At 65.4% G+C, this 223473-nt stretch carries 223 protein-coding genes, 2 tRNA genes, 2 other RNA genes and 2 pseudogenes (1 of these 229 only partly in view); 118 read left to right on the top strand and 111 right to left on the bottom strand.

Annotated elements, in window-relative coordinates; genetic code table 11:
- Positions 1–215 carry the 3' portion of a hypothetical protein gene (locus ACFB49_RS01145; protein ID WP_380874928.1) on the top strand. Its footprint begins 271 nt before the window's first position, so 215 of the gene's 486 nt are visible here — the last part of the coding sequence; its start codon lies beyond the left edge, outside the window; it ends in the stop codon at positions 213–215.
- Positions 216–380: 165 nt separating this feature from the next.
- On the opposite strand, the gene moaB is transcribed toward ACFB49_RS01145, so the two are convergent.
- The 3 genes from moaB to ACFB49_RS01130 are packed head-to-tail and all read right to left on the bottom strand — an operon-like array spanning position 381 to position 3350.
- Complete coding sequence (gene moaB / locus ACFB49_RS01140) at positions 381–908, bottom strand: molybdenum cofactor biosynthesis protein B (protein ID WP_380874926.1); 528 nt, start codon at positions 906–908, stop codon at positions 381–383.
- Positions 898–2664 carry a transglycosylase SLT domain-containing protein gene (locus ACFB49_RS01135; protein WP_380874924.1) on the bottom strand — a complete coding sequence of 589 codons (1767 nt, stop codon included), beginning with the start codon at positions 2662–2664 and terminating at the stop codon, positions 898–900. Before ACFB49_RS01135 ends, moaB begins: the two co-directional genes overlap by 11 nt.
- The gene (locus ACFB49_RS01130) at positions 2661–3350 is read right to left on the bottom strand and encodes a uracil-DNA glycosylase (RefSeq protein ID WP_380874922.1); all 690 of its coding nucleotides are present in this window, start codon (positions 3348–3350) and stop codon (positions 2661–2663) included. Before ACFB49_RS01130 ends, ACFB49_RS01135 begins: the two co-directional genes overlap by 4 nt.
- 174 nt (positions 3351–3524) lie before the next feature.
- Here ACFB49_RS01130 and ACFB49_RS01125 point away from each other — a divergent pair, with 174 nt between their 5' ends.
- Positions 3525–5174: an electron transfer flavoprotein-ubiquinone oxidoreductase gene (locus tag ACFB49_RS01125; RefSeq protein WP_380874921.1), complete on the top strand. Its 1650-nt coding sequence runs from the start codon at positions 3525–3527 to the stop codon at positions 5172–5174.
- Positions 5175–5278: 104 nt separating this feature from the next.
- Here ACFB49_RS01125 and ACFB49_RS01120 read toward each other — a convergent pair whose 3' ends face one another.
- The 6 genes from ACFB49_RS01120 to ACFB49_RS01095 form a co-directional block, all read right to left on the bottom strand.
- Positions 5279–5689 carry a hypothetical protein gene (locus ACFB49_RS01120; protein WP_380874919.1) on the bottom strand — a complete coding sequence of 137 codons (411 nt, stop codon included), beginning with the start codon at positions 5687–5689 and terminating at the stop codon, positions 5279–5281.
- Positions 5690–5734: 45 nt separating this feature from the next.
- On the bottom strand, positions 5735–9223 hold the full coding sequence (dnaE, locus tag ACFB49_RS01115) for a DNA polymerase III subunit alpha (RefSeq protein WP_380874917.1): 3489 nt from the start codon (positions 9221–9223) through the stop codon (positions 5735–5737).
- A gap of 52 nt (positions 9224–9275) precedes the next feature.
- Positions 9276–10910: a CTP synthase gene (locus ACFB49_RS01110; protein WP_380874915.1), complete on the bottom strand. Its 1635-nt coding sequence runs from the start codon at positions 10908–10910 to the stop codon at positions 9276–9278.
- A gap of 137 nt (positions 10911–11047) precedes the next feature.
- Positions 11048–11404, bottom strand: coding sequence for a preprotein translocase subunit SecG (gene secG / locus ACFB49_RS01105; protein ID WP_380879795.1), 357 nt, complete (start codon positions 11402–11404; stop codon positions 11048–11050).
- Positions 11405–12313: 909 nt separating this feature from the next.
- On the bottom strand, positions 12314–15739 hold the full coding sequence (locus ACFB49_RS01100) for a chromosome segregation SMC family protein (protein WP_380874914.1): 3426 nt from the start codon (positions 15737–15739) through the stop codon (positions 12314–12316).
- A 35-nt stretch (positions 15740–15774) separates the two neighbouring features.
- Positions 15775–16518 carry a thioredoxin domain-containing protein gene (locus ACFB49_RS01095; protein WP_380874913.1) on the bottom strand — a complete coding sequence of 248 codons (744 nt, stop codon included), beginning with the start codon at positions 16516–16518 and terminating at the stop codon, positions 15775–15777.
- A 236-nt stretch (positions 16519–16754) separates the two neighbouring features.
- Between ACFB49_RS01095 and ACFB49_RS01090 the strand changes: the two are divergent.
- Positions 16755–17096: pseudogene (locus ACFB49_RS01090) on the top strand (YciI family protein); the annotation flags it as partial.
- Between the two features lie 172 nt (positions 17097–17268).
- Here the strand turns inward: ACFB49_RS01090 and ACFB49_RS01085 are convergent.
- A complete protein-coding gene (locus ACFB49_RS01085; protein ID WP_380874911.1) occupies positions 17269–17916 on the bottom strand; it encodes a c-type cytochrome in 648 nt (215 codons plus the stop codon).
- 190 nt (positions 17917–18106) lie between these two features.
- On the opposite strand from ACFB49_RS01085, the gene ACFB49_RS01080 reads away from it, so the two are divergent.
- Positions 18107–19000 carry a prephenate dehydratase gene (locus tag ACFB49_RS01080; protein ID WP_380874910.1) on the top strand — a complete coding sequence of 298 codons (894 nt, stop codon included), beginning with the start codon at positions 18107–18109 and terminating at the stop codon, positions 18998–19000.
- 75 nt (positions 19001–19075) lie between these two features.
- Here ACFB49_RS01080 and nudC read toward each other — a convergent pair whose 3' ends face one another.
- Positions 19076–19960 carry an NAD(+) diphosphatase gene (gene nudC / locus ACFB49_RS01075; protein WP_380874908.1) on the bottom strand — a complete coding sequence of 295 codons (885 nt, stop codon included), beginning with the start codon at positions 19958–19960 and terminating at the stop codon, positions 19076–19078.
- An 11-nt stretch (positions 19961–19971) separates the two neighbouring features.
- Positions 19972–21018 carry an A/G-specific adenine glycosylase gene (locus ACFB49_RS01070; protein WP_380874907.1) on the bottom strand — a complete coding sequence of 349 codons (1047 nt, stop codon included), beginning with the start codon at positions 21016–21018 and terminating at the stop codon, positions 19972–19974.
- A gap of 26 nt (positions 21019–21044) precedes the next feature.
- Between ACFB49_RS01070 and ACFB49_RS01065 the strand changes: the two genes are divergently transcribed.
- Both ACFB49_RS01065 and ACFB49_RS01060 read left to right on the top strand, forming a co-directional pair.
- Entirely contained in the window at positions 21045–21605 is a 561-nt protein-coding gene (locus ACFB49_RS01065; RefSeq protein ID WP_380874905.1) for a DUF721 domain-containing protein, read from the top strand.
- Positions 21595–22287 carry a DsbA family protein gene (locus ACFB49_RS01060; RefSeq protein WP_380874903.1) on the top strand — a complete coding sequence of 231 codons (693 nt, stop codon included), beginning with the start codon at positions 21595–21597 and terminating at the stop codon, positions 22285–22287. The genes ACFB49_RS01065 and ACFB49_RS01060 overlap by 11 nt, the downstream gene beginning before the upstream one ends.
- A 3-nt stretch (positions 22288–22290) precedes the next feature.
- Here the strand turns inward: ACFB49_RS01060 and ACFB49_RS01055 are convergent, their stop codons facing one another.
- Both ACFB49_RS01055 and ACFB49_RS01050 read right to left on the bottom strand, forming a co-directional pair.
- Positions 22291–23517, bottom strand: a complete 1227-nt coding sequence (locus tag ACFB49_RS01055) for a pyridoxal-dependent decarboxylase, exosortase A system-associated (protein WP_380874901.1) — start codon at positions 23515–23517, stop codon at positions 22291–22293.
- Positions 23514–25037 carry an acyl-CoA ligase (AMP-forming), exosortase A system-associated gene (locus ACFB49_RS01050; RefSeq protein WP_380874900.1) on the bottom strand — a complete coding sequence of 508 codons (1524 nt, stop codon included), beginning with the start codon at positions 25035–25037 and terminating at the stop codon, positions 23514–23516. The genes ACFB49_RS01055 and ACFB49_RS01050 overlap by 4 nt, the downstream gene beginning before the upstream one ends.
- 135 nt (positions 25038–25172) lie before the next feature.
- Between ACFB49_RS01050 and ACFB49_RS01045 the strand changes: the two genes are divergently transcribed.
- The gene (locus tag ACFB49_RS01045) at positions 25173–25442 is read left to right on the top strand and encodes an acyl carrier protein (protein ID WP_380874898.1); all 270 of its coding nucleotides are present in this window, start codon (positions 25173–25175) and stop codon (positions 25440–25442) included.
- 133 nt (positions 25443–25575) lie between these two features.
- Here ACFB49_RS01045 and trxB read toward each other — a convergent pair whose 3' ends face one another.
- From trxB to lon, 4 genes are all read right to left on the bottom strand, one after another.
- The gene (gene trxB, locus ACFB49_RS01040; protein WP_380874896.1) at positions 25576–26550 is read right to left on the bottom strand and encodes a thioredoxin-disulfide reductase; all 975 of its coding nucleotides are present in this window, start codon (positions 26548–26550) and stop codon (positions 25576–25578) included.
- A 220-nt stretch (positions 26551–26770) separates the two neighbouring features.
- Positions 26771–26845, bottom strand: a tRNA-Val gene (locus ACFB49_RS01035).
- Positions 26846–27043: 198 nt separating this feature from the next.
- Positions 27044–27316, bottom strand: coding sequence for an HU family DNA-binding protein (locus ACFB49_RS01030; protein WP_380874894.1), 273 nt, complete (start codon positions 27314–27316; stop codon positions 27044–27046).
- Positions 27317–27576: 260 nt separating this feature from the next.
- Positions 27577–29976, bottom strand: coding sequence for an endopeptidase La (lon, locus tag ACFB49_RS01025; RefSeq protein WP_380874892.1), 2400 nt, complete (start codon positions 29974–29976; stop codon positions 27577–27579).
- Positions 29977–30157: 181 nt separating this feature from the next.
- Here lon and ACFB49_RS01020 point away from each other — a divergent pair, with 181 nt between their 5' ends.
- On the top strand, positions 30158–30682 hold the full coding sequence (locus tag ACFB49_RS01020; RefSeq protein ID WP_380874891.1) for a hypothetical protein: 525 nt from the start codon (positions 30158–30160) through the stop codon (positions 30680–30682).
- Positions 30683–30773: 91 nt separating this feature from the next.
- Positions 30774–32384, top strand: a complete 1611-nt coding sequence (locus tag ACFB49_RS01015; protein ID WP_380874889.1) for a GMC family oxidoreductase — start codon at positions 30774–30776, stop codon at positions 32382–32384.
- 57 nt (positions 32385–32441) lie between these two features.
- On the opposite strand, the gene ACFB49_RS01010 is transcribed toward ACFB49_RS01015, so the two are convergent.
- From ACFB49_RS01010 to ACFB49_RS00985, 6 genes are all read right to left on the bottom strand, one after another.
- Positions 32442–32732 carry a GIY-YIG nuclease family protein gene (locus ACFB49_RS01010; RefSeq protein WP_380874887.1) on the bottom strand — a complete coding sequence of 97 codons (291 nt, stop codon included), beginning with the start codon at positions 32730–32732 and terminating at the stop codon, positions 32442–32444.
- A gap of 130 nt (positions 32733–32862) precedes the next feature.
- Positions 32863–34131 carry an ATP-dependent Clp protease ATP-binding subunit ClpX gene (gene clpX / locus ACFB49_RS01005; protein WP_380874885.1) on the bottom strand — a complete coding sequence of 423 codons (1269 nt, stop codon included), beginning with the start codon at positions 34129–34131 and terminating at the stop codon, positions 32863–32865.
- A gap of 109 nt (positions 34132–34240) precedes the next feature.
- Positions 34241–34915: an ATP-dependent Clp endopeptidase proteolytic subunit ClpP gene (gene clpP / locus ACFB49_RS01000; protein WP_380874883.1), complete on the bottom strand. Its 675-nt coding sequence runs from the start codon at positions 34913–34915 to the stop codon at positions 34241–34243.
- 72 nt (positions 34916–34987) lie between these two features.
- Positions 34988–35926: a glycosyltransferase family 2 protein gene (locus ACFB49_RS00995; protein WP_380874881.1), complete on the bottom strand. Its 939-nt coding sequence runs from the start codon at positions 35924–35926 to the stop codon at positions 34988–34990.
- A gap of 108 nt (positions 35927–36034) precedes the next feature.
- Positions 36035–37660 (bottom strand): trigger factor, encoded by a 1626-nt coding sequence (tig, locus tag ACFB49_RS00990; RefSeq protein WP_380874880.1) that lies wholly within the window; start codon positions 37658–37660, stop codon positions 36035–36037.
- A 67-nt stretch (positions 37661–37727) separates the two neighbouring features.
- Positions 37728–37812, bottom strand: a tRNA-Leu gene (locus tag ACFB49_RS00985).
- A gap of 100 nt (positions 37813–37912) precedes the next feature.
- Between ACFB49_RS00985 and ACFB49_RS00980 the strand changes: the two genes are divergently transcribed.
- On the top strand, positions 37913–38053 hold the full coding sequence (locus ACFB49_RS00980) for a hypothetical protein (RefSeq protein WP_380874878.1): 141 nt from the start codon (positions 37913–37915) through the stop codon (positions 38051–38053).
- A gap of 1 nt (position 38054) precedes the next feature.
- Here the strand turns inward: ACFB49_RS00980 and ACFB49_RS00975 are convergent, their stop codons facing one another.
- Positions 38055–38645 carry a DUF924 family protein gene (locus tag ACFB49_RS00975; RefSeq protein WP_380874877.1) on the bottom strand — a complete coding sequence of 197 codons (591 nt, stop codon included), beginning with the start codon at positions 38643–38645 and terminating at the stop codon, positions 38055–38057.
- On the opposite strand from ACFB49_RS00975, the gene dapF reads away from it, so the two are divergent.
- From dapF to ispZ, 4 genes are read left to right on the top strand one after another with little or no spacing between them, the layout of a single operon-like run.
- Positions 38644–39438, top strand: coding sequence for a diaminopimelate epimerase (gene dapF / locus ACFB49_RS00970; RefSeq protein ID WP_380874876.1), 795 nt, complete (start codon positions 38644–38646; stop codon positions 39436–39438). The genes ACFB49_RS00975 and dapF overlap by 2 nt on opposite strands.
- Positions 39435–40862, top strand: coding sequence for a tRNA (N(6)-L-threonylcarbamoyladenosine(37)-C(2))-methylthiotransferase MtaB (gene mtaB / locus ACFB49_RS00965; RefSeq protein WP_380874875.1), 1428 nt, complete (start codon positions 39435–39437; stop codon positions 40860–40862). The genes dapF and mtaB overlap by 4 nt, the downstream gene beginning before the upstream one ends.
- On the top strand, positions 40859–41782 hold the full coding sequence (gene ftsY / locus ACFB49_RS00960) for a signal recognition particle-docking protein FtsY (protein ID WP_380874874.1): 924 nt from the start codon (positions 40859–40861) through the stop codon (positions 41780–41782). Before mtaB ends, ftsY begins: the two co-directional genes overlap by 4 nt.
- Positions 41782–42399, top strand: coding sequence for a septation protein IspZ (gene ispZ / locus ACFB49_RS00955; RefSeq protein WP_380874873.1), 618 nt, complete (start codon positions 41782–41784; stop codon positions 42397–42399). Before ftsY ends, ispZ begins: the two co-directional genes overlap by 1 nt.
- A gap of 141 nt (positions 42400–42540) precedes the next feature.
- Here ispZ and ACFB49_RS00950 read toward each other — a convergent pair whose 3' ends face one another.
- The 3 genes from ACFB49_RS00950 to pspF form a co-directional block, all read right to left on the bottom strand.
- Positions 42541–42873 carry a hypothetical protein gene (locus ACFB49_RS00950; protein ID WP_380874871.1) on the bottom strand — a complete coding sequence of 111 codons (333 nt, stop codon included), beginning with the start codon at positions 42871–42873 and terminating at the stop codon, positions 42541–42543.
- Positions 42874–42963: 90 nt separating this feature from the next.
- Positions 42964–43590 (bottom strand): superoxide dismutase, encoded by a 627-nt coding sequence (locus ACFB49_RS00945; protein WP_380874870.1) that lies wholly within the window; start codon positions 43588–43590, stop codon positions 42964–42966.
- Positions 43591–43846: 256 nt separating this feature from the next.
- Positions 43847–44896 (bottom strand): phage shock protein operon transcriptional activator, encoded by a 1050-nt coding sequence (gene pspF / locus ACFB49_RS00940; protein ID WP_380874868.1) that lies wholly within the window; start codon positions 44894–44896, stop codon positions 43847–43849.
- 195 nt (positions 44897–45091) lie between these two features.
- Between pspF and ACFB49_RS00935 the strand changes: the two genes are divergently transcribed.
- The 10 genes from ACFB49_RS00935 to ACFB49_RS00890 all read left to right on the top strand — a co-directional run bounded on the left by ACFB49_RS00935 (position 45092) and on the right by ACFB49_RS00890 (position 49243).
- Positions 45092–45601 carry an energy transducer TonB gene (locus tag ACFB49_RS00935; protein ID WP_380874867.1) on the top strand — a complete coding sequence of 170 codons (510 nt, stop codon included), beginning with the start codon at positions 45092–45094 and terminating at the stop codon, positions 45599–45601.
- An 83-nt stretch (positions 45602–45684) separates the two neighbouring features.
- Positions 45685–46359, top strand: coding sequence for a phage shock protein PspA (gene pspA / locus ACFB49_RS00930; RefSeq protein ID WP_380874865.1), 675 nt, complete (start codon positions 45685–45687; stop codon positions 46357–46359).
- 7 nt (positions 46360–46366) lie between these two features.
- Entirely contained in the window at positions 46367–46684 is a 318-nt protein-coding gene (pspB, locus tag ACFB49_RS00925) for an envelope stress response membrane protein PspB (RefSeq protein WP_380879793.1), read from the top strand.
- Between the two features lie 30 nt (positions 46685–46714).
- Positions 46715–47095, top strand: a complete 381-nt coding sequence (gene pspC, locus ACFB49_RS00920; RefSeq protein WP_380874864.1) for an envelope stress response membrane protein PspC — start codon at positions 46715–46717, stop codon at positions 47093–47095.
- Between the two features lie 37 nt (positions 47096–47132).
- Positions 47133–47426: a hypothetical protein gene (locus tag ACFB49_RS00915; protein ID WP_380874862.1), complete on the top strand. Its 294-nt coding sequence runs from the start codon at positions 47133–47135 to the stop codon at positions 47424–47426.
- A gap of 66 nt (positions 47427–47492) precedes the next feature.
- The gene (locus tag ACFB49_RS00910; protein ID WP_380874861.1) at positions 47493–47822 is read left to right on the top strand and encodes a hypothetical protein; all 330 of its coding nucleotides are present in this window, start codon (positions 47493–47495) and stop codon (positions 47820–47822) included.
- 30 nt (positions 47823–47852) lie between these two features.
- Positions 47853–48104: a hypothetical protein gene (locus ACFB49_RS00905; RefSeq protein WP_380874859.1), complete on the top strand. Its 252-nt coding sequence runs from the start codon at positions 47853–47855 to the stop codon at positions 48102–48104.
- Positions 48105–48120: 16 nt separating this feature from the next.
- The gene (locus tag ACFB49_RS00900) at positions 48121–48363 is read left to right on the top strand and encodes a hypothetical protein (RefSeq protein ID WP_380874857.1); all 243 of its coding nucleotides are present in this window, start codon (positions 48121–48123) and stop codon (positions 48361–48363) included.
- A gap of 83 nt (positions 48364–48446) precedes the next feature.
- Complete coding sequence (locus ACFB49_RS00895) at positions 48447–48869, top strand: SufE family protein (protein WP_380874855.1); 423 nt, start codon at positions 48447–48449, stop codon at positions 48867–48869.
- A complete protein-coding gene (locus ACFB49_RS00890; protein ID WP_380874853.1) occupies positions 48866–49243 on the top strand; it encodes a hypothetical protein in 378 nt (125 codons plus the stop codon). Before ACFB49_RS00895 ends, ACFB49_RS00890 begins: the two co-directional genes overlap by 4 nt.
- Positions 49244–49339: 96 nt before the next feature.
- Here ACFB49_RS00890 and ACFB49_RS00885 read toward each other — a convergent pair whose 3' ends face one another.
- The 3 genes from ACFB49_RS00885 to rnpB form a co-directional block, all read right to left on the bottom strand.
- Positions 49340–49645 carry a hypothetical protein gene (locus tag ACFB49_RS00885; protein WP_380874851.1) on the bottom strand — a complete coding sequence of 102 codons (306 nt, stop codon included), beginning with the start codon at positions 49643–49645 and terminating at the stop codon, positions 49340–49342.
- Positions 49642–50169, bottom strand: coding sequence for a J domain-containing protein (locus ACFB49_RS00880; protein ID WP_380874850.1), 528 nt, complete (start codon positions 50167–50169; stop codon positions 49642–49644). The genes ACFB49_RS00885 and ACFB49_RS00880 overlap by 4 nt, the downstream gene beginning before the upstream one ends.
- A 52-nt stretch (positions 50170–50221) precedes the next feature.
- An RNA gene (rnpB, locus tag ACFB49_RS00875) (RNase P RNA component class A) lies at positions 50222–50606 on the bottom strand.
- A gap of 99 nt (positions 50607–50705) precedes the next feature.
- Here rnpB and ACFB49_RS00870 point away from each other — a divergent pair.
- Positions 50706–50837, top strand: a complete 132-nt coding sequence (locus ACFB49_RS00870) for an entericidin A/B family lipoprotein (RefSeq protein ID WP_380874848.1) — start codon at positions 50706–50708, stop codon at positions 50835–50837.
- Between the two features lies 1 nt (position 50838).
- Here ACFB49_RS00870 and ACFB49_RS00865 read toward each other — a convergent pair whose 3' ends face one another.
- The 9 genes from ACFB49_RS00865 to ACFB49_RS00825 form a co-directional block, all read right to left on the bottom strand.
- On the bottom strand, positions 50839–51531 hold the full coding sequence (locus ACFB49_RS00865) for an N-acetylmuramoyl-L-alanine amidase (RefSeq protein WP_380874846.1): 693 nt from the start codon (positions 51529–51531) through the stop codon (positions 50839–50841).
- Entirely contained in the window at positions 51528–52421 is an 894-nt protein-coding gene (locus ACFB49_RS00860; RefSeq protein WP_380874845.1) for a DMT family transporter, read from the bottom strand. Before ACFB49_RS00860 ends, ACFB49_RS00865 begins: the two co-directional genes overlap by 4 nt.
- A 59-nt stretch (positions 52422–52480) precedes the next feature.
- Positions 52481–53299 carry a CheR family methyltransferase gene (locus tag ACFB49_RS00855; RefSeq protein ID WP_380874843.1) on the bottom strand — a complete coding sequence of 273 codons (819 nt, stop codon included), beginning with the start codon at positions 53297–53299 and terminating at the stop codon, positions 52481–52483.
- Positions 53290–54357, bottom strand: a complete 1068-nt coding sequence (cheB, locus tag ACFB49_RS00850; protein ID WP_380874842.1) for a chemotaxis-specific protein-glutamate methyltransferase CheB — start codon at positions 54355–54357, stop codon at positions 53290–53292. The genes ACFB49_RS00855 and cheB overlap by 10 nt, the downstream gene beginning before the upstream one ends.
- A gap of 51 nt (positions 54358–54408) precedes the next feature.
- A complete protein-coding gene (locus tag ACFB49_RS00845; protein ID WP_380874840.1) occupies positions 54409–54774 on the bottom strand; it encodes a response regulator in 366 nt (121 codons plus the stop codon).
- A gap of 79 nt (positions 54775–54853) precedes the next feature.
- Complete coding sequence (locus tag ACFB49_RS00840) at positions 54854–55288, bottom strand: chemotaxis protein CheW (protein WP_380874839.1); 435 nt, start codon at positions 55286–55288, stop codon at positions 54854–54856.
- A gap of 3 nt (positions 55289–55291) precedes the next feature.
- A complete protein-coding gene (locus tag ACFB49_RS00835) occupies positions 55292–57628 on the bottom strand; it encodes a chemotaxis protein CheA (protein ID WP_380874837.1) in 2337 nt (778 codons plus the stop codon).
- A gap of 76 nt (positions 57629–57704) precedes the next feature.
- Positions 57705–58334 carry a histidine phosphotransferase family protein gene (locus ACFB49_RS00830; protein WP_380874835.1) on the bottom strand — a complete coding sequence of 210 codons (630 nt, stop codon included), beginning with the start codon at positions 58332–58334 and terminating at the stop codon, positions 57705–57707.
- A 96-nt stretch (positions 58335–58430) separates the two neighbouring features.
- The gene (locus ACFB49_RS00825; protein ID WP_380874834.1) at positions 58431–58841 is read right to left on the bottom strand and encodes a M67 family metallopeptidase; all 411 of its coding nucleotides are present in this window, start codon (positions 58839–58841) and stop codon (positions 58431–58433) included.
- 17 nt (positions 58842–58858) lie between these two features.
- Here ACFB49_RS00825 and ACFB49_RS00820 point away from each other — a divergent pair, with 17 nt between their 5' ends.
- Positions 58859–59815: an RluA family pseudouridine synthase gene (locus tag ACFB49_RS00820; RefSeq protein ID WP_380874832.1), complete on the top strand. Its 957-nt coding sequence runs from the start codon at positions 58859–58861 to the stop codon at positions 59813–59815.
- A gap of 76 nt (positions 59816–59891) precedes the next feature.
- Positions 59892–60797, top strand: a complete 906-nt coding sequence (gene rpoH, locus ACFB49_RS00815; RefSeq protein ID WP_380879791.1) for an RNA polymerase sigma factor RpoH — start codon at positions 59892–59894, stop codon at positions 60795–60797.
- A 108-nt stretch (positions 60798–60905) separates the two neighbouring features.
- Here rpoH and ACFB49_RS00810 read toward each other — a convergent pair whose 3' ends face one another.
- From ACFB49_RS00810 to ACFB49_RS00800, 3 genes are all read right to left on the bottom strand, one after another.
- Positions 60906–61574 carry a GH25 family lysozyme gene (locus tag ACFB49_RS00810; RefSeq protein WP_380874831.1) on the bottom strand — a complete coding sequence of 223 codons (669 nt, stop codon included), beginning with the start codon at positions 61572–61574 and terminating at the stop codon, positions 60906–60908.
- A gap of 213 nt (positions 61575–61787) precedes the next feature.
- On the bottom strand, positions 61788–62786 hold the full coding sequence (locus ACFB49_RS00805) for a Rieske 2Fe-2S domain-containing protein (protein ID WP_380874829.1): 999 nt from the start codon (positions 62784–62786) through the stop codon (positions 61788–61790).
- 41 nt (positions 62787–62827) lie between these two features.
- Positions 62828–63829: a Rieske 2Fe-2S domain-containing protein gene (locus tag ACFB49_RS00800; RefSeq protein WP_380874828.1), complete on the bottom strand. Its 1002-nt coding sequence runs from the start codon at positions 63827–63829 to the stop codon at positions 62828–62830.
- A gap of 343 nt (positions 63830–64172) precedes the next feature.
- Between ACFB49_RS00800 and ACFB49_RS00795 the strand changes: the two genes are divergently transcribed.
- From ACFB49_RS00795 to ACFB49_RS00775, 5 genes are all read left to right on the top strand, one after another.
- Entirely contained in the window at positions 64173–66638 is a 2466-nt protein-coding gene (locus ACFB49_RS00795; RefSeq protein ID WP_380874826.1) for a TonB-dependent receptor, read from the top strand.
- Positions 66639–66708: 70 nt separating this feature from the next.
- On the top strand, positions 66709–67587 hold the full coding sequence (locus tag ACFB49_RS00790) for an alpha/beta hydrolase (RefSeq protein WP_380874824.1): 879 nt from the start codon (positions 66709–66711) through the stop codon (positions 67585–67587).
- A complete protein-coding gene (locus ACFB49_RS00785) occupies positions 67571–68326 on the top strand; it encodes a glucose 1-dehydrogenase (RefSeq protein ID WP_380874822.1) in 756 nt (251 codons plus the stop codon). The genes ACFB49_RS00790 and ACFB49_RS00785 overlap by 17 nt, the downstream gene beginning before the upstream one ends.
- Before the next feature lie 112 nt (positions 68327–68438).
- Positions 68439–68948, top strand: a complete 510-nt coding sequence (locus tag ACFB49_RS00780; protein WP_380874820.1) for an Lrp/AsnC family transcriptional regulator — start codon at positions 68439–68441, stop codon at positions 68946–68948.
- Positions 68945–69415: an Lrp/AsnC family transcriptional regulator gene (locus ACFB49_RS00775; RefSeq protein ID WP_380874818.1), complete on the top strand. Its 471-nt coding sequence runs from the start codon at positions 68945–68947 to the stop codon at positions 69413–69415. Before ACFB49_RS00780 ends, ACFB49_RS00775 begins: the two co-directional genes overlap by 4 nt.
- 88 nt (positions 69416–69503) lie before the next feature.
- Here the strand turns inward: ACFB49_RS00775 and ACFB49_RS00770 are convergent, their stop codons facing one another.
- Positions 69504–71141, bottom strand: coding sequence for an ATP-binding protein (locus ACFB49_RS00770; protein ID WP_380874816.1), 1638 nt, complete (start codon positions 71139–71141; stop codon positions 69504–69506).
- A gap of 196 nt (positions 71142–71337) precedes the next feature.
- On the opposite strand from ACFB49_RS00770, the gene ACFB49_RS00765 reads away from it, so the two are divergent.
- The 3 genes from ACFB49_RS00765 to cysK all read left to right on the top strand — a co-directional run bounded on the left by ACFB49_RS00765 (position 71338) and on the right by cysK (position 74072).
- The gene (locus ACFB49_RS00765; protein ID WP_380874815.1) at positions 71338–71652 is read left to right on the top strand and encodes a hypothetical protein; all 315 of its coding nucleotides are present in this window, start codon (positions 71338–71340) and stop codon (positions 71650–71652) included.
- Positions 71653–71877: 225 nt separating this feature from the next.
- Entirely contained in the window at positions 71878–73155 is a 1278-nt protein-coding gene (locus tag ACFB49_RS00760) for an MFS transporter (protein ID WP_380874813.1), read from the top strand.
- The gene (cysK, locus tag ACFB49_RS00755) at positions 73152–74072 is read left to right on the top strand and encodes a cysteine synthase A (protein ID WP_380874811.1); all 921 of its coding nucleotides are present in this window, start codon (positions 73152–73154) and stop codon (positions 74070–74072) included. Before ACFB49_RS00760 ends, cysK begins: the two co-directional genes overlap by 4 nt.
- A gap of 42 nt (positions 74073–74114) precedes the next feature.
- On the opposite strand, the gene ACFB49_RS00750 is transcribed toward cysK, so the two are convergent.
- Positions 74115–76436 carry a TonB-dependent receptor gene (locus ACFB49_RS00750; protein WP_380874809.1) on the bottom strand — a complete coding sequence of 774 codons (2322 nt, stop codon included), beginning with the start codon at positions 76434–76436 and terminating at the stop codon, positions 74115–74117.
- Between the two features lie 4 nt (positions 76437–76440).
- Positions 76441–77211, bottom strand: a complete 771-nt coding sequence (locus ACFB49_RS00745) for an alpha/beta fold hydrolase (RefSeq protein WP_380874807.1) — start codon at positions 77209–77211, stop codon at positions 76441–76443.
- A gap of 216 nt (positions 77212–77427) precedes the next feature.
- Here ACFB49_RS00745 and ACFB49_RS00740 point away from each other — a divergent pair, with 216 nt between their 5' ends.
- Genes ACFB49_RS00740 through ACFB49_RS00725 form a run of 4 tightly spaced genes read left to right on the top strand, consistent with a single transcriptional unit; the run spans position 77428 to position 80361 of the window.
- Positions 77428–78048, top strand: a complete 621-nt coding sequence (locus ACFB49_RS00740) for a TetR/AcrR family transcriptional regulator (RefSeq protein ID WP_380874805.1) — start codon at positions 77428–77430, stop codon at positions 78046–78048.
- Positions 78038–79525: a class I adenylate-forming enzyme family protein gene (locus ACFB49_RS00735; RefSeq protein ID WP_380874803.1), complete on the top strand. Its 1488-nt coding sequence runs from the start codon at positions 78038–78040 to the stop codon at positions 79523–79525. The genes ACFB49_RS00740 and ACFB49_RS00735 overlap by 11 nt, the downstream gene beginning before the upstream one ends.
- Positions 79526–79534: 9 nt before the next feature.
- Positions 79535–79978 (top strand): PaaI family thioesterase, encoded by a 444-nt coding sequence (locus tag ACFB49_RS00730; RefSeq protein ID WP_380874802.1) that lies wholly within the window; start codon positions 79535–79537, stop codon positions 79976–79978.
- 2 nt (positions 79979–79980) lie between these two features.
- On the top strand, positions 79981–80361 hold the full coding sequence (locus ACFB49_RS00725) for a PaaI family thioesterase (RefSeq protein WP_380874800.1): 381 nt from the start codon (positions 79981–79983) through the stop codon (positions 80359–80361).
- A gap of 9 nt (positions 80362–80370) precedes the next feature.
- On the opposite strand, the gene ACFB49_RS00720 is transcribed toward ACFB49_RS00725, so the two are convergent.
- Positions 80371–81438 carry an LLM class flavin-dependent oxidoreductase gene (locus ACFB49_RS00720; RefSeq protein WP_380874799.1) on the bottom strand — a complete coding sequence of 356 codons (1068 nt, stop codon included), beginning with the start codon at positions 81436–81438 and terminating at the stop codon, positions 80371–80373.
- Positions 81435–82343, bottom strand: coding sequence for an aldo/keto reductase family oxidoreductase (locus ACFB49_RS00715; protein ID WP_380879789.1), 909 nt, complete (start codon positions 82341–82343; stop codon positions 81435–81437). Before ACFB49_RS00715 ends, ACFB49_RS00720 begins: the two co-directional genes overlap by 4 nt.
- Before the next feature lie 109 nt (positions 82344–82452).
- Here ACFB49_RS00715 and ACFB49_RS00710 point away from each other — a divergent pair, with 109 nt between their 5' ends.
- The 3 genes from ACFB49_RS00710 (at position 82453) to ACFB49_RS00700 (ending at position 85755) form a co-directional block, all read left to right on the top strand.
- Positions 82453–83505: a YeiH family protein gene (locus tag ACFB49_RS00710; protein ID WP_380874798.1), complete on the top strand. Its 1053-nt coding sequence runs from the start codon at positions 82453–82455 to the stop codon at positions 83503–83505.
- Positions 83506–83614: 109 nt separating this feature from the next.
- On the top strand, positions 83615–84994 hold the full coding sequence (locus tag ACFB49_RS00705; RefSeq protein WP_380874796.1) for a DUF1254 domain-containing protein: 1380 nt from the start codon (positions 83615–83617) through the stop codon (positions 84992–84994).
- A 71-nt stretch (positions 84995–85065) separates the two neighbouring features.
- Positions 85066–85755 (top strand): GNAT family N-acetyltransferase, encoded by a 690-nt coding sequence (locus ACFB49_RS00700; protein WP_380874795.1) that lies wholly within the window; start codon positions 85066–85068, stop codon positions 85753–85755.
- A 19-nt stretch (positions 85756–85774) separates the two neighbouring features.
- Here ACFB49_RS00700 and ACFB49_RS00695 read toward each other — a convergent pair whose 3' ends face one another.
- Together ACFB49_RS00695 and ACFB49_RS00690 are read right to left on the bottom strand one after the other, a co-directional pair.
- On the bottom strand, positions 85775–86779 hold the full coding sequence (locus ACFB49_RS00695; protein ID WP_380874794.1) for a LacI family DNA-binding transcriptional regulator: 1005 nt from the start codon (positions 86777–86779) through the stop codon (positions 85775–85777).
- Positions 86780–86801: 22 nt separating this feature from the next.
- Entirely contained in the window at positions 86802–88796 is a 1995-nt protein-coding gene (locus tag ACFB49_RS00690) for an alpha-glucosidase (RefSeq protein WP_380874792.1), read from the bottom strand.
- Positions 88797–88991: 195 nt separating this feature from the next.
- Between ACFB49_RS00690 and ACFB49_RS00685 the strand changes: the two genes are divergently transcribed.
- Positions 88992–91313 carry a TonB-dependent receptor gene (locus ACFB49_RS00685; protein WP_380874791.1) on the top strand — a complete coding sequence of 774 codons (2322 nt, stop codon included), beginning with the start codon at positions 88992–88994 and terminating at the stop codon, positions 91311–91313.
- 57 nt (positions 91314–91370) lie between these two features.
- Here ACFB49_RS00685 and ACFB49_RS00680 read toward each other — a convergent pair whose 3' ends face one another.
- The 3 genes from ACFB49_RS00680 to ACFB49_RS00670 all read right to left on the bottom strand — a co-directional run bounded on the left by ACFB49_RS00680 (position 91371) and on the right by ACFB49_RS00670 (position 93388).
- The gene (locus tag ACFB49_RS00680; RefSeq protein WP_380874789.1) at positions 91371–92270 is read right to left on the bottom strand and encodes a crotonase/enoyl-CoA hydratase family protein; all 900 of its coding nucleotides are present in this window, start codon (positions 92268–92270) and stop codon (positions 91371–91373) included.
- A gap of 130 nt (positions 92271–92400) precedes the next feature.
- Positions 92401–92760, bottom strand: coding sequence for an EthD domain-containing protein (locus tag ACFB49_RS00675; RefSeq protein WP_380874787.1), 360 nt, complete (start codon positions 92758–92760; stop codon positions 92401–92403).
- 28 nt (positions 92761–92788) lie between these two features.
- Positions 92789–93388, bottom strand: a complete 600-nt coding sequence (locus tag ACFB49_RS00670) for a TetR/AcrR family transcriptional regulator (RefSeq protein ID WP_380874785.1) — start codon at positions 93386–93388, stop codon at positions 92789–92791.
- A 242-nt stretch (positions 93389–93630) separates the two neighbouring features.
- Between ACFB49_RS00670 and ACFB49_RS00665 the strand changes: the two genes are divergently transcribed.
- Positions 93631–95259: an alpha-D-glucose phosphate-specific phosphoglucomutase gene (locus tag ACFB49_RS00665; protein WP_380874784.1), complete on the top strand. Its 1629-nt coding sequence runs from the start codon at positions 93631–93633 to the stop codon at positions 95257–95259.
- 9 nt (positions 95260–95268) lie between these two features.
- On the opposite strand, the gene ACFB49_RS00660 is transcribed toward ACFB49_RS00665, so the two are convergent.
- Together ACFB49_RS00660 and ACFB49_RS00655 are read right to left on the bottom strand one after the other, a co-directional pair.
- On the bottom strand, positions 95269–95601 hold the full coding sequence (locus tag ACFB49_RS00660) for a YbaB/EbfC family nucleoid-associated protein (RefSeq protein WP_380874782.1): 333 nt from the start codon (positions 95599–95601) through the stop codon (positions 95269–95271).
- Between the two features lies 1 nt (position 95602).
- Positions 95603–97210, bottom strand: a complete 1608-nt coding sequence (locus ACFB49_RS00655) for a DNA polymerase III subunit gamma/tau (RefSeq protein WP_380874780.1) — start codon at positions 97208–97210, stop codon at positions 95603–95605.
- A gap of 71 nt (positions 97211–97281) precedes the next feature.
- Here ACFB49_RS00655 and ACFB49_RS00650 point away from each other — a divergent pair, with 71 nt between their 5' ends.
- The gene (locus ACFB49_RS00650) at positions 97282–98598 is read left to right on the top strand and encodes a dicarboxylate/amino acid:cation symporter (protein ID WP_380874778.1); all 1317 of its coding nucleotides are present in this window, start codon (positions 97282–97284) and stop codon (positions 98596–98598) included.
- A gap of 8 nt (positions 98599–98606) precedes the next feature.
- Here the strand turns inward: ACFB49_RS00650 and ffs are convergent.
- The 6 genes from ffs to ACFB49_RS00620 form a co-directional block, all read right to left on the bottom strand.
- An RNA gene (ffs, locus tag ACFB49_RS00645) (signal recognition particle sRNA small type) lies at positions 98607–98704 on the bottom strand.
- A gap of 42 nt (positions 98705–98746) precedes the next feature.
- A complete protein-coding gene (locus ACFB49_RS00640; RefSeq protein WP_380874776.1) occupies positions 98747–99214 on the bottom strand; it encodes a DUF1203 domain-containing protein in 468 nt (155 codons plus the stop codon).
- Between the two features lie 81 nt (positions 99215–99295).
- A complete protein-coding gene (locus ACFB49_RS00635) occupies positions 99296–100249 on the bottom strand; it encodes an endonuclease/exonuclease/phosphatase family protein (RefSeq protein ID WP_380874774.1) in 954 nt (317 codons plus the stop codon).
- Positions 100250–100364: 115 nt separating this feature from the next.
- Entirely contained in the window at positions 100365–100700 is a 336-nt protein-coding gene (locus ACFB49_RS00630) for a 2Fe-2S iron-sulfur cluster-binding protein (protein WP_380874772.1), read from the bottom strand.
- Positions 100697–101803, bottom strand: a complete 1107-nt coding sequence (locus tag ACFB49_RS00625) for a cysteine desulfurase family protein (protein ID WP_380874770.1) — start codon at positions 101801–101803, stop codon at positions 100697–100699. Before ACFB49_RS00625 ends, ACFB49_RS00630 begins: the two co-directional genes overlap by 4 nt.
- Positions 101800–102849, bottom strand: coding sequence for a cysteine desulfurase family protein (locus ACFB49_RS00620; RefSeq protein ID WP_380874768.1), 1050 nt, complete (start codon positions 102847–102849; stop codon positions 101800–101802). The genes ACFB49_RS00625 and ACFB49_RS00620 overlap by 4 nt, the downstream gene beginning before the upstream one ends.
- 111 nt (positions 102850–102960) lie before the next feature.
- Here ACFB49_RS00620 and ACFB49_RS00615 point away from each other — a divergent pair, with 111 nt between their 5' ends.
- Positions 102961–103608, top strand: a complete 648-nt coding sequence (locus ACFB49_RS00615) for an alpha/beta hydrolase (RefSeq protein WP_380874766.1) — start codon at positions 102961–102963, stop codon at positions 103606–103608.
- 211 nt (positions 103609–103819) lie between these two features.
- On the opposite strand, the gene ACFB49_RS00610 is transcribed toward ACFB49_RS00615, so the two are convergent.
- Positions 103820–104008, bottom strand: a complete 189-nt coding sequence (locus ACFB49_RS00610) for a hypothetical protein (RefSeq protein WP_380874765.1) — start codon at positions 104006–104008, stop codon at positions 103820–103822.
- Between the two features lie 299 nt (positions 104009–104307).
- Here ACFB49_RS00610 and ACFB49_RS00605 point away from each other — a divergent pair, with 299 nt between their 5' ends.
- Together ACFB49_RS00605 and ACFB49_RS00600 are read left to right on the top strand one after the other, a co-directional pair.
- Positions 104308–105531: a type III PLP-dependent enzyme gene (locus ACFB49_RS00605; RefSeq protein WP_380874763.1), complete on the top strand. Its 1224-nt coding sequence runs from the start codon at positions 104308–104310 to the stop codon at positions 105529–105531.
- 145 nt (positions 105532–105676) lie between these two features.
- A complete protein-coding gene (locus ACFB49_RS00600; protein ID WP_380874761.1) occupies positions 105677–106729 on the top strand; it encodes a deoxyhypusine synthase in 1053 nt (350 codons plus the stop codon).
- Between the two features lie 109 nt (positions 106730–106838).
- Here the strand turns inward: ACFB49_RS00600 and ACFB49_RS00595 are convergent, their stop codons facing one another.
- Complete coding sequence (locus ACFB49_RS00595; RefSeq protein WP_380874760.1) at positions 106839–107843, bottom strand: hypothetical protein; 1005 nt, start codon at positions 107841–107843, stop codon at positions 106839–106841.
- 236 nt (positions 107844–108079) lie between these two features.
- Here ACFB49_RS00595 and ACFB49_RS00590 point away from each other — a divergent pair, with 236 nt between their 5' ends.
- Positions 108080–109114 (top strand): rhodanese-like domain-containing protein, encoded by a 1035-nt coding sequence (locus tag ACFB49_RS00590; RefSeq protein ID WP_380874758.1) that lies wholly within the window; start codon positions 108080–108082, stop codon positions 109112–109114.
- Here the strand turns inward: ACFB49_RS00590 and ACFB49_RS00585 are convergent.
- Together ACFB49_RS00585 and ACFB49_RS00580 are read right to left on the bottom strand one after the other, a co-directional pair.
- Positions 109111–109842 (bottom strand): TorF family putative porin, encoded by a 732-nt coding sequence (locus tag ACFB49_RS00585; RefSeq protein ID WP_380874757.1) that lies wholly within the window; start codon positions 109840–109842, stop codon positions 109111–109113. The genes ACFB49_RS00590 and ACFB49_RS00585 overlap by 4 nt on opposite strands.
- Positions 109843–109846: 4 nt before the next feature.
- On the bottom strand, positions 109847–110275 hold the full coding sequence (locus ACFB49_RS00580; RefSeq protein ID WP_380874755.1) for a hypothetical protein: 429 nt from the start codon (positions 110273–110275) through the stop codon (positions 109847–109849).
- Between the two features lie 217 nt (positions 110276–110492).
- Here ACFB49_RS00580 and ACFB49_RS00575 point away from each other — a divergent pair, with 217 nt between their 5' ends.
- Both ACFB49_RS00575 and ACFB49_RS00570 read left to right on the top strand, forming a co-directional pair.
- Positions 110493–110912, top strand: coding sequence for an MAPEG family protein (locus ACFB49_RS00575; RefSeq protein WP_380874754.1), 420 nt, complete (start codon positions 110493–110495; stop codon positions 110910–110912).
- A 69-nt stretch (positions 110913–110981) separates the two neighbouring features.
- Positions 110982–112388, top strand: coding sequence for an L-serine ammonia-lyase (locus ACFB49_RS00570; protein WP_380874753.1), 1407 nt, complete (start codon positions 110982–110984; stop codon positions 112386–112388).
- A 144-nt stretch (positions 112389–112532) separates the two neighbouring features.
- Here the strand turns inward: ACFB49_RS00570 and ACFB49_RS00565 are convergent, their stop codons facing one another.
- The 4 genes from ACFB49_RS00565 to ACFB49_RS00550 all read right to left on the bottom strand — a co-directional run bounded on the left by ACFB49_RS00565 (position 112533) and on the right by ACFB49_RS00550 (position 118566).
- On the bottom strand, positions 112533–113558 hold the full coding sequence (locus ACFB49_RS00565) for an alcohol dehydrogenase catalytic domain-containing protein (RefSeq protein ID WP_380874752.1): 1026 nt from the start codon (positions 113556–113558) through the stop codon (positions 112533–112535).
- A 72-nt stretch (positions 113559–113630) separates the two neighbouring features.
- A complete protein-coding gene (locus ACFB49_RS00560; RefSeq protein WP_380874751.1) occupies positions 113631–115757 on the bottom strand; it encodes an FAD-dependent oxidoreductase in 2127 nt (708 codons plus the stop codon).
- 116 nt (positions 115758–115873) lie between these two features.
- Complete coding sequence (locus ACFB49_RS00555) at positions 115874–117310, bottom strand: M6 family metalloprotease domain-containing protein (protein ID WP_380874749.1); 1437 nt, start codon at positions 117308–117310, stop codon at positions 115874–115876.
- A gap of 104 nt (positions 117311–117414) precedes the next feature.
- A complete protein-coding gene (locus ACFB49_RS00550; protein ID WP_380874747.1) occupies positions 117415–118566 on the bottom strand; it encodes an aminotransferase class I/II-fold pyridoxal phosphate-dependent enzyme in 1152 nt (383 codons plus the stop codon).
- 307 nt (positions 118567–118873) lie between these two features.
- On the opposite strand from ACFB49_RS00550, the gene ACFB49_RS00545 reads away from it, so the two are divergent.
- Complete coding sequence (locus ACFB49_RS00545) at positions 118874–119302, top strand: hypothetical protein (RefSeq protein WP_380874745.1); 429 nt, start codon at positions 118874–118876, stop codon at positions 119300–119302.
- On the opposite strand, the gene ACFB49_RS00540 is transcribed toward ACFB49_RS00545, so the two are convergent.
- From ACFB49_RS00540 to ACFB49_RS00530, 3 genes are read right to left on the bottom strand one after another with little or no spacing between them, the layout of a single operon-like run.
- Positions 119299–119733 (bottom strand): acyl-CoA thioesterase, encoded by a 435-nt coding sequence (locus tag ACFB49_RS00540; RefSeq protein WP_380874744.1) that lies wholly within the window; start codon positions 119731–119733, stop codon positions 119299–119301. The two genes, ACFB49_RS00545 and ACFB49_RS00540, sit on opposite strands and share 4 nt — an antisense overlap.
- A complete protein-coding gene (locus ACFB49_RS00535; protein ID WP_380874742.1) occupies positions 119730–120875 on the bottom strand; it encodes an iron-containing alcohol dehydrogenase in 1146 nt (381 codons plus the stop codon). The genes ACFB49_RS00540 and ACFB49_RS00535 overlap by 4 nt, the downstream gene beginning before the upstream one ends.
- Positions 120876–120918: 43 nt before the next feature.
- Positions 120919–121383, bottom strand: a complete 465-nt coding sequence (locus ACFB49_RS00530; protein WP_380874740.1) for a DUF1465 family protein — start codon at positions 121381–121383, stop codon at positions 120919–120921.
- A gap of 201 nt (positions 121384–121584) precedes the next feature.
- Here ACFB49_RS00530 and ACFB49_RS00525 point away from each other — a divergent pair, with 201 nt between their 5' ends.
- Positions 121585–122055, top strand: a complete 471-nt coding sequence (locus ACFB49_RS00525) for an Hsp20 family protein (protein ID WP_380874739.1) — start codon at positions 121585–121587, stop codon at positions 122053–122055.
- A 58-nt stretch (positions 122056–122113) separates the two neighbouring features.
- Here ACFB49_RS00525 and ACFB49_RS00520 read toward each other — a convergent pair whose 3' ends face one another.
- Positions 122114–122311, bottom strand: a complete 198-nt coding sequence (locus ACFB49_RS00520) for a YdcH family protein (protein WP_380874738.1) — start codon at positions 122309–122311, stop codon at positions 122114–122116.
- Positions 122312–122504: 193 nt separating this feature from the next.
- Here ACFB49_RS00520 and ACFB49_RS00515 point away from each other — a divergent pair, with 193 nt between their 5' ends.
- Positions 122505–122660, top strand: coding sequence for a YdcH family protein (locus ACFB49_RS00515; RefSeq protein WP_380880134.1), 156 nt, complete (start codon positions 122505–122507; stop codon positions 122658–122660).
- Positions 122661–122723: 63 nt separating this feature from the next.
- Here ACFB49_RS00515 and ACFB49_RS00510 read toward each other — a convergent pair whose 3' ends face one another.
- From ACFB49_RS00510 to ACFB49_RS00495, 4 genes are all read right to left on the bottom strand, one after another.
- Positions 122724–123131 (bottom strand): PilZ domain-containing protein, encoded by a 408-nt coding sequence (locus ACFB49_RS00510; RefSeq protein ID WP_380874737.1) that lies wholly within the window; start codon positions 123129–123131, stop codon positions 122724–122726.
- Between the two features lie 108 nt (positions 123132–123239).
- Positions 123240–123704: an RNA polymerase-binding protein DksA gene (gene dksA, locus ACFB49_RS00505; RefSeq protein ID WP_380874736.1), complete on the bottom strand. Its 465-nt coding sequence runs from the start codon at positions 123702–123704 to the stop codon at positions 123240–123242.
- A gap of 302 nt (positions 123705–124006) precedes the next feature.
- Entirely contained in the window at positions 124007–124585 is a 579-nt protein-coding gene (locus ACFB49_RS00500) for a hypothetical protein (protein ID WP_380874735.1), read from the bottom strand.
- A 94-nt stretch (positions 124586–124679) separates the two neighbouring features.
- Positions 124680–125123 (bottom strand): host attachment family protein, encoded by a 444-nt coding sequence (locus ACFB49_RS00495; RefSeq protein WP_380874734.1) that lies wholly within the window; start codon positions 125121–125123, stop codon positions 124680–124682.
- 94 nt (positions 125124–125217) lie between these two features.
- Here ACFB49_RS00495 and serS point away from each other — a divergent pair, with 94 nt between their 5' ends.
- The 4 genes from serS to ACFB49_RS00475 are packed head-to-tail and all read left to right on the top strand — an operon-like array spanning position 125218 to position 129415.
- On the top strand, positions 125218–126498 hold the full coding sequence (gene serS, locus ACFB49_RS00490) for a serine--tRNA ligase (RefSeq protein WP_380880132.1): 1281 nt from the start codon (positions 125218–125220) through the stop codon (positions 126496–126498).
- Positions 126498–127268 carry a 5'/3'-nucleotidase SurE gene (gene surE / locus ACFB49_RS00485; RefSeq protein ID WP_380874733.1) on the top strand — a complete coding sequence of 257 codons (771 nt, stop codon included), beginning with the start codon at positions 126498–126500 and terminating at the stop codon, positions 127266–127268. Before serS ends, surE begins: the two co-directional genes overlap by 1 nt.
- A gap of 48 nt (positions 127269–127316) precedes the next feature.
- Entirely contained in the window at positions 127317–128378 is a 1062-nt protein-coding gene (locus tag ACFB49_RS00480; RefSeq protein WP_380874731.1) for a peptidoglycan DD-metalloendopeptidase family protein, read from the top strand.
- Entirely contained in the window at positions 128375–129415 is a 1041-nt protein-coding gene (locus ACFB49_RS00475; protein ID WP_380874730.1) for a potassium channel family protein, read from the top strand. Before ACFB49_RS00480 ends, ACFB49_RS00475 begins: the two co-directional genes overlap by 4 nt.
- Before the next feature lie 3 nt (positions 129416–129418).
- Here ACFB49_RS00475 and ACFB49_RS00470 read toward each other — a convergent pair whose 3' ends face one another.
- The gene (locus ACFB49_RS00470) at positions 129419–129577 is read right to left on the bottom strand and encodes a hypothetical protein (protein WP_380874728.1); all 159 of its coding nucleotides are present in this window, start codon (positions 129575–129577) and stop codon (positions 129419–129421) included.
- Positions 129578–129776: 199 nt separating this feature from the next.
- Here ACFB49_RS00470 and rimO point away from each other — a divergent pair, with 199 nt between their 5' ends.
- Positions 129777–131114, top strand: coding sequence for a 30S ribosomal protein S12 methylthiotransferase RimO (gene rimO / locus ACFB49_RS00465; protein ID WP_380874726.1), 1338 nt, complete (start codon positions 129777–129779; stop codon positions 131112–131114).
- Here rimO and ACFB49_RS00460 read toward each other — a convergent pair.
- A complete protein-coding gene (locus ACFB49_RS00460) occupies positions 131099–131671 on the bottom strand; it encodes a hypothetical protein (RefSeq protein WP_380874725.1) in 573 nt (190 codons plus the stop codon). The two genes, rimO and ACFB49_RS00460, sit on opposite strands and share 16 nt — an antisense overlap.
- 72 nt (positions 131672–131743) lie before the next feature.
- On the opposite strand from ACFB49_RS00460, the gene ACFB49_RS00455 reads away from it, so the two are divergent.
- From ACFB49_RS00455 to argC, 4 genes are all read left to right on the top strand, one after another.
- A complete protein-coding gene (locus ACFB49_RS00455) occupies positions 131744–133129 on the top strand; it encodes a leucyl aminopeptidase family protein (RefSeq protein WP_380874723.1) in 1386 nt (461 codons plus the stop codon).
- Between the two features lie 140 nt (positions 133130–133269).
- Complete coding sequence (locus ACFB49_RS00450) at positions 133270–133605, top strand: MarR family transcriptional regulator (protein WP_380880130.1); 336 nt, start codon at positions 133270–133272, stop codon at positions 133603–133605.
- A gap of 52 nt (positions 133606–133657) precedes the next feature.
- Positions 133658–134464 carry an NlpC/P60 family protein gene (locus ACFB49_RS00445; protein ID WP_380874722.1) on the top strand — a complete coding sequence of 269 codons (807 nt, stop codon included), beginning with the start codon at positions 133658–133660 and terminating at the stop codon, positions 134462–134464.
- Positions 134461–135396, top strand: a complete 936-nt coding sequence (gene argC / locus ACFB49_RS00440; RefSeq protein ID WP_380874721.1) for an N-acetyl-gamma-glutamyl-phosphate reductase — start codon at positions 134461–134463, stop codon at positions 135394–135396. Before ACFB49_RS00445 ends, argC begins: the two co-directional genes overlap by 4 nt.
- A gap of 137 nt (positions 135397–135533) precedes the next feature.
- Here the strand turns inward: argC and ACFB49_RS00435 are convergent, their stop codons facing one another.
- Positions 135534–137045: a replicative DNA helicase gene (locus ACFB49_RS00435; protein WP_380874719.1), complete on the bottom strand. Its 1512-nt coding sequence runs from the start codon at positions 137043–137045 to the stop codon at positions 135534–135536.
- Positions 137046–137177: 132 nt separating this feature from the next.
- Here ACFB49_RS00435 and ACFB49_RS00430 point away from each other — a divergent pair, with 132 nt between their 5' ends.
- Genes ACFB49_RS00430 through dcd form a run of 5 tightly spaced genes read left to right on the top strand, consistent with a single transcriptional unit; the run spans position 137178 to position 140206 of the window.
- Positions 137178–137615 carry a MarR family winged helix-turn-helix transcriptional regulator gene (locus ACFB49_RS00430; protein WP_380874717.1) on the top strand — a complete coding sequence of 146 codons (438 nt, stop codon included), beginning with the start codon at positions 137178–137180 and terminating at the stop codon, positions 137613–137615.
- Positions 137612–138652 carry a biotin/lipoyl-binding protein gene (locus ACFB49_RS00425; protein WP_380874715.1) on the top strand — a complete coding sequence of 347 codons (1041 nt, stop codon included), beginning with the start codon at positions 137612–137614 and terminating at the stop codon, positions 138650–138652. Before ACFB49_RS00430 ends, ACFB49_RS00425 begins: the two co-directional genes overlap by 4 nt.
- A gap of 59 nt (positions 138653–138711) precedes the next feature.
- A complete protein-coding gene (locus ACFB49_RS00420; protein ID WP_380874713.1) occupies positions 138712–139194 on the top strand; it encodes a UPF0262 family protein in 483 nt (160 codons plus the stop codon).
- Positions 139187–139651 carry a cytidine deaminase gene (locus ACFB49_RS00415; protein ID WP_380874711.1) on the top strand — a complete coding sequence of 155 codons (465 nt, stop codon included), beginning with the start codon at positions 139187–139189 and terminating at the stop codon, positions 139649–139651. Before ACFB49_RS00420 ends, ACFB49_RS00415 begins: the two co-directional genes overlap by 8 nt.
- Positions 139652–140206, top strand: a complete 555-nt coding sequence (dcd, locus tag ACFB49_RS00410; RefSeq protein ID WP_380874710.1) for a dCTP deaminase — start codon at positions 139652–139654, stop codon at positions 140204–140206.
- Here the strand turns inward: dcd and ACFB49_RS00405 are convergent.
- Positions 140187–141149 carry a retroviral-like aspartic protease family protein gene (locus tag ACFB49_RS00405; RefSeq protein WP_380874709.1) on the bottom strand — a complete coding sequence of 321 codons (963 nt, stop codon included), beginning with the start codon at positions 141147–141149 and terminating at the stop codon, positions 140187–140189. The genes dcd and ACFB49_RS00405 overlap by 20 nt on opposite strands.
- A 150-nt stretch (positions 141150–141299) precedes the next feature.
- Here ACFB49_RS00405 and ACFB49_RS00400 point away from each other — a divergent pair, with 150 nt between their 5' ends.
- The 3 genes from ACFB49_RS00400 to ACFB49_RS00390 all read left to right on the top strand — a co-directional run bounded on the left by ACFB49_RS00400 (position 141300) and on the right by ACFB49_RS00390 (position 143437).
- Complete coding sequence (locus ACFB49_RS00400) at positions 141300–141725, top strand: YbaY family lipoprotein (protein WP_380874707.1); 426 nt, start codon at positions 141300–141302, stop codon at positions 141723–141725.
- A gap of 72 nt (positions 141726–141797) precedes the next feature.
- Positions 141798–142658 (top strand): alpha/beta fold hydrolase, encoded by an 861-nt coding sequence (locus ACFB49_RS00395; protein WP_380874705.1) that lies wholly within the window; start codon positions 141798–141800, stop codon positions 142656–142658.
- Between the two features lie 140 nt (positions 142659–142798).
- Positions 142799–143437, top strand: a complete 639-nt coding sequence (locus ACFB49_RS00390) for a PEPxxWA-CTERM sorting domain-containing protein (RefSeq protein WP_380874704.1) — start codon at positions 142799–142801, stop codon at positions 143435–143437.
- 58 nt (positions 143438–143495) lie between these two features.
- On the opposite strand, the gene ACFB49_RS00385 is transcribed toward ACFB49_RS00390, so the two are convergent.
- Together ACFB49_RS00385 and ACFB49_RS00380 are read right to left on the bottom strand one after the other, a co-directional pair.
- A complete protein-coding gene (locus ACFB49_RS00385) occupies positions 143496–145823 on the bottom strand; it encodes a ribonuclease R family protein (RefSeq protein ID WP_380874702.1) in 2328 nt (775 codons plus the stop codon).
- 113 nt (positions 145824–145936) lie between these two features.
- Positions 145937–146863: a GNAT family N-acetyltransferase gene (locus tag ACFB49_RS00380; RefSeq protein ID WP_380874701.1), complete on the bottom strand. Its 927-nt coding sequence runs from the start codon at positions 146861–146863 to the stop codon at positions 145937–145939.
- A 226-nt stretch (positions 146864–147089) separates the two neighbouring features.
- Between ACFB49_RS00380 and ACFB49_RS00375 the strand changes: the two genes are divergently transcribed.
- The gene (locus ACFB49_RS00375) at positions 147090–148067 is read left to right on the top strand and encodes an ornithine cyclodeaminase family protein (RefSeq protein ID WP_380874699.1); all 978 of its coding nucleotides are present in this window, start codon (positions 147090–147092) and stop codon (positions 148065–148067) included.
- On the opposite strand, the gene ACFB49_RS00370 is transcribed toward ACFB49_RS00375, so the two are convergent.
- The 6 genes from ACFB49_RS00370 to ACFB49_RS00345 all read right to left on the bottom strand — a co-directional run bounded on the left by ACFB49_RS00370 (position 148064) and on the right by ACFB49_RS00345 (position 155449).
- A complete protein-coding gene (locus ACFB49_RS00370) occupies positions 148064–149119 on the bottom strand; it encodes a sulfate/molybdate ABC transporter ATP-binding protein (RefSeq protein ID WP_380874697.1) in 1056 nt (351 codons plus the stop codon). The two genes, ACFB49_RS00375 and ACFB49_RS00370, sit on opposite strands and share 4 nt — an antisense overlap.
- Entirely contained in the window at positions 149116–149907 is a 792-nt protein-coding gene (gene cysW, locus ACFB49_RS00365; RefSeq protein WP_380880128.1) for a sulfate ABC transporter permease subunit CysW, read from the bottom strand. The genes ACFB49_RS00370 and cysW overlap by 4 nt, the downstream gene beginning before the upstream one ends.
- Positions 149908–149954: 47 nt before the next feature.
- Positions 149955–150836: a sulfate ABC transporter permease subunit CysT gene (gene cysT, locus ACFB49_RS00360; RefSeq protein WP_380874695.1), complete on the bottom strand. Its 882-nt coding sequence runs from the start codon at positions 150834–150836 to the stop codon at positions 149955–149957.
- Between the two features lie 7 nt (positions 150837–150843).
- On the bottom strand, positions 150844–151872 hold the full coding sequence (locus tag ACFB49_RS00355) for a sulfate ABC transporter substrate-binding protein (RefSeq protein ID WP_380874694.1): 1029 nt from the start codon (positions 151870–151872) through the stop codon (positions 150844–150846).
- A gap of 202 nt (positions 151873–152074) precedes the next feature.
- Positions 152075–154540, bottom strand: coding sequence for a DNA ligase D (ligD, locus tag ACFB49_RS00350; RefSeq protein WP_380874693.1), 2466 nt, complete (start codon positions 154538–154540; stop codon positions 152075–152077).
- A 3-nt stretch (positions 154541–154543) separates the two neighbouring features.
- Positions 154544–155449: a Ku protein gene (locus ACFB49_RS00345; protein WP_380874691.1), complete on the bottom strand. Its 906-nt coding sequence runs from the start codon at positions 155447–155449 to the stop codon at positions 154544–154546.
- A 166-nt stretch (positions 155450–155615) separates the two neighbouring features.
- Between ACFB49_RS00345 and ACFB49_RS00340 the strand changes: the two genes are divergently transcribed.
- Positions 155616–156098: an aminoacyl-tRNA deacylase gene (locus ACFB49_RS00340; RefSeq protein ID WP_380874689.1), complete on the top strand. Its 483-nt coding sequence runs from the start codon at positions 155616–155618 to the stop codon at positions 156096–156098.
- Positions 156099–156140: 42 nt separating this feature from the next.
- On the opposite strand, the gene ACFB49_RS00335 is transcribed toward ACFB49_RS00340, so the two are convergent.
- Positions 156141–156899, bottom strand: a complete 759-nt coding sequence (locus ACFB49_RS00335) for a class I SAM-dependent methyltransferase (protein WP_380874688.1) — start codon at positions 156897–156899, stop codon at positions 156141–156143.
- A gap of 169 nt (positions 156900–157068) precedes the next feature.
- Here ACFB49_RS00335 and ACFB49_RS00330 point away from each other — a divergent pair, with 169 nt between their 5' ends.
- From ACFB49_RS00330 to ACFB49_RS00220, 23 genes are all read left to right on the top strand, one after another.
- Positions 157069–157773, top strand: coding sequence for a glutathione S-transferase N-terminal domain-containing protein (locus ACFB49_RS00330; protein WP_380874686.1), 705 nt, complete (start codon positions 157069–157071; stop codon positions 157771–157773).
- Positions 157774–158010: 237 nt separating this feature from the next.
- Entirely contained in the window at positions 158011–158736 is a 726-nt protein-coding gene (locus tag ACFB49_RS00325) for a hypothetical protein (RefSeq protein WP_380874685.1), read from the top strand.
- A gap of 4 nt (positions 158737–158740) precedes the next feature.
- Entirely contained in the window at positions 158741–159532 is a 792-nt protein-coding gene (locus tag ACFB49_RS00320) for a metallophosphoesterase family protein (protein ID WP_380874684.1), read from the top strand.
- Between the two features lie 307 nt (positions 159533–159839).
- Positions 159840–162173, top strand: coding sequence for a phage tail sheath C-terminal domain-containing protein (locus ACFB49_RS00315; protein WP_380874683.1), 2334 nt, complete (start codon positions 159840–159842; stop codon positions 162171–162173).
- Between the two features lie 11 nt (positions 162174–162184).
- The gene (locus ACFB49_RS00310) at positions 162185–162709 is read left to right on the top strand and encodes a phage tail protein (protein ID WP_380874681.1); all 525 of its coding nucleotides are present in this window, start codon (positions 162185–162187) and stop codon (positions 162707–162709) included.
- 2 nt (positions 162710–162711) lie between these two features.
- Positions 162712–163443 (top strand): hypothetical protein, encoded by a 732-nt coding sequence (locus tag ACFB49_RS00305; RefSeq protein ID WP_380874680.1) that lies wholly within the window; start codon positions 162712–162714, stop codon positions 163441–163443.
- Positions 163440–164150: a hypothetical protein gene (locus tag ACFB49_RS00300; RefSeq protein ID WP_380874679.1), complete on the top strand. Its 711-nt coding sequence runs from the start codon at positions 163440–163442 to the stop codon at positions 164148–164150. The genes ACFB49_RS00305 and ACFB49_RS00300 overlap by 4 nt, the downstream gene beginning before the upstream one ends.
- Positions 164147–165487 (top strand): DUF4255 domain-containing protein, encoded by a 1341-nt coding sequence (locus ACFB49_RS00295; protein ID WP_380874677.1) that lies wholly within the window; start codon positions 164147–164149, stop codon positions 165485–165487. Before ACFB49_RS00300 ends, ACFB49_RS00295 begins: the two co-directional genes overlap by 4 nt.
- Positions 165484–167373 carry an ATP-binding protein gene (locus ACFB49_RS00290; protein WP_380874676.1) on the top strand — a complete coding sequence of 630 codons (1890 nt, stop codon included), beginning with the start codon at positions 165484–165486 and terminating at the stop codon, positions 167371–167373. The genes ACFB49_RS00295 and ACFB49_RS00290 overlap by 4 nt, the downstream gene beginning before the upstream one ends.
- Positions 167370–167618 (top strand): hypothetical protein, encoded by a 249-nt coding sequence (locus ACFB49_RS00285; protein WP_380874674.1) that lies wholly within the window; start codon positions 167370–167372, stop codon positions 167616–167618. Before ACFB49_RS00290 ends, ACFB49_RS00285 begins: the two co-directional genes overlap by 4 nt.
- Entirely contained in the window at positions 167615–169465 is a 1851-nt protein-coding gene (locus tag ACFB49_RS00280; protein WP_380874672.1) for a DUF4157 domain-containing protein, read from the top strand. The genes ACFB49_RS00285 and ACFB49_RS00280 overlap by 4 nt, the downstream gene beginning before the upstream one ends.
- A complete protein-coding gene (locus tag ACFB49_RS00275; RefSeq protein WP_380874671.1) occupies positions 169462–170118 on the top strand; it encodes a hypothetical protein in 657 nt (218 codons plus the stop codon). Before ACFB49_RS00280 ends, ACFB49_RS00275 begins: the two co-directional genes overlap by 4 nt.
- The gene (locus ACFB49_RS00270) at positions 170115–170477 is read left to right on the top strand and encodes a LysM domain-containing protein (RefSeq protein ID WP_380874670.1); all 363 of its coding nucleotides are present in this window, start codon (positions 170115–170117) and stop codon (positions 170475–170477) included. Before ACFB49_RS00275 ends, ACFB49_RS00270 begins: the two co-directional genes overlap by 4 nt.
- Positions 170474–171601, top strand: coding sequence for a hypothetical protein (locus ACFB49_RS00265; RefSeq protein ID WP_380874668.1), 1128 nt, complete (start codon positions 170474–170476; stop codon positions 171599–171601). Before ACFB49_RS00270 ends, ACFB49_RS00265 begins: the two co-directional genes overlap by 4 nt.
- The gene (locus tag ACFB49_RS00260) at positions 171598–172113 is read left to right on the top strand and encodes a phage baseplate assembly protein V (RefSeq protein WP_380874667.1); all 516 of its coding nucleotides are present in this window, start codon (positions 171598–171600) and stop codon (positions 172111–172113) included. The genes ACFB49_RS00265 and ACFB49_RS00260 overlap by 4 nt, the downstream gene beginning before the upstream one ends.
- A gap of 16 nt (positions 172114–172129) precedes the next feature.
- On the top strand, positions 172130–172450 hold the full coding sequence (locus tag ACFB49_RS00255; RefSeq protein ID WP_380874665.1) for a hypothetical protein: 321 nt from the start codon (positions 172130–172132) through the stop codon (positions 172448–172450).
- Positions 172451–172454: 4 nt separating this feature from the next.
- A complete protein-coding gene (locus tag ACFB49_RS00250) occupies positions 172455–172817 on the top strand; it encodes a GPW/gp25 family protein (protein WP_380874663.1) in 363 nt (120 codons plus the stop codon).
- Positions 172814–175348, top strand: a complete 2535-nt coding sequence (locus ACFB49_RS00245; RefSeq protein ID WP_380874661.1) for a putative baseplate assembly protein — start codon at positions 172814–172816, stop codon at positions 175346–175348. Before ACFB49_RS00250 ends, ACFB49_RS00245 begins: the two co-directional genes overlap by 4 nt.
- Positions 175345–178092 carry a putative baseplate assembly protein gene (locus ACFB49_RS00240; RefSeq protein ID WP_380874660.1) on the top strand — a complete coding sequence of 916 codons (2748 nt, stop codon included), beginning with the start codon at positions 175345–175347 and terminating at the stop codon, positions 178090–178092. Before ACFB49_RS00245 ends, ACFB49_RS00240 begins: the two co-directional genes overlap by 4 nt.
- Positions 178089–180269 carry a hypothetical protein gene (locus ACFB49_RS00235; RefSeq protein WP_380874658.1) on the top strand — a complete coding sequence of 727 codons (2181 nt, stop codon included), beginning with the start codon at positions 178089–178091 and terminating at the stop codon, positions 180267–180269. The genes ACFB49_RS00240 and ACFB49_RS00235 overlap by 4 nt, the downstream gene beginning before the upstream one ends.
- A 14-nt stretch (positions 180270–180283) precedes the next feature.
- On the top strand, positions 180284–183628 hold the full coding sequence (locus ACFB49_RS00230) for a DUF6519 domain-containing protein (protein ID WP_380874656.1): 3345 nt from the start codon (positions 180284–180286) through the stop codon (positions 183626–183628).
- Positions 183629–183642: 14 nt separating this feature from the next.
- Positions 183643–184176, top strand: coding sequence for a hypothetical protein (locus ACFB49_RS00225; protein ID WP_380874655.1), 534 nt, complete (start codon positions 183643–183645; stop codon positions 184174–184176).
- 37 nt (positions 184177–184213) lie between these two features.
- The gene (locus ACFB49_RS00220; protein ID WP_380874654.1) at positions 184214–184417 is read left to right on the top strand and encodes a hypothetical protein; all 204 of its coding nucleotides are present in this window, start codon (positions 184214–184216) and stop codon (positions 184415–184417) included.
- On the opposite strand, the gene ACFB49_RS00215 is transcribed toward ACFB49_RS00220, so the two are convergent.
- Positions 184414–185058, bottom strand: coding sequence for a winged helix-turn-helix transcriptional regulator (locus ACFB49_RS00215; protein WP_380874653.1), 645 nt, complete (start codon positions 185056–185058; stop codon positions 184414–184416). The two genes, ACFB49_RS00220 and ACFB49_RS00215, sit on opposite strands and share 4 nt — an antisense overlap.
- A gap of 156 nt (positions 185059–185214) precedes the next feature.
- On the opposite strand from ACFB49_RS00215, the gene ACFB49_RS00210 reads away from it, so the two are divergent.
- The 5 genes and pseudogenes from ACFB49_RS00210 (at position 185215) to ACFB49_RS00190 (ending at position 189801) form a co-directional block, all read left to right on the top strand.
- Positions 185215–185652: a VOC family protein gene (locus ACFB49_RS00210; RefSeq protein ID WP_380874652.1), complete on the top strand. Its 438-nt coding sequence runs from the start codon at positions 185215–185217 to the stop codon at positions 185650–185652.
- A gap of 36 nt (positions 185653–185688) precedes the next feature.
- Positions 185689–186057: pseudogene (locus tag ACFB49_RS00205) on the top strand (DUF1428 domain-containing protein); the annotation flags it as partial.
- Positions 186043–186843, top strand: a complete 801-nt coding sequence (locus ACFB49_RS00200; protein WP_380880126.1) for a VOC family protein — start codon at positions 186043–186045, stop codon at positions 186841–186843. The pseudogene ACFB49_RS00205 and the gene ACFB49_RS00200, both read left to right, overlap by 15 nt.
- A gap of 118 nt (positions 186844–186961) precedes the next feature.
- Positions 186962–188131, top strand: a complete 1170-nt coding sequence (gene purT, locus ACFB49_RS00195) for a formate-dependent phosphoribosylglycinamide formyltransferase (protein WP_380874651.1) — start codon at positions 186962–186964, stop codon at positions 188129–188131.
- 8 nt (positions 188132–188139) lie between these two features.
- Positions 188140–189801: an oleate hydratase gene (locus ACFB49_RS00190; protein ID WP_380880124.1), complete on the top strand. Its 1662-nt coding sequence runs from the start codon at positions 188140–188142 to the stop codon at positions 189799–189801.
- A gap of 6 nt (positions 189802–189807) precedes the next feature.
- Here the strand turns inward: ACFB49_RS00190 and ACFB49_RS00185 are convergent, their stop codons facing one another.
- Positions 189808–191076: a sulfotransferase family protein gene (locus tag ACFB49_RS00185; RefSeq protein WP_380874650.1), complete on the bottom strand. Its 1269-nt coding sequence runs from the start codon at positions 191074–191076 to the stop codon at positions 189808–189810.
- Between the two features lie 97 nt (positions 191077–191173).
- On the opposite strand from ACFB49_RS00185, the gene ACFB49_RS00180 reads away from it, so the two are divergent.
- The 3 genes from ACFB49_RS00180 (at position 191174) to ACFB49_RS00170 (ending at position 195834) form a co-directional block, all read left to right on the top strand.
- Entirely contained in the window at positions 191174–192328 is a 1155-nt protein-coding gene (locus ACFB49_RS00180; protein ID WP_380874649.1) for a DUF1214 domain-containing protein, read from the top strand.
- 207 nt (positions 192329–192535) lie between these two features.
- On the top strand, positions 192536–194836 hold the full coding sequence (locus ACFB49_RS00175; protein ID WP_380874648.1) for a TonB-dependent receptor: 2301 nt from the start codon (positions 192536–192538) through the stop codon (positions 194834–194836).
- Positions 194837–194838: 2 nt separating this feature from the next.
- Positions 194839–195834, top strand: coding sequence for an NAD-dependent epimerase/dehydratase family protein (locus tag ACFB49_RS00170; RefSeq protein WP_380874647.1), 996 nt, complete (start codon positions 194839–194841; stop codon positions 195832–195834).
- Here ACFB49_RS00170 and ACFB49_RS00165 read toward each other — a convergent pair.
- The 9 genes from ACFB49_RS00165 to ACFB49_RS00125 form a co-directional block, all read right to left on the bottom strand.
- Positions 195831–196214, bottom strand: a complete 384-nt coding sequence (locus ACFB49_RS00165; RefSeq protein WP_380874646.1) for a VOC family protein — start codon at positions 196212–196214, stop codon at positions 195831–195833. The two genes, ACFB49_RS00170 and ACFB49_RS00165, sit on opposite strands and share 4 nt — an antisense overlap.
- A 21-nt stretch (positions 196215–196235) precedes the next feature.
- Positions 196236–196463: a hypothetical protein gene (locus ACFB49_RS00160; RefSeq protein ID WP_380874645.1), complete on the bottom strand. Its 228-nt coding sequence runs from the start codon at positions 196461–196463 to the stop codon at positions 196236–196238.
- A gap of 36 nt (positions 196464–196499) precedes the next feature.
- Entirely contained in the window at positions 196500–196832 is a 333-nt protein-coding gene (gene grxD / locus ACFB49_RS00155) for a Grx4 family monothiol glutaredoxin (RefSeq protein ID WP_380874643.1), read from the bottom strand.
- A 10-nt stretch (positions 196833–196842) separates the two neighbouring features.
- Entirely contained in the window at positions 196843–197076 is a 234-nt protein-coding gene (locus tag ACFB49_RS00150; protein ID WP_380874641.1) for a BolA family protein, read from the bottom strand.
- A gap of 5 nt (positions 197077–197081) precedes the next feature.
- A complete protein-coding gene (locus ACFB49_RS00145; RefSeq protein WP_380874640.1) occupies positions 197082–197405 on the bottom strand; it encodes a DUF1476 domain-containing protein in 324 nt (107 codons plus the stop codon).
- 87 nt (positions 197406–197492) lie between these two features.
- Entirely contained in the window at positions 197493–198974 is a 1482-nt protein-coding gene (gene gatB, locus ACFB49_RS00140) for an Asp-tRNA(Asn)/Glu-tRNA(Gln) amidotransferase subunit GatB (protein ID WP_380874638.1), read from the bottom strand.
- 160 nt (positions 198975–199134) lie between these two features.
- On the bottom strand, positions 199135–200616 hold the full coding sequence (gene gatA / locus ACFB49_RS00135; protein WP_380874636.1) for an Asp-tRNA(Asn)/Glu-tRNA(Gln) amidotransferase subunit GatA: 1482 nt from the start codon (positions 200614–200616) through the stop codon (positions 199135–199137).
- A complete protein-coding gene (gene gatC / locus ACFB49_RS00130) occupies positions 200616–200903 on the bottom strand; it encodes an Asp-tRNA(Asn)/Glu-tRNA(Gln) amidotransferase subunit GatC (RefSeq protein ID WP_380880122.1) in 288 nt (95 codons plus the stop codon). The genes gatA and gatC overlap by 1 nt, the downstream gene beginning before the upstream one ends.
- A gap of 192 nt (positions 200904–201095) precedes the next feature.
- On the bottom strand, positions 201096–202829 hold the full coding sequence (locus ACFB49_RS00125) for a DUF4153 domain-containing protein (protein WP_380874634.1): 1734 nt from the start codon (positions 202827–202829) through the stop codon (positions 201096–201098).
- Positions 202830–202967: 138 nt separating this feature from the next.
- Here ACFB49_RS00125 and ACFB49_RS00120 point away from each other — a divergent pair, with 138 nt between their 5' ends.
- Positions 202968–204104, top strand: a complete 1137-nt coding sequence (locus ACFB49_RS00120) for a DUF3089 domain-containing protein (protein ID WP_380874632.1) — start codon at positions 202968–202970, stop codon at positions 204102–204104.
- On the top strand, positions 204101–204559 hold the full coding sequence (gene ruvX / locus ACFB49_RS00115) for a Holliday junction resolvase RuvX (protein WP_380874630.1): 459 nt from the start codon (positions 204101–204103) through the stop codon (positions 204557–204559). Before ACFB49_RS00120 ends, ruvX begins: the two co-directional genes overlap by 4 nt.
- Positions 204560–204689: 130 nt before the next feature.
- On the opposite strand, the gene ACFB49_RS00110 is transcribed toward ruvX, so the two are convergent.
- Both ACFB49_RS00110 and ACFB49_RS00105 read right to left on the bottom strand, forming a co-directional pair.
- A complete protein-coding gene (locus ACFB49_RS00110) occupies positions 204690–205133 on the bottom strand; it encodes a DUF805 domain-containing protein (RefSeq protein WP_380874628.1) in 444 nt (147 codons plus the stop codon).
- A 162-nt stretch (positions 205134–205295) separates the two neighbouring features.
- Positions 205296–206804, bottom strand: coding sequence for a YifB family Mg chelatase-like AAA ATPase (locus tag ACFB49_RS00105; RefSeq protein WP_380874626.1), 1509 nt, complete (start codon positions 206802–206804; stop codon positions 205296–205298).
- A gap of 179 nt (positions 206805–206983) precedes the next feature.
- Between ACFB49_RS00105 and ACFB49_RS00100 the strand changes: the two genes are divergently transcribed.
- The 7 genes from ACFB49_RS00100 (at position 206984) to ACFB49_RS00070 (ending at position 211288) form a co-directional block, all read left to right on the top strand.
- Positions 206984–207304: a hypothetical protein gene (locus tag ACFB49_RS00100; protein ID WP_380874624.1), complete on the top strand. Its 321-nt coding sequence runs from the start codon at positions 206984–206986 to the stop codon at positions 207302–207304.
- Between the two features lie 87 nt (positions 207305–207391).
- Positions 207392–207526, top strand: a complete 135-nt coding sequence (gene rpmH, locus ACFB49_RS00095) for a 50S ribosomal protein L34 (protein ID WP_127744382.1) — start codon at positions 207392–207394, stop codon at positions 207524–207526.
- Positions 207523–207876, top strand: a complete 354-nt coding sequence (rnpA, locus tag ACFB49_RS00090) for a ribonuclease P protein component (protein ID WP_380880119.1) — start codon at positions 207523–207525, stop codon at positions 207874–207876. The genes rpmH and rnpA overlap by 4 nt, the downstream gene beginning before the upstream one ends.
- Positions 207873–208085 carry a membrane protein insertion efficiency factor YidD gene (yidD, locus tag ACFB49_RS00085; protein WP_380874623.1) on the top strand — a complete coding sequence of 71 codons (213 nt, stop codon included), beginning with the start codon at positions 207873–207875 and terminating at the stop codon, positions 208083–208085. Before rnpA ends, yidD begins: the two co-directional genes overlap by 4 nt.
- Positions 208086–208102: 17 nt before the next feature.
- Positions 208103–209809 (top strand): membrane protein insertase YidC, encoded by a 1707-nt coding sequence (gene yidC / locus ACFB49_RS00080; protein ID WP_380874621.1) that lies wholly within the window; start codon positions 208103–208105, stop codon positions 209807–209809.
- Positions 209806–210462 carry a ribosome biogenesis GTP-binding protein YihA/YsxC gene (gene yihA, locus ACFB49_RS00075; protein ID WP_380874619.1) on the top strand — a complete coding sequence of 219 codons (657 nt, stop codon included), beginning with the start codon at positions 209806–209808 and terminating at the stop codon, positions 210460–210462. Before yidC ends, yihA begins: the two co-directional genes overlap by 4 nt.
- Before the next feature lie 157 nt (positions 210463–210619).
- A complete protein-coding gene (locus ACFB49_RS00070; RefSeq protein ID WP_380874617.1) occupies positions 210620–211288 on the top strand; it encodes a glutathione S-transferase family protein in 669 nt (222 codons plus the stop codon).
- A 7-nt stretch (positions 211289–211295) separates the two neighbouring features.
- On the opposite strand, the gene ACFB49_RS00065 is transcribed toward ACFB49_RS00070, so the two are convergent.
- A complete protein-coding gene (locus tag ACFB49_RS00065) occupies positions 211296–211745 on the bottom strand; it encodes a cupin domain-containing protein (RefSeq protein WP_380880117.1) in 450 nt (149 codons plus the stop codon).
- Between the two features lie 49 nt (positions 211746–211794).
- Here ACFB49_RS00065 and dapE point away from each other — a divergent pair, with 49 nt between their 5' ends.
- Entirely contained in the window at positions 211795–212916 is a 1122-nt protein-coding gene (dapE, locus tag ACFB49_RS00060) for a succinyl-diaminopimelate desuccinylase (protein ID WP_380874615.1), read from the top strand.
- On the opposite strand, the gene ACFB49_RS00055 is transcribed toward dapE, so the two are convergent.
- The 5 genes from ACFB49_RS00055 to ACFB49_RS00035 form a co-directional block, all read right to left on the bottom strand.
- Positions 212913–214598 (bottom strand): putative bifunctional diguanylate cyclase/phosphodiesterase, encoded by a 1686-nt coding sequence (locus ACFB49_RS00055; RefSeq protein WP_380874613.1) that lies wholly within the window; start codon positions 214596–214598, stop codon positions 212913–212915. The genes dapE and ACFB49_RS00055 overlap by 4 nt on opposite strands.
- 146 nt (positions 214599–214744) lie before the next feature.
- Complete coding sequence (locus ACFB49_RS00050; protein ID WP_380874611.1) at positions 214745–214924, bottom strand: Rmf/CrpP family protein; 180 nt, start codon at positions 214922–214924, stop codon at positions 214745–214747.
- Between the two features lie 54 nt (positions 214925–214978).
- Complete coding sequence (locus tag ACFB49_RS00045; RefSeq protein ID WP_380874610.1) at positions 214979–215539, bottom strand: Smr/MutS family protein; 561 nt, start codon at positions 215537–215539, stop codon at positions 214979–214981.
- Entirely contained in the window at positions 215514–216839 is a 1326-nt protein-coding gene (locus tag ACFB49_RS00040; protein ID WP_380874608.1) for a murein transglycosylase A, read from the bottom strand. Before ACFB49_RS00040 ends, ACFB49_RS00045 begins: the two co-directional genes overlap by 26 nt.
- Complete coding sequence (locus tag ACFB49_RS00035) at positions 216836–217483, bottom strand: Tim44/TimA family putative adaptor protein (RefSeq protein ID WP_380874607.1); 648 nt, start codon at positions 217481–217483, stop codon at positions 216836–216838. The genes ACFB49_RS00040 and ACFB49_RS00035 overlap by 4 nt, the downstream gene beginning before the upstream one ends.
- Before the next feature lie 171 nt (positions 217484–217654).
- Between ACFB49_RS00035 and secB the strand changes: the two genes are divergently transcribed.
- From secB to ACFB49_RS00015, 4 genes are all read left to right on the top strand, one after another.
- Positions 217655–218164 (top strand): protein-export chaperone SecB, encoded by a 510-nt coding sequence (secB, locus tag ACFB49_RS00030; RefSeq protein WP_380874605.1) that lies wholly within the window; start codon positions 217655–217657, stop codon positions 218162–218164.
- Between the two features lie 25 nt (positions 218165–218189).
- A complete protein-coding gene (gene murJ, locus ACFB49_RS00025; RefSeq protein WP_380874603.1) occupies positions 218190–219752 on the top strand; it encodes a murein biosynthesis integral membrane protein MurJ in 1563 nt (520 codons plus the stop codon).
- The gene (gene trpS, locus ACFB49_RS00020; RefSeq protein ID WP_380880115.1) at positions 219752–220756 is read left to right on the top strand and encodes a tryptophan--tRNA ligase; all 1005 of its coding nucleotides are present in this window, start codon (positions 219752–219754) and stop codon (positions 220754–220756) included. The genes murJ and trpS overlap by 1 nt, the downstream gene beginning before the upstream one ends.
- A 241-nt stretch (positions 220757–220997) precedes the next feature.
- Positions 220998–221642, top strand: coding sequence for a DUF4136 domain-containing protein (locus ACFB49_RS00015; protein WP_380874601.1), 645 nt, complete (start codon positions 220998–221000; stop codon positions 221640–221642).
- Between the two features lie 79 nt (positions 221643–221721).
- Here the strand turns inward: ACFB49_RS00015 and ACFB49_RS00010 are convergent, their stop codons facing one another.
- Together ACFB49_RS00010 and dnaA are read right to left on the bottom strand one after the other, a co-directional pair.
- Positions 221722–221922 carry a hypothetical protein gene (locus tag ACFB49_RS00010; protein WP_380874600.1) on the bottom strand — a complete coding sequence of 67 codons (201 nt, stop codon included), beginning with the start codon at positions 221920–221922 and terminating at the stop codon, positions 221722–221724.
- Positions 221923–221970: 48 nt separating this feature from the next.
- Positions 221971–223389 carry a chromosomal replication initiator protein DnaA gene (gene dnaA / locus ACFB49_RS00005; protein WP_380874598.1) on the bottom strand — a complete coding sequence of 473 codons (1419 nt, stop codon included), beginning with the start codon at positions 223387–223389 and terminating at the stop codon, positions 221971–221973.
- Positions 223390–223473 lie beyond the last annotated feature (84 nt).

The raw sequence follows: 223473 nt of genomic DNA, 5'->3' as shown, positions 1-223473 counted from the left end.
AAGTCGATGCGGTCGAAATCAAGGTGCCGTTCGTGGAGGCTTTCTCCTCGCCCGACGGCAGCAAGATCTTCACCTATCATCTCGAAGAGTCGATGCACGACGGCAAACCGAGCCACGGCATGGTGATGGGCTATGTCGAAGTGCGTGACGGCAAGATCGCGCTCGTCAACTTCATGAGCGTCGACGGCCAGCCGGGGCCGATCGCGGGCAAGTGATCGGTGTCCTACAGCCGCCTTCCAATGATAGAGGAGCCGCAGATGGGATTATCCGCCTGCGGCTCTTTCTTATAAGAATAGCAATGCCTTGATCTGAAAATCAGGCGAAGTGGAGGAGGCTCATGGCAATCCTCAACTTCCTCAACTTCGTGTTGGAAAAGCGGCCTAGCGCTCGGTCAGCCGCGGCATCAGCTCGACGAAATTGCAGGGCCGGTGGCGGCTGTCGAGCTGGGTGGCAAGGATGCCGTCCCACGCATCCTTCACCGCGCCCGTCGATCCCGGCAGCGCGAACAGATAGGTGCCGCGCGCGACGCCCGCGGTGGCGCGCGACTGGATCGTCGAGGTGCCGATCGTCTGGAAGCTCAGCCAGCGGAACAGCTCGCCGAAACCGGGAATTTCCTTGTCCCACACGCGGGCAAAGGCTTCGGGCGTGATGTCCCGCCCGGTGACGCCGGTGCCGCCATTGGTGATGACGCATTCGACCTGAGCGTCGTCGATCCAATCGTTGAGCTTGGCGACGATGGTCTCGATATCGTCCTTCACGATCGCCCGGTCGGCGAGCACATGCCCCGCCGCCTCCAGCCGCGCGACCAGCGTGTCGCCCGACGTATCCTCATCGGGACCGCGCGTATCGGAAATCGTCAGGACGGCGATGCGAACCGGCTTGAACATCCGGCTCTCGTCAATCGGCACTCGCAACCCCGCTGATCGGGTCGAGGCGGACCGCGGTGCGGCCCGGCATGCCGGGGAATCGCGGCCACATGCCCTGCGCCAGCGCTTTCAGGCTGGCCGATTGATCGCCGGACTGCCGCTGATACATCCAGTAATTCCGCAGCACGATCGCGACATAGGCCCGTGTTTCGCGGAAGGGGATCGATTCGATGAACAGCAACGGATCGCCATTGTCGCGCCGCCGCTCATTCCATTTCTGCACCGAACCGGGCCCGGCATTATAGGCTGCGATCACCTTGGGCAGCAGCCCGCCGGTGCCGGAAAAGTCGCGCAGCTCCTCAAGGTAGAACTGGCCATATTCCATGTTGGTGCGCGGATCATTAAGGCTGCCCAGCGGCTCGCCCTTACGCCGTGCGATCTGCGCGGCAGTGCCGGGCATCACCTGCATCAGTCCGCGCGCACCCGCCGGGCTCACCGCATCGGCACGAAACTGCGATTCCTGCAGCGCATGGGCGAAAACGAGCGACTTATCGACCCGCCAGCCGCCCTGCGGCACCCAGCCCGGCGCCGGATAGCGCCCCGAAGCCGACATGCGCGCGCCGATCGGCCCGTTCTGCGCCAGCCAGATCTGCGTCGACGGCAGGTTCAGCTTGGCCGCGAGGTGCATCAGCGCCTCATGGTCGTTGCAGTCACCGATCCGCGCCTGATGGCGCAGCACGGTGTCTGCCATGCTGCTCTCACCAATCTCGGCGAGCGCGGCTGCGACACGCGCATTACTGCGCTTGGAAATCGTCGTCCAATCGGCCTGGATGAAGCCCGGCCCGGCATCGGGTGCCGGCAAGGCCCGGCCGAGCGCCGCATCGGCGAGCAGGCCGTAGAAGGTCTCGGTCAGCCGCGCAGCGCTCCGCAACCGCGTCTGCACCTTTTCCGGCTTGCCGCACGCCATGTCGGCCCGCGCCGCCCAGAACAGGCCAGCCGCCGTCATCTCCGGATCACGCGATCGCGCCGCGACATTGCTGAAGGCATCGGCAGCCGCCGCGCAATCCTTCTGCCGCCACGCCGCGAGGCCCGACACCCAATTCGCGTCGGCGACCCATTCGCCCATGCCGCCCTGAGCCGATGTCGCAATGCGCCGCGCCGCGGCATCGTCACCGACCAGAAAATAGGCCCAGGCGATCCGCTGCTGCCATTCGGTCAAAGCCTCCGGAGACAGATCACCGGTCCGTTCTGACAGCAACATCTCCGCCTCGGCTGGCCGGTCATCGCGCAACAGGGGCTGGACCTGCTGGGCGAGCGAAGCGGCTGCGGCATCGCTCTTCATCGAGCGCGTCGCCGCGCGCCGTGACGGCGCCGGTAGCCGGCGCATATCCTGCACATAAGGCAGCGAAGGCAGCGCGGTGACGCCCCTCCCCTGCGCGATCCGTGCAATCGCGGCCGCCTGCGGCAATTCGGGATTGGCCTCGATCAGCGCGACAAGCGGTTCGCTCTCCACCTTGGGCGATCCCTTGGCGAGATAGAGCTCGGCGCGCGCATAAGGCGTCAGCAGTCCGTCGGGCAACGCATCGAGCCGCGCGGCCGCGCCGGACCAGTCACCGGCACGGATAGCGGCGAAGATCGCCCGATAGTTCATCCGCTGCTGGGCATCGAGTTGCGCGGGCACGGCGCCAGCGGGCGGCGGCTTGAGCGCCATCGCTGGCGGCGGCAAGGTTTCGGCCGCCAGCGCGGGCGCCGAAACGCCCATCGTCAGCGCGCAGGCCAGAAGGCGAACAAATTTCACTGGCTCACCTCCCCCAATAGCAAGCGCAGATCCCGCCACGCATCCGCCTTGCGGGCGGGCTGTTGCAGCAGGAAGCGCGGGTGAAACGTCGCTACGGCCGCGATTCTACGCCCTTCGCGGTTAAGATGGTGCACAGTTCCGCGTGCATCGGCGAGACTCACCCCGAGAAACGCACGGCTCGCCGCGTCGCCGAACAGCAGCAGCGCCTTCGGCGCGGCGAGATCGACATGGCGATGGGCCAGATCGGACCATGCGGCGAGCGATTTCGGGCTTGGTCGGCCGCCCGGAACGCGCGCCGGCGTCATCGTCGCGAGATAGATGGATGCGCGGTCGCGGCCGATCGCCGCCAGCATCCGATCGAGCAGCATGCCGGCCGCACCGGCGATGATCTGCCCGGCCTCGGCATCGCCCGGCTCCGGCTGATCGCACAATAGCATCAGCCCTGACGCTACGTCTCCTGCCGGTGCAAGCCGCCCGTTGACCGGGCCAAAGATCGGATCGGACGCATAAAGCGTCTGGATCGCGGTCAGGGAATCTGCAACTGGCGACGCGGTGACAGGCTCCGCGGCAGTAACCGTCGCAGCTGGCCGAACCACAGTAAGCCAGTCGCGCGGCGCCTCGTCGACAAGCACGTCGACGCCCGCCTCGCACCACCAGTCGATCGCGCTCAGGACATCGATGGTCATCGCCGGGCCGATCCCAGCTTGACTGTTCCAAATAATATCTGTCGGTGCACCCGCATACGTCCCATAGACTCCCTAGTTGACGGCCGGGTCAATACAAGGCCATCGGCTTTCTGGCTGGGCCGTTCGGGCGATGCGACAACCGGACGGTACGGGGGCGAAAGGAAGGACGAAGAAATGACAACCCGCGAATCCATGACCTACGACGTCGTGATCGTTGGCGCCGGCCCGGCGGGCTTGGCCGCGGCGATCCGGCTGAAGCAGCTTGCGGAGAAAGCGGGACGCGAGCTTGCGGTCTGCGTGCTCGAAAAGGGTTCCGAAGTCGGCGCGCACATTCTGTCTGGCGCGGTGGTCGATCCGATCGCCCTCGATGAGCTGATCCCCGATTGGCGGGACATGGATAGTCCGCTGACCGTCCCGGTCGTCCAGAATCATCACTGGATTCTGACCGAGAAGAAGCAGTTTTCGATGCCGCATCTGCTGATGCCGCCGTTCATGAACAACAAGGGCACCTATACGCTGAGCCTCGGCAATCTCTGCCGCTGGCTCGCCGGCCAGGCCGAAGCGCTGGGCGTCGAAATCTTCCCCGGCTTCGCCGCGGCCGAGGTGCTGTTCCATGAGGATGGATCGGTGAAGGGCGTGGCTACCGGCGACATGGGCATCTCGCGCGAGGGCGAGCACAAGCCGGATTACCAGCCGGGCATGGAGCTGCACGCGCAATACACCTTCTTTGCCGAGGGCGTGCGCGGCCATCTTTCCAAGGAACTGAAGCGCATCTTCGATCTGGAGGCCGACAGCCAGCCCCAGACCTATGCGATCGGCATCAAGGAATTGTGGGACATTCCGGCGGACAAGCATGTCCCCGGCCGCGTCATCCACACCCAGGGCTGGCCGCTGACCGAGGAAGTGGGCGGCGGCTTCCTCTATCACCAGGCGAACAACCAGGTCGCCTTGGGCTTCGTCGTCGGCCTGGGCTACCGCAATCCGCACCTCTCGCCATTCGAGGAGTTCCAGCGCTGGAAGCAGCATCCTGCGATCCGCGCCGAGATCGAGGGCGGCCGCCGCGTCTCCTATGGCGCGCGCGCGATCAACGAAGGCGGCTGGCAGGCCGTGCCGAAGCTCGCCTTCCCCGGCGGCGCGCTGATCGGATGCTCGGCGGGCTTCGTCAACGTGCCGCGCATCAAGGGCAGCCACACGGCTATGAAGACGGGTATGCTGGCGGCCGAAGCGGCGTTCGACGAGATCCTGTCGGGCCGTGGTGCTAAGGAACTGACCGCCTATCCCGAAGCGGTCAACAACAGCTGGGTCGCGAAGGAACTCAAGAAGGTCCGCAACGCCGAGCCCTCGATCGCCAAGTTCGGGCCGATCCTCGGCACGCTCTATGCCGGCATCGATATGTGGTGCCACCAGCTCGGCATCACCCTGCCCTGGACCTTCAAGACGCACCGCGACAATGAAGGGCTGCTCCACGCCGATCACGCGCCGAAGATCAACTATCCCAAGCCCGATGGCGTGATCAGCTTCGACCGCCTCTCCTCGGTGTTCCTTTCCAACACGAACCATGAGGAAGACCAGCCGGTCCACCTGACGCTGAAGGACGCGTCCGTACCAGTCAGTGTAAACCTGGCTCTCTACGACGCGCCCGAACAGCGTTATTGCCCGGCGGGCGTCTATGAGATCGTCGGCCAGGATGCGGGCGACCCGCGGCTCCAGATCAACGCGCAGAACTGCGTCCACTGCAAGACGTGCGACATCAAGGATCCGACCCAGAACATCAACTGGGTGGTGCCCGAAGGCGGCGGCGGCCCCAATTATCCCAATATGTAAGACCGGGTTTCAGGGGTTCGGCCGGACGGTCGTGCCCCGCCACGCGACGTGAAGGGAGCAAGCATCCCGGCATCAAATTCGATCGGCAACCCCAGACAAAATGATCAGGGCGCGCCGACTTTCCGGCCGGACCAGGATGCGTCATCGATCGTGAGGTCCATGCGGGCCGCGTCTGCCGCGGTGTTGACCACCACGACATAAGGCCCATCCGCGGCGATGATGCTGTCCATCGCCTTCGTCAGCCTGATGCTCACGGTCGGGATACGGGCATAGTCGGACGCGACCTGGATCATGTTCTTGCCCGTCCTTGTCACGGTGATGGTCACGCCGCTGCGGGACGAGCCGCGCGCATCGGATATCACGTCGCCTTCATAAGTGCCGGTCAATTGATCGGCCAGATCCGGCGCCCGCTTTACTTCCGCTTCCGCGGCAGCCGCGGTCTGAATCATCACGGCGCTAGGGCCACCGAGGAGCAGAGCAAGAACTATCAGGGCCGTCGTCGAAATCGGTCGCATATGTCGCTCCCCTTCGCTTGAGCCCAGGCGCTCCTGAACTCCCGCCTAGCTTACCAGCGCAAGTTTCGGCGCCTCCACGGCATCAAGCTCGACGCGGTCTATCCCCGGCACCCGTTCGATCCGCGCGACCAGTTCTGCGTCCAGCAGGAAGTCGCGACCCAGTAGGACATGGGCGACCCCCCCGTCGGGCGCCACCGCGCGCAATCGCAATTCGCCGCGGCCACCGCGCTCGCCCGAGACCATCGCCGCAAGCGCCGGTAAGACCAGGGGGTCGGACGTCTCGATGTCCAGCCGCAACCGTGTCTTGCCCGCCAGCCCCTCGAAAAGCGTGAGCGACCGGATCGTGACGCGGGGCGTATCTTCACCCGGCCGACGATCCAGCTCGACCGTGAGCAATGCGCATTCGCCCGCGCGAGCCGCCTTTTCGATCCCCTCCGACGCGAATTCGTCAAAGCAGGTGGCGATGAACTGGCCGGAGGAATCCGAGCAGGTGGCCATCATGTAACGATTGCCGCGCGCCGAGGTGCGCCAGCGTCCATCCTCGATCAGCGCGGCCACCGTCACCGTCGGTGAAGCCATGCGGCGTCCATCGGGCGAACGCTGCGGCTCGCCGATCGGCATGGTCAGCAGCTCGGCATAGGTCTTGGCGCGATTGGCAGTTGCAAGGTGCCGGAAGCGATCGACCGGATGCGACGAGAAATAGAAACCGAACGCTTCCTTTTCCGCCGCCATTCGCTCGGCGATCGTCCACGGCTCTGCCTTTGGTAGCCGGATCGGCTCGGCCACCGCATTGCCCGAACCGAAGAAATCGTGCTGGTCGCCGTTCCGGATTTCGTGCGCCACCGCAGCGTGGGCGAGGATCAATTCCGCAGCAGCAGAGACCATGGCACGATCATCTGCCAGGCTGTCGAACGCGCCGCCAGCAGCGAGGCTTTCAAGCTGGCGGCGGTTAAGCAGCTTGGGATCGACCCGATCGGCGAAATCGTCCAGCGACTTGAACTTACCGCCCTGCTCGCGTTCGACGACGAGCAATTCCATCGCCTTCTCGCCCACGCCCTTGAGCGCGCCCAGCGCGTAACGGACACCAACCTGCTCGACGGAAAACTCGGCTTCGCTGGCGTTGATGTCGGGTGGCAGGCAGGGCACGCCGAGGCGTCTCATGTCATCGACGAAGATCGACAATTTGTCGGTCAGCGCCATGTCGTAACACATCGACGCCGCATAGAATTCCGGCTTGTGGTGCGCCTTCATCCAGGCTGTGTGATAGGCGACCAACGCGTAAGCCGCGGCGTGACTCTTGTTGAAGCCGTAGCCGGCGAACTTGTCGATCAAGTCGAACAGTTCGTTGGCTTTTCCGGCAGAAATGCCCTTCGCCGCACAACCATCGACGAAGCGCTGGCGCTGCGCGTCCATCTCGGCCTGGATCTTCTTGCCCATCGCGCGGCGCAGCAGATCGGCGTCGCCCAGCGAGTAACCGGCCAGGATCTGCGCGGCCTGCATCACCTGTTCCTGATAGACGAAGATGCCGTAGGTTTCCTTGAGGATGCCTTCGAGCAGCGGGTGCGGATATTCGATCTCCGCCCGGCCGTTCTTGCGATCGCCGAACAGTGGGATATTGTCCATTGGGCCGGGCCGATAGAGCGAGACCAGTGCGATGATGTCCTCAAAGCAGGTCGGACGGACGGCCGAAAGCGTGCGGCGCATGCCTTCGGATTCGAGCTGGAAAACGCCGACCGTATTGCCGCTCTGGAGGAGCTTGTAGACCTCGGGATCATCCCAGGGCAGCGCTGCGAGATCGACGATCTCGCCCTTCTTGGCCAGGAACTGTACGGCCTTCTGCAGCACCGACAGCGTCTTGAGACCAAGGAAGTCGAACTTGACGAGCCCCGCGCCCTCGACGAACTTCATGTCGAACTGCGTCACCGGCATGTCCGAACGCGGATCGCGATAAAGCGGCACCAGTTGATCGAGCGGGCGATCGCCGATCACCACGCCGGCCGCGTGGGTTGAGCTGTGGCGTGGCAGACCTTCCAGCTTCATCGCGAGGTCGAACAGGCGGGTGACCTGCTCGTCCGCCTTATATTCCGCGGCAAGTTCCGAAACGCCGTTGAGTGCGCGATCGAGCGTCCAGGGGTCGGTGGGGTGATTGGGCACCAGCTTGGCCAGCCGATCGACATGACCATAGCTCATCTGGAGAACGCGGCCAGTGTCCTTCAGCACGGCGCGCGCCTTCAGGCGTCCGAAGGTGATGATCTGGGCGACATGATCGCGGCCATATTTCTGCTGAACGTAGCTGATCACCTCGCCGCGCCGGGTTTCGCAGAAATCGATGTCGAAGTCGGGCATCGACACGCGTTCCGGGTTGAGGAAGCGTTCGAACAGCAGGCCCAACCGCAGCGGATCGAGATCGGTGATCGTCAGCGCCCAGGCGACGACGGACCCGGCGCCGGAACCACGGCCCGGCCCCACCGGAATGTCATGATCCTTCGCCCATTTGATGAAATCGGCGACGATCAGGAAATAGCCCGGAAAGCCCATGCGGATGATGATGTCGACCTCGAAGTCGAGCCGATCGAAATAGGCCTGCCGGTCGACCGGCCCCTCGATCTTCGCCAGCCGCGCCTCAAGGCCCGCACGCGCATCCTGCCGCAGCATCTCGGCCTCACCCTCGCGATCACCGGCAAGGCTGGGGAGGATCGGCTTGCGATAGGGCGCCATCACCGCGCAGCGCTGCGCGACGACCATCGTATTGGCGATCGCCTCGGGAAGATCCTCGAACAGGCGGATCATCTCGTCGGCGGGCTTCATCCACGCGTCAGGGCAGGAACGGGTCCGTTCCTCGCTCTCCACATAGGAAGAGCTTGCAATGCAGAGCATCACGTCATGTGCGGCATGGAAACCGGGTTCGGCAAAGCAGGCGGGATTGGTCGCCACCAGCGGCAGATTGCGGGCATAAGCCAGCTCGACCAGCAGGTCTTCCGCCGCTTCCTCCACCGCATTGTTGCGGCGCGCGATCTCGATATAGAGGCGATCGGGAAACAGCGCCTCCAGCCGGTCGGCATAGCTGCGCGCGGCATCGACTTGCTCTTCGGCAAGGAGCCGCGCCAGCGCTCCCTCTCCCCCGGCCGTCAGCGCGATCAGGCCGTCGGTCTTGCCTTCCAACCGTTCGAGCGGAACATGCGCTTCCTCATGCCCCGGACGCTCCAGATGCGCCGCGGAGACGAGCTCGCAGAGATTATCGTAGCCCTTCTCGTCCTGCGCATAGAGCGCCAGCCAGTCGATGATGATCGGCTTGCCATCCGGCGTGCCCGGACGGAGCACGGCCAGCATCGCGCCGACCACCGGCTGCACGCCATCCTTCTTGGCGGCGTCGGAAAAGGCCATGGCGCCATAGAGGCCGTTGCGATCGGTGATCGCGGCGGCCGGGAAACCCAGCTTGCGCGCCTGCTTGGCGATCGCCTTCGGATCGATGGCCCCGTCCAGCATGGTGTAGGACGAGAAGATGCGAAGGGGAACGAAACCTGAATGCGCCATGCAGGCAAGGTAGGGTCAGGCCGGCGATTCGGATACCCCCGCCGGCCCGATCTTATACCAGTCGGCTCTGCTCCAGCGCTGCCGCGACGAAGCTTGCGAACAGCGGATGCGGATCGAACGGCTTGGACTTCAGTTCCGGGTGGAACTGGACGCCGACGAACCAGGGATGGTCCGGCCGTTCGACGATCTCGGGCAGCGCACCATCGGGCGACATGCCGGAGAAGATCAGCCCCTTGGCCTCCAGCGGCTCGCGATAATTGATGTTCACTTCGTAACGGTGGCGATGCCGCTCGGAGATGTCGGTCTCGCCATAGATGGAAGCGACGCGGCTATTGCCCGACAGCTTGGCCGGATAGGCGCCCAGCCGCATCGTGCCGCCGAGATCGCCGTCGGCCGTGCGTACTTCCATGCCGCGCGACGACTTCCATTCGGTAATGAGGCCGACAACCGGATTTTCGGTCGGGCCGAACTCGGTGGTGGACGCATCGGCCAGCCCAACGAGGTTCCGCGCACCTTCGATGCAGGCCATCTGCATGCCGAGGCAGATGCCGAAAAAGGGCACATTGCGTTCCCGCGCGAAGCGGACTGCGGAGATCTTGCCTTCCGATCCGCGCTCGCCGAAGCCACCGGGCACCAGGATCGCGTTGCAAGGCTCCAGGCTGGCCGCGATGTCCGAATCCGGGCCTTCGAACAGTTCCGCATCGATCCAGCGGATGTTCACCTTGGCGCGGTTGGCGATGCCACCATGGACCAGCGCCTCGTGCAGCGACTTATAGGCATCGAGCAGGCCGGTATATTTGCCGACGACGCCGATGGTCACCTCGCCTTCCGGGTTCAGGATGCGATCGACGATGTCGTCCCACCGCCCAAGATCGGGCGAACCGGCCGCTTCAATACCGAACGCCGCCAGCACCGCGCGATCCAGACCCTCGGCATGATATTGCAGCGGCACGCCATAGATCGTGCTCGCGTCGAGCGCGGGGATCACCGCCTCCGGCGCGACGTTGCAGAACAAGGCGATCTTCGCCCGCTCACCGGCCGGCAGCGGCCGATCCGAACGGCACACCAGCACGTCGGGCTGGATGCCCAATGAGGTGAGATCGCGCACGCTGTGCTGCGTCGGCTTGGTCTTCAGTTCGCCCGCGGCCGCGATGTAGGGCACCAGGGTCAGGTGAACGAACACGGCATTGCCGCGGCCGAGATCATTCTTGAGCTGGCGGATCGCCTCCATGAAGGGCAGCGATTCGATGTCGCCCACCGTTCCGCCGATCTCGCACAGCACGAAATCCACATCGTCGGCCGCGGCCCGCGCGAATTCCTTGATCGCGTCGGTGACGTGCGGGATCACCTGCACGGTCGCGCCGAGATAATCGCCGCGGCGCTCCTTCGCGATGATGTTCTGATAGATCCGGCCGGTGGTGATATTGTCCGACTGGCGCGACGGAACGCCGGTGAAGCGCTCATAATGGCCAAGATCCAGATCCGTCTCCGCGCCGTCGTCGGTCACATAGACCTCGCCGTGCTGATACGGGCTCATCGTGCCCGGATCGACGTTCAGATAGGGATCGAACTTACGGATGCGGACCCGATAGCCACGCGCTTGCAGGAGGGCAGCAAGACTTGCTGCCATGAGACCCTTGCCGAGCGAGGAGACCACGCCGCCGGTGATGAATATGTACCGCGCCATGGGAGAAATGGCTTAGCCGCGAGTGGAGGTAAGGAGCAAGGGAACGACTCCGAAAAAATGCAATCGGGCGCGCCGGCGGGGCCGGCGTCGCGCGAAAAATATGGCGAATAGGAAAAGCCCGCTCGCGCGGGCGCGTTTTACTGGGCGAGCGGAACCGCGCCGTTCGCGGGTTCGGCTACATTGTCGGCCACCGGCGCCGCGGGTGCAGCAATCGGCGCCTGCTGCGCGGCAGGCTGACGCGCCAGCGACTGATCGATTTCCCGCGGAGCGCGCTGGACGGTCGCAAGCGCCGCCAGACCGATCGACATCAGAATGAACAGCGACGCCAGAACGGTGGTCGCCCGCGTCAGGAAATCGGCCGCACCGCGCGCGCTCATCAGGCCCGAAGGGCTGCCACCCATGCCAAGGCCGCCGCCTTCCGACTTCTGCATCAGGATCACCGTCACCAGCAAAGCGGCGATGATCGCATGGACGACAAGGAGGAATGTGAACAGCATCGGCGGTCGATCTTTCGGAAAGTCTTGGCGGGCTCGCGGCCGGATATGGACGCGGCCTCTATAGAATCAAGCCGTCGGGTTCAACCGCTGCGCGTGGGAGAAAGCTGGCGGCGGCCGGGCCGGCCAAGCGAAGTTGAGGAAGTTGAGGATTGCCAGCGCATTTTCGAGGGGGCCGCCGCGGGCGCATCTAGTGTCGCGAGCGCGGACACGAGCGGCCCGCGGAAGACACGGCAAGCAGACGCTGGTCGAAAATTATTCCTATTTATCATGATGATGATCCACATTTATTGTGAACATATACAGAACATATCATAGGCCCGATCTGTAGGACAGCGGGCGGTGACCGAGCGGGGTGACTCTACCGCCCGGGCACCGTGGCGACAGGGACGCGCCAGTGATGCTTCCACGACGCGACGGCCTCGCGACAGCCAAGAACAGTGAAGCGACACAGCGGCGACGGAAAGCGACATGGAAGCGACTACCGCGCTACAGCCACGCGCCTCTGGAACCAGCGCATAGGTAGACGGGCGTGTTCGAGTGCCGGTCGCGGGGCTAATCCGTTAATTGACGAAGGTCTGGTTTCGGGCGGCAGTCCTAAGACGCTGAAGCTCTAAAAAGTAGGGGGAAATTGCCCCCTCGTCACCCCGGACTTGTTCCGGGGTCCACCGTTACACACGCACTGGCATTGATGATCGAGTGCCGGCGCTGCATCTAGAATCAGGCGACGCTGCCCAGACCTGAACCGTTAGGAATTCGCCCAGCCTGGCGGTGGACCCCGGAACAAGTCCGGGGTGACGATGAAGCATAAACATCGTCGATCGTCCGCAATGTCGGCGCGTCCTGACAGTCCGCTTTTGGTCGGAAATCCTCGTTAGCGGTCGTTGATGTGCGGCCGGTCCAGCCAGTTCACTCCGCCGCCAGCAGCCGTTCCGCGCCGCCGAGATCGACCGAAACCAGCCGGCTCACGCCGCGCTCCACCATCGTCACGCCGAACAGGCGGTGCATTCGCGCCATCGTCACCGCATTGTGGGTGACGATCAGGTAGCGCGTCTCGGTTTCCTGCGTCATGCGATCGAGCAGATCGCAGAAACGCTCGATATTGGCGTCGTCGAGCGGCGCATCGACCTCGTCGAGAACGCAGATCGGCGCGGGGTTCGTTAGGAACAAAGCGAAGATCAACGCAACCGCCGTCAGTGCCTGTTCGCCGCCCGAAAGCAGGGTCAGCGCCGCGAGCTTCTTGCCCGGCGGCTGGGCCATGATCTCCAGCCCGGCCTCCAGCGGATCATCCGATTCGGTGAGTGCGAGATGCGCTTCGCCGCCTGCGAACAAGGTCGTGAACAGGCGGCGGAAATGCTGGTCGACCGCCTCGAATGCAGCGAGCAGCCGCGCCCTGCCCTCACGGTTCAGGCTGCCGATCGAACCGCGCAGACGGTTTATCGCCTCACCCAGCTCGTCCCGCTCCGCCTGTCCCTTGACGCGAGCCTCCTCCAACTCGGCCAGTTCGGTCTCTGCCACCAGATTGACGGGGCCTAGCCGCTCGCGATCCGCAGTCAGGCGATCGAGCGTCGCCGATTGCGTGCCGGCATCGCCGACTTCCGCACTGGTGAAGCCCGCTTTCTCGGGCAGCACAGGCGCTGGGCAGCCGAAGCGTTCGCCGGAAATGCGGCCCATCTCGACACGGCGCATTTCCTGATTCTCGTGCCGGGCGACGGCGCCGGCGCGGGCTTCGCGCGCGGTGCTCATCGCTTCGCCGGCATCGGCCGCTGATTTTTCGGCGACGCGCAATTGCTCCTCGGCCGCGCGCTCCGCCTCGCGCGCGGCGGCAGCGGCGGCTTCGGCGGTTTTGGTCTCGGCTTCCAATTCGGCGATCCGCCCGTCCAGTTGCGCAGGGGCTTCGGCGAGCGATTCGGCTTCGCGTGCGACCGCATCGGCGCGCTTCGCCATTTCGTCGATGCGGCGGGAGGCATCGCCGGCGCGCGACCGCCAGCTCTTCGATTCGGCGCGGACGGCCTCCAGGCGAGCGGCATCGGCTTCCGCTCGCTGGCGCAGCGCCGAAAGCCCGGCCCGGATCTCCACAAGAGAAGCGCGGGCGGCGTCGCTGGCAAGTCGGAGATGATCGACCCTGTGGCGGGTCGCCTCGCCATCGGGCAGCGCGGCGACGGCGGCTTCGGCCTGGGCCGTGGCGGCAGCGGCTTCGTCGCGTTCGGCGGCGGCGCGTTCGCTGCGCTGGTCGAGCGTGGCGCGCTGGCCGGCGAGGCGTTCGATCGCGGTGCCCGCGGCATCGGCATCGCGGGCAGCCGTGCGGGCCTGCGCTTCGGCCTCAGCGAGGCGGCGACGGCCATCGTCGATCGCGGCCTTGGTAGTAGCAAGATCGGCCTGCGCCTCGGCCATTGCGGCGGCGGCGGCATCCACCGCTTCGCGAGCGGACGGAAGCTGCGCTTGGAGGGAAGCGAGCCGATTAACCCGGATCAGGCGTTCAGCGGCGGCTGCGCCGATATCCTCCGCCACGAAACCGTCCCAACGGCGCATGCGACCGTCACGGGTGACGAGGCGCTGCCCCACGGCCAGCGGAAGGCTCCCATCGTCCACATCGACGACCCCTACCTGCAACAGCCGTCGACTGAGTTCTGCCGGCGCCGTGACCGCAGGCGCAAGTGGCTCCACCCCGGAGGCCAGTGGCGGGTCACTGGCCTGTGGATCGACGCCCGACCAGCGGCGCTTCCCCTGGGCGCCGATTGCCGCGGAAAGATCATCTCCGAGGGCAGCAGCGAGCGCACGTTCATAGCCCGGTACGGCGCGAACCTGGCTGAGCGCCTCGTCACCCTGCGGATCAACCGTCGTGGCACGGGTTAAAGCAGCCACCTCGCTTTCCAGTGCAGCAAGCGTCGCCCGCGCAGAAGCATTGGAGGATTCGGCGGCTTCCCGCTTCGCGGCCGCTGCGTCGCGACCGCGCTCTGCCTCTGCGATGGCTGTCAGCACCTGCGCAGACGCCACCTGCGCGGCATCGCGGGCGGCAATAGCCTGATGCTGTTTTTCAAGTAGCGGTTCGGCATCGGGCAGCGCCGCAACCTCGGCGGCGGCGCGGGCATGATCGACCTCGGCGCGCTGGAGTCGCTGACGCGCGGCGGCGAATGCGGCCTGCGCCACGCGGACCTCCGCCTGCTCGGCGGCCTGCTCGGCGACGGCGTGGGCGAGTGCTACCTCGGCATCGCGGGCAGCGGTTTCGGCAGCGGCAAGGCGCGTCGTGAAGCTCGCTTGTTCGGCCTCGGCGGCGGTGCGGCCCGCGACCAAGGCCTTGTCCTCCTCCGCCAGCCGGGCGAGCGCGGCGGAGGCGTCGACCGCGAGCGTATCTTCGCGCGCCCGATCGCGTGCCAGGGTTTCGCCCTGCGCCTTGAGTTCGGCAATGCGGCGTTCGAGCGCGGCCCGTTCGGAACGCAGGGTGGCGAGTTGATGCCCCGCCTCCGCCGCAGCTTCGCGGCTCGTCTGCGCCGCCGCGCGGGCATCGCCGACCAGCCGCACCGCTTCCGCCTGACGGGCCGCGGTGGCGCGCTGCGCCTCGGTCGCGGCCTGGACCAGCGCATCAGCGGCTTCGGCCTCCTTCTTCGCGACATCGGCCGCCTGCGCCGCCTCACGCCAGCGGGCGAAGATCAGCTTGGCTTCGGCCGTGCGGATCTGATCGGACAGCAGGCGATAGCGTTCGGCCGCCCGCGCCTGCCGCTTCAACGCATTGCCGCGCACCTCCATGTCGGCCAGCAGTTCGTCGAGGCGGTTGAGATTGGTCTCGGTCGCGCGGAGCTTCTGTTCGGCATCCTTGCGGCGGACATGGAGCCCGGCGATCCCCGCCGCTTCCTCCAGCATCATCCGGCGTTCGGCGGGTTTGGCAGCGATGACGGCAGCGATGCGGCCCTGGCTGACCAAAGCCGGCGAATGGGCGCCCGTCGCCGCATCGGCGAACAGCAAGGCGACATCCTTGGCCCGAACATCGCGGCCGTTGAGACGGTAAGCGGAGCCGGCGCCGCGCTCGATCCGGCGGACGATCTCGACCTCGCCATCCTGGCCGTCACCGCTCGCCGCGCGATCAACGAGGATCGAGACTTCGGCGAAATCGCGCGCGGGCCGGGTGGTGGTGCCGGCGAAGATGACGTCTTCCATCCCGCCGCCGCGCATCGACTTGGCGGAGCTTTCGCCCATCGCCCAGCGGATCGCTTCGAGCAGGTTGGATTTGCCGCAGCCATTGGGGCCGACGATCCCCGTCAGCCCCGGCTCGATCCGCAGTTCGGAGGGTTCGACGAAGCTCTTGAAGCCCGCGAGCTTGAGCCGCCTGATCCGCATGGCGCGTTACGCCCCTCCCCCCGACGCGGCCGCGATCAGCCGCCGAGCGCCTTGTCGAGCGCCGCCGACAAGGTGTTGATGTCAAACACGCCTTCGGCAAGCTGGCCGTTGATGATGAAGCTTGGCGTGCCGGTGATCTTGTCCTGGTTCGCGCCGCGATCGCGGATGGCGAGCAGCTTGTCGAGGCCGGCCTTGTCGCCGAGGCACTGATCGGCCTTTTCCTTGGACAGGCCGCGCGCGCGATAGAATTGGTCCATGCCCGACGCAGCGGCCAGCGCACCGAACTGCTGGTTTTCCGGCAGGCCCTGGATGCGGGTGATTTCCGCATTCGAGATCTTGGAGATGTTGGCGCCCCAATTCTTCTGCTCGGCATAGGTTTCTTCAACCAGCTTGAAGAACGGTCCTTCGCCCTGGCAGCGCGCCATCAGCGAGACGGCGACATCGACCGGGTTGAGCACGAAGGTGCGGAATTCCCAGCTCACCTTGCCGGTGCGGACATAGTTCGCCTTCAGCTTGGGCGAACCGTTGATCGAGAAATCGGCGCAGTGCGGGCAGGTGAGCGAAGCATATTCGACCAGCTTCACCGGCGCATCCGGGTTGCCCATGCGGAAGCCGCCTTCGGGCGTGGTCGCCACGGTTTCCGTCCAGTCCTGCCCCGCCGCAGTTGCCGCGGGCGCCGCGGCATTACCAGCGGCAGAGGAGTCGGCAGCATCCTGCTTGCCGCAGCCGGCAGCGGTGAGAGCGAGCGCGGCGACGGCCCAGCGGAAATCGATCTTCATGACGTGGGGAAACTCCTGGATGGCCCTTTGCGGACATTGTGCCCTGTCGGTGCAATCATGGCGCGGCACGCGGCCGGCTTCAACGGATATCGTGGTGGATAGCAAAGCACAGCGCCGGCGCCAGAAGCAAAAGAAGGCATGCACCGGGCGATCGACAAAAAAATTCCTTTCGCTCTGTCGGCTTCAGGCGTTCTCCTCCGTCCTTGGGGCCTTGAATGGATCAGAGGAGAAGGGTGATGCGCGTGATGGTGCTGGTGAAGGCGACGACCGACAGCGAAACGGGTGCGGTGCCGACGACCGAGCTGCTGGAAGCGATGGGCAAATATAATGAGGCGCTGGTCGATGCGGGCATCATGCTCGGTGGTGAAGGGCTTCACCCGTCATCGCGCGGAAAAAGAATCCGTTTCGACGGTGCCAGCCGTGAAGTCATCGACGGGCCGTTCAGCCAGACCAATGAACTGGTTGCCGGCTTTTGGCTCTGGCAGGTCAAGGACATGGCCGAAGCGGTGGAATGGGTGAAGCGCTGCCCCAATCCGATGTACGGCCCCAGCGAGATCGAGATTCGCCCGATCTTCGAGGCGGAGGATTTCGGCGATGCGATGACCCCGGAGATCGCGGCGCAGGAAGACCGCCTGCGCGAGAAGCTCGCGGATCGCTGAGCGGCAGTATTCGCGGAACCAGAATCGAAAAGGGCCGATGCCACCTCCCGCGAAGGAGGAAGCACCGGCCCCTTTTCGTCAGCGCAATGGATCAGTGCGCAGCGGCAGGCGCGGGCGCAGCCTCGTTGCCGGCAACCGGAGCGGCTTCCGCGGTCGCATTGCCGTCCGCGGGCGCCGCGCCTTCGGCCGGCGCCGCAGCGGTTTCCGCCGGAGCCGCCGGCATCGGCAGCGGGCTGTCGCTCTGCTGGTTGAGATAGGCGATGACGTTGGCGCGATCTTCCGGCTTGGAAAGGCCAGCGAAGGTCATCTTGGTGCCGGGCGCATATTTCTTCGGGTTATGCAGCCAGTCGCTCATGCTCTTCCAGTCCCAGGTGCCCGGGACACCCTTCAGCGCGGGAGAATAAGCGAAGCCGGGGACATGGCCGTGCGGCTTGCCCAACGCACCCCACAGGTTCGGGCCGAGCGCATTGGCGCCGCCCTTATCGGCATTGTGGCAGGCCGCGCACTTCTTGAACACATCGGCGCCCTTGGCCGGATCGGCGCTGGCGAGGTAGAATTCGATCGGCTTTTCGGCCTCGGCGGCGCCGCCGGCACCTTCTTCCTCAACGCCTTCAACGACGTAGCCCATCTTCTCGGGCCGGTGGCCCTTGAAATATTCACCCGTGAGGATCGAGAGCCCGAGCGCCGCGATACCGCCGGCAAGCGCCCAACCGGCAATGGTGTTGAAACGGTTTTCCATGCCTCTTCCGAAACCTCCTGGGGGTCGCGCCTCCCATGCGCGACAAAAAGCGCGCTCCCTTTAGATTCGCATGTGCTGCACCGCAAGCGTGGCATGATATTTGCGAATCGTTCTTAAAAACTGCCCTCAAAAGACGTGCTCGAAACAGGCGATTGCCCAAGCTCTCGCACTCGCTTAATCGCGCGCCGACATGGAAAGCTATCCCGCACCCGCCCGCGCGCTCGTCGCGCAGATGGCCGCCGCCGCCGAGGCCGAACCGCATCGCGCCGTCGCCTTTCAGGGCGCACCCGGTGCCAATTCGCACATCGCGGTGGATCAGGCCTTTCCCGACGGGCTGGCACTGCCATGTTTCAGCTTCGAGGATGCAATCGATGCGGTGCGCGAAGGGCGCGCTGAGCGTGCGATGATTCCGATCGAAAATTCGCTGCACGGCCGCGTCGCCGACATCCATTTCCTACTGCCTGAATCCGGGCTGGTGATCACCGGCGAGCATTTCCTGCCGATCCGCTACGCGCTGATGGGCATCGATACGCAAGCGAAGATTGCCGAGGTGATGAGCCATCCGCAGGCCCTGGGCCAGTGCCGTCACTGGCTGCGTTCGCGCGGGATTCGTCCGGTTACTTATGCCGATACCGCCGGCGCCGCGGCGCTGGTGGCCGAACTCGGCCAGCCCGAGACCGCCGCCATCGCGCCGCCGGCCGCCGCCGACCTCTATGGCCTGAAGATCCTCGCCGACGGGCTGGAGGATGCCGAGCACAACATGACACGCTTCGTGATCCTGGCGCTGGAAAACCATGCCGAACGGCCGGTCGGCCCGGTGATGACCACCTTCATCTTCGAGGTGAAGAACATCCCCGCCGCGCTCTACAAGGCGATGGGCGGTTTCGCGACCAACGGCGTCAACATGACGAAGCTGGAAAGCTACCAGCGCGGCGGCACCTTCGCCGCGACCGAATTCTATGCCGATATCGAGGGACACCCGGAAGATCCGGCCGTCGCCCGCGCGCTGGAGGAACTGGCCTTCCACTCGAAATGGGTGCGTATCCTCGGCACCTATCCGCAGGCGCGCGCGCGGGGCGCGTAGTTTCCGTCACGTCATCCCAGCCCCATCCCGTCATCCCAGCGAAAGCCGGGATGACGTGAACGGTGGGATGAGAGGCTAAGCCCCCGCCACCCAGCGCGAGAACAGGGTGTGGGCGATGGCATAAGGCGGGGGCGCGATGAAGGGCGCCGCAGGATCGCCCGCCAGCGCCGCCATCACCTGATCGCGGTCGACCCACATCGCATGTTCCAGTTCGTTGTCGTCGAGCGTAACGGCATCCGATTCGACCGGCGCGATGCAGGCCATCATCAGCGATGACGGGAAGGGCCAGGGCTGGCTGGCGAGATAGCGGACGCCGGTCGCGCGGACGCCGGCTTCCTCGAACAATTCCCGCGCCACCGCCTCCTCGATCGATTCGCCGACCTCGATGAAGCCTGCGAGCGCCGAATAGCGCCCAGCGGGGAAGCGCGGCTGGCGGCCGATCAGCACGCGGCCCTGATATTCGGCGAGCATGATGACGACGGGGTCGGTGCGGGGGAAATGTTCGGCGCCGCATCCGCCGCAGCGCCGTGCCCAGCCCGCGCGGAAGGTGACGGTGGCGCTGCCGCAGTTGGCGCAGAAGCGATGCCGTGAATGCCAGTCGATCAGGCTGCGCGCCGCGGCATAGGTGCCGGCCTCGCCTTCGGGCAGGCCATCGAGCAGGCGCCAGATCAGATTATGGTTGCTGCCGGCCGCCTGCTGCTCCAGCGCCACGAAGCGCGGCGCGTCGTCGATCAGCCCCAGCAGCGCCAATTCCACGCCGCCCGGCGCCTCGGACAGCGGTGCCCAGTCGAGCCGCCCTTCTGCTGTCGCAACCGGATCGAGCCCGGTCATCTTCAGCAGCCGGGCATTGGGGTCGGCCTGACGCGCTTCAAACATGCCAGGATGATCGCGCTCATTATCGATCCGTTCGAGCGGCGATCCCGTAAAGCCTGGCCTGATGAAATCCTGCGCGCTGGCCATGCCTGTCATCCTCATCTTTTCCCGCGCGCTTTCTGGGCGACGGCGGCGGCCTTTGCAAACAGGGTGGGGAGGCCCGCGTCGTTTATTCTGTCGATAGGCCACCATTCGCCTTCGGCGGAGCGATCGTGCGCGGTGCTGCTGCGCACCGAGAGATCGAGCGCGAAATGGGTGAAGATATGGGCGACATTGCCCACCTCCTGCCAGTTGCTCGTGGCCGGGGCGCCGACCAGTCCCGGCTCCTCGTCGGTCCACGGCCCGCTCGGCAGCGCGCGCATGCCCCCCAGCATCCCCTTGTCGGGCCGACGGACCAGCAGCACATGGCCATCCGATTCGAGCCAGAAAGCGGTGCCCTTGCGCGTTGGCCGCGCAGCCTTGGCAGCCTTCACCGGCAGGCGTTCGGGATCGCCCAGCGCGAAGCCTGCGCAATGTTCGCGGATCGGGCAGATCGCGCAGGCCGGCCGCTTCGGCGTGCAGATCGTCGCCCCCAGATCCATCATCGCCTGCGCGAAATCGCCGGCGCGGGCATCGGGGGTGATGCTGTCGGCGCCCTCGCGAATCCTGCTCTTTCCGCCCGGCAGCGGTGTGTCGATCGCGAACAGCCGCGCCACGACGCGCTCGACATTGGCGTCGACCACCACCGCCCGCCTGCCGAAGGCGATCGCCGCGACCGCCGCCGCCGTATAGTCGCCCACGCCCGGCAGCGCTCTCAAACCCGCCTCGGTGTCGGGAAAGCGCCCGCCTGCCGCTGCCACGGCCCGCGCGCAGGCGATCAGGTTGCGCGCCCGCGCATAATAGCCGAGGCCGGCCCAGGCGCTCATGACGTCCTCGTCCGCGGCTGCCGCCAGCGCCCCCACCGTCGGCCAGCGCCGGGTGAATTCTGCGAAGTAGCGGCCGACCGCCGCCACCGTCGTCTGCTGCAGCATCACTTCGGAAAGCCAGACGCGATAGGGATCAGTCGGCGGCGTCCCCGGCGGCGCGCGCCAAGGCAGGCGCCGCGCCGATCGGTCGTACCAGGCGAGAAGCATTTCGGGAATCGCGACGGCGCTGTCGACGGGCATGGCTGCGCTATGGCATGGGACGATGGATGACGGAACGGAAGACCAGAGCGCCGAGCACGAGGCGACCACGCGAGAAGGCGGAAGAGCCCCCGCGCCAGAACCGCGCGCGCGCCGTGGCGGACATGGTGCCCGATGTCGGCCGCGCCTCGTTCCGCCGTTTCGGCTTCGTCCAGTCGGCGGTGGTGAGCCGCTGGGCCGAAATTGTCGGCCCGCGCTATGCCGGCGTGTCCGCGCCCGAATCGATCCGTTTCCCGCAGGGCCAGCGTGCCGAAGGCGTGCTGACCTTATCGGTCGACGGCGCCCACGCGCCGATGATGCAGCATGTCGCGCCCGAGATCATTGAACGGGTCAACCGCTTCTTCGGCTATCCCGCCGTCGCCCGGATCGCGATTCGACAGGCAGTGGCGGCGAAACCCGTGCCGCGTCGCGCCCCGCCGTCGATCAAGCCCGTGCCGGTGGAACTGGGCGATAGCCTGCGCACGATCGGCGATCCCGAATTGCGCGCCGTGCTCGAATCACTCGCCGGCGCGCTCGTCGCCAGCAAGGGGCCGCCCACTTTCGATGATGGAAACAAAGATGATGCCTAGCCGCCGGGCTCTGCTTGCCTCTGCCTTGTTGATGTTCAGCGGGACGGCTCTCCCGGCCGCGGCGCCCGACTGGAACCGCCGCGTTGCCGCGACGCCCGATGGCGGCTGGCTGGTCGGCAATCCGGCCGCACCGGTGAAGCTGGTCGAATACGCCTCCTACACCTGCCCGCACTGCAAGCATTTCGCCGATGAAGGCTGGCCCGCGCTGCGCAAGAATTACATCGCGACGGGCAAGGTGAGCCTCGAATTCCGCCAGTTCGCGCTGAACCCGATCGACCTGACCGAAGGCATGCTGGTGCGCTGCACAGCGACGCCCGCGGCGGCGATGGCGATAAGCGAGAAGATGTTCGCCCAGCAGGAAGCGATCCTGGCAAAGCGGCCGACCCCTGCCGATGCCGAAACGCTCCAGTCCACGCCCGAACCGCAGCTTCACACCGCGATCGCGCGGGTGATGAACCTGGATGGCTGGGCCACCGCCAACGGCCTCGCCGCGCCGCGCGTGAAGACCTGCCTTGCCGACCTCAAGATCCGCGACCGCATCGTCGCGATCCGCAGCAAGGCGACCGAAACCTACGATATCAGCGGCACGCCCAGCTTCATCATCAACGGCAGGAAGCTGGACAACACCTTCTCCTGGGACGTGCTCGAACCGCAGTTGAAGGCAGCGCTGGCGGGGAAATAGGCGCTAGACCAGCATCTCCAGCGCCGGTGGGTGGCCGAGAAAGGCCTGCGGGCTGGCGCTGGCGCCATAAGCGCCGGCCATGAAGACGGCGATCACATCGCCCACATCGGCGCGCGGTAACGCTACCTTGTCGGCCAGGCGATCGAGCGGGGTGCAGAGGCAACCGACAACGCTTGTCGTCTCCTCCGCCTCCGCACCGAAGCGGGTGGCGACGGCGACGGGGTAGTTGCGCCGGACGACGGTGCCGAAATTGCCCGAGGCGGCGAGTTGGTGGTGCAGGCCTCCATCGGTGACGAGGAAGACCTCGCCATGGCTGACCTTGCGGTCGACGATGCGCGTCAGATAGACGCCCGCCTCCCCCACCAGCCAGCGGCCAAGCTCGATCGCGAAGGCGCTGGTGGACAGCACATCAGCCCGCTGGCCGAGCACGTCCGCCAGCGCGGCGCCGATCGCCTCCACATCCAGCACCTGCTCGCCGGGGAAATAAGGGATACCCAAACCGCCGCCGAGATTAACCAGCGGCGGCGCGGCACCGACCTGATCGGCGAGCTTCGCGGCCAGCGCCACGGTCGCAGCCTGCGCCTCGATGATCGCAGCGGCGTCGAGCGCCTGGGAGCCGGCGAAGATATGGAAGCCCCGCCAGTCCGCACCCGCGGCGATCATGTCGCGGCAGAGTGCTGCGGCATCGGCCTCATCGACGCCAAAGGGCTTGGCGCCGCCGCCCATCCGCATTCCCGACCCGCGAATCTCGAAATCGGGGTTCACGCGCACGGCGAGCTTCGGCCGGATGCCGAGCGTCGCGGCGACGGCGATCGCGCGCCAGCCTTCGGCGAAGGATTCGAGGTTGATGGTGACGCCGGCGGTGATCGCCGCTTCCAGCTCGCGATCACGCTTGCCGGGACCGGCGAAGGAGATGTGATCAGCCGCCATGCCCGATGCGAGCGCAATCTGCATCTCCCCCGCCGAGGCGACGTCGATCCCGCCGACCATGCCCGCGAACGCGGCCACGACCTGCGGGTGGGGGTTCGCCTTCATCGCATAATGGATCGCGACTTCGGCCGGCAGCGCGGCCCGGAGCCGAGCGACACGCGCGGCCATGATCGCGCGATCATAGACGAAGAGCGGCGTGTCGCCCGCCTTGGCCACCAGATCGGAGACCGTGCGGCCGCCGATCAGCAACTCGCCGTCGCGCGAGGCATAATCGGCGGGAATATTGCCCATCGGCTTCATGACGTCAGTTCCGCCTTCAGCCCCGCGCGATCGACCTTGCCATTGGCGTTGCGCGGCAGTTCCGCCCGCCAGACGATCTCGCGCGGTTGCATGAAATTGGGAAGTTCGCGCTTGAGAGCGTCACGCAACGCGCCCTCACCCGCCTGATCGCCACGGATGACGAGCAGGATCGCCTCGCCCAGCCGGTCGTCCGGCACACCGATCGCAACCGCCTCGGCGACGGCGCCGGTGGCGATCGCCGCCTCCTCCACCTCGGTCGGGCTGACGCGGTTGCCCGACGTCTTGATCATCTCGTCATCACGACCGACGAAGCGCAGCAATCCGCCTTCATCCCGCGTCACCGTGTCGCCCGACCAGACGGCCATGCCGCCATATTCGGAAAAAGCGGGCGCGGGGCGGAAGCGCTGCGCGGTGCGTTCATAATCCTGCCAATAGCCCTGCGCGACCAGCGGGCCGGCATGGACCAGTTCGCCCGCCTCGCCGACGCCGGCAAGGCCCCCGTCGAGCCGCACCACCATCACCTCGGCAAAGGGGATGGCGCGGCCGATCGATTCGGGATGCGCATCGACCAGAGCGGGATCCAGGAAGGTCGAGCGGAAGGCTTCCGTGAGGCCATACATCGAATAGAGATCGGCGGCTGGAAACAGCGTCCGCAATCTACGCACCAGCGAAACCGGCAGACGCCCGCCCGAATTGGTGAGCCGCCGCAACCGCGCCGCCGTCTCCTCCGGCCATTCGGCCTCGGCAAGCTGTATCCACAAGGGCGGCACACCGGCGAGCGTGGTGATGCCATGTTTGTCCACGGCGCGGATCACGTCGCGCGCCGTCAGATAATCGAGCGGATAGGCCGATGCCCCCGCTGCCCAAGTGGAGAGCAACTGGTTCTGGCCATAATCGAAACTGAAGGGCAGCACGCAGAGCGTCCTGTCCTCAGCAGTGAGGCGCAGATAATGCGCGACGCTGACCGCGCCGAGCCAGAGATTGGCGTTGCTGAGCATCACCCCCTTGGGCCGCCCGGTGGAGCCGGAGGTGTAGAGGATGGCGGCGAGATCGGCCGGGTCGGCTGCGGAGGGCGGCAGGCCATCCTGCGCGGCGAGACTGGCGGCCCCGGCTTCATCCTCGATCAGGAGCGCGCAGCCGGCGGGGCGGTCGCTTGCCTCCAAGGTCTGGGCGCGGCCGGCGCCGGCGATCAGCAGCTCCGCCCCACTATCGGCGAGGATATGGGCCGTCTGGGCGCGCTTCAGCAGCGGGTTGATCGGAACATGGACGAGCCCAGCCCGCGCGCAGGCGAGCGGCAGGAGGCTTGCGAGGCGGGTCTTGGCGAGCCAGGAAGCGACACGCGCGCCCTTTGCCAGCCCCCTGCCCTGCAGCGCGCGGGCGAGCGCGCCCACCGCACGTTCGAGACCGGTATAATCGAGCGCACCCGCCCGATCGACGAGCGCCATAGCATCGGTTGCGCCCATGGCCGTCAGATGATCGAGCGGACGGGGCGCGGGATCGGGCTGGTCTGTCGCTGTCACCTCGGCTCCCCTCGTTGCAACTGCCGGGCGGCGATAGCGCGGTCGCGCCGCAGGGGAAAGCGGCCACCGCTTGTCGCGCGCCCGCGAAGCGTCTAGGCGACCGCCGTTCGGGTCTGCCGGAATATGGGGAAGAAGATGGCTGGCGATACCACCGAGGTCGAGGCGATGGTCCGCGCGGTGCTGGGCGACGTGCTGGGCCTGGGTGCGGAGCGCACCGCTGCGCTGACGGCCGAGACGGCGCTGTTCGGTTCTCTGCCCGAGCTGGATTCCATGGCGGTCGCCGGCCTGCTGACTGAGTTGGAGGACCGGCTGGGCATCATCATCGAGGATGATGAGGTGGACGGCGAATTGCTCGAAAGCTTCGGAAACCTGGTGGCGTTTGCTGAGGCGAAGGTGGGGCGGTAGGGCGCCTTCTTCCTATAACCCCGTTCGTGTCGAGCGTAGTCGAGACACGGCCCCAAACACGCCCAACGCTGCAAACGTGTCTCGACTTCGCTCGACACAAACGGAGGGTTGGGTGTGAGGTGGCAGGCGAACCTTACGCTGCCACCGTCTCCTTGGTCGCCTCGAAATCCGCCTCGGCCAGGAACTTCTCGGCATCCAGAGCGGCCATGCAGCCGGTGCCGGCGGCGGTGACCGCCTGGCGGTAGATCTTGTCCATCACGTCGCCGCACGCGAACACACCGGGCACGCTGGTCCGCGTGCTGCCGGTCTCGACCGCGATATAGCCATCCTCGTCGAGATCGAGATGGCCCTGGAACAGCGCCGTCGCAGGGGAATGGCCGATCGCGACGAAGCCGCCCTCGGTCTCGTGCCTCACCTTCTCACCGGTGACGGTGTCGGTGAGGTCGATCGCGACCAGCCCGGCGGTGCCGCCGCCGTCGACGAAGCCGTCGACCTTCTTGTTCCACAGCACCTTGATGTTGGGATGCGCGAACAGGCGTTCCTGCAGGATCTTTTCCGCGCGCAGCGAATCGCGGCGGTGGATCAGGGTCACGTCATGACTGTGGTTGGTGAGGTAGAGCGCCTCCTCGACCGCAGTGTTGCCGCCGCCGATCACCGTCACCGCTTTGCCGCGATAGAAGAAGCCGTCGCACGTGGCGCAAGCCGAAACGCCCTTGCCGCCCAGTTCCTGTTCGCCGGGCACGCCCAGCCACTTCGCCTGCGCGCCGGTGGCGATCACCAGCACGTCGCCGGTGTAGACGGTGCCGCCATCGCCGACGAGGCGGAAGGGACGCTGCGAGAGATCGACCTCGACGATCGTGTCCCACATCATCTGCGCGCCGACATGCTCGGCCTGCTTGGTCATCTGCTCCATCAGCCAGGGGCCCTGGATGACCTCCGCGAAGCCCGGATAATTTTCGACATCGGTGGTGATGGTGAGTTGGCCGCCCGGCTGCAGCCCCTGCACCACGATCGGCGCCATGCCCGCGCGCGCCGCATAGATCGCGGCGGACAGGCCGGCCGGGCCGGAACCGAGGATGAGCATGCGGGTGGAATGCGTGGCGGTCATGTCGGGCCTTTGTGTTTCTGTGTCACCGCGGAGATAGGGCTTGAGGCCCCCTCCTCGCAAGGAATGGAAATTCTGTGCGGTGGGAAAGATGGGGATATTTGAGCTTTCCCCTTCATCGTCATCCCAGCGAAAGCTGGGATCGCGTGCGGCAAACGCACCACGCCAGCCTCCTGAGATCCCAGCTTGCGCTGGGATGACGGATTGGCGGGGAAGGGAAGCGTGGTGGGCGCGACAGGGATTGAACCTGTGACCCCACCCGTGTGAAGGGTGTGCTCTACCGCTGAGCTACGCGCCCACGCTTCGCTTGGTGCCATCGTTGCGGACGGCGGCGGAGGTCGATCTTAGGGCCAGCAGCGCTGGCGATCGGCTTCGCGGGGAGGCGATTAGGCGAGCGCCGCCGGCTTGTCCAGCCCGAAGCAGCATAAGCGCGAGAGAAGATGCCCGCGCGCGTTTCCGGCCGGCCGGTCCCCCCCGGGGCCGGCCGGCGCGGCGATCAGTTGACGGCGTCCTTGAGACCCTTGCCTGCCTTGAACTTCGGCTGGCTGGAAGCCTTGATCTTCATCGGCTCGCCGGTGCGCGGGTTGCGGCCGGTCGACGCCTTGCGCTTCGAAACCGAGAAGGTGCCGAAGCCGACAAGACGCACTTCATCGCCCTTCTTGAGGGCGCCGCTGATCGCATCGAACACGCCTTCCACGGCCTTCGAAGCATCATTCTTGCTGAGACCCGTCGCTTCGGCGACTGACGCAATCAGTTCTTGCTTGTTCATGCCTTCAGAACCCCCTTGATAGGTACGAATTATCGTGAGTCGCGGCCTTGGCCGGGGGCGCATCTAAGAACAGCGGCCATACCGGTGTCAAAAGGAAAAACGCGCCTAAATCGCGGGATTCACGGGGTTGGTCCCGTTTTGGGCACGGGCTGATTCCCGCGCCTTTCCGAATCATGCTGCACGTTGCGCTGCACAAAAGAGAAGCGCGGCCCCGAACCATGTTCGGAGCCGCGCGTGTTTCGCTCGCGATGCGGGGCGAATCAGTGGTGGATGGCAGGCGCCTCGCCGCCCGCCAGCGGCGGCACGGGCTGGCTGGCAAGATCATCCGCTTCGGTCCAGTCGATCGCCGTGACGGGCTGGGCGAGCGCCAGCGCCAGCACCTGATCGACATGGCTGACGGGCGTGATCTTCAGGCCTTCGCGGATGTTGGCCGGGATCTCGGCGAGATCCTTCTCATTCTCCTGCGGGATCAGCACATGGGTGATGCCGCCGCGCAGTGCCGCCAGCAGCTTCTCCTTGAGGCCGCCGATCGGCAGCACGCGGCCGCGCAAGGTCACCTCACCCGTCATCGCAATCTCGCGCCGGACGGGAATGCCGGTCAGCGACGAGACAATCGCGGTCACGATACCGATGCCTGCCGACGGACCATCCTTGGGCACCGCGCCTTCCGGCAGGTGGATATGGACGTCCTTGCGGCTTATCAGGCTCGGCTTGATGCCGTAGCTCGGGGCACGCGCCTTGACGAAGGTGAAGCCGGCCTGGACCGATTCCTTCATCACGTCACCCAGCTTGCCGGTGGTGGCGACGGCGCCCTTGCCGGGGATCGTCACCGCCTCGATGGTCAGCAACTCACCGCCGACCTCGGTCCAGGCGAGGCCGGTCACGGCGCCGATCTGGTCCTCCTCCTCACCAACGCCGAAGCGGAATTTCCGCACACCGGCGAAGTCGGCCAGGTTGTCGGGCGTGATCTCGATCGTCTCGGCCTTGCCCTCAAGGATGCGGCGCAGCGCCTTGCGGGCGAGCTTGGCGATCTCGCGCTCCAAGGTACGGACACCAGCCTCGCGGGTGTAATAGCGGATCAGGTCGCGCAGACCGGCTTCGGTCAGCGTGAATTCGCCGGCCTTCAGCCCGTGTGCCTCGATCTGCTTGTCGACCAAGTGCGCCTTGGCGATCTCAACCTTCTCATCCTCGGTATAGCCTTCGAGCCGGATGATCTCCATGCGATCGAGCAGCGGCTGCGGCAGGTTCAGCGAGTTGGCGGTCGTGACGAACATCACGTCCGACAGGTCGATATCGACCTCCAGATAATGATCCTGGAACTTGCTGTTCTGTTCCGGGTCCAGCACCTCGAGCAGCGCCGAGGCCGGATCGCCGCGGAAATCCTGACCGAGCTTGTCGATCTCGTCGAGCAGGAAGAGCGGATTCGATGTGCCGGCCTTCTTGAGGTTGGTGACAACCTTGCCCGGCAGCGAGCCGATATAGGTGCGGCGGTGGCCACGGATCTCGGCCTCGTCGCGCACGCCGCCCAATGACTGACGCACGAATTCACGCCCCGTCGCCTTGGCGATCGAGCGGCCGAGCGAGGTCTTGCCGACGCCGGGCGGGCCGACGAGGCACAGGATCGGCCCCTTCAGCTTGTTGGTGCGCGCCTGGACCGCGAGATATTCGACGATCCGTTCCTTGACCTTTTCGAGCCCATAATGGTCGTCGTCGAGCACGGCCTGCGCAACGGCGATATCCTTCTTGAGCTTCGACTTCTTGTTCCAGGGCAGGCCCAGCAGCACGTCCAGATAATTGCGGACGACGGTCGCCTCGGCCGACATCGGCGCCATGGTGCGCAGCTTCTTGAGCTCCGCCGTCGCCTTGGCTCGGGCTTCCTTGCTGAGCTTGAGCTTGGCGATCTTCTGGGTCAGCTCGGCCAGCTCGTCGCCGCCCTCGCCTTCCTCGGCATTGCCCAGCTCGCGCTGGATCGCCTTCAACTGCTCGTTCAGATAATATTCGCGCTGGGTCTTCTCCATCTGCCGCTTCACGCGGCTGCGGATCTTCTTTTCGACCTGCAGCACACCCAGCTCGCCCTCCATGAAGGCGAAGGCCATTTCGAGGCGCTTGGCAGCATCGAGCTCGACCAGCAGGGTCTGCTTGTCGGCGACCTTGATGTTGATGTTCGCGGACACCGCGTCGGCCAGCCGCGACGGATCTTCGATCTGCCCGAGTTGGACAGCGGTTTCCGCCGGCATCTTCTTGTTGAGCTTGGCGTAGTTTTCGAACTGCTCGATCACCGACCGCATCAGCGCCGCGACCTCGTCGCCCTCGGCCTCGCGATCCTCGATCAGGTCGACGGTGGCCGAGAGATGATCGCCCGATTCGTCGAGCGCCGCGAGCGCGGCGCGCTGCCGCCCTTCGACCAGCACGCGGACCGTGCCATCCGGCAGCTTCAGAAGCTGCAGCACCGTGGCGACGACACCGAGATCGTAGAGCGCATCGCGATCGGGATCGTCCTCGGCCGGATCGAGTTGAGCCACCAGGAAGATCGACTTGTCCGACGCCATCGCGCTCTCGAGCGCGGCGACGGACTTGTCCCGGCCGACGAACAGGGGAACAATCATCTGCGGGAACACGACGATGTCGCGCAAGGGCAGGACGGGAAGGGTCTCGGTCATGCAAACTCCGGTGCGGATGCCGAACAGGCCACCGCTTCGATTCTCAATATATATGGGCGCGCCTTTCATCCGCATCAACGGGTGGCGTGCACGGATCGCTGTTGTGAGCCGTAAGCTGGCAGATCATTTTGATTTTATGGCGCAAACGCACAACTTACACGGGTTTCAGCAAGGTCGCCGATTGCTGATCCTGCTCGCGATATTTTTTTCCGTCCCCGTCCACGCCGCCGTCACGGTGACATTCTACTCGCGCGAGATGGGCACGCGGCTGCCGCATGCCTTCATCACATTGCATGGAACGCTGGACGCGGATGGGACGCCCGTCGACACAAGCTATGGGTTCACCGCGATCGCGCTGAGCCCCGCCATCCTGTTCGGATCGGTGCCGGGCGAGGTCCGCAGCCTCAAGCCCGATTATATCGCCGAGAGCGACCCGCATGGGTCGGTCGTCATCAGTGACGAGGAATATGCACGGCTGATGGCGGTTGTGGAGAAGTGGCGGACCAAGCCTGGCAAATCCTACAACCTCAACCGCGAGAATTGCGTCCATTTCGTTGCCGAGATCGGCCGGTCGATCGGCATGGACGCGCCCGATGTCCCCAAGCTGATGAAGCGGCCGCGATCCTTCATCGTCGGGATGATCGATCGCAACCAGGCGTGGATCGCCGCCCGCACCGCCAGTCCGGGGATGATTGCCGCCCACTGACTACGCGAAGCGCGGCCATATTTCACAAATACTGTCGTTTTGCGTTCCAGAACGCCCGTGCTAATCGCCGGATGAGGGATGGGAGCAGGCGATGAAGCACGGCAGTTACGACTATATCGTCGTCGGGGGCGGGTCCGCCGGCTGCGTGATGGCCGCGCGACTTTCGGAAGATGGCGACGCCAAGGTGCTGCTGCTGGAGGCGGGCGGGCGCGACGGCAGCCTGTTCATCCGCGCGCCGGGCGGGCTGCTGCCGATCCTGCATCTCGGCTGGTTTTCCTGGATGTACGAAACTGTGCCGCAGGCCCATTGCGACGGCCGGGTGATGGTTTCGCCGCGCGGCAAGGTGCTCGGCGGCTCCTCCTCGATCAACGGCATGATCTATGATCGCGGCGCCGCCGAGGATTATGAGCGCTGGCGGCAGATGGGCAATGAAGGCTGGTCCTTCGCCGACGTCCTCCCCTATTTCCGCAAGCTCGAAAGCTATGAGCGCGGCGCCGATGCCTGGCATGGCAGCGACGGGCCGGTGCGGGTCAGCCGGCCGGGGATCAACCATCCGCTGTCCAGGGCGTTCGTCGAATCGGCGATCGCGGCGGGGCATGAATGGAATGAGGACAGCAATGGCGCCACCCGCATGGGCGTCGCCCCGGCCGACGTGACGATCGGCCGCGGCAAGCGATCCTCCAGCGCCGCCAGCTATCTGAAGCCCGCACGCAAGCGCGGCAACCTGACCGTGGTTACCGATGCCCGCGCGACCCGCATCCTCTTCACCGGCAGCCGCGCCACCGGCGTCGAATATCTCCGTGGCGGCCAGGTGCAGCGCGCTTATGCCGGCAGCGAGATCATCCTGTCATCGGGCGCGATCGTATCGCCGCAACTGCTGATGCTGTCGGGCGTCGGCCCGGCCGAGCATCTCCGCAGCCATGGCATCGCCGTCGTCGCGGACCTGCCCGGCGTCGGCGAGAATTATCGCGATCATCTGGCGGTATCGGTGAAGCATGCCTGCACCGTGCCGGTGTCGCTCTATAATTTCATCAATCCGGTCGCCGGCGGCATGGCAGTGGCGCGCTATGCGCTGGGGCTTGGCGGCCCCCTCGCGCAATCGAGCATCGAGGCGATCACCTTTGCGAAAGCCATTCCCGACGTCGCCGATTCGGACATCAAGATCCATTTCGCCATGGCGCTCTACGAGAATTTCGGGCGAGAGATCATCAAGCGCCACGGCTTCTTCGCGCATATCGACATCCTGCAGCCGGACAGCACGGGCACGCTGCGCCTGCGCTCGGCTGATCCGATGGCCGCGCCTTTGGTCGACCCCAATATCCTGTCCACGACACGCGACCGGCAACTGGCGCGCGAAGCGATCCGCCGTGCCCGCGAAATCTTCCGCCAGAGCCCGCTCGATCCCTATCGCGGCGAGGAACTGAACCCCGGCGCCGATGCCGTGTCGGACGCCGATCTGGACACCTATGTCCGCGCCACCGCATCGGCCGATATCCACACCGTCGGCACCTGCCGGATGGGGCGTGACGCGATGGCCGTGGTCGATCCCCAGCTCCGCGTCCACGGCATTGAAGGGCTGCGCGTCGTCGACGCCTCGGTGATGCCGCGCCTCGTCAGCGGCAACACCAATGTGCCGACGATGATGATCGCGGAGAAGGCGGCGGACATGGTGCGGGGAAGGACGCTGAGCGCGGCGGCTTAGAGGTCCGGTGCAATGCCCCCTTTCGTCATGCCAGCGAAAGCTGGCATCTCAGGCGGCTTATACGAGATGCTCTGCCAAATCGTGCCACCCCGGATTGGACTTCTCGATCAACTCGATCGTCCACTCGCGGCGCCACGCCTTCAGCGCCTTTTCGCGCGCGATCGCTTCCTCAATCGTAGAATGCTCCTCGACCAAGACGAGCCGGTCGAGATTGTAGCGGCGACAGAAGGCCGCGCCGATACCAGTCCTGTGCTGTGAAATCCGCGCGGCAAGATCGGCTGTCACGCCGACATAGAATGTGCCGCGCGGCTTATTGGTCATGATGTAGGTCCAGCCCCCGCGGATCATGGGGCTGAGCGTAGCGCCTCACGCACGAGATGCCAGCTTCCGCTGGCATGACGTGGGGGATGCCGCCTGAGACCCCAGCTTTCGCGGGTGACGTTAGGGGCGGTACGTGGCGCGCAGAGCGCCCGGCAGCTCAAGCCGCCGGGCTGGCTTCCTTGCCCTTCTTGGCGAAGACGCGGACGGGTTCCTTGCGGCCTTCGACCACGTCCTTGTCGACCATGATTTCGTCCACACCGTCCATCGACGGCAGATCGAACATGGTGTCGAGCAATATGCCTTCGAGGATCGAGCGGAGGCCACGGGCGCCGGTCTTGCGGTCGATCGCCTTGCGGGCGATGGACGACAGGGCGTCGTCGTTGAAGCCGAGCTTCACGTCCTCCATCTCGAACAGCTTCTGATACTGCTTCACCAGCGCGTTCTTCGGCTCGGCGAGGATCTTCACCAGCGCCGGCTCGTCGAGATCCTCGAGCGTCGCGATCACCGGCAAACGGCCGACGAATTCGGGGATCAGGCCGAACTTCAGCAGATCTTCCGGCTCGCACTGGCGCAGCACCTCGCCGGTGCGGCGTTCTTCGGGGGCCGCGACATAAGCGCCGAAGCCGATCGACTTGCCCTGCAGGCGATCGCCGATGATCTTTTCCAAGCCCGAGAAGGCGCCGCCGCAGATGAACAGGATGTTGGTCGTGTCCACCTGCAGGAATTCCTGCTGCGGATGCTTGCGGCCGCCCTGCGGCGGCACGGAAGCAGTGGTGCCTTCCATCAGCTTCAGGAGCGCCTGCTGCACGCCCTCGCCCGAAACGTCGCGGGTGATGGAGGGGTTGTCCGCCTTGCGGCTGATCTTGTCGATCTCGTCGATGTAGACGATGCCGCGCTGCGCACGCTCGACATTATAGTCGGACGCCTGAAGCAGCTTCAGGATGATGTTCTCGACATCCTCGCCGACATAGCCCGCTTCGGTGAGCGTGGTGGCATCGGCCATCGTGAATGGCACGTCGAACGTCTTCGCCAGCGTCTGTGCGAGCAAGGTCTTGCCGCAGCCGGTGGGGCCGACGAGCAGGATGTTCGACTTGGCAAGCTCGACATCGGCGCCCTTCGCGCCGTGGGCAAGCCGCTTGTAATGGTTATGGACCGCGACCGAGAGCACGCGCTTGGCCTGGCTCTGCCCGATCACATAATCGTCCAGCACCTTGCAGATTTCCTGCGGGCTCGGAACGCCGCCGTCCTTCTTGCTGACGAGCGCCGACTTCGTTTCCTCGCGGATGATGTCGTTGCAGAGTTCCACGCACTCGTCGCAGATGAACACGGTCGGGCCGGCGATGAGCTTGCGCACCTCGTGCTGCGACTTGCCGCAGAACGAGCAGTAGAGAGTGCTCTTGGAATCGCCGCCACTCAGTTTCGTCATACTTCTTTCCTTCGGCCCGAAACGCCGGCCGTTCGCTTGTCAGCCATCCTAAACCCGGTTTTTCCCGGCGGGCAATGCCGAATCTGTCACAGCCCGCCGTAGAATGGGTTTACGCGGCCGCGGCTTCTTCCGCAGGCGCCGGGCGCTTATCGAACACTTCGTCGATCAGACCGAAGGCCTTGGCCTCGTCCGCTTCGAGGAACTTGTCGCGATCCATCGCCTGCTCGATCTCTTCGATCGGCTTGCCGGTATATTTCGCATAAAGCGAGTTAAGGCGATGGCGCATCCGGAGAATTTCCTTCGCCTGGATCTCGATATCGCTCGCCATGCCCTGCGCGCCGCCCGACGGCTGGTGGATCATGATCCGCGAATTGGTGAGCGCGACGCGCATCCCCGGTTCACCCGCGGCGAGCAGGAAGCTGCCCATCGAGGCGGCCTGGCCGATGCAAACGGTGCCAACGCGGGGGCGGATATATTGCATGGTATCGTGGATCGCGAGACCCGCCGTCACCACGCCGCCCGGCGAGTTGATATACATGAAGATGTCCTTCTTCGGATTCTCGGCTTCGAGAAACAGAAGCTGGGCGGTGATGACCGAGGCCATATGATCCTCGACGCCGCCGGTCACGAAGATGATCCGCTCGCGCAGCAGCCGCGAATAGATGTCGAAGCTGCGCTCGCCACGGTTGGACTGCTCGATGACGATCGGCACGAGCGCGCCGGTGATCGGGTCGGCGCGGAACCCCGGAGGAGTGAACTGGCCGGTCTCGAACGGATTGTGCATGGGAAGATCCAGGTCCTTATGCTTTTCTGTCGTTCCCGAACATCGGCGTTCAGGAAGACGAGTTCAAGGGGGTTAAGCCCCCGGTGCGGGGAAGGAAAGATAGGCAAGCCGCCGCACCTCGCGCCGGCCACGGACCACCGTATCGAGGATGAGCCCGCAGAAGCCGTTGAGGAAGGCGAGGATCATCAGCCCGGTCGAAAGGATCGCTGTCGGCATGCGTGGCACGAGGCCGGTCTGCGCGTAGGTGATGGCCAGCGGAATCGCGAGAAGCACCGCGAGTGCAGCCAACGCGATACCGATCGCGCCGAAGAACAGCACCGGCCGCTCGATGCGGAACAGGGTCGCGATCGTCTTCAGGATGCGCCAGCCGTCGCGATAGGTGGACAGCTTCGACACCGACCCTTCCGGCCGCGCGCCATAAGCGGTCACCAGTTCGGCCACCGGCATCCGGAGTTCGAGCGCGTGGACGCTGATCTCGGTCTCGATCTCGAAGCCTTCGGAGAGGACCGGGAAGCTTTTCACAAAACGGCGCGAAAACACGCGATAGCCCGAAAAGATGTCGCTGAAACTGCGGCCGAACAGGCGCGCGAGCATGCCGGTAAACAGCCGGTTGCCGAGCCGATGGCCGCGGCGATAAGCCTCCTCCACCTCCGACTGGCGGGCGCCGACGACCATGTCGAGCCGGTCGTCGACCAGCATCTGCACCATGCGCGGCGCGGCCGACGCATCATAGGTCGCGTCGCCATCGGCCATCACATAGATGTCAGCATCGACATCGGCGAACATGCGGCGGACGACATGGCCCTTGCCCTGCATCCGCTCCGTCCGGACGATCGCACCGGCGGCGGCAGCCACCTCGGCCGTGCCGTCGCTGCTGTTATTGTCGAAGACATAGACCATCGCCTGCGGCAGCGCAGCGCGGAAGGAGGCGACCGTGCCGGCAATGGCGGCCGCCTCATTATAACAGGGCAGGATCACCGCGATGCGCAGCGGGGCGAGGTCGGCATGCATGGCGGGCGTGTCTAGCGGCGAAAAGTGAATATGTCCCCACGATCCTTCACCCGCGAAAAAGAAAAGGCCGGCGGAAACCGCCGGCCTCTCTTTTCATCGCCGTGAAGATTATTCCGCGGCCTTCTTCTTGGCCGGGGCCTTCTTCGGCTTGGCCGGCGCTTCCGCGGCAGCTTCCTCGGCCGGAGCTTCGGCCTTCTTGGCCGGGGCCTTCTTCGCCGGAGCCTTCTTGGCGGCGGGCGCTTCCTCGGTCACTTCAGCCGGGCCGGCCTCGGCTTCCTTGGCAGCGACCTTCTTCGGCGCGGCCTTCTTGGCCTTGGGCTTTTCGGCATGATCATGGTCGTGGTCATGATCATGGTGGTCATGGCCGCAGCCCGGGCCGTGGACATGGCCGCTGCCGATGCTGTCGTCATCGGCCTCGATCGCCGCTTCCAGCTCGGTGCGGGTCACGCCGCGATCGCTGATCTCGGCCTTGTCGAACAGGAAGTCGACGACCTTGTCCTCATAGAGCGGAGCGCGGAGCTGCGCGGCAGCCATCGGGTCCTGCTGGACATATTGGATGAACCGCTCACGATCCTTCGGGTTATACTGCTGCGCGGCCTGCATGATCAGGCGCTGCATCTCCTGCGAGGAGACCTCGACGCCATTCTTCTGGCCGATTTCCGAAAGCAGCAGGCCCAGGCGGACGCGGCGCTCGGCGATCTTCTGATAGTCGTCGCGGTCCTTTTCCATTTCCGCGCGGGCGGCTTCGGGATCGGCCTCATGCGTGGCTTCATGCTCGAGCTGCTGCCAGATCTGGCCGAATTCGGCCTCGACCATCGTCGGCGGCACCGGGAAGTCGTGGCTCGCGGCGAGCTGATCGAGCAGCTTGCGCTTCATGTGGGTGCGGGTGAGGTTGTTGAGTTCCTGCGCGACCTGATCCTTGAGCAGGTTGCGGAGCTGATCGATGCCTTCCAGGCCCAGGCCCTTGGCGAACTCGTCGTCGGCGACGGTTTCCTTGGTCTTCTTGATCTCCGTGACCTTCACCTCGAACACGGCCGGCTTGCCCTTGAGATTATCGACCGGATAGTCGTCGGGGAACGCGACCTTGACCGAACGGGTGTCGCCCGCCTTGGCGCCGATGAGCTGGTCCTCGAAGCCCGGGATCAGGCGGCCCGAGCCGATCTCGATCGACATCGCCTCGCCGGTGCCGCCTTCGAAGGCGACGCCGTCGACCGAGCCGGCGAAGTCCATGACCACCAGGTCGCCCGCGGCGGCCTTGTGGGTCTTGCCGGTCTCTTCATAGCTCTTCTGCTGCGAAGCGATGCGGTTGACGGCCTCGTCGATCTCCTCGGCGGTCGGCTCGACGGTCAGGCGCTCGAGCTTCAGGCCGTCGATGGCCGGGGTCGGCACGTCGGGCAGAACTTCCAGGCTGACCTTGATCTCGGCATCCTTGCCGGCCTCATAGCCATCGGTCAGTTCGACCGCCGGCTGCATCGCCGGTCGCAGCTTCTGCTCGGCGAGGAGCGACTGGACGCCTTCCTGCACCGCCTTGTTCAGCGCTTCCTGCTCCAGCGCGGGGCCGTGCATCTTCTTGACAAGGTTGGCGGGCACCTTGCCGGGACGGAAGCCCGGCATGCGGATCTGCGGGGCGACCTGCTTCACCTCGGCGTCGACGCGCGCGAGAATGTCCTTGGCCGAAATCGTCAGCGTGTAGGCGCGCTTCAGCCCCTCGTTCAAAGTCTCGACAGTCTGCATCGGATTATTCCAGAGCCTTCCGGGTTGAATTTCGTTGGCGTCCGCCCGCGCGCTTGTGGCGCGGAGCTGGTGCGGGCGAAGGGACTCGAACCCCCACATCTTACGATACCAGAACCTAAATCTGGCGCGTCTACCAGTTCCGCCACGCCCGCAGGGACCGCCGGTCGGCGGGGTCTATAGCAGGAGACACGCGCGGGGCAAGCTGGAACGGCGGCGGATGACGCGGCGTTGGTGCCGAAGGAGGACATTTCCATGGCCAGCGCACCGCCCGACCCGCATCCCGACAGCCCGCCAAGCGGCCCGAGCGAGCATCCCGACCAGCTCACGCCGGCGGGGGAGCCCGCGCGGGAAGCGCCCATGATCCCCGCGGACGAGCCGGCGCAGCCGGAATGAACTAGAAGCCCGCCCCCGGCGCTTTCAACAAATCCGTTTCCGCGACGGTGCTCTTCCGCCCCAGCGCGTCGTTGCGGCCGGGGAAGCGGCCGAAGCGGGCGATCTGCTCGCAATGGAGCCGGGCGTACGTGGCTGATTCTTCGGTGACATCGTCGAACAGGTCGAGCGAGCGCAACTGCTCGTCCAGCCGCTCGCAATGCATCAGAGGCATGTAGAGGAACTGCAACTCCTCGGCGCTGAAGCCTTCGTCCCAACCCTTGCAGATCGCCTCGTTCGTCAACGCGCGGGCGAGCGGGTCATTGGCGAAGGCATCGGCCCTGCCCCGTCGCGTGTTGCGGGAAAACTGGTCGAGGACGAGGATCGCCGCCAGCAGCGTGCGGGGCTGCGCGCGCCAGATTGCAGCGTGGCAGCCGGCGATCTCGTCGATCAAGCTGCCGAAACGCGCCGCTATTTCCGCGTCGAGCGCGTCATCCTTGGCGAAGCGTTTCGCCGCAGGGGTCTCGACGAACCAGAAGTGCAGCACCTCCTCGGCCTGCTTCTCGATCGCCTCTTTGTGGACTTCCGCCGTCCGGGTGCCTAGATCGCGCGCCATGGCGCTTCGCTTTCACAAGATGCACGGGTTAGGCAATGATTTTGTCGTCGTCGACGCGCGTGAGCGGCCCGTCGAGATCGATGCAGATCGGGCACGAGCGATTGCCGACCGCCATCTCGGCATCGGGTGCGACCAGATCATCCTGATCGGCCCCGGCGACGATACCGACGTTTCGATGCGGATCTGGAACGCCGACGGCTCCGAAGTTTCCGCCTGCGGCAATGCGACGCGCTGCGTGCCGGTGCTGGTAGGCCGCGACGTTTCGATCCGCACGCCGGCGGGCGTGCTGCTGGCGGCGCTCGAAGGCGATGGCGCGACCGTCGACATGGGGCTGCCGAACTTCGACTGGAACAAGATCCCGCTGGCCTATGCCATGGATACGCGCGCCTTGCCGCTGGCGTGGGGCGAGCTTGCGCATCCGGCCGCGGTGAATGTCGGCAATCCGCACCTCGTTTTCTTCGTGCCCGACACCAATGCCGTGCCGCTCGAAACGCTGGGGCCGGAGATTGAATATGATCTCGCCTTCCCGGAGCGGATCAACGTCAATGTCGCGCATATCCTGGCACCCGATCATCTGGTGATGCGCACCTGGGAGCGCGGCGCCGGCCTGACGCGCGCCTGCGGCACCGGCGCCTGCGCGACTTTCGCGGCCGGACGGCGGCTCGGCAAGCTGGCGCCGTCGGTGCGGCTCGACCTGCCCGGCGGCAGCCTGCGCCTGGCCGAAGGGGCCGAAGGCCAGTTGCTGATGAGCGGCCCCGCCACACACGTCTTCACCGGCGAGGCCGCGCTTTGAGCGGAGCCGAGCTCATCACCTTGGGCTGCCGGCTCAACATCGCGGAAAGCGAGGCGATGCGCGTGGCTGCGGGGGACGCGGAAAACCTCGTCATCGTCAATAGCTGCGCAGTGACCGCGGAAGCGGTGCGCCAGGCGAAGAAGGCGATCCGCCGGGCCCATCGCGCCCGCCCCGACGCGCGGATCGTGGTCACTGGCTGCGCGGCGCAGACCGAGCCCGGAACCTTCGCGGCCATGCCCGAGGTGAGCCGGGTGGTGGGGAATGCGGAGAAGTTGAACCCCGCATCGTTCCATTTTCCATCCCCCCCTCCAACTCCGTCATCCCAGCGAAAGCTGGGATCTCAGGAGGCAAAAGTGGGCGATCAGCCGCACGAGATCCCAGCTTTCGCTGGGATGACGCATGCTGCGGAGCGGGCCGAAATCCGCGTCTCCGATATCTTCGCGGTTCGCCAGACGACACCGCATATGGCGGCCGCCTTTGCCGAGCATGCCCGCGCCTTTGTCGAGGTGCAGAATGGCTGCGACCATCGCTGCACCTTCTGCGTGATCCCTTATGGCCGCGGGAACAGCCGATCACTGCCCGCAGGTCTCGTCATCGACCGGATCAAGGCGCTGGTCGATGCCGGCCATCACGAGGTGGTGCTGACCGGCGTGGACCTGACCAGCTATGGCCCCGATCTGCCGGGTTCGCCGACCTTGGGGATGCTGGTCGAGCGTATCCTCACGCATGTGCCGCAGCTCGAACGACTCCGGCTTTCGTCGCTCGACTCGGTCGAGATCGACGATCGGCTGTTCGAGATCATCACCGGCGAGCCGCGGCTGATGCCGCATCTTCACCTGTCGCTGCAGGCGGGCGACGATATGATTCTCAAGCGGATGAAGCGCCGCCACAGCCGCGCGCAATCGGTGGCGATCGTCGAACGGCTCAAGGCGAAGCGGCCGGAGATCGCGATCGGTGCCGACCTGATCGCCGGCTTCCCCACCGAGGATGAGGCGATGGCGGCGAACACGCGCGCGCTGATCCACGATTGCGACGTGGTGTTCGGCCATATCTTCCCTTACTCCCCGCGGCCCGGCACGCCGGCGGCGCGGATGCCGCAGCTTGATCGCGAGACGATCCGCGATCGGGCGAAGACGCTGCGCGAGGTGGCGGAGGCGCGGCGCGCGGCGTGGCTTGATTTGCAGATGGGCACCGTCCAGCGCGTGCTGATCGAACGCGACGGCGAGACCGGCCATGCCGAGAATTTCGCGCGCATCCAATTGCGTCATCCCAGCGAAGGCTGGGATCTCTATCCTTCGGGCGAACGCCCAGCGGCACGAGACCCCAGCCTTCGCTGGGATGACGGCAAGAGTTTCGCCTGCCAAATCCTTCCCGTCCGCATCACCGGCCGGGTCCAAGACACCCTCATCGCGGAAGCCGCATGAACGATACCCCCTGGCACCAGAAGATCCTCGGCGGTTTCCGCCGCACGTCGGACAAGCTTGGCGAGAATCTCACCGGCCTGTTCACCAAGGCGCAGCTCGACAAGGCGACGCTCGACGAGATCGAGGAAGCGCTGATCGCGTCCGACCTCGGCCCCGTCACCGCCGCAAAGGTGCGCGAGCGGCTTTCGGAGGAGCGTTACGAAAAGGGCCTGACCGAGAATGAGGTGCGCGAGATCGTCGCGCAGGAAGTCGCCAAGATTCTTGCGCCTGTCGCTAAGCCGCTGGAGATCGAGGCGTTCCCGCGCCCGCAGGTGATCCTGGTGATCGGCGTCAACGGATCGGGCAAGACCACGACCATCGCCAAGCTGGCCCATTATCTGAAGGAGCAGGACTATTCGGTCATGCTCGTCGCCGGCGACACCTTCCGCGCCGCCGCGATCGGCCAGCTCAAGATCTGGGCGGATCGGGTCGGCGTGCCGATCATCTCCGGCCAGGAAGGCGGCGACGCCGCGAGCCTCGTCTATGAAGGGGTGAAGCAGGGCACCGCGACCGGCATCGACGTGCTGATCGTCGATACCGCCGGTCGTTTGCAGAACAAGGCTGGACTGATGGACGAGCTGACGAAGATCAGACGAGTCCTGGGCCGGCTGAACCCGGAGGCGCCCCACGACGTTGTGCTCGTGCTGGATGCGACGACGGGACAGAACGCGCTCAACCAGATCGAGGTGTTCCGCGATTCCGCGGGCGTTACCGGTCTGGCGATGACGAAGCTCGACGGCACCGCGCGCGGCGGCGTGCTCGTCGCCGCGGCGGAGAAATACGGCCTGCCGGTCCATGCGATCGGCGTGGGCGAAGGGATGGATGATCTGAGGCCGTTCGACGCGGTGGAAGTCGCGCGGGCGATAGCGGGTGTGAAATAATGACCGACACGACGGCCACTCCGGCCAAGAAAAAGAATGGCGGCGGGCTGGGCCTGCTGCTCGATTTCGGGCCGCTGCTCGTCTTCTTCCTCGCCTATAAGTTTTACGGCGTGTTCGTGGGCACCGCGGTGTTCATGATCGCGATCTGCGCGGCCGTGCTCGTGTCCAAGATCCGCCTGGGCCATGTCTCGCCGATGCTGTGGCTGACGGCGGTGCTGGTGATCGGCTTCGGCGGGCTCACCATCTATCTGCACGACGAACGCTTCATCCAGATCAAGCCGACGATCATCTATGTCGGCCTGGCCGGGTTGCTGTTCATCGGCCTCGCACGTGGCAAGCCGATGCTGAAATATGTGCTGGAAGCCGCCTATGACGGACTTTCCGACGCCGGCTGGCTGAAATTGTCGCGCAACTGGGCGTGGTTCTTCCTCGCCATGGCGGTCGCCAATGAGGTGCTGCGTTACAGCGTCTCGTTCGGCGACTGGCTGACGATCAAGACCTGGGGGCTGACCTTGGTTTCGATCGTCTTCGGCATCGCGCAACTGCCGATGCTGATGAAGAACGGGCTGACGGTGCCGGAGGCCGAACAGGCACCTCCGGTCCCGCCGCAGGGCTGAGGGCGCTAGCTCGGTTAGAGCCCGTTTGTCCCGAGCGAAGTCGAGGGACCGCCCGAGCGCAGCCGAGGGCTTCTCGACTGCGCTCGAAGACGCGTCTCGACTTCGCTCGACACAAACGGAATGGGGACCGCCCGTTCCCGTTCACCAGCCGCGATAATAGTTGCCGTCGCGGCGATAGCGGTCGTCGCGCCAGCCATCGTTGCGGCGGTCACCGCGCCAGCCGCGGGTGTCCCGATAATGTTCGCGCCGCGCCTCGCGCAGATTGCGCTGATAATCGCGGCGGGCTTCCCAGACGTCGCGACGGCTGTCGGCGCGACGCAGATCGCGGCGATAATCGCGCTCAGCTTCGCGCACATCGCGCTGATAATCCTGCCGGGCATCGCGGCGGTCATCCCAGCCGCGCGCCTGCGCAGCAACCGGGGTGATGGCGACAAGGCCCGCAATGAAGCCCAGAGCCAGGCTGATCTTACGCATATCCACTCTCCTTCTGCCTGCCGGTGAAGCTGGCGGAAGAAGAGTGAACTGCTGCTTTATCGCCTGTTTATAACAGGTTCAGGCGTAGGCTTATTGCTTCTCGTCGGCGCGGGAAACGCCCTGTCCGTCGAGATTCTGCGAAACGAAGTCCCAGTTCACGATGTTCTTGAGCACCGTTTCGGCGAACTTCGGCCGGGCGTTGCGATAGTCGATATAATAAGCATGTTCCCACACATCGAGCGTCAGCAGCGGCGCGCCGGCATCATGCACAATCGGCGTATCGGCATCGTGGAAAGAGGTGACGACCAGCTTGTCGTCCTTCAGCAGCAGCCACGCCCAGCCGCTGGCGAAATGGCCCACGGCCTCGGCCGCGAGCTTTTCTATCAGGACATCGGTCGAACCGAAGCCCGCGTCGATCAGCCCCTGCAGCTTGGCGGACGGCTTGGTCGAGCCGGCGGGCGCGAGGCTGTTCCAGAAGAAGGTGTGGTTCCAGATCTGCGCGGCATTGTTGAACAGGCCTTTGTCGCCCGTGTCCTTGGCCTTCTTGGTCACGTCGACCAGCGACAGGCCGGCGAGCCCCTTCTCGTCGATCCAGCCATTGACCTTGTCGACATAGGCCTTGTGATGCTTGCCATGATGATAGTCGAACGTCTCGGCCGACATGTGCGGCTCCAGAGCGGACTTATCGAACGGCAGCGGGGGAAGAGAGAAAGCCATTATTACCTCCGGGGGTGTGACGCACGGACCCTCTAACGAACCGCTCGGAGATTTGTCGCCGTAATTTTCTTGATCTGCTGACAAGAAATTTCGATCGCGAAATCAGTTCGATCGGAAGCCGCGTTAACCGCGCTTCCTACCGTCACCCTGAACTTGTTTCAGGGTCCATGCGAACCGACTGCTGCGGGCGCGGCGATCAATTTTCGAACGGCCTCATATGGATGCTGAAACAAGTTCAGCATGACAGCCCCGTGCATCAATCCGCCCGGCGATCGAGCAATTCGTGCCGTCGAAGGGCATGGCGAAGCTGATCATAGGTGAGCTTGAGCGCCACCGCCGTCGCCCGCTGATTGAAGCGGCAACGCCGCAGCGCAGCTTCGAGCAACGCCTTTTCATGCGCATCGCAGGCGACGCGGAAATCATCGCAATCATAGTTTGTCGCGGGCGTTGCCGCGGCGGGCGGAGCAGCAACGACGATCGGCGTCGCATCCGCCGCCTCGGCCTGGCGCTTCGCGGCCACACCCCGCGGCCGCCAAGGTGACTCGAACGGATCGAACTGGATGGAATCGACCGGCCTCTCGGGATCATCCCAACGATAGACCGCGCGCTCGACGACGTTGCGCAACTCGCGGACATTGCCCGGCCAGTCATGCTCAAGAAGCTGCTCAGCGGCCGCGATGCCGAAGCCGGGCCAATAGGGCCAGTCGAGTTCGGAGGCCATGCGCCGGCCGAAATGATCGGCCAGCACCGGCACGTCGCCCTCGCGCACGCGCAATGGGGGCAACGTCACCACCTCGAAGCTCAGCCGGTCGAGCAGATCGGCGCGGAACCGCCCCTGTTCCACCAGCGACGGAAGATTTTCGTTGGTGGCCGCGACGATGCGGACGTCCACCTGCACCGGCCGGCTGGAACCGATCCGCGTCACCTCGCCATATTCCACCGCGCGCAGCAGGCGCTCCTGCGCGCCCGAAGACATGGTGGCGAGTTCGTCGAGAAACAGCGTGCCGCCGTCCGCTTCCTCGAACCGCCCTGCCCGCGCCTTGGTCGCGCCGGTGAAGGCGCCTGCCTCATGCCCAAACAGTTCGGCCTCGATCAGCGCTTCGGGAAGCGCCGCGCAGTTGAGCGTGATGAGCGGCCCGCTCCACCGCGGGCTCAGGCGGTGGAGGCGCTCGGCGACCAGTTCCTTGCCGGTGCCGCGCTCGCCGATCACCAGCACGGGACGGTTGAGCGCGGCCGCCCGGCTCGCCCGCTCGACGGAGTCGAGAAAGGCCATCGACTGGCCGATGAACTGGTTGTCGCGATCCATCCGCAGGCCTCGAAAAATTCCCTCGCTTATATTTGGCGTATTTTCCCAAACATTGGCAACCGTAAATCGTGCCAAGCCCCAATCGCTACGCCAAAAATGGTGGATTTCCGCCACTCACGTCAATTGGCACGCCTCCTGCAATCCATGTTGGCAACCCCGGCAAGTACGCCAGGAACAAGGTTCAGGGAGGTTATCATGCTCAGCTTCGACGCCATCGACTTGCAGCGTATCGCGGTTTCCTCGGCCGGCGCGCTGTTGCTCTCCGCCGCCTGCGTCATCGGCGCGGTCGGCCCGGCCCGTGCGGCCGAACCCAACGCCCCGCTCACCGTCGGTGACTGGCAGCGTGACGTGAACCAGCAGATCGACGCCAACCTGCGTGCACCCGCCAGCTATCGCGGTGAAGCCAAGGCTGCCACGGTCAAGCTTTCCTTCGACGCGAACGGCAACTTCGACGGCGCCAAGGTCGCCAAGTCCAGCGGCAGCAGCGCAATCGACCGTGAAGCAGTCCGCGTCGCCAACGCGATCGCCTACCCGGCCCTGCCGGAAGGGCTGCGCGGCGAAGCGCAGATCATGAAGATGCAGGTCAGCTTCGGCAGCGCCGCCAACCCGCATTATGCAGCCCGCGAACGCCAGGTGGCCGAACGCCTCGCCTCGGTGCAGAAGAAGGCCAAGCAGATCGAGACCGCCGCGCTGCCGATCGGCTGAACGGCGTAACCGGCCGGGGCGGGTTTCCCTTAGACCCGCCCCGGCCGCCCCAACGACACAGAGTTGCCTGAAGGAGTATTGAAATGGGAATCTTCTCCCGCACCAGAGACATCATCGCCGCGAACGTCACCGACTTGCTCGACAAGGCGGAAGACCCGGCGAAGATGATCCGCATGATCATCCTCGAAATGGAGGAGACGCTGGTCGAGGTTCGGGCATCCGCCGCGCGCAGCATCGCCGACCAGAAGGAGATGCGCCGCCAGATCACCAAGCTCGAAGGCGTCCAGGCCGGTTGGGTCGAAAAGGCCGAGCTTGCTTTGTCCAAGGGCCGCGAGGATCTCGCCAAGGCCGCTTTGGTCGAAAAGCAGAAGGCGGCAGATCTCGCCGAACAGCTCAATGACGAAATCGGCGTGCTCGACGAAAGCTTGAAGGCTTCGGAAGCCGATATCGCCAAGCTGCAGGGCAAGCTGCGCGAGGCACGCGCCCGCCAGAATTCGATTGTCACCCGCATCGAAAGCGCGAACAACCGCTATCGCCTGCGCGAACTGCATTCCGGCCCCAAGGTCGATGAGGCGTTCAGCCGCTTCGATATGCTGGAACGTCGCGTCGACTGGGCGGAAGGTCGCGCCGAAGCCGCCGGCATGGGCGCCGCGCCCAAGAGCCTGGAAGAAGAGATCGCCGAGTTGCGCTCTTCCGAGAAGGTCGAGGCCGAACTGGCCGCGCTGAAGGCGAAGGCCGCCGGCAAGCAGGAGGGCTGATCCGATGATGGAAGACGTCCTCCTCCCCATCACCATCGTGGGCATGCTCTTCATCGGGCTGCCCTGGGTGATCTTCCACTATGTCACCCAATGGAAGCGCTCGAGCAGCCTCAGCATCGAGGACGAAAACCTCCTCGACGAGCTCCACGACACCGCCCGTCGGCTGGACGACCGGCTCCGCTCGATCGAGCGGATCATCGCCGCCGACAATCCCGACTTCCGTCCCGGCCTGCCCGACGACCGCGAAGGGGATCGCGAACGGGAATATCGCCGGGCCGACGAGCCCGAGCGCATCGAAAACTGGCGCCGCGGCGGTCATCGCTGACCAGCTGCCGCCAAACAGGAGGGAAAAACCATGTCCGCACGCCGCACCAAATTCTATCTCGACAAGCGCCACGGCAAGATGATGGGCGTCTGCTCCGGCATCGCCGATTATACCGGGGTCGATGTCACGCTGGTCCGGGTGGGCACCGTGCTGCTCACCGTTCTCGGCGGCTTCCCCTGGACCGTGATCGCTTATTTCATCACCGGCTGGGTGGCGAACAACAAGCCCCGCGAATTCTATGACGATCCCGAAGAAGCGAAGTTCTGGCAGGGCGTCCGCGCCAAGCCCTCGGCCTCGGTTCGCGACGTTCGCAGCCGCTTCCGCGACATCGACCGCCGCCTCGCCGACGTCGAGATCTACGTGACCAGCCACAACCGCCGCCTGGCGGACGAAATCGACAGCCTGCGCTGATCACCGTCCGCAAGAGACGAAACAAGGGAGTAGGGACATGAGCTGGGGATCGCCGATATCCGTCATCGCCATCATGGCGGTCTGCTATGGCGGCTGGCTGATCAGCACCTGGATCCGCGCCAGACATGGTTATCCGGTGGAAGGGGAGTTCGGTGGCATCGCCCATAAAGGCGCGGGTCCCGACACCGATCGCAAGATCGAACTCCTCTCGGCCGAAAATGGCCAGCTCAAGGACCAGATCCTCCGGCTGGAGGAGCGGATCGCGGTGCTCGAACGAATCGTCACCGACAGAGCGAGCCGCCTGAGCGACGAGATCGAGAATCTGCGTTGATCGAACCCGGCCTGCGGTTCGTCGAAAAGGCGAAGATCGCGGCCGGGCAATAGAGAGGAACAAGGGATGGAACCCTCTAAACTTGCCTTCATTGCCGAATTCGCGCCCGTCGTCGGTATCATCGGTATCCTCGGCGTGGCCGGCTGGGTCATTACCACCTGGCTGCGCGTGAAGAACGGCTATCCGCTTGAAAATGCATGGGGCCAGGCCGTCTATCCCAAGGGCATGGATGAGGAAGTGGCGGAACGTATCCGTCTTCTCTCCACGGAGAATGCCCAGCTCCGCGCCGAACTCGGGTCGATCAAGGATCGGCTCGCCACGGTGGAGCGGATCGTGACGGACGCCAGCTACCGCCTCGATCGCGAGATCGACGCGCTGCGCGGCCCCACCAACTGACACCAAATTGAAGCCCTCAGGGAGGCTGTAATGAACCCGTTTGAAATGGTCGTGCTGATCGTTGCCATCGTCGCCTTCGCCGGCGTGATGCGCGCCCGCTACGGCGTCCGCAAGGATAAGGACGGCAACGAGCTGCCGATGCGCGATCCCGATGCGGACCGCCTGCGCGAAGAAATCAAGGCGCTCAAGGAACGCGTCGCCGTCCTCGAACGCATTGCCACCGACACCAACCGGGGCGTCGCCCTCGATCGCGAGATCGAAGCGCTGCGCCACCGCGACTGAAATGGGAGATCCGGTCATGGCCGAACCCACATTCTGGCTCACCATCGCCGCCGCCGGGCTTGCCGGCCTCGTCATCCTGACCCAGGCCATGCTCAAGGGCTGGCGCGGCTGGCTGGACCTGCAGCGGATGCAGATCGACAGCCGGCGCGAGGATCAGGCGCACGCCGCGGCCCCCTCACCCGCCTCGCGGATCGAGCTTGCCGATCTCAAGGAACGCGTCCGCAAGCTTGAAGCGATTGCCGCCGGCGTCGACCTTTGACGCCGGCAGCCCCCAAGCGCGGCTAATTTGGTCCCAAGCTGCATTCGCTTCGCACGGCCGCCGGCTTATGATAGCGGCCAGCCATGACCGCACCGACCACGATTTCCGATGCCCTGGAGGAATATGAATTCCTCGACGCCGACGACCGCTACCGCCTGCTGATCGACCTTGGGCGCGCGCTGGAGCCGATGCCCGATCCGCTGAAGACGGACGCGACCTTGGTCAGGGGATGTTCGGCGGCGGTGTGGGTCTACCCCACCCGGCTGGAGGACGGACGGCTCCATTTCCTGGCCGATTCCAACGCCGCGATCACCAAGGGCATCATCGCTTTGGTGCTGCTGACCGTGCAGGATCGCACGCCGGCCGAGATCAAGGCCGCCGATATCGAAGGGGCTCTCGCCCCGTTCGACCTCAGGAACCAACTCAGTTCCAACCGCACCCAAGGCATTCCGAACATGATCGCGCTGATCCGCGCCACCGCCGAACGCTATGGAGCCGAGGCGTGAAGCCCATTGTTCTCACGATCGGCGCGCTGCTGCTGACGGCCGCCAGCGGCGGCGGCTTCGCGATCGGCGACAAGCCGTTCCAGCAGGCCGACATCCTCGACGCCCGCGCCGAGCCCGAACTGGACGGCACGGCGGGCATCATGCTTACTTTCGAGCCAGCCGCCGCCAAGCGTCTCGAAGCGCTGACGCGCGCCAACCTGTCGAAGCCGATCACGGTGACGCTGGACGGCAAGATGATCGCGTCGCCCACCATCGCCGAACCGATCACCACCGGCGTGCTCACCATCTCCGGCGGCTTCACCGTCCCTCAGGCCGAGGAACTGGCGAAGCGCATCTCGGGCAAGGAACCGCTTCCGGAAGAGTTCGAGGAGTAACCCCAAGCCTCACACGTCATCCCAGCGAAAGCTGGGATCTCGTGACGAAGCGCGGCGTCCAGAACAACGCGATCCCAGCTTTCGCTGGGATGACGATTAGGGTTCGTTGCGCTTCAGTTCTGCTGCGACATCCTCAACCGCCGTGCCCGCCTTGACGATCAGCCACTCATCCGGCCGGCGCGTGTCGACCACCGTCACGGCATGTTTCGGGCAGACGCCGAGACAGCCGACCTCGACCACACCGATCTTCGCCTTGCGACCCTTGCCGCCGCCGATTTCCTTGCGCAGAGCCTTGGTGAGACTGGTCTTGCCCTTGGGGCCGAAGCCGCCGCCGGCCTTCTTGCCGCATTTGCGGCAGACCAGGATCGCACCCCGCCAGTCGGACCGGACGTGAGCCTTCACGCCGCGCGCCGTTCCTCTGCCTTGCGCAGCACCTCGAACGCGGCCTGGATCGCCTGGAAGCGCGTGGCGGCTTCGGCATCATCGGGCTTCACATCGGGATGGTTGGCCTTGGCCAGCCTGCGCCACGCCGCCTTGATCGCGTCGAAATCGGCATCCGACTCAAGATCGAGCACGGCCAGCGCCCGCATCTCATCGCGCGATCGGGTGCCGTCGCCCGGCCCGCCCCAGGCATAATGCTTGGAATCGGCATAACCCGAAGCCTCGCGCCGCTCCTTCGCTTCGCGGGCGGCCGCTTCCTCGGCGTTCAGCCCTTCAAAATAGTTCCAGTTACGGTTGTATTCCGCGGCATGTTCCTCGCAGAAATACCAGCGTCCCGGGCTGTTGGGGGATTTGGGTGCGGGGCGATCGCCCGGCTGGTCGCAGCCATGGCGATCACACATCCGCACCTTCGCGGCGCCCCTTTCGGAGCCATAGCCACGCCAGCGAGGAAACCCCCAGTCATTTGATCGAGACGAACGCGCCATGGGGCCCATGTAGTGCGGAGCGCCTGAACGATCCATGGCGGATCGAAGAGAAAATGCCAGGGGGCCTGTAAGCCGGGTTCTGTCCACCAGCCGAAACTGGATGGGCGACCATTCCTCTAGGACCGCGGTTGCCCGCGGCCTCAAGCAACCAACCCGGACGACGGGGCGAAGCGAGCCCATATGCCGTCCCTATTCGGTCTTGCTCCCGGTGGGGTTTGCCATGCCGTTCCGGTTGCCCGGCCCGCGGTGCGCTCTTACCGCACCCTTTCGCCCTTACCCGGAGCCGAAGCCCGCCGGGCGGTCTGCTTTCTGTGGCACTTTCCCTAACCCCAGCCTTCGCTGGGGCCGCCGGGCGTTACCCGGCACCGTTGCTTCTTGGAGCCCGGACTTTCCTCCCGCCTCCGCGAACGGAGACCGGCGGCCGCCCGGCCCCCTGGCGCGGTTCAGATAGCAGCAAAGTGGGCGAGAGCAAGATTGTCTCCGCCGCCGTCACCGTTGTAGGACCGGCGGCGAAACCAGATCGTGGAGATACGAAGTTGACGTCGAAGACCCTGAAGTGCGCGCTGATCCTGATCGCCTGCCTTGGCGCCGCCGCCTGCAATACCGTGGAAGGCATGGGCCGCGACGTAGAGTCGGTCGGCAGGACCGTCTCCGACGCCGCCAAGTAATTCAGTCCCGGCCGCGTTCGCGGTCAAGGAGCAATGAGAGCAGGATGGCCCTGCTCTCGCCATCGGCGATCCCGTCGATCAGTTCGGGCCGGAAGCGGCGCTGAAAAGCGCGAACCGCGGCCGGCCCGTCGCTGACATCATAGCCGAAGCGATCGAGCGCGAGCAGGAAGCCCGCATCCGTCCAGTGCGGATCGGCAAGATTCGTCCGCGGCCGCGCGAGCGCCAGCTTGTGCCGGGCGAGCCGATCCCAATCGAACAGTTCGCCCGGATCGACCTTGCGGGTCGGTGCGATATCCGAATGGCCGACGACGTTCGCCCGTTCGATCCGATGGCGCTTCACGATATCCGCCACGAGCGGCAGCAGCGCCGCCATTTGCTCCTCAGGGAACGGGCGATAGCCATATTCGTGGCCGGGATTGACGATCTCGATGCCGACGCTCGCCGAGTTGATGTCGGTGATGCCGCGCCAGTGCGAACGGCCGGCATGCCAGGCGCGCTGCGTCTCATCGACCAGCTTCAGCACCTGGCCGTCCTCCGTCACCACATAATGCGACGAAACCTTGGATTCCTCGCGCGTCAGCCAGTCGATCGCGGAAGCCGCATCGCCCATCCCGGTATAATGCAGCACCAGCATCGTGACAGGCAGTGCCCGATCGTCATGGTTGGGTGACGGGCAATCGATCATCTCGCTCATTCCTGCCCCCTCCGCACCCAGGCGCTACGCAGCGTGATGATGACGACGCCGGTCAGCGTCAGCAATCCCCCCGCGATCATCACCGGCGTCAGCACCGTTCCGAAGAAATAGGACGAGGCCGTCACCGCGATCACCGGTGCGGCCAGGGTCAGCGGCAGCACGGTCGAGATCGGATGGCGCTGGAGCAGCCAGGCCATGCCCCCCTGCCCCACTACCGACGATCCGAGGCCGGAAAAGAGAATCCAGCCGATATCCCGCAATTGCAGATTGGGCAGATTGTTGAACGCGCCCGGCTCCAGCGCCATGCTGAGCGGCATCAGCCCGATCACGCCGCCCAGGCCGATCCAGGCGTAGATGGTAAGCGCGGGCACATCCGCGAGCTTCCGTTGCAGCAGCGCACCGACCGCCCAGGTGAAGGTGCCCAGCGCCATCAGGATCAGCCCCGGCAATTCGTTGAACACGCCCGGATCGAACACCAGCAGTACGACCCCGCCAAAGGCCAAGGCGATGCCCAGCATCCGCGCCGCCGCGATCCGCTCGCCAAGGAAGATCACGCCCAGGATCAGTGAGAACGGCACGCCCAACTGGCCGGCGATGGCGAGCGCGCTGACATTGTCCGCCACCTGCAGCGAGAGGTTGGTGAAGATCAGGAAGATCGCACCGTTGAGGCAGGCGAGCAGCAACAATGTCCGCATCCGCCCCGGCACCCAGCGCAGGAATGGCAGGCAGGCAATCAGCACCACCGCCTGGCGCAGCCCGCCGGCGGCAAAGGGCGCGGTTGCCATCACCGCCATCTTCACGGCGATGATGTTGAGGCCCCAGGTGAGGTTGATGAACAAGGCGACGACCAGATCGCGCGGCGAAAGCCCGGCTGTTTTCTCGATCGTCATGGTGGGGCCATAACGCCGCTTCGTTACCGGGCAAAGCCTTCAGATCGGGCAATCATTGATCAGATCACCGGGCGATAGAAGCCGCGATGCGCCGGATGCGGCTCGAACCGGGTGGTGTTGCCCAGCACGGTTTCGCCCGCGCCCAGCATCAGCAGGCCGTCAGGCGCGATCGCGCCGGCCAGGCCATCGAACACCCGTGCCCGTTCCTCCGCAGCGAAATAGAGCAGGACGTTGCGGCACAGGATCACGTCGACCGTGCCGGTGAAGGGTGCGGATTGCAGCAGATTGTGCCGCTCGAACCGGACCATGCGGCGCAGTTCGGGCCGGGCCTGCCAATCCTCCCCCTCGGGCACGAACCAGCGCATCATCTGACGCACCGGCAGGCCGCGCTGGATCTCGAACTGGGTATAGCTGCCACCGGCCGCGCGGGAGACAACGCCCGCCGACACGTCCGTTCCGATGATTTCGATCGTCCAGTCGCGCCAGCGATCGCCTGCCTCGGCAAAGGCCATCGCTAGCGAATAGGCTTCCTGCCCGGTCGAGCAGCCGGCGCACCAGATGCGCAGCTTGCGGCTGCCGGCGCGGCTCGCGGCCAGTTCCTCGATCCCGCCGTCCATCAACTGGGTAAAGGCCGCCTGCTCGCGATAGAAGAAGGTTTCGTGGTTCAGCAGCGCTTCGACCACGGCATCGGCAAGCTGCACGTCGCGCGGATCAGCAAGGCCCGCCGCGAGCGACTCATAGGATGGCAGGTCGCGATCCTTGAGCAGCGGCTTCAGCGCGGTTTCGATGCGCCAGTGGCGGCTTGCCGCCAGTTCCTGGCCGGTGCGCTGCTTCAGCAGCCCGGCGAAGGCGCGCATGGCGACGGGGCTCAGTTCCATGAAACGAGCCCGCTGCGTGCGCCGATGCGCTGGGCGATCCGTGCGGGCGGAAGCACCGCCGCGGCAAGCCCGGCATTGGCCACCGCCCCCGGCATTCCCCAAACCACCGATGTCCGCGAATCCTGCGCCAATATCTCGCCTCCCGCAGCGGCAACGTCCCGCGCGCCGATCAGTCCGTCCCGCCCCATGCCGCTCAACACCACGGCCACGGCACCCGCCCCGAAATGCGCGGCGACCGAGGCGAACATCGGATCGACCGAAGGCAGGCAGCCGCTCGGCGCCGGATTGCGATCGATCAGCACGCGTATGCTCGCTCCGCGTTCGACCAGGCAAAGGTGGCCGTCACCGGGTGCGATGAAGAGTTCGCCGGGACGCAGCCGCATCCCGTCTTCGGCGACCTGCGCACGGCGGCCGGCAATCTCCATGAGCTGCGACGCGAAGTAGGGCATGAACACCGGCGGCAGATGCTGCGTCACCAGGATCGGCGCCGCGAAATCGGCAGGCAGGCTGCGGAAGAAATCGGAAAGCGCGTGCAAGCCCCCCGTCGACGCACCGATCGCAAGACAGCTCACGGCGGCCGGGATCGGCGCATCAAGTTGCTGCCCCGGCACTTCGGCGATCTTGGTGGGGCAGATGGTGCCGTCGGCAGCGGCGTGGCCGATCCTCAGCAGCCGTTCCACCAGCACCGCGGCGAAGCGACCGGCAAAGCTGCCCGCGCCGGGCTTGAGCAAGGTATCCGCTGCCCCGAGTGTGAGCGCGCGAACCGTCGCCGCAGCTCCATCGGCCGCGGCGGAGGAAACGATCAATACGCGGGCGCCATGGCTGCGCGCGATCAGATCGGGCAGCGCGGTCAGCCCATCCATCCCGGGCATTTCCACGTCGAGCAGGATGATATCGACCCGAACCCGATCGAGCAGCGCCAGCGCCTCGCCGGCATGGCCGGCGGTGGCCACCACCTCGAAGGCGCTATGGCCTTCGAGAATGCGGGAGATGACGGTGCGCGCGACGATCGAATCGTCGACGATCATCAGCCGGATAGGCCGGTCCCCATGCGTCATGGGCGCACCGGCGCTCCAGGATGGCAGGAGGGCAGCCACCGCGGCGACCGCTCAGGCCAGGCCGACGATCTGGAGCTTACTTTCCAGCGTCTCGCGATCGAACGGCTTCATCACATATTCGTCGGCACCGGCCTCGATCGCGGCACGGATATGGCCGACGCCATTCTCGGTCGTGCAGAAAACCACCTTGGGCCGCGGCGCGACGCCCGCCGCACCCAGTGCGCGGAGAAACTCCATGCCGCTCATCACCGGCATGTTCCAGTCGAGCAGGACGACATCGGGCGGCGTATCCTGACAATATGCCAGCGCCTCCCGACCGTCGCCGGCTTCGGCGACGTTGAAATCGAGCGTTTCGAGGATATGGCGGGCAACCTTGCGGATGACCTTGGAGTCATCGACCACCAGACATGTCTTCATCACGTTTCTGTCCTCGTGCCGGAAAGTCGGCAATTCTTGCCTAACGCCAAGGCCGTAAGCGGTCGGTTAACGCGTGGCTTCATGCCGCCAGCGCGCTCGGGCCGGCGACCAGGGCCGCGGGGTCGATCAGGAGCAGCGCATCGCCATCGATTTCGACCATGCCCGATGCGACGCGCGACCAGCCCGCGCCCAGCACGGCGCAGACCGGCGCGGGTGCCTCGTTGAGCGAGATCACGTCCTCGACCTCTTCGACCAGCAGGCCGTAGAGGTGGCCGTCGATCGTGACGATCACCGCCTGCATCACATCGGCACTTTCCATCCGGCCGAGATCGAGCGCGGCGAGCGTATCGACGATCGTCAGCACGCGGCTACGCAGCGCGGCGAGGCCGGCGATATGCGGTGCGACCAGCGGCACCGGCGTCACCGCATCGATTTCGACAACCGATTCGACATGGCGGGCGGCGAGCGCGACGCGCTGGCCGGCAATCCCGACGATCAGGTGGAGCGCTTCCATGGCTTACCTCCGTGCCGTCGCGACGCCGCCGAGCGCTGCGAGCAGCCCGACCCGATCGTAACGATAGATGCTGTCGTCCGCGGCGTTGATCGGCGCCGGTGCGGTGCGCAGCCGCACCACCGGCACGCCCGCTTCCGCGACGTCGGACTTCCCACCGTCGCTGTCGATGATGACGTCGGGGCGCAGTTCGGCAGGCGCGCGGCCCATCACCACGCGATAGCCGGCGGCTTCCACCAGCGGCCGCAATATCTCGCTCGACCAGCGATCCTCGGCACTGACCAGCAGACAGGTCGGCCGCGCAGCCATGGACGGCAGCCCGCCCGCGGCATCGGCGAGCAGCCAGTGCGGATCGAGCAGTTCGACCTGACGGCCTTCCACCATTACCACGCCCGCGACGGGGCCTGGCGTCATGGCGGCATCGGCGAGCGGCGGCAGCGCGACGATGTCGATCACCTCGTCGATCATGTAGGCAAGCTGGGTCATGCCATCGCTGATGCGCAGCACGCGCAGCCGTTCGCGATCGGCCGGGTTGGCGTGGCCGAGCAGCGGCAGGAGTTGGTCGTTGTGGGCGATGCGCATCCGGCCCGCAGTGAAGCGCGCGGCGGAGGACGGGACTTCCTCGATACGTTCGACCACGGACAAACGGATCGCGCGTTCGATCCTGTCCGAATCGCGGAACAGCAAGGTTTGCACCAGCGGCGCCGCTTCCTCGACCACCGCATCGGTTTCGGTATTGGAAACCTGCTGCGCGGCGACGCCGGTGACATTGGCGATACCGGCGGGGTCCAGCAGCAGCATCGGCCGGCCATTGTCCGGCAGTGTGGTGCCGGCATAGATGCCCGTCGCCATCACCGCGGGCGCGGCGGGCTTCACCACCAGTTCCTCATGGTCGTGGACGGCATCCACCGACAGCGCGAACAGCGATCCGCCGGCGGGCCGCAGCACCACCAAAGTCGGCGGGCGCACGGCGCGGCCCTTGGATTTGGTGAGCTGCCCCAGCGGCACCACCGGCATCCGGCGGCCGCGGATCGCAGCGATATTGACACCGCCCACCGGCTCCAGCTTCACGCCGTCGCCCGAGGCGCGCACGATCTCCTCGATCGCCGAGCGCGGGATGGCAAAGGTCTGGCCACCGGCGCTCACGGTCAGCGCGGGGATGATCGTCAGGGTCAAAGGCACGCGGAGGGTCAGGCGCAGGCCCTGCTGCGGGCGGCTTTCGATATCGACGAGGCCGCCGATCCGCTCGATGTTCGATCGCACCACATCCATGCCGACGCCGCGGCCGGAGATCGAGCTGATCGCATTGGCGGTCGACAGGCCGGGTTCGAACACCAGCGCCAGTTTCTGCGGCCAGGTCAGCAGTTCGGCCTTTTCGGCGGCAAGGATGCCGGCGGCGATCGCCTTGGCCACCAGCCGGTCGCCATCGATACCGCGGCCATCGTCGATCACTTCGATCAGGATCTGGTTACCGGACTGGCGGGCGGAGACGGAAAGCCTGCCCGCCGCCGACTTGCCCGCCGCGCGGCGATCCTCCGGCGGTTCGATGCCATGATCGATCGCGTTGCGGATGATGTGGGTCAGCGGATCGCGGATCATCTCGATCATCTCGCGATCCAGCTCGACATCGCCGCCATCGACTTCGAGCGCGACGGTCTTGCCAAGCTCGGCCGAAAGATCGCGCACCAACCGCGGCAGCGCCGAGAAGATATGGTCGATCCGCTGCATGCGGGTGCGCGTGATCGCATCACGCATCTCGGCAACGCAGAGCGAGAGGCGTTCGAACGCGGCCTCGATGCCGCCATCGACCATCGAGTCGCGCAGCTTGCGGGAAAGCTCGTTGCGCGCGAGCACCATATCCGAAACGCCACCCATCATCCGGTCGAGCAGGTCGATCGGCAGGCGGATGCTGCGCGAAACCGCGCGCACCGGCGATCCGGTGACGGCCTGCGGCACGGCGGCGGACGCCACGACCGCGCCGGGCGCGAGCGCCGCGACGAGCCGCTGGTCATCCTCGTCGGGCAGGCTTTCGCCCGCTTCGATCGCTTCGGTCAGTTCGCTGATCCGGTCGATGATGGCGAGGACAGCATTGACGAGCGCGACATCGGGCTGGCGTTCGCCGCTGCGGACTTCGGCCAGCGCTTCCTCGGCGGCATGGCTCAGCCGTTCGAGGCGCGGCAGATCGAGAAAGCCGCAGCTTCCCTTGACGGTGTGGACGAAGCGAAAGATCGAATCGAGCCGCGCCTTGTCGCCCGGTTCAGCCTCCCAGGCGATGATTTCGCCCGAAATCGCGGCGAGCATCTCGCGCGTTTCGGCCAGGAATTCCTGCAGCAGATCGTCCATCGGGCCCTTCCGTCCGAAAACCGGAAGCGCCGATCTGCCATGGCACTGGTGAAAAAGGGGTTTACCGTCGGCGCGATTAACGCACCGGAATTGTCGCCCCGAGCATGAGGACGCCGTCCTGCGGTTCGGACGCCTGCACCGATCCGCCGGCTTCCTTGGCGAGCTGATGGACCAGCCATGCCGCGGCCGCACGCGGGGTCAGCGCCTCCTCGCTCGTCCAGCCCAGCAGCGCATCGCGCAGTTCGGAATCGAGCACCAGCCGCGGGCCTTCCGCGCGGATCACGATTTCCGATCCTTCGGCGCCGACATCCAGCCGCCCGCCGCGCACCAGCGCATCGCCGGCGATCAGCGCCAGGTTCAAGAGCACCTTGATCGCGGTCTTGCTGAGCGCGGGTTCACTGACCATCCAGCCGAGCAGCACCTTGCCGTCGCCGCCGAACAGCCCCTCGATCGCAGCGCGCGCCTCGCGCGTGTCGACCTGATCGGCGAAGCCGCCCGCGGCGCCAAAGGCCAGACGGAAGAATTTGAGCTTGTTGGCCGACGCCCGCGCGCTTTCGGCCAGCAATTCCAGGCAGCGGGCGCGCATCTCGGGGTCGGTCTCGTCCGCCATCAACTCGATGCCGTTATTCAGGGCGCCGACCGGACTCAGCAAGTCATGGCAAAGGCGCGAACAGAGCAGGCTAGCGAAATCAACAGCATTCGTCATGTAACGGACCGTCCCCGAAAGAGGGCGCCGTTGTGGCGGCTGGACGTCGTTAACGCAAGCGCTACGCGCCGCATCCGGCCGTTCGAACGGCTCCTTTCAGTCCATGACGGCCAAGGCGACTCGATCAAAACGCTCAAGGATTTCGCCGCCCTGCCAGGCGCGGAAAGCGGCAATCTCGCCGCGCGCCACGATCAGCCACAGCCGGCCGGAAGACGGGCCGACGGAAGCGGCATCATCGATCGAAGGCTCGACGCGGCCATTGGGATGCGAATGATAATGGCCGATCAGCCGCGGCCCACCAGCCCGCTCGCGACGCAGCGCAGCGAACAACGCCGCTGGATCGACCTCGAAGAAGCGCGCGGGATCGGGATGGACGTTGGCGGTCCGTTCAGCCGTCGATATTCGCCCATCGTCGCCGAACAACAGCCCACAAACCTCGCGTGCGGGGTCAGCCGCCGCATGGCGAAGAATTTGCGCATATGCCCCGCTTGCAATCCGTAATTCCATCGCCACATGGCTAGGCGATGGACGCGGGGGTGTCGACAGTCAGGGCAATCGTACCGGCAGAGGCCGCGGGATGGCGCTTGGACAAGGCGCTCGCCGTCGCCCTCCCCGAATTTTCGCGTGAGCGGCTGAAGGGCCTGATCAACGACGGCCAGGTCCACCGTTCCGACGGCACGCCCGCCAATGATCCTTCAGCCAAGGTCGCCCCCGGCAGCGAATATGACGTGGTGGTGCCGCCGCCCGCCCCGCTGGAAAATGAGGCGCAGGATATCCCGCTCGTCATCGCTTATGAGGACGAACATCTGATCGTCGTCGAGAAGCCGGCCGGGCTGGTCGTCCACCCGGCGGCCGGCAATCTCGACGGCACTTTGGTCAACGCGCTGCTCCACCATTGCGGCGGTAGCCTGTCCGGCATCGGCGGCGTAGCGCGGCCGGGGATCGTCCACCGCATCGATAAGGACACGTCGGGGCTGATGGTCGCGGCGAAGACCGATCTCGCGCATGAGGGGCTGGCAAAGCAGTTTGCCGCGCACAGCATCGACCGGCGCTATCGGGCGATCGTCGCGGGCCTGCCCAACCCCACGTCGGGCAAGGTGGATGCACCGCTCGCGCGGTCATCGACCAACCGCAAGAAGATGGCGATCGTGGCTGACGGACGCGGCAAACGGGCGGTGACACATTATCGCCTCATCACCGCGCTAAAAGGGGCGGCGCTGGTCGAATGCCGGCTGGAAACGGGCCGTACCCACCAGGTTCGCGTCCACATGGCCTCTATCGGCCACGCCCTGCTGGGCGACCCGGTATACGGACGTATCAGGCCGGAACACCGTAGCCTGCTCAGCCGTTTGGAATTCGGGCGGCAGGCGCTTCATGCGGCCCATCTGGGGTTCATACACCCGTATAGTGGCGCAGAGCTGGCCTTCGACAGTAATATGCCTTCCGACATGCAGGCGCTGTTAAGCCAACTGGCGCTATAAAGGTTTCAATCGGGTACGGAAAGATTCGGCCCTTCAAAGCGGTCCCATCAGCGGACCAGGGAGTGAAGTGAAGATCATGGCAAGCGGCAAGAACGTCCCAGCGACGATTCCCGCACTCGGCGGCGAGGCAGGCCTCAACCGCTATCTCGCCGAGATCCGGAAGTTTCCCCTCCTCGCCCCCGAGGAGGAATATATGCTCGCGAAGCGCTATCAGGAGCATGGCGATCCCGAAGCCGCGACGCGGCTCGTGACCTCGCACCTGCGCCTCGTGGCGAAGATCGCGATGGGCTATCGCGGCTACGGCCTGCCGACCGCCGAGCTGATCTCCGAAGGCAATATCGGCCTGATGCAGGGCGTGAAGAAGTTTGAGGCCGACCGCGGCTTCCGCCTCGCAACTTACGCGATGTGGTGGATTCGCGCGTCGATCCAGGAATATATCCTGCGGTCGTGGAGCCTTGTGAAGATGGGCACCACCGCGGCGCAAAAGAAGCTGTTCTTCAACCTTCGCCGGATGAAGTCCAAGCTCGATGCGTTCGAAGATGGTGACCTCAAGCCCGAGGATCTCGCCAAGATCGCCACCGATCTCGGTGTGACCGAGGAAGAGGTGACGAGCATGAACCGCCGCATGGCGATGGGGGGCGATACCTCGCTCAACGTCTCGATGCGCGAGGATGGCGACGGCCAGTGGCAGGATTGGCTGGTCGACACCGATCCGCTGCAGGACGAGCGCATCGCCGATGCAGAGGAAAAGGACGTCCGCCACAACATGCTGGTCGAGGCGATGGCCGCGCTCAACGATCGCGAGAAGCATATCCTCGCCGAGCGCCGCCTGTCGGACGATCCCAAGACGCTCGAGGAACTGAGTCAGGTCTATGGCGTCAGCCGCGAACGCGTCCGCCAGATCGAGGTCCGCGCGTTCGACAAGCTGCAGAAGGCGATGATGCGGATCGCGGGTGAAAAGCGGCTGCTGCCCGCGACCTGATCGGCGTCACCAAGGTAAAGAAGGGCGCGTCCGGGAAACCGGGCGCGCCTTTTTTGTGCTTTGCGATGATCATCCAACTCCCCTCCCTGGAAGGGAGGGGAGTTGATCTTAGCGCATCACATTCCAGTCCACCGGCGTCGCTATGCCCTCCAGCCGCTTGGAATGCGATTGCTGCCAGATACTCCACGGCCGCGCGCCGAAGCGGGGTTCGGTGCCGAGGCTGCGCAGCCAGAGCGGGCGCTTCACCCGCGCGCTGACATCGTAAGCGCGCTCGAATTCGTCGGTGAGGTAGAGGATCACCGGCTTGCCGTATCGCGCCTCGACTGCGCGGAGATAGGCCGCCAGTTCGGCATGGAACGCGTCGCGCGGCGGCCTGCGATTGCAGTTACCGAGAAATTCCAGGTCCACCGCCGGCGCCAGTGCCCCCGCATCCACCGGCACCGTCGCGATGAAGTTCGCCGCCTGATCCGCCCCTGCCCGGCACAGCGTGAAATAATGATAGGCGCCGCGCTGGATGCCCGCGGCCTTCGCGTCCGCCCAATTGGCCGCGAACAGCCGGTCGCGGTGGCTGCCGCCCTCGCTCGCCTTGACGTAGGCGAAGGAGACGCCCTGTTTCGGCAGCTTCTGCCAGTCGATGCGGCCCTGGTGGTGGGATACGTCGATGCCCTGGCGTTGGGCTGGTGCGGCAGTGGCGCCGATTGAGACTAGCAGCAGCGCGAGCAAGGCCGCGAGACCGCGCCATCTCCCCCACCCGTCATGCTGAACTTGTTTCAGCATCCACCTCTCCAATCGCACGGACATTGCTTGTCGCACGGTGGACCCTGAAACAAGTTCAGGGTGACGAGGGGAAGGCTTCACGCCAGCCGACACTCCCCTCCCCGTTTGTGTCGAGCGAAGTCGAGACACGGCCCAAAGTGCGTCGCCCGGAGCCGTATCTCGACTACGTTCTCGGCTGCGCTCGAACTCCGCTCGACACGAACGGATAGGAGTTCAGGCCAGGGGCTCCGCATAAAACTGCTTGAACCATTCGCGCCACATCAGGATCGGGCCGTCGCCGTCGCACAACAGCGGCTGGGGCCGATATTTCTTGTTGTCCCAGACGATCAGATCGACCGATTCGAACCCCGCCGAATCCTCGCCCTCGGCCGCGCCGATCGAGTGCTGGTAGAGATGCTCGCCGATCACCCGTTCTTTCGTCCCTTCGGCATAATCGCGGAAGGTGAAGGCCATGCGGGTGCGCGTCATTTCCTTGTCCACCGGCAGCGGGGTGGAGAACATCGTCATCGTCACGCCGTCCTTGTTGAACCGCATGATCTGGATGCCCGGCCCATGATGTTCGCCGACGATGAAGCCCGCGCCGATATCGGTGTGGAACTTGTAGCCGTCGGCCTTGCCGGTGCCCGGCGGAATCTCGGGCGATCCATGCAGGAATTTCAGGTGGGCATAATCGACGCCATTCTCGCCGATTTCCTGGATCATCGTGCCGATGTCCCACATGCCGCGGCGGATCGGCACATAGGCCTCATCCTCCAGCTCGGGCACGTCGGGGATCGCGAAGGTCGGGTCCACGCCATCGGGATGATACCAGGCGAAGATCGCGCCATAGCGTTCGACGATCGGCAAGGTCTTGAGGACGGGCTTCTTCCGCGCGATGCCGGGCATCACCTTGGCGTAGGGGATCTTCTTGCACCACCCCTCCGCATCGAACTCCCAATGGTGGAACGGACAGCGGATATTGTTGCCGACGACCGTCCCACCATGGCCGAGATGCGCGCCGAGATGCGGGCAGAAGGGATCGGAGATGCCGGGCTTGCCGTCTTCGCCGCGAAACATCACCCATTCGCGATCGAATGCCTTGATGATGCGGATTTCGCCCACCGCCAGCTTCGCCGATTCCTCGACCATGAACCAGCCGAAGGGGATCGGGAACGGGCAGCGTTCAAGCTCGTCGCCCGTCTGGATCCGTTCGATGGTCGTCATCTCGTTCATTCGATCTTCCTCTCACTTTGGCGCGATGCCCCTGCCCGTTTTCAGGCTTCGATGGGCTCCGCGTAGAACTGGCTGAACCATTTGCGCCACATCAGGATCGGCCCATCGCCGTCGCACAGCAGCGGCTGGGGCCGGTATTTCTTGTTGTCCCAGACGATCAGATCGACCGACTCGAACCCGGCCGAATCCTCGCCCTCGGCCGCACCGATCGAATGCTGGTAGAGATGCTCGGCGATGCCGCGCTCCTTCGATCCTTCCGGATGATCGAGGAAGGTGAAGGCCATGCGCGTCAGCGTCATTTCGGTGTCGATCGGTGTCGACATCGCGAACATCAACATCGTCACGCCCTGATTATTGAAGCGCTGGATGGCGATCCCCGGCCCATGGCTTTCGCCGACGATATAGCCCTGGCCGATATTGGTGTGGAATTTGTGCCCATCCGGCCGCGCCTCGACCGGCGGAATGATCGGCGTGTTGTGCAGGTATTTGAGGTGGGCGTTGTCCACGCCATTCTCACCGATTTCCTGGATCATCGTGCCGATGTTCCACTGGCCGCGGCGGATCGGCACATAGCCTTCGCTTTCCAGTTCGGGCACGTCGGGAAGCGGGAAGCTCGGTTCGTCGACATTGGGATGATACCAGGCGAAGATCGCGCCATAGCGTTCCTGCGTCGGCAGCGTCTTCAGCACCGGCTTCTTGCGGGCGATGCCGGGCATCACCTTGGCGTAGGGGATCTTCTTGCACCACCCGTCCGCATCGAACTCCCAATGGTGGAACGGGCAGCGGACATTGTTGCCGACGACCGTGCCACCATGGCCGAGATGCGCGCCCAGGTGCGGGCAATAGGGATCGGTCAGCCCGACCTTGCCGTCCTCCCCGCGGAACAGCACCCATTCGCGCCCGAACACATGGAGGTTGCGGATCTCGCCGGGCTTCAGATTGTCCGAAAGCTCGATGGCGAACCAGCCGATCGGGATCGGGAAGGGGCAGCGCTCAAGCTCGTCGCCGGTCTGAATGCGTTCGATCGTGGTCATCTCGTTCATGGCGCGCCTCTCCTAACGCGGTCCCCGAAATCTGATGTTCGACCAATAATGAATTGAATTCAGTTTGTCACGTGAAAGCGGCGCAGACTAACATGGAAGCGCCACGTCCGCCCCCGCCCATTTTGTTACGAAACCTCACAGCGCGCGCGGCAATTCTGCGATTCGCGGGAAGCTGCGCGGCATATGACCCTCCAATTGCGTCGCCAAAAAATGCCCTTGCCACGCAAACAGCTATCATCCATGCTGAAGCACATTCATTTTGGGAGTCAGGCGGAAAACCGCCGGCGAAAAGTGAGGCAGCGGGCCGGCAGGATCGGCCCGCGCTAGTTAGGGAGGAAGCCTTATGAGGAGCCTGACGCACGTACTTTGCCTGTCCGCGAGCCTGCTGGCGATGAGCGTGGGCGCGCCCGCCATGGCGCAGGAAAGCAGCGAACCCGCCGCCAGCAGCAGTGAAGGCTTCGGCGACATCGTCGTCATCGCCCGCCGCCGCGAGGAAGCCGCGCAGGACGTGCCGCTCGCCATCACCGCGCTTTCGGGCGACGCGCTCGACCAGAAGGGCGTGCAGTCGGTCGATCAGCTCCGCGATGTCGCCCCCGGCGTGAACATCGGCGCCCAGAAGCGCGACGAAGCCCAGTTCTACATCCGCGGCCAGGGCCCTGGCGTGATCAACGCCGGCCAGCGCAACTTCTCGTCGGTCGCCACCTACTTCGCCGAAGTCCCGATCCCGGTCGCCGGGCCCGGCGTGTTCTACGACCTGCAGAGCGTGCAGGTGCTGAAGGGTCCGCAGGGCACTTTGTTCGGCCGCAACACTACCGGCGGTGCAGTGCTGTTCGAGCCGAACCGTCCGAGCGACGATTTCGAAGGTATGATGCGCGCCTCGGTCGGCAATTACGACATGCGCGGCTTCGAAGGCATGGTGAACGTGCCCTTCGGCAACGATCTCGGCGGTATCCGCGTCTCCGGGCAGATGGAGCGCCGCGACGGCTTCACCAAGAATGTCATCAGCGGCCAGAAGCTCGACGGCCGCGCGTTCGAATCGGTACGCGTTTCGATCCTGCTGCGCCCGGCCGAAGGGTTGGAAAACCTGCTGATCGGCGATTATTCGAACCGCGACGCCAGTGGCTCGTCCGCTATTCTGCGCGGCATCAATCCGAATGCGGCGATCAGCCCCAACGCCATCCAGGGCACCGGGCTCGACCCGTTCTTCCCGGATGTGCCGCTCTATCTCGGCCAGGGCGCGGCGCGCGTGCCGATCGCCTGCCTGTCCTTCGCCGCAGCGCCCGGCTGCCCGGCGACCGATCCGAACAGCCCGTTCCCGCCCGCTTTCCAGCTGACCGGCATCGCCGCCGCCAGCGGTGGCTTCGGCTTCACCTCGGATGCGGTGCTGAACGGGCTGCTGGCCCAGCAGCAGCAGCTTGGCATCCGCAAAATCGCCTATGCCGGGCGCAACTATAATCGCGCGCTCAATTACGGCATCACCAACAAGACGACCTGGGAAGTCAGCGACACCATCACGCTGAAGAACATCATCGCCTTCCGCGGCCAGCGCACGGACGAAGGCAATGATTATGACGGCACGGTGCTGCCGCTGATCGCACAGTTCAATGTCCATACCCAGGATTGGCAGTTCGGGCAGGACCAGTTCACCGAGGAATTCCAGATCCAAGGTTCGCTGGGCGACACCTTCCGCTACATCCTCGGCTATTATCACGAAAAGTCGAAGCCGGCGTTCGATCCGGCGATCCCGTCGGGGACGTTCGGCAGCTTCAACACCCGTATCGTCACCAACACCGACACCAGCGACGCTTTGTTCGCGCACGGCGAGTTCGATATCACCTCGACCCTGCAATTGAGCGGCGGCTTCCGCTACACCTGGGACAAGCGCAAGGCTTCGCTGGCGCAGGTCAACACCGCCTCGGGCGCCTGTGTGCTGGTTGATCCTCAGACCATCACGCCCACCAATCCAGGCGGCACAGTCCGCTGCCCGATCGAATATGACGCGAAGTTCAGCGAACCCACTTACGATGCGACGCTGCAGTGGAAGCCGAACGAGGATATCCTGATCTACGGCGCCTATCGTCGCGGCTTTAAATCGGGCGGCTTCAACCTGCCCGCACCGCGTCCCGACCTGCAAAGCTTCGATCCCGAATTCGTCGACGATTTCGAAGTCGGCCTGAAGGCGGACTGGGATATCGGCGTGCCGCTGCGCACCAACCTCGCGGTCTTCTACGACAAGTATAAGGACCAACAGATCACGGTGCCCATCGCGATCGCCACGACCGGCATCGCCTCGGTCGCGCAGAATGTCGGCAAGGCGACCAACAAGGGCTTCGAGTTCGAAACCACGATCATCCCCGTCGAAGGGCTGACACTGTCGGGCTGGGTCTCCTATCTCGACGCGTCGAGCGACATCACGCTGCCGGGCACGCCCGCGATCAAGGGCCGCCAGGCGGTCTATCAGCCGAAGTGGAAATATAGCCTGTCGGGCCGTTACGCCTATCCGATGGCGGACGGCGGCGAGATCGCGCTCCAGATGGACTTCAGCCATCAGGACAAGACCAACTCGCCTGATTTCGCGGCACCGGCGCCGCTCAACACCTTCCCGGGCTTCGAACTGCTCAACGCGCGGGTCGAATGGAACAAGGTGGGCGGCAGCAACTTCGATGTTGCGGCCTTCGCCACCAACCTGACGAACGAGAAATATATCACCGGCGGCTATCCGCTCTACTCGCAGATCGGCTTCGACTCGGTCATCTACGGGGAGCCGCGGATGTACGGCATGTCGCTCACCTATCACTGGGGCAATTGATCGCCCCGTGAGCGTGGTTGAAACGCTGCAACTGGAAACCCCTGCGCCCGAAGGCGCGGGGGTTTTCCCTATGGTGGCCACGCTTTTCCTGCCCGAAGGCCCACCGCGGACATTGCTGTGGTGCGTGCCCGGCGGCGGCGCCAATCGCGGCTATTTCGATCTGGCCGGCGGCAGCACCGGCCACAGCTTCGCCCGGCGGATGCTGGCCGCCGGCCATGCCGTCATCGCCGTCGACAATCCGGGTATCGGCGAAAGCGGCGTGCCTCCGCAAGCCGACACCTTCTCGCCGCGCAATGCCGGCGACAGCCATCATCACGCGCTAGAGGCGCTCCGTCGCGTCCGGCCGGACCTCGCCGCGCTCCCCGTCATCGGCGTCGGCCATTCGATGGGCGGCATGCTCGTCACGCTGCAACAGGCGCGCAACCGCAGCTTCGCCGCCGTCGCCTTGCTTGGCTCCAACGCCAGCGGTTTGGAATGGGTGCTGACCGACGAGGAAAAGGCGCTCATCGGCAACCCGCAAGCCCTTGAAGCCGCCCTCCCCCACCTCGCGATCGCGCGGTTCGGTGGCAATTTCCTGCGCTTCAGCGCCCCCGACAAGCAGCTCGCGGCCGAGATATTCGGCGGCGCCGATCCCGAAGTCGCCGCGGCCCTCCGCGCAACCGGCGACCGCATGTTCGGCGCCGGCGGCGTCATGTCGATGGTGCCGGGCAGCTTCGCCGCCGAGGCCGCAGCGATCGACGTACCGATCTTCTTCGCCTTCGGCGATCGCGACATCGGCGTGCCCCCCGGCGAGGTGCCTGCCGCCTATCCGGCCGCAATGGATGTCACAATTTCAAAGCTACTGGCCACAGGACACAATCATTTCGGCTTTGCCAGCATCGGCCGGCTCTGTACCCGTCTCAATCAATGGATTGGGGCGATTGGAGTGACGCATGGCCGGGCTGCTTGAGGATCGCATCGCCTTCGTGACGGGCGCCGGCAGCGGCATCGGCCGCGCCACCGCGATCGCCATGGCGCAAGAGGGCGCGAAGGTCGCCGTCACCGATCTCGTCGCCGAATGGGCCGAAGAAACCGCCCGGATGATCATCGATGCCGGTGGCGAAGCCTATGCCGTCCAGCTCGACGTCCGTGATCGTGCCGCCGTCGATGCCGCGGTCGATGCCGTCGTCGCCCGCTGGGGTCGGCTCGATTGCGCCTTCAACAATGCCGGCGTCTCGATTGAGACGATGATGACGCCCTGGGGCGACAATGACGCGTTCGAAGGCACCTTCGCCGCCAATTGCGACGGCGTGATGTATTGCATCGCGGCCGAGGCGCGGCACATGGCGAAGGCCAAGCGCGGCGCGATCGTCAACACCGCCTCGGTCGCCGGCATGTCGGGCCTCAGCGGGCCGGGCTATTGCGGCAGCAAGCACGCGGTCGTCGGCTTCACCCGTTCCGCGGCCATGCGCTGGGCAGCGGACAATGTCCGCGTCAATGCGGTCTGCCCCGGCGCTATCGTCACGCCGATGACCGACGTCACCACCTCCGATCCGCAGGCGGCGGCCTTCATGGCGCAGATGCACCCGATGAACCGCATGGGTGAAGCGCGCGAAGTTGCCGACGCCGTCGTGTTCCTCTGTTCGGACAAGGCGAGCTTCATCACTGGCCACCCGCTCGCGGTCGATGGCGGCTTCCTCGCGCGCTGAGCGGGCGCACGGTGGTTCCCGGCATTGACAGCGGTTGCCCGATCCTGTCTGAATCCCCGCTTCACCGGCGTAGCCATATCGGCACGCCGGCAGCGACTGTGGGGATTTACGCTTGGCAAGGGATGCGACGGCACGCAGCGGCGGCCGCGGACGCGGCGGAGAAGCCGCGGGCTACGAACTCGATGAGGTCGACGAAAAGATCATCGCCGCGCTCAGACAGAGCGGGCGGATCGCCAACCGCGACCTTGCGCGGATCGTCGATGTCAACGAAGCGACGGTGCGCACTCGCCTGCGCCGGCTGGAAGACAACAACTCGGTTCGCGTCGTCGCGATGCGCGATCTTTCGGCCATGGGCTTCGACTGCCTTTCCGCCGTGGGTGTGCAGGTCAAGGGCCGCGCCGCCGCCGATGTCGGTCACGATCTCGCCCAGCTTGAGGAAGTCGTGACCGTGAACGTCGCGATCGGCACGCATGATCTGGAAGTCCAGGTCGTCGCGCGCGACCTCGCCGATCTGGATCGTCTGCTTACCCATGTGATGGCGCATGTTCCGGGGGTCGAGAAGATCGTCCCCGGCCTCGCGCTCAAGGTTCTGAAATATACACCGGATTGGGCACCTTTATGAGCACGGGCGTCTCGCTGGACGAAATCGATCACAAGATCATTGAGCGGCTGGGCATCGACGCCCGCGTCTCCAATCGCGAGATCGGCCGCGAACTCGGCCTGACCGAAGGCACGATCCGCTCGCGCCTGAAGAGGCTGTTCGACAGCCGCGTGATCCGCGTCGCCGCGATCACCAACACCAGCCGGCTGCGCAACCCGATCCTGGCCTATCTGTGGATCGAGGCGAACACGGCCGGCGATATCGAGGATATGGCGGCAGCCCTCGCAAAGGTGCCCGAAATCGGCTTCGTCGCCACCATGCTCGGCCGCGCCGACGTGCTCGCGATGACTTTGGTCGAGAATGGCAACGAGTTGACCGATTTCCTCCACCAGACGATCGACAAGATCCCCGGTGTGCGCCGCGTCCGCTACAGTCTCGGCCAGAATTTCATCAAGCATGATTTCCGCTGGTGCGCGCTGGTCGACTGAACGCTCGCGTCACCCCGGCGCAGGCCGGGGTCCAGATCAACCGCGGAACTGGATACCGGCCTACGCCGGTATGACGTTCTATTCCGGGCTAAACCGCGTTCGGGCACACGCCCGCCACTTCGCCCTCCGCCATCGGCAAAGTGAAGGCGAAGGTCGCGCCGGGGCCGTCGGTGTTGCTGCAGCCGCTGATCGTGCCGCCATGCGCCTCGACGATCGACCGGCTGATTGACAGCCCCATGCCCATGCCGGTTTCCTTGGTGCTGCTGAACGCGGTGAACAGCCGGTCGGCGACTGCCGCATCAATGCCCGGCCCGCTGTCCTGCACCTCGATCCGCACCATGTCGTCGGCCGTGAGTTGCGTGCGGATGGCGATCGCGCGGCGCTCCTCGGGCACCTGCGCCATCGCCTGCACCGCGTTGACGATAAGGTTTACCGCGACCTGCTGGATCTGGATGCGATCGGCGCGCACGCGCGGCACCGCTTCCACCTCGGCGATGCTCAATGCGACGCCGCGGTTCTGCATATCGTGGCGAACGATCTGGACGGCTTCCTTCACCGCCTCGCACGGATGGAAGAGGGTCGGCTTCGGCACCGACTTTGTCGCCATACCGCGGATGCGGCCGATGATGTCCGACGCGCGGCGGCTGTCGGCGATCATCCGCTCGATCGCGGCATTCGCTTCGCCCATGTCGGGCTCCGGCCGGCCCATCCAGCGCTTCGCCGCTTCGCCGAAATTGACGATGGCGGCGAGCGGCTGGTTCACCTCATGCGCGATCGACGCGGCAAGCTCGCCCAGCGTCGCGACGCGCGCGGCATGCGCCAGTTCGCCCTGCACGCGCTGCAATTCCTCCTGCGCGCGCATGCGGGCGCTGATGTCGATGATGCCGACCAGCACATTGTCATGGCCCATCCATGGCGGCGGAAAGCTCCAGGTAAACATCACGTCGATCTCTCGCCCGTCGAGCGTGAGCATCCTGGTCTGCGCCTCAAAGGTCGGCCGGCCGGCCATGGCGGCGATGCCGCTGGCAGCAAACACCGCCTCGCTTTCGACCGGCCAGAAGCGTTCGACCGTATCGCCCAGCTCCTCGCGGGATTTCGCGCAGAACATCCGCAACGTCTTGTCGTTGACGTCGATGATCCGGGTCCTGGCCATTGCACGGCGCACCGCATCCGGGCTGGATGCGAAGAAGGCGGCCAGGTCCGGCTCGCCCGGCTGGCTCCATTCCGCCACCATCTGCTTCACGGCGGAAAAATCCAGTTCCCAGAACGACACCGCCATCGCCTGGAACATGTTGCGATAGCGATATTCGCTGCGCCGCAGATCCTCCTTGGAAACCACGTCCCAGGTAACATCCCGGCCGGTCTCGATGATGTCGCGGATCGATCCATCGGCATTGCGCCGCGCAGTCCAGCGCACCGAAACCACCACGTCGCGGCCATCGCGGGTCGTGCGGGTCAGATGGCCCTGCCAGCGGCCGGTTTCCAGCAGCTCCGCCATCGCCGCTTCTTCGGGCTGGTCGAAACGGGTGTGCAGCAGGTCATATCCGCCCGGCCTCGCCAATTCGTCGCCGCCCCAGCCGTAGAGCGCGGCGCAGCCGCTGTTCCAATGCGTCACCGCTCCGTCCGCGCGGCGGACCGAGATGGTGTCGTTGCTGAGGTCGATCAGTTCCGCCAGATCGGCCGGCGGCATGTGGAGGGGGCTTGGCTGTGTCGCGACGGTAGCCACGGCATGGTTCTCCGGGAAAGCGATGCTTCAGTGTCTCAGACCGCGCGAACCGCGTCCAGCGCGGATCTGCTGCATCGCACTACACTTAGGTATGATCCGCCTAACTGAAAGGAGGCGGCGGCCAAACCCCACGTCTGATTCAATAAACCCCAGATGAACGGCAAAAGGGCATGGCAATTCCAACAGGGAAACGGCCATGGCCTTTCTGGACTTCAACAGCAGCGAAGGTGCCCCGGTCCACTCGATCGGCACCGTTGTCGCGACCCCGCAGCGCAAGTGGCTGCGCCCCCGGCACCAGCCGGCCGCGTCACGCTGGCAGAAGCTTTCGGCACCGGCCCTCGTCGCCTTGGTCGTTGCAGCGGCCCCTGCCGCCCTCACCGGCGACTATCTGGACGACTCGCTGCTCGGCACGCTGTCGGCCGTCGTGCTCTATGCGGCCAGCGCGCCCTTGGTCGCTTCGCTGTTCGGCCAGCGGCAACCGATCAACCGTGCCTATCATACGAAGATATGAGCCCGGTCACCCCTAGGCAGGGTGGTAATGCCGGACCCATGGACCCATATTCAGTTTCAGACGGACCCTCCCCCACCGTCTGATTAACCGCCTCATCCCCCCCGAGGCGGTTTACCGAGCGGGCCGGCCCCCCTTGCCGGCCCGCTCTTCGTTTTACTATTTCTATCCACAGAATAGATAAAAGGCCGATTGCCCCCGTAACATTGTTCGGCTTAGACCGACGCGATGGACCGCCCGCCGCACCCTTTCCGCATCCGCGATTTCCGCGCCTACTGGCTTGCGCGCCTAACCACGACCATCGCGCAGAACAGCATGGTCGTGGTGATCGGCTGGCAGGTCTATGATATCGCCCGGCGGACGATGACGCCCAAGGAAGCCGCCTTCCAACTCGGGCTGATCGGCGTGTTCCAGTTCGTGCCGCTGCTCGCACTCACCTTGATCGTCGGCTGGACCGCGGACCGCGTGGACCGCCGCTGGATCGCCCGCGGGGCGGTGCTGCTGGAGGCGGGATGCGCGGCCGCGCTTGGCTGGCTCGCCTGGCACGACCAGACCAGCTTGCCGCACCTCTTCGCCATTGCAGCCCTGCTCGGTGTGGCCCGCGCCTTCGCCAGCCCGGCGCTCAGCGCACTCGCCCCCAATCTGGTGCCAGCGGCCGTCCTCCCCAACGCGATCGCGCTGAGTTCGATCGCGTGGCAGACGGGCGCGATCCTCGGCCCCGCAACTGGCGGCTATCTCTACGCGCACAGCCACTGGCTGCCTTATGCCGGATCGGGCGGGCTGTTCGCTTTCGCCTTCCTCGCGCTCATGCTGATCCGTCCGGTGCCGCGCACCTCGCTCGACGGCAAGGCCAACCCCTGGGCGCAGATGGTCGATGGGCTGCGCTATGTTCGCCAGAACCGGCTGGTGCTGGGCGCGATCTCACTCGATCTGTTCGCGGTGCTACTGGGCGGCGCGACGGCGATGCTGCCGATCTTCGCGCGCGATGTGCTCATGGTCGGCCCCGAGGGGCTGGGTCATCTCCGCGCTGCGCCGGCGGTGGGCGCCGCGCTGGTCGCCTTGTGGTTCGCCTTCAAGCCGCTCCGCAACAATGTCGGCGTGAAGATGCTCGCGGCGGTCGCCGTGTTCGGCGTGGCGACGGTGGTCTTCGGCTTTTCGCGCTGGCTGCCGCTCTCGCTCGGCTGTCTCGCGCTGCTCGGCGCGGCGGACATGTTCTCGGTCTATGTCCGCCAGTCGCTGATCCAGCTCTATACGCCCGATGCGATGCGCGGTCGCGTCGGCGCCGTCTCCACCCTCTTCATCTCCGGATCGAACGAGCTAGGCGAGGCCGAGTCCGGCTTCCTGGCCGCCTTGATCGGCCCCGTGGCGGCTGTGGTCGCCGGGGGTGTCGGGGCGGTCGCGGTCACATTATTGTGGGCGCGCTGGTTCCCGGAGATCGCCCGCGCCCGTACCTTTGCACCACCCAAAACCCTTGAAGACATCCCCTTGCAGGAGAAAGCGACATGACCAAGGCGGCCAACATCCTGGAGACGATCGGCGGCACGCCGCACATCCGCGTCAACCGGCTGTTCGGGGACGCGGAAGTCTGGGTGAAGTCGGAACGCTCCAACCCCGGCGGCTCGATCAAGGATCGCATCGCGCTGTCGATGATCGAGGATGCCGAACGCACCGGCAAGCTGAAGCCGGGCGGCACGATCATCGAGCCGACCAGCGGCAATACCGGCATCGGCCTCGCTCTCGTCGCCGCGGTCAAGGGCTACAAGCTGGTCCTCGTCATGCCCGAAAGCATGTCGCTCGAACGCCGCCGGCTGATGCTGGCCTATGGCGCGACCTTCGATCTCACGCCGCGCGAAAAGGGCATGAAGGGCGCGATCGAGCGCGCGCTGGAACTGGTCGAATCCACCCCCGGTTCGTGGCTGCCCCAGCAGTTCGAGAACCCCGCCAATATCGATGTCCACGTCCAGACGACCGCGCAGGAAATCTACAATGATTTCGCCGATGCGCCGCTCGACGTGCTGATCACCGGCGTCGGCACCGGCGGCCACATCACCGGTTGCGCCCAGGTGCTCAAGGAAAAGTGGCCGAACCTCAAGGTATTCGCGGTCGAACCGACGCTTTCCCCGGTCATCTCGGGCGGCCAGCCCGGCCCGCACGCGATCCAGGGCATCGGCGCGGGCTTCATCCCCGCCAACCTCCACACCCAGTTGCTCGACGGGGTGATCCAGGTCGATCCAAACGACGCCAAGGAATGGGCGCGCCGCGCCGCGCGGGAGGAAGGGATGCTGGTCGGCATCTCATCGGGCGCAACGCTCGCCGCCATCTCGCAGAAGCTGGCCGAGCTGCCCGCTGGCAGCCGCGTCCTGGGCTTCAACTATGACACCGGCGAACGCTATCTCTCGGTGCCCGATTTCCTGCCGGAATAACGCATCCGCCCTCTCCCGCCGGCGCGGGAGAGGGCTTCAGGCTCAGAACTTGAACCCGGCCGTCACCTGCCACGTCCGCGGATCGCCATAATAGACGGTCTGGATATTGCCGACCGACGAGAATTCCTGGCCGTCGGTCTTGTAGAGCGTGTCGAACAGATTCTTCACGCCGCCCCGCAGATACCACCCCCCCTTATTGTCATATTGGACATAGGTGTTGGCGACCCAATAGCCGTCTTCCTTCAGCCCCTCGCGATTGTCGACGGACAGATAATGCTGGTCGACGAAGCGGCCGTCGCCGCCCAGCGTGATGGTGCCGCTGTCGCCCACCGGGATCACATAATCCGCGCCCAGGCTGAACGTGATCGGCGGTGCGAAGGCCGGTTCGCAGACAACCTGCTGGCCCGTCGGGTTGCAGGAGAAGCTCTGCGGCGGCACGCGGCGGCCGTCGTTGAACTCCTCATATTTGGCGTTGAGATAGCCAAAGCTCGCACGCAGCGTCAGTGGATCAGTGGGCTTCACCGTCGCCTCGGCCTCGATGCCCCAGATGCGCAGCTTGCCGGCGTTGATGACCGGGAAGACGCCGGTGGAGCCTATCGTGCCGCCGCCCACGCGCGCCTGGAAATCCTCATAATCCGAATAGAAGACGTCACCGGCCAGCCGCACCCGGCCGTCGAGCAGGCTGGCCTTGGCGCCCGCCTCATAGGTCCACACTGTCTCCGGTTTGAAACGGGTGACCAGCGTCGGCACGCCGTCCACCACCAGCGTCAGATCCGCCAAGCTGTTGGCGCGGCCGTTGAAACCGCCCGACTTGAAGCCGCGCGCCGCGGATAGATAGAGGAGGCTATCACGCGACGGCTTGTAGGAAAGCGTCACGCTCGGCGTCCAGGCGTCGAAGCTCGCATCGTCATCGCCGTTGAGCGGCGCCGGCAGATTATCCGGGAAGGCGAAGGTCAGGCCGTTGAGCGCCGCAAGCGACGAGATCGTCGTCGTGATGCGATTATAGGTCTTCTTTTCCTTGGTGTAGCGCAGGCCCGCCGTCACCGCGAACTGATCGGTGAAATCATAGGTAAGCTGGCCGAACGCCGCATAGCTGCGGGTCTTCTGCTTGTCGTCGATCAGGCGCGTGAATGTCACCGGCCCGCCGAGGAAGGTGAAGAGGTCGTCGGCATAAGCCTCCTGATGCGACTTCACCGTCTCCTCGAGATAATAGAGCCCGAACACGCCGTTGAGCTTGTCCGCGCTATATTTGAGCTGCAGTTCCTGGCTGAACTGGTGCTGGCGGGTGCCGACAAACACGTCGCCCATCTCGACCTCGGTCGCGTCGATATCGACGAAGAAGTCGGTCTGGAGATCGCGATAGGCGGTGATCGACGACAGCGTGAAAGCGTCCGACAGATCGACATTGGCGGTCAGCGACACGCCCCAATGGTCGAGCTTCTGGCCCTCGCCATTCTGGAAGCTGGTCGACGCCTTGTAATCATAATCGCCATAGGGATGAGCCGGCACCGCGACGCTGACGCCGACCGGGAACAGGCTGGTCTGGATCAGCGGCGCCGTCGCATAGCCAAGCGTCAGATCGGTGCGCTGGCGGGTATAATCGCCCGACAGGATCAGTTCTACCGTCTCGGTCGGCTGGGCGCGCACGATACCGCGCACGGCTTGCGTGTTGCGGTCGTTATATTTCTGACCGGTCAGCGGATCGGTGACGATGCCGTCGCGCTTGTCATAGACACCCGCCAGCGAAACGGCGAGCTTGTCGGTGACGAGCGGGGCCGAGACATAGCCGTTGATCAGCCACTGATCGAAGCGCCCATAGGTCAGGCTGCCGGCCGCGGCGAGCGTATCGAGATCGGGCTTGCGCGAGATGATATTGACCGCGCCGCCGATCGTGTTCTTGCCATAGAGCGTGCCCTGCGGCCCGCGCAGCACCTCGACCCGCTCGACATCGAACAGATTGAACAAGGCGCCCTGGATGCGGCTCATATAAACGCCGTCGACATAGACGCCGACCGCCGGGTCGAAGGTCTGCAACGCGTCGGGCTGGCCGATGCCGCGGATGAAGATGTTGGCGGTGGAGGATGAGCCGCGGCCCTGGACGAGGTTGACGTTGGGCACGCTGCCCTGGATCGAACCCAGGTCGACCGCGCCCTGGCGTTCCAGCTCGGCGCCCGAAACCGCACTCACCGCGATCGGCACGTCGATCAGCCGTTCCTCCCGCCGGCGGGCGATAACGACGATCTCGTCACCGGCATCTGCCGCCGCCAGCGCCGGATCGGTCGCGGCGTCCTGCGCCTGGGCCGGCGCTGCCATCGCGATCAAGGCGGCCGCGCCGCACAGCAGATGGGTTTTGATATGGGTCATTTGGTCAACCTCCCCGGTTTTTCATGTTCTGGGCTGATGCGATTGCCGCCGCGAAACCCGCGACGACGGCGTTGAAGCGTTGCGGCTCTTCAAGATGCGGCGTGTGGCCGGATTGCTTGAATGCGGTCAGCGTGCTGGACGGCAGTTGATCGAGCAGGAAGATGCTCGTCGCCGGCGCATAATATTGGCTGCGCGCGCCATGGGCGATCAGCACCGGCGTCTCGATCAGCGCCAGCCGATCGCGGAAATCCTGTTCCATCATCGACAGGCCGATCGCGGTCACGGCGTCGGCATCGGCGGTCGCCAGCCATCCGGCCATCCGATCGATCAGTTCGGCACGTTCGTGCTGAAGCCCGTCGGCGACGATGGCCTGGGCGATCCTGCGGCAGCGGTCTTCCCAGCTTTCGCCGGGCCGCGACGCACGCAATTCCTCGTCGATCAGGCCCAGCGTCCAGTCCGGCCCGTTGGCGACGCGCGGCGACATGTCGACCACGATCGCCCCCGCCAGGCGGCGCCGTTCCGGCCCCAGCAGCATCCCCCACAGCAGCATCGCGCCCAGCGACCAGCCGATGCCGATCGCGTCATGCAGGTCGCAGTGGACGACCAGTTCCTCGATGTCCGCGGTCAGCCGCGCAACCGTCAGTTCGCCCTTCGCAGCGGTGTCACCATGACCGCGAAGGTCGATGCGGATGATGCGGAACCGATCCGCCAGCCCCCCCGCCTGCGGCGCAAAGAATTCCCCGCTGCCCGTCAGGCCGTGAACGCACAGCAACACCTGCCCCGAACCTTCGTCCCGATAGGCGATCCGGGCGCCGTCACTGGCGATGAAATGGGGCAGACATCCTCTCCCAAAACGCTTCGGCCAGGGTGCCGCCTGACGTGGGCGACTCCTCCAACCTGAAAGTTGGTTCAGTTATCGGAAATACATCAACCGAAACCCGAGTCAATATTCAGGTTGAGCTTGCGGCATTGCCGCGCCACTATGTGGCCCATGGGTGACATTGCCATCGACAGGGTTCCACGGACCGAACGCGGTCGGCAGACGCTGCGCCGGCTGCTCGATGCGGCAGCGAGCGAGTTTGGCGAACGCGGCTATCATGAGGCGGCGATCACCGGCATCACCGCTAGGGCCGGTGTCGCACTCGGCAGTTTCTACACCTATTTCGAAAGCAAGGAGGAGCTTTACCGCGCGCTCGTCCGCGACATGAGCCGCAGCGTGCGGCACCATATCGCCGAGCAGTTGCAGGGCGTGAGCGACCGGCTGACCGCGGAACGGCGCGGCATCGCCGCTTATATCGGCTTCGTCCGCGAACATCCCAACCTCTACCGCATCATCGAGGAAGCGCAGTTCGTCGCCGAGGATGTCTATCGCGAACATTATGACGTGTTCATCGCCGCCTATCGCGACAATCTCGCTGCTGCCCGCGCGCGGGGCGAGATCAGCGAGGGGCCGGACGAGGCGCGTGCCTGGGCGCTGATCGGGATCAGCGTGTTCGCCGGAATGCGCTACGGCCTGTGGTCGCAGGACGAAACGCCCGAAGCGATCGCGGATACGATCGGCGATCTCATCATTTATGGCCTCGCGCCCCGCGGGAAGGACGATGGCCGCTGACCTGCCCGATCTGCTTGCGCGCCGTGCGGCGCTGACGCCCGACCGGATCGCGATCGAGGACGCCACCGGCACGCTCGATTATGCCGCGCTCGATCGCCTCGCCTCGACGATGGCGGCGCGGCTGATCGGTGAGGGCGTCGGCGAAGGCGATCGCGTAGCGGTGATGGCGCGCAACGGCGCGCCCTTCTTCGCGCTCCTGTTCGGCTGCGCGCGGGCCGGCGCGATCTGCGTGCCGCTCAACTGGCGGCTGGCCGTGCCCGAACTGGCGGCCGTCATCGCCGATGCCGCCCCGACTCTGATCCTTGCGGACGATAGCTTCGCCGCCACCGCGCGCGAAGCCGCCCCGCACCTGCCCGTCCTCCCTCTCGAAGCACCGGCACCCGCCACAGCGCCCCTGCCCCCACGCCCTTGGCCGAGCAACGGCATCTGGTCGCTGCTCTACACGTCGGGCACCACGGGCCGGCCCAAGGGCGTGATCCAGACCTTCGGCATGGCGCTCGCCAATCATGTGAATGTGCGCGAGGCGATCGATCTGCGCGCCGACGATTGCTTCCTCGGCCTGCTGCCCAACTTCCACACGGCCGGTATCAACCTCTTCGCGCTGCCGACATTGCTCGCGGGCGGACGCGTGCTGCTGATGCCGGAATTCGATGCCGGCGCGGCGCTGGCGGCGATCGCCTCCGGCCGCGTCACGACAATCTTCGCCGTCCCCACCGTCTATCAGCGCCTAGCCGATCATCCGGCCTTCGCCTCCACCGATCTTTCCGCCGTGCGCCATTGGGGCAGCGGCGGATCGAGCCTACCGGCCTCGTTGATCCACACCTATGCCGCCCGCGGCGCCATATTGTGCGGCGGCATGGGGATGACGGAAACCGGGCCCACCGCGCTGATGATGGATCGCACCGCCGTCACCGCCCGGCCCCATTCGGTCGGCAAGCCGCAATTGCTGGTCGAAGCGATGGTGGCGGACGAGCATGGCCCGGTGGCCGATGGCATGATCGGCGAAATACGCTTTCGCGGTCCCGCCGTGACGCCCGGCTACTGGCGCGATGACGAAGCTACGGCGCGCGCCTTCGACGATGCCGGCTGGCTCCGCACTGGCGATCTCGGCCGCCGCGATGCCGACGGCTATTTCGAGATTGTCGGCCGCGCCAAGGACATGTTCATTTCAGGCGGCGAGAATGTCTATCCGGCGGAGATCGAAACCGTCCTCCTCGCCCATCCGGCGGTGCGCGAAGCCGCGGTGGTCGGTGTCGCCGATGCCGATTGGGGCGAATGCGGTCATGCCTTCGTCAGCGCAGCCGGTGTCGATGCCGCCGCGCTCGCCCGCCACTGCCGCACGCATCTCGCCGGATACAAGGTGCCGCGCCATTTCTCCTTCGTCGAAGCACTGCCGCGCACGCTCACCGGCAAGGTCATCAAGCACGCGCTCGCCGATAGTGCGCCGCCGGTTGCGGAGCTCGCCAGCGCGCGTTAGGCGCGTCTCATGACAGCACGATCCCCCGGTCAGGCGTTCGACCCATCAAGGTTCATCGCGGCTCTGGACCATCATGGCCATCACGGCGCGCTCGGCATCCGCTATGCCAGCCATGGCGAAGACTGGATCGAGCTTTCGCTCGGCTATGACGAGCGACTGATCGGCAACCCCGATACCGGCGTGCTCGCATCGGGACCGATCGTATCGCTGATGGACATGGCCACCAGCGTTTCCATCTGGATCAAGACGGGGATATTCCGTCCGCAGGCGACGCTTGATCTCAGGGTCGATTATCTCCGCCCGGCGCAACCTGGTCGCACTGTCTTTGGCCGGGGCGAATGCTATCGCGTCACGCGCCGCATCGCCTTCGTCCGCGGCCAGGCCCATGATGGCGATCCGGACGATCCCGTCGCCCACGTCGCCGGCACCTTCATGTTTCTCGACGAGGAATGACGATGATCCGGCGGCCCCCTTATGCCGATTTCCTCGGTCTCAGGATCGTCGAGACCGGCGTCGATACGATGGTGATCATGCCCAGCGGCGATCATGTTCTCGGCCGCCCCGGCTTCATTCATGGCGGCGCCATCACCGGCCTGATGGAAATTGCCGGCATGGTCGCGATCGGCGTTGCCCTCGGCGATGACGGGACGACGGTGAAGCCCGTCAATGTCTCGGTGGATTTCATGCGCGGCGGCAGGCTGGTCGATACCTATGCGCGGGGCCACGTCACCCGCGTTGGCCAGCGCATCGCCAATGTCGCTATCGAGGCTTGGCAGGACGATCCCGCCAAGCCGATCGCTGCGGCGCGGATGATCATGTCGCTCACCCGCGCCTGATTTCCGGCGTCAGCCCAGCGGGCCGTGGTCGATCCGCGGCAGCACATGGCGGGCGAAAAGGTCGGCCTCGGCCGCGTGCGGATAGCCCGACAGGATGAACGCATCGATCCCCATCGCGCGATAGCTTTCGAGCTTTGCGAGCACCTGATCGGGATCGCCGACGATCGCCGCGCCGCACCCCGAACGCGCCCGGCCGACGCCGGTCCACAGATTGGGTTCGGCATAGCCATCGTCGCTCGCACCCTCGCGCAGCGCCGCCTGGGCCGCCACACCTGTCGAGGTCGAATCGAGCGACTTCGCCCGGATCGCCGCCCCGGTTTCCGCGTCGAGCCTGGAAAGCAGCCGGTCGGCTGCCGTCCGCGCCGCCGCCTCGGTCTCGCGGACGATCACATGCGCGCGATAGCCGAAGCGCAGCGTCCGGCCATGCTTCGCCGCGCGCGCCTTAATGTCGGCGATGATCGCGGCCACCGCTTCCTGCTTGTCGGGCCACATCAGATAGACGTCGCAGCCCTTGGCCGCTGCCTCGCGCGCATCTTCGGATAGCCCACCGAAATAGAGCTGCGGCGCCTTGCCCGAAAGCGTGCCGACCCGCGGCGGATCGACCTTCAGCTTCCAGAACTCGCCATCATGGTCGAGCGGCTGGCCGTTCAGCAGCGTCTTCAGGATGTGCATCGCCTCGACCGTGCGGGCATAACGCGGCGCCGACGCCAGCGTCTCGCCCGGCATGTCCGAGGAGATGATGTTGATCGCGAGTCTGCCACCCAGCATGCGGTCGATCGTCGCGATCTGGCGCGCGAGTTGCGGCGGCCACATCTCGCCGACACGAATGGCGAGGAGCAAACGGATACGCTTAAGCAACGGCGCTATCCCGGCCGCAAACGCGGTGCTGTCGATGCCGAGCGCATAGCCCGACGGCAGCAATATATTGTCGAACCCGCCCGTCTCGGCCTGCATCACGATGTCGCGGCAATGCTCCCAGGAGGATTGGAGCATCGGATCAGGCTGGCCGAGGAACTCATAATCATCGTCGCAAAGCGCCGAAAACCAACTGATTTCGCAAGGCTGCCGATCACTCATGGCAAATTCTCTCCCATCGAAGCCACCAGCACCGCGTACCAGTCGGCGCGGGTCCAGCGGGGTTTGAGCGCGTCCGGAATCTCCGCGATGCGGGCCGGATTCTGGGTTCCAACGATCGGGATCGGGCGCGCGGGATGCGCCATGATCCAGCTATAGGCCGCCGCCGAGCGCGACACGCCATATTCCGCCGCCTTGGCGTCAAGCGCCGCCGCAACGCGGGCCGCGCGCTCGTCCTTCGGATCGGCGATGCGCCCGCCACCGAGCGGCGACCAGGCGAGCACGGCGATGTCGTGCGTCATCGCCTGATCGAACAGGCCATCGGTCAGCGGTTCGAGCTTCAGCGCCGAGAATTCGGGCTGGTGGCTGACCAGCGGCATCCTGAGGAAGGCCATCAGAGCGGCGGCCCGTGACACCGTATAATTGGACACGCCGACCGCACCGATCTTGCCAGCCGCATGCGCCTTCTCCAGCGCGCGGGCCACCTCGGCCGGGTGGGTCAGCATGTCGGGCCTGTGGATCTGCCAGAGCTGGATATGATCCACGCCCAGCCGCTTCAGCGAAGCGTCGATCGCGGCCTCGATATAGCCGGCGCTGGAATCGTAGGGCGTGCCGATGACGATGCCGCCCTTGGTCGCCAGCACCATGCGATCGCGCAGCGAACGATCCTCGGCGAAGACGCGGCCCAGCAGCACTTCCGACGCGCCGAACGGCTCACCATTGTCGGGGCCATAAATGTCGGCGGTGTCGAACAGTGTGACACCAGCAGCCAACGCCGCCTCGACCCGCACGCGCGCCGCGGCTACATCGTCGCCGGCAAAACGCCACATGCCCCACGCGATCGGGGAAACCATGAGGCCACTCTTGCCGAGGGGGCGGGATTCCGCAGGTGCGGGCAGATATGTCATCGCTGTCATACGGGCCGTCATACGCCCCCCGCCTACGAAAAGTCGAGCCTTCCGGAAAAAATATGATAACGCTGTCTGAAATTGTCCGGCCCTGCCCGTGAGGACCAAGTTGAAGACCGAATTTCCCGGCCCCACCCTGCCCGCCGCCGCCGATCTCTACGGCGACCTCGAACCGACGCCCGCCGTCGGCTGGAAGGATTATGTCCCCGGCCTGATCGTCACCGCGCTGGCGACGCTGGCCGCGGCCTATCTGTCTGAACGCTATGGCGCGCCGCTCACCTTGATGGCGCTGCTCGTCGGCCTCGCGCTCAATTTCCTCAGCGCCGATGCGCGCCTGTCGCCCGGCCTCGCCTTCGCCTCACGCACGCTGCTGCGCTGGGGGATCGTGCTGGTCGGCGCGCGAATCACGCTCGGGCAGATCGTCGACCTCGGCCCCGTCGCGCTGGCGGCCATCGTCGTCATCCTGGCGCTGACATTGCTTTCCGGTGTCGCCCTCGCCCGCCTGCTCGGCTTCGGCGCGGCGTTCGGTGCGCTCGCCGGCGGCGCGGTTGCGATCTGCGGAGCATCGGCCGCGCTCGCCATCGCCACCGTACTCGGCGAAAAGCGCGCTAACCAGGCGCAGCTCGCCTTAGTCCTCGTCGGCATCTCCGCGGCAAGCTCGCTGGCGATGGTCGGCTATCCGCTGATCGCGCATCAGTTCGGCCTGGGAGACACCGCCGCCGGCTTCATGCTCGGCGCCTCGATCCACGATGTCGCCCAGGCACTCGGCGCCGGCTATTCCTATTCGCAGCATGCCGGCGAAACCGCCGCGATCGCCAAGTTGAGCCGCGTCGCCCTGCTCGCCCCCGCACTCGCCGCCATCGCCTGGTTCTTCCCGGCGGAGGATGGCCGCAAGGCCAAGCTTGCCGGCCTTCCCTGGTTCGTAATGGGCTTCTTCGGGCTCGCCGCGCTCAACTCCACCGGCATCGTCCCGCCCTTCGTCGACGAGGCCGCCGAAAGCGGTGCCGCCGCGCTCCTCGCCTGCGCCGTCACCGCCACCGGCATCCGCTCGCCGATGCAGACCCTCCTCGAAAGCGGTCCCCGCCCGCTGCTGGTGATCGTTGGCTCGACTTTGGTGGCGCTGGCGCTGTCGGCCGCCGCGGCGGTCTGGCTGATCGGCTGACGATCGACCGGGCAATTCCCCGCGCATGTTCGGGGATTCACCCGATGGTTGCGACAGGCGTAGCGGCTAATTTCCCCTGATCCCGGTTCCGGAATCAGGAGCTTTCCACATGGCCGACGCCGCCAAGCCCATCGCCCAGCCCGCCACGGGCGTGGTGATGTTTCCCGAATATGCGAAGGCGATCGCGACCCTCGCCTTCATCTGGGGCTGGCCGATCGTGAACCAATATAACCGCCGCGTCGCGATGAGCCGCGTGCCGGAACCGGGGCGGCTCAACGGCATATTGCCGGCCGCGCCGCGCAGCCGGGTCGGGATGCTCTACGATTATGTCGAGCCCAACCAGAACATCATCACCTGCCCCAATCAGGACGTGGTCTATGGCTTCGCCCCTTTAGCGCTCGACGAGGAGCCGGTGGTGATCCAGGTGCCCGACTTCGGCGACCGCTTCTGGGTTTATGCCATCTATGATGCGCGCACCGACCAGTTCGCCGATGTCGGCAAGCAATATGGCACCAAGCCGGGCTTCTACCTTCTCGTCGGGCCCAATTGGAAAGGTGAGGTGCCCGCGGGCATCGCCGGCGTGTTCCGCAGTCCCACCGAACTGGCGAACATGATCCCGCGTGTCTTCCTCGACGACACGGACGAGGATCGCGAGGCGATCCAGCTGGTCATCAACCAGATCAATGCCTATCCTCTCGCGGAGTATGACGGCACGGTGAAGCAGACCGACTGGCGCAACGCGCCGGCCCTTGCCGGCCCGCAATCCGATGGCGGCGGCGAAACCCAATGGGTTCCGCCCGAGACCTTTTTCGACCAGCTTCCCGCCATCCTCGATGTCGTCGATCCATTGCCCGGCGAGGAAGCACTCTACGCACAGTTCCGCCTAATCCTTGATGCTGCCGCCAAGCATCCGGAGATCAAGGCGGCGATGGTCGAGGCTGCGCAGGAAGCAGAGCAGCAGATCATCAAGAAGTTCTTCGAATGGCGGCACAATGGCCGCCCGGCCGGCAACGGCTGGAACCGATCGACCAACAATGCCCGCTGGGGCATCGACTATTTCAACCGCACCGCTGGCGCCAAATCGAACATGTTCGACAACAAGCCGGAAGAAACCCAGTATTTCTATACGGATGAAGACGCCGACGGCGCGCCGCTCGATGGCAGCGGCAGCTATGAAGTGACCTTCCCCGCCGGGCAGGAACCACCGGTCGACGGTTTCTGGTCATTGACGCTCTACAACCAGCACCATTTCTTCCACCCCAACCCGCTCGGCCGCTATTCGCTGGGCACCAAGAACAAGGCGCTCCAGCGCAATGCGGACGGATCGCTGACGCTCCATGCCGGCGCGAAATCGCCGGGTGCGGACAAGGAAAGCAACTGGCTCCCCGCGCCCGACGGTCACTTCTCGCTCTACATCCGCGCTTATTGGGGCAAGCAGGCCATTCTCGACGGAAGCTGGCAGCCACCGAAAGTGGCGCGGAAGGGCTGACCGCTAATCCTCCCCGAGCTCGTCTCGGGGAGCGCCTTCCATGCTCAAGCGACTTCCGCCACAAGCAGATGATGAGCGACACAGGCATTACCTCTCACACTGTAAATGCCTGGCTTTCCGCCCGATCGATCGGACGAGGATTGCCAGCACCGGTCGCCGATCGCGGCGGCTTTCGGGTCGACACCAATGGCGAGGCCGAGATTAAGCGCTGGGTTTTCCCGACGATCGGCGCGGGCCTCAGGGAGCTTGCTTATTCGCTTGATGAGCCTCGTCATTTCCTCAAGCTTTGCGGCAAAGCCGAGGATTTGCGATCGGCGCTGCCGCAAAACTGGTCGCTCCACCCGCCCGGCTATTTCATGCAGGCAAGCGCCGCCCATCCGGATCGGCCATTGCCGGCTGGATACAGGATCGAGGTCCGACGCGACGGCATGGTCGCGGAAGTGCGAATAGTATCGGAGACGGGTCTGCTGGCGGCGAGCGGTTACGCCGTCGAGACGACGGACGCCTTCGTCTATGATCGGATCATTACCGAGCCTGCACATTATCGAAAGGGGCTGGGAAGCATCATGATGGCGGCGCTCCAGCGGACCAAACAGCGTCACCGGACGCCTGAACTTCTGGTCGCTACGGAAGAAGGCCGCGCCCTTTATGGCACACTGGGCTGGCGCACGATCTCGCCCTTCTCCACGGCATCGATCCCGCTTCCCGAATATCCACCGTCAGGGCCGGCCTCCTTTGCCGCTCCCATTGGGCAAAGCTGAGCGCCGGAACGTCACCGACCTACCGCCCCTTCCGTCGCGCGGTGGAATCGCGGACCACCACCTCATGCTGCAAGCGGCGATGCTCGACGCCACCGTCCATGCCGAAAAGCAGGCTCGCAGCGGTATAGGCCAGTTCGCGGGTCGGCTGGCGGATCGTCGTCAGCGGCGGCCAGACGAGCTGGGCGAGATCGGTATCGTCGAAGCCCGCGACCGATAGGTCCGCCGGCACCGCGATGCCGCTGCGATGCGCGACCGCGAGCACGCCCGCCGCCATATCGTCATTGCTGGCGAAGATCGCGGTCGGCGGCTCGGGCAGGTCGAGCAGCGCCTCGGCGGCTTCGGCACCGCTGGTGAAGTCGAAGAAACCCTGCCGCACCAGGCTCGGCTCGAACGGGATGCCGGCACGGTCGAGTGCGCGGCGATAGCCGAACAGCCGCTGGTCGCTCGCCATATGGTTGGGATGGCCGATGATGAAGCCGATCCGCCGATGCCCCTCATTGATCAGGTGCGTCGTCATGTCGTCCGCGGCCTGCACATCATCCATGAACACCGATGAGGTGAGTGCGTGGTTGGTGCCGGGCGAAATGCGGACGAAGGGAATGCCGCGCCGCTCCAGTTCCTCCAGCACCGGCGCCGCATCGGTCACGGGCGAAGACAGGATGACGCCGTCGACATGCGTCTCGTCGATCAGCCCGCCGACATCCTGCGCCAAGGTCGCCGAATCCACGTCGGTCGGCTGGGCGAGCAGCCGCACGCCCTGTTCACGGCAGCGGCCCCACACGCCGTCCTGGATCTGGTGGATGTAGTAGGGGCTATGGTTGTCGTAGAGCAAAGCGATCTGGAAGGATCGCCGCCCCGCAAGCGTCCTCGCCGCGAGGCTCGGGCTGAAGTTCAGCGCGGAAACGGCCTCCTCGACCTTCCGGCGCGTCTCCTCCTTGACGTATTTTTCCTTGTTGAGGACGCGCGAGACGGTCTTGATCGACACGCCCGCGGCGACGGAGACATCCTTGATGGTGGTGCGCATATGTCGCGACTATGGCGAGCGGTCAGACGGACGCAAGCCCCGCGAACAGCGCCTCATGCGCGCTGCCCGCCCGCCAGAACAGCGGCGGCGATCCGATCGGTGCCGCAACCTCCACCGTCTGCCCGCCCGTATGACGCTCTCCGCTCCATACATGCACCCACTCCGCGCCCGCCGGCAGATAGACAGGCCAGCGTTCCGCACCCGCCTCGATCACCGGCGCTACCAGCAGATCGGGACCATAAAGATAGGCCGTCTCCACGCCGTAACAGTCGGCATCCTCCTCGAAATGCAGGAAAAGCGGGCGTTGCAGCGGCGCGCCCGTCGCCGCCGCCTCGTCGCACAGCCCCGCCACATAGGGCGCGAGCGCGACGTGAATCCGCGTCATCCGCGCAAAATGGGCAAGGACTTGCGGATCGCCGTCGATCTGGAGATTCTCGTCCGGCCGGTTGCCCTCATGGCTGCGCATCACCGGCGTGAAGGCCGCCATCTCGCTCCAGCGCATGATCAGTTCGGCCGTCCGCACATTGCCGAACAGCGAGGTGTAACCGCCGATATCGCTGTGGTGATAGGCATTGCCGAGCATTCCCGATGACAGCGCAGCGCGGATCACCGTGCCGATGCCGTCATGGCGCGTGAAGTCGACCGACTGGTCGCCCGCCCAGAGCAAAGGGCAATAGGCCTGCACCCCGGTCCAGCCCGCGCGCATGAAGAACACCGCCTCACCGGTCTTGCCGCGGCTTTCCACCGCATCGGCATTCACCTTGGCCCAGATGGTCGGCCAGGGATTGTGCATCAGCATGCCGTCCACACCGTTGGACAGCCGGACATCGACCGGCAGATATTCGCCGAAATCGGCCATCCAGCCGGAAAGGCCGAAATCGAGCATCTCCTGCCCGATGATCCGTTCGGCGAACCAGGCCGCGGCATCCGGGTTGGTGAAATCGACCACGCCGCAATCGAACTCGCCGAAATCGACAAGATAGATGTCGTCGCTGTCCTGCCTCAGCGCCAGGTAGCCGCGCTCGGCTGCCTCCCCATATTGGGTTCCGTCGGCGGCGAGATAGGGGTTCACATAGCCCATGAAGCGGATACCCCGCTCCGCCAGCGCAGCGATGCGCCCCGCAAGATCGGGATAGCGCGTGGCATTCGCCTTCCAGTCCCAGAACAGCCGCTTGCCGAAGCTGGTGACGCGCAACCCGACCCAATCCTCGCACCACAAAGCCGACACCTCGGCGCCCGCCGCGATGAAGCTTTCCAACCGCTCGAAGCTGCGCTCGCCATCCTTCAGCCCGACGATCGCGCCGCCGATCGCCCAATCGGGCAGGCGCGGCTGGCGGCCGAAGCGCGTTGAAAGCTGGCTCACCAAATCGACGAAAGTGGGTGCCGCCCACGCCTCGATCCGCGCCGGCATTTCCCAGGCTTCGATCTCGTGGAACGCCGCGTCGCGGAAATCGAAAGCCGCAAAAGCATTGGTTTCGACGTGCAGCGCGTAACGGCGCGAGGAGACGAAGGTCGGCTGCGGATAATTGGTGTTCCAATAATCGCCGCCCGATTTGCCAGTGACATCCGCCTGCCAGGTAAGCTGCGTGCTCTTGTCGCGCCCGACGCCGGGCTCCGATGTCCACAACGGAAAACGGCGGCCGGCCATGTCGAAATAGGACATCTGCTCGCCCCCGCCCCACAGCCGCTCGCCGGTCTCGGCCACGAGGCGCATCCAGAAGCGGTTGAAGCCCTCCCCCGCGGGACGGACCTCCACCGCGCCGTCGACCACCTCCAGGAAAAGCAGCGGCGGCTGCCCCGCGGCCGCCGCCAGCGCGATATGATCGCCCGCCACCACGGCATCCCGCAGCGCGACGCGCTCATCGATGCGATCCTCGATGGCGAAATTCCCACGATACATGTCGATCAGCGGCCGTCCCGCGCCCACGAAAAACGCCGGATTATTAGGCAAATGCCGAATAACGACCGTCTCTCCGACGTGCAGCTCGAAGCCATCGGCCAATCTGACAATGCGCATGTCCGTCCTCTCCCGGGTTTATGACAGCGATAGCATATTAGGCTGACCTGAAAAGCACATTGCTGAGCCACAATTTTCTCTATCAATTGGATAGTATTGACACTGCTTTGGCCGAAGCCTAGGCGTTGGGCCGGGCAAGAGGCGCTTGCGGCCCCATTGGGCATGAACTGCGCCCGATTTTTCAGGGAGGACCGAATGCCTGTTCTTAATCGTTTCGCGCCGTTTCACGCGATTCGCCTGACAACGCTGGCAGGTGTGTGCGCCGTCGCCCTCGCCGCCCCCGCTTTGGCGCAGGAGCCGGCCGAACAGGCCGCGGACGCCGCCGATCCCGGCGAAATCGTCGTCACCGCCCAGAAGCGCACCGAAAATCTTCAGGACGTGCCGGCGGCCGTCAGCGTCGTCTCCGCAGCCCAGTTCGAACAGCGCGGCGGCGTCAACATCCAGTCGCTGCAGCAGCTCGTCCCCAGCCTGAACTTCAAGGACAGCGCCACCAGCCTCGATTCCACTTTGTTCCTGCGCGGCGTCGGCACGATCAACTTCTCGATCGCGGCGGAACCCTCGGTCGGCTTCGTCGTCGATGGCGTGACCTTTGCCCGCGCCGGCGAAGCGTTCGGCGATCTTTACGACGTCGAGCGGATCGAAGTGCTGCGCGGGCCGCAGGGCACGCTGTTCGGCAAGAATGCCTCGGCCGGCGTGATCAGTGTCGTCACCAAGAAGCCTGGCAGCGATTTCGGCGGCTATGTCGAAGGCACCGTCACCACCGACGAGGAATATAAGATCCGCGCCGCGGTCGATCTGCCGATCAGCGACACGATCAAGAGCCGCTGGGTCGCATCCTATGCCTGGTTCGACGGCACCGTCCGCAACATCACGCTCGATCGCACCGTCAACGGCTATGAACGCTACGGCATCCGCGGCGTCATCACCGCCGAAGCGACCGACAATCTCTCCTTCACGCTCATCGGCGACTATCGCCAGCAGGACAGCGATTGCTGCGCCGAAGTGGTCGGCACGCTGCCGGCTGGCGCACTGGCCGGCGCAGTCGACGGCATCGATATCAAGGGTGACGCGACCCGCCAGATCCGCCAGAACACGCTGACCCGCACCAAGGAAAAGAGCTGGGGCGTGTCTCTCCAGGGCGATCTGGATGTCGGCGCCGCGGGCACCTTCACCTCGATCACGGCCTATCGCTATTATCGCAACTACGGCATCCGCGACGGCGATTTCATCGACACCGTCTATTCGCAGGGCGGCGGCTTCCAGCAGCTCGATTTCGGGCCGCAGCCGTCCAAGACCTTCACGCAGGAAATCCGCCTGACCTCGCCCGGCGACCAGTTCGTCGAATATGTCGTCGGCGGCTTCTATTACTGGGCCAAGCAGGAACGGACCTTCCAGCGCGACGACATCGTCTGCACCGCGACGACGCTGCCGCCAGTGGCGCCGGGCCTTACCCCCTGCGCGCCAGGTTCGTCCACGCTCACCTTCCCGAGCGCGGTCGGCAATTTCGGCTCGACCTTCAACAATGCCGCGCTCTACGGCAACCTCACCTTCAACATCAGTGACAGCTTCCGCGTCATCGCGGGCGGCCGTTACACGCATGACGATCTGAAGGCGTTCAACATCCGCACCGCTTCCGCAGTCGGTGGGCCCGGCGTACTCGCCACCGCCTTCGATCAGCGGTTCAAGGTCAAGAACGACGATTTCTCGTTCAAGGCGGGCGCCCAGTTTGACGTGACCGACGACCTGATGACCTACGCGACCTATTCGCAAGGGTATAAGGGCCCGGCGTTCAACGTGTTCTTCAATCAGAATCTGAACCAGCTCGATCCGCTCGATCCGGAAACGTCGGACGCCTATGAAGTCGGCGCGAAGTTCCGCACGGCGGACGGGGCGTTCACGCTGAACACCGCCTTGTTCTATGCCAAGTATAAGGACTTCCAAGCCAACGGCTTCGTCCAGATCGGCACGCCGCCGAATGTGAGCACCGTCACCCAGCTCACCAATGCCGGCACCATCACCACGCAGGGTTTCGAGATCGAGTCGGTGATCCGTCCGGTCCGGAACTTCACGCTGAGCGCGGGCCTTGCCTACACCGATGCTGAGATCGACCGCTTCAACATCACCCAGCCGGGTCAGAGCGATCGCCATGGCGAACAGCTTCCGCTCGCACCGAAGTGGAAGGGCAATGTCTCGGCCACCTACACCATCGAGACCGGCGGTTTCGCCGATGTCGAGCTGGGCGGCCAGGTGTCATTGACCAGCGATCAGGTTTCGACCTTGCAGGAGGCCGGCCCGGTCCGCAATGCGATCACCATCGACGGCTACGCGCTGGTTGATGCCAATATCGCGCTGGTCGATCCGAACGGCGTGTGGCGGGTGAACTTCATCGGCCGCAACCTGACCGATACCAGCTACGCGACTTTGATCACGCCGGGCGGCCCCGGCGGCAGCTACCGTTATCTGCTGCCGCGCGACGTGGATCGCTATTTCGGCGCGCAGCTCAAGTATAACTTCTGATGCAAGAACGGCCCCGGAGCGATCCGGGGCCGCCTTCGTTTCGCGACAGGCCGGGCATCACCCCCAGTCGGGATCGTCCATCCAGGGCGAGAAATGCGGCATGTCGCGCGATACGCGGTCGGGGAAGTCGGCCGCGCGCTTTTCCAGGAAACTTTCCACCCCCTCGCGCGCGTCGCCCGATGCCCCCCGCGCCCAGATCGCCCGGCTGTCGAGCTTGTGCGCCTCCATCGGGTGCGCCGCCCCTAGCATCCGCCACAGCATCGCCCGCGTCATTGCGATCGAGACCGGTGCGGTCGCTTCGGCATAGCTGCGCGCGATCTCCCGCGCCGCGGGCAGCAGATCATCGGGCGCATGGATGGATCGGACCAACCCCAGCCCCTTCGCCTCCTCCGCGCCGATGATGCGCCCGGAAAAGCAGAGGTCGAGCGCATTGGCGATGCCGACGATGCGCGGCAGGAACCAGCTCGACGCCGCTTCGGGCGTGATGCCGCGCCGCGCGAAGACGAAACCGAAGCGCGCATTCGCGCTCGCGATCCGCACGTCCATCGGCAGCGTCATGGTAACGCCCACGCCCACCGCGACGCCGTTGATCGCGCCGATCACCGGCTTCTTCGATCGGAAGATGCGCAGCGCCAACTGCCCGCCCCCGTCGCGGACTGATGGATGGGAGAAATCGACACTGCCGTCAGGGCCGATCGGCGTGTCTTCGCTCCGCCATTCGCTGTCGCCGCCATAATCGAAGGTCGCAGCCCCACTGCTCAGGTCGGCGCCCGCGCAGAAGGCCCGTCCCTCGCCGGTGACAATTACCGCGCGCACATCGTCGTCGGCGTCAGCCCGGTCGAGCGCGGCGATCATCTCAGCCTGCATCTCGGGCGTATAGGCGTTCAGCTTGTCGGGCCGCTCGAGCGTGAGCGTCAGGACATTGTCTGCAATTTCGACGCGGGTGGCGTTGCCCATGGTCTGTTTCCCATTCGTCATCCCCGCGCAGGCGGGGATCCATAACCTCTTACGTTGCGGCTCCATCGATGAACCTGCGCGTATGGATTCCCGCCTGCGCGGGAATGACGGTTTTGGATGAGCGGGCCGGTCAACCGATCGGCGACTTCGTCTCGTCCACCACGAACATGCGTGTCTTGGAACGATCGAAGACATTTTCCTCGTCGTCGGCGATCGCCTGTGCCACATCCGGGCTGGTCAGCACCGCCATCGCCGCGTCATAGGCCGCGCGATCCTCGAACCACACTTCGGTCACGCAGTCGAAGTTGGTCTCCGACCCGTCGGCCGCTTCGAACGCGCCGTTCCAGTCGATGAAGTTGCGGTGATAAGCCTTGATGCCCGGCGTCAGCCGCACGATCAGCGGAGCATGGTTCTTCTCGTAATAATCGATGAACTGCTGCCGGGTGAGCCCCGCCTTCTTCTTCAAAAGCGCGATCGACTTGAACGCCATCTACCTCTCCTCTTTGTCTTTTTCCTTGTCAGCGTTTGCCGACCCCGGCCACGAACATATGCGCAAGGCGCTTCGATGTCTCGGGCACTTCCAGCGGTTGCCCGCCCACCAGCAGGTGCAGCGCGATATGTTCGATGCCGCCGAACAGCACGTCGCGCAGCATGCGGGGGTCGGTATCCTCCGCCACTTCGCCGGCCTGTACGCCCTCCTCGACGATGTGGACGAGCAGATCGGTGTAGCGCTTCGTCATATGAAACAGCGGCGATCCGCGGAAATTGCCCGAGTTGCGCAGCTCGCGGATATAGAGGCGGCACAGGTCCGGCTCTTCCTGGAAGATCGAAAGCTGGGAGGTGATGAACTGCTCCAGCCGGTTGTCGAACCCTGCGACGCGGTGGACCGCAGTCGTGGTGCGTTCGATGATCCGTTCGAACAGTCGCTCCAGCACGGCGCTCAGCAGAGCGCGCTTGTCGGTGAAGTAGCGATAGATCAGCCCGTCCGAAACGCCGGCCGCGCGTGCGATGCCGGATATGGACGTCGCATCATAGCCTTTCTCGCCGAATTGCGTCGTCGCCGCATCCAGCAGCATGTCATATCGGTCCTGGCGACGGGCTTCGCTCAGTCTCGGCATAATGCACCTCGTAAATCGGCCCGAAACGCGGCCATGCTGGGCGAGACGCTCATCCGGAGATGTTGAACGTCATTCATTTTATGGTCAATGACTGATCGCTCTTAACGGCATGCCGAACGGTTGCACAATATCCGTCGCATTACCTATTCGCTTCACAGCATCATTTCCCCAAGCTTGAAAATATCGCGCAATGTTTTCCGGTTAAGACAGGCAGAACGCAGTCGGATTGTTCGGAGAAGTTGATGCTCAAAACCGTCGCCGTCACCCCCTTTCCCGGCCAGAAGCCTGGCACGTCCGGCCTGCGCAAGAAGGTAGCGGTGTTCCGGCAGTCCCATTATGCCGAATGCTTCATCCAGGCGATCTTCGATGTGCTGGAAGGCGCCGCTGGACAGACGCTGGTCCTGGGCGGCGACGGGCGTTTCTGGAACCGCGAGATCGTCCAGACCACGCTCAAGATGGCAGCCGCCAACGGCTTCGGCCGCGTCATCGTCGGCCGCGGTGGCATTCTTTCCACGCCCGCGGCGAGCCACGTCATCCGCAAATATGGCGCATTCGGCGGCATCATCCTGTCGGCCAGCCACAATCCCGGCGGACCGGACGAGGATTTCGGCATCAAATATAATATCGGCAATGGCGGCCCGGCGCCCGAACGGATCACCGACGCGATCCACGCGCGCACCGAAGTGATCGACCATTATCGCATCCTCGATGCTGCGGACCTCGACATCGACCAGATCGGCGAGACCCGCCTTGGCGACATGGCGGTCCAGATCATCGATCCGGTCGCCGATTATGCCGACCTGATGGAAAGCCTGTTCGATTTCGCGGCGATCCGCGCGCTGATCGCCGGCGGTTTCCGCCTGACCTTCGATGCGATGCACGCCGTCACCGGCCCCTATGCCACCGAAATCCTCGAACGCCGTCTCGGCGCACCCGCAGATACCGTGCTCAACGGTACGCCGCTCCCCGATTTCGGCGGCCATCATCCCGATCCCAACATGGTCCATGCGCACGAACTGTTCGATCGCATGTTCGGGCCGGACGCGCCCGATTTCGGCGCCGCTTCGGATGGCGATGGCGACCGCAACATCATCCTCGGGCGCGGCATCTTCGTCACGCCGTCCGATTCATTGGCGATGCTCGCCGCCAACGCGCATCTGGCTCCGGCTTATGCCACGGGCCTGGCCGGCATCGCCCGCTCCATGCCGACGAGCGCTGCCGCCGATCGCGTCGCCGAAGCACTCGGCCTGCCGCTCTATGAAACGCCGACAGGCTGGAAATATTTCGGGAACCTGCTCGATGCCGGCCGCGTGACCATCTGCGGTGAGGAAAGTGCCGGCACCGGATCGGATCATGTCCGTGAGAAAGACGGGCTCTGGGCGGTACTGCTCTGGCTCAATATCCTTGCCGCCCGGCGCGAAAGCGTTGCCGAAATCGCCCGCGCGCACTGGGAACGCTTCGGCCGCAACTATTATGCCCGGCATGATTATGAAGGGATCGACGGCGCGGCCGCCGATGGCCTGATCGCGGCGCTCCGCGATCGGCTGCCGACGCTGGCGGGCACCCGCGTCGGCGATCTCGTCGTCGCCGCAGCGGATGATTTCGCCTATCAGGACCCGGTCGACGCCTCGCTGAGCCGCCACCAGGGTATCCGCATCCTGTTCGAAGGCGGTTCGCGTATCGTGCTGCGCCTGTCGGGCACCGGCACGTCGGGCGCGACGCTCCGCGTCTATCTAGAACGCTATGAGCCCGTCGGCGGCGATCTCGGCCGCGCCACGCCCGATGCCCTGGTCGATCTGATCGCGGCGGCGGACACGTTGGCGGAAATCCGCTCACGCACCGGGCGGGACCAGCCGGACGTGATTACCTGACGGCGCCCCTCAGAACGGCAGCTTGAAACCGGCCGGCAGCGGCAGACCCGCGCTCATTTTGCTCATCTCGGCGTTGGAGACGCTGTCGGCCTTGGTGCGCGCGTCGTTGAACGCGGCTGCCACCAGATCTTCCACCATCTGCTTTTCGGCCGGCACCAGCAGCGATTCGTCGATCGAGACGCCGAGGATGCGGCCCTTGGCGGTGGCGCGAACCTTCACCAGACCGCCGCCCGAAACGCCTTCGACTTCGATCGAATCGAGCTTGGCCTGCGCCTCGCCCATCTGCTTCTGAATATTGTCGGCGGCTTCCTGCGCCGCCTTCATCATCTTCTCGATATCCATCTTACGCGCTCCTGGCTGCGAACCCGGTTTCGGGGGGCGTGTAGTCCACCAGTTCCGCTTCCGCAAAGGTCTCGAACGCGGCGCGGACCACGGGCGTTGCAAGAATGGCGTCGCGCGCGGCGTTCTCGGCTGATTTTTCCTGCTCGAGCAGGCTCGGTTCCGCAGGCCCGTCGGCAATCGTCACCTCCCAGCGATCGCCGTACATATCCTTGAGTAGGCCCGTCAGTTCGCGCACGAAATCCGCGGGCAGCGGCCGATTGGGCCGGATCACCAGTTCCGGCGGAGCATAGCGCACCAGCCCGACGAAATCGTGGAGTTGCTGACCCAGCAGCGCGCGCCGCGCGTCCACCGCCTTCACCAGTGCGGCAAACTCCGCGGGCGGAGCGGCCAGCAACGGCGCCTGCTCCTCGGCAGGTGCGGCAGGCGCCGAAGCAGGCGCCGCAGGCATCCCTTCCCCGCTCGCCAGCCGGCGCGCCAGTTCGCCGGGATCGGGCAGCGTCGAAGCATGGACGACGCGGAGCAGCGCCATTTCCGCCGCCTCGATCGGCAGCGCCGCGGCCTGCACCTCCGCATGGCCCTTCAGCAGCAATTGCCACAGGCGATGCAGCGTCGCGAAACCCAGCCGGCTCGCCCAGTCGGCATGCGCCTCGCGCTCCTCGACCGACATCGCCGGGTCCTGCCCGCCGCCAGCCTTGGCGCGCGTCACGCCATGCACCGCTTCGAGCAGACCGATGAACAGGGTCGCGGGCTCGACACCCAGATCATGTTGGTCGCGCACCGCCGCCAGCACGCCCGGCGCATCGCCCGCCAACAGCAGCCCGAACAGCCGCCGCACGGCACCGCGATCCGACAGGCCGAGCATGTCGCGCACCTGATCTGCGGTCACGACGGCACCACCATGGGCAATCGCCTGATCGAGGATCGAAAGCCCGTCGCGCGCAGATCCTTCCGCCGCGCGGGCGATCAGCGCTAGTGCCTCGGCTTCGGCCTCCACCTCTTCGGCCGCGACCACCTTCGCGAAATGATCGGCGAGCTTCTCGGCCGGAATCCGCTTGAGGTCGAATCGCTGGCAGCGCGACAGCACCGTCACCGGGATCTTCTGCACTTCCGTGGTAGCTAGCAGGAATTTCACATGCGCCGGCGGCTCCTCCAGCGTCTTCAGCACCGCATTGAACGCCGCCTTGGACAGCATGTGGACTTCGTCGATGATGTAGATCTTGTAGCGCGCTGAGACCGCGGCATAGCGCACCGCCTCGCTGATCTCGCGCACATCGTCGACGCCATTATGGCTGGCGGCGTCGATCTCGATCACGTCAATATGGCGCCCCTCGGCAATCGCGCGACATGGTTCGCACACGCCGCACGGATCGATCGTCGGACCACCCTGCCCGTCCGGCCCGATGCAGTTGAGCGCCTTCGCGATCAGCCGCGCGGTGGATGTCTTGCCGACCCCGCGCACGCCGGTCAGCAGAAAGGCATGGGCCAAGCGCTCGCGCCGGATGGCGTTGGCGAGCGTCTGCACCATGGCATCCTGCCCGATCAGATCGGGAAAGCGCTGCGGACGATATTTGCGGGCAAGAACGCGATAGGGCTGCGGGGATTCGGACATGAAGGGAACCCTAGCTATCCGTCCGCCGTCATGCCAGCACAGGCTTGCGAACGATCTGCCGGAGCAATGTCTTGACCCAGGATGCGCCAGAAATCGCCCCGGAAATCTCCGAACAAAATCCGGCAGGGCCGTTCCGCCGCGCGCTCCGTGGCTGGTTCGCAATCGCGCTGTGGAAGCGCATTCTGATGGCGCTGCTGCTCGGCACGATTGCCGGCCTGCTCTGGGGCGAAGGCGCCGGCCAGATCAAATGGATCGGTGACATATTCGTCCGGCTGATCCGCATGCTGGTGATCCCGCTCGTCTTCCTGACGATCGCCTCGGGCGTCGCAGCGCTTGGTGATCCGCGGCGGCTGGGCAGCATCGGCGCCAAGACGATCGCCATGTATGTCTTCACCACCGTCCTCGCCGTCACGGTCGGACTGACGGCCGCCACCCTGATCCAGCCCGGCGCGGGCGCCGATTTCAGCAATGCCGTGCCGCGGACTGTCGCGCCCCCCAAGGATACGGCGCAGATGTTCATCGATATCGTGCCGATGAACCCGTTCCAGGCGATGGCCAATGGCGACACGCTGGCGGTGATCTTCTTCGCCGTACTGGTGGGCGCCGGCGTGATCGCCGCGGGCGCCGCCGCCGATCCCGTCCGCCGCCTACTCGTCTCTGGGTCGGAGGTGATGCTCAGGATCGTCGGCATCGTCATGGAAGCCGCGCCCTTCGGCGTCTTCGCGCTGATCGCCGTCGTCGTCGGCGCCAACGGGCCGGAGGTATTTGTCAGCATCCTCAGGCTTGCCCTGTGCGTCGTGGCGGGCGCGCTGGTGCAGACCTTCATCGTCCATGGCGGCGTCGTCCGCCTGCTCGCCTGGCTGCCTTTGCTCCCCTTCTACCGGGGCATAGCCGACGCGATCATGGTCGGTTTCTCCACCTCGTCGAGCGCCGCGACGCTGCCGGTGGCCATCCGCGTCGCGCGCCATAATCTCGGCATATCCGAACCCGTCACCTCCACCGTTCTCCCGCTCGGCGCGACGATCGGCATGGACGGCGCGGCCATGTATGTCGCGATGCTCACCCTGTTCGCGGCGCAGGCCTTCGGCGTTCAACTCAGCCTGGCCGATTATCTGGTGATCGCCGCCACCACCACGATCGTCGCGATGGGCGTAGCGCCGGTGCCATCGGGATCGCTTTTCGTGCTGGCAGCGGTGCTGGCGGCGATCGGCATCACGCCGGAACAGACAGCGATCATTGTCGGCTTCATTTTGCCGTTCGACCGCATTCTCGACATGACCCGCACTGTCCCCAACGTCACCGCCGATCTCGCCATCGCGACCGCCGTGGCGCGCTGGGAAAAGGAGATCGACGTCGCCGTCTACGAACGCGACGATCGCCGCAGCTAAAGATGTGCGAGGGTGGGAGCCGGAACGACCCGGAACGAAATCGTTGCGGCTGCTTCCTTCCGGACCTGACCGGGTTGGCGACGGTTCCGTCCGCCCGACTCCCGCGCGCCATATGGGCGAAGGCGCGGGTTAACGCAAGCCGGGCGCGTTAAGCCCGGTCGATCCGTGCCGCAAAGCAGCCACGCTTGGCATAATGTGCATGCAGATAGTTCACGTTCGGGTTGTCGAAGAATGCGTCGATCGCCGCCGCAAGATCCTCGCCGGCAACCAGATCCGCGTCGATCATGTCGTCCGCCCCGTCAAACGCGCGCAATGAGATTGGCCGGATCGCCATAACCTCGGGAATCTGGTCAAGAAAATGCGCGGCCGCGGTTGCGCCCTCGCGAATGAAGATAGCGTGGCTCGCGCGATAGGCGGTCGGTGCAGGCTGATGCACAAAATTGAGGAGCAGCATCGCCTCGCCCGGTTGGCCATCGCGCAGCTCGATGCGGTCGGGAAAGCCGGGCGCCGCATCGACAATCATGCGTCGGGCGCCCTGTAACGCCAGGTCCGCGTCACTTTGGCCATAAAGATGCTGGAACGGCGTGGGGTCGAGGCCCCGGATACGGAAAGACATGGGCACTGGCCTCCATTCAGGATGACCGAAGCCTAGGCCCCCGTGCCCCATCGCGCGTCCCGTTTCCTGCGTTCGAAACCGTCAGAGTGCCGGGCAGGCCGGCACCCGCGTCGTGTCGGTCGGCCAGCTCAGCTCATAGGTGACGAGGAAGCCGTCATGGTCGGAAAGCTCCGGCCCGCTGTCGCCCCCGTCGAACATCGCCTCCACCCGCACCGGCCGGATCGAGACCTGATCGCCCGGCCAGAAGAATTGCAGGTCCTGCGTGTCCATCCACGGCTCGTCACCGTCCCACGACATCTTCACCTCGCAACCCGATTTGGGATCGGCGCAGACGCGGTGGACCAGGTCGAGCGGCTGATATTTGGTGAATTTGGCGAAGCGGTTTTCGGCGTGCCGCATATTGAAATCGCCGCCCAGGATCAGCGGATTGGCATCGTCATTGGTCTCCGCCAGAAACTGCGCTGCCTCCAGCGACTGGCGCTCGTGCGCGGCAAGATTGCGCGCCGCCGGCGCCTTGGATGCCCCGCGCGAATTCATGTGGGTGTCGTAAATGTCGATCGCGCCGGGCACGCCTGGCATCGCCAGCCGTGCCAGCACGATCCCCTTGTTGGAAAGGCAGTCGAAGCCGGCGCAGGCGCGCTTGCCATAAGGCCGGGCCTGCGTTTCGATCAGCGGATATTCGGACGCGACGGCAAGGCCGCTGCCTTCGGCATGCATGCCGATCTCGCCGCGCTTGGCCTTGGCCTTGCCCGGCAGCTTTTCCGCCTGCTTGTCGGGCGGCTTGGTGGTGCGGCGCGGGCCGTGCGTGATTGCGGGATAGCCGGTGGCCGCCACCGCTTCCTTGGCCGATCCGCTGAACATTTCCTGGAACAGCACGACATCGGGCGCCTTGCCCGACGCCCGCATCGCGGCCAGCCTCTTCCCGATTTCGCGCAATTCCGGCCCGCGACCGCTGCGCGCCGGCCAGCCCAGCCCTTCGATATTGTAGGTCAGCACCGCCAGCGACGTGGTCGCGGTTTTCCCATCGGATGCCATCCGGATTTTCGGCGCCCGGCCTTGCTCGCAACCGATCGTCCTAAGCGGCGGCGCCCCCGAACAACCCGCTAGCAGCAACGCACCAATCAGCGTCGCCGCCGCCCGCACCATGCCCTTATCGGCCCTGCATGTTGCGCGATTCGTCCGGCATACGGACGGTCAGGCGGGCAAGCCCTTGCGGCAGATAGATCTGGCACGACAGGCGCGACCAGCGGGTGACGCTGGCGGCAAGATCGAGCAGATCCTCCTCCATCTCGCTCGCTTCCGGCAGCTTGGCGAAATCCTCCTTGTCGACGATGACGTGGCAGGTGGAACAGGCCATCTGTCCCTCGCACGTCCCTTCCAGCGGCTGGCCATTGGCCTGCGCGACATCCAGCAGCCGCGCGCCGGCCGGCGCCTCCACTTCCTGCACCTCGCTACCGTCGGCGGAGATGAAGCGCACCAGGGTCACGCCGCCCACTCCATCTGCCGGGCCGCGCCGTCGCGGATCAGTGCCACTGCCTGAATGATCTCGTCCTCCGTGGTGTAACGGCCAAAGCCCAGGCGAATGCTTGACCGTGCCTCGGCATCCGTCAACCCGATCGCCTTCAGCACATGGCTCGGCCGCCCGGACCCGCTGGCGCAGGCCGATCCGGCCGAGAAAGCGAGGCCCCTGAGCTCGGAAATCAGCCGCGCCGCATCCACGCCGACGCGGCGAATATTGAGATTGCCCGGCCAACGCGGGCTTTCCGCGCCGTTGAGCGTCCAATCGGCAAGCCCTTCGCGCAGCAATTCGGCCAGTGCCGCAACATGCGCGCGATCGGTCTCGATCCGCGGGAAGGCCAGTGCCGCCGCGGCGCCGAAGCCGGCGGCGAGTGCGGGGCTGATCGTGCCCGAACGGATGCCCGCTTCCTGCCCGCCCCCATGCAGCAGGCCCGGCAGCGTTACGCCGTCGGCCATCCACAGCGCGCCGATACCGATCGGCCCATAGATCTTGTGCGCGGAAATCGAGACGAAATCGGCCACACCCGCCGGGATCGGCAGCTTCCCATAACCCTGCGCCGCATCGAGATGGAGCTTCGCCCCCACCTTGCGCGCCATTACCCCCAACGCCTCGATCGGCTGGATCACGCCGATCTCGTTATTGACCTGCATCACCGATACCAGCGCGCAGGTGTCATCGATCGCGTCCGCCGCCGCGTCCAGATCGACCAGCCCGTCGCACCCCACCGGCAGGATCACGACGTCACAGCCTTCAGCCCGCAGCGCCTCGGCCGTGTCGAGCACGCAGGCATGTTCGGTCGCGAGCGTCACCAGCCGCCGGCGCTTGCTTTCCGCCATCACGCCCTTGATCGCGGTATTGGCCGCCTCGGTCGCGCCGCCGGTAAAGATCAGTTGCCCGCCACCGAACGGCGCCGCGACCCGATCGCGCGCCACTTCCACCGCCGCGGCCGCTTCACGGCCCGCACGGTGCGGCGAATGCGGGTTGGCCGCGCGTCCGTCCAGCCAGCGCAGCATCGCCTCGCGCGCTTCCGGCGCCAGCGGCGTCGTCGCCTGATAATCGAGATAGATCATGCCGCGCGCTGGCCGGCATCCGCAGCCATCCCGGACCAGACGCGGATGAACTCGTAGATTTCGGCGCGCGTCGTCGATGGGCCGAAGCTCACCCGCACCACCTCGCGCGCTTCCTCTTCCGGCCAACCCATCGCCCCAAGCACATGGCTCGGCTTCACGCTGCCCGACGAACAGGCGCTGCCCGCCGATACCGATATGCCCGCAAGGTCGAACCGTATGAGCTGCGCCGCCGCCGGCACGCCCGGCATCCGATAGGCGCCGATCGTCGGGATGCGCTGCGATCCCGCCGCGACGACCACGCCGCCTGCCGCCGTCAGTGCTTTCTCAAGATGTTCGCGCAGTTCGGCCGCCCGGCCCAGCCATTCGCGCCGCGCCTCCAGCGCCGCGGCGAAACCCAAGGCAGCCGGCAGATTCTCGGTCCCCGGCCGATAGCCCTTCTCCTGCCCGCCCGGCGCATCAAGCGTGCCGAGATCGCGCACCAGCAATGCGCCGATCCCCGGCGGGCCGCCCAGCTTGTGCGCGGAGATCGCGATGAAATCGGCATCGGCGGGCAAAGCCATCTTGCCGGCGGATTGCGCGCAATCGGCAAGCCAAAGCCCGTCCAGCTCGGCAATCCGGCGGGCAAGCCGTGCCACATCCTGAATCACGCCGGTTTCATTGTTCACGTGCTGGATCGCGAACAAGGTGCCGGCGCCCGCCACCAGCGGCGCCACCAGGCCATCGGCGCCCACTGGCAGCCCGGCGCCGGGAACGAGGCGGCGCACCGCATCATGCTCGACCGCGGACGCCGCAACATCCTTCGCCTTGCCGCGCAGCAATGCCGTCCACAGCGCTTCCGTCGCGCCGCTCGTAAAGATCAGTTCGCCGTCCCAGCCGAGCGCTGCCTTGATCCGGCTGCGCGCATCTTCCAACGCGGCCCGCGCCGCGCGGCCTTCGGCATGGGGAGAGGATGGATTGGCCCAATGGGCCAGCGCGTCGGCCATCGCATCGCGTGCTGCCGGCAGCAGCGGTGTCGTCGCGGCGTGATCGAGATAGATGCGGGCCAAGGACGTTCATGCTCCGACAAGATTGCGCGCTGTATCCCGCCTTCTATATAGGCCTGCAACTCCGCGCGCATCTTTCCTGCGCGTTCGATCCTCTTCTTTGAGCAGGTAGTGATGCCCGAAGTCATCTTTCCCGGACCCGAAGGCCGCCTAGAAGGCCGTTTCAACCCGGGTCCGCGCCCCCGCGCGCCCGTTGCCATGATTCTCCACCCGCACCCGCAGGGTGGCGGCACGATGAACAACCGCATCGTGCAGAATCTCTATCAGACCTTCGTGAAGCGCGGCTTCGCGACGTTGCGCTTCAATTTCCGCGGTGTTGGCAAGTCGCAGGGCACGTTCGACAACGGCATCGGCGAGCTGTCCGACGCGGCCTCCGCGCTCGATTGGGTCCAGTCGATCCACCCGGAAGCCCAGACCACCTGGATCGCCGGCTTCAGCTTCGGCGCGTGGATCGGCATGCAGCTCCTGATGCGCCGCCCGGAGATCAAGGGCTTCATCTCGATCGCGCCGCCCGCGAACATGTATGATTTCACCTTCCTCGCCCCCTGCCCGTCCTCGGGCATCATCATCCAGGGCGATTCGGACGAGGTGGTGACGCCCAGCGCCGTCCAGAAGCTGGTCGACAAGCTGCGCACCCAGCGCCACATCACCATCCACCACGACACCATTCCCGGTGCCAATCACTTCTTCGAGCATGAAATGCCGCAGCTGATGAAGTCGGTGGACGATTATCTCGACATGCGCCTGGCGAGCGACCGCTAGGCCCTAAATCCTCCCCGAGCTCGCTCGGGGAGGGGGACCAGCCGGAGGCTGGTGGAGGGGCAACTCCCCAACCCCAGCCCCAAATCCACCGTCACCCTGAACTTGTTTCAGGGTCCATCGCGCGACAGGCGATACCTGCGCGAGTGGAGAGATAGATGCTGAAACAAGTTCAGCATGACGAGGGATAATACTGCGGGTCGAACCGACCTCCCTAAGTGGTCGGCAGCGTCCACAACAACACGTTGCCGAACAGCACCACCGCCGCGATCAGCATCAGCACGCCCTTGCGGCGGTCGCGGCCGGTGCGCAGCAGATAGATGCCGCCCCCGATCAGGGCGAAGACCGCGATCATCGCGATGGCCGGCGCGATTCCCGAAATGGCTGTGAGGAAAGACTGCATGGCGTTCGCTTAGCGATCGTTCCGGCCCGAGTCGATTCGTCCGAAGCTGCTGATCGGCCAGCCCGATCTTCCGAAATCGAAAATCGCCGCTGTCCCGAATCCGGCCATGCAGGCCGCGTTTCGGCACGTCCCATACCCCCCTCGCCCCGCCGCGTTCCGAAACGCGATTATGAAACTTTACAGGGGGGTCAGCCGATCTTATGTAGCGCCTCCGCTGCCCCATGGGACTTCCACCGCAAGGCAGTGATTTTCAAAACTGAAGACCGTGGCTTCGGCCGTGGCATTGGAGGTCCCTTGAGTTGCACGAGAACCATAGCGCGCTGGGGCTAGCTGCCCTCTCCGACACCATTTCCGGTGCCATTGTTGTTGCGAACCAGCGTCCGGCCCAGCCGGTGACGTTGCTTCGTCCGCACGCCGCCCTCCGGGCCGCCCGCTTCTTCGTGGAGAAGTTTCCGGGCAAGCCGATGTATGCGGTGAAGGCCAATCCGTCGCCCGATCTGCTGCAGATCCTGTGGGATGGCGGCGTCACGCATTTCGACGTGGCCTCGATCGCCGAGGTACGCCTGGTTGCGCGCACGCTGCCGGAAGCCACGCTCTGCTTCATGCACCCGGTGAAGGCCGAGGAAGCGATTGCCGAGGCGTATTTCACCCACGGCGTCCGCACCTTCTCGCTCGATACGGTCGAGGAGCTGGAGAAGATCGTCCGCGCCACCAACGGCGCGAGCGACCTCACGCTCTGCGTCCGCCTGCGCGTTTCGTCGGATCATTCCAAGCTCAGCCTCGCGTCGAAATTCGGCGTCGATGCGGCGGATGCCGGCCCGGTGCTGATGGCAGCCCGTCAGGCGGCCGACGCGCTCGGCATCTGCTTCCATGTCGGCAGCCAGGCGATGACCCCGGCCGCCTACACCCAGGCGATGGAGCGCGTCCGCGCCGCGATCGTCGGGGCGGGCGTCACCGTCGACGTGATCGATGTCGGCGGGGGCTTCCCCTCGGTCTATCCGGGCATGGAGCCGCCGCCGCTGGAGGCCTATTTCCACGCCATCCACGAAGCGTTCGAAAGCCTGCCGGTCAGCTATTCGGCTGAGCTGTGGTGCGAACCCGGTCGCGCGCTCTGCGCCGAATATGCGAGCCTCTTGGTCCGCGTCGAGAAGCGCCGTGGCGAGGAGCTTTACATCAACGACGGCGCCTATGGCGCTCTGTTCGATGCCGCGCATGTCGGCTGGCGCTTCCCGACCGAACTCGTCCGCGAGGATGCGTCGGACACGAAGGATATGGGCTTCAGCTTCTATGGCCCGACCTGCGACGATATGGACCATATGGTCGGCCCGTTCATGCTGCCCGCCGATGTCGCCGCCGGCGACTATATCGAGATCGGCATGCTCGGCGCCTATGGCTGCGCGATGCGCACCGGCTTCAACGGCTTCACCGCCGGCGAATCGGTGATCGTGGAGGACGAGCCGATGGCCAGCCTCTATCGCGGCGAACAGGAACAGGCTGTTTCGTCGAACGTCATCACGCTGTAAGAGCCCGGCACAATACCACTCCCGTCACCCCGGCGAAGGCCGGGGTCCATGGCTGTTTCCTCACGCGATGCCGTCGCAAGTGGAAAGAGACATGGATTCCCGCCTTCGCGGGAATGACGTTGATTGAAGGATTCGAGGAACGATCATGACCGACGCGCCCATCAATGACACCCGCAAGGCGGAGCTGCTGTCCACCGTCGTCGAACATATCGACATCAAGAGCTTCGATGCTCGCCCGATCGTCGATGCGATGTCCAAGATGAGCTTCACCAGCCGCGATCTCGGCCGCGCGACGAACATCTACAACCAGATGCTCGCCGATCCGGATTGCACCGTCGTCCTCGTCATCGCCGGTTCCACCTCGGCCGGCGGCTGCATGGATCTCTATGCGGAGCTCGTCCGCAACAACATGGTCGACTGCATCGTCGCCACCGGCGCCACCATCGTCGACATGGATTTCTTCGAAGGGCTTGGCCACAAGCATTATCAGGCGCTCGAAGTGCCCGATGATGACACGCTGCGCTCGCTCTACATCGACCGCATCTACGACACCTATATCGACGAGGAGCAGCTTCAGGACTGCGACTTCACGATCAACAAGATCGCGAACGAGCTGGAGCCGAAGGCCTATTCCAGCCGCGCCTTCATCCGCGCGATGGGTAAGTATCTCGTCGAGAACGGCAAGAAAGACAACAGCCTCGTCAAGCTCGCCTACGAGCATGACGTGCCGATCTTCTGCCCGGCGTTCGTCGACAGCTCGGCCGGCTTCGGCCTCGTCAAGCATCAGGTCGATCAGATGAAGGCCGGCAAGCCCTACATGATGATCGACGCCATCGCGGACTTCCGCGAACTGACCGACATCAAGATCAAGGCGGGCACCACCGGCCTGCTGATGATCGGCGGCGGCGTGCCGAAGAACTTCATCCAGGATACCGTCGTCTGCGCCGAAATCCTCGGTCACGAGGATGTCGAGGTTCACAAATACGCCGTCCAGATCACCGTCGCCGACGTCCGCGACGGCGCCTGCTCCTCCTCGACCCTGCAGGAGGCCGCGAGCTGGGGCAAGGTCAACACCGGCATCGAGCAGATGGTGTTCGCCGAAGCCGGTTCAGTGATGCCGCTGCTGGCGTCCGACGCCTACCACCGCGGCCACTGGAAAACCCGCGCCAAGCGCGCCTGGGGCCGCATCTTCGACTGATCCCGGTCGGAACTACAAAGAAACAAAGCGCCTCGGCCGGGTTCGGCCGGGGCGTTTTTGTTTGGGACGTATTTAATGGTGATCGAGCGATCGGCCGACATCTCGGCTATCATTGGTCCGGGTTTGCGCGGGCGATGATCGATACGACTGCAGTAGTTGATGCGGTCGCTTCGACACAAAGCGCCGCGAGTTGCCGGGTTGCGGTTCGGCGATGTTGAAGGTTCAGCGCCAACGCCAGCGATGCGCGATGATGCGCCCGGACTTCCTTGTTGCTCGCGCCGGGAAAGACGTGCGCAATATATGCTTCAAGCATCCGGTTCGCATCGGTTTCGCTTGGCCGGACGCCATCTAACGATTCGTGGATCGCGGGATCATAGACCGCCTGCGCCAGCGATATGATGACTTCGCGGCATAGTAGGCCGATCGCTTGCCAATCTTCTTCGGCGGATGCGGTTTCAAGTTGCGTCCGTGCCTTCGACAATGCGCGGTCAACCCGCTCCCACCCTGTCGCCTCGCGCGGTTCCGATGGCAGCGACGATCGCTTTGCGATGGCTTCGATCGCGGGGCCAAATAGCTGGCGAACGTAGAAACGCCGATCCTTGTATTGCGGCAGTTCCGCGCTCCAATGGCGATACCATGCCCACAAATCGACGTGCGGGTTATCGTATGTGACGCCTCCGGGGATCGCTTGTCGGATGCGGACTTCTCGCGCCCGGTAATAGTCGTCAACGTCCTGAAGGCGTGCGCCGCCGGTCGCAACATCAATCATCATTGCGCGATGGATCAGCAATTCCGATAGCAGCGCAGCCGCGCCCGTTGCGTTAAGGCCGTCTAGCGTTTCGACCCGGATATCTTCATGTTGCCTGCTCGCTTGTTGCGCGCTCAAAATAGCTTCGGCGATCCGCTTCCGATCCTGTTGCGGCAACGATCGCAACGCTTCGGCGATTGGCGCTGGCGCGCGGACGATAATTGCTTCGTCTTCTAGGTCGGAAAACCAATCTAGCGCGGTTTCGAATTTTTCGACCGACACCCGGCAATGCCGCAGTAGCATCGACAAATCGAAGCGTTGAAGGCTTTCGAGAAAGTTGCAGGCATTGTCCATCATGTTCGCCATTTGATCCCTATGACCGTTGCGGCGATTCCGATCAATCTTCCTGCGCAAATCTCAGGGAGGTCCGCTTTCGCGGCAGCCAATTCGAAGAGGCGTCGGTCAGCAAACGGCACATCCCTGCCACGCCCCTCACCCCACGTTGAACGCGGCTCCAGCCAGATACCATTCCGCGCGACGCGCGTGCTCACCATCGCTATTTTACGTGTCGCCATCCCCCACCGACACACCGGAGCCGACCGATGATCTTCTCCATCTTCCGCGACGGCGAGGGCTGCAAATCCTACATCATCGGCTGCGCTGAAAGCTGCACCGCGGCGATCATCGATCCCGCGTTCGATCTGGTCGATCGCTATGTGGGGGAGGTTCACAAGCAGGGCCTCACCGTCCGCTATGTCGTCGATACGCACACCCATGCCGATCATTTCTCCGGCGCGCAGGCGCTGGCCCGCACATTCGGTGCGCCGGTCGTCATGCACCGCTTCTCGCCCGCGCCTTATGTCGATCTGCATGTCGAGGACGGCCATTCGCTGCCGCTGGGCAAGATGCGGATGAAGATCCTCCACACGCCCGGCCACACCCGTGATTCCATGGCGATCCATGTCGAGGACCGCGTCTTCACCGGCGATACGCTGCTGATCGGCGGCACCGGCCGCAGCGACCTGCCGAGCGGCGATCCCGATCAGTTGTTCGACAGCCTGTTCGGCAAGCTGATGGCGCTGCCGGACGATACGCTCGTCTTCCCCGCGCATGATTATAAGGGCCGCGACAACAGCACGATCGGCGACGAGCGCCGCACCAACCCGCGCCTCGCGAAGACCGAACGGGCCGATTTCGTCGCGCTGATGAACAGCCTCAACCTCTCCGCTCCGACCCATCTTACCGAAGCGTTGCGCACCAACATGTCCGGCGGCAAGACGGTGCGGCAATTGCTGGCGGAGGCGGGCGCAAAGGTGCCGTTCATGGCGCTCGACGAACTGCGCCGCCGCATCGATCTGCGCGCCAATGATTTCGTCATCCTCGACGTGCGCGAAAGGGATGCCTTCGCCGCCGGCCATGTCCCCGGCGCGATCCACCTGCCCCGCGGCCAGCTCGAGCTTCGCGTCAACGAGATGCTGCCCGATCCCGGTGTCGAAATCCTCGCCATTTGCGAGTTCGGCAAGATCTCCACGCTCGCCGCCGCAACGCTCCGCGAACTCGGCTTCGATCGCGCCATCGCGCTCGACGGCGGCATGTCCGCCTGGCGCGAGCAGGGTCATCCGGTGGAGGGGGCCTAGCTCTCTACCCGCAGATAGATCGTCACCCGCCCGCCCACATGCTGGTCGCTAAAAGGCGAAGCAATGCGGTCGCCCGCGTCGATACTGGTGCTGGTATAGCGCGCGCCCGCGGCGATCGGCCCGCGGACATATTCCGCCCCCAGCCGATAATCCCAATACTGCCCGCCCGGCCGCAGCCGCGCCGCGCGTGCGGCATTGTCGACATCGCCCGACGATCGCCCGATCCCGCCGCTCAAGGTGAAGGGCGTGCCGATCAGGCCGACATCCAGATCGGCGCTGAGATAGAGATTGTCGCCGCCGATCGCACGCTGGGACGGCGCATAGCTCGCCCCAAGAGCCAGCCCCGCCGGTCCAAGCCGATAGCCGCCACGCGACTCCAGCTCGACATAATCAAGATCGCCGCTGCCGCCCGCGAACAGATGGCCGACCACCCCGCCCGATAGCCACCAGCCGCCGCCCTCATGGCGATAGCGCGCGGCGAGATCGAGCCCGAGATCGGCACCATTATGCCGCGCGCTATCGCGGAGAGCCGTGCCCTCCGCCGCCACGCTCAGCCCGCCAGCCAGCGGCACATCGGCGGAAACCGCAATGGTCGGCCGCCCGTCGCTCATGCTCAGGCCCCGCCGGCGGTCGTCGCTCATCAGCTCCGCCGCCACATAAGGCTCGGCTACGGGTTGGGCGGCGGCGGTGGCCGGAACCAGCGCCGCCAGCAACAAAGCGAGCTTCACTGCCTCAATTCAGCGCCCGCGCGGAATCGATGTCGGCGAGCACGATCCGCTGATCGGCCTCAACCACCTGGTCCATATGCTCCCGCACCGCGCTGCGCTGGGCGATCTTCTCGGCGCTCAGCGTCTTGCGGTGCATCTGGCAATTGCCGTCCAGGCTGCCGCTCAGGGTCCGCGTTTCGGGCAGCACCTTGTCGAGCGCGACCGGCTCGCCCGGGCGGTGGACTTTGCGTTCGACGCTAACGGTCGCCGACCAGAGGCAGCGCTGCAGGAACGGCCGCGTCCCCGCAGCGGTGCCGATCGTCTTGGCCGTCAGGCTCACCTTGGGTTCGTAGGTGACATTATAGGCGACGCCGCGATGTTCCACTGGGGCGACTTGCGTCAACGGATTGACGTCCCCCGCCATGACCGTGGCCAACAGCGCGAGATAGATCATGATATTCTCCTGGCTTCACATGGGTACCCGGTTGCGGGCCTCCCATCGGAGCTAGTCACGGGGGGTTGCCCGACCATGTCCGCTCGGTAGCTTTCTGTTGCGCAATCGTTACCTTTGATCGCAACAGACGCAGCGGCAGGAGCTTTGCAGCTAACAGCCAAGGATAAAGAATGCGTTATCAGGCGTCCTTAACACGCCATCACCTTCGGAGCCCTGCATGACCCACCCGATGCTCGCCCCCGTCGTTGCGCTGATCCTGTGGTCGATGGTGATGTGGGCGTGGCTCTACGCCACCCGCCTGCCCGCGATGATGCGGCTGAAGATCGTCTATGATCCGCTGCGCCCCAAGGCCGAGTTCCTCGATCGCATTCCGCCGCGCGTCACCTGGAAGGCGGACAATTACAACCATCTGATGGAACAGCCGACTTTGTTCTACGCGGTCGCGATCACGCTCGCGATCGTGGCGCCCACGGATGTCACCAATATCGCGCTTGCCTGGGGCTATGTCGGCCTGCGCGTCGTCCACAGCCTCGTGCAGGCCCTCGTGAACCACATTCCGGCCCGCTTCATGCTGTTCATGCTCGGCTCGATCTTGTTACTTGCCCTCGCGATCCGGGCTGCGTGCGTGGTGTTCTGACCGCAGACAGGCCCCGGCTCGCGCCCTATATGGGGTTGAGGATCGCCAACGGCGCTGAAACGAGAAAAAATGGAAGCCCATATCATTGCGGACGCCGCCCCCGGCACCGAAAGGCCGGACGTCGCCCGCGCCATCAGTATCACCGAGTTGTTCACGATCGGCGTCGGCCCGTCGAGCTCGCACACCGTCGGCCCGATGCGCGCGGCCTTCGCCTTTGCGGATGGCGTGGCCGACCGGGACGACATCGCCAGCGTCACTTGCGAGCTGTTCGGCTCGCTCGCGCTGACCGGTATCGGCCACGCGACCGACATGGCGATCCTGCTCGGCCTTGCCGGCCACCAACCCGAAAGTGTCGATCCCGACGCGATCCCCGCGCTGGTGGCGGAAATCCGTGAGCACGGCCGCCTGAAGCTGGCCGGCAAGATCGACCTGCCTTTCCTCGAGGCCGAAAACCTTCTCTTCCGCCGCGGCCAGTTCCTCGCCGGTCACGCCAACGCGATGCGCTTTACCGCCAGCTTTGCCGATGGCAGCAGCACGGAAGAGACCTGGTTCTCGATCGGCGGCGGCGCGATCTGCCGCGCAGGCGAGCCCCCTGCCCGCGTCAACTTCACCCTGCCTCATCCCTTCTCGTCCGCGGTCGAGCTGCTCGCGATCGGTGATGAAACCGGGCTTTCGGTCGGCGCGATCGTCGCCCGGAACGAACTTGCCTGGCGGCCGGAGGCGGAAACCAATGCCTTCCTCGATGCCGTCCGCGCCGCCATGCTCGGCTGCATCAGCCGGGGTCTGAAGGGCGAAGGCGAACTGCCGGGCGGCCTCAAGGTCCGCCGCCGTGCGAAGGACATGCACCAGCGCCTGCTCGATCGCGGCCCCCGCAGCGATCCCTCCGCCGTGTTCGAATGGGTCAGCCTGTGGGCGCTCGCCGTGAACGAGGAAAATGCCGCCGGCGGCCGCGTTGTCACCGCCCCCACCAATGGCGCGGCGGGCGTCATTCCCGCAGTCCTCAAATATTATGAGGTCTTCTCGGCCAATGCGACGCCGGAGGGGAGCCGCCTGCTCCTCACCACGGCGGCCGCGATCGGCTTCCTCTACAAGAAGCGCGCATCCATCTCCGCCGCGGAGATGGGCTGCCAGGGCGAGGTCGGCGTCGCCTGCTCGATGGCGGCCGCCGGCCTCGCCGCCGCGCTCGGCGCCAGCAACGCGCAGATCGAGAACGCCGCCGAAATCGGCATGGAGCATAATCTCGGCCTCACCTGCGATCCGATCGGCGGGCTCGTCCAGATCCCCTGCATCGAACGCAACACGATGGGCGCGATCAAGGCGATCAACGCCGCTTACCTCGCCATGCACGGTGACGGCCGCCACATCGTCAGCCTCGACGCGGTGATCGAAACCATGCGCCAGACCGGCGAGGACATGCGCTCCAAATATAAGGAAACGAGCCTCGGCGGGCTGGCGGTGAACGTCGTGGAGTGTTGAGGGAGGAAGCCCCGCTAGCTCCCTAACCTCCCGTTTGTATCGAGCGAAGTCGAGATACAGCCCCAAGCGATCCGCTCGCGGCAACCATGTCTCGACTACGTTCTCGGCTTCGCTCGAACTCCGCTCGACACAAACGGATGGTGATTACATCCGCGGATCGATCAACACCTTGCACTGCCCCATCGCGGTCCTGAGCGCCTCGAACGTCTCCGGCAGTGCCGCGAACCCGATCGTCTGTGTATGCAGCGGCCGTGCATCCGCCTTGCCGCTCGCCAGCAGCCCGATCACCGTCTCGAAATCCTGCTCGTCATAACATTGGCTGAAGTGGATGCTGGCTTCCTTGCCGATCGCGGTCAGCGGCTGGAAGCGATCCTCGCCGAAACATACGCCGACCACCACCATCCGCGCCCGCACGCCCGCGACGCTCAGCCCCTCCTGGATCAGCCCCGGCATGCCGACGCATTCCAGCACCACCTCCGGCGCGCGACCGGCGATGGCACGAAAGCGCTCGCCCAGATTTTCCGCCACCGGATCGACCACCGCCGTCGCGCCCACCTCCAGCGCGCGCTGGCGACGTACTTCGGATCGCTCGGAAACAATGACATGTCCCGCCCCCGCCAGCCGCGCGAACAGGGTAGCGGCGGCACCAATCGGCCCGGCGCCGATCACCAGCACCGCCGCGCCCTTCTCGATCCGCGCCATAGCGACGGCATGGTGTGCCACCGCCAGAGGTTCGACCATCGCGCCCTGCTCGAACGACACGCCGGCGGGCAACCGCTGCAGCATCGTCCCCCGCGCGGTCACATATTCCGCATAGGCACCGGGCTTCGTCAGGCTCGTGCCGGTAAAGACATTGCTGGAACAGAGCGCCTTCAGGTCATGCCCGCAGGCATCGCATTCCCCACAGGCATGGATAGGCAGCGCCGTCACCCGATCGCCCACCTTCCAGTCGCCCGCCACGCCGCTGCCCAGCGCCACGATCTCGCCGGCAAATTCATGGCCCAGCACCGTCCCTGAAGGCGCAAAGCCATATTGGGTGATGTGAAGGTCGGACCCGCAAATTCCCGCGCGCTGGACGGCAATCACCACATCTTCGGGCGCCGGCGTGGGATCGGCCATCGTGCCGATATCCAGCGGCCGGCCTGCTTCACGAAAAAATGCTGCGCGCATCCTTGATCCTCTCTTTTTTGTCGGCGCCACCATGCCGCAAAAACGGCAGGACGCACCCCAAATGGAGGGAGTTCAGGCTGCGGATATCTCCGCAGCCGCGCGCGCGGCGCCGCGCATCGCGCCTTCGATATAGCCGACGCCGGTGCAGTCGCCGACTTCATGCACGGCAAAACCTTCGGCGCGCAGCATCTCCGCCAGACTATTGTCGCCATGCGCACCCTTGGCAACGATCACATGGTCCGCCGGCACCGCCTGGGCAGCACCATCCCTGTCGGTGAACAGCACCCGCTTTTCATCGATGCGGATGTCCTCCGCCGATGGATAAAGCCCCAGCCCATGCTCCTTGAGCTCGTCGAGCAGCCGCATCCGCCGCACGATCGTCAGCCCCGCACCGAAACGCGGCGCATCGTCCACCACCGTCACCGTCCGCCCGCGTTCGGACAGGAATTCGGCCAATTCCAGCCCCACCAGCTCGCCGCCGACGATAACCACATTCTTGCCCAGCGGCATCCACTGGTGGCTCGCCTTGCGCACAAAATCGAGATTGGCGGTCATGCCGGTCGCGGCGCCCACCTTGGTCAGCAACCGCGTGCCTAGTCCCACCTTGCGCTTCAGCTCAGCCGAGCTTTCGCCCAGGATCAGCCGGCGCATATCGTCGCCGCTCAGCACATGCGGCAGGTCTCCGCCGGGGATCGGTGGCATGTCGCGCACCGCACCCGTCGCCACCACCACCGCATCCGCCTTCAGCGATCGCAGAAGATCGGGCGTAGCGCGGGTATTGAGGCGCACGTCGATCTTCGCTTTGCCAACCTCCCGCTTCAGCCAGTCCAGCAACCGCTCATTCGCGGGATAAGCGAGCGACGCGAATTGCAACGTGCCGCCCAGCCGGTCGCTCGCCTCGATCAGCACCACATCATGCCCAGCCGCCGCCAGCCGGCGCGCACTTTCCATGCCGCCTGGCCCGCCGCCGATCACCGCCACGCGCTTGCCGCCCGTCTGCGTTGTCGGGCGCAGATATTCGAACCCCGTCTCCGGGTTCACCGCACAGCGCAGCGGCTGGCACACATAGATGGCGCTGATGCAGGTGTAGCAATAAATGCAGGGCAGCACGTCTTCCGCGCGCCCCTCGGTCAGCTTGCGCGGCAGATGCGGATCGGCCAGCAGCTTGCGGCCCATCGAGATGAAATCTACCGCCCCCTTCGCGACATGCGCGTCGCCCACTTCGGGTTCCACCCGCCCCGATGCGATCACCGGGATGCCGACTGCCGCCTTGATCTTCGCAGCATAAGGCAGGTTCAGCGCCGGCTCGTGCGGCGTGTGCGATCCCGAATGGAGCTTGGCTTTGGCCGTGTCGTGATAGGCGGTGACGGTGATCGCGTCCGCGCCTTCCGCCTCCACCATCCGCGCGATCGCGATGGCGTCGTCGATCTCCAGCCCGCCTTTTTTGCCGACTTCGCGGGAATCGAGCTTGCACCACATCGGAAAATCGGGGCCGACCGCCGCCCGCACCGCGCGCACCACTTCCAGCAGGAAGCGCACCCTGTTTTCCAGCGGCCCGCCATATTCATCGGTGCGCTTGTTCGTCTTGGGCGAGATGAAGGAGGACAGCAGATAGCCATGCCCGCCATGGATCTCGACCCCGTCGAACCCCGCCTGCTTCGCCCGCACCGCACCGGCGGCGAACTGGCCGATGACGGTCTGGATATCCTCCACCGTCATCACCTTGAAATCGACGCTGGTGATTCGGCTGAACGCCGCCTCGGCCAGTTCCTCCAGCAGGAACGCCTCGGTGAAGTCGCCGTCGGGCGCATCGGGGAAGCTCGGCGTCCAAACTGGCCGACCTGCCAGCATGTCCTCCATCGCCACCAGCCCGCCATGGTGAAGCTGCGCCGCGATCTTGGCGCCATGGCTATGCACCGCCTCGGTCAGCCGCGTCAGGCCTGGCAGGAAGCGATCATCCGAAATCGCGATCTGGTTCACCTGATTACCGCCCACCGGCCAGGCGACCCCGGCGACGCCGGTGATGATCAGGCCGACACCGCCCTTCGCCTGCTCCTCATGGTAACGCAGGATGCGTTCGCCGATATGTCCGTCGGGCTCGGCCAGGCTCGCCCCCATCGCCGTCACCGCGATGCGGTTGCGCATTTCCATGCTGCCGATGCGGCCGGGGGCGAGAAGATGTGGAAAGGCGCGCGTCATCACTTCATCCCCGGCATGAATATCCATGGATGAACTACGCCGCCCCGCCCCCGCGGGGCCAGCCTTATCCCTTACCCAAAAGGCGCATTCCGTGCGGTTATGTGGCCATCGCGCCGTCAGGCCAACACAATGTCGACGCCCATCTCCTCGTCGCCGGGATTGCCGCGCACCTTGATCGTCACGCCAGACCATTTGGCGCCGGGGAAGTTCAGCGGCGGCTTGCTCTTCCGGCCGATCTTGACGTTGCCCAGCGACGGATAGAGATCATTGGCGTCGCCGCGATTGCCCTGCCCGAATATCTTGGCGAGGTCGCGCCGATCATCGGCCTGCAGCAGTTCGATCGCCAGCTTGCTCTCGGTGCTGACGTCGGTGATTTTCTCATCGATCGCATAGACCGATATGCCCTGGTCGGGCAGGAACGCGTCCTGCCGCCGCTTCCGCCGATATTCGACAAGCACATATTGGCTATCGCTCATATGCGAGTCGTTGCGGATGATGAGGGGCACGCCCCCCTCCGCGACCGGTTTCAGCCGCACATTGCTGCGCGACGCGGTGATGATCTCGGGCTCGATCCAGCCGTGGAACATGCGCAGCATTCCGTTCGGAAAGACGGGCGTCAGCCCGCCATTCGCCCATGACCCCGAAGCCATCAGGCAATAATTGCCCAGCCCGTTGCTGCGCATATTGGCAATCGTGCCGGTGTCGTAATAATCCGCCCAGCGCGCCGCCAGATGCCCCCATTCATGCGCGCAGACGCCCACCCGGCAATCCTCCGGCACCGTCAGATAGGTGCTGACCTTCATATCCTGGCCAACAGGAACGCCGCCGGGGATCACCCATTTGTGGCTCCATATGTCGTTGCGGTCGCCGCTCGTCTCGGCGCCGCTGCCGGCGTGGATCACGAAGAAGGCCGTTACCAGCCCTTCGTTCAGCACGTCGTAGCGGGAGAAATCCACGCCCGCCGCCTTGGCCGCCACCACCGCATCGCGCGCCATCCCGGCCGCGTTGCGCGGGAAGTTCGCCGCCATGCCCGAATTGCCGTCGGCGTAGAAGGAAATCGGGTTGGGCATGCGGAACCAGCCATGCACCTCCCCGGTCACGTCGATACCGTGGCCGCCGCCGTCCCAATTGCTCGCCCGGCGATAGAAATCGCGCATGCTGCCGGACGGGAAGGCATCGGCGCTGAACAGCATCTGCTGGTACATGCCGGGGCTATGGTCGGGCGAATGGGGCTTGTCGGGGAAGTCGACCAGCAGCACCAGCGTCGGGATCTCGCCTGCAAGCTTCGCGGGTGGGCGGTCGATCCGCATCACCCCCTTGGCGGCGCCGGGTTCGGTCTCGCCATCGTCCAGCCCGGCATTGTCCGGGCCGCGCCGGCTGGACCGCCAGACCTGATAATATTCCTCGAACCCCATGCTTTCGGGCAGCCGCCCCTCTTCCTTCAGCGCAAGGAAGCGGGCGTAGAGCTGCGCCATAAGGTCGGGCGAAGGCGGCACCGCGCATTGCACGCGGCGGCAGCAAGGATCGGAATAGCTGTTCAGAATATGCAACATGGCCGTCACCCCCACCTGAATGGAAGTTCCTCAGAACGGCGATCATCGTCGCCGCGCGACCCTGTCGGTTGATCAGCCGATCATAGCACCGATCGGCATAAGGTTCACGCGCTAATGGCGGCGGCCGCAGCCTGTTGCGCGAACCATGGCTTCATCCGCGCCAGAGCCTCCTCCACCCGATCGGTCGAAACGGCGAAGCTGATCCGCATGAAGCGGTGGCCGGCGACGGGATCGAAATCTACCCCCGGCGCGGTCGCGACGCCCGTATCCTCCAGCAGCTTCATGCAGAAGGCGAAGCTGTCGTCGGTCAAATGGCGGATATCGGCATAGATGTAGAAGGCGCCGTCGGGCGGCGCGATCCGGTCGAGCCCCAGCGCCGGCAGCGCTGCCAGCAGCAGGTCGCGGTTATGGCGATAGGTTTCGACATGGCCTTCCAGCTCATCGACACAATCCATCGCCACTAGCCCGGCATGTTGGCTGAGCGAAGGCGGCGTCAGGAACAGATTGCCCATCCGCGCCCGCGCCGCGTCGATCAGGTCGCGCGGCACGATCAGCCAGCCCAGCCGCCACGCGGCCATGCTGTAATATTTGGAGAAACTGTTGACGATCAGCGCTTCTGAATCCCACTCCAGCAGCGAATGGGTCGGCCCGACATAGCTGAGGCCGTGATAGATCTCGTCGGAAATGATGCGGATGCCGCGATCCCGACACACCTCGACGATCGCCGCCATCTCGTCCGCCGGGATGATGGTGCCGGTCGGATTGGCGGGGCTGGCGATGATGAGGCCGTCCGGCGCAGGCTCCAGCGCGGCGATGGCCGCCGCCGAGACCTGGAAGCGCACATCCGCGCCGCATTCCACCTCCACCGGCTCCATATGGAGCGCCTTCAGCGTGTTGCGATAGGCGACATAGCCGGGCCGGGCGAGCGCTACCCGCGCGCCGGGCGCGAACACCGTGCTCAGCGCCAGCACAAAGGCGGGTGAGGCGCCGCACGTCAGGATCACCTGCTCGGGATCGACCGTCACCCCATGGCGGTCGCGATAATGCTGCGCGATCCGCTCCTTGAGCGCCGGGCTTTCCCAATAGCCCATGCCATCGGTATCGAGCACATGATGCGCCAGCGCGATCGCCGCCTGCGGTGCGCCGGTCGAAGGCTGGCCGAACTCCATATGGATGATCGATCGCCCCGCAACCGCCATCCGGTGCGCCTGCCGGCTGAGCGCGATGGCGTGGAAAGGTTCGATCTCGGCGGTCATCTCGTCTCTCGTGATTCAGGTGGCGTTTCTCTAACGCCGGCTATCCGCCCGTTGCAATCGGCCAGCCGGCGATCATATCGGTGGGCGATCGGCGGAGATATGGATGAGCGACGAACCGACAGCGCAGGAAAAGGCCGCAACCCGCCGCCGCTGGCTCACGCTGGCGGAGATACTGGGCGTGGCGGCGGTGGTGATCTCCGGCCTTACCCTCTGAGATTCGCACAATGATCGGGTCCGCGAACGCGACGAACAGGCCAGTGCCGCGCGCAAGGCATCGGCCCAGGCGTCCACGCTCGCGCTGAAGGGCGTGGCCGATGCGGAGGGCGATCGCATCACCCTGTCCGCCCTCCAGGACACCCAGGCGATCCAGGGCCAGACGGTCATCCTGCCCACCGCGCTCGGCGTCGCCCCCGTCGAAACCACCGGCGATCCGCGGATCGAGGCAGGCTGGTTCGACAATGGCCTCAAGCGCGCCCGCAAGGAACTCGGCCAGGCCGATCGCAGCGTCGGCGACGAACGCCTGCCGGTGCTGATCGTCACCCGCTACCTCGTCGATGGCACACTGCACGAGGATCGCGCGATCTACGATCTCGGCTTCGCGCTCGACGGCCAGCTCCTCGGCGGCACCCGCGTCCGCATCCGCGGTCTCTCGCTCATCACCCGCGTCCCCGCCGCTTCCGGCCAGGCGAAGCTCGACGCGCGGTGGAAGCAATTGCATCCGAAGCTCGCCTCTTAGCCTCCCGTCGCGGCGATCCCCTCGAACGCCTGCCGCCATGCATCCGGAATCGCAACCGGCCGCCGCGTGGTGCGGTCGACATGGACATGGATGAAGAAGCCCTCCGCCGCGGCCTCCACATCACCCATGCCGAAGATGCCGATGACGTAGCGGACGCTGGAACGGCCGATCGTCTCGACCGCCAGGCCTACCTCCACGTCCTGCGGATAGGACAGCGGCTTGGCGTAGCGGCAACCGGTTTCGACGACGAGACCGATGGGGTCGCCATGTTCGATGTCGAGCAGCCCCTGCCCGATCAGCCACGCGTTCACCGCGGTATCGAACCATTGGTAATAGATGGTGTTGTTGACATGACCATAAGCGTCATTGTCCGCCCAGCGGGTCGTGATGCGGTGCCAGTGGCGATAGGCGTCGCGCGGGCGCAAACTCACAGGGCGGCCTCGTAGAGCCGAATCGCGTCGGCCTCCGCGATGGGGATCGGGTTGTTGGCGAGGAGACGTTCCTGCTTCATCGCCTCGCGTGCCAGCAGCCCGAGGTCGTCGGCGCCGACGCCAACGGCGCGGAGCTGCTGCGGCAGGCCGGAATCCCGCGAAAGATCCCGCATTATCTCGACCAGGCCTTGCGCCTGGGCCTGCGCGCCCAGTGGGGCCAATGCGGAATCGAGCAGCACGCCCAGCTCGGCATAAAGCGGCATGGCGGCATCCATGTTGAAGCCCAGCACATGCGGCAGCATCAGCGCGTTGGACAGGCCGTGCGGCACATGAAAATGGCCGCCGAGCGGATAGGCCAGCGCATGCACGCCCGCGACCGGGGCATTGGCGAAGGCGACGCCGGCGAGATGCGCACCGAGCAGCATCGCACCACGGGCGTCGAGATTATCGGGCGCCTCGCACGCACGGAGCAGATTGGCCGAGAGCAGACGCAGCGCTTCGCGCGCGAGCATGTCCGACAGCGGGTTCTTGAGCCGTAGTGAGGTATAGGCCTCGATCGCATGGACCATCGCGTCGACACCCGTCGCCGCCGTCGCCGCTCGCGGCAGGCCGGTGGTGAGCTGCGGATCGAGCACCGCCCAGTCGGGGATCAGCGCCGCGCTGGAGACGCCCCTCTTCTCCGCGCCGTCGACGGTGATGACGGTGACGGGTGTGGCTTCCGACCCCGTGCCCGCGGTAGTGGGGCATAAAGCCAGCGGCAGGCGTCTGCCGATCGCCTTGCCGACGCCCCAGATGTCGTCGAGATCGTCGTCCGACCCGATGAGATAGGCGACGAGCTTTGCCACATCCATCGGGCTGCCGCCGCCAAGACCGATCACGCCGTCGACACCGGCCGCGCGGCCCGCTTCCACTGCCTCCAGCACCGTCGCCCGCGACGGATCGGGTTCGACCGCGGCAAAGATCGTCGCTTCGACGCCGGCGTGGGCAAGCCCAGCCAAGGCGGCATCGGCAAGCCCCAGGCTCATCACCCCGGCATCGCTGACGAACAGGATGTGGCGCGCGCCGATCACCTCGCCTAGCCGCGCCGAAGCCCCCGCGCCGTTGAGCACCCGCGGCCCGTAGAAGAATGTGTCGAGCGCCATGCCGTCACCTTACGTGAACGGAAAGCGGTCGTCCACAAGGCGGTCAGAAGGCCTTTTGCAGCCGCTCCACCAGGCCGCGAGCGGGGCTCGGCACCGCGGTCACTCCGCCAAGCTCATGATCCAGCCGTTCGACGCGGTCATAAAGATCGCGGCTGGCCGCGATCAGCGTGCGGGCCGTGAGCGGGAGTTCGGCGACGATCGTGGGATCGCTCTCCTGCGCGCTGCCAAGGCGGCGGGACGGATCACGCGCTTGGACGGGCGTGAGTTCGCCGGCCTCGACCGCGCGCCGCGTGAGCAGCCAGGCGATGACATGCATCAGCCGGGTCGTGACCTTGAGGGACTCGCAGGAGAAGCTCACGCGCATCAGCGGCGAAAGCGTGTCACGCTCGGCGCGCCCGGCCTCGTCGAAATAGGCGCGCACTTCATCCGCAAGCACCATGGCCTCGACATAGAGCGCGTCGACCAGCCGCGTCGTCATGCGGTCGTCAATATCGGGTAAGCCAACCATGGTTCATGATGCCATAATTCGCCGCGCGCACCATCACAGAAAGAAGGTGAACGTCGCAACCGGCGCCGCCTCTTGAAGGCAGGTCGCCGGAAACTATCTCGATTCCCGTCGGCACCGTTGCCCGGATGGGGATGGGGCCGGCCGGCCCGGCGGCTTCCCGCGGGCACGAAAACCTCAATGCCAGGATGAAGGATTGAGTCTATGCGTGCTGTTGATTTTGCCCCCCTCCTCCGGTCCTCGATCGGGTTCGAGAACCTCAACCGGCTCGTCGATTTCGCCACCCGCGGCGACAGCGATGCCTATCCCCCTTATAATATCGAGAAGCTGGGCGACGGCGCCTATCGCATCTCGATGGCGGTTGCCGGCTTCAGCCGCAGCGAGCTCGACATCACCGTTCAGGAGAATGTGCTGATCGTCGTGGGCCGCGCGGGCGACGGCGCCGAAAATGGCGGCCGCGAATATCTGCATCGCGGCATCGCCAAGCGCGCGTTCGAGCGCCGCTTCCAGCTCGCCGACACGATCAAGGTCACGGCGGCGGGTTACGAAAACGGCCTGCTTAACATCGATCTGGTCCGCGAAGTGCCCGAGCACAAGAAGCCGCGCCGCATCGCCATCGACGGCGAACTGGCAGCCGAGGTGGCGTTGACGACTGACGAACGCGACGCCGCGTAAACGCCCAAGTTCCGGAAGGGCCGGTGGAGATGATCCGCCGGCCCTTCCCATATCGATTTCAGGCGATGATGTCCGGGATCAACTGGTCTTCCAGCATGGCGATCTCGTCCCGCAGGCGAAGCTTGCGCTTCTTGAGTCGGGCAAGCGCAAGCTGGTCGGCCGCCGGATCGTCCGCCATCGACTCGATCGCCGCGTCGAGATCGCGGTGTTCCTGCCGCAAGATCTCGATTTTCCGGCCGATACCGATCTGCTCCATGCCGAAACTCCTGCCGGATTATCCGAGCGCGATCAGCGATATCGGTGATCCGCTCCGCGCTCAAGCTCGGCCCGCATCGTCATCCGTCGCGCCGATGATTGCAATCGTCGCAGCTGCCAAAATTGGTGGTTACAAAGGCGATCGTTCGGTGATTAACTGGCCTGCCCAATCGGAACGGGAAAGGAGGATCCTTATGGAGAACACCCATTCGTCCGCATTGATCGCAAAGCATGCCGGGCTGGATGCCCGCATTGCGGCCGAAAGCTGTAGGCCAGCCCCCGATAACGCGCTGATCGCCACACTCAAGAAACAAAAACTCAAAATCAAGGAAGCGCTCCAACAGAGTTAGCGCTCCGCAGCGGAGGGTCGCTGCCCCGTGACGGGCAGCGACAGCCGCTCCCAAAATCCCCGATTATCGCGTGAAGGAACGAAAGCCTGGACGGCGCATCCGCTCCAGGTCGGCCGTCGTCATCGACTGCACCTTTGCACCGCCGCTGACGGGCTTGCGCGCAAGTCGCGGGTCGATCGCTTCGTCGAATGTGATGCCGATCTTGCCACCCTGGCGCCACGCGATCCTGCCCGTAACCGGGCCGACGCCGCGTATCTCGACAACCACAGGATCACCGCGTTCGCAGACGCGCTCGCAATCGGCCATCATCCCGCCGGCGGAAAGATTGCGGACGCGCAGCATCAGCGCCTCGCCCTGATCGAGCAATGCAGCCGGCGCTTGCAGGAACATGCTGTCGCGCGGCTGCCGACGGTCCTGCTCAGAGCCCGTCTCGCCCGTTCCTTCCTCGTCGAAATCGGCTTGATCGCCCACGCCAGACCCTTGTGCTACCCAACACAGCGCCCGTTTACACCACGCGCCTATTATGCGCGCAAGAAAGCACCGAAAATTCGAGAAAGGGTTAACGCCGCGGCAGGACGTTCATTCGTCGCGGGAAACCTTTTCCTGACGCTCGTGCCGTTCCTGCGCCTCGACCGTCATCGTCGCGATCGGCCGCGCTTCCAGACGGGCCAGCGAGATCGGCTCGCCCGTCACTTCGCAATAGCCATATTCGCCTTCCTCGATCCGCCGCAGCGCCGCATCGATCTTTGAGATCAGCTTGCGCTGGCGGTCCCGGGTGCGAAGCTCGATCGACCAATCGGTCTCGCTCGACGCGCGATCGGTGATATCCGGCTCACGCAGGGAATCCGTCTGAAGCTGGGCCAGCGTGCCCTGGGCTTCCCGCAGGATCGATTCCTTCCAATCGATCAGCTTGCGCCGGAAATAAGCGGTCTGCTGGGCATTCATGAACTCTTCGTCGGGGGACGGGCGATAATCGGCGTCCAACGCGTCGTCGTGATCTGAAGCTTTTCTAGAACCGGGAGTCGAATTCAGCGCCGTCGCCATCACGTTCTCCGCTTCCTCCCGCGTTGACCGCGGTGGATCTTTGCCGGGGCGCTATACCGATGCCCCGAACGCCGCACAAGCAGCGGAAGCGGCGGCCTTTCGATCATGGGGGATTGTCCTGTGGATAATCCTCCAAAGCGTCCCGTTCCGGGATTGCGCGCCCTAACAGCCTTCAGGTGTCAGTTTCATTAACCTCGTTACGATTCTTGGCACTTTGTGGTTTCGGGTGGCGCCGAAGACACGAAAAAAGCCGCGCCCGGCGGGGCGCGGCTTCCTTTCGCACGCTGGCTTGTGCGTCGCGGTTATTCGCCCTGGGGCGCCACGGTGGCGGCCTGCGCGTCGAGCTCATCCTTGGTCATGCCGATGATCGGGCCACTATCGCCCACGGCGAAAGCGGTCAGCGGCAGACGGACCTGCACCTTGGCCGTGTCGACCAGAGCATATTGCGCGTCGACCGACTTGATCGTGCCGACAGTGCCGCCGGCCGTATCCTTAACCGTCGCGCCGGCGACAAGCTGCGCCTTCTTCTTGGCTTCATCGGCCTGAGCCGCCTGCGCATTGGCGGCACCCGCCTGCGCGTCGATCTGGTCGCGCGTCATCGCGATCACCGGACCCTTGTCGCCCGCACCGAAAGACGTCAGCGGAACGGACACCTTGCTCTTCTCGGTGGCGAGCACGGCGAGATCGCCGCTGATCGAGTCGACCTTGCCGACCACGCCGCCGGCGGTGTCATAGACGGTCACGCCCGCCGAAACCTTGGTCGAGGCGGACGCAGCAGCCGGCGCCGATGCGTCCTGCGCGAGCGCCGGAACAGCGAAAAGAGCCATGGCGGCAGGAGCCGCGAACCATGCCTTGAACTTCATCAGAATCATCTCCTTCATGCGTCTGTCTTGACCAGACAACGCGAGGCGAGGCGTTTCCGGCCATGGCCTGTCGATGAGTCGACGGCAAAAAACGCCGAGTTGCCGCCCATTTTCAGTCCATCCCGACGAGAATGCGGCTTATCGCATCCACGGGGTGACCCGTCAGATCCTTGGGAACCTCATTCTTCAGGCGGTCCGCGACCTCGCGGTGATAATGCTTGCGCAGCTCGCCCAAGGTGCGCGGCGGCGCGACCACGATCAGATTGTCATAATCGCCCTGCAGCGCGTGGCGCTGGAGGAGCGCGGCGGCATCCGCAGCAAAGCGGTCCTCCTCGATCTGCTGGTAATCGGGCTCTTCCATGGCACTGCGCGCGGTGCCGACGCTCGCGAAGGCACGGCCCGGCGCATCGGTCTTGAGATCGCGATCATAACGTGCCGGCTGTTCGGACGCTTCCATCACTTCCAGCTTCGGATCGGTCGCGTCTCCGGTGTTGCGCAGAAAGAGCATCTTGCGGCCGTCCGCGACGAGGACGACGCCATTATGTGGAATGCGCACAGGCTTCCCTCCATTCCCGCTGTTGGATTGCTGACGCAACGCACGGATCGTTGCAGGGTTGCGCGGCTTGCGCGGGATGGGCCATAGCCCCGCCATGCACGACATACGCGCCATCCGGGACAATCCCGCAGCCTTCGACGCCGGCCTCGCCCTTCGCGGGCTGGAACCGCATTCGGCTCCGATCACCGCGCTCGACGAGAAGCGCCGCGCACTCGCGACCGAACTGCAGTCGCTGCAGACCCGCCGCAACGAGGCGTCGAAGGCGATCGGCCAGGCCAAGGCCCAGAAGGACGAGGCGAAGGCCGCCGAACTGATGGCCGAGGTCGCCGCGATCAAGGAGCGGATGCCGCAACTCGAGACGGAAGAACAGGAAGCCGGCGCCGCGCTCGACGCGCAGCTTGCCTCGCTGCCCAACATTCCGGTGGCAGACGTCCCCGTCGGCGCGGACGAGAATGACAATGTCGAGATGGCGAAGTGGGGCGAGCCGCCGGTCTTCGCTTTCGCGGCCCAGGAACATGCCGATATCGGGCCGGCGCTCGGTCTCGACTTCGAGAGCGCGGCCGCCATTTCGGGCGCGCGCTTCGCGGTGCTGAAGGGCGGCATCGCGCGCCTCAACCGCGCGCTCGGCCAGTTCATGCTCGACGTTCAGACCGAGGGCCATGGTTATATGGAGGTGGCCCCGCCGCTGCTGGTGCGCGACGAGGCGGCGTTCGGTACCACCCAGCTGCCCAAGTTCCGCGAGGATCTGTTCCAGACGACCGACGGCCGCTGGCTGATCCCGACGGCCGAGGTGAGCCTGACCAATCTGGTGCGCGAGCAAATCCTGGACGAGGCACAACTGCCGTTGCGCTTCACCGCGCTCACCCCCTGTTTCCGATCGGAAGCGGGTGCCGCCGGCCGCGACACGCGCGGGATGATCCGTCAGCACCAGTTCGACAAGGTCGAACTCGTCACCATCGCCACGCCCGAACAGTCCGAGGCGGAGCATGAGCGGATGGTGGACGCTGCCGAGACGATCCTCGAACGGCTGGGCCTGCCCTATCGCCGCGTCTTGCTCTGCACCGGCGACATGGGCTTTGCCGCGCGCAAGACCTATGACCTTGAAGTCTGGCTCCCCGGCCAGGGCAAATATCGCGAGATCAGCAGCGTATCCAACTGCGGCGACTTCCAGGCGCGGCGGATGAATGCGCGCTTCCGCCCGGCGGGCGAGGCCAAGGGCACGCGCTTCGTCCACACCCTCAACGGATCAGGCCTTGCGGTCGGCCGCACGCTCGTCGCGGTGCTCGAAAATTATCAGGAGGCGGACGGTTCGGTTCGCATTCCCGACGCCCTCAAGCCCTATATGGGCGGTATCGAAAGGCTCACCCCCGCCTGATGCGTATCCTCCTCACCAATGACGACGGCATCCATGCGCCGGGGCTGGAAGTCCTGGAGGCGATCGCGCGGACCATTTCCGACGACATCACCATCGTCGCCCCGGCGGAGGAAATGTCGGGCGCCGGCCACTCGCTGACGCTCACCCGGCCGGTGCGCTTACGCAAGCATGGCGAGCGGCGTTTCTCCGTCACCGGCACGCCGACGGATTCGGTGATGATGGCGGTGGCCGAGATCATGAAGGACGCCAAGCCCGACCTGATCCTTTCGGGCGTCAACCGCGGCGCCAATCTGGGCGAGGATGTGACCTATTCGGGCACCGTCTCCGCGGCGATGGAAGGCGCGCTTGCCGGCATCCGGTCGATCGCGCTCAGCCAGGTCTATGCGCGCGAGGCGATGGGCGATGCCGTGCCATTCTCCGCCGCCGAAGCCTGGGGCGCGAAGGTGCTCGCCCCTTTGCTTGCCGATCCATGGACGCCGGGCACGCTCGTCAACGTCAACTTCCCGGCGCTGCCGGCCGATCAGGTCCGCGGCGTGCGCGTCGTCGGCCAGGGCATCCGCGATTATGGCCGCCTGCGCATCGTCAAGGGCACCGATCCGCGCGGTTACAATTATTACTGGTTCGGGCTGGGCGGTGCGGTGCCGACGCCCAAGCATGACACCGATCTGGAGGCGATCGCCGACGGCTATGTCTCGGTGACGCCGCTTCACCTCGATCTCACCTACGGCCCGTCGCTCGACCGGCTTCGCGAGGCATATCAAGGCATTTGAGTGGCGGGGCTATTCCCTCCGGCCGGACGATTCCCTAGACAACGGCGCATGCCCGGCCGGCCTGCCCGATCCCTGTTCTTCCTGCTTGGCCCGGCCTTGCTGTCCGCCTGCGTCGCGCCGCGAAATGGGCCGCCGGAGCCCGCTGCACCGCCGCCGCGACCGCAACCGACCGTTCCGGTCGAGACGCCGCCCGTCGCCACCCCGCCCCCCTTCGATATCAAGGCGGTGACGCCCAACGCCGTCGAGAGCCGCAGCGGCACCTATCGCGTGGTGGCCGGCGATACGCTGCGCCGCGTGTCCGACAAGACGGGCGCGGGATCGGAGGCGATCGCGCGCGCCAATGATCTCACCGCCCCCTTCGTCATCAAGGTCGGCGAGCGGCTGAAGATCCCCGCGGGGCGCTGGCATCAGGTGCGCGGTGGCGAGACCGGCATCGCCATCGCGCGCGCTTATGGCGTCGAATGGCAGCGCATCGCCGAGCTGAACGCGCTTGAAGAGCCCTATATCCTGCGCACCGGCCAGCGGCTGCTGCTGCCGTCCGCCACCGAAGTCGCCGGCATGTCGATGGAGGAGCGCGCCGCCGCCTTCGACCTCGAGATCGACGACCTCATCACCGGCGGCGAGCCGGCGCTGGCGGAAAAGGAAGTCCCCGCCAAGCCGGTATCGACGGCGCCGCGCACCAAGCCGTTGCCGCCGACCGAGGCGGTGGCTGCCGCCCGTCCCTTCTCCGGCCGGTTCGACTGGCCGGTCATGGGCGCGATCAAGCGCGGTTTCGGCAACTTCGGTAGCGGGCGGCGCAACAACGGCATCAACATCGCCGCCGAAAAGGGTGAGCCGGTGGCGGCCGCGGCCGACGGTGTGGTAGCTTATGCCGGAACCGATCTCAGCGCCTATGGGGGGTTGATCCTGATCCGGCACAGCGACACCTGGACCACAGCCTATGGCCATGCGTCCGAACTGCTGGTGACGCGCGGCCAGGCGGTGAAGCGCGGCCAGACGATCGCGCGCGCGGGTGCGACCGGCCATGTCGATAGCCCGCAGCTCCATTTCGAGATCCGCCAGGGGGCCAAGCCGGTCGATCCGCTGGCCTATCTGCCGAAACGCCGTTGAGACCGCGCCGGCTCTTCGAGGTTCCCCACTTCGCCCCGCTGCGGCGCAAATCTTCGCTTCCCATATGGGCTTCGCTGGCGTTGCGCGCGCTGCTGGCGCTCGGCCTGATCTCGATCGCGCTTGCTGTCCACTGGTTCGATCGTGGCGGACTGAAGGACAATATCGACGGGTCGGTAAGCTTCCTCGATATCGTGTATTTCACGGTGATTACGGTAACGACCGTCGGATACGGCGACATCGTGCCCGTTACCGATCGGGCGCGGATGTTCGATACGTTCCTGCTCACGCCGATCCGCCTGTTCGTATGGCTGATCTTCCTGGGAACGGCCTATGATTTCGTCTTCAAGCGCGTGTGGGAGAAATGGCGGATGAAGCGGATTCAGCGCAACCTGCACGGCCATGTCGTCGTCACCGGATTCGGCACGAGCGGTTCGGAAGCCGTGCGCGAACTGATCGCGCGGGGCACCGAACCCGACGATATCGTCGTGATCGACGGCCGCAACACGGCGATCGCCGAAGCCGAGGAAATGGGCCTTTCCGTGCTGGAGGGCGATTCGACCCGCAACGCGACGCTGGAGGCCGTGCATATCGAGCGCGCCCGCGCGTTGATCGTCTCCGCCGGGCGCGACGACACCTCGATCCTAATCGTGCTGACCGCGCGCCGGCTGGCGCCCGATGTGCCAATCAGCGTCGTCATCCGATCCGAAGACAACGAAGCGCTGGCGCGGCAGGCGGGCGCCACCACCGTCATCAACCCGGTGAGCTTCGCCGGGCTGCTGCTCGCCGGATCGACGCACGGCCCGCATATCGCCGATTATCTGGCAGACCTGGCCGCGGCCGACGGCCGCGTGGCGTTGAGCGAACGCGAGGCGACGCCTGAGGATGTCGGCAAGCCGCTGTCCGCGCTCACCACCGGCCGCGGCGTGCGGGTCTATCGCGAAGGGGAGCCTGTCGGCTTCTGGGAAGATGGCAGCCGGACCATCGAGCCCGGCGATATCATCGTCGAGATCGTGCGCGGCCGCGGCTCGGTACGATAAGCCTCAAAGTCCCGTCACTGGCTGCCGACGCAACTGCGCGGCGCGGCGTTCCAGTTCCTCGGCATAATCCGAAAGCACCTTGATCACGCCGGCATTGTGCGACCGTTCGGCAATCCGCCGGGCGCGCTCGGCTTCTTCCATCAAGGCTTCGGGCCGTTCCATAAGCTACTCCAAACGCTACACTTCCGTCACGATTGCGCCCGCCGATGATCGGAGAGGAGAGTGGTGCGACAAAGCTGTCGGGCGTTGAGACGGAATTGCGCGCGCCTGGCCTTGATGCAGGCTGAAGCAGCGACTTTGGAGACGGATTGAGCCACCCCCCTCGCAAAATGGCGCGCGATCCACTATGTGGCGCCCGCTCATGGCAACGATACTCCCCTCCCCGCCGAAAATCGGCATGGTTTCGCTCGGCTGTCCCAAGGCGCTGGTCGATAGCGAACGCATTCTGACCAAGCTGCGCGCCGACGGCTATCAGATGTCCGGCAATTACGACGATGCCGATGTCGTGCTGGTCAACACCTGCGGCTTCCTCGATTCCGCCAAGGAGGAGAGCCTGGAGGCGATCGGCGAGGCGATTGCGGAGAATGGCCGCGTCATCGTCACCGGCTGCATGGGTAATGAGGCGGAGGTGATCCGCCAGCGCTTCCCCGGCGTGCTCGCCGTCACCGGCCCGCACCAATATGAAGCGGTGGTGGGCGCAGTGCATGAAGCAGCGCCGGTGCCGCCCTCGCCCTTCGTCAATCTGGTGCCCGAGCGCGATCTGAAGCTGACGCCGCGCCATTACAGCTATCTGAAGATTTCAGAGGGCTGCAACCACCGCTGCGCCTTCTGCATCATCCCGTCGATCCGCGGCGATCTCGTCAGCCGGCGGCCCGACGCGATCCTGCGCGAGGCCGAGAAGCTGGTCGAGGCCGGCACGAAGGAACTTCTGGTCATCAGCCAGGATACGTCGGCCTATGGCGTCGACATCAAGCACCAGCCGCGCCCGTGGAAGGGCGGCGAGGTGCGCGCGCACATGACCGATCTCGCCCGCGAGTTGGGCAAGCTTGGCGCCTGGGTGCGCCTGCACTACGTCTACCCCTACCCCCATGTCGATCAGGTCATCCCGCTGATGGCCGAGGGGTTGGTGCTTCCCTATCTCGACATCCCCTTCCAGCATGCCAGCCCCAAGGTGCTGAAGCTGATGAAGCGCCCGGCCAACGAGGCCAAGGTGCTCGAACGGCTCAAGGCGTGGCGCGCGATCGCCCCGGACATCGCCGTCCGCTCCTCCTTTGTCGTGGGTTTCCCCGGCGAGACCGAGGAGGATTTCCAATATCTGCTCGACTGGCTGGACGAAGCCCAGCTCGATCGCGTCGGCGCCTTCCGCTTCGAGCCTGTCGAAGGTGCCGCCGCCAATGCGCTGCCCGATCCGGTGCCCGAAGAGGTGAAGGAAGAGCGTTACGCACGGATCATGGAAAAGACCGCCGCCATCTCCGCCGCCAAGCAGCAGGCTAAGATCGGCCGCACGCTCGACGTGATCATTGATGCGGTCGATGCCGAAGATGGCGGGGCGACCGGCCGGTCCAAGGCCGACGCGCCCGACATCGACGGCGAGGTCCATCTGCGCGATGCCGGCCATCTGAAGGCAGGCGACATCGTCAGCGTTCTGATCGAGGATGCCGACGACCACGATCTGTTCGGCGTTCAGAAGGGCGGCTGACCCGCCCGCTTGCGCCGCGACCGGCGGGTGAGAAAGAAGATCAGGCCGCCGACGATCAGAACGAAGGCGGCAAGGCCGGCCCGCACCCAGGGCACAGCGGCCTCCATCGTCTGATATTCCTGCAGCGCTGCGGGCGGCTTGCTGTCACCCTTGATGTTCCACGCGACGATCCGCTGACGCTTGCCGTGCATCATCGTGCGAAGCTGGGTGGTCGTCCAATGCTTGCCGTCGCTGGTGACCAGCACATAATTCTTCACCTCCTCGCGCCCCGCGGGGGAGGTGCTGACGCTCTTGTTGAAGCCGACCAGTTCGGTCTCACCCTCGGTCGCGGGAAAGAAGGTCCGCGCGGCCGGCAATTGCGTAATGCTTTCCTTCCAGAGCTGCGGGTCCATGGCCCGCTGCAGCCCGACGCCATTTCCGCTGCGTACATCGGCGATGAATTGCCGGGCGAAAGCGCGATCCTCCGGCGACGAAAGTGCCTCGATCGACGATTTGACCGAACAGGACGCTGTGAGCAACAGCATCGCTGCGCCCAACAGCCGAAAGAGCATGCCCATTTTACGCCCCCCTTCGCCGTGCCGGGGCGTTCCCGTCTCGCCCGCAGCGCCGGAATTGGATAGGAGGAAGGCATGACAGATTTCGCGAGCCTACTCCAGCCCGACCGGGGCCAGCCCGCCCACCTGCTCCACCTCGTCCGCGCCGCCGGCTTTGACGAGTGGATCGCCGGCCAGCCGGAACGGGCGCGCGGCGCGATCGAAGCGGCGTTGTTCAAGGGCAAGCCCGGCCAGTTCGCCTTGATCCCCGGCGCCAAGCCCGAGGATTGGTCCGCCGCGATCGGCATGCCGGAAGACGTCGGGCCATGGGATCTCGCGGGCGCCGTGACGCGGCTGCCGGGAGCCACGTTCCGCTTGGCCGAGGAGGATGTCGGTGCCGCCGCATTGGGCTGGCTGCTCGCCCATCATCGCTTCGACCGCTATCTGAGCGAGGCCGAGCCGATCCCCCAGCGCGTGCTGCTGACCAGCGATCCCGCCCGCATCGACGAAACGGTGCGACTGGCGGCTGCGGTGGCTTTGGTCCGCGATCTGGTCGACACGCCCGCCGGTGACATGGGGCCGGCCGAACTCGCCCAGGCCGTCGAGGCGGTGGCCAATGCCAATGGCGCGAACTTCAAGGTCGTCCAGGGCGACGCGCTGGCGCAGGGTTTTCCGATGATCGCCGCCGTCGGCCGCGCCGCGACGCGCGAACGTGCACCGCGGCTCATCGAGCTGGAATGGGGCGATCCCTCGCATCCCCGCATCGCCATCATCGGCAAAGGCGTGTGTTTCGATTCGGGCGGGCTCGACATCAAGCCTTCGTCCGGCATGCTGCTGATGAAGAAGGATATGGGCGGCGCCGCGCATGCGCTGGCACTGGCGTCGTTGGTCATGCAGGCGGGGTTGCCGCTGCGCCTGCAACTGCTGATCCCCGCCGTCGAGAATGCGGTTTCGGCCGAGGCCTTCCGCCCCGGCGACATCCTCAAGAGCCGCAAGGGCATCACCGTCGAGATCGGCAATACCGACGCCGAGGGTCGGCTGGTCCTGGGCGACGCGCTGGCGCTGGCGGTGGAGCGCGAGCCGGTCCTCGTGATCGACTTCGCAACCCTGACCGGCGCGGCCCGCGTTGCGCTCGGCCCCGATCTTCCCGCCCTCTTCGCGAATGACGACAGCCTGGCGGACGACCTGCTCGCAGCCGCTACCCGCTGTTCCGATCCGATCTGGCGGATGCCGCTCTGGGCCGGCTATGCCGACATGCTGAAATCCACCGTCGCCGATGTGAACAATGCCGGCGAAGGCGGGATGGCGGGATCGGTGACGGCCGCCCTGTTCCTGCAGAAATTCGTTCCGGCGGCCACACCCTGGGCGCATTTCGATACCTTCGCCTGGCGCCCGTCCGCCAAGCCGGGCCGCCCGCGTGGCGGTGACGCCTTGGGGCTGCGTGCCGCCTGGGAAATGCTGCGGACGCGCTACGGACGCTGAGCGCCGTTCAACTTTTTTGCGCTGCCGTGACGGAGCCATGAAACTACGAGGGCTTTGGCTGGTTGTTGCGGAGGTGGGCCGATTTTGCCCGCGCAACCAACGAGGCGAGCGTCGTGCCGCATAAATCGCTCTCGGACTGGATGGACGCCCTTGTGCGCTATGTCCGATCCGGCAGTCCTGACCTGACGAATCGCCAGATGGCTCTGCTGCTGGCCGTCTATCTGATGCCGGGGCCGCATACGGTGCGCGGCCTTGCCCATCTGCTGGGCGTTTCGAAGCCCGTTGTCACGCGCGCCTTGAACACCCTTGGCAGCCTCGGCTATCTGCGCCGCGAACGGGACGAGTCCGACCGGCGCAACATCTTCGTCGCGCGCACGGACAAGGGAGCAGATTTCCTTGCAAGCTTCGAAAGCCTCATCGGTGGGGGTGGCACAGGGTCACTCCAGGCAGCCCAGCCAAGCCGCGCGACGGGTTGAACGCTTTCGCCTGACCGGCCCCAGCGTCCGCCTTGATCCCCGTGTCTTTGCGGTGCGCAAGGACATTGCCGACATCGAGCTAGCTGACCGCGTCTTCGCCCCGCATTATGCCGCGGCGGAGCTATGTGCCGTGATGCTGCCGTCGGTCGCCCTGCGCGAGAGGCCGTCCGAAGATGCCCGCGCGGCTTCCCAGCTTGTCTTGGGCGAAGGCTTTGCGATCATCGACAATGAAGGCGGCTGGGCCTGGGGCTATGGCCTGCACGATCATTATGTCGGCTATGTGCCGTCGGACGCACTCGGCGAATGCGCCGAGCCCGATCATGTCGTGACGGCAGCAGCAGCCCTGGTTTTCGCCGAGGCGGACATCAAGGCGCCTGTGGTGCAGACACTGCCGATGGGCAGCCGCTTCGCCGCAACTGCCGACGGCAAGTTCCTGAAGACGGCCGAGGGCTATATCCACAGCCGCCATGCCGGCCCGATCGGTGCGGTCGAAAGCGATCCGGTCGCAGTCGCCGAGCGGCTGATCGGCCAGCCCTATCGCTGGGGCGGTCGCGGCGGCGAAGGCGTTGACTGTTCGGGCCTCGTTCAGATCGCACTGGCACTGTGCGGCATCGCCGCGCCGCGCGACACCGATCAGCAGCGCGAGATCGGCACCGATATTCCCGATGGCGAGCCGCTGAAGCGCGGCGACCTGATCTTCTTCCCCGGCCATGTCGGCCTGATGGCGGATGCCGAAACGCTGGTTCACGCCAACGCCCACTGGATGGCCGTGGTGGCGGAGCCGCTGGCCGACGTGGTGGCGCGGCTGAAACCCGACCACGACCAGCCGATCACCGCACAGCGGAGGGTGCTGGCATGACGGTAAAGGTTTTCATCGACGGTGCCGCCGGGACCACCGGACTCGAGATTGGCGAGCGGCTGGCCGATCGCGATGACGTGACCTTGCTCACCATCGCCGAAGAGCGGCGCAAGGACGCCGCGGCCCGCGCCGAGGCGCTGAACGCTGCCGATGCGGTGATCCTCTGCCTGCCCGACGACGCCGCGCGCGAGGCGGTGGCGCTGATCCAGAACGGCACGACCAAGGTGATCGACGCCTCAACGGCGCACCGCACCGCCGCCGGCTGGACCTATGGCTTCGCCGAAGTCGAACCCGCGCGCCGCGCCGAACTGGCGAGCGCGACCCGCGTGTCCAACCCCGGCTGCTATCCGACCGGCTTCCTCGCGCTGGTGCGCCCGCTGGTCCGCGCCGGGCTGCTCGCGGCCGATGCGCCGCTCTCTGTCAACGCCACGTCCGGCTATTCGGGCGGCGGCAAGGCGATGATCGCCGCGTTCGAACATGCCGATGTCCCCGACGCGACCGACACCGCCTTCCGCATCTACGGCCTCGGCCTCGCGCACAAGCATGTGCCGGAAATGCAGGGCCATGCCGGCCTCGCCCATCCGCCGATCTTCCTGCCCGCCGTGGCGCGCACCTATCGCGGCATGCTGGTCGAAGTGCCGATCCATCCGGTGTGGCTGAAGGGCAAGCTTGCCGACGTCCGCGAGGCGCTGGTCGAAGCTTATCGCGGCAGCCCGGTGGTGCGCGTCGATACTGACGATCATCCGCTGCTGACGCTGGAACAGGCCGCGGGCACCGATCGGCTGGAGCTCTATGCCTTCGGCAATGAGGAAACCGGCCAGATCCGCTTGGTCGCCGCGCTCGACAATCTCGGCAAGGGCGCCGGTGGCGCGGCCGTCCAGAACCTCAACCTGATGTGCGGCCTGGGCGAAACGGCAGGGCTGCGGTTGTAATCAAATCCTCCCCGAGCTTGCTCGGGGAGTGGGGACCATCCGAAGGATGGTGGAGGGGTAAAATCCCGCCGTCGCGTAGGCCCCTCCGTCGCGCTGCGCGCGCCACCTCCCCGAGCAAGCTCGGGGAGGAATAAGGCTTACCGCGGCCCGCCGAAGCGATCGTCGGCCAAGTCGCTGAACTTGGTGAACTTGGCCTCGAACTTCAGCGGAATCGTCGCCGTCGCGCCGTGACGATTCTTGGCGACGACGAGTTCGGCGATGCCGTGCGCGTCGCTCATCCGCTTCTGCCAGATGTCGAAGGCGGAAACCGCGCCGGCATCGTCGCCGGCCTCGACCGAGGCTTCCTTCGGCTTTTCGAAATTGATGTAATATTCCTCGCGATAGACGAACCAGACGCTGTCGGCGTCCTGTTCGATCGAGCCGGATTCGCGAAGATCCGAAAGCTGCGGCCGCTTGTTCTCACGCTGCTCAACCTGACGGCTGAGCTGGGAGAGCGCGATCACCGGGACGTGCAGTTCCTTGGCAAGCTGCTTCAGGCCGCGGCTGATTTCCGAGATTTCCTGCACGCGGTTGCCGTCGCCGCCCTTCCCCGATCCCTGGAGGAGCTGGAGATAATCGACGATGATCATATCGACGCCGCGCTGGCGCTTGAGCCGCCGCGCACGCGTACGGAGCGCTGCGATGGTCAGGCCCGGCGTATCGTCGATATAGAAAGGCAGCGTTTCAAGCTCGGCCGCGGCGCGGGCGAGGTTGCGGAAATCATGGTGGCCGATCTCGCCCATGCGCAGCTTTTGCGAGCTGATTTCGGCCTGCTCGGCAAGAATACGGGTGGCGAGCTGGTCCGCCGACATTTCCAGGCTGAAGAAGGCGACGCCAGCGCCGACCGACTTGGCATCATCAATGCCGTCTTCACGATCGCGCACGCGACGGATCGCGGCGTTGAAGGCGATGTTGGTGGCGAGCGAGGTCTTGCCCATGCCGGGACGGCCGGCAAGGATGATGAGATCCGAACGATGGAGACCACCGACGCGGGCATTGACGGTATCGAGCCCGGTGGTGATGCCGGATACGTGCCCGCCGGAATTGAGTGCGCGCTCGGCATTTTCGACCGCCGCCTTGGTTGCCTGGGCGAAACTCTTTACGCTGCCGGTCTCGCCGCCTTCTTCGGCGACGCGATAGAGCGCCACTTCAGCCGCCTCGATCTGACTCTTGGGATCGACGTCCTCGCTGGTGTCGAGCGCGCTTTCGACCATCGTCCGGCCGACGCCGATCAGTTCGCGCAACAGCGCGAGATCATAGATCTGGGTGGCGAAGTCACGCGCACCGATCAGCGCTGCGCCGCTGCCGGTAAGCTGGGCGAGATAGCCGGGACCACCCAGTTCCTTCATCGCCTCGTCGCTTTCGAACATCGGGCGCAAGGTCACCGGGTTGGCGACCATGTTGCGATCGACCAGCTTCAGGATCGCTTCGTAGATGCGGCCATGGATCGGTTCGTGGAAATGATCCGCGCGCAGCTTGACCTGAACGTCCTCGCACAGCCGGTTGTCAATCATCAGCGCGCCCAGCAGCGCCGCCTCCGCTTCCACGTTGCGGGGCATTTCGGGGGCATCCGCGGTTCCCGCGGGCAGCAATCGGATCGGTTCGGCCATGCGCCTTAATCGGCCTCACGGACGCCGATTTCAATTGGATAAGCCTGTGGACAAGGCCGGTATAATGCGGCGCACAAATCCGGCTTGCAATCATCACCATGAGTAACGATAATTGTAAGCATGACTACAAACATGCCCGAGAGCATCGGCCTGCTGCTGCACGATACGGCGCGGGCCTTTCGCTACCGCTTCGACGCGCGCGCCCGTGCGCTGGGCGTTACGCGCCAGCAATGGCGGGCGTTGTTCCATATTTCGCGCAGCGAGGGCCTCAACCAGGCCGAGCTGGCCGAACGGCTGGATGTCGAGCGAATCACCCTCTGCCGGATGGTCGACAGGCTTGAGGAGGCCAGGCTGGTCGAACGGCGTGCCGATCCCAATGACCGACGGGTATGGCGCCTGCACCTGCTGCCGCCCGCCCACCCGATTGTCGAGCGGCTCGCCGAGATCGGCCATGAGGTGGAACGCGAGGCTCTCGTCCATTTGGACGACGAGGAAAGAGATCAATTGTTTGACAGCTTGAAGCGCCTGCGCGAGGCGCTGCGCGAAGACGGACGGAAACAGGTCGCATGAACAGGATGACATCCATCACCGCGGACGGCGCAACGGAGCTTGCGCCCCGTCGCCCCTGGTGGCGGCTGCCGCTGATGCTGTCCGTGCCATTGCTGATGGTTGCCGGCGGCATCTGGTTGTGGGCGACGAGCGGGCGTTCCGTATCCACCGACAATGCGCAGGTGGGCGCGGACATCATCAGCATCTCGCCCGAGGTCAGCGGCCGTGTGGTCGACGTGGCGGTGCGCGAGAACCAGCAGGTCAAGAAAGGCGACCTGTTGTTCCGTATCGACCCGGAACCCTATCGGATCGCACTCGCGCAAGCCGAGGCGGCGGTCGGCAATGCCCGCATTTCGGTGAACGAGCTTTCGAGCAACTATGTCTCCAAGTCGGCGGACATCGGCGCGATGGCGTCCGATGTCCAGCTCGCCCAGGAGAATTATCAGCGGCAGAAGGAACTGCTCGACAAGGGCTTCACCACGCGCGCCAGCTTCGATGCCGCGCGCGCGGCACTCGCCTCTGCGCAGGCCAAGCGCGCGGTCGCCTCGGCCGACGCCAGCGCCGCGCAGGCGATGCTGGGCACCGGACCGGGCGGCCTCCACCCACAGATCGCCGCTGCGATCGCCGCGCGCGACAAGGCTGCGCTCGATCTGCGCCGCACCGAAATCCGCGCGCCGACCGATGGCGTGATCGTCCAGGTCGATAAGCTGCAGCCGGGATCGACCGCGATCGCATCGATCACCAGCGCGACGCTGGTGGCGGGCGGCAATTATTGGGTCGACGCCAATTTCAAGGAAACCCAGCTCGCCAAGGTCCGCGTCGGCCAGCGCGCCGAGATCGAGTTCGATTCGATGAGCGGCAAGGATTGCCCCGCGCACGTCGCCAGCATCGGATCGGGCACGGGATCGCAATTCTCGATGCTGCCGGCACAGAATGCGACGGGCAATTGGGTGAAGGTCACGCAGCGCGTGCCGGTGCGCCTGAAGCTCGATTGCACCCCGGATCGGCCGCTGGTGGCGGGTGCGAGCGCGAACGTGACGGTTCACGTCGCGGACTAACCGTCAATCAGTCCCCTTTGCGATTCGCCGGCCGCTCGGATAACAGCGGCCGGACACCCATGGCTGATCCGCGCATCATCGCCGTCGATCTCGACGACAAGACGATCATCTGGCGCAATGCCGATGTCGAGCAGGAACGGCGGATCGCGATCTTCGACCTGCTGGAGGAAAATCATTTCCGCCCCGAGCGCGACTATCCGCAAGGCTATGTCGGGCCGTTCCGCATCCGCCTGCGCGTCGAGGAAGGCCGGCTGGCGATCGACATCTTCAGCGATGACGAGCAGCGACTGGAGACGTTGATCCTTGGCCTCGGCCGCTTCCGCCGGCCCATCAAGGACTATTTTGCGATCTGCGACAGCTATTACCAGGCGATCCGCCAGGCGACGCCGCAGCAGATCGAGACGGTGGACATGGCGCGACGCGGCATCCACAACGAGGCGGCCGAGCTGCTCAGGGAACGGCTGCAGGGGAAGATCGACGTGGATTTCGATACGGCGCGGCGGCTGTTCACGCTGATCTGCGTGCTTCATATCCGTGGCTGAGGTCGACCTGTCCGACGTTGCCGGCGCGGTGCTGATCGATGCCGCGCGCGAGGCCGCGGGCAACGCCCATGCGCCTTATTCGCGCTTCGCCGTCGGCGCGGCGCTGCTGCTGGAAGATGGCACGATCATCCCCGGCACCAATCTGGAAAATGCGAGCTACGGCCTCTCGCTCTGCGCCGAAACGGTGGCGCTGGCGGCCGCCAACACCGCGGGCCGTCTGCGTGACGTGGTGGCGATCGGCGTGATCGGCGGGCGGATGACGTCCGCCGGGCTGTCCGGCAGCGATCCCGTCCGTCCCTGCGGCCGCTGCCGCCAGATCCTTGTCGAGGCAGCCCAACTTGGCGGCCGCGACATTGTCGTCCATTGCGCGTCCGGTGACGGCGGCGCGGTGGAACGCCATCTGCTATCCGAACTCCTGCCTTTCGCCTTCGGGCCTGACGATCTGGGAATGAACTGAATGTCCATCATGTCCGACAAGTGGATTCGCGAGCGCGCGCAGCAGGATGGGATGATCGAACCCTTTGTCGAGGCGCAGCGCCGCGACGGGTGCATCAGCTATGGCCTGTCCTCCTACGGCTATGACGCGCGCGTCGCCGACGAGTTCAAGATCTTCACCAATGTTGATTCGGCGACGGTGGACCCCAAGGATTTTGCGGCCAACAGCTTCGTCGATCGCAAGACCGATTGCTGCATCATCCCGCCTAACAGCTTCGCGCTGGCCCGCACGGTCGAATATTTCCGCGTGCCGCGCGACGTGCTGGTGATCTGCCTCGGCAAATCCACTTATGCGCGCTGCGGCATCATCGTGAACGTGACGCCGCTGGAGCCGGGCTGGGAAGGCCATGTGACGCTGGAATTCTCGAACACCACGCCGCTGCCCGCCAAGGTCTATGCCAACGAAGGCGCGTGCCAGTTCCTGTTCCTGCAGGGCAACGAGCCGTGCGAGACGAGCTATGCCGATCGCGCCGGCAAATATATGGGCCAGCGCGGCGTTACCCTGCCACGTCTTTAGGTGCCGGCGGCGGCGCCGGGTCCTGCGCCGCCAGCCCCCGCCTGCCCTGTTCGCGCGGCATGAAGCGCACCTTCTTGTTGCCGAAATCGACCGAGACGCGCTCGAAGCTGCGCAGCAGATCCATGCCGAGCAGCATGGCGGGCTTGTTCGACAGGCCGAACATCTTGAAGGGATGTGCCTCCGTCCAGGCGATCGTCATGCCTTCGACCCGCAGGCCGCCGATCCGCATCCTGGGCAGCACGCCCATCTCCGCTTCCATCGAATTGCCGGCGACGTCCATCAGCGTGATCTGCTGGACGCTGCCCTGCTTGCCCTTGCGCGAGAGCTTCTTGCGCAACGCGTTGTTGCCCACGGAAACCTGCGCACCGGAATCGAGGATGATGCTCACCTTCTCGCCATCGATGTCCGCATCGACCAGGATGAGCTGGCCATATTTGCGCCGCGCCTTGACGACGATCGTCCCGGGCTCGAATTTTTCGGGCGCGATCTTCGACGGATAGATCTTCATGTTGCCTGCGATGAAATCCATCTCGACCCGCTGGTCCGCCAGCCCGTCGACGCCGAGCAGGCCGGAAACCCCGATATGCCGGTCCGCCAGCACCGGCGCCCGCACATCGCGCACCTCGTTGCCGCCGACCTGCAGGCTGGCGATCACCGCGGTGCCGATCTGGCCCGATCCGCCCATGCTGTGCATCGTCGCAGACTTGCCCTTGGGCAGCGCCAGCCGGTCCGATAGGCTGCGCGCCACGGCCGTCCGGTCCGATCCGGTATCGACCGCAAAGGGATAAGGCCCCCGGCCGTTGACGAACACGTTGACGGTCATCCGCTGCGCGGCATCGACGGCGGTGGCGAGCGTTTCGGCCGCTTCATCATCCAGCGCCGGCGTGTTGGCCACGACGGAGGGCGGCACCGGCGCGGGCACCTGCAGGGCTGCGGCGGTCATCGCTGCCGCCACCACATTACCGAGAAGCATCCCCAAAAGCCTCCGATCGAGTGTAGTGCGTGACTATAACGCATCGGGACGCCCAACAGAAGCGTGACGGGCATCGCGAAAACAGGCATTCTGCGATGGAACGGGTCGTGGAGAATGCCGATGAAAGCCTTGTTTCCGGTCGCGCTTCTCCTGCTGGCCACCACCGGCTGCACCTTCCCGTTCAACACCGCACCGAAACCGCAGGGGATGAGCACGCTGGTGCTGCTCGAAGGGATCGCCGTCTATCGCCAGCGCATCGCGCTGCCGCCCGATGCGGTGCTGATCGTCCGCGTGCAGGATGTGTCGCTGGCGGATGCGCCCGCGACGCTGATCGCCGAACGCCGGATACCGACGCAGGGGCGCCAGGTGCCGCTGCCCTACAGCCTCGATTATGATCCCGCGCGCATCCTGCCCGGCCACCGCATCACTGTGAGCGGGCGGATCGAGGACAGCAGCGGCAGATTGCTCTGGATCACCGATACGTCGATCCCGCTGCCGGAGCCGGGCGAGCGCGTCGATCTGCCACTCGTGCAGGCTCGCGGCTGAAGTCGACGCGAACGCTTGCCGAACTAACGAAATTCATGCGACATGCGCGCCGATAAGGATCGGAGGATGCGCATGTCGGCAATGAGCTTTGAGGAAACCAGCCGGATTCTGGATGATGCGGGCGGCGCGCTCCATTATCATGAGGCGGGTTCGGGCGAGGTGCTGCTGCTGCTCCACGGCTCCGGCCCCGGCGTGACCGGCTGGGCCAATTTCGGCAACAACCTGGCTTTCTTCGCCAAGCGGTTCCGCACCATCATCCTGGACCTGCCGGGCTATGGCAAAAGCGCGCCGGTGGAAGGCATGCCGATCCCGTCGGCGGTCGCCTCGGTCATCCGCTTCATGGATGCGATGGGGATCGAAAGCGCCCATATCCTCGGCAACAGCTATGGCGGGATCGTCGGCGCGCAACTTGCCGCCGCGCATCCCGCGCGGATCAAGCGCTTCATCACGATCGGCGGCATCGGCGTCGGCCTGCTCACCACCTTCCCCGGTGAAGGGCTGACTCGCCTCGTCGATTTCGTCGAGCAGCCGAGCAAGGAACGGCTGATCGCCTGGCTCCACTCGATGGTCTACGACAAGGCGATCCTGACCGACGAGCTGCTGGAGATGCGCTGGAAGTCGTCAACCGATCCGGTGACGATGGAAACCAGCAAGAAGATGTATACGCGCCAGGCGCTGGACGCGATCGCCGCCTTCGGCCGCAGCCCGGATGCGGTGCAGGGCTTCGCCTACCTGCCCAAGATCCAGGCGCCGACACTGATTGCCTGGGGCCGCGACGACCGCGTCAACCCGCTCGACGGCGCGCTCGTGCCGATGCGCCTGATCCCGAACGCGGAACTCCATGTCTTCCCGAACTGCGGCCACTGGGCGATGATCGAACGCAAGGCCGAGTTCGAAAATATCGCCATGGCCTTCCTGACGCGGGGCGAATGAAATGAAACGCCCGACTGTTGGCGGATTTTACACAATCCCGTGACAGTCGGGCATGCTTTCCCGCCAAGTAATTGATTCAATTCAACTGGCATGACTTCTGCTTGGATACAGCCGGCTCATTATGAGTGTGGGAGGCTGATTTGTTCAAAGCTTTGAGTGCAGCGGCGCTGGCCAGCGCCACCATGATCGTCCCGGCCCATGCCGCGGTTGTATTCCAGTCCACCTTCGAAAACGTCCCCGGCGGCCCGAGCGCGGGTCAGTTCGTATTCGTGCAGGAAGCCGATGGCTGGACGGCCGGCGGTCCGAACAACCCGATCGAACTGCAGAACAATGTCGCCGGCGCGCCCGCACCCGATGGCGGCAGCGTGTTCGTCGAGCTGGATAGCTCGCGCAACAGCTCGATGTCGCGCATCATCCAGGCAGGCACTTACCAGTTGAGCTTCCTCTATTCGCCCCGCCCCGGCGTCGGCGCGGGCAGCAACGGTATCGAGGTGTATCTGGGCAGCGACCTGCTCGATCCGCCGGGCACCGTAACGGGCGCAGGCGGCGGCGGCACCAGCTGGGCAACCGTCACCAGTGGCATCTTCACCGTCAACCAGGCGACCACGCTGACGTTTGCCGCGGCAGGAACCTCGGAATCGCTTGGCGGCTATGTCGACAACATCACGTTGACCGCAGTTCCCGAGCCGGCGAGCTGGGCGATGATGATCGCGGGCTTCGGCATGGTGGGCGGCGCAATGCGTCGTCGCACGGTGCGGGCTTCCGTCCGCTTCGCCTGATCGGGCGACGATCCTGAAAACGCCGCTGGCCCACCCGGCCGGCGGCGTTTTTATTGCCCTATCGCCGCCGCCCCTGATGGCGGATGTTCGACGGGCGACCTCTGCGCCCCATGACCTTCCGGTCCTTGCCGCCGCGGCGCACGGGCAGATGGTTCACGCCTTCGGGCAATTCGAAACGCAGGCTGCCGCTGATCGGATTGGCCTCGACCAGCCGTAGCTGAATAAACTGTCCGGGCACGTAGCGATCGCCCGTCTCCTCGCCCTCCAGCGCTTGCGCGGCTTCGTCATAGCGGAAGCGTTCGGCCCCCAAGGTCGAGACGGGGACCAGACCATCGCCGCCTAGCCCGATCACGGTGGCGAAGAAGCCGAAGCTCTGCACCCCGGTGATCCGCGTTTCCATCACGTCGCCGACATGGGTGGCGAGATAGGCCGCGACATAGCGGTCGATCGTCTCACGCTCGGCCTCCATCGCGCGGCGCTCGGCCTGGCTGATCGCGGTGCCGAGTTGCTCCATCCGCGCGGCATCCTCGGCGGCCAGGCGCGTCGCCTTGGCATCCGGATCAAGGCCATAGGCACCGACCAGCGAGCGGTGGACGAGCAGATCGGCATAGCGGCGGATCGGGCTGGTGAAATGCGCATAGCTGCCCAGCGCGAGCCCGAAATGGCCGGCGTTGCGGGGTGCGTAATAAGCCTGCGTCTGGCTGCGCAGCACCTGCTCCATGATCTGCGGACGATGATCGGCATCCTCGGGGATGCGGCCGAGAAGCTGGTTGAAGGTGGCGGGCTTCACCACCTGCCCCAGCGCGAACTCGATGCCGAAGGTCTTGAGATAATCCTTGAGCGCGACCAGCTTCTCACGGCTCGGCGGCTCGTGATCGCGATACATCACCTCGGCCTTCTTCGCCTCCAGCGCCTTGGCGGCGGCGACGTTGGCCGCGATCATATAATCCTCGATCAGGCGATGGGCATCGAGCCGCTCGCGCGCTGCGACAGATAGGATACGCCCCTTTTCATCAAGCACCACGCGCCGTTCGGGCAGGTCGAGATCGAGCGGATTGCGCGCATCGCGCGCGCGCGACAGCGCTTTCCAGCAGGCCCAAAGCGGCTTCAGTGCGGTTTCGGTGAGTTCGCGCGGGAATGGCTCCCCTCCCGCTCGCGGGAGGGGTTGGGGGTGGGCATCCGCACCCTCGGCATCCCCACCCCCCGGCCCCCTCCCGCTCGCGGGAGGGGGAGAAGCCGCATCGATCGCGGCCTGCGCATCTTCATAGGCGATGTTCGCCGCGATCCGCACCAGCGCGCGAGTGAAGCGCCACGACAGGAGCTTGCCGTCCTTGGAGATCGTCAGGTGGCAGGCCATCGCCGCGCGATCCTGCCCGGCCTTCAGCGAGCACATGTCCGCGCTCAGCGTCTCGGGCAGCATCGGGACGACGCGATCGGGGAAATAGACGCTGTTGCCGCGCTTGCGTGCTTCGCGGTCGAGCCGGCCGCCGGGACGGACATAGAAACTGACATCGGCGATCGCGACGATCGCCTTGAACCCGCCGACATTGGCGGGGTCATCATCTGGCGCCGCCCATACGGCATCATCATGGTCGCGCGCATCCGCCGGGTCGATCGCGACGATCGGCACCGCGCGCAGATCCTCGCGCCCCTCGCCCAACGGCAGCTTCGCCACCCGCTCGGCTTCCTCTATCGTCTCCTCGCCGAACTGGTTGGGGATGCCATGCTTATGGATCGCGATCAGGCTGAAGCTGCGCGGTGCGAAGGGGTCGCCCAGTTTCTCGCTGACCTTCACGGTCATCCGCGGCGGGCGCCCCGCCTTCTCGGCGAGCACCAGGTCGCCCGGCTCGGCTCCGCCCGCGTCCGACACCGGCCAGTCGCGCTTCTCGCGCTTGTCGACGGGTTTCAGCCACAGCCGGTCGCCCTCCGCATGGAGCACGCCCAGCACCAGATCCTCGCCACGGGCGAGCTTCTTCATCGGATGCGCGATCCAGCCCGCACCCTTCTCCTCGGTGCGGGCAAGAATGCGGTCGCCGGGGCCAAGCGCCGATCGCCGGCCGCGCTCCACCACGCGCAGCTTCGGCGGCGGCGCATCGGAATGCCACACTTCGGGCACCGCGACAGGCTGGTCGCCTTCGACATCGACGATGCGCAGCACCGTCACCTTGGGCACGCCGCCCATCTTGTGGAAGGCGCGGCCGGGGGCGCTGTCGATCAGCCCCTCGTCCGCCATGTCCTTCAGCAGCGCCTTGAGCAGGATCTTGTCTTGCGCAGACAGTCCGAACGCCTTGGCAATCTCCCGCTTGCCGGCTGGCGTCGGGGATTGCGTGATGAAATCGAGGATCTGCTGGCGGCTGGGCAAGCCGGGGCTCTGGCGACGGGGCATGACACCTCCTTAGGCGTGCCACGGCCGCTCGTCACCCCGGCCCATCCCACCTGTCAGCCATTTCCGCCAGCGCCGCCGCAGGCCCACGGCATACCGCCCCCGGCCTTGGGTGTTCAGACTTGGAATTTCAGCTCCCAATTCTCACCCTGCACGGGCTCGCCAAAGCCGTCATGCATGTTGACCGAGACGATCTCGAACCCCGTCGCCGCATAGATGCGCCGCGCGCTGGTCAATATGCTGTGCGTCCATAACCAGCATTTCGCATAACCCGCGGACCGCGCGAAATCGACGCAGGCGCGGACCAGCGTCTCGCCGATCCCCAGGCCACGCGCATCGGGCTCGACATAGAGCAATCGGAGCTGCGCGGCATTGTCGCCGGAATCGACCAGCATAACCGATCCGGCCATCCGCCCCGCGCGCTCGGCCACCCAGCATTGCTCGCGCCCCGGCTTGAAACTGCGCAGGAAATTGGTGGTGATCTCGCCCTGAAGGATTTCCATCGGCGCCCCCCAGCCATGCGACGCCGCATAAAGGGCCGATTGCCGGCCCGCGATCATCCCCATGTCACCCGGCCGGAAGGTGCGTAAGGTCCAGTCCCGCGCATTGACGTCGCCGAGCAGCGCGCGGGCGGTATCGAGCGCGGACACCAAAGTCGCCCGCCCCGCCTCCCCCAGCGCGTCGAGCTGGCGCTCGATCTCGCCCCGCGTGCGATCGTCGAGCGCAGCGAACATCGCCTTGCCGGCATCGGTTGGGAAGATCGGGCGCTGCCGCGCATCGGCGCCGCGGCCCCGCTCGATCCAGCCCTCGCCCTCGAAACGCCTCAGGATGCGGCTCGCATAGCCCGCGTCCAGGCCCAGCGCCTCCTGCAATTCCGACGCCAGCGGCGCCTCGCGATTGAGGATTTCGTAGAATAGCCGCGCCTCGATCAGCGTCAGCGCGCTGCCCATATAATGCGGGTCCAGCGCACCCACCAGGCGCGTGTGGAACCGGTTGAAGGAACGATAGGCGATTACCGCCTGCTGCATCTCTAGGTCGCTCATGAAGCCGCCCTGCGCCTATTAGTTGACTATGTCAACTATATGCAGGCCACTTACCTTCTCCCGCCTTCGCGGGAGAAGGAGGGACCCGCCGCCGAAGGCGGTGGGAGGATGAGGGTCTTGTTTCTCAGCTCGGAAGAAAGAAGAAGACCCTCACCCCACCCTCTCCCGCCTGCGGGAGAGGGAAGATATGGGCAAACCTCATCCGTCGCGCAGGGGAGATACGGGAATGATCGTCATCAGCCGGGAAGAGGTTGCCGAGCATCTCGATTTCCCGACCTGCATTGCCCTGATGCGCGATGCGATGGCCGCGCTCTCCGCGGGCCGCACCCGCCAGTTGCTGCGCCAGATCATCGATCTCGACGGCAAGGGCAATGCCTTCGGGGTGATGCCCGGCGCGATGGACGATCTGACCTTCGGCGCGAAGCTGATCAGCGTCTATCCGGGCAATTTCTTGGCTGGAAAGCAGTCGCATCAGGGGCTCATCACGCTGTTCGATCCCGAAAGTGGCGCGCCCGTCTGCCTGATCCATGCCGGCGAGGTGACGGCGATCCGCACCGCCGCCGCGTCCGCCGCCGCCACCGATGCGCTCGCCCGCGCCGATGCCACCCGCTTGGCCATCCTCGGCTATGGCGAGCAAGCGTGGCAGCATGTCGCCGCGATCCGCCATGTCCGGCCGCTCAGCCATGTCGCCGTCTGGGGCCGTTCGTCCGAACAGGCGCAGGCGTTCGCCGATCGCGTCCACGCCGAGTTCGGCCTGCCCGCCACCGCCGCGCCGAATGTCGGTTCCGCGGTCGGCGATGCGGACATCATCTGCACCACCACCGCGGCGTCCGAACCAATCCTGTTCTCGGCCCAGGTGCCCGATGGCGCCCATCTCAATATCGTCGGATCGAGCCGTCCCGGCCCGGTCGAGATCGACACTGATCTGGTTGTTCGCTGCCGCGTCTTCGCCGATCACCGCGCGTCGGTGCTGGCCCAGGGCGCGGAGATCCTCAAGGCATTGGAATCAGGCCTGATTAGCGAAGATCATGTGCTTGGCGAAATCGGTCAGGTTTACACCAAAGGGGGAATTCCCGGCCGCCTTTCCAGCCTAAACCTGACTCTCTACAAATCGCTCGGCTCGATCGTCCAGGATCTCGCCGTCGGCTGGCATCTCTACCGCCTCGCCCGCGAAAAAAGCTTCGGCAGCGATGTCCCCTTCTAACCGTCCGCCGATCCCGCATAGAGCTTGGCCCTGGTCGGCCGCACGAAGATCTGCTCGCCCACCTGCGGCGCCGCACCAACCGGAACGTCGATCTCGATCAGTTCGTCCAGCCCCGCCAGCTTGCCCTCCACCCGGATCGACCCGCTATTCGGCCGCGTCAGGCTGATGGTCGCGGCGAGCGACCCGGCCTCCTCGTTCACCACCTCGGCGTCATGCGGCCGGAAGAACAAGCGCGCCGGGCCATCGGGCAGTGTCACCGTGCCGGCCGGCAGGGCTAGCGGTCGATCGAACAGCAGTGCCGTGCCGCCCGATACCGTCACCGGAATCTGGTTCGACTCCCCGACGAAATCGAAGACGAAAGCGCTGGCCGGCTCGTCATAGATCATCTGCGGCGTATCGATCTGCTCGATCACGCCATGATCCATCACCACCACGCGATCGGCCAGTTCCAGCGCCTCGTCCTGATCATGCGTCACGAAGATCGAGGTGAGCCCCACGCTGTCGTGCAGCTCGCGCAGCCAACGGCGAAGATCCTTGCGGACGCGAGCGTCGAGCGCGCCGAACGGCTCGTCGAGCAGCAACAGCCGCGGATCGACCGCCAGCGCGCGGGCCAATGCGACGCGCTGTCGCTGCCCGCCCGAAAGCTGCGCCGGATAGCGCTTGCCCAGATTGCCAAGTTGGACGAGGTCGAGCAGTTCCTGCACCCGCGCCGCGATCGCGGTTTTCGACGGCCGGTCGCGTCGCTTGCGCACCGTCAGACCGAAGGCAACATTGTCCGCCACCGTCATGTGACGGAACAGCGCATAATGCTGGAACACGAAGCCGACGCCGCGATCGGCGACCTTCAGGTCGGTAATGTCATCGCCGTCATAGAAGACTCGGCCGGTATCCGGGAATTCGAGCCCGGCGATAATCCGCAGCAAGGTCGTCTTGCCCGAGCCCGACGGGCCGAGCAGCGCCAGGAACTCGCCCGGTTCGACCTCGAGATTGATGTTCCCGAGTGCCGTGAACCCGCCGAAATTCTTGCTGATCGTGTCGAGCCTGATGCTCAATGCCCGGTCCCCTTGCCGTGATAGTCATAGCGCCATTCCAGGAAGCTCTTCAGCACCAACGTGACCAGCGCAAGCAGGGCCAGCAGCGACGCAACGGCAAAGGCGGCGACGAAGTTATACTCGTTATACAGGATCTCGACATGCAGCGGCATGGTGTTGGTCTCGCCGCGGATATGGCCGGAGACGACCGAGACCGCACCGAACTCGCCCATCGCGCGGGCGTTGCACAGCAGCACGCCATAGAGCAGGCCCCAGCGGATATTGGGGAGCGTCGCATGCCAGAAGGCTTGCCAGCCGCTCGCACCCAGCGACAGCGCCGCTTCCTCGTCGTCGCGGCCCTGCTCCGCCATCAGCGGGATCAGTTCGCGCGCGACGAAGGGGAAGGTCACGAAGACTGTCGCCAGCACCATGCCCGGCACCGCGAAGATGATCTGGATATCATGCTCGGCGAGCCACGGCCCCAGCCAACCCTGCGCGCCGAACAGCAGCACATAGATCAGGCCCGACACCACCGGCGAGACCGAGAAAGGCAGGTCGATGAAGGTGATGAGGATGCTCTTGCCCGGAAAATCGAACTTGGTGATCGCCCAGGCGGCGGCGATGCCGAAGACGATGTTCAACGGCACGCTGATCGCGGCAACCAGCAAGGTCAGGCGGATCGCGGCCAGCGCGTCCGGTTCGATCACGGCCTCGGCATAAGCGCCCAAACCATCGGAAAGCGCCTCGGCAAACACCGCAAGCAAGGGCATCAGCAAGAACAAGCCGAGGAAGCCCAGCCCCAGCGTCATGATCGTGGCGCGGGCAAGTCGCGATTCGGATGTGGCGCCGTTACGCATCAGTCGACCGTCCGCTTCCGGCTCCACGCCTGGAGCAGATTGATGAGCAGCAAGAGCCCGAAGGAAGCGACGAGCATCACCGTCGCGATCGCCGTCGCGCCTTCATAATCATATTGTTCGAGCTGGGTGATGATGAGGAGCGGCGCGATCTCGGTTTCGAACGGCATGTTGCCGGCGATGAAGATCACCGAACCATATTCGCCGACGCCCCGCGCAAAGGCCAATGCGAAGCCGGTGAGCAGTGCCGGCAGGATCGCCGGCAGGATCACGCGGCGAAACGTCTGCCCGCGGGTCGCGCCGAGCGACGCCGCAGCCTCCTCCACATCCGCGCCGACATCCGCCAGCACGGGTTCGACCGAGCGGACGACGAAGGGCAGGCCGATGAAAGTCAGCGTCACCATCACGCCAAGCTGCGTGAAGGCCACCTTGATGCCGAGCGGCTCCAAATATTGCCCGATCCAGCCATTGTCCGTGTAGAGCGCAGTGAAGGCGATACCCGCAACCGCGGTGGGCAGCGCGAAGGGCAGATCGACCAGCGCATTCACCACCCGCTTGCCGAAAAAGTCGTAGCGGACGAGAATCCAGGCCATCATCAACCCGAACACGGCATTGATGAAGGCCGCCCCCAGCGATGCGCCGAAGCTCAACCGATAGGCGGCGAGCGCGCGATCGGAAAGCGCGACGCCGACGAAATGGTCCCAGCCCATCCCCGCCGTCTTGATGAACACCGCCGACAGCGGAATCAGCACGATCAGGCAGAGCCAGGTGAGGCTGAGGCCGAAGGTCAGCCCGAAACCGGGGATGATCGATGGCGCACGGAAGATCGGCCGCCGCATCCTGTGGCCGTGGCGCGGCAGCGCCAACGCGTTCGCCGTCGTCATGTCCGGCTCAGCGCTTGATCTTGGCGAAGATGGTGTCGAACGCCCCACCATCCGCGAAATATTTGGTCTGCGCAGACTTCCAGCCGCCAAATTCCTGGTCGATCGTCACCAGATTGAGCTTCGGGAAGGTAGCGGCATAGCGCGCCGCGACCTGCGGGTCGCGCGGGCGGTAGAAATTGCGCGCGATCACGTCCTGCGCTTCAGGCGTGTAGAGATAATCCAGATAGGCCTTCGCGACCTCGCCGGTGCCGTGCTTCTTCACATTGGCGTCGACCATCGCCACCGACGGTTCCGCGAGGATGGAGATCGAGGGGACAACGATCTCGAACTTGCCGACCCCCATCTCCTTCTCGGCCAGGAAAGCTTCATTTTCCCAGGCCAGCAGCACGTCGCCGATACCGCGTTCGACAAAGGTCGTGGTGGCGCCGCGAGCACCGGAATCGAGCACCGGGACATTGGCGAACAGCTTGGTCACAAAGGCCTCGGCCGCCGCGTCCGATCCGCCGGCCTTGCGGCCATAGGCCCAGGCCGCGAGGAAGTTCCAGCGCGCGCCGCCGCTCGTCTTGGGGTTGGGCGTGATCACCTTCACGCCCGGCTTCACCAGGTCGTTCCAGTCGCGAATGCCCTTGGGATTGCCCTTGCGGACCAGGAAGACGATCGTCGACGTGTAAGGCGCGCTGTTATCGGGAAGCCGCGTCTGCCAGGCCGCGTCGATCAGCCCCGGCTTCGCGGCGATCGCGTCGATGTCATAGGCCAGCGCCAGCGTGACGACATCCGCCTCCAGCCCGTCGATCACCGATCGCGATTGCTTGCCCGATCCGCCATGGCTCATCTTGAAGCTCACGGTCTGGCCGTGATCCGCCTTCCACTTGTTGGCGAAGTTCGCGTTGATTTCCTTGTAGAGCTCGCGCGTCGGATCATAGGAGACGTTGAGCAGCGTGACCTTGCTGCCCTGATTCTTGTCGTCACCGCCCGAACAGGCCGACAAGGCGGCCGCGCCCAGCAGCATCGCGATGGTCACAACTCGTCTGCTCATGCGCATGATAGCCCTCCGACGCGTCCTCATATCTCGATCGCACAAGTAGAGAACAAAGCAATCTTTGCCGAACGCGAAGCTGCCGTTGCGGATAGGCTTGAAGCCATGGCGGCGTTCACGCCATCTCGCTTACCTACTATCGGAACCGACCGGAAAATCCTACCTCGGCCCAACTCTCTAGGCCCCATGCCCGTCGCACCGCTCAAGCATCCGGCAGCGTCTGTTGCGCGTGGCCCCATGTCACCAAATCCTTCGAGGTAGCCCGCCGGAGCAGCTCTTTCGCATCGCCGACATGCCAGCGCGATGGCGTATCGAGCTTGCGCAACTCCTCCCAGGTGACGGGCACTGCCACCGGTGCGCGCTCACGGGCGCGGGCGGAATAAGGCATCACCGCGGTCGATCCGCGCTGGTTGCGCAGATAGTCTATGAAGATGCGCCCCTTGCGCTTGGCCTTGGCCAATGCGGCGGTGAATCGATCAGGTTCGGCCTGCGCCAGCGCGGTCGCGAAGCGCTGGGCGAAATCCTTGACCGCCAGCCATTCCGCCTTGGGCGTCAGCGGCGCGATGACATGCACGCCCTTCCCGCCCGTCACCATCGCGAAGGTGGCGAGGCCCAGCGCGTTGAGCTGATCGCGGGTGTGAAAGGCGGCGGAGACCACGTCAGCAAAATCCAGTCCCTCATCCGGATCGAGATCGAACACCAGTCGATCGGGCTTCTCGACCTCGCCGATCCGCGAACCCCAGCCGTGAAACTCGATCGTTCCCATCTGGACGCAGGCGAGCAGTCCCGGCGCGTCATCAATGTAGAGATAGGGCTCCTCGCTCCCATTCTTCTCCCGAATCGCGACATGATGGACATGATCGCCGAAGCTGCCAGCGTCATGCTTCTGAAAGAAGCATTTGCGCGCACGTCCTTGAGGGCAGCGCACCAGGCTGATCGGCCGTTCCGCGACCCAGGGCAGCATGATCGGCGCCACCGCCTGATAATAATCGGCGAGCGCTCCCTTGGTGATCTTCGCCTCCGGAAAGATCACGCGATCGCGGTTGCTGATGCGGACCGCATCATCGCCGGACGCCGCAACAGTTTCGACGGGCATTTCCACCTCCCGCACCACAGCGTCCGCCTTCTTGTCTTCGCGCAGGCCGATATAGCTCGGATGCCGCAGCACGCCGTCGCCGGTAAATTCGGTGAAGGCGATCTCCGCCACCAGTTTGGGCTTGATCCAGTGCGCCCCGCGCACCGCCGCACGCGGAGCCTCGACCGTGGCTTTCTCGGCTTCGAGCGGCTGCATCAGCGCCATCAGCCGCGCCATTTCCTCCGCACCAAAACCGGTGCCGACCTTGCCGGCGTAGCGCAGCCCCTCCTCACCGTGCATGCCCAACAGAAGCGAACGGAAGCCGCGCTGCTTGTCGGATTGCGTCCAGCCGACGATCACGAACTCCTGCCGGCGGGTGCATTTGGTCTTGACCCAATTGCCTGATCGCGTGCCGACATATCGGGCAGCGGCCCGCTTAGAGATCACGCCTTCCAGCCCGGCATCGCAGAAGCGGTGAAAAAGCTGTTCGCCCTTGCCGGCGATATGATCCGAATAAAGAATGTCGCCCTTGCCCTTGCCGATCAGCTTCGCGAGACGCGCCTTGCGCTCGGACAAGGGGAGCGCCGTCATATCCTCGCCATCCAGTTCGAGGAGATCGAAGGCGAAGAAGCTGATCCGGTCCTTGCCGCCCTTCAACGTCGCTTGCAGCGCCTGGAAGCTCGATCGCCCCTGATCGTCGAGAACCACCGCCTCGCCGTCGATCAGGGCCGATGTCACCTTCAGCTTCGCCGCTTCAGCAACTAGCCCGGCAAAGCGATCCGACCAGTCGAGGCCGGTTCGGGTATAGGCCCGCGCCTCGCCACCGCCGACCGCGAGCAGCAGGCGGTAGCCGTCATATTTGAGTTCATGGAGCCACCCCTCTCCGGCGGGCACATGATCAACCAGCGTTGCCAGTTGCACGGATCGGAAGGGCGGCAGCCCGCTCACGGCCCGCTTGCTGGATTTGCGCCCGGCCGCCTTCGGCTTGGCGCCTTTCTTGTCATCGGCAATTTCGGCCATGCTCCGCCCGGTTTCGACGCTGGTGAGGTGGCCGGCGACGAGATCGTCCGATCCGCCCGAATGGCGGTCGTCCACCTTGCGCAGCAGCCAGTTCTCTCCCTTCTCCTTGCCGCGCGGCTTCATCCGCACCAGCAGCCATTCGCCCTTCATCCGCTTGCCGTGGAGGATGAAGTGCAGATGCCCTTCCTCCAGCGTCTTGTGCGGGTCCTTGCCGGCGATCGGCTCCCAGGTGCCATTATCCCACAGCATCACCGTGCCGCCGCCATATTGGCCCTTGGGGATGGTGCCTTCAAAGCCGCCATAATCGAGCGGATGGTCCTCGGTCCGCACCGCCAGCCGCTTGTCGTCCGGATCGCAGCTTGGCCCGCGCGTCACCGCCCAGCTTTTCAGCACGCCATCCAATTCCAGCCGAAAATCATAATGCAGCCGCGTCGCCGCATGTTTCTGCACGACGAAGCTGTTGCCCTTCGCCGGCCTTGTGGCGCCGGATGGCTCCGCCGTCCTGGTGAAATCGCGCATCTCGCGATAGCGCGAAAGCTGGTCGCGTTTCGCCGTCGTGGCTGCCCGCCCCATCGATCAGGCCCGCTTGCGCGCCGGCGCTTTGGCGCCCGTCGCTGCAGTTTTTTTGGCTGGAGTCACCGCTGCCTTCTTGGCCGGGGCTTTTCGTGCCGGAGTTTTGGCGGCCGTCGTCTTGCCCGAGTTGTCGAGCGACCGCTTCAGCGCCGCCATCAGGTCGATCACATTGCTGCCGCGGGACGACGGTGCGGCCTCCGCATCGTCGATGCTGATCGACTTACCCTTCTTCTTGCGTTCGATCAGCCCCTTCAGCGCATCGACATAGCGATCGTGGAATTCGCCCGCGTCGAACTTGCCCGCCTTCTTGTCGATGAGCGTCTCGGCGAGATCGAGCAGATCCTGATCGGGCTTGGCGTCGCCGATGCCGCGGAAATAGCTCGCCGCCTTGTTCACCTCGTCGGCGTAGCGCAGTGTTTCCAGCACCATGCCGCGCCCGCATGGCTTCAGGCTGACGACATATTCGCGCCCCCGCATCGCCAGTTGCCCCAGTCCGATCTTGCGGCTGCGGCGCAGCGCCTCGCGCAGCACGATGAACGCCTCTTCGGCCAGATCGTCGGCGGGAACGACATAATAGGGCTTTTCGAAATAAATCGGGTCGATGTCATGGGCGTCGACGAACTGGGTCAGTTCCAGCGTCTTCTTGCTCTCCAGCTTGACGCCCTCGATCTCCTTCTCGTCGAGCAGGACATATTCGCCCTTCTCATATTCGAAGCCCTTGATGATGTCGTCGGTGTCGACCGGGCCGATGCCGGGTACGACCTTTTCATAGCGGATGCGCTTGCCCGAGGGTTCGTGGATCTGGTGGAAGGCGATCGACGCGCCGCTCTTGGTGGCCGGAAATATCTCGACGGGAATGGAAACCAAGGCGAGCCGGATCTGCCCGCGCCAGCTTGGACGTGCGGCCATGCGATGCCTCCTGAGGCGGAAATTTCACATGCTCAATCCCGCCGTGGCGTGGAGGTTCCGGCGGATCGAACGGAAAGGTCGCGCGTTCTACATTGAGCGACCGCGCCTGCGGGCGATCCTCCGGGGTGCGCGGCCTTCCAGCGGGCCTGTCTCGGGGAGACTTCAGATGACAATCGCACCCAAGCTGCGTCAGTATCTCGACGAACATCATGCCGATTACGATCTCGTGATCCACCCGCCAACCAAATCGGCGATGCAGAGCGCCGCGGTTTCCCATATCCCGGCGGAGCAACTCGCCAAGGCCGTCCTGCTCGACACCTATGGCGAATATCTGCTGGCGGTGCTGCCGTCGGATTGCCGTATCCAGCTTGCCGATCTCAGGGCCGAGTTGGGGCAGAAACCGCGGCTGGCCGATGAGGAGGAGATCAGCATGATCTTCGACGATTGCTCGATAGGCGCGGTGCCGGCCTTCGGGTCCAGCTATGGCATCGTCACCATCGTCGACGATGCGCTGGAGGCCGAGCCTGAAATCTATTTCGAGGCAGGCGACCACGCCTCGCTGATCCACATGGACCAGGCCGAATTCGTCCGGCTGGCGGCGGAATCACGCCACGGCCGCTTCAGCGAACGCTGGTCGGCGATGGAATAAGCGCGTGGCGGGCGGGGCATAAGACCCCGCCCACTCACAAAGCTATTTCGGCTTGCGGAAACGAAAGACGAAGCGATCCGTCTTGCCGCGCACCGCGGGATCGAAGACCAGCTTGGAATGATCGTCCTGCCCCGTCATCAGCACCGGCGATTCCGCGTCGAGCACGAAGCCCGCCCGCTGGAAATCGGCCTTCACCACGGCGGGATCGATGCGATGAAGCTTATCGACCACGGCCCGCGTGTCGCCGCCGGCATCCGCGACATGATCCACCACGCCCACGACGCCGCCCGGCTTCATGGCGGCGTATAGCCGCTTCAGCGCCTCATTCGGGTCCATGTGGGGATAGTGATACTTTTCACTTTCCCAATAGAAATCATGGTATTCTAGATGCAGCAGGGCAAAATCGAAGCTCGCCGGCTTATAGTCCGGCTTGGCGATGTTCCCTTTCTCCAGCCGGACGTTGGGGTTGCGGCTCATCAGCTTCTGCCAGGCTGCGTCGAGCTTCGCCGTGTCACCGTCCTCCGGCGTCGCATTGACGAAGGCGAGCACCGATCCCTTCGGCCCGACGGCCTGGCCCAACAGTTCCGAATAATAGCCGCCGCCGGCCATCAGATCGAGCACCTTCATGCCCGGCGCGACCCCGAAGAAATCGAGCACCTGGATCGGTTTGCGGCCGGCATCCGCGGCCAGCGCTGCCTCGGACCGGCCCGGCGCCTTCAGGATCGTCGGAGAAACGTCGGCGAAGGCAGGTGCGCCCAGCAGCATCAGGCCCGCCGCGAAAGTCGTCAGATATGGTTTCATGGAAAACCCCCAACTGAAAGGAGCAACCTATCCCGCCCGCCGCGCGCCAAACAGCGCCGTTGGTCGATGGGAGCCGTCACCCATCGAAAGCTCTTTCAAGCCATTGTCGCAATGGCATCGTCGGTTATGGTGCCGGCCCCATATGAATCTCCGGCGGAGCTTCCCCCCCATGGCCGATCTTTCCGCATTCCCGATCACGTCGCGCTGGCCCGCGCAATTTCCCGACCGCATCCAGCTCTATTCGCTGCCGACGCCCAATGGCGTGAAGGTTTCGATCATGCTGGAGGAGCTTGGCCTGCCCTACGAACCCCATCTGATCGATATCGGCGCGAACGAGAGCTGGACGCCGGAATATCTGTCGCTCAACCCCAACGGCAAGATCCCCGCAATCATTGATCCCGACGGGCCGGGCGGAAAGCCGCTCCCCCTGTTCGAGTCCGGGGCCATCCTCCTCTATCTCGCGGAAAAGACGGGCAAGCTCATCCCTGCCGATCTCGCCGCGCGATACGAGACGATCCAGTGGGTATTCTTCCAGATGGGCGCGATCGGGCCGATGTTCGGCCAACTCGGATTCTTCCACAAATTCGCCGGGCGGGAGATTGCCGACAAGCGCCCGCTCGAACGCTATCGCGATGAATCCAAGCGCCTTTTGGGCGTGCTCGAAGGCCGGCTGGACGGACGCAAGTGGATCATGGGCGATGCCTACACCATCGCGGACATCTCGATGCTCGGCTGGGTCCGCAACCTGGTCGGCTTCTATGAGGCGGCCGAACTGGTTGATTTCGCCTCGCTCAAGAATGTGCCGGCCTGGCTGGAACGCGGGCTGGCAAGGCCCGCCGTTCAGCGCGGAATCACCATCCCGTCGCGGGTCTGAGCACGCTTCACCGCGCCCGGCATGGTTCCCGATGCGACGGTTTGAGCCGCGCTGACGGAACCGACCCGCCCCCACCGGGTTTCGCTGTTGGCAATCGCCTTACGCGTCCGATTGCTGAGAGGCTTGAGCGTGGGATCGGATAGCAGTTTCGCCGTGAACGACGGGGTCGATAGCGGCACCGCCAAACCTGACGATGCGCCCCTTGGCCGCACGGCGCAGGTCCGCGTGCGGGACGATATGCAGTCGATCTTCGGCCCCGCCTCGACTGCATCCCAGCCGCATTCGGTGGCGAGCCCATCGCATACCTCCCGCATGAAACCCTTGGCAGGAATCCGGAAGCGTGAGGGAAAGGGTTTTTCGCTGTGGGGAACTGTCGGGATGGCCGCGGTGGCAGCCCTCGGCATTTCCGCCATATATCTTGTGCCACCCGAGCAGAAGATCGGCCCCATCGCGCAGGCCGACCGACCGGTCACCGAACCGATCCCGCTTCCAGAACAGCTGAAACCGCAACCGACGTTTGCGCCGCCAGCAACTGTCGAGCAGCCGAAGCCCGCCACCCAAACGTCTCCCGTCAAGCAATCGTCGCCCACAACGAAGTCGTCGACGACGGACAAGCCGGCGCGCGCGATATCGCGGGGCGGCAGCCCGGTCCGGACGGCAACGGTCGAACCAGATGCGCCCTCTCGCTCCGCGCCCTCCGCCAGGCGCTGCACGGGTATGGACGATGCACACGAAGCCTGGTGCCTGCAACCAGCAGTGCGTGCCGCCGACCAGGAACTGCGCAACGCTTATGCGAGTGCCATCCGCAATGGCGTCGAGCGATCGACCCTGGTCTCCTATCGCAAGCGCTGGTCGAAGGTCCGCAACCGCTCCTCCGATGAGCCCCGCCAGTTGATTGGCAATTATTATGCGCTCGCCGAAGAATTGCAGACCCTGAGCGCGCAAGCCCGACGGGAAAGATAGGGCAATGGTAAGCCGCATTGCCGATCATCCGCTGCTCCGGCCCGCGGCAAAGGCCGATCCGGCCACCAGGGGCCGATCCGTCGAGGGCCAACTGGTCTATGCGATCGGAGACATTCACGGCAGCTACCAGCCGCTGAAGGCGCTGCTGCAACGCGTTGTTCCCGACGCCACGGCCCGCGCGCACGGCCGCTGTCCGATCCTGATCTTCTGCGGCGATTATGTCGATCGCGGCCCGCAATCCTCGGATGTGCTGGACGCACTGGTCTGGCTGAAACGCCGCCCCAATTTCGAAATTCACCTGCTCAAGGGCAATCACGAACAGGCCTTGCTCGCCTTTCTGGAAGACCCTGAAGATGCCGAGGGATGGCTGGAATTCGGGGGCGTCGCCACCCTGCGATCCTATGGTGTCGAGCCGCCCGATCCGCGGCTTGGACCGGATGATTGCTACCGCGCCCGCGATCAGTTCCTCGATGCTATGCCCGCCGCCCATCTCCGGCTGCTCGAACGGCTGGAGCTGATGATCGGCATTGGCGACTATGCCTTCGTCCATGCCGGCGTCCGGCCCAGCCGCCCGCTGGATCAGCAGCACGAGGATGATCTGTTGTGGATTCGCCGCGAATTTCTCGATGCGACGGCTCCCAGCCACAAGACCATCGTCCACGGCCATAGCTGGCACAGCGATCAGCCCGAAATCCTTCCCCATCGCATCGGCATTGACACAGGCGCCTATGAAACCGGCATCCTCACCGCACTCCGGCTGGAAGATGGGCAGGTCGAAACCATCCAGTCGCGATAATTGGACGCCCCCGCCGACCCCAAGCGGAATTGCCCCTGACATTCGACACTTCTGAATTGACAATTGTTAGGAAGAGAGCGACCTTCCAAGCATTAAAGCGCCGGTGACATAAAGAGTCGCCGCATTGGGTCGCTGCGGAAAAAGCACAATCGGCCATAGGAACGACAAGTAGCATAATAGATTGATACGGATGCGAAAGGACTCTCCTTTCGTCCCGCTGCAGTCTATTTTGGCAGGACTTTGTTGTCACCGGAACAGCAACCGCTTTCCGGATCGATAAGCTGTTTCTTGAGCAGGGGATGCGCTGATGGCGACCAATGTCTCATATCCCGGCGTCTATATCGAGGAAGTGCCCAGCGGCGTGCGGAGCATCGCCGGCGTGGCGACCTCGGTCGCGGCCTTTGTCGGCTTCACCGCGCGCGGGCCTACCAACCAGCCGGTGCAGATCTTCAGCTTCGCCGATTTCGAGCGCCAGTTCGGCGGGCTCGATCTCACCAGCGACCTTTCCTATGCGGTGTCGCATTTCTTCCTGAATGGCGGATCGACCGCGTGGATCGTTCGCGTCGCGGCCGGCGCGGCGGAAGCTTCGGTCGATCTTGAAGACGCCTTCGGCGGCGGCGGGAATGTCGTGCTCACGGCCTTCGCCAATGCGGAGGGTGCATGGGGCAACGGCCTGCGCCTGGGCGTCGATTATGACACGTCCAGCCCGGCGAGCCTGTTCAACCTGACGGTCGCCGAGGTGCAGGAGCGCAATGGCCGCCTGCAGACCGTGCGGTCGGAAACCCATCGCAATCTTTCGATGAACAGCTTCGCGCCAAACTATGCGGTCGATGTCGTCAACGCGGCGTCGAGCCTGATCCGGCTCGAACGGCCCGGCGGTCTTGCCTTCCCAGCGAATGGCGTGGCGACCAGCGGCATCATCGAGGCCACCGATCTCGCCTTGCTGGGCGATAATGTCCGCCGGCTGGCGATATCGCTCGATGGCGGCCGAACCTATGAGTTCGATTTCATGGGCGAAGGCGATCCGCTGACCGGCGCCAATTTCGCCGCGCGGATGGCCAATCTGGCCGATCGCATCGAAGCGGCTGTGCGGGCTCTGGAGCCCGGCAACCCGGCCTTTGCCGATTTCACCTGCACCGAAACCGTGGCGGCCACGCAAGCCACCTTGACCGCCACGTCGGGCACGGACGCGGCCGATATCGAACGGTCGAGCGTCACCTTCGCCAGCGCCGGCCGCCGGAGCGCGGCAGCAGCCCTGTCGTTGGGCGGCGCCAATGGCGGGCGCGAGACAGCGGCGGCGGCGGCGATCCGCCCGGCCCAGACGGGGACTGCATGGGTTCGCCAGGATCCCGCCGTCGATCTCACAACGCTCACGACGCCCGGCGCGCTGGATGTCGATCTGGTGGATGCCGGCGGTAATGTGCTCGTCAACCAGGCGATCACGCTGTGGGACACTGCCCCCGAGGCGCCCACCACCCTGGCGGCCCTGCGCGCTCTTGTGCAGGCGGGGCTGAACAGCGTCGCGCGACCCGAATTTTCGGGGGCGCGCGTGCTGCTGGTCGACGATCGGATCATCGCGATCCCCGCCGGCGACACGCCATCGGTGCGCTTCGAATTCAACGATGGCCCCACCGCGGGCGCGACCGACCTTTCGGACAATTCCGAGCCCAATGTCGCCGCCTATCAACTCGGCATCGGGCCGACCACGCAGGCGCAGAGCGGCGCGGTGCCCGGCGATGACGGCGACCCACCTTCCGCCGTGGAACTGGCGGGATCGCGCGCCGCAAAGACGGGGCTGTTCGCGCTGGAGGATGTCGACCTGTTCAACATCCTGATGCTGCCAAACCAGTCCGATCCTTCCCTTCAGGCCAACGCGATCGCTTATGCAGAGGAACGGCGGTCCTTCGTTCTCCTCGATCTTCCGGCCACGGTCGATACGCTGGAGGAAGCGCGCACCTGGCTCACGGCCAATGGCAGCCTCCGCCACCGCAATGCCGCGGCCTATTTCCCGCGCGGGCGCTTTGCGGACCCGCTGCAGGGCAACCGCATCCGCTCCTTCGCGAATTCGGGCGCGGTGGCCGGCCTCTATGCCCGGACGGACAGTTCGCGCGGCGTCTGGAAGGCGCCGGCAGGCACCGAAGCCAGCATCCGCGGCGCCCGCGGGCTCGATTATGTGCTGACCGACGGCGAAAATGGCGTGATCAATCCGCTCGGCCTCAACGCGCTCCGCAACTTCCCTGCCTTCGGGCCGATCGCCTGGGGTGCCAGGACGCTGCTGGGGTCGGACGCGTTGGCCTCCGAATGGAAATATGTGCCCGTCCGGCGGCTGGCGCTGTTCATCGAGGAAAGCCTGTTCCGCGGCACGCAATGGGTGGTGTTCGAGCCCAATGACGAGCCCTTATGGGCACAGATCCGGCTCAATGTCGGCGCCTTCATGCACAACCTGTTCCGCCAGGGCGCCTTCCAGGGCACCACACCGCGCGATGCCTATCTCGTCCAGTGCGACAGCAGCACGACCACGCAGGACGATATCAACCTCGGCATCGTCAACATCGTCGTAGGCTTCGCCCCGCTGAAGCCCGCCGAGTTCGTCATCATCAAATTGCAGCAGCTTGCCGGCCAGGCCGGCGCGGGCGCCTGAGGGAGGGGACCATGGCTCAGTTCAGCGTCAATCCGCTGCGTTTCGATCCCTACAAGAACTTCAAGTTCAGGGTCCGGTGGGACGGGCGTTATGTCGCCGGCGTGTCCAAGGTCGGCGCACTCAAGCGGACGACAGAAGTTGTGGAGCATCGCGAGGGTGGCGATCCCAGCTCCAGCCGCAAGTCGCCCGGCCGATCCAAATATGAAGCGATCACGCTGGAACGCGGCGTCACGCATGATGTCGAGTTCGAACGGTGGGCGAACAAGGTGTGGAATTTCGGCGCCGGCCTGGGCGCGGAAACCTCGCTTTCCGATTTCCGCAAGGACATCATCATCGAGCTGTATAACGAGGCGGGGCAGTTGGCGAAGGCGTGGAAGGTGTTCCGCTGCTGGGTGTCCGAGCTGCAGGCGCTGCCCGAGCTCGATGCCAACGCCAATGCGATCGCGATCGAGACCCTCAAACTCGAAAACGAAGGCTGGGAACGCGATCTGGATGTCGTGGAACCGGCAGAGCCGTCCTTCAATGAACCGCAGTAAATATGTCGCTTATGCTGCCCCCTGCCCGGCTTCTTGAAGCCGGTGAGCTAGGCGCCCGTCTCCATCCTATCGACCGGGCCATCATGGTCCTGCGCCTTGCCGATCCGCGCGAGCAGGATCCGGCCACGCTGTCGATCGCAGAGCGGGACCGCCGCCTGGCCCGGTTGCAACGCGACATGTTCGGTGATGCGATGCCCTGCGTGGTGCATTGCCCGCGTTGCAACGCTGAGCAGGAGTTCGATCTGTCCGCGACACTGTTGCTGGATACTCTCGGCGACCCGCCTTCAGCCGAGATTATCAATCACGATGGCTGGGACATCACTTTGCGGGCCCTCGACAGCCACGATCTCGCCGCCGCTGCGCAAGAACGCGGTCTGCACGATGCGTCCGAAATACTGATCCGGCGCGCAGTCGTCACGGCTACGGGGGCATCCGGCCCCGTCGACTTCGATGCCCTGCCGGTAGATGTGCAAAATGCCGTCAGCGAGCGCGTGGGCGAGCGCGAAGCGGCCGGTGATATCGCGCTCGATCTGACGTGCGTGGCCTGTGCCGAAAACTGGACGACAGGCTTCGATATCGCTCCCTATCTCTGGGTGGAAATCGACGCGGCCGGACGCAGATTGCTGGTCGAAATCGCTGCCCTTGCCGGACGTTTCGGATGGAGCGAGGCCGAACTGCTGCAAATGTCAGCGGCGCGGCGGCGCGCCTATCTCGCTACGGAGGAGCGGCCGTGAACCCGGTGCTCCAGCGCCTCGCTCTTCGAGCTTTTCCGGATGCGAACAGCGTCCGGCCCCGCATCGCCAGCCGCTTCGACTGGTCGACGCCGGCGCCCGTGACTCCCCCCGTCGACGACAATGCATCGACCAAAGTCGCGCCGATCGAGCGGGTGGCGGGCGTCGTCTCCAACGTCCGCGACATGCCTGCCCCTCCCCCCCACGTGACACCGCATTCAAATAGCGATGACTCGTCTCCCGAAGAGATGTCGCGCCGCTCGCCAAGCAAGGCGGCCGCCGCGGGTCGGGCCGCACCGATCGCCTCGACGCGCCTGGCCGACATCGCGCCCTTTTCCGATGCAGCACCCGCGCAGGATTCAGGCATTCCGGTCCCACCCGGCAACGCGCAGCAGCGGACGGGGCGATCTCAACAGCCCGAAGCAACAACCAGCCCGCCCCGCGTCTCCCTCTCACCACTGCTACTGCCGGACCTGGCCGCGCCGCTGGAGCCGGCCTTTGCCCTGTCAGCGCCGGCCGCCCCCGAAGCGCGTCGGTCTCACCTCGAACAGCGGAGTGAGCCCGCACATCCCGACATCCATGTCACGATCGGGCGGATCGACATCACGGCCGAACGGGAACAGCGCGCGGCACCCCGGCCCACCCCTCCGCCACGTCCCAAGCTGATGTCGCTTGAGGATTATCTCGCCAAGGGCAGGAGCCGGCGGTGAGCAACGCATTGGCCATCGCTTCGGTAACGCGACTCCTGAAGGATCTGCTGAACGATACCTTGGTCAATGGCGATGTCAGCGGCGACATCGGCAGCGATGTCGTGGTGTCCGCGCTTCCGCCCGATCGCGTGCTCGATCAGTTGGGGGAAAACCGGCCGAGCCAGCTCAACCTTTACCTCCATCGGATCACCACCAACGCCGCGCTCGCCAACGGCGATCTTCCCACGCGCGACAGTCGTTACGGCATCGTCCATCGCCCGCGCCTCGCGCTCGATCTCCATTATCTGCTAACCGCCTACACCAACCAGGAACTGCACGGCGAAATCCTGCTCGGCTATGCCATGGAGATGTTCCATGAAACGCCGGTGCTGGCGCGGAACATGATCCGCGCGGCGCTCGAAGGGAATATCAGCGGCGCGATCCTGCCACCCGCCTTCCAGAACACCGATCCCGCACGGCTCGCCGACCAGATCGAGCTTATCCGCATCACCCCACAGCCTTTGTCGATGGACGATATATCGAAGCTGTGGACGGCGCTGCAGACCCATTATCGGACCACCATCGCCTATACGGTGTCGGTCGTGCTGATCGAACGCGACCAGCCGACACGCCAGCCGATTCCCGTACTGTCGCGCGGCCCCGTCGATCCGGTGAGCGGGCGCGAGGCGGGCGTCTTCGTCAATCCGGACCTGCTTCCGGCGACGCCGACGCTCACGGCGATCGAACCGCCCGGCCGCCGCCCTGCGGCACGGCTCGGCGATCGCGTCACCATCAGCGGCCATCGACTCGATCATGGCGATGCGCGTATCCGATTCACCGCTCCGGAAACTGGCGACGTGATCGACCTTGCCCCGCTCTCACCCCCCGTGCCCGGTCGCATAGAGGTGCAATTGCCCGCCGGCCCGCCCTTGCCGGCCGCCCATCCCTTGGCGGACACGGGCGAAGATCCCGGCGCGTGGCGGATCGGCGCCTATCTGGTCGATGTGTCGCTCCGCGCCGCCGGCCAGCCCGACCGCTTGACCAATCGCCTGCCGATATTGCTTGCGCCCCGTGCTGCGCCGGCAGCCGCCGATGATCCCGGCGGAACCCGCATTACCGTCGATTGCGAGCCGCGCATCCGCCAGAGCCAGGCTGTCGCCATCGTCACCGGACAAGCCGAGCAGCCACTGGCCGCTCTTGCCGCCGATACTGATCAGGTCTCCGCGATCTTCGCCGGGTTGCCGGAAGGGGCGACCTTGCCGGTGCGTCTTCGCGTCGGCGGCATCGACAGCCTGATCGTCGATCCCGAGGCCAAGCCGCCTGCCTTCGATCCGTCGCAACTGGTGGTCGTGCCATGAACGAGATGCCGGCCCTTTCCGGCGCCCGCGCCGATCGTCGTCGCCTCGACGAGTTGTTCGATCGGCTGCGTGACGCGATCAGTGGCAACGCCATCTTTGAGACGATGCCCTGCCAATCCCCGTCGCGGATCGACGAGGTGGTCGCGACCTTCGCGCTCAACCCGGCCGAACTCACTTTGCTGATGATCGCCGCCGCGCAGGAGATGCGGCCCGATGCGCTGGCAGGCAATGCGGCGACAGCCGGACTGGCCCAATCGGTGTCCGATGGAGACATCTGGGCGGCGCTTTGCCCGCAGGGCGCGCTCCGCCGCTGGCATATCTTGGAGCTGGAGGGCGCCGGCCCGATCGGGGAACGCCGGCTCCGCATCGATGAGAGGATGCTGCACCACATGCTCGGCGTCGATTATCTCGATCCACGGCTTGAAGGGCTGATCGACACACCACCCGACCCGCCTGAACCCTCTGCCGACGAACGATCGCTGGCGGCCGATTTGGCGAGGCTCTGGCGCCTCGACGTTGTTTCGGGATGGCCGGTGCTGCAACTCGGCGGGGCGGGCAGCGAAGGAAAATTCGCCGTCGCCGCCCTGCTGGCCGAACCCTATGGCCAGCGCCTCTTCCGCATCGCGCGGGCAGACATTCCCCATGCCGCCTATGAACGGCTTACGCTCGCACGGCTATGCGATCGGGAACTCGCACTGTCCAACGGGCTGCTTGTCGTCACCGGTGACAGCAAGGGTGACGAGGATGAGCGGGCGGCAGCGCAATTCGTGGACATGCTGCTCGGCCCGACCATCGTCGTGGCAGCCGATCCCTTGCCCTTGGAACGACGGCGTCGGCTGCGTGCGGACATGCCCGGCGGCTCGGCCGAGCAAAGGCGCATGATGTGGACACGCGCGCTGGGGACCACAGCTCAGATGGTCGGCGAGGCGGCGATCGACCAGATTGCGGGGCAATTCTCCCTCGACAGCGCCGGCATCCGCATGGCCGCCGATCTCGCGCAGGATCCGGCCCGCCACCGTCCCGATCTACCCGTTGACCGATTGTGGGATGCGGCGCGCGCCCAGGCCCGTCAGCGGATCGACGATCTTGCCGAACGGATAGACAGCAAGGTCGGATGGGACGATCTGGTCCTTCCCCCCGATCGCCTGGCGCAATTGCGCGACATCGCGGTTCATGTCCGCCGCGCGCATCAGGTTCATGAAAGCTGGGGATGGTCACAGCGGGGCGCGCGTGGACTTGGCGTCACGGCGCTGTTCGCTGGCCCCAGCGGCACGGGCAAGACGATGGCGGCGGAGATCATCGCGGCGGAACTGCGCCTCGATCTCTACCGCATCGATCTGAGCCAGGTGGTCAGCAAATATATCGGTGAGACCGAGAAGAATCTGCGCCGCATCTTCGAAGCGGCCGAAACGGGCGGCGCGATCCTGTTGTTTGATGAGGCTGACGCGCTGTTCGGCAAGCGCTCCGAGGTGAAGGACAGCCACGATCGCTATGCGAATGTAGAGATCAGCTATCTGCTCCAGCGCATGGAGGCGTATCGCGGGCTGGCCATCCTCACGACCAATCTGAAAAGTTCGCTGGACAATGCGTTCATGCGCCGCCTGCGTTTCGTGGTGGATTTCCCCTTCCCCGATGCCACGCTGCGCTCCGGGATATGGCAGCGTATCTTCCCGGCGGACACGCCCGTCGCGGATCTGGACATGGCTCGACTGGCCCGTTTGCAGGTTGCCGGCGGCGCCATCCGCACGATCGCGATCAACGCCGCCTTTCTCGCCGCAGAAGATGGTCGCGCAGTCGATCAGCAGCATGTGCTGGCAGCGGCCCGACGCGAATATGCCAAGCTCGAAAAGCCGATCACCATCGCCGAATTCGGAGGTGCCGGATGAACCGCCGCATCCATCTCCACATCGATCGACTATCATTGCAGGGCCTGGACCCCGGCAATCGCGACCGGCTTGTCGCCGCCATCGAACGAGAACTGGTTAGCCGGCTCAGCGCACCGGGTGCCACGGAGGGCCTGACCTCCGCCCGGGTCGACCGGATCGACGGCGGTCGAATCACGCAAGGCGATCCCGGCAGCGCCATCGGCGCCCGCATCGGCGAAGCCATCTCTGGCGGAAGCCGTCGATGAGCCGTCATGCCGGCCTTGCCCCGCTCGAAGCACGCGCGCCTGTCCCGACGCGGCAATTCACACCGGCCGTTACCAGGCCCGGCGACACCATCGAGCGGGACGCCGACGCCACGGCCGATCGGGCGATGCGGGCGGCTGGCCCCGCGCTGCGCCCCACTACCGGCAGCAGCCCCGCCGGCACTGGCGGCGCGCCGCTCACGCCTTCCGCCCGGCGCTTCTTCGAACCCCGCTTCGGCCGCGATCTCGGCCACGTCCGCATCCATCATGGCGGATCGGCGGACCATGCCACCGCCAATCTCGGTGCACGCGCCTTCACGCTGGGCGGCAACATCTTCTTCCGCCAAGGGGACTATGCGCCGGGGACGGATCGCGGCAACCATCTTCTCGCCCACGAATTGGCACATAGCCTGCAACCGGGGGCGGCGCACCGGATCGCGCGGCGCACGCTGACCGACCTGCCCGAAGCGACACGCAAGGCGCTCAAGATTTCGCGGACGGCTCCCCCCCAGCCGACGGTCGACACATGGATAGGCAATTATTTCAACCCTACCGCCGGCATCTCCGCCACGCCGTCGGCAACCGTCGAATTCGGCACCGAGATTACCGACGCGAACCAGCGGAAGGGGCTGACGGGCGTTACCTACGAGCTTGAACAGATTTCGCGGCCCAAGGTGGTCCCCGCCAGCCAGGGCCAGCCGGAGCAGCGGACCAACACCGACCCGGAAGGCTGGCCGCTGCCGGATAACGGCATCCTCGATCTCGCGCTCGATCTGCGGCCACAGGGGGGCGATCATGCCATCTTCCGCTTCATTCGCTTCAGCGAAGGCGGCACGGCGAAGGTGCTGGTTGAGCGGACACGGATCATCGCGGCGTTCGTACCCCCCGGAAAGGCGCCGCCTGCCCAGGCTCCTGCCCCGGCCACTGGTGGGCCAGCGCCGGTGTTCACCGGATCGGTGACGGTCGGAAACGTCTCCGTCACCATCGACGCCGGTTTCAGCAATGATCAGGGCAAGGTGATCGCCGATGCCGTGGGCCTTCTGCCGGACCCGATCCGCACCAATATCGACGGCATCACGATCGATAAGGCGAGCGGGGCGACCGGCCCCAATGGCCAGAATGGCGAATATGAAGCGGCGAAGGATGTGATCCACCTCTTCGGCGACGTGTTCAACGCATCACCGCGGCGCGTGGGTGAAGCGTCGAACAGCGCCTATCAGATCGTCCACGAACTGGCCCACGCCATTGATCTACGGCCTGAATTCAAGGCACAGATCAGCCGCGACAAGGCGACGGAAGAAAGAAAGAAGCTCAAGAAACAACTCGATCATCCCGATATCAACATCAACGACGTCGACATCCTTGGCAATTCCGAAGACAGCCCCAAGCGCAAGCAGGAAGTCGCTCGCCTCACCGCCGAGATCGCCAAGCTGGATAAGGTGATCGGCGACGCCAACACCGCGATGAAGACGGCGAAATCCATCGCGGGAAGCGAAGTCGGCGGCGACACCGAATCCCTACTCACGGATTTCGCCAAGGCCATCAAGGATGATGGCGTCAGCGCCGTCAGCGACGCCAAGAAGCGCAACAAGGCGACCGAGAAGGCGAATGAGGCCGCGGCGAAAGCGAACGAAGCGAATCCGCAGGGTCCGCAACAACCCATCAGGCCGATGGAAAAGACGCTGTCCACCGGCATCACCAACTATGCCGCGACCGATCTGATGGAAGCCTTTGCCGAAAACATGTCGATTTATCTGCTCGATCAGGCGCTGTTGCAGGCTCTCCGCCCCAAGACCCACGCTTATTTCGTCAGGAATTTCCCCAAAGCTCCACCGCCGAAGACGCCATGACCGGATTTACGCGCACCCCCCGGCTCGCCAAGGGCGGGCTTGTCCAGATCAACCCCGAAAGCGGTGCGATCGAGCGGATCATTGCGCTCCAATATAATTCGGACACGGTGACGCGGAAGCTCGCCGTCCAGGCATTTGGCGAGGATGGCGATCGTAGCCAGGCATTGCGGATCAAGGGGCCGCCCGTCGAAACCTTCACGCTCGATGCCGTGCTGGATGCCACCGACCAGCTTGAATTTCCCGATCGCAATCCGGCGGCGGCGCAAGCCGGCCTGTTCCCCCAGATCGCGGCGATGGAAGCGCTCGTCTATCCCACCGCCTCACAATTGCGCGCCAAGGATGCGCTGGCGTCCGCCGGCACGCTGGAGATCGCGCCGATCCAGGCGCCGCTGGCGCTGTTCATCTGGAGCCGCAACCGCATCGTCCCAGTCCGCATCACCGATCTGTCGATCACCGAGGAAGCCTTCGATCCGAACCTGAACCCGATCCGCGCGAAACTCAGCCTCTCGCTGCGGACGCTTTCGGTGGACGATCTCGGCTTCTCGCATCGCGGCGGCGGGCTGTTCATGGCTTATCTTGCCGCCAAGGAGCAGCTCGCGACCAAGGCTCCCGGCGCGACGCTCGCCACCTTCGGCGTGGGGAGCCTGCCATGAGCAACCCGATCGAAGCCCTGTTCGGCGCGGGCCTTCTGCCCCGGACCGATTTTCCGCCGGAAAGCCGCTATCATGGCGTGCCGGTGCGCACCATCGCCGGGCCGGACGGCCGCCAGATCGCCTATCTCGCCCGTCGCTTCTCGCCCGATCCCGATCGCTTCGCGACGCTTTCCGTCCAGATCGTCCCTGAAGGCCAGCGGCTGGATCAGGCTGCGGCACGACTGATCGGCGATCCCGAGCAGTTCTGGGCGCTCTGCGACGCCAATGGCGCTATCTGGCCGGAAGAATTGGAAGTGGCCGACGGCCGTATCCGGGTGACCTTGCCCGCCGATGTTCCCGCGCCGGAGGATCAGTTGTGATCGGCGGCCTCACTTTGTCGCTGCTGATGGGGCCGGGCGTGCCGCTGCCCGCGCCGCGCTTCGTGCTCGATGCGCTCCAGTCGGTGAAGGTGACCGCGGAATCCACCGACACGCAGAGCGGCTTCGAACTGACCTTCGCGATCGAGAAGGATTCGCCGCTGATCAGCCTGTTCCTGCTTTCGGGCAGCGTATCGATCCCGCTGTTCCGCGTGCTGTTGATCGCCACCCTGTCGGGCCGTCCCGAAACCCTGATCGACGGCGTCGCCACTCAGACGCAGATCGTGCCCGGCGGCAAACATGGCTCGGCGACATTGACCGTCCAGGGCAAGGATCTTTCGGCGGCGATGGACGTGCTGCCCTTCGACGGCCTGCCCTATCCGGCCATGCCGCCCGTCGCGCGTGTCGCCCTGGTGCTCGCCAAATATGCCTTTCTCGGCATCATCCCCAAGCTGATCCCCTCGCTGGAAGAACCGCCGATCCCCACAGATCGCATCCCGCGCCACAAGGGATCGGACTTGAGTTACGTCCGCAAGCTGGCTGAGGAAGCCGGCTATCTGTTCCGGATGGAGCCGGGGCCGACACCGGGCACGAGCTTCGCTTATTGGGGCCCCGAGATCCGCATCGGCACGCCACAGCCCGCGCTCACCGTCGACAGCGACGCAGCCGACACGGCCGAAAATCTCTCCTTCCGTTTCGACAAGGAGGGGACCGAACTGCCGATCGTGTTCATCCAGAATCAGCAGACTCGCGCGCCGATACCCATCCCGATCCCCTCCTCGATCCCCTTCCTGCCGCCGCTGGGACTGGTGCCGCCACTGCCGCCCAAGATCACGCCGCTCTCGGACACCGCCCAACTGTCTCCCGTTCAGGCGCTCGTCCGCGGCTTTGCTTATGCCGCGCGCCATTCGAACGCGGTGCAGGGATCAGGCACGCTGGACGTGCTGCGTTACGGCCGGCTGCTCCGGCCCGGCGGCCCGGTCGGCGTGCGGGGAGCCGGCCTCGCCTTCGACGGCCTCCATTATGTCGAACGCGTCACCAGCAACCTCACGCGAACCAGCTTCAAGCAGGATTTCGCGCTATCGCGCAGCGGGCTGCTGCCTTCGACGGGGAGCGTGGTGGTATGACGGCCGAGACAAAATTCTGGGGCAAATATCGCGGCACGGTCGTCAATAATATCGACCCGATGATGCACGGCCGCATCCAGGCGATCGTGCCGGCCGTCTCCAACGTCATGCTGACGAGCTGGGCGATGCCCTGCCTGCCGGTCGCCGGCATCCAGACGGGCATGTTTGCGGTGCCCATAATCGGATCGGGCGTGTGGATCGAGTTCGAGAATGGCGATCCGGATTACCCGATCTGGGCTGGCTGCTTCTTCGGCTCCGCCGCCGACGTGCCCGCACTGGCGTTGACGGTGCCGCCGGCCGTGCCCGGCATCACCTTCCAGACGCCATTGCAAAACGGCGTGTCGATCAACGACGTGCCCGGCCCTCTGGGCGGCATCGTCATCAAGAGCGCGACCGGCGCGACTTTGATCGTCAACGATACCGGCATCTACATCCAGAACGGCAAGGGCGCAGCGATCACCATGGTCGGCCCCGCCGTCACCATCAACAATGGCGCGCTCAGCGTGATCTGACGAGGGAGGTGGAGCCATGCCAGGACCGGTGCTGCATCTTGGGGCGACCATCCTCTGCTCCCATGGCGGCCAGGCGACGCCGGCCACGCCCTTCCCGCGCGTCACCGTCGGCGGACAACCGGTGGTGACGATCGCCAGCCCCTATCTGGTCGCCGGCTGCCCGTTCGTCACGCCCGGCGGCAATGGCCCCTGCGTCACCGCCAATTACGTGACCTCGGCGACGCGGGTGCTGGCGGGAGGGACGCCGGTGCTGCTCCAGGACAGCATGGCCGTCTGCGCGCCCACCGGCACGCCACTGGTGCCCGTCGTCGTCCAGCCGCGCGTGGTGGGGAGTTGAGCCGATGCTGATCGACTATCCCTATCATTTCGACGGCCGCCGCCGCACCGCGGAAGCCGATGGGCCGGCGCATGTCCGCCAGCTTATCGAGCAATTGCTGTTCACCCAGCCGGGCGAACGGGTGAACCGGCCCAATTTCGGTTCGGGCGTGATGCAGCTCGTCTTCGCCGCAGCCTCGCCCGAGGTGGCAGCGACGGCGGAATTCCTCGTCCGCGGCGGGCTGCAGCAATTCTTGTCAGACCGGATCTCGGTCTCTGCCGTCTCGGTGGAGGCGATCGACGCCCAGCTCGTCATCAGCGTCGATTATGTGATCATCGCCACTGGCGAGGCGGCAAACGCCACCTTCGAGCGGAGGATCGGCCCATGATCTACCGCTGCTGCGACGAACAACGCCGGCTGCGGGTGCGCGAGCATCCGACCATCAACGGCGTGGACTATGTCGAGGTGCTCGATACCGAGGCGCCGGCCGGATCGCCGCGCCAGCGCACCTTGCTGGTCCGTTTCGTTAAGGCAGCGCCGGTTCTGACTGTCGACAATTTCGAGATCAGCGGGGGCGAGCGGATCACCGATGTCGGCATCCTGTGGGCGACGCCCGCCGACGCGCCCGATGCAACACTGGTCACGCCGGCCGAGGCGCAATATCTCGCCGACCTGCCCGATCCGAACGAAGTCATCGCCCTGCGCACGGACTCAAGCGGCGATTATTCCACCTACACGCTGCACCTCGTCGCCTCGCCAATGTCGCTGGCACCTCCGCCGAACATCGACCCACTGCTCGCAAGCGTCCCCTTCTCGTTCAAGGTCGAATGCCCCAGCGATTTCGATTGCGCACCGCGCCATATCTGCCCGGACGACGACGAACCGCCCGTGCAGATCAACTATCTCGCCAAGGATTATCGCAGTTTCCGCCGCCTGATGCTCGATCGCATGGCGCAGACCATCCCCGACTGGCGCGAACGCAACGCCGCCGATCTCGGCGTCGCCTTGGTCGAAATGCTCGCTTATGTCGGCGATCGGCTGTCCTATGCGCAGGATGCCGTCGCGACCGAAGCCTATATCGGCACCGCGCGCCGCCGCTCCTCGGTCCGCCGCCATGCCCGGCTGGTCGATTATGCCATGCACGACGGCACCAATGCCCGCGCCTGGGTGCAGGTGCAGATCTTCCCCGGCGCGCCGATCGATCTTGTCCCTGGCGAGGCGCGCTTCCTGACGCGCTTGCCCGGCGTCGCCCCGGTCGTCGAACCCGCCGTGATCGCGCCGCCATCCGGCCGGTTGCTGCTGCGCAATCCGGTCATCTTCGAGCCGCTGCACGCCAAGCAGCTCCACGCTCCGCTCAACGAGATATTCTTCCACGATTGGGGCGACGCGGAATGCTGCCTGCCCAAGGGCGCCGTTCGGGCGACATTGCGCGGCAGCTTCCCGATGCTCGCCCCCGGCGACGTGCTGATCTTCGAGGAACGGATCGGCCCGCGCACCGGCAGCGAGGCGGACGCCGATCCTGCCAAGCGCTGGGCTGTCCGCCTGGTCCAGATCGTCGCCGATATCGAAGATGCCGTCATGGACCCGCCCCAGCCGATCACGGAGATCCGCTGGGCCGACGGCGATGCTCTGCCCTTCGCTTTCTGCCTGTCTTCACGCACCGAGGATGGCGCGGTGATCCGCGATGTCAGCCATGCGCTCGGTAACATCCTGCTCGTCGACCATGGGCTGACCCATCGCGACGTCGACCTGGGTGTCGTCCCGGAACCGCATCTCCATCTGGCGACCAACGGCGGCGATCGGTGCGATCCCGCGCCTGACGAAGCCGTTCCGCCCCGCTTTCGCCCGCTGCTCAGCGATGCTCCATTGACGCAGGCGCAGCGCTTCACCCTGCCAGCGCTGGCCGATGTGGATGCCTCCGCGACCATGGCGGTGGTGCAGGATATCCGCGGGGTCGAACCGCGCATCCGGCTTGAGGCGAGCGAAACCTCCGGCCCATCCGATTGGGAGGCACGGCGCGACCTGCTGGGCAGTCATCCGGATGATCCCCACTTCGCTGTCGAGGTCGAACGCGACGGCACCGCGCGCCTGCGCTTCGGCGACGGCCGCAACGGTCAGCGCCCCGCATCGGGCACGCGCTTTGCCGCCACCTACCGCATCGGCAACGGCGCCGCCGGCAATGTCGGTGCGGACGCCATCGCCCATATTGCCACGACGATCGGCGGCATCCGCGCCGTGCGCAACCCGCTTCCGGCCGCGGGCGGCACGCCTCCCGAAAGCATCGAGGAAGCGCGCGTCGCGGCCCCGCAGGCGTTCCGCACGCAGGAACGCGCGGTGACGCCGGAGGATTATGCCGCTATCGCGCTGCGCCATCCCGCCGTCCAGCGCGCCGCCGCCACCTTCCGCTGGAACGGCCACGGCCACACGGTCTTCGTCACGGTCGATCGCTTCGGCGGACGGCCGATCACGCCCGCGTTCGAGGAGGAATTGATCGCCTTCCTCGAACCCTATCGCATGGCCGGCTATGATCTGGAGATCGACGAGCCCCGCTATGTGCCGATCGAGCTGGCTATGCTGGTCTGCGTCAAGCGCGATCATTTCCGTCCCGACGTTCGCCTTGCCGTGCTGGAGGCGCTGAGCGACCGGCAATTGCCCGATGGCCGCTTCGGCCTGTTCCATCCCGACAATCTGACCTTCGATCAGGATGTCTGGCTCAGCCCGATCGTCGCACGCGTGCAGGCGATCGACGGGGTGGAGAGCGTGACGGTCACCACGTTCCGGCGGCTCGACCAACCCGATCCCGCGCCGCTCGAAACCGGCATCCTGCCGATCGGCCGGCTGGAGATCGCGCAGCTCGCCAACGATCCCGACTTCCCCGAGCGAGGCCGGCTGACCTTGACGATGGGAGGCGGCAAATGAGCCTTCCTCCATTGATCCCCGGTCTCGCGCCACGCGATGACGAGACCCGCGATTGCGGCTGCTGCGAAGGGATTGCGACCGCCACCCCCTCGCTTTTGCTCAACCGGCCGGGTCTGCCCAGTGTCACCTACCGCCCCGGCCGGCATGCCGATTTCCGCGCCAGCCAACTCGCCCGCCTGTCGTCGGACGATCACCCCGCCCTCGCCGACCTCAAGAGCCGCGACGAGGATGATTTCACCATCGCGCTGATCGACTCCTGGTCCTGCGTGCTCGACGTGCTGTCCTTCTATCAGGAGCGTCATGCAAACGAAGCCTGGCTCGCCACTGCGACCGAACGCCTGTCGGTCGTCGAACTCGGCCGGCTGATCGGCTATCGCCCGCGCCCCGGCGTCGCCGCGGCGACCGAACTCGTCTTCCTGATGGATGATCCGCCCGGCGCCGACGCGTCCGTCGCCGGCGTCGTCGCGCCCATCGGCACCCGCGTCCAGAGCGTGCCCGGCCCCAACGAGGTAGCCCAGACTTTCGAGACGGTGGAAGCGATCGAGGCGCGCGTCGCCTGGAACGCCCTCGTCCCCCGCCGCTCCCGCTTCAAGGCCCCGAAGAATGGCGACCTCGGCACCTGGATCGCCGGCGGCGCGCCCAATCTCAAGGTCGGCGACGCGATCCTGATCGTCGGCCGCGAACGCACCGCCGATTTCCTCGGCTCGGAACGCTGGGATTTCCGCAAGCTCACCCGCATCGTGCCCGATGTCCCGGCCGGGCGCACATGGATCGAATGGACCCATGCTCTCGGCTCGATCGACCCACCGAGCCTGACGGCGCAGGTGGATCATCGCATCTTCGTCTTCCGCGCCCGCGCCTCGCTGTTCGGATGGAACGCCCCGCACCCGAAGGTGCTGCCCACCCAGACGCTCACCCATTACGGGCAGGACTTCCGTTTCGACTGGCCGTTCGACATCGACACCGCCAACAGCCGCCTTCACCTCGACGCGATCTACCCCGATTTCGTCGCCGGAAGCTGGATCGCCGTGACCCGCCCCGACGAGGTTGTCGAAGCCTATCGCATCACCGCCGCGGTCGATGACGGCCGCGCCGACTTCACCGTCAGCAGCCGGGTGACGCGGTTGACGCTCGATAGCAACGAACATCTGTCCTGGTTCGAAAGCGGCTATCGTCGGGTTTCGGTCTATGGCGGCAGCGAGCAACTCGCCTTCGCCGAGACGCCGATCATCACGCCGATCATCGGCGACGAGATCGAGTTGTCGGGCCTTGTCGCCGCTCTCAAGCCCGGCCACCGGCTCATGCTGCGCGGGCGGCGGGCGCAGGTAGAAGCCGCAACGGCGGGGCTCATCCTGACAGCACCCGGCACGCCGCCCCAGACACGCCCGATCGTCCGCGGTGAACGCCTGACATTGCTCGCCGCGCCGGTGGCCGTCTCGCCCGGATCTTCGACCTTCGTCTGGCGGCTGCGCGCCGCCGGTGGTTTCGAGGGCAGCGTTCAGGCGGCCGCGGCTGCGTTCCGCCACATCGTCGCCGATGCGAAGAGCGAGACGATCGCCGAGGTCGCCATTCTCGAAGAGGCCGAACTCGCCGACGAGACCCACACGCTGCTGCGGTTCGAAACCGTGCTCGCGGCCGCATTCGATCGCGCGACGACGGTGATCCACGCCAATGTCGCGGCCGCGACGCATGGCGAAACGACGCAGGAGATATTGGGCGACGGCAAGGCCAACCAGTCCTTCCAGACCTTCCGGTTGAAACAGACCCCGCTGACCCACATCTCCGCAGCGAACGAGGCAGGCGCGTCGTCGACACTGTCGATCCGCATCGACGACATCCTCTGGCACGAAGCGCCCACGCTCTATGGCCGCAGCGCCAGCGAGCGCATCTTCACCTCGCGGATCGAGGATGACGGCACCGTCGTCGTCCAGTTCGGCGACGGCCGCACCGGATCGCGGCTGCCGACCGGGCGCAACAATGCGGTCGCCACCTATCGCAAGGGGATCGGCCTCGCCGGTTCGGTCGGCGCGAACAAGCTGACGACCGCGCTCGATCGACCGCTGGGTCTGCGCGACGTGTTCAACCCGCTACCGGCCGGCGGTGGCCAGGATCCCGAAACTTTGGCCACCGCACGCGACAATGCGCCGGTAACGACGCTCACCCTCGGCCGCGTCGTGTCGCTGCGCAATTATGAGGATTTCGCGCGCGGCTTTGCCGGCATCGCCAAGGCCAGCGCATCCTGGGCATGGGACGGGGAATCGCGCCGCATCATCGTCACGGTCGCGGGGCCGGGCGGCGCGCCGGTCGATCCGGCGCATGGTGACGTGTTCGACAATCTCGTCCGCGCGCTTCGCACACTCGGCGATCCGTTCGTGCGGATCAGCGTCGCCAGCTTCCGGCCGGCCTTCTTCCGCCTCAAGGCCAAGCTGCTCGTCAATGCCGATTATCTGGCCGACAAGGTGCGCACTGATGTCGAAGCCGCACTGCGAGACGCTTTCGGCTTCGATCGCAGGGGCTTCGCGCCGCTCGTCGCCGCCAGCGAGATCATTGCGACGATCCATGGCATCGCGGGCGTCGACGCGGTCGATCTCGACCTGTTGCATCGCACCTCCGGCCCCGGCTCCGCGGCGATCCTGCATGACAGGCTGCTCGCCAGCCCGGCAGCACTTGCCGGCGGCGTGCTGGCCGCGGCGGAGATATTGACCCTCGATCCCGGCCCGCTCGCGCTGGAGGTGATCCAATGAGGATGTCCGGCGCCGCCCTCTATACGCTCCTTCCCGCCATCTATCGCCTGCGCGATGCCGAGGAAGGTTATCCGCTGCGCGAGCTGATCGACGTGCTGGCCGAGCAGGCGGCCGTGGTCGAGGAGAATATCGAACAGCTTTACGACGACCAGTTCATCGAAACCTGTTCGGACTGGGCCGCCCCCTATATCGGCGGGCTCATCGGTTATCGGCCGCTGCACGGCACCACCGCCGATGTCGCCTCGCCGCGCGCGGAGATCGCCAACACTATCGGCTATCGCCGCCGCCTCGGCACGGCATCGGTGCTGGAACAGCTCGCCCGGGATGTCACCCGCTGGCCGGCCCGCGCGGTCGAATATTTCCTGCTGACGGCGACGACGCAGCGGATGAACCATATCCGCCCGATCCACCATTTCGCCCCCGACCTGCGCAACTGGCGCGGGCTGGAACAGATCGGCAGCGCCTTCGATCCCTTCACCCGCCTCGCCGACATGCGGTCGATCGCCCGGGCCGACGGGCGCCACAACTTCCCCAATGTCGGCATCCACCTGTGGCGGATCGAATCCTTCCCGCGCCTCGCATCGCCGGCGACGCGCGTCGACGATCGGCGCTATCTTTTCAGCCCGCTCGGTGCGCCGCTGCCACTGTTCACCAATCCGGTCGACGAACCAAAGATCACGCATATCGCGACGCCGCTCAATGTCTGGGAACCGATCAGCCGGCGCGTGCTGGATGCCGATCTGCGCGGCGAAGATGGCGAAGCCCCGCCACTGGCCCTCTACGGCCGGGACGTCGACGATATCTTCCAGAGCCTGATCCTCATCCAGAACAGCGTGGAACTCGCCGCCGACGAGGTCGAGGCGTGCAACCTTTCGGACGAAGGCGCCGGCTGGGCGAACATGCCGGCCGCGGGCGAACGGGTGGCGATAGATCCCGTGCTGGGCCGCCTCGCCCTGCCGCCCGATCGCGCCACGCCCGTCACCGTCTCCTACCATTATGGCTTCAGCGCACGGATCGGTGGCGGCCCCTATGAACGCGCGGCCGCCTTTGCCGAGGCCAGCGCCGAACGCCCGCTGCTGCGCGTACCCGCCGACCATGCCAACGTCCAGGACGCGCTCGACGCACTCCCGGCCGAGGGCGGCATCGTCGAGATCAGCGGCAATGGCCGGCACGAAGAGGCAATCGCCATCGCCGCCGGCCCAGGTGCGGCGATCGAACTGCGCGCCGCGAACAATGCCAACCCGCATATCGTGCTGCCGGCCGATCTCGCGATCACCGGCGCCGCCAGCGCCGACGGCACCCGCCAGGCGCGCGTGACGATCGACGGTCTGCTCATCTCGGGTGCCGGCATCAGCGTTCCGGATAATGGCACCAATGCGCTCGATCTGCTGTTGATCCGCCACTGCACAATCGTCCCCGGCCGCTCGCTCGACGCCGCCGGCCAGCCCCAACAGCCCGGTGCGCTGTCGATCGCGATCCCGCTCGCCGGCACCGAACTGGAAATGCGATCCTGCATTTCCGGCCCGCTCGGCATCGCCCGCGACACCAGCGTATCGATCGCCGATTCCATTATCGACGCCGCAGCGCTCGACCCCGCCGAGAGCCCCGAAGGCGTGGCCTATGCGGATCCCGCCGGCGATCCATTCGGCGGGCCGCTCAGTCTTCGCGCCGTCACCGTCTTCGGCAAGATCGCAGCCGAACGGTTCGACCTCGTCTCGGATTGCATCCTCGATGCGCGGCTAGCCGAAGGCGACGATTGGGTGGCTCCCGTCCATGCCGAGCGGCGCCAGGTCGGCTGCATCCGCTTCTCCTTCGTGCCGCGCGGATCGATCACGCCGCGGCGCTTCCGCTGCCAGCCCCAACTCGCCATCGACGAAGCGATCACCGTCCGCGAAAAGCAGATCGGCGGCCCGGTTTCCGCGGCCGAGCGCCAGTTGATCGGTGAGCGCACGGCGCGGCGGATCGTCTCCGGCTTCACTGCCCGGCGCTATGGCCGCCCGGCTTATGCCCAGCTTCGCCGCAGCACGCCGGTCGCGATCCGCACCGGCGCATCGGACGAAGGCGAAATGGGCGGCTTCCATCTGCTGTTCGCGCCGCAGCGCGAGGCCAATCTCAGGATCCGTATCGAGGAATATCTGCGCTTCGCGCTGGAGGCGGGCGTGTTCTTCGAGAGTTAGCGAGGAGTCGAGCGATGAGCGGAGACTATAGCCGGACCAGCTTCGACGCGCTGCGCGACTTTGCGGGCGTGCTGATGCAGCAGGGCCACCCGACGCTCGATGCGGACTGGAACGAATATGTCTCGATCGTCGAGCGCCGCCTGCGCGCCGAGACGGTGGACATCATCGGCCGCGCCGTCGTCCCCCGCGAAACGCCCACGGGTTTCGAGATCCGCGTTGCCGCCGGCCCCGCCCTCACCATCGGCCGCGGTCGCATGTATGTCGACGGCCTCCTCGCGGAAAACCACGGACGGATCGGCGCTGGCGCCGCGCCGGCCTTCGATCGCGCCCGGATCGTCGATGGCCGTCCCGCCGGTGTGCTCGACGAACTCATTTCCACCGAACCCAACGACTTCATCGACTACACCGCCCAGCCCTACCTCCCCGCCGCCCCCGATCTGCCCGACGGTAACGGCCCGCACCTCGCTTATCTCGACGTGTGGCGGCGCGAGGTGACGCCATTCAAGGACCCGCGCCTGCTCGAACCCGCATTGGGCGGCATCGACACCGCCACCCGCTGGCAGACGGTGTGGCAGGTGCGCCTCCTCCCCAATATCGGCGCGGACGCGACTTGCGGCAGCGAACTGGAGGCGTGGGACGCTCTCACCGCCCCCTCCCCCGCGCGCCTCACCACCGCGACGATCGAGTTCGAGGACCCCGACGAACCCTGTTTGATCCCGCCCGGCGGCGGCTATCGCGGGCTCGAAAACCAGCTCTACCGGGTCGAGATCCACACCGGCGGTCCGCTCGGCGATGCGCGCTTCAAATGGTCGCGCGACAATGCCTCGGTCGGTGCGACGATCGAATCCTTCGAAAATGGCGATCGGTTGCAGGTCCGTCGCATCGGCCGCGATTCCGTGCTGCGCTTCCGCACCGGCGATTGGGTGGAGATCACCGACGACCGCCGCGAATTTGCCGGCCTGCCGGGCGACATGCGCCGGATCGAGGTGGATGAGGACACTAGCAGCCTCCGCCTCGACAGCGCCTTGAGCGCCGATCTCGTCCCCTCCGGCGTCGGCGGCGACACCGCGGCCGCACGCCATAGCCGCGTCATCAAATGGGATCAGTCCGGCCAGGTTCTCCTCGCCGACGGCACCGCCTGGGAGGATCTCGACGATGCCGGCTCCGACGGCCTGATCCCGATCCCCGACGATGGCAGCCCCGTCGTGCTGGAGGCCGGCATCACCGTCACTTTCTCTTCCGAGCCCGTTGCCGGCGCGCTGCGCTCCGGCGACTATTGGTGCTTCGCCGCACGCACCGAAGGCGCGCAGATCGAGATACTAGATCGCGCCCCGCCCCACGGCATCCACCACCATTATGCCCGCCTCGCGGTCGTCACCTTCCCCGATACGGTTTCCGACTGCCGCATCTTCTGGCCGCCCAACTTTGGTGAGGGTGAGGAATGCGGCTGCACCGTCTGCGTGAGCGCGGAGGCGCATAATTCCGGCGTCCTGACTATCCAGTCGGCGATCAACCAGTTGCCCGCCGAAGGCGGCACCGTCTGCCTGGGGCCCGGCGGCTTCGTGCTGGGAACGACGCCGATCATCATCAGCAACCGTCGGTCGGTGCGGCTGAAGGGGCACGGCCCAGGCTCCCTGCTCGCTTATGCCGGCGGCGGCGGCGCGATCCGCGTCACCGGTTCCAACGATGTGCGGATCAGCGATCTCGGCCTGCTCGTCGTCGCCGGCCTTCAGGGACAAGGCCGATCGTCGGGCGTCCATATCCGCAACGGCCAGACGGTCAGCCTCAACCGCATGGCGACGCTCGTCTTCGTCCGGGAAGCGGGCGGCGTGGATTTCGGCGTATCGCTCGACGGTTTCGGCCTTGATGTCGCGATCGAGGACAATCTCATCATCGCCCCGGTCGCGATCGGCGCCTTGGCCGAACGTGAGCGCGGCGACGATGACGGCCCCGGCTACTGCGCGCTGATGGAAACGCGCATCGCGCAAAACCTGCTGCTCGGCCAGCGGCGGGGCGTTTCGCTCGATGGCCTCGTCCTCCATTTCGGCGCGACCGATATTGCCGACAATCTCATCACCGGCAGCAATGCCGCGATCGTTGCCACCGGCGCCGGACTGCCCGTTGGTGAGGATGATGGCGGCCGCGACGAACGATGGAGCGCGGCCGCTCTATCCATCGTCGGCAACACGATCAGCTTCGGGCGCCTCGGCAACGGCATCATCTCGGGCGTCCCCGATCTAAGGATCCTCGACAACGAGATCGTCGCGCTCAACGGCGACGTGACCCGGCTGGCCGGCGGAAGCTGCATCCGCCTCGTCGCCGGCCTTTCCCCGCTGCCACTCCCCGACGGCCAGATCGTCGGCAACCGCATGGGCAATGCCGACGGCGCGGGGATCGCGGTCGACGCGCGGCAGGCCAGCCTCATCATCAAGCAGAACGTGATCCGGGATTGCGATGGCGGTGGCGTGGTCGTCGCGCCCGCCGCAACCATCCGCCACCTCGCGCTCGACAACAATGTCATCGAACGGATCGGCATGACGCAGGTGCAGACCGCAGTTATAGCCGTGCAACTGGCGGCGGTGCTCGACGCGCGGATCATGGGCAACAGCATCCGCAATGTCGGCGTCAACGCCGAAGCCGCGCGGGGCGCCTATTTCGCCGGGATCGAACTGCGCGGCGCGGCGATGCTCGATCTCTCGCACAACCATATCACCGGCATCGGGCCGGCCAACTCGGTCAGCCCCTCGATCGGCGTGCTGGTCGACGGGCCCGTCCTCGCCGCAACGCTCGCCGACAACAAGATCATGAGCGAGCGACCCGCCAATCCGAACGATCCCTCAAGCTGGGCGGCCATCCTGTGGGACAGCCGCATCGAACGCGCCCGCGGCGGCACCGTGGCCGGCGCGGCAGTCTCGACATTCCCGGCCTTCATCGCTCAGGGCGCCAGCCTGTTCGCCCTGTCGACCACCGGGCTTGCCGCCTTCGCCAGCGTGCGGGAGGCGCAGATTAGGTTGGCCGGCAACACCGTCAGCGACGCGCACGAACTATCGCTGCTGCCGTTGATGCGGGTCGTCACCGATGCCGAACGGACCGGCACCTGCATCTTCTCGGACAATCAATGCACCTTGCTCGCGGGTGGACGCGTGAAGTTCCTGGTCGAATTGGAAGCGCGCCGCATCATCGCGACCAGCAATGCCGTTCGCCGGATCGGATCGGATGGCGATGCGATGAACCTGCAATGCGCCGTGGTCAGCGAACGTCCGCTCGCCACCGTCGTCGGCAATATCAGCTTCGGCAACATCCGGGTGAATGGCGGGCTGATCCCCGACGATTTCGCCAAACTCAACATATTGGGCTGAAGGAAGGGACCGTCATGCCGATCCGCATCGCCACCATCGGCCGCCAGCGCACCGTTACCGGCATCGCCAAGGCTGTATTCGACGTAAAAGGGCCGGAGGCGCTGGCGCGCGCCGAAGCCGCTTTGATCCGCGCCAATCCGCAGCTTGCGGATGAAGGTGGCATCCGGCCCGGCGGCCGCATCATTGTGCCGCCCGTCCGCGAACTCCGCCCTGCCGCACCGGAAGCCGCCGAAACCGCGGACGCCAAGGCTGACGACCAGCCGATCCTTGTCCTCGCGCGTGAACGCGCGCAGGCGATGGAAAAGCTCGCAGGCGAACCGCTGGAGCAAGTGATCGCTTCGGCGAAGGAGGGGCTGAAGCAGCTTCGCTCGCAACAGACGGTGGACGCCATCCTCAAGCAGCGGCCCGATCTGCGTGAGAATCTTGAAGAGATACAGAAGGGCGCGCAGGAGGAAACCGAAAGGCTGGCGAAGGATGCCGGGCTGCTCCGCGAAACCATCGGCCGGGCGCTGGCCGATCTGCCCGCCGGCACCGATCGCATCACCTGAGCTTGCGATGCGGGCCGGATAGGGGCATCGCATCACCATGCGCACCGTTTCGAGCGACGTATCCGTCCGCCTTTATCATCTCGACGCCGCCCCGGAAGGCGGCGCCACGACGACGCTCTTCTACGGATCGCTGGACGAGGCCCTGCGCCTCGCGGCAGCCGAGCCCGAGGCGATCCAGGCAGATCTCTACATCGCCACCGACAATGATGTGATCGCCTATCTCGATCTGATCGAGGGCTAGGCAGCGCTCCGGTTGGGCGGCTGAAATTTCGGCGGCAGCGTGAAGAGGTCGGCGAACCGTGCCGCAAGCGCAGGATCGCCCGTCACCTTCAGCACGCCCTCCGCTTCCAGAATCGCCGCGGACACACTGCCATAGACGAAGGCCGCCATCGCCGTGGGCTGGCCGGTGAACACAACGTCGCCCTTCGCCGCGACGCCACGGCCCACGGTGAATCCGTCTGCGTCGATCTGGCCGAGATATTCGTCCTCGCCGAAGCGAAACCCAACCGCCAGCCGCAGATCGCCGATGCGGGACCGGTCGATCATCGTCCGGAACGATAGGAGGATGGAAACCCCGCTGATCGGCATGGTCGCATCATGGGCGAGCGATCGCGCCGCCCAGCGACCCAATTCCTGCACGATCGGTTCCGCCTCATAGCCCCATTCGGTCAGGCCATAGACCTGCACACTCGCCGGCGGAGGCAGCTTGCTGCGGACGACGATGTCATTCGCCTCCAGTTCGGATAGGCGCTGGGTCAGCACATTGGCGCTGATCCCGGGCAGGTCGTCGCGCAGGTCACCGAAGCGTCGCGGCCCCAGCATAAGCTCCCGCACCACGAACAGCGCCCATCGGTCGCCCAGCAGTTCGAGCCCATGGGCCATCCCGCAGGCATCCAGATAAGTCCTTTTTTTCGCGACCTTTTCCATGTTAGTTATTTTTTGTAACTCCTCAGTTGCCTTAAGTAATTTTGATGGTCATGCTTGTCAATATCGAGTCGGCGTGGGGCCGCCGGCGGTGAGGAACCGGAAGGAAGAACCATGTCCAGAATGATCTTCGTGAACCTGCCCGTCAGCGATCTCGATCGGTCCATCGCCTTCTACGAAGCCGTCGGCGCGGTGAAGGACATACGCTTCTGCGATGAAGACAGCGCCGCGATGATGAGCTTTTCGGAAAACGTGCATGTGATGCTGCTGACGCACGCCCGCTTCCAGGGCTTCACCACCCGCACTATCATCGATGCGCACAAGAGCGCGCAGGCGCTGCTCGCGCTCAGCGCCGACGAGAAGGCGGATGTCGACGCGATCCACGATCGCGCGGTCCGCGCCGGCGGCACGGGCGACGTCAATCCGGTGCAGGATCATGGCTTCATGTACGGCCGCGCCTTCGCGGACCCTGACGGCCATATCTGGGAACTGGTATGGATGGATGTGGAAGCGGCGATGGCCGCGGGCCAGCCCGAAGCGATAAACGCCTGAGCAAACCACAGCGATAACAGATATGAGGGAAGAGCGATGACCTATATCGACGGCTTCGTGATCGCCGTGCCGACGGCGAACAAGCAGAAATTCATCGACCATGCGAACACCGGCGACAGCGTGTTCATTGATCTCGGCGCGACCCGCATCCTCGAATGCTGGGGCGACGACGTACCCGATGGCAAGCAGACCGATTTCCGCCGCGCCGTTCAGGCCAAGGAGGATGAAAGTGTCGTCTTCTCCTGGATCGAATGGCCAGACAAGGCCACCCGCGACGCCGCCATGGGGCGGATGGAAGAATTGGTGAAGACCGACGACCGGATGAACCAGGAGAAGAATCCGATGCCCTTCGATGGCGCACGGATGATCTATGGCGGGTTCGCGCCAATCGTGACGCTGGAAAAGCCCAAGACCAACAAGCCCGGCGATTATATCTGGTACGAACTGCTGACCAGCGACGCGGCAGCGGCCCAGAGCTTCTACGCCTTGATCCTCGGCTGGCATTTCGCCGATTCCGGACAGCAGGCGATGGATTATCGCATCATCAATGCCGGCCCCAACAGCGTCGGCGGGGTGATGGAAATCACGCCCGACATGGCGAAGCACGGCGCCAAGCCGGTATGGCTGGGCTATATCGCGGTCGACGATGTCGATGACATGGTCACGAAGATCACCGGCCGCGGCGGCAAGACGGTGATGCCGGCGATGGATATCCCGATGGTCGGCCGCATCGCGATGGTCGCCGATCCGCAGGGTGCGCCTTTCTACATCATGAAGCCGCAGGGCGAGGGCAAGAGCATCGCCTTCGCCGACGATTGCCCCCGCCCCGGCCATTGCGCCTGGAACGAGCTGGCGACCACCGACCAGCCCGCCGCCTGGAGCTTCTATGGCGACTTGTTCGGCTGGGCGAAGGAAGGCGAGATGGATATGGGTCCGATGGGCAAATATGAATTCATCCGCCACGGATCAGTGATCGGCGCGATGATGCCGGCTGCGATCAAGCCCGATGCCCCACGCTGGACCCAATATTTCCGCGTCGAGAATATCGATACCGCCAAGGCCGCGGTCGAAGCCGGCGGTGGAAGCATCACCGATGGCCCAGACGAGATCCCCGGCGGTGATTTCTCGATGAATTGCGTCGATCCGCAGGGCGCGCATTTCGGCCTCGTCGGCGGCCGAGCGAAAGCCTGATCCTCCCCTTGCCTGATCCGGGTGCCGCCATCGCGGCGCCCGGACGGGCTTCGTCTCGACAGCGTCGCCCCGCGCAGGCAAAGGGGCGCCGGGCATCATCGCTCGGGAGACATTAGACATGGCGTTCACGGCAAAGATCCTGCTGCTCGGCTCGGGCGAGCTTGGCCGGGAATTCGTGATTTCCGCCAAGCGCCTGGGCTGCCAGGTCATCGCCTGCGATAGCTATGCCGGCGCGCCCGCCATGCAGGTGGCGGACGGTTTCGAAATCTTCTCGATGCTCGATGCCGATCTGCTGCGCGCGGCCATCCACCGCCACAAGCCGGATTTCGTCGTACCCGAAGTGGAAGCGATCCGCACCGAAGTGCTCGCCGAGGTCGAGGCTGCAGGCGTCAATGTCGTCCCCTCCGCCCGCGCGACCATGATGACAATGAACCGCGACGGCATCCGTGAAGTGGCGGCGGGCGAGTTGGGCGTCCGCACCTCGCGCTACCGCTATGCCGACAATCTCGATGAAGCCCGCGCGGCGATCGGGCACACCGGCCTGCCCTGCGTCATCAAGCCGGTCATGTCCTCGTCCGGCAAGGGGCAGAGCACGGTGCGTGAGGCCGGGGACGTCGATCGCGCCTGGGAATATGCGGTCGCCAACATGCGCGGCGACCGCAGCCGCATCATCGTCGAGGAGTTTGTCGACTTCGATTATGAGATCACGCTGCTGACGATCCGCACGCGCGACGGCGTCCGCTTCTGCGCACCGATCGGGCACCGCCAGGAACGCGGCGACTATCAGGAATCCTGGCAGCCCGCCGCCATGTCGGACAAGGCCCTCGCCGACGCGCAGGACATGGCCCGCAAGGTGGTCGACGATCTCGGCGGCTACGGCATCTTCGGCGTCGAATTCTTCGTGAAGGGCGAAGAGGTGCTCTTCTCCGAACTGTCGCCGCGCCCGCACGATACCGGCATGGTCACCCTGATCTCGCAGAATCTCAGCGAGTTCGATCTTCATGCGCGCGCTGTGCTGGGCCTGCCCATCCCGGAAATCAAGCTGCGCGGCCCTTCCGCTTCCGCCGTCATTCTCGCCGATCGCGACGCCAGCGACTTCGGCTTCGCAGGCGTCGCCGATGCCCTCGCCACCCCCGGCGGCGAGGTCGATGTGCGCATCTTCGGCAAGCCGACGACGCGGCCCAATCGCCGCATGGCGGTGGCGCTCGCCCTTGCCGGCTCGGTCGACGAGGCGCGCCGCGTCGCCATGGAAGCCGCCGGCCGCGTGAAGATCGACTATAAGGGCTAGGGTCAGGAATACGCCCCCTTGTTCTGCGGGGCGACAAGGGCTTACCTTCGCCGCGCAATGGCATTGCGAGGGCGAGGCCCATGATCGATGCACGACAATCGCATGCCTGGCTTGTCGGCGGGGGCATCGCCTCGCTTGCCGCCGCCACCTATCTGATCCGCGACATCGGCCTTCCCGGCGCCAACATTCACATTCTCGAAGAATCGCACCGGGCGGGCGGTGCGCTTGATGGCGCATTGTCCTCGGCGGAAAAGGGCTATGTGACGCGCGGCGGCCGGATGCTCGATGAGCAAGCCTATCCCTCGCTCTGGAACCTCCTCGAAACCATCCCCTCGATCGCCGAGCCCGGCATTTCCGTCCGTGAGGAGATCAACCGCTTCAACGCCGAAGTGCAGACTTATGCGAAGGCCCGCCTGATCGGTCGCGGCGCGAAGATCCTCGACGCCACCCGCTACGGCTTCGACTTTAAGAGCCGCGTGGCGATGATGCGCCTAATGCTCACGCCAGAAGCCATGCTGGCATCGCAGCGCATCGAGGAACATTTCCCGGCCGCCTTCTTCGAAAGCCGCTTCTGGCGGATGTGGCAGACCACCTTCGCCTTCCAGAAATGGCACAGCGCCGCCGAGCTGCGTCGCTATTTCCTGCGCTTCGCTCATGAATTTCCGGATCTCCACACGCTCTCCGGTGTGCGGCGCACCCGTTACAACCAATATGATTCCATCATCCGGCCGCTCCAGACCTGGCTGCTGGATCAGGGCGTCGACGTGCAGTTCGGCGCGCGCGTGGTCGACATGGATTTTGCGACCGACGCGGCTGGCAGTCGCCGCGCGACCCGCATCCACATCATGGAGCAGGGGCGCCCCCGCACCGTCGAGTTGGGCGAGCATGACACCGCCTTCATGACGGTCGGATCGATCACCGCCGACGCCGCCTTTGCCGGCAACGATGCGGCGCCCGAACTCATCCGTGATCGCCGCGACGGCGCGTGGCGGTTCTGGGAAGTGATCGCCACCAAGGCCGATGATTTCGGCCGCCCTTCCGCCTTTTTCGGCGATATCGACGCCAGCAAGTGGCAATCCTTCACACTGACGATGCACGCGACGGACCTGATCGACCGCATCGTCCAATTCTCGTCCAACCAGCCCGGCACCGGCGCGCTGATGACCTTCGTCGATTCCGCCTGGCTATTGTCGATCGTCGTCGCCCACCAGCCGCACTTCCTGAACATGCCGTCCGGTTGCACCACCTTGTGGGGCTATGGCCTGAACATCGATACTGTCGGCGATCTGGTCCGCAAGCCGATGGCGCAATGCACCGGCCGGGAAATCCTGACTGAGCTTGTCCATCATCTTGGCTTCGAGGACATTCTCGATCAGGTCATGGCGACGACCGACGTCACCACCGCGATGCTCCCTTATGCCTCCGCGGTGTTCAGCCCGCGCACCGAAGGCGACAGGCCGTTGATCGTGCCGCAGGACGCCATTAACTTCGCGTTCCTCGGCCAGTTCTGCGAACAGCCCGTCGATGTCGTCTTCACCGTCGAATATTCGGTCCATGGCGCCATGCACGCCGTCCACACGCTGTATCAGCCGCATGAACTTCCGCCCGTCCGCCATCGCATGATGGAGCCGGACGTCGCCTGGCGCGCGCTCGAAACGGTGTTCCGCTAGAGTGCCTCACACCTCGTCGGGCACGTCGAAGCGCGCCTGATAGCGTGCGAAATAGGGGCGATTGCGCGCCACCTGCTCGCGCGACATGGTGCGATAATTGTGCGCACCATGCTTGTGCTTCGGCTTGAACGCCAGATAATCGGTGATCCGCCGCGCTTCCTCGTCGCCATAGGACATGCCGATACCGGCATAGACCTTCCGCATCGCGGTCGCGGGATCTTCCATCAGATCCTGATAACGGGAATCGACGAAATGGCCGTCGGGCACCGCCCCGCTTTCGCGCCACGCCATCGCCTGCTCCAGCCGTTTCGCCGTCGCCTCGCCCACCATGATCTCCTCGAACCCAGGGCTGTCGAAATCACGGTCGCTGCGCTGCCAGTAGAAGGTCCGCAACAGGTTGGTGATTGAGGCCATGCTGCGCAGCGGATCGCGATGCGTGTGGATCACCCGCGCGTCGGGATAGGCTTCGAACAGCTTGGGCAGGCAACCAAGATGATAGAGCGTCTTGCCGAACCAACGGCGCCCCGGCTGCTTCCATTGCAGCACCTGCAGTGCGAGCCGATGATATTTGTAAATCAGCATCGGGTCCGCCTGGTTCACCCAGGCGTGGTAGCTGGGGATCTGGTAGAAGGACATGATCGCGTCGCTGACGAAGCTGTAGTTCCAGACGGTCGCATCCTCCGCCGGTATATGCCCCGCCGTTTCATGCATCGTCGCGATCTGCGGCGTGATGCGGGTCCATTGCTGAGCGATTTCGTCACCGAGCTCGCGGTGAAAGGGGTCATCGCTCCCGCTCTCCGCCGCCTCGCCCATGAAATAGGTTTCCCAGAACAAGGGCGTCCGTAATCGCGGGTCGAGGCTCAGCAATTCCTGCATGATCGACGTGCCGGTGCGCGGCAGGCCGGTGATGATGATCGGTGCAACGATCGGCTGTTCGCGGATTTCCGGGTGTCGCCGCACCAGATCGGTGATCTTCAGCCGGTTGCGCAACAGCAGGATGATCTCGCTGCGCGTCGCCAGCCGCCCCATCAGGTTGAGCTCGGCTTCCTCCTCCAGCGCACGCAGCAGCACGTCGAGCGGTTCTTCCCAGTCGGGATCGCCCAGATCGACCAGTCCGGTCTCCTGTCGCGCGGCCGCAATCAGGCCATCCTTGTCCAGCGGCACCATGTCGGAAAGCATCCCAGCGGCTTTCCACATCCGGCCTTCTTGATTGATGCGGTCAACCCATTCCGGCCGTGGCAACGGAGCCTTTGGATCGACGAGAAGCTCTGTCATGCATCCTCTCCAACCGTGTCTTTTTGCGGTGGAGCATAAGGCTGCCCGCAAGGATGGCGATGCGGCGATCAGGCCAAAATTGGTAATGGAGCCAGGAATGAGCGACGCCTCCGATCCATGGATCAGCTACCGGGCCGCGCTGGATGGCTTTCGCACCCGGCTGCTCGCGCTGGATTGTGCGCGTCTGCCCGGCGGCGAGGCGGCGGCCCATCGGCTGCTGATGCAAGGCGAAGCCCTGGCCTATAATCTGGTCATTGCCCCCGATGTCGCGACACCCCGGCTGCTCACCCAGACCGTGTTCCTGCCCGGCACCTATGACTGGATGCTGCCCAATCCCGACTTCTTCTACCGCTATATCTTCGTCGACGGTTCGGCGACGCATCGCGTGACCGGCCAGCGCGGCACCAGCCGTTTCCTCGAAGCCCAGGGGATCGCCGGCTTCTTCGGCGATCCCGCGATCAAGCTCCTGCAAACGCATGATTTCGACCGATTGATCGCCGATGATGGCCGGATCGACGCGGTCATTTCCCCGGAACCGCCCAACGGCCATGCACGCTGGATCCGCACCGAAGCCGGCCGGCTCAACACCATCATCATCCGTGAGGCATTTTGCGACTGGCAGGGCGAAACGCCCGCGCATCTGATGCTCGAAAGCCACGGCGCGACCGCCGCGACTGGCTTCGACCTCGCCGAACGCCTCGACCACGCCCGCCGCTTCCTCGATTTCGCGATCGGCACCTTCGGCCCGGAATTCTGCCAGACGGTCGTCAGGCAATCGGGCGAGAACGGCCTCACGCTTCTCAACACCAGCCGTGACGAGGATGCCGCCAATCCCAACGCCGCCTATATCGCCGGCGGCTTCGCGCTCGCGCCGGACGAAGCGCTGGTGCTGGAGTTCGACGTGCCCGACGCGCTCTATTGGGGCATCCATCTCGGCGATCGCTGGTCGCGCACGCTCGATTATGTCGAACGCCAGTCCAGCCTCAACGGCGCGCAGGCGGTGGTCGACAGCGATGGCCGCGCCCGCATCATCGTCGCGCATCGCGATCCGGGGCTGCCGAACTGGCTCGATACCGGTGGCCTCGAACGCGGCATGATGCTGCTCCGCTGGTATCGCGCCAGCGCCACGCCCGTGCCGGACGTGCGGTTGATAAAATTCGCCGATCTTCCCCCGGCCACGCTGTCTCCCGATGAACGATCATCGATCATCCGCGGCCGCAAGGCCGCCGTGCTTGCCCGCTACGGCATCTAGCCGCGAAGCATCCATAACGGGCCGAATTTCTTATTCCGGACGCAAACGCCGGCGCCTCATCGCGAGCGTCTTGAGTTGCGCACCCGTCCCGATGCACCACAACGCATAGAGGCCGCAATGACGGATGCAGCCAAGCATCTGCGTAATCAAACGGCCTGACGCCTAGCCTTCGCATGATCGACGGGCGGGCTCGGAAGGGGAGTTCCGATGAGAGGATTCACACGCACGCTTCTGTTGTCCTGCTGCGCCACCGGCAGCTTTTCACTACCCGCCATGGCGCAGGAGACCGCCGCGACGCCGCAGGCCGGCGGCCTGGAGGAAATCGTCGTCACCGCCCGCCGGCGCGAGGAAAATCTCCAGGACACGCCGGTTTCGATCACCGCTTTCTCCGGCGCCAGGCTGGAGGCGATGAACGTCCAGGAAGTCAGCAAGATCGCCAATTTCACGCCCGGCCTGGAACTGGTGCCATCGGGCACGACGCAGGGCGTCGCGGTGTCGATCCGCGGCATCGCCACCTATGACCCGATCCTCACCAACGAGCCTTCGGTCTCGCTCTATATCGACGGCATCTATGTGAATGCCCTTTCCTACGGCCAGTTCGATACCCTCGATCTGGATCGGGTGGAGGTGCTGCGCGGCCCGCAGGGCACCTTGTTCGGCCGCAACACGACCGGCGGCGCGATCAACATCACGACCCGCCGGCCGGCGTCCGAATTCGGCGTCGAAACGGTGATGAGCTATGCGACGCACGACGAATTCGTCGGCCGCGTCCGCGTCGATACCGGCGAACTGGCGCCCGGCTGGCAGGCGTCGCTCTCCTACCAGTATCGCAAGCGCGACGGTTATGTGAATGATATCACCCGCCCCAGCGATCGCGATCCCGGCGCCACCGAGGCGAACGCGCTGCGCGCCGCGCTTCATGGCGAAGCCGGCAACTTCACCCTCGATTACACCTTCGACATGGTGCTCCGCCGCGACATCGGCCCGCACAACCAGTTCGCGATCGTCAGCGACGCTTATGGCGCCTTCTTCGGCCAGTCCGCCGCGCTCGGCGGCGATCCGCTGCGCTTTTCGGCAAACCGGCTGAAGACGATCAACGCGCCCGATGTGCCGCGTTCGCATAATGACAGCTACAACAACGCGTTGACGATGGCCTACGCCTTCTCCGACGCGCTGACCTTAAAGTCGATCACCGGCTATCGCGACTGGAAGAGTGACGAGATCCAACCTTTCGGTTCGTCGTCGGGGATGAACGTGCCGCTGCTCGATTTCGACGCCAACGGTAATGTCATCGGCGCCACGGTGCGGACGGTCGATCCCTATATCGGCGGCGGCTCCAAGAAGCTGAAGCAGTTCACGCAGGAATTGCAGGTGCTGGGCACCCTGCCCCGCCTCAACTACACGGTCGGCGCTTATTATTATCACGGCAAATATGCCGAGGATAATCCGCAGACCTATGTCTTCGTGCTGGGCCCCAATGCCGGCGTCGCCGGAGCCGGGCGTCTCGCTTATCAGGGCAAGACCGAATCCTGGGCGCTGTTCGGCCAGGCGAGCTACACGCCGCCGATCCTCGACGACAATCTCGAGCTCACCTTCGGCCTCCGCTACACCGAGGACAAGAAGAGCGTCGACACGCAGGTCTATCAGAATGGTCTGCCCCCGCCCTTCACCAGCGAGCAGGCGGACAAGTTCGACAACACGTCCTACAACATCACCGCCAACTACAAGTTCACGCCCGACGTGTCGGCCTATGCCCGCTTCGGCACCGGCTATCGCGCCGGGGGCTTCTCGCCCCGCGGCTTCGACGCCCCGGCCTATAATCCCGAAAAGGCCAAGGTCTATGAAATCGGGCTGAAGTCTGAACTGTTCGATCGCCGGCTCCGCGCCAATTTCGCGGCGTTCCGCACGGAATATGATGATCTTCAGATCACCCAGCCGGGCTTCAGCGATACGGCGGGCTTCGTCAGCAACACCATCAACGCCGGCAAGGCCGTCTATCAGGGCTTCGAGGTGGAATTCACCGCCGCGCCGACCGAAGGGCTGACGCTCACCGCCGACGCCAGCTATGTCGACCCCGAATACAAGGAATTCCTGTATCTCGGCCAGGATCGGAAGGACGACGCCAAGTTCGGCTATGTCTCCAAATGGTCCGCCCATGTCGGCGGCCTCTACCAGTTCCCGGCGACGGACTGGGGCGTCGTGTCGATCGGGCTCGACTATAGCTACAAGAGCAAGCGCGTCTTTGAATCGCTGTCGTCCGATCCGATCGGCCTGCCCAATGCCCGCGACGATCTGGCCGGCGGCGGGCGTGACGAACTGAGCGGCCGCATCGCGCTCTCGCAGATTCCGCTGAGCGACGATGCCAGGATGGATCTCGCCATCTATGGCGAGAATCTGCTCAACGACATCTACCGTGTCAGCACGATCGATTTCGGCGCGCTCGGCTTCGGCACGGCGATCTACAACCGGCCGCGCGTGATCGGCGTCCAGGCCAAGATAGTCTTCTGATCATGGCCGGCCGCGCGCTCGTCACCGGTGCGGGCGGCTTTCTGGGCAGCCATGTCGTCCGTCGGTTGATTGCCGACGGACGAGAGGTCCGCGCCCTCGTCAAGCCCAGCACCAACGTCGCGGGACTTGGGGGTCTGCCGGTCGAGCAGGTCCATGGCGACGTGCTCGACCCTGCATCGCTGTCGGCCGCAGTCGCAGGCTGCGACACCGTCTTCCATTGCGTCGTCAACACGCAGGCTTGGCTGCGCGATCCGACGCCGATGTATCGCGTCAATGTCGACGGGCTCGTCAACGTCATGGACGCAGCCCTCGCGCATGGCGTCCGCCGCTTCATCCTCACCAGCACGATTGCGACGATCGGCACCAATCCGTCGGGCATCTCGACCGAGGAGGACGTGTTCAACTTCGCCGACAAGGCCGGCGAATATATCCGCTGCCGGTCGATGGCCGAGCAGCGTTTCTTCGAATATGTCCGGACGCGCGGCCTGCCCGGCATCGCGATGAACGTCGCCAACACCTATGGCCCCGGCGACCATGCGATGACGCCGCATGGCCGCCTGCTCGTCGCCGCCGCCTTCGGCCAGCTTCCCTTCGCGGTCGACGCCGGTCTCGCCTGCGTCGGGATAGAGGATGCGGCGGACGCGATGGTGCTCGCCGAGGAACGGGGTCGCATCGGCGAGCGCTATATCGTGTCGGAACGCTGGCTGATGCAGCAGCAATTATACGGCATCGCCGCCGATCAGGCCGGCCGCCCGGCCAAGTTCCGGACGATGCCGATCCCGCTTCTCTACGTGATGGGTTTCATCGCTGATTGCGTGTCGCGGATACGCGGCCGCGACAGCCAGCTATCGGTGGAATCAGCGCGCCTCAGCCACATCATCAACGATATGGACAGCAGCAAGGCGCGCAGGGAATTGGGCTGGTCGCCCGCGCCAGTGGAACGCTCGATCCGCGCCGCGGTCGATTTCTACAAGGCGCACGGCATGACCAACGCCTAGCTCGCGGCGTGGAAGGCGCAGAATTTGTTACCGTCGAGATCGCGGAAATAAGCGGCGTAGAAGCCATGCTCCGCCGCTCCGCGAAGGCCCGGCTTCCCCTCGTCCGTCCCGCCCAATTCGATCGCCAGCGCATGAAGCCGATCGACATCATCGCGCGATTTCATGGAAAGGCTGAGCATCGATCCATTGCCGACCGTCGCCGCTTGACCGTCGAAGGGCGCGACGACCCCGAAAAAGGGCTGGCCCATGCCATTGCCATAGACGCGGCCGCCGCTCGAATGCTCGAACATCGCCGGCATGCCGAACGCCCCCAGCAGCGCATCATAAAAGGCCTTGGCCGCATCCAGATCGTTCGATCCGACCAGCGCATATCCGAACATCGCGGCCTCCCCTCTCGAGTTTTACTCGGTGACGATCGGATACCGCTGCCGCAGCACATCGGCCACCCGCTCGACGCGCTCGATCTCGCCCGCGCTGCCCGACGGCGTCACCGCCCAGTTGCAATGCGGATGCGTGTCGATGCTGTAGACCCGCACATTACCGACCGAGAGCCGCCACCGGCGGCGCCCGCCGCCGAGCTCGCGAGTCAATGTCGCAATGAAGAGATCCTGGATTTCGCCGGCCGTCATGGCCCCGCCCTAACAGCTCGCAGACCTCCAGCCGCCTCAAGCGGCGCGCGCAACGCCCTTCTGGTCGAGCAGTTCGGTCAGTTCGCCGGCCTCGTACATCTCCATCATGATGTCCGATCCGCCCACGAATTCGCCCTTCACATAGAGCTGCGGGATGGTCGGCCAGTCGGAGAATTGCTTGATACCCTGGCGAATGCCCTGATCCTGCAGCACGTCGACCGTCGCATATTCGACGCCGAGATGATCGAGGATGGCGATCGCGCGGCTCGAAAAGCCGCATTGCGGGAAAAGCGGCGTGCCCTTCATGAATAGCAGCACGTCGGCGGAATTTACAGCGTCGGCGATGCGCGCCTGAACGTCGTCGGTCATTTCACACTCCTCAGTTCGGCGTGGCGGTGGTGAGTTGGAGCGCATGGAGCACCCCGCCCATCCGGCCGCCGAGCGCGTCATAGACGCGCTGGTGCTGGCGCACGCGCGGCAGGCCACGGAAGCTTTCGCTCACCACCCGCGCGGCATAATGATCGCCATCGCCGGCGAGGTCGGTGATCTCGACATGCGCATCCGGAATCGCTGCCCGGATCATCGCCTCGATATCTTCCGCCGCCATCGGCATGGCTGTTACTTCGCTTCCATGAGCTGACGGCGCGCTTCGACCGTCTTGGCTTCCAGCGCGGTGCGGATCAGCGCCTCGTCGGTATCGACGCCCGCCGAAACAAGATCGCCGAGCAGCTTGCGGATCACATCCTCGTCGCCGGCTTCCTCGAAATCGGCCTGGACGACCGCCTTGGCATAGGCGTCGGTCTCTTCCGCGGTCAGGCCCATCTGCTCGGCCGCCCAAACGGCCACCAGCCGGTTGCGGCGGGCGGTGACGCGGAACGCCATTTCCTGGTCATGGGCGAACTTGGTTTCAAAGCCCCGTTCGCGATCATCGAAAGTGGTCATGCCCCGTCCCTATGGTTGGCGTTGTCGCTATTGCAGATAGGCAAGCCCCGCCCCCCGCGCAACGGCAGGAGGCGAAGTGCAAAGAAATCAGCCGTCGAGCGCAGACTTCAGGCGCTCGTTGACGACGCCCGGATTGCCCTTGCCGGCCATCGCCTTCATCGTCTGGCCGACGAAGAAGCCGAACAATTTGTCCTTGCCGCCACGATATTCGGCGACCTTGTCGGCGTTGGCGGCGAGCACCTCGGCGATCACGGCATCGATCGCGCCGGTATCGGTGGTCTGCTTCAGGCCCCGTTCCTCGACGATCTTCGCAGGGTCGTCGCCGGTCTCGAGCATGATCTCGAACACCTGCTTGGCAAGGCTGCCCGAAAGCGTGCTGTCCGCCACCAGACCCAGCAACTGCGCGCCCTGCGCCGCCGAGACCGGGCTGTCGCTGATATCCTTGCCGAGCCGGTTCAGCGCCCCGAACAGATCGGAGATCAGCCAGTTCGACGCGGCCTTGGCCGTCGCCGCATCGTCCTTGCCGGTCGCGGCCAGCAGCGCCTCGAACCAGCGCGCCGTCTCGACATCGGCCGTCAGCACACCCGCGGCATAGGTGGAAAGCCCCAGCGGCCCCTCATAGCGCGCACGCTTGGCGTCGGGCAGCTCGGGCAGGCTCGCGCGGCATTCGTCCAAGAAAGCGTCGTCCAGTTCCAGCGGCAGCAGATCCGGATCGGGGAAATAGCGGTAGTCGTGCGCGTCCTCCTTGGACCGCATCGACCGCGTCACGCCCTTGTCCGGGTCGAACAGGCGGGTTTCCTGGACGATCTTGCCGCCGCCTTCGATCACGTCGACCTGGCGGTTCGCCTCATGCTCGATCGCCGCCATGACGAAGCGGACCGAGTTGACGTTCTTCGTCTCGGTCCGCGTGCCGAGTTCGCCGCCCGGCTTGCGCACCGAAACATTGACGTCGGCCCGCATCGAGCCTTCTTCCATGTTACCGTCGCACGAACCGACATAGCGCAGGATCGCGCGCAGCTTGCGCAGATAGGCGCCCGCCTCCGCCGGCGAACGCATGTCCGGCCGCGACACGATCTCCATCAGCGCCACGCCCGATCGGTTGAGATCGACATAGGATCGCGTCGGATGCTGATCGTGCATCAGCTTGCCGGCATCCTGCTCGACATGGATGCGCTCGATGCCAACGATCTTGGCCTGGCCTTCCTCAGGCTCGATGCTGATCGTCCCCTCGCCCACCAGCGGGTGGTAGAGCTGGCTGATCTGGTAACCCTGCGGCAGATCGGCGTAGAAATAATTCTTCCGGTCGAACCGCGACCATTTGTTGATCTGCGCGTCGATCGCCATACCGGTGCGCACCGCCTGGCGGATGCACTCCCTGTTCGGCACCGGCAACATGCCCGGCATCGCCGCGTCGACCAGCGACACGTTCGCGTTCGGCTCCGAACCGAATTTGGTGGAGGCTCCCGAAAAGAGCTTGGCGTTCGACGTCACCTGCGCGTGAACCTCAAGGCCGATCACGACCTCCCACTCGCCCGTTGCGCCCTGGATGCGGTAGCTGCTCTCAGTCATCTATGCTTCCGTCTGTTCGCGCGCTCATGGGCGCGCCGTTCCAGAATTTTTTGTCTGTGGCGCGTCTGAACTTTGGCCTTTGATCGTCCAAACTTCAGCCGCTTGAAACCTTCGACGAGACCTTCTCCAACGAATTGAACAAGCATCTCGCCAAGCCAGTTCACCACCACTTCTCCGCACGGGCGTTGAACCCGGCCCGTTGCTCGATCGCCAGCCCCGCATTCAGCACGCCCTGCTCGTCGAGCGGCCTGCCGATGATCTGCAAGCCCAGCGGCAACCCCTGTCCGTCGAGGCCCGCCGGCACCGACATCGCCGGAAGACCCGCCAGCGAGGCCGGCACGGTGAAGACGTCGTTCAGATACATGGCGATCGGATCGGCGGATTTCTCCCCCAAAGCGAAAGCAGCCGACGGCGCGGTCGGCGTCAGCAGCACGTCGCACTGTTCGAACGCGCGCTCGAAATCGCGGGCGATCAGCGCGCGGACCTTCTGCGCCTTGGTGTAATAAGCGTCGTAGAAGCCGGCCGACAGCACATAGGTGCCGATCAGGATGCGGCGCTTCACCTCGTTGCCGAAGCCCGCCGCGCGCGTCGCCGCATACATATCCTGCAGGTTCGCGCCATCGGGCAGCTCGCGCTGGCCATACCGCACGCCATCATAGCGGGCGAGGTTCGAGGACGCCTCCGCCGGCGCGATGATGTAATAGGTCGGCAGCGCATATTTCGTGTGCGGCAGCGATATCTCGACGATCTCCGCCCCCGCATCCTTGGCCCAGGCGATGCCCTGCTGCCACAGCGCCTCGATCTCGGCAGGCATGCCGTCGACGCGATATTCCTTCGGAATGCCGACCTTCTTGCCCTTCAGATCGCCGGAAAGCCCGGCTTCCCACTGCGGCACCGGCAGATCGAGCGAAGTCGCGTCCTTGGCGTCGAAGCCCGACATCACTTCCAGCAGGATCGCGCAGTCGCGCACGTCGCGCGCCATCGGCCCCGCCTGATCGAGCGAGGAGGCGAAGGCCACCGTGCCCCAGCGCGAGCAGCGGCCATAGGTCGGCTTGATGCCCGAAATGCCGGTGAAGGCCGCCGGCTGGCGGATCGAGCCGCCGGTATCGGTGCCGGTCGCCGCCGGCGCCATCCGCGCAGCCACGGCCGAGGACGAACCACCCGAGGAGCCGCCCGGCGCCAGCGGCGCATTGCCGCCGTCGCTCCGCCGCCACGGGCTCAGCACATTGCCGAACGCCGACGTCTCGTTGGACGAGCCCATCGCGAACTGGTCCATGTTGAGTTTGCCCAACATCCCCGCGCCCGCGCCGAACAGCTTGGCGGTGATGGTCGATTCGTAGGTCGGCACGAAGCCTTCGAGGATGTGGCTCGCCGCCGTCGTCTGGTATCCGGCGGTGCAGAACAGGTCCTTGATGCCCAGCGGCACGCCCGAAAGCGCGCGCAGCTCGCCCGAGGCGCGGCCGCGATCGGCCACTTCAGCGGCGGCGATGGCATGTTCCGGTGTTTCGACCAGGAAGGCGTTGAGCGGCTTGCCCGCCGCTACGGCCGAATTGAAAGCGTCGGCCACTTCGCGCGCGGAGAAATCGCCCTTGCGGAAGCCGTCGCGGATGCCGGCGACGGTCAGGTTGGTCAAATCGCTCACTATTCGATCACCTTGGGAACCGCGAAGAAGCCATGTTCGGCCTGCGGTGCATTCTTGAGAACCTGGTCGCGGATATTGCCGTCGGTGACGACATCGTCGCGCAGGCGGAGATGATTGGGGATCACGGCCGCGAGCGGCGCGACGCCGTCGGTATCGACCTCCTCCAGTTGCTCGATCCAGCCGAGGATATTGTTGAGCTCAGGCACCATCGCGTCCGCCTCGGCATCGGATACGGCAATCCGGGCGAGGCTCGCGATCTTGCGGACGGTTGTGGCATCGACAGACATGCCCGCGCGGATAGCGGGCATGGGGAGCGGCATCAAGCGGAGAGCGATGTTCGACCTCAATCCTCCCCGAGCTTGTCTCGGGGAGGTGGCGCGCGAACCGCGACAGAGGGGCCAACGCAACGGTTGGGATTGCCCCTCCACCATGCTGCGCATGGTCCCCCTCCCCGAGCAAGCTCGGGGAGGAATATACGCCTACTCGAATGTTTCGCTCACCGGCTTGCCGCCGATGAATATCTGCCGGCGCTTAACCTCGCGCACCTCGATCTCACCCCTCTCGGCGGAAGCGCGCGTGGCCGCGATGATAGCGGCGTCCGGCGAACTCATCTCGGACTGTTCCCCGATCCGCGCCCACGCGCCCGTCGGCGTGCGGACCAGTATGCGCGCCTCCACCCGGCAGGTTTCACACTGGCCCCACCAGTAGGCGATCACCGCATTACTTGCGCCCGCTTCATATTGAACGACGCAGCGACCTTCCGTCTTTTCATTGCCGCAATCGCCAAACTCGCGCAGCGCCGCGGCCACCAGATCATCCGGCAGCGCAACCGGTGCGGGCACAACCTTGACGCGTTTTACGAATGTCGCCCTGGTATCGGGTTCCTGAACCCTTTCCCTCAATTCCCACCGGTCCTTCGCCGCCAGCGCCTTCACCGCCTCCCCCTTGATCGCGGCGTTCGACGATTTCGCCAGCCGCTCCGCCGCCTGCTGCCCCGCCGGGCCGAAATCATAGCGGAGCGCCGCCCAGTCGAACTGCGTCGGCTTCACCTTGCCCGATTCCAGCCGCGCCACCTGGCTCCGCACCGAAAGCGCGCCGAAACTCACCAGCGGCGTCGACAGGATCAGCATCAGCGCGCACAGGCCGATGGCGAGATTGATGTTCGCCGGCCGCGCCGCCTCCGCCCAACCCAGCCGCTTACGCGCCAGCGCCACCCAATAAGCCAGGCCGATCGCGCAGGTGACGATGATGAAGGTCAGCGCCCACAAGCGGCTGGGCGTCAGGCCATATTGATCGAGCCGGAGGCCGGTGGAGATCGCCGCGATCACCGCCAGCGGCAGCATCACCGCCGCCAGCGCGACACCGGCCCAGCGCAGCAGCACATTCTTCGCCTCATCCTCCGGCCCGTCGCCGATCACGTCATTGGCGAGGATGAAGGCGCCGGCAAAACAGCTCAGCAGGATCGGCGTCGTATCCCGCGTCGCTTCCCACAGGGGCTTCAGGCCGGTGAAGATCGTCGCGATCAGGAAGATCACCAGCCCCGCGCCCAGCACCGGCGCCAGCACCGAAAGCACGACGATCACGACGCGCTGGAACATATGGACCACCCGGTCCTGATCGCGCAGCAGGCCGATCGCGGCCCCCAGCGCCACCCCGCTCAGCACCCAGCCGAACCATTCCTTGCGGAGCAGGTCCCGCAGCAAGTCGATGCCGATGAGCATGAACAATTCGCTCAGCAGGAAAGCGAGCAGCCAGGTGATGCCGACGAAGACCAGCGCCAGCCCGCCCAGCACCACATTGTTCCAGGCATGTTCGTGGACGGCGCGATAGGGCAGCGCGCGGCGCCCCTCATCCCGGATCGTCTGGAACAAGGGCGCGGCAATGCCGATCGCGAGCAGCGCGCAGAAGAAGCGCCAGCCATCATTGGCGTCCCACGCACCCGGCCCGCCATTCCAGTAGATTGCCGAAGCGACCACCAGCCCCGCCACAAGCGAGAAGGCGATCGACCATAGGACCCGCACCCGCTCCAGCGTCAGCGCGAAGGTCAGCCCGGCCACGCCGAGGAAAGTGGCGGCGGCCAGCCGGAAGGCATCCTCGGTCATCTGCCACTTGTCAGGCTGATCGGTCAGCAGGTGGATCGCCAGCCCGGTAGCACCACCCAGCCCCGCCAGCACCCAGCCCCGCACCGGCCAGGTCGGCTTGTCGATCCGCATATCCATGCTCCACCCCCGAGCCCGCTGATTTGGCTGGAGATTAGCGCAGACCGGCCGGATTGCGATCGAAATCGCCGGCCCTTCAAAGTTGCGCGTGACCACGATTGCCGGCTACGCACGCGCTGCGTGCAATCTTTTATGTTGCACTGCACAATAGGAGCCCCGACATTGCCCGCACGCCGTTTCCTTTACATCATCGCGGGGTTGATCGTGCTTCTATTGGCGGCCGGTATCGGCTGGAGCCTGTTTCAGGATCGCCTGATGCGCGCGGCTTTCGTGCCGTCCGCACCCTTCGCCGCGCCGCAAGGGGCCGCACCCGATTATGGCAGCGCCGCCGCCTGGCTCGCCCGGCCCGATCTGCCCGATGATCCCTCCCATTTCGTGGCGCCGGGCTTCAAGCGGGCGGAGCGGCCGGAGGTCGCGGTCTTCTTCGTGCCTCCGACCAGCTACATGAAGCGCGATCATTGGAACGCGCCGATCGACGATCGCGATGCCAATGAACTCGCGCGCCGCTTCGCTGCCAGCCAGGCCAGCGCCTTCAACGGCATTGGCGCGGTGTGGGCGCCGCGCTACCGCCAAGCGACGCTTGGCGCATTCATGGCCGCGGATACGAGTTCCGCCGCCGCGATCGACTTCGCCTATCAGGATGTCGCCCGCGCTTTCGATGCTTTCCTGGCCCAAATCCCGCAGTCGCGGCCGATCCTGCTCGCCGGGCACAGCCAGGGCTCGCTCCATCTGATGCGGCTGATGGCGGAAAAGGTGGCGGGCAAGCCCGTCGCGCGGCGGATCGTCGCCGCTTACGTTGTCGGCTGGCCCGTATCCGAAACCGCCGATCTTCCCGCCATGGGCCTGCCCGGCTGCACCGGCCCCAACCAGGCCGGCTGCGTGCTGAGCTGGCAGAGCTTCGCCGAGCCCGCCGACACGCACTTCATCACCGACGTCTATGAAGCGACCAAGGGCCTGACGGGCAGGCCCCGCAAGGGCACATCCATCCTCTGCGTCAACCCGCTGACCGGCGCCCCCGGCACGGCGGCGCTGCCCGGCGCCAATCGCGGTGCGCTGGTGCCCGATGCGCGGCTGGACGATGCCGAGCTGGAACGTGGCCTCGTCCCCGCGCGCTGCGATGCGTCCGGCTTCCTGCTGATCGGCGCCGCACCCAAAGGCTATAGCGGCTATGTGATGCCCGGCGGCAATTTCCACGTTTACGATTACGCCCTGTTCTGGGCGAACATCCGCGCCGATGCGGAGGCGCGCGCCGCCGCCTTCAAGCGATGATCACCCAGAGCATCATCGATTTCCGCGATTGCTTCCCAGAAGGCGGGCGGCTCGCCGGGCTCGATGTCGGCACCAAGACGATCGGTGTCGCGGTCTGCGATGCGATGTGGACGATCGCCAGCCCCGCCGAACTGATCGAGCGCAAGAAATTCTCGGTCGATCTCGCGCGCCTGCGCCAGTTCGTCGCGGCACAGTCGATCCGCGGCCTCGTCGTCGGCCTGCCGCTCAACATGGACGGCACCGATAGCCCGCGCACCCAATCCGTCCGCGCCTTCACCCGCAATCTCGAGCCGCTGGCGCTGCCGGTGCTGCTGTGGGACGAACGCTGGTCGACCGCCGCCGTCACCCGCACCCTGCTGGAAGCCGACGCCAGCCGGGCGCGCCGCGCGGAGCTCGTCGACAAGATGGCGGCCGCCTATATCCTGCAGGGCGCGATCGACGCCTTGACGCGGTAAATCCATAACCCGTTCGTCCCGAGCCCCCGGGCTTCGGCTATGCCGAACCCGAGGACAGGCTGCGTCGAGGGAGGTGCCGCGCGCGCTGCGCAACGTGTCTCGACTTCGCTCGACACAAACGGCCGATTATTTAGCTGAACTTCTCCGCCAACTCGGTCGGGCTGTCGCCCTTCGGGTCCGGCCCGAAGCGGTTCGGCCCCTTGGTGCCCTCAGTGCAATAGAAGACCAGCAGCACGATCGCACCGATCAGCGGCACCAGCCCGATCAGCAGCCACCAGCCCGAACGATCGGTATCGTGCAGACGCCGGATGGCAACGGCAAGCGATGGAACGAACAGCGCCAGCGCCACGATCAGCGTCAACACGCCGCCGGTGGAATTAAAGCCGACAGCCGCCCCGCCGTCGCCCACATCCGCATAGTTGGTGGTTGAACCACCCAGCCCAAGTGCGGAATCGAGGAAGATCGCGATCGCATAGACAATCACCGCGAACAGCACGAACATCCAATATTCCTTCCGGCGTGATCGGCCGGAAAACTGGGCATAACGCTTGAGCGGCAGAAGCATCCATTCCATCTTGGCCCTCCTGTTCACCCGCACATCTTCGCGTGGATCTTAGGCGCGGGAATTGCTCAGCCTAACCGAAGGGTTCGGAGGCGGGAACTGCAAGAAATTGACTTGAAATGGGACGGTTGGATTGCCCGATCCTCCCCAAGCTCGCTCGGGGAGGATCAGAAATCAATTCACCGGCGCGCGTCGCCGATAGCTCAGCGCCTCGGCGACATGCACGCGGCCCACCTGATCCGCGCCGGCAAGGTCCGCCACCGTCCGCGCCACGCGCAGCACGCGATGATAGCCGCGCGCCGATAGCCGCATCGCCTCCGCCGCCTGCGCCAGCAGCTTGCGGCCGGGTTCGTCGGGCGTCGCCGCGCGATCGAGCAGTTCGCCGTCCGCCTCGGCATTGGTGCGCACGCCATGGCCGTTATAGCGCGTCGTCTGCACCGCGCGCGCAGCCGCAACGCGGGCGGCCACCTCGGCCGATCCCTCCGCTGGTGGCGGCAGGACGAGATCGGCCGCACTCACCGCCGCCACCTCGACATGCAGGTCGATACGGTCGAGCAGCGGCCCCGAAAGCTTGGCCTGATAATCGGCGGCACAGCGCGGCGCCCGCGCGCAGGCCAGCGACGCATCCCCCAGATGCCCGCACCGGCACGGGTTCATCGCCGCCACGAGCTGCACCCGTGCCGGGAAGGTGACATGCGCGTTGGCCCGCGCCACCGATACCGTCCCCACCTCCAGCGGCTGACGCAGCGAATCGAGCACGACGCGCTGGAACTCGGGCAGTTCGTCGAGGAACAGCACGCCAAGATGGGCAAGGCTCACCTCCCCCGGCCGCACCTTGAGCCCACCGCCGACCAGCGCCGCCATCGACGCCGAATGATGCGGCGCGCGATAGGGCCGCTGGCGGATCAGCCGCCCTTCGCGCAACTCCCCCGCCACGCTTGCCACCATCAAGACTTCGAGCGCTTCGGCGGGCGTCAGTTCGGGCAATATCCCCGGAAGGCAGGCGGCCATCAGCGACTTGCCCGATCCCGGCGGACCGCTCATCAGCAGGTTGTGGCCGCCCGCCGCCGCGATCTCCAGCGCGCGCTTGGCGGTTTCCTGCCCTTTCACCTGCGCGAGATCGGGCCCGCCGACCGGCGCATCCGCGACCCCCGGCAGCGGCGCCGGTAGCGGCTGCGTGCCCTTGAAATGGTTGAGCAAAGCCAGCAGGCCCGGCGCGCCGATCACTTCGATCGTGCCGGCCCAAGCCGCCTCCGGCCCCTGCGCCGCCGGGCAGATCAGCCCCAGTTCGCGCTCCGACGCATGGATCGCCGCCAGCAGCACGCCGGGCGACGGCGCCACCCGCCCGTCGAGCCCGAGTTCGCCTACCACCACATATCCGGCCAGCGTCTCGGCATCGATAACACCCATCGCGCCCAGCAGGCCGAGTGCGATCGGCAGATCATAATGCGATCCTTCCTTGGGAAGATCGGCCGGCGAGAGATTAACGGTGATCCGCCGCGGCGGCAGTGCCAGCCCGATTGCGGCCAGCGCCGCGCGCACCCGTTCGCGGCTTTCGGCGACGGCCTTGTCGGGCAAGCCCACCACCACGAAGGCGGGAACGCCCGGCCCCACCTGCACCTGCACCTCGACGGCGCGCGCCTCCAGCCCCAGAAACGCCACCGTCGCGACGTGCGCCACCATGCAGAAGCCCCCCGTTCCCGGCTTGTTCTAGCCATAGCTCTACAATCGAGTCGAGATGTTTCAGCGCCTTATCGAATCTCCCCGCCCGCTCTCTTCTTTCGTCGCCCTCTCTCCCCATTTCGTCGAACAGTAAGCGCGCTTGCCTTGCGGCTGTAACCGTCACTCCCCACGTTCGGCGTATGGATATCGTCCGTCGCTGGAAGGCCCTCGGCCACAACGAGCATGTCCGACTCGCTCTGTTCGGGATCGGCTGCTTTCTGGTGATCCTGACTCCCGTTGTGGGGCTACTGCCCGGCCCTGGTGGCGTCGTGGTGTTCGCCGTGGGCGCCGGAATGGTGCTCAAGAATTCACTATGGGCGAAGAAGCGCTATGTCGCCTTCAAGCGCCGCTGGCCGAAGCACGGCGCGTGGACCGATTGGGGCCTGCGCCGCCAGAGCGCCCGGCGGCGGGGCGAGATCGCCAAGGCAAAGGCCGCCGGCGGCGCCACGCAAGCCGATTGACTTTTCCGCGCCACATGCCTATCCGCGCCACCGACAGAGGCCGTCCCCAGGGCGGCCCTTTTCAGTTTCGATGATAGGGAATGACCGATGAAGCGCACCTTCCAGCCGAGCAACCTTGTGCGCAAGCGTCGCCACGGTTTCCGCTCGCGTTCGGCGACGCCGGGCGGCCGCAAGGTTCTGGCCGCTCGCCGCGCCCGCGGCCGCAACAAGCTGTCGGCCTGAGCGAGTCGAAAGGCGGCGCCGGGCTGATCACCCTCAACCGGCGCGCCGACTTCCTGGCCGCGAACAACGGCCGGCGGGCGCCGATGCCGGGATTCGTTCTGCTCGTCCGCCCGCGTGACGACGGCTCCGATGCGATTCGCATCGGCTACACCATCACCAAGAAGATCGGCGGCGCCGTCATCCGCAACCGGATGAAACGGCGCTTTCGCGCGCTTGCGGCAGAGTTGCTGCCGCTTGAGGGCGTGCCCGGCGCCGATCATGTGCTGATCGGCCGTGCGGGCGGTATCGAGCGCCCCTTCGATGATCTGCGGCGCGAACTTGCCAAGGCGCTGGCGAAGATTCGCCGATGATGGCGCGCGCCCTCATCCTGCTCGCGCGGGCGTGGCAATGGGGGCCGTCGATGGTCCTCCCGCCCTCGTGCCGTTACCATCCTTCATGTTCGGCCTATGCGATTGAGGCCATCCAGCGCTATGGGGCGCTGAAAGGCGGCTGCTTGGCCGTCAAACGAATCCTGCGATGCCACCCCTGGGGGGGACATGGCATCGACCCGGTACCTTGAATTCAGGAGCTTGATCGGTGGAGAATTGGCGCAACGTGGTGCTGGCGTGCGTATTGTCGCTGCTGGTGCTGTTCGGCTGGCCGTACGTCGCGAACCATTTCTTCCCGCCGGCGAACCCGCCCGCGACGAAGGTGGTCGACGGCAAGTCGGTGCCTCTCCCCGCCCCCGGCGCGACCCCGCCGGCCGATGCTCCGGCCACGGTCCGCGCGCGCGAAGTGGTGCTGAAGGAGGGGCCCCGCGTTACCATCGATACGCCGCGCCTCAAGGGCTCGATCAACCTCAAGGGCGCGCGCATCGACGATCTCGTGATGGTCAAATATCGCGAGACGATTGCCAAGGATGCGCCCCCGGTCCGCCTGCTGTCGCCGAGCGGCACGGCGGACGCCTATTTCGCCGGCTTCGGCTTCTCGGGCACCGGCTTCGCCGCGCCCAATGACCAGACCGTGTGGACGGCCGACGGCACCACGCTGGCACCCGGCAAGCCGGTCACGCTTTCCTGGAACAACGGCCAGGGCCAGCTCTTCACCATCGCGCTGTCGGTCGACGAGGATTATCTCTTCACCGTCGAGCAGAAGGTCGCCAACAGCTCGCCGAATGTCATTTCGGCGCGTCCGTGGGCGCTCGTAAGCCGCACCGGCCACAGCAAGGACCCCGATAGCTGGACGATCCACACCGGCCCGATCGGCACCTTCAGCGGTTCGACCAACTACAGCGTCAACTTCAAGAACCTGGATGGCGGCGAAGCGCCGCGCTTCAACTCTACCGGCGGCTGGCTCGGCTTCGGCGATAAATATTGGCTGACCGCGCTGGTGCCGGCCCAGAACAAGGCGTTCGACGGCGGCTTCCGCAAGGGCAGCGGCGACCGTTATCAGGCCGATTTCTCGGGCGCGGTGGCGATGGTCGGTCCCGGCCAGGCGGCACGAACCACCTCGCATTTCTTCGCCGGCGCCAAGGAAGTTGCGGTGCTCGACGCCTATATGAAGCATCAGGGCTTCGTGAACTTCGATCGCGCGATCGATTGGGGCTGGTTCATCTGGTTCGAAAAGCCGATCTTCTATGTGCTCGATTGGCTGTTCAAGCTGGCCGGCAATTTCGGCGTCGCGATCATCCTGCTCACCTGCGTCGTCCGCGGCCTGATGTTCCCGATCGCGCAGAAGCAGTTCGCCTCGATGGCGGCAATGCGCGCCGTGCAGCCGAAGATGAAGGAGATCCAGGAGCGCTATAAGGACGACAAGCAGAAGCAGCAGCAGGAACTGCTCGCCCTCTACCAGAAGGAGAAGGTGAACCCGCTCGCCGGCTGTCTGCCGATCCTGCTCCAGATCCCGATCTTCTACGCGCTCTACAAGGTGCTGATGCTGACGATCGAAATGCGTCACCAGCCCTTCGCCTTGTGGATCAAGGATCTGTCCGCGCCCGATCCCGCGACCGTCCTCAACCTGTTCGGCTATCTGCCGTTCACGCCGCCCCACTTCCTGGCGATCGGCGTGCTGCCGATCCTGCTCGGCATCACCATGTATCTGCAGTTCAAGCTCAATCCGGCCCCGATGGACCCGGTCCAGCAGCAGGTCTTCTCGATCATGCCGTGGATCTTCATGTTCATCATGGCGCCGTTCGCGGCAGGCCTGCAGCTTTACTGGACGGTGTCGAACCTCCTCACCATCGCCCAGCAGAAGTGGCTCTACAGCCGCCATCCGGCGCTGAACGCAGCTGAAAGCACGACATGAGCGACGCAGGCCCACCCGAGGAAGGACGCGAAGCGCTGATCGAGGATGCACGCCGGCTCTTCGCAGGGCCGGTCGCATTTCTGAAATCCGCGCCGTCGCTCAACTTCCTGCCCGATCCGATGGTGTCGGAGGTGGCGTTCGCCGGCCGGTCGAACGTCGGCAAGTCGTCGCTGCTCAACAAGCTCGCCAACCGCAACGGCCTCGCCCGCACGTCGAACACGCCGGGCCGCACGCAGGAACTCAACTTCTTCGACGTGGGCGATCCGCTCCAGCTTCGCCTGGTTGATATGCCCGGCTACGGCTTCGCCAAGGCGCCCAAGGACGTGGTGAAGAAGTGGCGCTTCCTGGTGAACGATTATCTGCGCGGCCGCGCGGTGCTGAAGCGCGCTTTGGTGCTGATCGACAGCCGCCACGGCATCAAGGATGTCGATCGCGACGTGATGAAGATGCTGGATGAGGCGGCCGTCTCCTACCATCTCGTCCTCACCAAGGCGGACAAGATCAAGGCGAGCGAACTGGTCGCCGTCACCGATCGCACCGTGGCGGAGGCGCGCACCCATGTCGCCGCCCACCCGGAAATCCTGGTCACGTCGAGCGAAACCGGCCTCGGTATGGCAGAGTTGCGGGCCGCCGTTTTGGATTCGGTCCGCTAACCCAATCCGTCATGCTGAACTTGTTTCAGCATCCACTCCTTCGCCCGCGCAAACTTCGCTTGTGGCACGGTGGACCCTGGAGCCGCAGGCGAGCGAAGCTCAAACAAGTTCAGGGTGACGGTTGAGTGTGCGGCTTGGGCACTCTATGCCGCAACGCATGCTCAAGCTCTTCATCGGCAACAAGGCCTACTCCTCCTGGTCCATGCGCGGCTGGCTTGCGGTCAAGCAGTCCGGCATGGATTTCGAGGAGATCGTCGTTCCCCTCTATGACGAGGATTGGAACAAGCGCCGCGAAGGCGATGAGTTCGCCCCCTCCTCTGGCAAGGTGCCGATCCTGTGGGATGGTGATGTCGTGGTGTGGGACAGCCTCGCCATCATCGACTATCTGGCCGACCAGGTAGGCCGAGAGAAATTCTGGCCGGAGGACAATGCGGCGCGCGCGATGGCGCGATCCATGTCCGCGGAGATGCACTCCAGCTTCGCCAACCTGCGCCGCGAGCATTCGATGAACGTCCGCAAGCGCTTCCCGCCGCGCGAATTGAGCGAAGGCACGACGCACGACGTGATGCGCATCGTCCAACTCTGGGCGGAGGCCCGCGCCCGCTTCGGCGGCACCGGCCCCTATCTGTTCGGCGATTATGGCGCCGCGGACATCATGTTCGCACCGGTCATCACCCGCTTCATCACCTACTCGATCCCGGTGCCGCGCTTCGCCCACCCCTATATGGAAGCGGTGATGGCCCACCAGCACGTCAAGGCATGGCTCGAAGGCGCCTATGCCGAACCCTGGGTGATCGAGAAGTTCGAAGCGCCCGTCGAAGGCTGACGACGAACTAATAGGGTGTGCGGTCCTTGCGGGTGAAGGTCTGGCTCGGCCCGTCGACCCGCAGATCCACATCGGGATAATGGCAGTCGCTCGCCGATTTGCGGCCGATCGCGATCAGCACGCACGGCGCGTCGCTTTCATTGATCAGGCAATGGCCATTGGCCGCCCCCTTGGGGAAGGAAGCGCAGTCGCCCGCTTGCATCAGGACGCGTGATCCTTCCTCGATCAGCACCGCTTCGCCTGAAAGGATCACGACAAACTCGTCCTCATCCTCATGCCAGTGGCGCTGGCTGGACCATGCGCCCGGCGCCAGCGTGACATGGGTCACACCGAAATCCTCCAGCCCCGAATCCGGCCCCAGCCGGCGATACCAGCGGCCCTCCACGGCACGCGCGAAAGGCTCGGGATATCCGGTGCGGTTGGTGAGCGGAAACTCTTCCAGATCGAGCTTGGGCATGGCTTCATAAAGATAGGCAAAGCCCTGCCGTGTCGCTAGGCGGACGAACATGATCGATCCCGTTGCCCTCGCCAGCCGCCTCATCGCCTGCCCCAGCGTCACGCCCAACGATGCCGGCGCGCTGGACGTGATCGCCGAGGAACTGCAAGCGATAGGCTTCACCGTCCACAGCTTCTGGGACGGCGGCCCGCCCGACGGCCCGGTCCGCAACCTTTTCGCCATCCGCGGCGAAGGCGGCCCGCATTTCGCCTTTGCCGGCCACAGCGATGTCGTCCCCGCCGGCGACGGCTGGATAACCGACCCGTTCACCCCCGTCGTCCGCGGTGATCTGCTGCATGGCCGCGGCGCGGTGGACATGAAGGGGGCGATCGCCGCCTTCATCGCAGCGGCCGAGCGTGCTTCCGGTCATGCCGGCACGCTTAGCCTGATCATCACCGGGGACGAGGAAGGCCCGGCTACGCACGGCACCGTCGCCCTGATCGACTGGATGGCCGAACGCGGCATCCGCCCGGATCTCTGCCTGGTGGGCGAACCGACCTCCTCGGCGCGACTGGGCGACACGATCAAGATCGGCCGGCGCGGATCGGTCAATATGTGGATCGAGGTGCCGGGAACGCAGGGCCATGTCGCCTACCCCCACCTCGCCGACAATCCGGTGAGTCGGCTGGTCCGCATCCTGAACGAGATCGACGGCTGGACGCTCGACCAGGGCAATCGCTGGTTCCAGCCGTCCAATCTGGAAATCACCGACATCAATGTCGGCAACCCCGCGACCAACGTCATCCCCGCCGCGGCCCGCGCGCGGATCAACATCCGCTTCAACGACGAGCAAAGCGGGGCCGACCTCGTCGAGCGCGTGCGCGGGGTGGTGCTGCGCCACGCGCCGCGCGGCACGCTGGAAGCCAAGATTTCCGGCGAGGCGTTCCTGACTGAACCCGGCCGGCTCTCCAATATCGTCACCGATGCGATCCGCCGTGCGACCGGGCTGGAGGCCGAGCTTTCGACCAGCGGCGGCACATCCGACGCCCGCTTCCTCTCGAAAATCTGCCCGGTGGTGGAATTCGGCCTGTGCAACGCAACGATGCACAAGCTCGATGAGGCGGTCGCTATCCCCGATCTTCATGCACTGACGGACATCTACGCAGACGTCATCACCGCCGCGCTGCGTTAAGCCGTCGCCTTGGCCCCGTTATCGCGGTCGGCCATCCAGCGGAGATAGGCGGCTTCGTCCATCGGCCGCGCAATGCCATAGCCCTGCATGGCGTCGCAGCCGATCGCGCGCAGCACGGCCATCTGGTCCTGCTCCTCGACGCCTTCGGCCACCGCCTCGAATCCCATGCCGTGGATCAGCGTGATCACGGAGTGAACGAGCGTCCGCGCCTCGACCGAATGGGCCATATCCTGAATCAGGCTGCGATCGAGCTTCACGCGATCGACGGGCATCTTCCTGAGCCGCGCCAGATTGGAATAGCCGGTGCCGAAATCATCGATCGCGATGGCGACACCTTCGGCGCGGAGCATCTGCAGGCCTTCCAGCACGGCATCGCTGCCCTGCATCGCCAGCGTCTCGGTGATTTCGATCTCCAGTCGTTCAGCCGGTGCGCCCGTCTCGGCGATCAGCGTCCGCAACCGCGTGAAGAAGCCGGGGTGGGACAATTGGCGCGGGCTGACATTGACGGTGATCCGCTGGTTGAGCCCCGCGTCGCGCCACGCCGCCAGTGTCCTCAGCGCCCGTTCCAGCACCCAATCGCCCATTTCCCGGATCAGGCCGCACTCCTCGGCCGCCTGAATGAAGGTCGCCGGCATGCGGAGGCCGTCTTCGGGGTGATTCCAGCGCAGCAAGGCTTCCGCCGCCGTCACCTCGCCACACGGAATGCGGACCTGCGGCTGGAAAGCCAGCGCGAACTCGCCCCGTTCCACCGCCCGGCGCAATTCGCGCTCCAGTCGCAGCCTGCCGTCGGCTGCTGCATCGAGCTTCGCGTCGAAGCGCTGCACCTGCCGGCGCCCCTGCGCCTTGGCGTGATACATCGCGATGTCCGCCGCGCGCATCAGGCTCGGCAGGTCGGCGCCATGCTGAGGCGCGATGGCGAGGCCGATCGACGCGCCGACGTCGATCTGGTGTCCGCCGATGACAAACGGCTCGGACAACGCATGGAGCGCCCGGCGCGCCAGCCGATCGGCATGGGCTGCGTCGCGAACCCGCGGAAAGAGCAGCGTGAACTCGTCGCCGGCGAGACGGCCGATGACTGGTGCCGCGCCCGCCGACGCCGGCTCCGCCTGGGCGCGACCGGCCACCTGGCGCAATCGGCCGGCGACCATGGCGAGCACCTCATCGCCGCTGGCATGGCCAAGGCAGTCGTTGACGAACTTGAATCGATCGAGATCGATGAACAGCAATGCCGCCTTGTCCTGCCCTTCGCGGCTGGCGAGCAGCCGATCGGCGCTGCGGCGGAAATTGATACGGTTGGGAAGCTGGGTGACCGGATCGAACATCGCCAGCGTATGAACGCTGTCGAAATTGGCGCGCACCTGCGCGAACAGCCCGTCCATCGCGTCGGCCAGTTCGGGCAGCGATTCCCGCACGGGATGCGGCGTCGGCGACATCAGGTCGCCATCGGCCGCGCCGCGGATGCGCAGCGCCAGCTTGTCGATCGCGTCGGCGACGCCGGCAATGGCCCGCTCGGCCGAAGCCCAGCTCATCGCCCCGCAGACGAGCGCGATCACCAGGGCGGCGAAGATATTTTTCTGGCTGCTGGCACCCGTCGTGCCCGCCAGCAATGCTAGAATGAAGACGAGCGCGCCAGCGCACAATGCAAAGGCTACGGCGCGGCTCTTGAGCGACAATCCTTCCATCGGGTTGATGTTCGCCCTTCCCCAGCCACGCCCGGTCCCGGCGCGCGGAATGTTGTCACCGATTTGGGTTAATGAATGATGGCCGGTGGCCGATATCGGCCGGAAACTTGCCGAAACGGTTTATCCGGACATGGTTTCCGCTGCGGTCAGGTGGCCTCGCCGCTTTCGGCCTGCTCGCCATGGTCCCAGCCCTGCAGCCAGGCCTTGGCCTCCGCCGAATCAGGGGAATAGGGGCAATCGTCCCGCGGCACGCCATGGGCATGATCGTCGATGCCCTGTCCCATCGGGTTCACCCCTTCCAGATAGGCGTCGGAAAGTCGGGACACCGGCGGTTCTCCTGCTTGCACAGGGGCAAGACGCGCAGCGGTCCGGCAGGTTCCTCAGCGCCGTCGGCGGAGGATCACATAAAGCGCGCCCGCACCGCCATGGCGCGGATGCGCGTTGCGCACGGCGGCGATCCGCGACGCCCAGCCCGACGCGCCCAGCCAGTCGCCGATGGCGGCGCGGATCAGCCCGCGCCCCGGCGCGCCGGCCCGCGGCGCGCGGCCCGTGACGACCAGCAACAAGCGTGCGTCCGCCGCAATCGCGCTCGCCAGCGCGGCCTCCAGAGCGGCGTGGGCGCTCGCCAGCGTATGACCATGAAGGTCGATCGTGCGATCGGGGCCGACGATGCCGCGCCGCAGCCGACGGTCCCAGCCACCATCAAGCGTGTCGACGGGAGGAGGTGCAGGCTTGGCCGCACTCCGGTCGGGCACCGCCAAGGCCCGCTGGCGCGCCGTTTCCGGCACCGCGCGCGCCTTGGCCTGCGCCGGTGAAGGCGGCGGAAGCGAAGAATCAGTGCGATCGGCGCCGGCAGCCGGCTCCATATGAAGCGGCCGCACCGTCGCCGTCACCTTGCGCCAGAGCGCATGCTCCTCAGCGTCGAGACGTCGTCCGGCCATCGCCACCGGCCACAGGAGTGGAACTGCTGCCGTTCAGCCGCGCCACGGTGCCCTTGGGCAGCAGCAGCCAGGCATTGCCGCGGCCGGACATGCCGCCCGCCACGCGCCGCGCATCCTCGCCCGCGCCCCAATAGGTATCGAAGCGGTTGGCACCCTTGATCGCGCCGCCCGTATCCTGCGCCACCCACAACCCCGTCGCCTCGACACGATCGACCGACAGGAACACCGGCGCGCCCAGCGGCACGAAGGCGGGGTCCGCCGCCACCGTCGTCCGTCCCGTCACCGGCAGGCCCAGCGCGCCCAACGGCCCCGGCCCGAACAGTTCGCGGAAGAAGACGAAGCTCTTATTCTCGTTCATCACCGCCGCGCCGCCATCGGGCATCGCGCGCAGCGTCGCCATGATCCCCTGCATCGATGACTGGCCGGGCTTCAGCAGCCCGCGATCGCGCATATAGGCGCCGATGCCGGTATAATCGCGGCCGTTCTGGGTGTCGTATCCGACCCGCATGATCTTGCCGTCGGGCAGTTCCAGCAGGCCCGATCCCTGCACCTGCAGGAAGAAGAACTCCACCGGATCAGCCGCCCAGGCGATGATCGGCGCGTTGCCGTCGATCGCACCACCGACGATCGCGGCGCGATCGGGATAGCGGATCAGCTTGCCGTCCTTGGCCTGGCCCCGGATGCGGCGGCCCTTCAGATCATCGGCGAACAGCCCGAGATCGACCTCTACCAGATCGCCGGGCCGGCCGTAGATCGGCACCTCATAGCCCGTGCTGCGCGTCCGCGACCCCTTGATCTCCGGCTCGTAATAGCCGGTGGCGAAGGCCTTGCCCTCGCCGATGACGGCAGTCTCGAACTGGCTGGCGAAGAAGGCCCGCGCATCCTGGTCGGCGGCTGCCGCGGCGGCGTTGCACGCCGGCTGCCAGTCTCCCCCGCGCGTCAGCCCGCTATTGTCGGTGCGGCGCACCAGCGATTTGCACGAGATGCGGAACGCCGCGAGCGCCGACCGCGCTTCCGCGTCGGTGATGCCGAGCGCATCGACCGCAGGCCCTGGCCGCACGCCTTGCGCCTGCGCCGTAGCACCTGCCGGCGCGGTCGTCAGCGCAGGTGGCGCCGTCGGCACCATAGTGCGTGTCGTCCGCACCGGGCCAGGCGTGGGGCTGGACGGCGCCGCACCAGTCGGCGGCGCGGGCCGGGCCGGCGCCGGGCGTTGCGCGCTTGGCGATGGGGCGGTGGGGCTGACGCAGCCGGTCAGCGCCAGCGCCACGGCCAGCGCGCCCCCTAATACGAGACGGGTCACGCCGCCTCGTCGGTTTCGATCAGGATCCAGTTGGGGTCGTCGGCGCGGACATGCCGGCTGAACGTCCAGACGTCGTGGGTCGGCACGGCATCGCTCAGCGAACCGGCGACGACATTGCCCTCGGCATCGCGGGTGATGGCAGCGATATCGGCATCGAAGCGGACGGTGATGCTCGCCATCTGGCCATCGAGACGCGCGCGTTCGATCACCGCGCGCTCGATCGAGATCAGGCGGTTGTCCAGCACCTCGCCGGCTTCCTCGCGCTGGCGGATCGCCTCGGCGAAATCCTCACGGACACCGTCGTCGGTCAAACGGCCCAGCTCTTCCTGGTCGCCTTTCCAGAACGCTTCCAGGATCATGCGATAGGCAGCTTGCGCACCGCCGAGAAAGGCGGTGACGTCGAAATTGGGGTCGGCGGCGACGATGGCGCGAATGCCCTCATTGGCGCGCGCATCGATCGCCGGCTCGGCAGAGATGGGCTGCGACGGTAGATCGGCGCTGGAACGCGCAACCGGGGCCGGCTTGGGCTGGGCTTCGACCGGCTTGGCGATCGGCTGTTCATGCCCCGTGCGGCGACCGAGGACGCTGTAAAGCCTCATCGCGACGAAGACGAACACCAATGCCAGGATAATGATCGTTTCCACCGGACCTCCGCTACGCTTGTCCAACGCTACATAGGGATGTGGCGCCAATGTTTCAAATGGCGCTTTCCAAGCGTGCCAAAGCGGTAGCGGCAAGCTGTCGCCGCCATTGCCCTCCCCTTCCCCAACTGCTAGTCGCCCGGCGCATTCCATCACATCAAAAGGCAAATTCGGATGGCCGAAGAACAGGGCTTCGTGGACGCGGGCGAAACACTTGCGAACGGTGACGACAATCTGCCGCAAGTCGGGCTGATCGCCCAATATGTGAAGGATCTGTCCTTCGAAAATCCGAACGCACCGGCGGTCTACCAGTGGCAGGGCCAGCCGCAGATCGACGTGCAGTTCAACATCCGCGCCGACACGCTGGGCGAGGATGTCCATGAAGTCGCGCTCAAGATCGATGTCACCGCCAAGGCCGATCAGGGCGTGGCGTTCAAGGTCGATCTGCTGTTCGGCGGCCTGTTCGGCCTGCGCAACGTGCCGCAGGATCAGGTCCAGGGTTTCCTGCTCGCCGAAGCGCCGCGTCTGCTCTTCCCCTTCGCCCGCCGTGTGCTGGCCGATGCGGTGCGCGACGGCAATTTCCCGCCGCTGATGCTGGAGCCGATCGATTTCGGTGGCCTCTACATGCAGCAGCAGGCCCAGGCGCAGGCGCTCCAGTCGGGCGAAACGGCCGGCGAGGCCTGATCATAACGGATAACGGCATCTCCGCATGAATCTGATCAAGGCGATCGGCACGATCGGCGGGCTGACGATGGTCAGCCGTGTCTTCGGTTTCGCGCGCGAGATGCTGATGTCGCGCATCATGGGGGCGTCGGGTGCTGCCGACGCCTTCCTGGTCGCGTTCCGGCTGCCCAACACCTTCCGCCGCCTGTTCGGCGAGGGCGCTTTCTCCGCAGGCTTCGTGCCGCTGTTCAGCCAGCGCCTTCACGGTGAGGGCGGGATCGAGGATGCGCGAAAATTCTCGGAAGAGGTGCTGGCGGTCTTCCTGCCCACCCTTTTCCTGTTCACGCTCGTCTTCGAAGTGGCGATGCCGCTGTTCGTGTGGGCGATCGCGTCGGGCTATGCGGACGAACCCGCCAAGTTCGATCTCACCGTCTCGCTGACGCGGATCACCTTCCCCTATCTGCTGCTGATCAGCCTCGTCTCGCTCTTTTCGGGCGTGCTCAATTCGCTGACGAAGTTCGCGGCCGCGGCCTTTGCGCCCGCGCTCCTCAACGTCGCCATGCTGGCAGCCCTCATCATCGTGCCCGATGGCGGGGTGAAGTCGGCCTATGCCTTGTCGGTCGGCGTCACCGTCGGCGGCTTCCTCCAGCTTGGCCTTTTGTGGAACAGCGCGCGCAAGGCCGGAGTCTCGCTCCGCCTCCGCCGACCCAAATTCACGCCCGGCGTGAAGCAGTTCTTCGTCGTCGTGATCCCGGCGACCCTGGGCGCCGGCGTCTATCAGATCAGTCAACTCATCGACACTTTCTTCGCCACGCGGCTGCCCGAAGGGTCGATGTCCTACCTCAATTATTCGGATCGCCTGAACCAGTTGCCCTTGTCCGTGATCGGCACCGCGCTCGGCACCGCGATCCTGCCCCAGATCAGCCGCTTCATTGCCAAGGGCGAACCGGACGAGGCCGCCAAGGTGCAGGGCCAGGCGGTCGAGTTGTCGATGCTCCTCTGCCTGCCCGCCGCGCTCGCGCTCGCGGTGGTCGCCGGCCCGCTGGTCGCGGCCTTGTTCCAGGGCGGCAAGTTCACCGCGCATGACGCGATGGTGACAGGCAATGTGCTCGCGATCATCGTCTCGGGGCTCCCGGCCTATGTGCTGGTCAAGGTCATCACGCCGGGCTTCTATGCGCGCGAGGATACCAAGACCCCGGTCAAGACCGCCGCGATCGTGCTGATCGCCAATGTCGTCCTCAATTTCGCGCTGATCCCGCCGTTCGGCATCTACGGCCTCGCCTTCGCGATTGCCGCCTGCTCCTGGCTCAACTGCGTGATGCTCTACGTCATCCTGCGCGCCCGCGGCCATTTCCGCATCGAAGGCTGGCTGTGGGGGCGCATCTTCCGTCAGATCGCCGCCGGCCTGGTGATGGTGGCGGTGCTCTGGGGTCTCAGGATGCTGCTGCACGATTGGTTCGCCGGATCGGTCGGCAAGCGGATGGTTTCCGTGGTGGCGCTCGTCGGCGCCGGCGGAATCGTCTATTTCGGCGCCGCTTATCTGTTCGGCGGCATGGACAAGGAAGGCATCCGGCTGCTCACCCGCCGCCGCAAGAAGAAGGAAGCATGATGCGTATCGTCTCGGGCATCCAGCCCACCGGCAACCTCCACCTCGGCAATTATCTGGGGGCGATCCGCAACTGGGTGCGGATGCAGGACGGGCTGGGCGAAGGCGATCAGTGCTTCTTCTTCCTCGCCTCGCTCCACGCCATCACCGTCCATAACGATCCGGCGCAGCTCCGCGCGAACATCCGCGAGATGGCGGCCGCCTTGATCGCCGCCGGCGTCGATCCGCTCCGCTCTACCCTGTTCAGCCAGGCGGACGTGCCCGCCCATGCCGAATTGTGCTGGCTGCTCAACGGCACCGCCCGCATCGGCTGGTTGAACCGGATGACGCAGTTCAAGGAAAAGTCCGGCAAGAATCGCGAAGGCGCCTCGGTCGGGCTCTATGCCTATCCGGTGCTCCAGGCCGCCGATGTGCTGCTATATCAGGCAACCCACGTTCCCGTGGGCGAGGACCAGAAGCAGCATCTGGAGCTGGCCCGCGACGTCGCGACCAAGTTCAACACCGATTTCGATGTCGAACTGTTCACCCTGCCCGAGCCGATCATCCCGCCGGCCGCGGCGCGGATCATGTCCCTGCGCGACGGCACCGCGAAGATGTCCAAGTCCGATCCCTCGGACATGAGCCGCATCAACCTGACGGACGACGCGGACCTCATCGTCCAGAAGGTCCGCAAGGCCAAGACCGATCCCGAACCGCTGCCGGCCACCGCCGAGGAGCTGAACGGCCGGCCCGAGGCGCGCAATCTCGTCGGCGTCTATGCGGCGCTGGCGGACGAAAGCGTGGATCAGGTGCTGGCGCGTTACGCCGGCCAGGGCTTCGGTGCATTCAAGCCGGCGCTGGCGGATCTGGTCGCCGAGTCGCTGCGCCCGGTGAAGGCCCGTCTTGACGAGCTGCGCAACGATCCAGGCGAGCTCGATCGTCTGCTGGCGGTCGGCGCGGCCAAGGCGCGGGATGCCGCGGCGCCCACGCTGGAGGCGGCTTACAAGGTGATGGGGCTGCGGGCCTGATCGCACGTCCCCGCCGATTTTTCCGAAATTCTGCCAAGGTGATCGCGCCTCCATTCCGTCATCGGGATGGAAGGCGCGGTTGTCCCCCTGAAGGGCCCCGTCCCACGGCGGCCAGCCCCAGCCGCGTCTTCTACTTGAAACTCGAATGTTCACCCGGCGTTCAATAGATGTTCAGGCCGGCTATGCGAGGCTAGGCTGTTGTTATAGTGTGGGTGCAAGCCCCTTGCGAGGTCGCCAAACCATGTCGCTTCCTAGATGGATGATTACCCTGGCCGCTCCCGCCGCAGCGATGCTGGCTTTGTCGGGTTGCGCCACGCCGTTCCGGGCGGATGTCGCCCGGTTCCAGCAGATGCCGGCGCCCCAGGGCCAAAGCTTCGTCATCAAGGCACTCAACCCGCGCAATGAAGGTGGGCTGGAATTCGCTCAATATGCCGCGCTGGTCGAACAGCGGCTGCTCGCGCAGGGCTATACCCGCGCGGTCGATCCGGCGCAGGCCACGTTGGTCGTGATGCTCGATTATGGCGTGGACGGGGGCAAGGAGAAGGTCGTCTCCTATCCCAGCTATGGCGGCTGGGGTTATGGCGGCTGGGGCTATCCCTATGGCGGCTTTGGCTATCGTTCGGCCTTCTATTATGGCTGGAACGATCCGTTCTGGGGCTACGGCTATCCGGACGTCCGCAGCTACACCTATTACACCAGCTATCTGGACATGACGATCAACAACGCCGGCGGCCAGCGCCTGTTCGAAGGCAAGGCCAAGGCGCGGTCGCGGACGGACAGCCTGCCGGCGCTGGTGCCGAACCTCGTCGAAGCGATGTTCACCAACTTCCCGGGCCGCTCGGGCGAGGAAGTGCGCATCACCATCCCGCCGCCCGAAAAGGGCTGAGGCGCCGCGACAGACCGGAATCAAAAGGCCCGCTGAAACCAGCGGGCCTTTTTCTTAGGCGACAGATACGACATGCGGCCTAAAGCCAATAGTCTACGTCATAAAAGTTGTCATCGGGACACTGCTCGCGAAGAAGGATAGCTCCCCGCCGTGGGGACTTGTCGCTGGTGCCGCAGACCAACACCCAATGTCCGCATTCTTGGCATGTCAAACGCAAGCCCGGCACCAAGCCATAATCGCCATCAACATCTTCTTCCTGAATGTCGACATCGACACGCACCAGCCTCTCCTCAGAATGCTGGAAAGGTGGCTGGGTTCTCGCCTGGGGTTAGCCCTCGAGTTGCCGCATCAGCAGCCGCACGTCGGCATCGAGCTCCGCGTCGGTCTGGCGCAGTTTCTCGATCTGCTTCACCGCATGGATCACCGTCGTATGGTCGCGCCCGCCGAAACGGCGGCCGATCTCGGGCAGCGAGCGCGGCGTGAGCTGCTTGGCGAGGTACATCGCGATCTGGCGCGGCCGGGCGACTTCGCGGGCGCGGCGCGCCGACGACATCTCGGACTGCTTGATGCGATAATGGTCGCACACCCGGCGCTGGATCTCGTCGATGGTGATCCGGCGCTGGGTGGCGCGCAGCATGTCCGCCAGCGTCTCCTGCGTGAACTCCATGTCGATCGGCTTGCCCGACAGCAGCGAGTAAGCGACGACGCGGTTCAATGCGCCTTCCAGCTCGCGGACATTGGCGCTGATCCGGCGGGCGAGGAACATTACCACGTCCTGCGGCACCTGCGCCTGCGGCATCCCCTCCAGCTTCTTGAGGATGATGTTGAGGCGCAGTTCGAAATCGGCCGGATTGACATCCGCGACCAGGCCCCAGGCGAGGCGCGAGAGGATGCGGCTTTCGATCCCTTCCAGATCCTGCGGGCTGCGATCCGCGGTGATGACCAACCGGCGCCCGGCCGAGATGATCTCGTTCATCGTGTGGAAGAATTCTTCCTGCGTCGATTCCTTGCCGGCGATGAACTGGACGTCATCGATCATCAGCACGTCGGCCGCGCGCAACCGCGCCTTGAAGCTGTGCGTGTCCTTGGCGCGCATCGCCGCCACGAACTCGTACATGAACTTCTCGGCCGACATGTAGATCACGCGGGCATTCGGCTGGCGGGCGAGGAATTCCTGCCCGATGGCGTGCATCAGGTGCGTCTTGCCGAGGCCGGTACCGCCGTGGAGGAACAGCGGGTTGAAACCCAGCGCCCCGCCCTCGGCCAGCGTGCGGGCCGCGTTGTACGCGACCTCGTTGGCCTTGCCGACGACGAACGAATCGAAGCTGTAGCGCGATTCGAAAGCGTGCTGCGGCAACGGGTTGGCCGCAGCATCCGATGCGCCCGCGGCATTGGCGTTGGCCGGCACCGGAGTTGGCGCCGCGATCGGCTCGGCTTCCGCCGCGGCGGCCCCGCCGAACAGCGGACTGCGCGGAGCGTCGGTGCCGATAACCACCTTGCCGACCTGCGGCAGCATGGCCCGCCACGCCTGGAGCAGTTGCTCGGCGAAATGTGTTTCCACCCAGTTCGCCATGAAGTCCGACGGCGCGGCCAGGCGCACGGTCGAATCATCCGAATCGAATCCGACCAGCGTCACCGGCTTCAACCAGCCGTCAAAAGTGCGCGCGCCGCAGGTGCGACGCAGACTCGTCCGAATCGCTTCCCACGCCGCCTCAAAGGGCGACGGAGCGGAATCCGCTTCCAACATATCCTGCGCAGAAAGAAACGAAGCGGCTGAAGTCACGTCGGTCCCTTCAAAATTGACCCCCAGAGCAGGCACGACGGATCGCAA

The organism is Sphingomonas sp. DBB INV C78 (genome assembly GCF_042693015.1).
Lineage (GTDB): Bacteria > Pseudomonadota > Alphaproteobacteria > Sphingomonadales > Sphingomonadaceae > Sphingomonas_E.
The sequence above is the reverse complement of the archived record's forward strand: the minus strand, read 5'-3'. Positions and strand labels throughout refer to the sequence as shown.

Excerpts from the sequence above, each read along its gene's own strand:
- argC (WP_380874721.1), top strand. The coding sequence starts at position 134,461 with ATGACGGTAAAGGTTTTCATCGACGGTGCCGCCGGGACCACCGGACTC.
- ACFB49_RS00535 (WP_380874742.1), bottom strand. The coding sequence starts at position 120,875 with ATGGCGCTCGACACATTCTTCTACGGGCCGCGGGTGCTCAACGGCGCG.
- ACFB49_RS00340 (WP_380874689.1), top strand. The coding sequence starts at position 155,616 with ATGACAATCGCACCCAAGCTGCGTCAGTATCTCGACGAACATCATGCC.
- ACFB49_RS00555 (WP_380874749.1), bottom strand. The coding sequence starts at position 117,310 with ATGTTGCATATTCTGAACAGCTATTCCGATCCTTGCTGCCGCCGCGTG.
- ACFB49_RS00100 (WP_380874624.1), top strand. The coding sequence starts at position 206,984 with ATGGATATCGTCCGTCGCTGGAAGGCCCTCGGCCACAACGAGCATGTC.
- ACFB49_RS01065 (WP_380874905.1), top strand. The coding sequence starts at position 21,045 with ATGACGGAACGGAAGACCAGAGCGCCGAGCACGAGGCGACCACGCGAG.
- ACFB49_RS00255 (WP_380874665.1), top strand. The coding sequence starts at position 172,130 with ATGCCAGGACCGGTGCTGCATCTTGGGGCGACCATCCTCTGCTCCCAT.
- ACFB49_RS00715 (WP_380879789.1), bottom strand. The coding sequence starts at position 82,343 with ATGACATATCTGCCCGCACCTGCGGAATCCCGCCCCCTCGGCAAGAGT.
- ACFB49_RS00900 (WP_380874857.1), top strand. The coding sequence starts at position 48,121 with ATGGCCGAACCCACATTCTGGCTCACCATCGCCGCCGCCGGGCTTGCC.
- ACFB49_RS00720 (WP_380874799.1), bottom strand. The coding sequence starts at position 81,438 with ATGAGTGATCGGCAGCCTTGCGAAATCAGTTGGTTTTCGGCGCTTTGC.
- ACFB49_RS00470 (WP_380874728.1), bottom strand. The coding sequence starts at position 129,577 with ATGGAACGGCCCGAAGCCTTGATGGAAGAAGCCGAGCGCGCCCGGCGG.
- ACFB49_RS00045 (WP_380874610.1), bottom strand. The coding sequence starts at position 215,539 with ATGGCCGGACGACGTCTCGACGCTGAGGAGCATGCGCTCTGGCGCAAG.
- ACFB49_RS00150 (WP_380874641.1), bottom strand. The coding sequence starts at position 197,076 with ATGCCGATGGCGGCGGAAGATATCGAGGCGATGATCCGGGCAGCGATT.
- pspF (WP_380874868.1), bottom strand. The coding sequence starts at position 44,896 with ATGGATCGCGACAACCAGTTCATCGGCCAGTCGATGGCCTTTCTCGAC.
- ACFB49_RS01080 (WP_380874910.1), top strand. The coding sequence starts at position 18,107 with ATGGAAAGCTATCCCGCACCCGCCCGCGCGCTCGTCGCGCAGATGGCC.
- pspC (WP_380874864.1), top strand. The coding sequence starts at position 46,715 with ATGTCCGCACGCCGCACCAAATTCTATCTCGACAAGCGCCACGGCAAG.
- ACFB49_RS00695 (WP_380874794.1), bottom strand. The coding sequence starts at position 86,779 with ATGCGCACCACCATCAAGGATGTCTCCGTCGCCGCGGGCGTGTCGATC.
- ACFB49_RS00260 (WP_380874667.1), top strand. The coding sequence starts at position 171,598 with ATGACGGCCGAGACAAAATTCTGGGGCAAATATCGCGGCACGGTCGTC.
- dnaE (WP_380874917.1), bottom strand. The coding sequence starts at position 9,223 with ATGGCGCATTCAGGTTTCGTTCCCCTTCGCATCTTCTCGTCCTACACC.
- ACFB49_RS00270 (WP_380874670.1), top strand. The coding sequence starts at position 170,115 with ATGAGCAACCCGATCGAAGCCCTGTTCGGCGCGGGCCTTCTGCCCCGG.
- ACFB49_RS00325 (WP_380874685.1), top strand. The coding sequence starts at position 158,011 with ATGCAGTCGATCTTCGGCCCCGCCTCGACTGCATCCCAGCCGCATTCG.
- ACFB49_RS00315 (WP_380874683.1), top strand. The coding sequence starts at position 159,840 with ATGGCGACCAATGTCTCATATCCCGGCGTCTATATCGAGGAAGTGCCC.
- ACFB49_RS00220 (WP_380874654.1), top strand. The coding sequence starts at position 184,214 with ATGCGCACCGTTTCGAGCGACGTATCCGTCCGCCTTTATCATCTCGAC.
- ACFB49_RS00670 (WP_380874785.1), bottom strand. The coding sequence starts at position 93,388 with ATGCCGAGACTGAGCGAAGCCCGTCGCCAGGACCGATATGACATGCTG.
- ACFB49_RS00430 (WP_380874717.1), top strand. The coding sequence starts at position 137,178 with ATGCCCGAGAGCATCGGCCTGCTGCTGCACGATACGGCGCGGGCCTTT.
- rpmH (WP_127744382.1), top strand. The coding sequence starts at position 207,392 with ATGAAGCGCACCTTCCAGCCGAGCAACCTTGTGCGCAAGCGTCGCCAC.
- ACFB49_RS00855 (WP_380874843.1), bottom strand. The coding sequence starts at position 53,299 with ATGGAACTGAGCCCCGTCGCCATGCGCGCCTTCGCCGGGCTGCTGAAG.
- ACFB49_RS00420 (WP_380874713.1), top strand. The coding sequence starts at position 138,712 with ATGGCTGATCCGCGCATCATCGCCGTCGATCTCGACGACAAGACGATC.
- ACFB49_RS00700 (WP_380874795.1), top strand. The coding sequence starts at position 85,066 with ATGAGCGACACAGGCATTACCTCTCACACTGTAAATGCCTGGCTTTCC.
- ACFB49_RS00945 (WP_380874870.1), bottom strand. The coding sequence starts at position 43,590 with ATGGCTTTCTCTCTTCCCCCGCTGCCGTTCGATAAGTCCGCTCTGGAG.
- clpX (WP_380874885.1), bottom strand. The coding sequence starts at position 34,131 with ATGACGAAACTGAGTGGCGGCGATTCCAAGAGCACTCTCTACTGCTCG.
- ACFB49_RS00865 (WP_380874846.1), bottom strand. The coding sequence starts at position 51,531 with ATGAGCGAGATGATCGATTGCCCGTCACCCAACCATGACGATCGGGCA.
- secB (WP_380874605.1), top strand. The coding sequence starts at position 217,655 with ATGGCCGAAGAACAGGGCTTCGTGGACGCGGGCGAAACACTTGCGAAC.
- ACFB49_RS00665 (WP_380874784.1), top strand. The coding sequence starts at position 93,631 with ATGCTCAAAACCGTCGCCGTCACCCCCTTTCCCGGCCAGAAGCCTGGC.
- ACFB49_RS01130 (WP_380874922.1), bottom strand. The coding sequence starts at position 3,350 with ATGACCATCGATGTCCTGAGCGCGATCGACTGGTGGTGCGAGGCGGGC.
- ACFB49_RS00880 (WP_380874850.1), bottom strand. The coding sequence starts at position 50,169 with ATGGCGCGTTCGTCTCGATCAAATGACTGGGGGTTTCCTCGCTGGCGT.
- tig (WP_380874880.1), bottom strand. The coding sequence starts at position 37,660 with ATGCAGACTGTCGAGACTTTGAACGAGGGGCTGAAGCGCGCCTACACG.
- ACFB49_RS00515 (WP_380880134.1), top strand. The coding sequence starts at position 122,505 with ATGGAGAACACCCATTCGTCCGCATTGATCGCAAAGCATGCCGGGCTG.
- ACFB49_RS00400 (WP_380874707.1), top strand. The coding sequence starts at position 141,300 with ATGAAAGCCTTGTTTCCGGTCGCGCTTCTCCTGCTGGCCACCACCGGC.
- ACFB49_RS00375 (WP_380874699.1), top strand. The coding sequence starts at position 147,090 with ATGATCGTCATCAGCCGGGAAGAGGTTGCCGAGCATCTCGATTTCCCG.
- cheB (WP_380874842.1), bottom strand. The coding sequence starts at position 54,357 with ATGACGCATGGGGACCGGCCTATCCGGCTGATGATCGTCGACGATTCG.
- ACFB49_RS00170 (WP_380874647.1), top strand. The coding sequence starts at position 194,839 with ATGGCCGGCCGCGCGCTCGTCACCGGTGCGGGCGGCTTTCTGGGCAGC.
- ACFB49_RS01070 (WP_380874907.1), bottom strand. The coding sequence starts at position 21,018 with ATGCCCGTCGACAGCGCCGTCGCGATTCCCGAAATGCTTCTCGCCTGG.
- ACFB49_RS00820 (WP_380874832.1), top strand. The coding sequence starts at position 58,859 with ATGGACGCGGGGGTGTCGACAGTCAGGGCAATCGTACCGGCAGAGGCC.
- ACFB49_RS01120 (WP_380874919.1), bottom strand. The coding sequence starts at position 5,689 with ATGCGACCGATTTCGACGACGGCCCTGATAGTTCTTGCTCTGCTCCTC.
- ACFB49_RS00395 (WP_380874705.1), top strand. The coding sequence starts at position 141,798 with ATGTCGGCAATGAGCTTTGAGGAAACCAGCCGGATTCTGGATGATGCG.
- ACFB49_RS00915 (WP_380874862.1), top strand. The coding sequence starts at position 47,133 with ATGAGCTGGGGATCGCCGATATCCGTCATCGCCATCATGGCGGTCTGC.
- ispZ (WP_380874873.1), top strand. The coding sequence starts at position 41,782 with ATGACCGACACGACGGCCACTCCGGCCAAGAAAAAGAATGGCGGCGGG.
- ACFB49_RS00480 (WP_380874731.1), top strand. The coding sequence starts at position 127,317 with ATGCCCGGCCGGCCTGCCCGATCCCTGTTCTTCCTGCTTGGCCCGGCC.
- ACFB49_RS00380 (WP_380874701.1), bottom strand. The coding sequence starts at position 146,863 with ATGAGCGACCTAGAGATGCAGCAGGCGGTAATCGCCTATCGTTCCTTC.
- ACFB49_RS00805 (WP_380874829.1), bottom strand. The coding sequence starts at position 62,786 with ATGAACGAGATGACGACCATCGAACGGATCCAGACGGGCGACGAGCTT.
- ACFB49_RS00735 (WP_380874803.1), top strand. The coding sequence starts at position 78,038 with ATGGCCGCTGACCTGCCCGATCTGCTTGCGCGCCGTGCGGCGCTGACG.
- ACFB49_RS00795 (WP_380874826.1), top strand. The coding sequence starts at position 64,173 with ATGAGGAGCCTGACGCACGTACTTTGCCTGTCCGCGAGCCTGCTGGCG.
- ACFB49_RS01125 (WP_380874921.1), top strand. The coding sequence starts at position 3,525 with ATGACAACCCGCGAATCCATGACCTACGACGTCGTGATCGTTGGCGCC.
- ACFB49_RS00950 (WP_380874871.1), bottom strand. The coding sequence starts at position 42,873 with ATGCGTAAGATCAGCCTGGCTCTGGGCTTCATTGCGGGCCTTGTCGCC.
- ACFB49_RS00765 (WP_380874815.1), top strand. The coding sequence starts at position 71,338 with ATGGCCTTTCTGGACTTCAACAGCAGCGAAGGTGCCCCGGTCCACTCG.
- ACFB49_RS01015 (WP_380874889.1), top strand. The coding sequence starts at position 30,774 with ATGAAGCACGGCAGTTACGACTATATCGTCGTCGGGGGCGGGTCCGCC.
- ACFB49_RS00320 (WP_380874684.1), top strand. The coding sequence starts at position 158,741 with ATGGTAAGCCGCATTGCCGATCATCCGCTGCTCCGGCCCGCGGCAAAG.
- pspA (WP_380874865.1), top strand. The coding sequence starts at position 45,685 with ATGGGAATCTTCTCCCGCACCAGAGACATCATCGCCGCGAACGTCACC.
- ACFB49_RS00455 (WP_380874723.1), top strand. The coding sequence starts at position 131,744 with ATGACAGATTTCGCGAGCCTACTCCAGCCCGACCGGGGCCAGCCCGCC.
- ACFB49_RS00705 (WP_380874796.1), top strand. The coding sequence starts at position 83,615 with ATGGCCGACGCCGCCAAGCCCATCGCCCAGCCCGCCACGGGCGTGGTG.
- ACFB49_RS00055 (WP_380874613.1), bottom strand. The coding sequence starts at position 214,598 with ATGGAAGGATTGTCGCTCAAGAGCCGCGCCGTAGCCTTTGCATTGTGC.
- ACFB49_RS00530 (WP_380874740.1), bottom strand. The coding sequence starts at position 121,383 with ATGGTTGGCTTACCCGATATTGACGACCGCATGACGACGCGGCTGGTC.
- ACFB49_RS00640 (WP_380874776.1), bottom strand. The coding sequence starts at position 99,214 with ATGTCTTTCCGTATCCGGGGCCTCGACCCCACGCCGTTCCAGCATCTT.
- ACFB49_RS00015 (WP_380874601.1), top strand. The coding sequence starts at position 220,998 with ATGTCGCTTCCTAGATGGATGATTACCCTGGCCGCTCCCGCCGCAGCG.
- ACFB49_RS00800 (WP_380874828.1), bottom strand. The coding sequence starts at position 63,829 with ATGAACGAGATGACCACGATCGAACGCATTCAGACCGGCGACGAGCTT.
- ACFB49_RS00125 (WP_380874634.1), bottom strand. The coding sequence starts at position 202,829 with ATGCGGATCGACAAGCCGACCTGGCCGGTGCGGGGCTGGGTGCTGGCG.
- ACFB49_RS00590 (WP_380874758.1), top strand. The coding sequence starts at position 108,080 with ATGATCTTCTCCATCTTCCGCGACGGCGAGGGCTGCAAATCCTACATC.
- ACFB49_RS00405 (WP_380874709.1), bottom strand. The coding sequence starts at position 141,149 with ATGACCGCCGCAGCCCTGCAGGTGCCCGCGCCGGTGCCGCCCTCCGTC.
- purT (WP_380874651.1), top strand. The coding sequence starts at position 186,962 with ATGGCGTTCACGGCAAAGATCCTGCTGCTCGGCTCGGGCGAGCTTGGC.
- ACFB49_RS01030 (WP_380874894.1), bottom strand. The coding sequence starts at position 27,316 with ATGAACAAGCAAGAACTGATTGCGTCAGTCGCCGAAGCGACGGGTCTC.
- ACFB49_RS00160 (WP_380874645.1), bottom strand. The coding sequence starts at position 196,463 with ATGACGGCCGGCGAAATCCAGGATCTCTTCATTGCGACATTGACTCGC.
- yihA (WP_380874619.1), top strand. The coding sequence starts at position 209,806 with ATGAGCGACGCAGGCCCACCCGAGGAAGGACGCGAAGCGCTGATCGAG.
- ACFB49_RS00810 (WP_380874831.1), bottom strand. The coding sequence starts at position 61,574 with ATGCTGAAACAAGTTCAGCATGACGGGTGGGGGAGATGGCGCGGTCTC.
- ACFB49_RS00175 (WP_380874648.1), top strand. The coding sequence starts at position 192,536 with ATGAGAGGATTCACACGCACGCTTCTGTTGTCCTGCTGCGCCACCGGC.
- ACFB49_RS00825 (WP_380874834.1), bottom strand. The coding sequence starts at position 58,841 with ATGGAATTACGGATTGCAAGCGGGGCATATGCGCAAATTCTTCGCCAT.
- cysT (WP_380874695.1), bottom strand. The coding sequence starts at position 150,836 with ATGACGACGGCGAACGCGTTGGCGCTGCCGCGCCACGGCCACAGGATG.
- ACFB49_RS00180 (WP_380874649.1), top strand. The coding sequence starts at position 191,174 with ATGAGCGACGCCTCCGATCCATGGATCAGCTACCGGGCCGCGCTGGAT.
- gatB (WP_380874638.1), bottom strand. The coding sequence starts at position 198,974 with ATGACTGAGAGCAGCTACCGCATCCAGGGCGCAACGGGCGAGTGGGAG.
- ACFB49_RS00570 (WP_380874753.1), top strand. The coding sequence starts at position 110,982 with ATGGAAGCCCATATCATTGCGGACGCCGCCCCCGGCACCGAAAGGCCG.
- ACFB49_RS00660 (WP_380874782.1), bottom strand. The coding sequence starts at position 95,601 with ATGGATATCGAGAAGATGATGAAGGCGGCGCAGGAAGCCGCCGACAAT.
- ACFB49_RS00240 (WP_380874660.1), top strand. The coding sequence starts at position 175,345 with ATGAGCCTTCCTCCATTGATCCCCGGTCTCGCGCCACGCGATGACGAG.
- ACFB49_RS00680 (WP_380874789.1), bottom strand. The coding sequence starts at position 92,270 with ATGGGCAACGCCACCCGCGTCGAAATTGCAGACAATGTCCTGACGCTC.
- ACFB49_RS00725 (WP_380874800.1), top strand. The coding sequence starts at position 79,981 with ATGATCCGGCGGCCCCCTTATGCCGATTTCCTCGGTCTCAGGATCGTC.
- ACFB49_RS00980 (WP_380874878.1), top strand. The coding sequence starts at position 37,913 with ATGGCCAGCGCACCGCCCGACCCGCATCCCGACAGCCCGCCAAGCGGC.
- gatC (WP_380880122.1), bottom strand. The coding sequence starts at position 200,903 with ATGTCTGTCGATGCCACAACCGTCCGCAAGATCGCGAGCCTCGCCCGG.
- ACFB49_RS00575 (WP_380874754.1), top strand. The coding sequence starts at position 110,493 with ATGACCCACCCGATGCTCGCCCCCGTCGTTGCGCTGATCCTGTGGTCG.
- ACFB49_RS00595 (WP_380874760.1), bottom strand. The coding sequence starts at position 107,843 with ATGGCGAACATGATGGACAATGCCTGCAACTTTCTCGAAAGCCTTCAA.
- ACFB49_RS00500 (WP_380874735.1), bottom strand. The coding sequence starts at position 124,585 with ATGAAGGAGATGATTCTGATGAAGTTCAAGGCATGGTTCGCGGCTCCT.
- ACFB49_RS00280 (WP_380874672.1), top strand. The coding sequence starts at position 167,615 with ATGAGCCGTCATGCCGGCCTTGCCCCGCTCGAAGCACGCGCGCCTGTC.
- ACFB49_RS01045 (WP_380874898.1), top strand. The coding sequence starts at position 25,173 with ATGGCTGGCGATACCACCGAGGTCGAGGCGATGGTCCGCGCGGTGCTG.
- ACFB49_RS00290 (WP_380874676.1), top strand. The coding sequence starts at position 165,484 with ATGAACGAGATGCCGGCCCTTTCCGGCGCCCGCGCCGATCGTCGTCGC.
- ACFB49_RS00580 (WP_380874755.1), bottom strand. The coding sequence starts at position 110,275 with ATGATCTATCTCGCGCTGTTGGCCACGGTCATGGCGGGGGACGTCAAT.
- nudC (WP_380874908.1), bottom strand. The coding sequence starts at position 19,960 with ATGGCCAGCGCGCAGGATTTCATCAGGCCAGGCTTTACGGGATCGCCG.
- ACFB49_RS01110 (WP_380874915.1), bottom strand. The coding sequence starts at position 10,910 with ATGGCGCGGTACATATTCATCACCGGCGGCGTGGTCTCCTCGCTCGGC.
- ACFB49_RS01010 (WP_380874887.1), bottom strand. The coding sequence starts at position 32,732 with ATGATCCGCGGGGGCTGGACCTACATCATGACCAATAAGCCGCGCGGC.
- ACFB49_RS00910 (WP_380874861.1), top strand. The coding sequence starts at position 47,493 with ATGGAACCCTCTAAACTTGCCTTCATTGCCGAATTCGCGCCCGTCGTC.
- ACFB49_RS00635 (WP_380874774.1), bottom strand. The coding sequence starts at position 100,249 with ATGGCATCCGATGGGAAAACCGCGACCACGTCGCTGGCGGTGCTGACC.
- ACFB49_RS00145 (WP_380874640.1), bottom strand. The coding sequence starts at position 197,405 with ATGACCACTTTCGATGATCGCGAACGGGGCTTTGAAACCAAGTTCGCC.
- ACFB49_RS00275 (WP_380874671.1), top strand. The coding sequence starts at position 169,462 with ATGACCGGATTTACGCGCACCCCCCGGCTCGCCAAGGGCGGGCTTGTC.
- rimO (WP_380874726.1), top strand. The coding sequence starts at position 129,777 with ATGGCAACGATACTCCCCTCCCCGCCGAAAATCGGCATGGTTTCGCTC.
- ACFB49_RS00750 (WP_380874809.1), bottom strand. The coding sequence starts at position 76,436 with ATGACCCATATCAAAACCCATCTGCTGTGCGGCGCGGCCGCCTTGATC.
- murJ (WP_380874603.1), top strand. The coding sequence starts at position 218,190 with ATGAATCTGATCAAGGCGATCGGCACGATCGGCGGGCTGACGATGGTC.
- ACFB49_RS00775 (WP_380874818.1), top strand. The coding sequence starts at position 68,945 with ATGAGCACGGGCGTCTCGCTGGACGAAATCGATCACAAGATCATTGAG.
- ACFB49_RS00560 (WP_380874751.1), bottom strand. The coding sequence starts at position 115,757 with ATGACGCGCGCCTTTCCACATCTTCTCGCCCCCGGCCGCATCGGCAGC.
- ACFB49_RS00905 (WP_380874859.1), top strand. The coding sequence starts at position 47,853 with ATGAACCCGTTTGAAATGGTCGTGCTGATCGTTGCCATCGTCGCCTTC.
- ACFB49_RS00655 (WP_380874780.1), bottom strand. The coding sequence starts at position 97,210 with ATGTCCGAATCCCCGCAGCCCTATCGCGTTCTTGCCCGCAAATATCGT.
- ACFB49_RS00730 (WP_380874802.1), top strand. The coding sequence starts at position 79,535 with ATGACAGCACGATCCCCCGGTCAGGCGTTCGACCCATCAAGGTTCATC.
- yidD (WP_380874623.1), top strand. The coding sequence starts at position 207,873 with ATGATGGCGCGCGCCCTCATCCTGCTCGCGCGGGCGTGGCAATGGGGG.
- ACFB49_RS01060 (WP_380874903.1), top strand. The coding sequence starts at position 21,595 with ATGATGCCTAGCCGCCGGGCTCTGCTTGCCTCTGCCTTGTTGATGTTC.
- ACFB49_RS00305 (WP_380874680.1), top strand. The coding sequence starts at position 162,712 with ATGTCGCTTATGCTGCCCCCTGCCCGGCTTCTTGAAGCCGGTGAGCTA.
- pspB (WP_380879793.1), top strand. The coding sequence starts at position 46,367 with ATGGAAGACGTCCTCCTCCCCATCACCATCGTGGGCATGCTCTTCATC.
- ACFB49_RS00245 (WP_380874661.1), top strand. The coding sequence starts at position 172,814 with ATGATCTACCGCTGCTGCGACGAACAACGCCGGCTGCGGGTGCGCGAG.
- ACFB49_RS00895 (WP_380874855.1), top strand. The coding sequence starts at position 48,447 with ATGACCGCACCGACCACGATTTCCGATGCCCTGGAGGAATATGAATTC.
- rpoH (WP_380879791.1), top strand. The coding sequence starts at position 59,892 with ATGGCAAGCGGCAAGAACGTCCCAGCGACGATTCCCGCACTCGGCGGC.
- ACFB49_RS00975 (WP_380874877.1), bottom strand. The coding sequence starts at position 38,645 with ATGGCGCGCGATCTAGGCACCCGGACGGCGGAAGTCCACAAAGAGGCG.
- ACFB49_RS00685 (WP_380874791.1), top strand. The coding sequence starts at position 88,992 with ATGCCTGTTCTTAATCGTTTCGCGCCGTTTCACGCGATTCGCCTGACA.
- ACFB49_RS00785 (WP_380874822.1), top strand. The coding sequence starts at position 67,571 with ATGGCCGGGCTGCTTGAGGATCGCATCGCCTTCGTGACGGGCGCCGGC.
- ACFB49_RS00215 (WP_380874653.1), bottom strand. The coding sequence starts at position 185,058 with ATGGCCCATGGGCTCGAACTGCTGGGCGACCGATGGGCGCTGTTCGTG.
- trpS (WP_380880115.1), top strand. The coding sequence starts at position 219,752 with ATGCGTATCGTCTCGGGCATCCAGCCCACCGGCAACCTCCACCTCGGC.
- ACFB49_RS00450 (WP_380880130.1), top strand. The coding sequence starts at position 133,270 with ATGGACGCCCTTGTGCGCTATGTCCGATCCGGCAGTCCTGACCTGACG.
- ACFB49_RS01100 (WP_380874914.1), bottom strand. The coding sequence starts at position 15,739 with ATGCGGATCAGGCGGCTCAAGCTCGCGGGCTTCAAGAGCTTCGTCGAA.
- ACFB49_RS00600 (WP_380874761.1), top strand. The coding sequence starts at position 105,677 with ATGACCGACGCGCCCATCAATGACACCCGCAAGGCGGAGCTGCTGTCC.
- ACFB49_RS00105 (WP_380874626.1), bottom strand. The coding sequence starts at position 206,804 with ATGGTGGCGCACGTCGCGACGGTGGCGTTTCTGGGGCTGGAGGCGCGC.
- dapF (WP_380874876.1), top strand. The coding sequence starts at position 38,644 with ATGGCGCTTCGCTTTCACAAGATGCACGGGTTAGGCAATGATTTTGTC.
- ACFB49_RS00070 (WP_380874617.1), top strand. The coding sequence starts at position 210,620 with ATGCTCAAGCTCTTCATCGGCAACAAGGCCTACTCCTCCTGGTCCATG.
- ligD (WP_380874693.1), bottom strand. The coding sequence starts at position 154,540 with ATGGGGCGGGCAGCCACGACGGCGAAACGCGACCAGCTTTCGCGCTAT.
- ACFB49_RS01085 (WP_380874911.1), bottom strand. The coding sequence starts at position 17,916 with ATGGAAAACCGTTTCAACACCATTGCCGGTTGGGCGCTTGCCGGCGGT.
- ACFB49_RS00165 (WP_380874646.1), bottom strand. The coding sequence starts at position 196,214 with ATGTTCGGATATGCGCTGGTCGGATCGAACGATCTGGATGCGGCCAAG.
- ruvX (WP_380874630.1), top strand. The coding sequence starts at position 204,101 with ATGATCACCCAGAGCATCATCGATTTCCGCGATTGCTTCCCAGAAGGC.
- ACFB49_RS00835 (WP_380874837.1), bottom strand. The coding sequence starts at position 57,628 with ATGGACGATCTGCTGCAGGAATTCCTGGCCGAAACGCGCGAGATGCTC.
- ACFB49_RS00355 (WP_380874694.1), bottom strand. The coding sequence starts at position 151,872 with ATGAGCAGACGAGTTGTGACCATCGCGATGCTGCTGGGCGCGGCCGCC.
- ACFB49_RS00310 (WP_380874681.1), top strand. The coding sequence starts at position 162,185 with ATGGCTCAGTTCAGCGTCAATCCGCTGCGTTTCGATCCCTACAAGAAC.
- ACFB49_RS00615 (WP_380874766.1), top strand. The coding sequence starts at position 102,961 with ATGCCCGAAGTCATCTTTCCCGGACCCGAAGGCCGCCTAGAAGGCCGT.
- ACFB49_RS00185 (WP_380874650.1), bottom strand. The coding sequence starts at position 191,076 with ATGACAGAGCTTCTCGTCGATCCAAAGGCTCCGTTGCCACGGCCGGAA.
- ACFB49_RS00840 (WP_380874839.1), bottom strand. The coding sequence starts at position 55,288 with ATGGAAGCGCTCCACCTGATCGTCGGGATTGCCGGCCAGCGCGTCGCG.
- cysW (WP_380880128.1), bottom strand. The coding sequence starts at position 149,907 with ATGACGCTGGGGCTGGGCTTCCTCGGCTTGTTCTTGCTGATGCCCTTG.
- ACFB49_RS00110 (WP_380874628.1), bottom strand. The coding sequence starts at position 205,133 with ATGGAATGGATGCTTCTGCCGCTCAAGCGTTATGCCCAGTTTTCCGGC.
- ACFB49_RS00550 (WP_380874747.1), bottom strand. The coding sequence starts at position 118,566 with ATGACCGCCGAGATCGAACCTTTCCACGCCATCGCGCTCAGCCGGCAG.
- surE (WP_380874733.1), top strand. The coding sequence starts at position 126,498 with ATGCGTATCCTCCTCACCAATGACGACGGCATCCATGCGCCGGGGCTG.
- clpP (WP_380874883.1), bottom strand. The coding sequence starts at position 34,915 with ATGCACAATCCGTTCGAGACCGGCCAGTTCACTCCTCCGGGGTTCCGC.
- ACFB49_RS00120 (WP_380874632.1), top strand. The coding sequence starts at position 202,968 with ATGTTGCACTGCACAATAGGAGCCCCGACATTGCCCGCACGCCGTTTC.
- ACFB49_RS00520 (WP_380874738.1), bottom strand. The coding sequence starts at position 122,311 with ATGGAGCAGATCGGTATCGGCCGGAAAATCGAGATCTTGCGGCAGGAA.
- ftsY (WP_380874874.1), top strand. The coding sequence starts at position 40,859 with ATGAACGATACCCCCTGGCACCAGAAGATCCTCGGCGGTTTCCGCCGC.
- ACFB49_RS00740 (WP_380874805.1), top strand. The coding sequence starts at position 77,428 with ATGGGTGACATTGCCATCGACAGGGTTCCACGGACCGAACGCGGTCGG.
- ACFB49_RS00935 (WP_380874867.1), top strand. The coding sequence starts at position 45,092 with ATGCTCAGCTTCGACGCCATCGACTTGCAGCGTATCGCGGTTTCCTCG.
- ACFB49_RS00610 (WP_380874765.1), bottom strand. The coding sequence starts at position 104,008 with ATGCAGTCTTTCCTCACAGCCATTTCGGGAATCGCGCCGGCCATCGCG.
- ACFB49_RS00225 (WP_380874655.1), top strand. The coding sequence starts at position 183,643 with ATGCCGATCCGCATCGCCACCATCGGCCGCCAGCGCACCGTTACCGGC.
- dcd (WP_380874710.1), top strand. The coding sequence starts at position 139,652 with ATGTCCATCATGTCCGACAAGTGGATTCGCGAGCGCGCGCAGCAGGAT.
- ACFB49_RS00790 (WP_380874824.1), top strand. The coding sequence starts at position 66,709 with ATGGTGGCCACGCTTTTCCTGCCCGAAGGCCCACCGCGGACATTGCTG.
- ACFB49_RS00625 (WP_380874770.1), bottom strand. The coding sequence starts at position 101,803 with ATGATCTATCTCGATTATCAGGCGACGACGCCGCTGGCGCCGGAAGCG.
- ACFB49_RS00345 (WP_380874691.1), bottom strand. The coding sequence starts at position 155,449 with ATGGCCGCACGTCCAAGCTGGCGCGGGCAGATCCGGCTCGCCTTGGTT.
- ACFB49_RS00760 (WP_380874813.1), top strand. The coding sequence starts at position 71,878 with ATGGACCGCCCGCCGCACCCTTTCCGCATCCGCGATTTCCGCGCCTAC.
- ACFB49_RS00460 (WP_380874725.1), bottom strand. The coding sequence starts at position 131,671 with ATGGGCATGCTCTTTCGGCTGTTGGGCGCAGCGATGCTGTTGCTCACA.
- lon (WP_380874892.1), bottom strand. The coding sequence starts at position 29,976 with ATGACCGAGACCCTTCCCGTCCTGCCCTTGCGCGACATCGTCGTGTTC.
- trxB (WP_380874896.1), bottom strand. The coding sequence starts at position 26,550 with ATGACCGCCACGCATTCCACCCGCATGCTCATCCTCGGTTCCGGCCCG.
- ACFB49_RS00285 (WP_380874674.1), top strand. The coding sequence starts at position 167,370 with ATGAACCGCCGCATCCATCTCCACATCGATCGACTATCATTGCAGGGC.
- ACFB49_RS00425 (WP_380874715.1), top strand. The coding sequence starts at position 137,612 with ATGAACAGGATGACATCCATCACCGCGGACGGCGCAACGGAGCTTGCG.
- ACFB49_RS01055 (WP_380874901.1), bottom strand. The coding sequence starts at position 23,517 with ATGAAGCCGATGGGCAATATTCCCGCCGATTATGCCTCGCGCGACGGC.
- ACFB49_RS00065 (WP_380880117.1), bottom strand. The coding sequence starts at position 211,745 with ATGCCCAAGCTCGATCTGGAAGAGTTTCCGCTCACCAACCGCACCGGA.
- ACFB49_RS00385 (WP_380874702.1), bottom strand. The coding sequence starts at position 145,823 with ATGCCCCGTCGCCAGAGCCCCGGCTTGCCCAGCCGCCAGCAGATCCTC.
- ACFB49_RS00860 (WP_380874845.1), bottom strand. The coding sequence starts at position 52,421 with ATGACGATCGAGAAAACAGCCGGGCTTTCGCCGCGCGATCTGGTCGTC.
- dnaA (WP_380874598.1), bottom strand. The coding sequence starts at position 223,389 with ATGTTGGAAGCGGATTCCGCTCCGTCGCCCTTTGAGGCGGCGTGGGAA.
- ACFB49_RS00330 (WP_380874686.1), top strand. The coding sequence starts at position 157,069 with ATGGCCGATCTTTCCGCATTCCCGATCACGTCGCGCTGGCCCGCGCAA.
- ACFB49_RS00830 (WP_380874835.1), bottom strand. The coding sequence starts at position 58,334 with ATGACGAATGCTGTTGATTTCGCTAGCCTGCTCTGTTCGCGCCTTTGC.
- ACFB49_RS00690 (WP_380874792.1), bottom strand. The coding sequence starts at position 88,796 with ATGCGCATTGTCAGATTGGCCGATGGCTTCGAGCTGCACGTCGGAGAG.
- ACFB49_RS01095 (WP_380874913.1), bottom strand. The coding sequence starts at position 16,518 with ATGAAGATCGATTTCCGCTGGGCCGTCGCCGCGCTCGCTCTCACCGCT.
- grxD (WP_380874643.1), bottom strand. The coding sequence starts at position 196,832 with ATGACCGACGACGTTCAGGCGCGCATCGCCGACGCTGTAAATTCCGCC.
- ACFB49_RS00995 (WP_380874881.1), bottom strand. The coding sequence starts at position 35,926 with ATGCATGCCGACCTCGCCCCGCTGCGCATCGCGGTGATCCTGCCCTGT.
- ACFB49_RS00230 (WP_380874656.1), top strand. The coding sequence starts at position 180,284 with ATGAGCGGAGACTATAGCCGGACCAGCTTCGACGCGCTGCGCGACTTT.
- dapE (WP_380874615.1), top strand. The coding sequence starts at position 211,795 with ATGATCGATCCCGTTGCCCTCGCCAGCCGCCTCATCGCCTGCCCCAGC.
- ACFB49_RS00250 (WP_380874663.1), top strand. The coding sequence starts at position 172,455 with ATGCTGATCGACTATCCCTATCATTTCGACGGCCGCCGCCGCACCGCG.
- serS (WP_380880132.1), top strand. The coding sequence starts at position 125,218 with ATGCACGACATACGCGCCATCCGGGACAATCCCGCAGCCTTCGACGCC.
- dksA (WP_380874736.1), bottom strand. The coding sequence starts at position 123,704 with ATGGCGACGGCGCTGAATTCGACTCCCGGTTCTAGAAAAGCTTCAGAT.
- cysK (WP_380874811.1), top strand. The coding sequence starts at position 73,152 with ATGACCAAGGCGGCCAACATCCTGGAGACGATCGGCGGCACGCCGCAC.
- ACFB49_RS00210 (WP_380874652.1), top strand. The coding sequence starts at position 185,215 with ATGTCCAGAATGATCTTCGTGAACCTGCCCGTCAGCGATCTCGATCGG.
- ACFB49_RS00675 (WP_380874787.1), bottom strand. The coding sequence starts at position 92,760 with ATGGCGTTCAAGTCGATCGCGCTTTTGAAGAAGAAGGCGGGGCTCACC.
- ACFB49_RS00565 (WP_380874752.1), bottom strand. The coding sequence starts at position 113,558 with ATGCGCGCAGCATTTTTTCGTGAAGCAGGCCGGCCGCTGGATATCGGC.
- ACFB49_RS00235 (WP_380874658.1), top strand. The coding sequence starts at position 178,089 with ATGAGGATGTCCGGCGCCGCCCTCTATACGCTCCTTCCCGCCATCTAT.
- ACFB49_RS00845 (WP_380874840.1), bottom strand. The coding sequence starts at position 54,774 with ATGAAGACATGTCTGGTGGTCGATGACTCCAAGGTCATCCGCAAGGTT.
- ACFB49_RS00435 (WP_380874719.1), bottom strand. The coding sequence starts at position 137,045 with ATGGCCGAACCGATCCGATTGCTGCCCGCGGGAACCGCGGATGCCCCC.
- ACFB49_RS00525 (WP_380874739.1), top strand. The coding sequence starts at position 121,585 with ATGCGTGCTGTTGATTTTGCCCCCCTCCTCCGGTCCTCGATCGGGTTC.
- ACFB49_RS00335 (WP_380874688.1), bottom strand. The coding sequence starts at position 156,899 with ATGAAACCATATCTGACGACTTTCGCGGCGGGCCTGATGCTGCTGGGC.